This window comes from Mucilaginibacter straminoryzae, assembly GCF_022953055.1.
Lineage (GTDB): Bacteria > Bacteroidota > Bacteroidia > Sphingobacteriales > Sphingobacteriaceae > Mucilaginibacter > Mucilaginibacter straminoryzae.
Genome location: NZ_JALJEJ010000002.1, coordinates 1 through 230,686 on the forward strand (window position 1 = coordinate 1; position 230,686 = coordinate 230,686).

The window sequence follows — 230,686 nt, forward strand, 5'->3', positions numbered from 1 at the left end:
AAAAACATAAACACCTTTCGAGCCTTGCAATAGTAGTAATAAGTCGCTATAGAGAAACTATCTGCTTCATCACAAATACAGTAGTCATATGGCAATCAAAGTCCGAAAAGTTTTATATCCCCCCGCGTATTGACGTAGTTGTGCAACAGCCACTACAAGCTCGCGCAAGCACGGGGGTGCCCCATAATTACACAAGTTCTAAAACTGGCACATTCTTCCTAAGGCTTGTGCCACTACAAAGCTCGAGCCAGTACGAGGGGGCTAGTCTACTTACCACAATCAGTACACTATAGCACGAGTTACAAGCTCGCACCAGCACAGGGGCAAATTATTGGGTTGACTCTCAATTAAATAAGTGAAACGATGTCTCTAAGTCTCACAGTAAAGTAAATCGAATTAGTCCAAATTATTCCATTTTCTTTCAAATTCGTCTTTAGTAATTTCTTGTGCAATGAATTGATTATCTTCGTTTATCTCTTCAATAGTAGGTAAAGGCTCGGGTGACAAGTAAGTATCAGCACTAAAACTTGATTCGGAAGCTTTATCCCAATTTCCATCTGCGTATTCCACCACTTTTCTCCTTTCTAGTCTTTGATCATCCAACTCATGATAATATAAAACTGGTTCATTATCTAAATTGTGTATCCAAGTTACTTTAACATACTTCATAATCAGTTATTTTTGATTGGTAATGGAGAAACACTACCGCTATTAACAATTCTTCCTTTTAAAGGTAAAGGTTGAGTATTAGGTACTACGTAAACGTTATCACGTCCCATCTTAACTTCTAAGCCAGTCACATCTATCGATACATAATGCGTAAATTTTTTTCCTTGATAAGGCACATTCAAAAACGCTTTAGATAATTGAGCAGGCGTTTTACTTCCAGGTTCAATATCTGACAAATATTGACCATCTCCATACCTTGCATCTTTAGTGTTATTTGCCTTTAAAGACGGATTTAATTTCTGAGAAGATAATATTCCATTTTGGCCTTCCTCAGTTGTATAATGGTGTAATACAGTCTTGTTACCTATAGCAGATGAAGACTCTACAGCTGGACTTACAGATGTAGTTGTAGCTGATACTTCCGGAGCTTCTGGAGTTACTGTTGCCGGAATTTTAGTACTTCCAGGCAAAGAAGCACTCATGTGAATAGCACCGGCACCTAAATTATACATCAAAGCGTCTCCATTCGTTTGCGGTAAAGGCACTTGTGCTGCGCCTGTAGCACTCACTAAATTAGCTTGGGCACCAAATTGCGTACTTGAACTGGCGGGACTATTTAGCCATGACTTAACTGCAGCAACTGCATTATCTAACCAATCTGGCCACATTCCGTCTGGGTCAGTAAACCGCATTGGGTCATCAAAGGCATAATTATAAGGAGACAGACGTCTGCCTAATTCAGCTTTAGGGTCTAACGTTGTCCACCTTGCTATTACCGGGTCATAGAACCTTGTCCCATAATCATATTGATCTGCAAGGTCAGTCTGTATCTCCTTTCCGTTGTACAATTTACGGTTATTATTGCCATTATCATATAATCGGTTACGCAGGCCAAATGCGTAGTATTCGTCCTCCTGTAATACTTCCACATTACCAGTGTTTGGGTTACGGTAAAAGCTTACCCTGACGTTGCCTAAATGGTCTTTCAAGTCATACTGGTAGGTGTAACCATTGGCTGGTATCGCCCTGCCTTCTTCCGTTTGTACATACTCAATTGCATTGTTGTGATAGGTAATACCGTTCACATAATCCCAGCTCCCGTCGCTGCCCGTATTCCTAAGCTTCTGCCCGCTTGCATCGTAAGCGTACGTTGCTATCGTAGTGTTGTTTTGAGTGACCGCCTGGGGCAGGTTCAGCAGGTTATAGGTTATTCCTTTATTACCAGTGATCCCGCCATCGCTTGTTGCATTTCCGTTAGCATCGTAGTTGTAGCTGCGGTAGGCACTGCTGTTATTGCTTACCGTGCTCAACTGGTTACCGTTATACCCATAGCCAAGGTCTGCGCTTCTGGAACCACTTCTGGTCAGATGGGTAATGTTACCTATCGGGTCGTACGTGAGGGCTTCATTAAGGCTATTATCTGTAGATTGGGCATTGGTCAGCCTGTTCAGGGCGTCGTAAGTATAACTGAAAGCTTTGCTGCCGGAGTGCTGGCCCACATAAAGCAGTTGCGCTATGTTGCCGTTAAACTGCGGGGTTATTCCTGCATCCGGCGTATTGTACCTCAGATCTAAGTTAAACAGGTTACCACTTGTATTCATTGTCCTGGTCCAGCCCCTTTCGTTATAGGTATAGTTCACATCCTGCAAAAAGCTGCTGCCGCTGTTAGTGCTGTGCAGGTGTTTAGTCTTTAACTGCCCTATTTCGTTATAGTCCAGTTGGCTCAGCAATACGTTAGTTCCGTTGTTGATCTGCTCCCAGGTCTGCGTCTTACGGCCCATGTGGTCATACATGTAGGTATTAGCGATCGTTAGCTGCGGGGCCGTACCTGCATTGGTATAGTGCCGCCGGTTGGTGGCTACTACCTCGCTTGTGAAATCGTAGGTGCTGGTGATTACATCGTAATTGTTTGCGTCCACTATGCCTCCTTTATAGTGCTGCGCATAGGTGGTTACATTACGGCCCTTATCGTCATAGTAGTTTGCCGTCCACAGGTAGTCAGGGTTGGCATTGGTGATCGTATTTATTACCGCTGTTCTGGTAGCTGTTAGCAAACCGGTAACATTAGCAGGATAAGCGCTTTGCTGGTTGTATGCTGCTGGCAGGTTAGGGATGCCGTCATATCTATCGTAATAGTTGATGGCCAGTATCTTACTCACCGCAGGGTAACTACTGATGTTATACCCGGTTGTGCTATTATTTACATCCCTGCTGTCATACTGTACGCCTGCATAGATATTGCTTTGCAGGGTGGATAGCGGGATGGGGCTACCTGCGTTCCATAACCCCGTTAGGATCACCCGGCCAAGAGCATCATACTTGGTCACCGTCCATTGGTTATTAACCCCCTGGTTCGCATCCTGCGTCAGCACTACCTGGTCCAGCTTATTGTACACCATATATTCCCAGCCTTTGCCCGGCAGCTTTTTCTGTGTTAACCGGTTGCGCTCGTCATAACGGTACTGGTAGCACAGGTTATCCAACAGGGTGGCAGCGGGTATGCCGTTGTCGGGATTGGCTTTCGGTGGCAGCACATAGGCCAGGTTACCCAGGTCGTTATACACATAGTATGTCGATAGCGTTTCGTCCTGCCCGGTAGCCGGGTTATGGTTAAATGTCCTTTTCAACACCACGTGCCCTTCTTTGTCCTTATACTCGTGTACCTGTCCGTTCAGTCCGTTCGCGGATGACCAGTTCTCGTCTTTGGTAATTGTCAGGTAAAGCTCGCCCGCGTTATAATTGGCATTGTTGGGGTTGATCACATTCCCGCTTGCATCGACACTGAATAAGCGAACGGCGTAACTCCCCGATGCTGCATTCGTGCTATACTCTGTTTTGACTGTATGTTGCCCTATTACCCAATCGCTTCCCGGGGCACCCTGCTCCACCGGACGGTTTAGCGGTGAAGGTTCAAAGCCGGTCTCTGCATACGGATTAGGGATGTTCGCAACCCCATTTGTATTCTGCTGCCCGCTCGCCTGTCCATTCGGGTTATAGAACTGCTGTACCCCTGCGCCGGTATTCAGGGCATCTGCTTTATAGCTGCCATCGGCGCTCACACTCGGATAGGGCAGGTATTTCCTTGTTTCCCTGCCGAACTGGTCATACGCAAACGGTTGTACCAGGTCTTTGTCTGCCTTCGGGCTACCCTTTACTTGTACTGTTTGCAGCGGGCGACCCAGGCCATCGAAGTATTGAACCGTCTGCATCAGCTGGCAGGTGGTGTAGCCCGATGTTCCCGGGTTATAGCCGGCCGTTCTCGGGATACTGGTTACAATATAGTTCTGTGTATTGCTCAGGTTCAATGCCAGCGGCAGGCAGCTTATGTTGCTCACGTAGATCTGCACACTCTGACCTGGCCCGGGGGCAATCGTCGTATTCGGCTGGATCACGATACCCGACGTGTTGTAATATATACCATTCGTATAGGTACCCGACATCGGCCCGGTAACCAGCGTTTGTGCTTGCAGCGTTTTGGATGTAACCATTAACGCAGCTGCAATCAGCAGCCCTGTTAGCTGTTTTATCTTTTTTGTGATCGGTTTCATCAGTTGATAAGTTTAGGTTACTGGTTCTGGTAGTGATAATCGTAATGTTTAACAATATTCCCGTCCTTATCCTTCACATTTATTAATCGCTGGAAACCGTCGTATTCGTAGTATGTCGTCATCCCCTTAGCATCCGTCATACTCGTCATTCCTACTAAAGGCTTAAATGTGTACGTCGTTATGAGGAAATTCTGCATTGATGAGCTGGTAAAAAGAGGGGCAATAAACGAATCTATTTGAGCCTTAGTCGGATTGGCAAGATTTTTAAAACTATCTATGTTTGAGGTGCCTAAAACTGACTCTATGACCGCATAGTCAGAATTAACAATTTGGGCGATGGGATACTCACCATTGTAACTATAAATATAACAAACAGGAGGAGCAGAATTAGTTGCAGACGAAAGGATATGACCATAACTACTATCGTATCTATACATCTGCTGTTCACGATACTCTGCCATGCTGGTATATTTTCTCAGTGCACTTGGATAGTACTGGTTTCCATTAAAAACTCCGAAAATGGTCTTTGTACCTTCGACAAAAGCATTGGCGTTACTATGTTGCACCGTAATTTCAAGGGGAGTCAGGATGTTTTTGCTTAAAAGCTGAGTTTTCACACTGCTTTCCGCTGGAGAAAGTCCCAGTATAAAATCTGAGTCATTATTGATCGCGTACCGATAGGATGTTGTTTTATTCTTGTTATTGAGATATTGCTTTTGGGAAAGTAAAAGATGCAAATTTGTATCATTAAGATACGTATTTTCAATTCTCACCTCTGTTGCCAAATTGTTATTGTAGTTTATCTTCCGTGTATACAAATGATCTTTTCGGTAACATGTGACATAATATGTTGTAAAACGGGCATATTCAAGTTCGTAAAGTCCTCCTGGTTGATATCCCCAATAACCGTAACCCACAGAAGAAGGGATAGCTGCAGTAGGCGTAGTCTCCCAATGGTCTTCCTCCTCCATAAGAAGCTTATTGGTATTGTCGAAATACTTGGTATTCAACAAATCGCCCCTCTTATATTTATGACTATCCACGGGGGGGAGAGGAAATGCATTCAGATCGAAGTCAGGATCTGGATCAAAACTAAACTTTTGTTGTAAGTATCCATCATTATCCTGATAGGTCGTTACGTCGGTATAAACGACATAGGAATTATCCAATGTGCCTAATGGGTAAGCGCTGGTCGAAGTCAACTTCAGATTAAGATTGCCTCCGCCAGAATTATCTATTACTGCAAAAGTTGGATTTGAAGCCAGCATTCCACTTGTTAATGATGAATTTGAGAAGAGATTATACCGGTACTTTGTAGAGCTTGTAATATTAGTTGCTGGATCAAAGTCCTGGATTTCCTTGACGCGTATACCTCCTGCGTCTACGTTATAGCCATAAAAGGGATAGCCATCTCTTACAGGTGTTTTATCCAGATGAGACTCTGTCCATCTCAAATCTAAAGCGGTATTACAAACCGTGCCGGGATAATTATTTTGTACAACAAGCTGGTAATTACCGTTAGGCAAACCAGTTATGGTTTGCGATTGTGTAGTCACGCTTAATTGATAAGAAGCATTGTTATCCAAATTATATATCGTATATACGTTAGCCTGGCAATTGGAATCACCCGTTAAATCGTACTTCAAAGTTGTGCTTGCATCACCATTGTTAATGGTGAAAATTTGGGAATAAAGAGTTGTCCCATTGTTATAATTCAACTGGGAAGGAGTAATGTTAATTTCCTGGGCATTTTGAACATTATAGTTTGACAAGTTTTGAATAGTTTGCACAAAATCTGAGGGACTGTAAAGTACCGTATTTTGTTCATATAGGAATAGTCTCGTGCCACCTGTCGGATAGGTTATTCTTTTCAATGATCCCGAAACACCAAACGCATAATTGGGTAAACGATTGGTAAATTGATCAAATACAGTTTTAGGGCCAGGACCAAAGCGATATTCGATATTAGGTAAGCCGATGCCAGCACTGCCATTTGAGTACCCCCAATAATCTATTCCACCGACTAGCCTATTAGGAAGAGGTTGGTCTTCATAATAGTCAAAACTATAAGTATGACCTTGGGTCTCACTATCATTAAGGTCAGTAATGGACAACAGTTTCAATCTTCTGGAATTATGTAAAGTCGCAGGATCGTTGGGTTGATTCGGGTTCCCAGGAGCCGAGATGAAATAGCCATAATTAAAATTAAAAGATCTAACTGCGGTGTTATTATTGTCAACGATAGTGACAGAATTAAGCTTACGTCCTCCGGGATAATCTAATCGATCAGCAGAAGTATTGAAAGTAACTGTTTGATTAGCGGTAATAATTTGAGATAAATATTGCTCATTTTGGCTAGTAACTATAGCGCTAAATGGTTGAGATGGCTGAGACGGATTGCTATTTAGGTATTCAGGAGCATTATCGATATGGTATATGAATTGATATGCAGTAGTTAGCGTCTCAACGGAAGCTTGGGCGGAAGTATAATGAAAATTTACTTGATTCAGATTATTCACATCTGTAATTTGTACAAGATGCCAACTCGTTATGAAATTATCAATTAATTCTTTACCAGATTGATGCAGTGGATCATCATCTATACCCATTTGGGTTGTTTTATCTACAGCAGAATACGAACTATCCTGATTAGTTCCGAAATAATACACATTACCCATCTCGTCTTTAACTATCCATCCCATAAAATGATTATTTGAGATAATAGGCTCAATATTTAAGCCTGAGGGATTCTGTTGCATGACGTGGTGATTTCGATCAAAAAAAAACTCGCCAGATCTACCATTTAAGTTATAATAATATATGTCGGGCTCTATGTCTAATCTATTTTTCAGAATATCCCTCATCATGGATATTTGATCGGCGCCCCCTGACGTTAATGAACTTAAATTCGGATTAGTGTAGTAATAGCCGCTGGTTGGGGTATCATCTGGCAACCCTCTCATCACGCGGGTAATACTCCCTCCTACGGAAAGATTCCATCCCAAACCCACCCAACTTGCAATTTCTTGCACCTTAACTCCACCACCTGAATAGCCAAGAGTAATAGGAAGTACATTTTCACCTTGTTTAATAGAAGCTAGCGAAATGCTTATATCTGGAATCCCCGAACTTTTGCCAATTGGCCGCTGACTTAGTCTGTATAACGATGCCATGTTAGGTGTTACCGGGATTGAATTTTCAGAAGAACTTCCCTGACAAAGTCCATCGACTGAAATAAATAAAAAGATTAAAATCAAAAATCGCTTCATCGTATTTATTATATTGCTGTTAGCACGAGTAAACAAAATTTATTGAATTCTTTAGTTCAATTACTTTATCGTTTTTTATAGGTAAAATGTAAGTTTTTTTATGGCTGGTTCTGCTTAGCATTGGTTTTAGGTTGTTGAAGCAGTTTTTTATTAATCGTTTTGATTTCGAATTTTAAAATCATATTAGTTCGGTGTTCCTCAATCAAATACAACGTCAACTCTTCCACCTTTTTAAGCAGAAGCTGATTCATCTTTCCCAAGTCTACGCCCTCTTTTTCCTGCTGGCTCGCCGATGGTATTTCTGGTAAATGCTGATTCTTGTCGATGTATGCTTTCACATCTTGCAACGACTTTAACCGATAACCTGACTTAAAAACGTAATCTGGTACAGGGATGCTGGTATCTACCTTTACCTGGCTAGCGTGAATAGTGCCATTGACGGTTAGTTTCTGATCTGGAGACGTGGTACCAATGCCGACATTGCCGTTGCTTGTAATACGAAATTGTTCTATGTTATTGCGTCTTACCGAGTAGGTATCAAAATTATTATAATTGAATCGGTCAATACCGCCTAGGTCAAGTGTCCAGGCTGGTAAGTTATTCGCATTGTTAGCATTACTGGTAATCGCCAAACCATTGTAATTGGCGCTAAGACCAGAATTGTTTTGGATTTGAGATGATGACCCGTTAAAACCTCTGATATTAATATACGCGTCATTACCTCCTGTGCCCACAAGTACGTTTCCCGAAACATCAAACTTAGCACCAGGATTGGTTGTACCGATACCAACACTGCCACTTATATAGGCATTACCATTTCCAAACCCCGCCCCATTAGAGGTATAACCAACCAGTAAACTTGTATTGTTAATTTTTACAGGCTGCGTATTTGTTCCTGTTAAATTCAAACCCCAAAATTCTACAATTGAAGTTGGGGTTCCACCTGTAGTAAACCGTAGCCATGAACCAGGATTGAAGGGATTGGAGGCATCTGGAGCACTATTCACATCTAATTGAGCACGAGAAACACTACAGATAAAAGATAATAAGGTGATAAGGAAGATTTTTTTCATTAGCAATGGATTTTTAGGAACGATAATTCTTGGATTGCAAAATTTATTGATTCAGGCGCACATGATTTCAATTATCTCGATTAGAAATTCTTATACCGCTTATTGACTTTTCGCTGTAGCATTTTAATCTTCTTATCCTGTTGAATCAGGTAAATCGTTAACTCTTCCACCTTCTTCAGTAAAAGCTGATTCATTTTCCCCAAGTCTACACCCTCTTTTTCCTGCTGACTTGCCGATGGTATTTCTGGTAAATGCTGATTCTTGTCGATGTATTCTTTCACATCTTGTAACGACTTTAAGCGATAACCTGACTTAAAAACGTAATCGGGTACAGGGATGCTGGTATCTACCTTTACCTGGCTAGCGTGAATAGTGCCATTGACGGTAAGTTTCTGATCTGGAGAAGTTGTACCTATGCCGACATTGCCGTCGTTCCTAATAACCATTTTTGGCCCGGTGAGACCAGCGTTTTTATAGAAAAACAAGTTATCACCAGCCCCTCCTGCAGCTGTTTTATTAGTACCGATAGCCCAGGACGCATCTGGCGAACCACCAACTAAGTCTAGCTCTGTGTTCGTGCCATCACCACCACTGCTATGAATCATAATATTCGCCTCGACTGGATCAAACACTTCAAGTTTTGCGGCAGGATTAAAAGTCCCGATCCCAACTTTACCTAAAACATTGATGGTGACTCTGGATACTTTGTTAGTAATGATAGAGAATGGATGATTACTGTAAGTACCAGTAATTCCGCCAGCTGGCGCACCGTAAAAACCGAACTCATGGGACCATAGACCTGTATGAATAGCATTTGTCGAGGTGAGTATTTTTGCATCAGTACTACCAAAAACATCTAACACCTTCGTCCAACCTTCACTATTTTCCGGAGTAGTTGTCCCAATACCAATATTTCCTATTTGTGGCCATGGATAAGTATTTTGTGCAAAAGATCTGGTTACTGCCAACAGCAAGACAAATAATATCAGTTTTTTTTCCATTGCTATTTTTGAGATTTTATTTCCTTCTTCAGTTTGTCCAGTTGTTGTTGAAGCTTGGTGATCTGCCGCTGCTGCCCAACGTCTTTCCTATCCTTCTCTATCAAATACAGTGTCAGTTCCTCGATCTTCTTCATCTGCAATTTGACCAGTTCACCGAGGTTTACGCCTTTAGTTTCTATTTCCTGAGCAGAGGGAATTTCTGGCAAGTGATGATTTTGATCTACGTAAATTTTAAGGTCAGACAATTTGGTAAGATTATACTTGGGCTTGAACACATAATCGCCCCAATTATTCATGTCCACCTTCACTTCTTGAGCATGAACAGTACCTTTGACTGCAAGCTTTGCATCGGGAGTGCTCGTCCCGACACATAGATTACCAATTATGCTGGCACTGCCGTTAATACTAGCGCCATTTCCTCCCCAAATTAATGTTCCTCCATTATTCATATAAAGAGAAGCGCCATAGGCATTAGGAACTAAAAAACCGATACCTGGATAGGTATTCGATTGCAAAAGGACATTGGCATTGTTCCAAGCGAAATCCTGTCCATTTTTAGTGGAGTGAAAAATATTAGCTAGTACTTTACCGTTCGCGCTTATATCTCCGCCCACATCCAGTTTATATTGTGGAGACGCCGTGCCTATACCTACGTTCCCTCCATTAGGATTCAAGGAAATCCACTTATTACCGAATTCCGATTGTAAAACGGCCCAACCAGTCAAGAACTGAAGGTAACCTACCCGATTGCCATTTCCATCCGAACCTGAGAAATAGGAGTTAGCCGCCCAACCCCTGATAACTTCCGTTGCTCCGCTATAGATGGTACCCTGCATTGTACCTGTTCCGTCCAAAGGTAAATATTGACTTTTAGCCTCATAATTAAGAAAACCCATTAAAAGGCATAGGAATGCATACTTCATCTGTTTAAGTTTAATAGTTAGGGTGATTTGTAAATTAAAAACCGCTTTTCAAAAGCTTGATCTGATATTTTTGGTGGAAAAGAATTAAGCGTTGGAAGACTATAGTTGAAATAGTTCGCGGTTAATGTTTAACCTTGGCCGATAAATTTCTAAAAGCTATTGTCAGAGGTTTTGAGAATTCAAAACAGATGCGGTCATAGCGACCATTTAGATATAAGCAGGTACTCATTTTTAGCGTAAGGAAATTTTAGGTTTAAATTATCTTAAGGATTTTTCACCGGATTGTGATCCGATTTTCTGAGGAGGCAGCGGTCAGGTATTCATTGTGTATTCGAAGTTTAGATGTCCTAATTTACCTCAATCTTTTAAAGCTTCAAATTATAATTAAAAATAAACTTTGAGTTAAATCGGCTCGACTTCTGAATTTTATTCAATTGAAGGTAAATCTCAAGGAATTTATGGAGCTCTAAATTATTATCCTCTTTAAAAAAATGGATATCTCCTATTGTCTATATTTAAACATCCCTATTTTCAATTGATGCTATTTCAACCTCGTTGCGCAGTCGGCTTTTCCGCAGGGCTGGAGCATTTGAAAAACTGGGAGAAGCAAAAAAAGGTAGTTGATTCAGTCAAACTGTGTTCTAAAAAGAAATTATAAAGTGGCTTAACAGTTTCAAATTCGTTATATTTTCATAACGATAATCGTTAAATGAATCACAATGCGTGATTCGTGTAGTGTTTGATTATTACAAACGACAATAATTGATATCCACAAAGTTAACAGAAGGTTTCTTTTCCCTCCCTCACCGCCAATAACATGACAAAGCTTTGAAAAACGCCTCAGATCATATGATCTGGGGCGTTTTTGCTTCATAGCTACCTCATTTCAACGCAATTCATCTCAATACTATTCGGGCTCAGTCTGAAAATTTTTTTTTTTTGGGGGGGGGGGATTTACGCATAGATATTAGCGAGCCTGAATAAGAAGAATGTTGGGAAGCCTGTGTCTTTAACCATTACCTCAAAACCCTTGAACAGCAGGTTTATGATGAGCACAGAAAAATGATGAATCCAAATGCCAACATCTGTATGGAAGATCTCAAAAACAGATTGCTTGGTAAAGAGCAAAAGGAAAGGCAAAAGATGCTGTTCCCTTTTTTGAGGAACACAATCCGTCTGCAATTGCTCATCGGAAAGAATATTACTGCCGCTTAAATGCAGCTCCTTTTAAACGAAAATATCGAGATAGGTTACAACATCCGAAAGAGGCAGGATGCCACATCGTCTGCCACATGATGGAAGACATGTATCGTCGGTAATGAATGTCGGTGAATATTTTTAGAATTTCCTTCATGCAGTTATTTAAAAATATCAGACATTCTTGCCTGGCTTGCGAATAATGAGTATTTTCCCATTAGATATTAAATTGTCACAACCTCAATAAATAAATAAATAGATAAATATGAACCTTGCCTTTTTTGCGGAATTAGAGAAAATTCATTTAAAAGCGTGGAATGAAAAAGATCCGTTGGAGAGACATGAACTGCTAAAGACAACTTACGCAGATGATATCCGGCTATACGACGAAAACATGATCCTGGATGGTTTAGATGCGGTCTCTGATCTTATAGGGAAGTTGATAACCGAAGACCCTGCCTATAAATTTGAGGTGGTGGAATCGATAGAGCCTCTCCAAAACGGTGCAAGGCTATACGGGCACATCAACACCAGTGGCGGGTTGATGGATAGCATGGATTTTTTCATAATGTCTGATGGCAAAGTCAAACATCTTTATGCATTTATTAAACCTGCGAAGTGAATTAAGTCTGTGGATAGCTTATATTTTAAGGCTTAAAAAATTAAACAATATTCAGTATTTAAATTAGCAGCGAAGGGGCTTTGCCAAACTTCTGTTTGAACGCCCGCGAAAAATGTGCAAGGCTTTCAAAACCCAGATCAAGGTAGATGGCCGATGGCCTTCGTTGCTGTTCGATCAACCTGCGCGCTTCGGCCAGGCGATTCTCCTGCAACCAGCGCCGCGGCGGCATGCCAAATAATTTGCGGAAGTCCCTTTTAAATGCTGCCAGGCTTCGGCCGGTCATACGTGCAAATTCATCCAGCGGAATATTGAAGTGAAAATTGCTCAACATAAAGCGCTCCAGATCAATTTTGTGCGGAGTGGCGAAATTGAACAGGAATTCCCGTAACTGCGGCTGAGTATGAATGAGCAATTTAACGCCCTCTCTAACCTTCAGTATGCCCATTTCCTCTGTCAACACTCCGGGAGCGCTGCGTGTGTAAGGTATGATTGATTGAAAATAACCTTGCAGGTATTCATTGGAAGGGATTGGGATGTTCGGAGGGCCATCGTAGCGGCGGCCAATTTCCAGGTGCTCCTCCAGGGCGATCTGTCGTAACAGTGGTTCCTGTAGAGAGATCACGATACTTTCGTAAGGCACGCCATTAAGCGGTGTCTTGGTCAGTGTCCCCAACTGATTACGTCCCACCAGCATTAGTTCCCCGGCATTCACGGTCAATGTCTGCCCGGCTGTTACCAGATTTAGCTGGCCTGAAACCATCATTACCAGGGTATGATGGTTCCAGAAGCAAACTTTATCCTTCCTTTCGGCAGAAAGGTATGAATAAAAGATTATGCCTGGCAGTATTTCGTTAGGATTAATCATTATCGCTGTAAATAAGTGCCACCCAATATTGCACCCGGAGCAAAAGTAGTATTTAACCGGTTTATTTCCTCTGCCGTTAACTGGATACCCATCGCCTCCATATTCTCCGGCAAACGGATCCGCTTACTCATACTTACCAGCGGCATGATGTGTCCACCCTGCGCATTTACCCAGGCAATAGCCAATTGTGTAGGCGTAACGCCTTTAGCGGTAGCCAGCTCTTTCAACACCTCCACCTTCTCCAGGTTGTGCACCAGGTTATCGCCCTGAAAACGTGAAAAATGAGAATGATAGCTTCCCGGTGGAAGCGGCGCCTTCATGTCGCCGGTCAGCAAACCTTCAGCAGTGTTTGCAAACGCTACGACAGCGATACCCAATTCCTTAGCAGCAGGTAACAAGTCGCTTTCGATCTGGCGGTCGGCCAAAGAATAGCCTATCTCCAAAGCACTGATAGGATGCACCTCATTTGCCTGGCGCAATTGCTCGGGCGTGATCTCCGAAACGCCGATGTAACGCACCTTTCCCTCTTTAACCAGATCAGCTACGGTACCGATAATATCCTCGACAGGTACGCTGCCATCCATCCGGCAGGGCTGGTACAAATCAATATGATCGGTACCTAAGCGTACCAACGAATAGTTGATAAAGTTTTTGATCGCTATCGGACGCAGGTCGAGCCCGAGCCAGGCGCCATTGTGAAAAATAGCCCCGAATTTAACACTAATGAAGGCATCGTCGCGACGACCTTTTACGGCCTTGCCAACCAGCAGTTCGTTATGACCAGCACCATAAAAGTCGCCTGTATTTAAAAAGTTGATACCACTATCCAAAGCTTCCTGAATGGTAGCGATCGATTCCTGCTCGTCGGGTGCCTGGCTACCCCACACCGATGACATGCGCATACAACCCAAACCAAGTTTTGACACGAGCGGACCATTTTGGCCCAATTGTATTTTATCTAATGTTTTCATATTGATACAAAGATCATAGATGACCGGGCAGTTCGCTTATCTGAATGGATCATTTTTGTTGACCGTAAAGCTCAAGCCGCACGGTCAACCGGCTTTGTCACATGTAATCTTCGTAACCACCTTTTTGTGATCTTAAATGAAACGAATAATTTTAAAGGCCCTGAATTTAAACGGTTCACCTTACCATTTTACCGTTTCACCATCTCTTTCGTATATTTTACTGCTTCTTCTCTTTACATTTATGCTTGTGGATGGCACCGAAAAAAAGATTACCTGGTATGGCTCCATGCTTATTGCCTTGCTGCTAAATTCAGGCAGGTTATTAGCCTTGCGCGAAGGTGGCATTATGGCGCGTTACGTGCATTTTGAACCGCTGGAATTTTCATTCCAGTTCATGGCGCAGTTTCTGTTTTGCTACATTTTATTCCGGCTAAACCTGCGTAATAGTCCGCTTGATACGTTGCGAACTTCCAACAGACTACTCTATTTTACAGTTAACTCGTTTTTGGCATTAACCATTTTGTTTGTAGCCGGTTTTCTTCAAAGGCAGCTTTTCGATCAGACGCAGCCACGGCGCTTGTATTGGGCCACATATACCGCCCGCTTTGCCCTATCAGCCGTGCTGACGGGTATTCTGCTCAAGATTATTTACCTGCTGCGTGCATCCAGAAAGCAGGCCCGTGAAAATGAACAGCTCAAGAATGCCTACACCACGGCAGAATTAGAGTTACTGAAAGAACAGCTGAACCCGCACTTTTTGTTCAATTCGCTCAGTAGCCTTTCCGGTGTGGTAGCTGAAGATGCTGCACTGGCTCAGCAATACATCAAACATCTTTCACAGGTATTTCGCTATACGCTAGCCAAGCCTGCTGGTATGCTGGTGACATTAGAGGAAGAATTGATGATGATCCGTTCATTTTCCCGCCTGCTGGAAATGCGGCTGGAAAAAGCCTTTATATTGGATATGAATATTAACGCAGCAGCGGCAAAACTTCGATTACCTCACCTGTCTTTACAGCCCTTACTGGAAAATGCTGCCAAGCACAATGCGGCTACCGCTGCAAAGCCCCTGGTCGTAAAGGTTTATCTGGAAGGTCCGTATGTGGCCGTCAGCAATAATCTGCAACGCGTCAATGCCGAAAGCAACGGCATTGGGCTGGCTAATCTGAACGAGCGTTTCCGGATACTGCTTAAAAAAGACATCATTATCGAGCAGACTACTGATACTTTTACCGTAAAACTTCCCCTCTCCTATGAATGAATTACGTGTGGTGATCGTCGAGGACGAACCGGCAACTGCCCGTAACCTTATCCGCATGCTACAGGATATCGATAAGCGCATCCTGGTCGAAGCGAAGCTTACTTCGGTATCCGAAGCCGTGGTCTGGTTCACAGCAAATACCACGGTGTACGACCTGGTCTTTATGGACATCCGGTTAGCCGACGGTCTGTCGTTCGATATCTTCAACCAGACAATGATAGATCGGCCTGTCATCTTCGTGACCGCCTATAACGATTATGCACTCGATGCATTTAAAAACAACGGTATCGACTATATCCTTAAACCATTTGACCAGCAGGAGATCGGTAAAGCACTGGAAAAGTACAAGCGTTTGACCGGAGCAGGCGCACCCGCCCCTGACCGGTTACCGTTAAAGGAGTTGGCCGAGCAGCTTCTGCAACTGAAAAAAAACTACAGAAAATCTTTCCTGGTACATTACCGGGACAAGCTCATTCCCGTAGAGTCCGCCAAGGTCTGCTGGTTTTATACCGCCAATGAGATCGTGTACGCACATGTTGCCGATAACCGGCAATACGTGATTGACCTAACGATGGAGCAACTGGATAAAGAACTGGATCCCGAAGTATTCTTCAGGGCGAACCGGCAGTTTATCGTCAACCGGGCGGCAATCCAGGAGGTTAATTTTTATTTTAATGGCCGGCTATCCCTGAAGGTAAACCCCGAAACGCCGGAGAAAGTACTGATCAGTAAAGCCCGTGTCCCCGAATTTAAAAGCTGGATGAACAAGTGATTCATACACTTTACCGCCGATTTTGACAGGCTCACCCATTTGATAAAAATAGACAGAAGCCGGACTTCGCATCTTTGAGTTAATCAAAGTTTCGGATTATGGAACATGCATTCGTATACAAAAGGTGGGTTGGAATCTTTCTGCTCATACTCATTCTGACCGAGATTATCTGGAGTTGGAAGAAGGACAAAAAAGTGTACCAGGTAAAGGAAACCTTCAGCAACCTGGCCATACTCTTCGGTTTTCAGTTATCTAAGTTTGTATTTGCAGGTTATCAACTCGCGGTATTAAGTCTTTCAGCCATGCTGGCTTTGTTCAGTCTTCCGCGCAACCTGCTGGTCTTTCTACTGACTTTTATCGCCGTTGACTTTGTGTACTATTGGTTCCACCGGCTATCGCACCGATGGAAACCACTCTGGGCATTTCACCTGATCCATCATTCCGCCCTATCCATGAACCTGACCACGGCCTACCGGCTGAACTGGTTTAGCGCCCTGGTGAGCCCGTTGTTCTTTGTCCCGCTTGCTCTGTTGGGGCTACCAGCCGATTTTATCGTTATCGCTTATAGCCTTAACCTGCTGTACCAGTTCTTTTTGCATACGGAAGCGATTGGCAAACTCGGCCCAATCGAAGGAATCATCGATACGCCATCGGCCCATCGGGTACATCATGGGTCAAACCCCGAATATATCGATAAGAATTTTGGCGGTGTATTGCTGGTGTGGGACCGCCTGTTCGGAACCTATCAGCCGGAAACTGTTAGGGTAAACTACGGCATAACCACCGGGTTTATCAGCCATAACCCTTTCCGACTGGTCTTCCAGGGTTTCATCGACCTGTTCAAAGGTAAGCTCAACGCTAAGGGTTAACAGTTCACCCCTAGTTTTGTCAGCTTAACCGGTAACCGCAAAACGTTAATTTTTTATTTCACTCCAATTCAGGTATTACATTTAAAAACAATCGTTATGAAAAAGATCATTTTAAGTTTAGTTATCGCCCTTTTGGCCACAGCAGCTGAGGCACAGGTAAGGGTAGTTGTAAGAAGGCCAGTACGCCACGTTGTAATCGCACGCCCGGTCGTAGCTGTAAGACCGGCAGTGGTAAGATCGGCAATTGTACGACCTACCCCGGTCGCCGTTGTGCGTCCGGTAGTCCGTCGGCGCGTCGTAGTGTTGCACTGATATAGCTTTAGTTACTGTTCCGGGGTGAAACACACGTAATACTCGACATACGGTTTACCGCATTTCACCCCGCTTTTTGACAGGCTTATCCTGAAAGGACTTTAATATAAATAAATATGCAGGTAACTTGCATGAACAAAAAGCAAAGACCATTAAGATTTTAAAACAAAGGCTATAATGCTCACGATAGATTCGTTTCCACCGAAAACAACTTATAAGATGAAAAACAAGATCATATCTTTCCGGATAGCGTCAGTCACCGCTATCCTGGCATTATTTTCAGCTATTACTGGTGCCAAGGCGCAAACGCCTGATCTGAAAACTTCAACACCTGAACAAAGAGCCGAATGGCAGAATAAGCTAATGAAGGAAAAGTTGAAGCTAACAGACACCCAGTATCATCAGGTCAGCAACCTCAACCTGGAATATGCACGAAAAATGCAGCCTGTCATCACGGGCGAGGGTAGCCGGTTTTCACGCGGTAAAAAAGCGAGAGCATTGATGAAGGAAAAAGAGGATAAGCTAAAGCAATTACTAACAAAAGAACAATTCGAAGCCTACCAGCAGGACATAAAGGAAAAGATGAGTGCGGCTAAGGAAGCCTTTATGCAAAGTAAGAATCCTTAAATAACCATTATGAAAAAGCATTTTTTTTCGATGATCGTGATCGTATTCGCCTGCATTACAACAGCATCAGCACAATACGACTTCAGCAAGGTGGATAACTGGCTCGAAGAAAACACCCCCAATATGGGTGGCCGTTCGGTATTGATGATCTATAAAGACGGCAAGATCATTTATACCAAAGCGGTGAACGAACTGAGCGGCCGGCAGAAGATGGTCGGAAAGTTCATGGCCCGCAGGCTGGGCAAAACTATTAACACAGATGACTTTACATCCACTACAAAGCAGATGATTGCCAGTTGCAGCAAATGGTACAGCGCCGCCCTGGTGATGACCTTTGTGGATGAAGGAAAATTAAAGTTAACCGATACCGTGGGTAAATACCTGCCTGTTCTTACACAACATGGTAAAGGCAATATTACCATCGCTCAATGCCTGTCGCACACAACGGGTATTAAAGCTCCGGATTTGAAGGAGAGCCTGCAAGAGTGGAAGAACGTGGGTAGTATGGACGAAGCTATTGCCCAGATCGCCTCCCTGCCAATGGAAGGAAAGCCAGGAACCGTTTTCCATTACAGCAATGCCGGTTTGCAGATTGCCGGCGCGGTGATCGAAAAGATCAGCGGCAAAAGTTTCGAAACCCTGTTTGCCGAGCGTATAGCGATGCCACTGGCCATGAAGAATACCGATTTCGGTAACGGCAAGGTGGCGCTACCCGCTGGCGGCGGCCGTAGTACGGCCGAAGATTATATGAACTTCCTGGTGATGATCCTGAATAAAGGCACTTTCAACGGCAAACGTATCCTGAACGAGGGCAGCGTGGTACAGATGCAGGTTAACAGACTAACACCTGATGTAAAAATTGCTTATTCGCCCGCGGAGGCAGGCGGGATTGGCTATGGTTTCGGGGAGTGGATAGTGGAAAAATCTGCCGTAACCGGCAACACCACTACCGTCAGTAGTCCGGGCCTTTTCGGTAGTTTCCCATGGGTAGACAATGAGCGGAAGTATGCAGCCTTTTTACTCACTTTTTATATCAAAAATGACGGCAGACAAGAACGGTACAAGCAGCTGAGGACGCTGGTGAATGAAGCCATCAGGTGATAGCATCACGAGGAATGAGCTCGAGTAAAGAGTTAGTGACCGCACCTTTTATCAGGCTTGGTATAACCCGCGTACATACTCCACGTAAAATTGCGATTGGTTTTGTTTCAGGTAGGCAGAGTAAGCATTATAGATCACCGCATTACAATCTCATTTTATATAGGCCAGGGCCGGATCTTTTATAAACAGTGAGTCTACAACCTGAAACACAAAATCCTGTACTTTAGGGTTAGTAAGATCCAGCACTAACTGATTGCGGAAAAAATATTCTTCACGATGTGGCTGCTTTATCACCCAATCCGGATGTCTGTGATAGAGCTCGCTTTTCGGATTTACCATCTCCGGCTCAATCAAGATGCCGAACTTCACCCCCTCGGCTTGTGCTTCACGTGCAATGGCCACACTACCATCAGGTAGTTTCTTCCGGCTCTCCTGCCAGTCGCCCAAACCTGCATGATCGTCGTTTCAATACCCAGTTGTCCTCTGTGCAACAACATTCGTTAGATTATCGCTGGCAGGTGGGAATAAGTACTAATTCTTTGATTACAGGTCTGGTAAGGCTTTAAAGCTCAAAGACGGAGAGAAAGCCAAGATCGGGAAGCTATCCCTAAACAATCGAAAGTTTTAACAGTGGCGAATGGGTGGATGAAGATCATTAAAGCTGCGTACGTAAGTGGTTTCGGCTAAATTTATCATGATTTTGGATAAATCTTTTAAGGCGTTAACAAGGTTATTTGTATCATCAAAACAATCAATATGAAAGTATTTGTTACAGGAGCTTCTGGCTTCGTAGGTACTGCCGTTGTGCAGGAATTATTAAAGGCCGGTCACCAGGTGCTGGGGTTGGCGCGTTCGGAAGCATCGGCCGCCAAATTAAAAGCTGCCGGTGCAGAAGTTCATTATGGCGATCTGGAAAACCTGGATAGCCTTTGCAAAGGCACGGCCAAAAGCGACGGGGTGATTCATTGCGGTTTTATCCACGACTTTACCCGCTTCGCGGAAGTTTGCGCAATAGATGAGCGAGCAATAGAGGCAATGACGGCGGTTTTAGAGGGTTCGGACCGTCCGCTAATCGTCACTTCCGGTACCGCGTTGGTAAGCCCCGGCAATCTGGCTACAGAAGAGATGCCATCACCATTCAACTCCGCCTGGCCGCGAGCATCAGAACGTGCAGCAGAGACCGCGGTAGCTAAAGGTGTGCGTGCGGCCATCATGCGGCTGCCGCCTTCTGTGCATGGCGATGGGGATCAACATGGTTTTATTCCTATCCTGGTAAACCTGGCACGCGAAAAAGGTTTCTCAGCCTATATTGGAGACGGCCAGAACCGCTGGAACGCCGGTCATCGACTGGATGTCGGCTTATTGTATCGTTTGGCTTTAGAGCAGGCCACGCCGGGCGCGCGCTACCATGCCAATACAGAGGAAGGCATTACCGTCAAAAGCATTGCAGAAGCTATTGGAACGCAACTAAATCTACCGGTCAGATCCATTGGCGCTGAAGAGGCTGCCAGGCATTTTAGCTGGTTTGCCCATATGGCAGCTATCGATTGCCCGTCTTCGAGTAGATGGACACAGGAGCACTTAAACTGGCAACCAAACCATCCTTTACTTTTAAGTGATATTGAAAACGGTGTTTACACCGGCAGAAAATAAGTATCTTGTATCATGAGCAATTCACCACTCATTCGTTTCAGCACCGTCGGCGACTACCACCGGGCCGCCGGCCTGCTTAAACCCGCGCATCCGCTGATCAGCGTTATTCGCATGGAAACTGTCGGCGTACCGATCGCGAAGGCACCCTTCAGCCTGGTGAGTGATTTTTATTGGATCTCGATGAAAAAAATGCCGCCTATCAAATTCCGGTATGGCCAGCAAACCAGCGATTTTGATGATGGTGTGTTATTCTTTATGTCGCCGGGGCAATTGTTTGGAATAGAAAGTGCGGAACGTATGGCGGACTTTAAAAAACCTGAGGGGTGGATGATCCTGATCCACCCGGATTTTTTTTGGAATACCCCGCTCGCCAAAAACATCAAACATTACGAATTCTTCAGCTATTCTGTGAACGAGGCGCTACACCTTTCTGAAAAGGAAGAAGCAATACTGACCGCTATTGTAAACCAGATTGAACAGGAATATAATACTGGAATTGACCGTTTTAGTCAAAACGTGATCATTGCACAACTAGAGTTATTATTAACCTATTCGGAACGCTTCTATCAGCGGCAATTTATTACTCGTAAAAAATCCGGACATGAGTTGCTGACGCGCCTGGAAGATTACCTGGACAATTATTTTAACAGCGGCGACTTAGCAAAACGGGGCCTTCCCAGCGTGACGGAGATTGCTGAAAGATTGAACATTTCCCCTGGTTATTTAAGCAGCCTGCTCAAAACGCTGACCGGGCAAAATATGCAGCAGCACCTGCACCAAAAGCTGATAGAACTGGCCAAGGAAAAACTTTCCACCACCAATCTCAGCATCAGCGAGATCGCTTATGAACTCGGATTTGAGCATCTGCAATCGTTTAGTAAGTTATTCAAGACGAAGACGAAATTATCACCTCTGGAATTCCGGGTATCGTTCAACTGAAACAACCCGGACGTTACGCTTATCGGCAAAAAAACAATCTCACCTGACACTGTAGAGTATCAAGAAAATTATCTCTGCTCTCGTTTTATTTCAGCAGGTTCTTCAAAAAAGATCACTAAGATTTTCCTTCAGCTATTAAGCCACAGAACAGAAATCTCTATCATAGCTAATTTACGCAAAAGCTGACCATGCAATGATCAGCTTGAACCGCAATAGTGCCTGTCTTTATCAAATCCTCCCATTTTGGGGTGAGTGGGAGAATTTGATAAGGAATTATCTTTGTATAGCTAGTAAACAATCTCACTTAAAAACTTTAAGACAAATGACAACCTCTCAATTGCCTTGGTCTTTTCCGGGCAACAAGATTAACTTAATAAAGTTATTTCCGTTCAGGTATTTCATAGCTGTTTCTTTAACATCATTAGTATTGATTGAGATCAATTGCTGGGAATACTGGTTTATTTCATCCATATCCTCCTGATTCTGCAACTGCCCCAAGATGTAATTCTGCCAAAAACCGTTCGTTTTTATTGCGGTCTCTAACGTGCGTTGATCCTCGGCTTTAAACTTATCGAGATTGATCTGTGTCGGCCCGGATGATTTAATCTTGTCTGCTTCATCCAACACAGAGGATATCAATTTATCCACATTTTGGGGTGCGCAACCGAATGAAACTACCAGGTTATATCGCTGTTTCGGATATTTGACAGTGCTGATCCGAACGCTTGGCGAATAAACACCACCTTCGTCTTCGCGCAACCTTTCCAGTAAGCGAATTTCCAGCGTCTCTTTTAGTGCGTCCAGTTTTAGCTTATTCTGAAAGCTGTAGGTAAACGGCCCGGAAAACACCAGATTTACCGTAGCTTTAGGCTCTGAGCCCTTATATACCTTTCGCTCTATCCACCCGGACGGAATATCGATATTCAAATCCTTCGCCTCTTCTGCTTTACCTTTTGCGGGAAGCGAAGCAATGTATTTTTCTACGAGTGGCTTTACAGCCAATGTATCAATACTTCCGGTGAATACTATCGTAAAACCGCCGTTATTTTTGAACCGTTCCTGAAAAATAGTGTACGCTCGATCAAGATTGACCTGGTTTAATTTCTCTAACGACGGGCCCGTTCTGCGCACATTATGGTTGCCTAATACGGCACTAATGGTATCGCGAAAGACGCTAGCAGGGTCATTAGAACGATTAATAAGCGATGCCTTAGAACGTTCTAAAATTCCATGAAACTGGGCGGAATCTTTACGCGGTTCCGTAATATATGCGTACATTAATTTAAGCGCATTTTCGAGGTTAGCATTATTAGCCTGCCCATAGATATTCTGGGTACGCTCTCCTATTGAAACCTGAATTGCAAGCTGCTTTCCGGAAAGATACTTACTTAGCTGGGTTGTATTATAATTTCCTGCACCAAAAGAAGGAATCATGTTGGCTGCAGTGGCAGACTGATAGTCGGCGTATGTATATAGCGAACTTCCGCCTGGTGCAAAACCACTAAACAAGATTTCATCATTCTTAAAAACCGTTGGTTTTAGCACGACCTTTATACCGTTACTTAAGGTCCATGTGGTGATTCCCAGTTTGCTATTACTACCCCGGCTGACAATTTTACCCGCCACCGGTTCTGCTTTTAAGATATCCTGTGTATTAACCTCATCTTTGAAAGGAAAAATATTTTCTGTCGCTGCAGCTTTCATCCAGCCCACAAAAGTGGCTTCATCCGGCAGATTTGCCTTTTCTTTTTCAGGTGCCGTAATGATGATATCGCGGTTTGTTGTTATTGAAAACAACTGCCCGAGCGTGTTTATGTCATTAATAGTGATATTTGCAATATCTTTCTTTACCAACTCATATTCATAGGAGATACCCGGCGAGGCAGTACCATACAAAAAGTATTGCAAATACTCTTTTACATAACTTTCGGAATTGGTTTTATCCTTTTCTTTAAAGGCCGCTTCAAACTGGGTAAGGTACCCTTTCTTAGCTCTTTCTAATTCTGTACCGTTAAAGCCAAACCGCTTAACACGCTCAGCTTCCCTCCATGCAGCTTTTACACCCTCCTGCAAGTTACCGGGCCTGGCCGTAATAGATAAATTCAAGACATCCAGATTTGCCATAAACGGGCCGATGCCTGCACTCGCACGTAAAAATGGAGGATTGGGTTGTCTTTGCAGTTCGCTGAAACGCTCGCCCAACATCTGGTTAAACAACGCGCGAGCAACACTTTCACGATACTGCTTAATGGTATGCAACGGCAATTGCGGCTGTTTGAATAAAATCTCGGCAGATGTCGTCGGCATTTCCGTATCGGTTAGCGCGATAAACTTATTCGCCCCGGTTAACGGTATGGTGTAATCTGGCCTTGGTTTTTCCTTCACAGGGTTTTTCAGGTCAGCGAATTTCGATTTTATCGTGCGCTCCATCTGATCCACGTTCACATCACCAACTACAATTAGCGCCTGTAGATCCGGGCGGTACCAATCGTTATAAAATCGCCTGATGGTTTCCGGCTTAAAATTATTAAGTACTTCTTCGGTACCTATGGGTAAGCGGCTGGCATATCTCGAATTATTTAAGATAACAGGAAAGAACTTGCTGCGCATCCTGTCACTCGCGCCTTTACCCAGGCGCTTTTCTTCCAGTATCACTCCCCGTTCTTTGTTGATCTCGTTCTCATCAAGGGTTGCACCATGTGCCCAGTCATGCAGAATCTCTATCCCGTTTTTCAAGATTTCAGGATTATCCGAGGGTAGCGGCAACTGATAGACCGTTTCATCAAACCCTGTATAAGCATTAATATCCGCCCCAAAACGCACACCTGATTTTTGCAGATAATTCACCAGTTCGTTCTTGGGAAAATGGGTTGTACCATTGAAGTTCATATGCTCAATAAAGTGAGCTAAACCACGCTGGTCATCCGTTTCCAAAACAGAACCCAGTTTATTTGCCAGGTAAAAAACCACCCTATTTTTCGGCTCTTCATTATGACGGATATAATAGGTGAACCCGTTGGCTAACTTACCCGTGCGTACGGTAGCATCAAATGGTATGACCTGTGCCTGTGCTGAGCAGAACCCGGTTAATAAACTCAGCGCAAAGAAACGTTTAACTTTCATGTACAGACAGCCTATTATTTAAGCAGCGATGCAAGCTTTTGATTTAAAGCCTCGCCACGCAGATTTTTAGCAATAATTTTTCCGGTTGGGTCTATCAGGTAATTTTGCGGAATAGCACGGATACCGTACATCTTGGCGGCACTGTTATCCCAGAATTTAAGATCAGAAACCTGTGTCCACTCCAGGCCGTCCGCTTTGATGGCGGCTAACCAATCTTCTTTTTTTCCGGGCCTGTCTAATGACACGCCCAACACTGTGAAGTTTTTATCTTTATATTGATGATAAGCCTTCAATACGTTGGGGTTTTCCGCACGGCAGGGCCCGCACCATGATGCCCAGAAGTCTAACAATACATATTTACCTTTAAAATCTGCCAATGAAACAGGTTTATCATTTACATCATTCTGCGTAAATACAGGTGCCATAGCGCCAACAGATGTTGCACGGGATGCCTCTATCGATTTAGCAAAATTCTGCCCCGCAGAATTACCTGTAACAACGGGCGACAAGCTCTTGAAAAGCGGTTCAACTACCGGAACATCTATATCCATACCCGCCATATCTACCAAAGCCAGCAGGCTGAGGTACGAATTTGGGTTTTGCTTGATAAATTGCTGCTGAATGGCCTTGCGCTCTTCCTGCGCTTTATTATACCGGGCCTGTAAGCCGTCCATAAAACCCTGATCTTTTTTTTGTTCTTCGCTGGCGGCTTTGTAATCTTCATTAACCATGGCCATTGCATTTTCTGGCCCTGCAACCATTGCTTTGTATCGTTTCTCATCTTCGTTAAGCTTCGAACCGCTGATTTCAGCTTTTTTAACGGAATCTTTAGCAGCGAGGCTTATGGTTCCTTTTTCGAGATAAAGTAAAACCACGTCTGCGTTACGCCCAAGCTTAGACAAGCCCACACCCTGATGATCTAACACCAGTTGTGCCCTGGTTGGTTCGGCAACGGAACCCTTAAATTGAAATTCCCCGTTTTGAACACTGGAAGAATCTGTTACTACTTTACCTGCTGCACGGTAGTTTAAATAGGCTTTAGCTGGAGAAGCAACGTTCCCTATTTTAGCTTTTAAAATAAAATTACCGTCCTGGGCCCAGGCCATTGCAGGTGCAAGGCACAGGGCTAACAAAATTTTTCTTTTCATTAGTTGTTATTTTTTGAATTTTAGGATTGTTTGGTCTTGTCTGATCTGATGATATCTAGGATACCTTCATTCTCGATGATCATCATGCCGTGTTTATCCGTTGTGATACCTTCGGTTAATTTGTAGGTGTATTGCGGCACCATCCCTTTCATTACCGTTGGCAAATAGGTGAAGTGAAAGTTATTACACTCTTTGCTTAAGGTTTCCCCTACTTCCGTGATGTGCGTAGAGATTACAAAAAAGCAATTGCGGTTTTCAGAAAATGCTTTGGTGATTGATAATGTAGCATCATAAGCATCCTTAACATTAGTACCCTTGAACAACTCGTCAAAGATTACGACCAGATCTTGATCTACAGCTACCTGTTCTGCTACAGTTTTTACACGCAGCACTTCTGCGTAGAAATGGCTATAGCCCATATCAATATTATCAGAGATATTGATTGATGAAAACAGGCCGTCTTTTACTGAAAACTCCATTGCACTTGCCGCAACCGGGAAACCCATATGGGCCAGGTAAACGCAAATACCAAAGGATTTCATCAACGTCGACTTACCAGCCATGTTGGCACCGGTAAGAAATATTACGTTACGGTCTTCCTGCAAAGACAGATCATTACCTACTGCGGATTTTAGCGCCGGGTGAAAAAGATTTCCTACGGCTAACGTATTGGCACTTTTTGGAAGTGCATTGGCATAAGTAAAGTTACGCTCGCGTGAAACCCCTGCTACCGCAATCAGCACATCTAACTCATAGATTAAGCTTAATAGCTGCTTCAGTTTTACTTGCATCAGCGTTCTTAAACGATGATCATATTTCACCAGTTTAGCTACAGATAACTGCGTTATTCCCCGCTCCTGCTCCAACCAGTCTAAATCCGGCTGTTTAAAAATATCCTTGATCTGCTGCTGCTGTTCCTGCCAGGCATGACCTGTTTGCTTAATCCCGTTAGCAAAATCATTCAACCGGTTTAGCAGTTCAATGGTGGTGCATACTTCTTTATTTAGATGTTCATAATCTTCATGCTGTGCGGCAACCTGTAAAAGCTTTTTATAAACTATCTGCGCACCTGTTGCTAAAAGATTAACGCCCCCGGCAGAGCGGATATAACTTTCCATTACCTCCGACTCATCAGCCGTAAATGGAAACCTAACCGGATTATTTGAGAAGTATTTAAAAGCGCTGCTGCGTTTGTTGATAGCCTCATTATCCCTCAGCGGGTTTTGAAACATCTGATCCATCAGCTTCCGTCCACCCGTGGTGACAACCGTATCAAAGAGGCTAAGTATGGAGTTATTTTTATGACGACCCGGGATATTCAGGTCATCCAGTGTTTGTTTGTCTGCGAAACTGATCATGGGTCAGGTAGTTTTGTTTTTTCTGCTTCTGATAATCTCCAGAATCCGTTCATTATTAATAATGATCATGCCGTGCCTGTCTGCTGTAATTCCCTGCTCCAACTTGTAGGTGTATACAGGTGTGTTCTTGTTCATTCGGGTTGGCAGGTATACAAAGTTTATGTTGCTGCATTTTTCCTTTAGTATATCTCCTGCTTCAATGATGTGGGTTGAAACCAGGAACATGCAATTGGCTTTTTCTGCAAAGGCCTGTGTAATGGCTACTGTACCTTCAAAAGCATCTTTCACATTGGTCCCTCTGAAGAGCTCGTCGAATATGATGAACAGGTTTTTTCCGGTGCTTAACTCTTTGGCTACCTTTTTTACCCTGAGCACTTCAGCGTAAAAGTGACTGTTGCCAGAACCCAGGTCGTCCGGCAGGTTGATGGTTGTAAACAGACCGTCGCGCACAGAAAACTGCATTTTTGATGCCGCTACCGGGAAGCCCATATGGGCAAGATAAATAGCCACACCGAGCGATTTCATGAAGGTAGATTTACCGGCCATATTAACGCCGGTAAGGAAAATGACATTGCTTTGGGGGGTAATGTCAATACTGTTTGCTATAGCACCATTAACCAGCGGGTGGCGCACATCTGTTAGCGAAATGGTGTTTAACCCTTTAGCCAAAGCCAGGGGAAAAACGTATCCGTTTTTTTTTGCCACTTCTGCTACCGAGATAAATACATCTATCCGGTAAATAAATGCCAACAACTGCTTTATCTTATTCCTGTACTGAAACCGGAGCACTTTATCTGTATCTGCCACCTGCTCATAAGCGAGCTTTGCACCAGTCAGGCTGTTCCGTATGTTAAGTATCTCTTCATCAGCTAACAAATTGATGATATCCTGCCAGTCACTAATTGCTAACGATAGCTCTTTCGAAGACTTTATCTGTCCTATAAAAGCGCTTGCGGTGCGAATTATATCGATGATAGCTACTACACCATTGTGAATGGTTTTGTAATCACCATCGGCGGAAATCAGTTGGCTGAACTTACGGCTCAGATTATCATCCTGTTTCGACAGCATGGTTCTCTCGTCCGTCATGGCCAGGTACATTTCCGCATTATCCAGATGTTCTGTCTGAAACGGAAATATGGTACCCTTATCAGTAAAGAGCTGCATAACCAGGCTTCTGGCGTTTATTTCTTCCGCGTCATCTAACGGCTGAAGAAACATCTGCTCCAAGATATCTGCGCCGCCACGGGTACGCGTACTATTAAAAAGATTAAAAATTGAGCTGCCGCCCGGACGTCCGAATATTTTCAAATCATCCAGGGTCTGCTTATCAGTGCTAAAACTCATCCTTTTTGTGTGCTTAGTAAGGGCTTTGAGGGAGAAAGCAAGTGCGATCTCCCATCTGATGCCCACTCATTAACTAACTGATATTAATTTCTTCTTCTCTTGAATAGTATGATTGCACCGGCAATTGCAATTATAGCCGGAATGATGCCCTTGCATAACCACGACAACATATCTATCTGCCCTCTTGTAACCTTCAGATCCGTATCTCTTGCCTCTGGCCTTGTGGTATCTATCGGGAAGGCGCCATTGCTTAACCATCTGAAAATGCCGGCATTAAAATATTGGTTCTCCCCTCTCTTCGCTCGGGACAATTCGCCGTTGCTAATAAAGTCCGCATCACCACATACAACAATCCGTTGTTGCGCGCCGTTAATGTTCCTGGTTAAAGTAACGGCTAACGGGAACGTGCCTTTTTCATCGCCTGCAGCGGCGTTGAACTGCAGATCAGCTGTGGTCAGATCAACATTTTGCGATTGCGATGCCGGTTGTCGTGAAAGTTGCTTGTTCCAGCCACCTTCGGCACTTAATAGCAACGGTTCTACTTTAAAGGCTGCATTGGAAGTCATGCCAACAGCTGCGGCACCCTGAACAGCTACGGTAGCGCCGACTGTTTGCATCCGGCTGATATTAGAATCTAATTTTAAAGCTGTTGGGGAAACGCTTGCGTTAATAAAGCCTGGGGTATATTTTTTGTCTGGCTTTACCAATATTCCGGGTTGCAACTGCACCCCTAATGTTTGCAAAAATGGATTGAGTACCTGCTGCCTGCCCGGCTCACCAGAGATTAGCATATTGCCACCTTTGTTAATATGATTAGTAAGCTTTTGCTGCTCTTGGGTATCAAACACCGCGGTAGGGTCTGCCACTACCACAATGCTCGCGTCAGCCGGAATTTCCTGCTTCGCCAGGTTTACCGTATCTATATCAAATCCCTGGTTAATTAAAGCGTTCCGCCTTATTTTAAGTGTGCTCATTAACTGGTAATCGCGGTCTGCTTTACTTTCTGTAGACCTTTCGTTATTGCCTGTCAGGAAAACAACTTTAGGAACTTTTACCACCAGTCGTTTAATAGCAGCCATAACTTCTGCCTCGTCTGCATAGGGGTCGGTATCTCCCATGTAGAATCTCAGGAAAGTACTCTTCCCTTTATACTCTAATTTTCGCACCAGTAAATACCCTTCTGGTTTCAGGTCTACAAGCTTATCTATCTGTGTCGGCGACATAAAAAGGCTGCGACTGACATCCATCATCGTCCCCATCTTGTCTGCAATCTGATTCAGATCGGTAACGCCTCGCAGGTTAGGGTTATGTTCATAATCACGAAAATCGGGCTCAACAGGCTTTTGATAGTAATACTTATAATCAACCTCCATACCCGGGATAAACCTTTTATACTGCTCCAGTTTGGACAAATCTGCATTGCGTGCCGAAGGTAAAACCGGCCATAAGTTTGGCGCCAGCATGTTAGCGTAGGTAGTTACTTTTAATTCGCCATCTATTTTTTTGGCAATTTCGCGGCTGTTCTCAGTAATGGTTAATGACTGGTTACTTGTGGCATCCAGGTAACCGGTAAGTACAGGTCTTGAAGTGAGATAACCCAAAAACAAAGCCGCAAAAAGTAACAGTACATACCGGCCTGCTTTTACCGTCAAGGGCTTTAACTCGCGTTCTGATTTTAGTTTCAGGACACATAGCACCAAAAACGAGCAAATGATAATCAGGTAATAAAACACATCTTTAGTGGTAATTAAACCGGCAATCATCTTTTCTGTACGGCCAGATATAGACAGGAAATACGTGAGATCTCTCACAAAATCATATTCCTGCCATAGAATGCCTACAAACCTGAGCACGGTAAATACGGCCAGGGTACTGATAGCAGCCACCACCTGGTAGGTAGTAAGGCATGACATAAACAAACCGATGGCAGCATAGGTACAGATTAAAAGATACAAACCAAACAGACCTGAAAGGATGAGGCCGATGTCTGCATGGGTGATAAAGAGTGAGCCAATAATTCCATAGATTCCTAAAGCGGCAATAAGTGTTAACCCATATCCTATGATTGCCAGATATTTACCGAGGATAATCTGGGTGAGTTTTACCGGTGATGAAAGCAATAATTTTATTGATCCGCTGCTGGTCTCGCGGCTCATCAAACCCATTGTTAATATCGGCAGGTACAGATAAAGATAGCCCTGCATAATAGTGAACAAGCCTGAGTTACCAGCAAAAAGTGAGCGTGTTATTGCCCCTGGGTAGTAACCGAGTGAAAGACTTGTGCGTATCCCCTGCATGGAGCCTAAAAAGCCAATACTGCACTGGATTATAAAAATGGCCAATACCAACCAGGCCACCGGCGAATAAAATAGAATGCTCAGTTCTAACCTGGCTATTTTAAAAATCTTTCTCATCTGTTTTATCTTGATTTTTTATTAGATAACTGTGCGAAAACTTCATCAAGCGAGCTCTTCTCCAGCATGATCTCTTTTAGTTCCCAGCCGTTTTGCACGCTTAGTTTTATCAGTTGCTTCGACAGATCAGAAGAAGCCCTGAACCGCAGACGGTAACTTCCGGCACTGACAGGCTCGACGGCAGTAATACCGGGTATGCTGGTCAGCTCTGCTGTAGAGGGCGGGTTATCCATTGATAGCAGCATAGAATCCGGCATGATATAGTTGTTAAAGGCATCCATCGTATCTGCAAAAACCATCTTGCCGTTCTCTATCATTTTAACTTCTTTGCAAATCGCCTGTACTTCAGAAAGAATGTGGGTAGAGAATATCACTGCCCTTTCTTCTGCAATCTCCCTAATGAGTTTACGTACCTCGAGGATCTGATTTGGATCAAGGCCATTGGTGGGTTCATCCAACACCACCAGCTTCGGTTTATGGATAATGGCCTGTGCAATACCCACGCGCTGACGGTAGCCGCCGGAGAGATTACGCAATATCCGGTTAGAAAAATGGGCTACACCGCATTTTTCCATTACCTTTTGTACGGCGTTTTTAATTTCATTTTTATGAACATTGCGGATCTCGGCACAATAAGTCAGATATTCCTCCACGGTAAGTTCAAGGTGTAAGGGCGCGTGCTGCGGAAGAAAACCGATTCTTTTTTTTGCTTCTTCAGGCTCTTCCCTGATGTCGATCCCGTCGATGTAGACGCTACCCTCTGTTTGGTTGAGCACTCCGCAAAGGATATTCATGGTGGTAGATTTACCGGCACCATTAGACCCCAGCAGGCCGAGTACACCTACTTCGTCTATTTCAAAATTGATGTCGCGGATGGCCCAATCCCGGGTATATCTGTGCGACAGGTTTTCTATTCTTACAATACTTTTTTTCACTTATATGGTATTTTTGATACGTAGCTACCTGTTCGGAGTAACTTCTTCAGCTATTCGCGTTAAATTTTTTGACCATGAAATGGTTCTGTACTTTATGGGTTATTCACCATATCCGGATGTCCTTTGAGGTAAAAGTTCGGGATGCGCAACGTCAGCCGTTCCGGCTTCAATGTAAACTGTGTGCTTCCACCGCCTGTTAAGAATAGCGTATGCGTTGCAGCAGCTGTGCCGGTAAATACCGGATCAACCGAAAGCCTGCGCATATCCCACCATCGGTAACCCAACCCCGCAAATTCGCGCTGACGTTCATTGATGATAAATTTGACCAAGGCATTTTGGTTGCCGGATACAGACGAGGGCACAGTTGCATCTGCGGCAGGCATGCGGTTTTTGCGTAGCGTTTCTACATCTGTTACAGCACCGGTAAGGTCATTTGTTCTTGCCTTTGCCTCAGCACGCAACAAATACAAATCGGGCATTTCTAAACCGATACGCGCGTAAGACGAGTAAGGTACCGTATACCTGCGGACGCGGCCGCCTTCAATGGTAGTTTGGTCTTGTTGTAAATTTGTGAAAAGGTTTAGGCGAAGGTCTGACGCGCTAAAAAGTGACAAGGTTTTAGGGTCTATTGTTAGGAAGTCATTACCGAAATTATTGCCGTCGTAGTTACCAGAATAAGAGGCGACGAAAACAACAGATTCTGTGAGATCTGTAAGATTATTATAAGGCGTATTAGGGCCATAAATCGGGTCAATAGGCTGAAAGGCCCCATTGGCAGCAAATGCCTGGTTATAATCATACAACTTAGGTATGGCTCCCATTTTACCAAGGTCTGTAAATGCCGCATTTAACATACTTAGCGCATCTGTATTTTTACCCATAAACAGATAAACCTTACCCAGAAACCCTTCTGCAGCCGCCCGCGACCACCTGGTTCTGATTTTGGGTGCCGTATTCAAATCCGGCAGAGCCGCGGTTATGTCGCTGATGATAAAATCATACATCTGCTGCAGGGTACCACGTTTAAAATCAGTAGCGGTAATGTCTGCAGTGGTAATCATCGGGAAACCAGGATCGCTACCTGCAGTGGAAGCATTATAAGGCTTAGCAAAATAGTTGATTAACTGAAAATTTGTGAATGCCCTGGTAACCTTTGCTTCGGCCGCCACTTCCTTTTTTTGTTGCAAGGTTCCACCGTCAGAACCATTTACCTCGTTAATTATTTTGTTCAGCGTATAGATATTGCCGAAGATTGTTTGAAGAAACAGCGGCCTGTCAGAATTGCTGTAAGATGCGGTCGACGGCACAAAAATGTCCGGGTTCCATTGAAACAAAAGATTTGCTTCCGGCGAACTGCTTTGATTAAAGTAATTTTCTTCTGCAGATACGTCATCCCCCATCAGCATTGCAGGTTGCCATATACCGATAGTACCATACAGGTAGAAGGTAGAACTGTTCATCAGCAGATTATAATCCTCGTAGTTTTTTGCCACAAGCTGACCTTTAGGTACAACTTCTAAAAAACTTTTTTTGCAGGATACCATCGCCATCGACAGTGCGATGAATGCAACTGTTGCTTTATGAATATATTTTAGCATGATCTTGTCTGATTAATGTGATTTAAAAGTTTACGTTTGCGCCGATTGTAATGGCATGCTGGCCAAGCGGTGTTCCCCGGCCGCCCAATTGAAAGCTTTGATACTCTGGATCTATCCCATATTTATTGGCTTTCCATAACAGGATATTACTTACCTGCAGCCTAAGTACAGCGCTTTCTATTTTTAACCATTTTGTAACCGACGGATTAAGATTGTAGGCCAGCGAGGCATCTCTAAGTTTTAGGTAAGAAGCGCTAACCACATTGATATCTGCCTTTGTATAGAAATCCGTGTTTCGCTGGGAATAGTTATAGAACATATCCGGAACATAAGCAGGGATATCGGTAATTTTTTCATCACCGGGTTGTTTCCAACGGTTTACAAAGTCAGAAGAGACGTTTCCACTTAAGCCTGAATTTGCCACGGTAAGCCTGCCTCCGTAAAATTGGTTTACATCTCTGCGCATCACCGCACCTAAACTATAAACCATGTTGGCAGTAAGTTCAAATTGTTTATAGCGGAAAGTATTGCTGACGCCGCCGTTAATTTTAGGGATGATAGAACCTTTGTAAACCAGGTCTGCTACACCAGGTGCCTGAGGATCTTTGGTAACGGTACCATTTGCGAGTTTGATCTGAGGGTCGCCCACCTTATCCAGACCGGCGTACTGATAAGCATACAGCGGTGACATCGGTTTTCCGATTACATAGAGAGCGCTTAGCCTGGAGTATACATTATTCTCGTACGACTGCGGAGCTGAATAACTTGCTAACTTGTTGTTATTATAGGCGAATACTATTCCGGATGACCATGTAAAATTAGTTGTTCTAATGTTTACACTGTTCAGCCCTGTATTGATACCATTGTTGGTGAGGTTACCGATGTTAGATGTTGCAGAACTTTGCCCGGTAAAAGGGTCCAGATCTACACGTCCCAATAAATCTGTGGTATTTTTATGGTAATATTCAATAGTACCGGTAAGGCGGCTGTTAAATACACCAAAATCAACACCGATATTGGTAGTATGGGTGCTTTCCCATCCTAATTTTCTATTTGCAGTAGAAGAAATGTTGTATTCTTTCCCTGCAATTAGCGGGTATGATAAATAGTTACCTGTCGGATCTGACAGCACATCGAATGTGGTTGCAGCACCTACATATGGCGAGTTACCGGTGATACCATAAGTTGCGCGGAGCGCCAGGTTGTTCAACCATTTTACGCCTTTCAAAAATTGCTCCTGGGTAACGTTCCACTTAGCGCCAAAACTGTATACCGGTTTATTCTGGGCAGATACATCACTACCGAACAGGTTACTATGGTCAACCCGCCAGCTGGCATCTACGCTATACTTCCGGTTGAAGGTATAGCTACCCAGGGCAAAGTATGAATTAAAACGTGTCCTGGCTTCCATCGGGAAAAAAGGCTGAAAAGAATAATATCCATAGCCGGTTACTGTACCAGGCACGCCGCGGCTAAGCGTCAGATAATTAATTAATGGATAGGTTTGCAAATCCTCATCATAACCTAACAGGTTGGTAGTTATACTGCTGCTAAAGCTCTCTCTAGCCTCTTGTCCACCTTGCAGGCTGATTAGGTCATTACCCCCGCGACCAGAATAAGTATAAACCAATTGGTTTCTTACGGTCCAGTTTCGCTGATTAGATGTAATGCTACGGTAATTACCGCCCGTATTCGGCAGCAAGTAGGTTGGCGGCCCGCCATTTGTGCCAGGGATAGTTAAGCTTACCAACTGTCTTCTCAATGCATATTCCTGATGATCGTCGTAACCGGTAGCTGTACCCGGTGCTACCAGGTAGCCGTAGGTACCCAGGTAACTTAGCCCCTTCCAAAGCTTCACCGTAGCATTGGCTACCATATTCACAGAGATGGTGTTACTTCTTGAGTGGCCGTAGTTCAACTCGTCCAACGGGCTGTAGGTTTGCAAGTCGATACCGCTGGCTTGCTGATAATCTGCCCTTTGCTGTGGCGATAAACCGCCCAGGTAGGGCATATTTATATTATTGCCATTTGCATCTTTAAAAAGCTGATAAGGTATGGCATCGGCACCGATACTCATCGCGTTTTTGCTACTGGTTAAGGTATTAACCAATGAAGTGTTTAATGAGAATGCAAAGCGTTGGTTGGGGGTATAGTTTTGATTAAGGTCTACACGGTAAGTATTATTCTTATCACCCAACCTATTGGTCTGCACGTCTGTATAACCTAACGAGGTATAAAATGAATACGAATTGCTACCGCCAGATGCAGAAAGTGTATGGTTGGTGGTAAAAGCATTACGCATCCACAGATCTTTAATCTGCTGCTTGTTATTAATTCCTGACAGGCTATCTAATTTTGCATTTGCCTGTGCAGCTGTAAGCAGTCCCATATTCTGATCATACAAGATCTGTTCGTGGGGGGCTATAAATTGATTGTAATAAAGTGAACCGTAGGGGAATTTAACCGGGTTAAAAGTTTCTTTAGCCGCCTGTATATATTGACTGGAATTTAAGAAACGCTGATAGTTTAAATTCGGCTTGCCCTGGTAATAAACAAAACCCTGGTAGCTTACTTTTAACCGCTGGTTTTTAGCACCGCTTTTAGTAACAATGACAACAACCCCGTTAGCAGCCTGGGCACCCCAGATGGCCGCCGCCGCAGCGTCCTTTAAGACAGTAATATCTTCAATATCATCCACGTTAATAGAGCCAAAATCTGTTACAATCACCCCATTTACTACATAAAGCGGCTCTGTAGATAATTTAGTACTGCTTGTCCCCCTGATTAAAGCACTGCGGGTTGAAGCATGGGTAATTCTATCCACTGTAACATTCTGACTGACGGTTAACCCAGGGATTTGCCCGTCCAGGCGGCCAATCACATCCATGGTATTGCTACGGGTTGAAAACGTTTTCATATCCGGTTTAGAGAACGAGCCGGTAGCCCTTTCTTTAGAAAGGTTTTGATAACCGGTATGCACAATCACTTCTTTTAAACGGGCAGATACGGTGTGTAGAACAATGTTCTGGAACGTCATATTCCGCTTTACTTTAAAAGTGTAGGTTTGATAGCCAATGTAAGACACCCCCAATTCGTCGCCCTCTTCAGCGTCCATGTAAAACAGGCCATTCTCGTTTGTCACATAGGTAATTTCCCCGCCATTGGGCAGCGGCTTTTGTTTTTTCACAAAAAACACGGTAGCCCGGTTAAGAGGGGCACCTGTGCTATCTGTAATCCTACCCTTTACTTGCACCGGTCCTTCGAAAAAGGATTTCACCTTATCGAGGATTGAAGGGGTTGACGGCTTTAAAATAATGCTGTGACCGACAATAGAATAGGTGACAGGCATATCTTTGAAACAGGCGTCCAAAGCCTTATTAATGCTTACGTTAGAAACGTTTACACTGATTGGAGCAGTTTTAAGATTATTTTCGTCGTAAATAAAGTTAAACGGGGCCTGGCTTTCTATTTTCTGTAGCACCTTCTCTAACGCCGCCTTATTCTCGTGCAGTGTTATCTGGCTGTAGCTCTTGGCGCTTGCATTAATAAGACCGATTATAAGCAGTAATGTAGACAACTTCATAATCCTTAACAGAAGTTTTATGCGGGACGGGCATGGTTGCTTCGCCCCCGTAGAAAAAGCAGTAAAATTCATTACATTTGTGATGTTTTGGGTTAATACTTAAACGCATTTCAAATTCAGTTTATCCGCTTATAGCGGAAGGGTTAATCCAAAATTTCGCCGTGGACGTGCGCCAACACTTCCGCGGTTTTTTTTGAACTTACCTTTCGGGGGCTAATTCAATTTCGTATAGAATTCATCATAGTTTATGGGTTAGGGGTTAATCATATTATTAATTAGTTGTTCTGTATAACTATTGCATTTCCTTCCATCCGCATCTTTATCCCCAGTTTGGAAAGGATTTCCAACATCCGCGAAGCATTTTCTGCCCTTAGCACCTTACCGGTAATGGCTACATCAGGTATATTGCCTTCGTATTTCACATCGACATTGTACCATCTTGCAAACTGCTGCATTACCTCCTGAAGATTTGCGTGTTTGAAACGGAAATAGCCATTTTTCCAGGCCACGGCGGTCTCAATATCCACCTGGTTCACCTCTATTTTATGATTTGCTGCTTTAAGCACAGCTTGCTCGCCCGGTTTAATCACCGCGGATTGCCCCGCTGTCGAAACTTTTACACTCCCTTCCAGCAAGGTTGTCCGCACTGCCCGCTCATCTTTGTAGGCATTAATATTAAAATGAGTACCTAACACCTCAACTGTTTGATCACCTGCGACCACCCTAAACGGCTTCGTTTTATTGTGGGCCACTTCGAAATAAGCCTGGCCGGAAATTTCGACACGACGCTCATTACCAATAAAGGTTACCGGATAGCGGATTGATGACGAGGCATCCAGGATAACTTTGGTGCCATCTGAAAGGGTTAACTGGTAAGTACCCCCGGCAGGGGTAAGCATGGTATTGTACACTGGCGCCTTTTGCAATGTACTTGCTTGCGCCTGGTAGCTCAATTGCCCTGAAGCTGTTTTATGGACAGCAACATTACCCTGCGTTGTAATTATACCGTTACCGGCATCTGTTAATGATAACCGCTCGCCATTATTTAAAACAAGAATAGCTTTGTTTCCACCCGGGGTAGTTGTCTGGGCAATTTTCGCGATAACCTCTTGTTGGTCGCCGTTAGAATGATTCGCAAAAAAGTATATACCTACAGCAGCAAATAACAGTACCGCCGCTGCCACACTCAGTTTACGCCATAAGGTTAAAGGATTCGATTTTCTGGTTTGAGCAGACAAGCGGGCCCAGATTTCATTCAAATCGGCTTCTCTTTCGTTATCTGGGATATCTGCCAGACCCTGCTGTTCAAATTGAAGATACCAGGCTTCTATCAGCCCTTTCTCTTCTTCTGAAGCAGTACCGTTATTATATTTACTGATTAGTTCTAAAACCTTTTGTCTTTGCATAATATCAAAGCAGGATAATCATCCGCTAATTATAGTAAAGACAAGATAGTTAGAGGCAAGGGGTATATAAATTTTGAAAAAATCACACTTTATTTAAAATAACCTAAAAATTCGTTAGCAGAATAATATAAATTACTATACCAAGGCGCATTCTAAGGATTTTTAAAGCATTTTTTATCTGTTTTTTCACCGTTTCTTCTGAAATCGACAACTCTTCGGCAATTTCTTTATGAGAAAGGTGGCTCTTACGGCTCAACTCAAATACCTCGCGCATTTTTGGAGGTAATGCGGCGATTTCCTTTTCAATAATTTCCATTAATTGCCGCTCGCGTATCAAATGATCGGTCGAAGCAACATAATTATTGGCATAAACCAGCAATGAATCTACGTATCTAGACTCCACCTTTTCATGCTCAATTATATTCAATATACGGTTTCTGGTAGCTGTATATAAATAAGCAGAAAGCGTAGTGGTTAGAAATATATCTTGCCTTTTTGTCCACAAGGCAGCAAACAGCTCCTGGATCACGTCATTGGCTGCTTCCCTGTCTCCCAACTTTTTATAAGCATGCGTATGCAACAGCCATTTGTAGCGATTGTAAATTTCAGCGTACGCTTCCTCGCTTCCTTCGCGAAGTAAAGAAACCAATTCTTGGTCAGATGCTGTATTGAGGGCGGGCAACGTTAAATTAATTTACACTAAGTTAACGGAAAAAGTATTGACTTACAATAGTACTCGCTTACAAGTTAGATTTTTTAGATTTTACTATCTCCAAACGGTCAAGGGTAGCAGCAGTAGCTGCTATTCACTATAACCTTATTAACCGATAGCTTTTTTTGTCTAAAGGACAAGGGATAAATTTTTACTTTGAAGACTTATCAAATATCTCCGCGAGCTTATTTGTTAAGTCTTCACTTCTCAAATCTTTAGCTATCATTTTCCCGTTAGGATCTACTAACACGTTTGATGGTATACTGCGTATGCCGTATTCCAAGGCTGCATTATTATCCCATCCTTTAAGATCTGAAACCTGCGTCCACGGTAAATTGTCATCATGAATAGCGTTTATCCAAGCGGCTTTCTTGCCCGGAAAATCAAACGATACCCCCAGAACTGTAAATCCCTTCGCATTATATTTATTATAGGCATTCAGAACATTAGGGTTCTCAGCCTGACAAGGACCGCACCAGCTTGCCCAAAAATCAACCAATACATATTTTCCTCTAAAATCCGAAAGTTTTACCCCTTTACCATCTGGTGTGTATTGGGTAAAATCCGAGGCATCATCGCCAATTTTATTTTTAGACAATGATGCCAAAAGCATTCTTATCTGATCCCCTGTTTCGCTGTTTTTAAGTTTTGGCGAAAGTTTATTAAAAGCAGATGCCGTATTAGCATTAAGCATTGGTATGCCTGCAGTTTGTTTCAGTGCAATTAAACTTAAATATGAATTAGGGTAAATTTTAGCAAGCTCTAAACCAGTAGCAACTAAATCGGTCCGGAGCTGTTTTTCTCTCGCAATTATTTTTGATACAGTTTCTCCGTCATTTCGCTGAGTATCACTTAAGTTTTTAAATTCGTTATCTAAAGCCTTTAATTTATTTTGAATGGGTTTAAGTAGGTCATTCCATTTTGAACGGACTTTATTAATATTTGAGTTAATAATGCTGCTTTTAAGCGAATCATTACCGGTTATACTTAAAATCCCAGCCTCTAAATAAAAATCGATAACGTCAAATCGTTCTCCGCTAACACCTTTATCTCTTAACGGGTTTTTATTACGTGAAAGATAAACAAGCTGAGGATTTCTAATTGTGCCAGTGATGCTAAATATTCCGTTCTTTACATCAGAAGAATCGCAGGCGTACTGTCCGTTATCGATTTCTTTAAGCAGGTAAATTTTGTCTGAATTTTTAAGGCCCTTAACATTTCCGTTAATGGTAAATTTTTGTTGAGCCATTAAAGAGACCGGTAAAAGGCAGCAGGCTAACAGGACAGTTCTTTTTGTCATTCAGTATTTATTGTGATAAGCTAAATATAACGATGTTATTTAGTAAAAAAGCTCCCTAAATATTGGGTATGCGCCTAAGCGGCCTTTTTATTCTTACAGCCCGAAGATCAGGCTTATGTTAATGATAAGTGTAATTTTAATAGCTTATCTACTTAGCTCTGTTTCATACAAAACCGCTCCGTTATAACTAATAGCTTTTACATTGATGCGGTTATCATTCATAGAGAAATACATAAAGCCATTCTCGGATGCCTGGAATTTACTGTACGGGATCCCAGATGATACCTGAGTGAGTTCTGACCCTGCACCCGAGATAAACATGTGGGTATGGCCTTCGGGCTTTAAATGCTGAAGGGAATGATCGTGCCCGGAAAGGTAAATATCCACCTTATGCTTTTCGAATGTCTCCGTCAGTCTTTTTCTAATGGTGAGGGTATCATAATTGCTGATGCGCGGGCCAACGGTGTAAGTTGGATGATGCCCCACTACAATCTTCCACTTTATGTCCGATCCTGCATTGCTCAATGTTTCATTAATCCACGCGATCTGCTTTTCACTGTACTCGTTTTTTGCATCGAACAGCATAGGGTCTGTGTCAATCATTACAAACAGCGCTTTTCCCTGGTTCAGCTTAAATTCCTTCTTGTAGTAACGCGCGGGCATGTTCCAGCGCCTGCTCACCTTGGAATATCTGACCTGTGCGTCGGGGTCGCCGTGCCAGTCATGATTACCCAGTATCACATGCCAGTCGCAATGTAATGAGTGCGCCGTATAAATATCCTCGAACGTGGATCGAAACTGCGGGTCCTGCTCGCTGATGACTCCGTTAGGATAAAAATTATCCCCAACGGAAATTACAAAGTTGTTGGGGTGTGTTTTAGCCCATTCCCCCATTTGGCGCCCGGTTTCAATCTGCTTATACTCCCCACTTCGCCCCCAATCACCAATAGCCAAAAAATGCAGCGAAAAATCATCGGCGAGTGCAGCCCTCGGCGATACATCATCACTACTCAAATTGGTAACTTTATCTTCGGCTAGACTGGTTAACGGTGCTATTAAAGATGCGCTAAGAGCGGTAACCGCAGTGCTTTTAACAAAATCGCGACGTTTCATGAATGTTCAGGATGAAATTGAAAGCCCAAAACTAACAAAACAATATTAGCTGCGCGTTACCATTTTTATACATTTGAAAAGCAGCAAAGTGCAAATGGTCAGTCCGACTAATTTAAAAGCTTGTGGTAACCACGAGCTTTAAAGAATCATTCCGAAGCCTGGTACGTAGCCAGGTTTGCAATTTAACTTGATCCGCTTTTCTAATACGGGTCTTAAAAGAGGTAACCGCTACCGGAACCGTGTCTTTCAGAATGGAATCACCTCCGCTATATATCACTGCATGATTAATGCTAAGCGATTGAAGCGTAGGGTATAACACGCGCATCTCCTTAAACACGTTCGGGTTGGGATTGACAGCTTTGGACTTAGTTTGAATAACAGTATCTGTATGCTTCCGGCTGCTGAAAACATCTTCCAGGATGCTGGCTTTGATCTGCGACAGATCTAACTGCTGTTTTGCATCCAGCCCTTGCCGGATGTGCAACTTTACATCCGACAATTTATAGTCAGCCAGATTCTTGCGGATACTATCCTGCTTGCTTTTATCTAAATGTTCGCCTAATAAGAGTACTTCTATCGATTTCTCCTTCCGGCTGTACTTAAAAGATTTGGATACTACCTGCGTTTTCAGATGCTGAAATTGTTCTTCAATAAATTTATTGGCATTAGCTTCGAAGATACTTTTATCAACAATACGGTAAGCCATTACAATGCTGGGGATAATGGTAATAATCACAATCGCAATCATATACCGGGTTACCTTTCGCTCTATTCCGGGTTCTTCAAACTGTTTGTGGTGCAGTTTAAGGTATCGTGTCATCAGGTAAGTAGCAATGGCAATAAAAACACTATTGATAAAATAAAGATAAAGTGCACCAATGAAATAGTACCAGTGACCTGTTGCAATGCCAAAACCTGCTGTACAAAGCGGAGGCATCAAAGCGGTGGCAATAGCCACACCCGGCACTACGTTAGTTTTCTCTTTTCTCGAAGCTGCAACCATACCTGCAAGCCCGCCAAAAAAAGCAATAAATACGTCCCATATAGATGGCGATGTTCGGGCTAGTAATTCTGATTGAGCTTCGTGTAAAGGAGAGATAGAGAAATAGATGGTCGAGGTAATTACACTAATGATCGTTGCGATTAATAAGTTTCTTCCACCTTTTTTTACCAGATCCAAATCGTTAATACCGATGCCCAGACCAATACCCATCACAGGACCCATAATCGGCGAAATCAGCATCGCGCCTATGATCACGGCTGTCGAGTTAACATTCAGCCCGATAGAAGCAATGAATATCGCAAAAATAAGGGCCCATAGGTTAACGCCCTTAAAGTCTACATTTTTCCGGATTGACTCAACAATCACTGGTTCTTCAGCCCGGTCTTCGTGAAGATTAAAACGATGATCCAGAAAGCCCAGAATTCTTGTAAATGGGTTTATCATATCAGCAGTTGAATTAGTAAATGCTTTCTTAAGCAGCCTTTTTACCGGTTAAAAGCAGCACAATACCACCAATGACTAATATGCCGCCCGCATACGGTGGCCAGTTTATTGTTTTCTCCTTTTCTGCAGATACCTGTAGTGGACCTGCGTCAATCACTTTTTCCTTTTTGGTATAGGTAAATCCTGTCCAGATTAACATCGCAATACCAACGATCAGCAAAATAATTCCAAGGGTTCTGTTCATAATATGAAGGTAATAATGATGGGGTCTTTTAGGTCAGGGAGCACCTGATCGTTATTCATAGCCAACAGCTTTCCCTTTTTTTTGTTTACGTCTTGAACCGTCTATGGATAGTTTTTCAAGTACACCTAATGAGGATAAGTATGAAGAATTAGTTCGTTAAAAATACTAGAAGACCTGCCCCAAATAGACTAAAAAAGTAGAATTTATTAAACGAAACAAACAAATTGTGATGCTAAATTAAAGTTGACCATTAATCAAGGTCTTGTAGCCTCACTTCGCTGGCGCGCTTAAAGTTATTGTTGATAATAGCTTGGTTTCCGTCTAAAAGGATACTCTTAGGCAAGGAGGAGATGTTGTATTGCTTCTTCAGATACTCAGTTTGTACATCATCTGCAAACAGATTAACCATTTGTAACTGATGTTTTGCTGAAAGCTTTCTCCAAGCGTCCAATGAACTATCAATACAAACATTAATCACCAATAAATTTTTGCTGTATTTATACATCGAATAGATTTTGTTTTCAAAAGAAAACTCTTGTATACAAGGGGCGCACCAGCTAGCCCAAAAGTTAATTATGATCAGATGGTTCTTAAACTGAGACAGTTCAACTGTGTTACCCCTGCCATCCATCAGCCGGAAACCGGGAGCTTTCTTACCCATCAAAGGCAAAGAAAACCTGGCCTGACTTACCGAATCCAAAATTTTCCTATTTTGGGGATTCGCGAAAGTCACCCCTCGGAGTAAATCTTCATAATTACTTTTGGAACGCGCATAGGCATCGTATAGCAGACGCATTTTGACAACATCCCCGATCTCATTTTTCTCGAACTCGTTTTCAGCCACTGCAAGCATGGTGGCAGGAAGTAAAGAATCAGGTTTATTTTTATTAATAGCGGCGTCTCTCAGCCTGAAAACGGCATACCATAGGTATTCACTGCTTAGTTGCACCGATGGCCCTATAAGCGGTGTTTCCTTGTCGAATCGGTAATAACCGCTGTCTAATTTCATTTTTCGCCCGGATTTAAACGACAGATCAAACGGAACATGATGTTTTAAGAAGGCGTTGTTATACATCAATCTCCAAAACTCATATTCCTTAAACAATCCGGGTAAAGGGCGATCATAGTTTTTTAGAAAGTCAAGGTTAAGTTTGTTGATGGAATCAGCCAAGGCTGGAAAATCATTGAAATCCTTAATTTGGCCCCCGGCCTGATAATAGACATTGTTGCTTCGGGCCACTTTAAAATAGTCCTGATAATAGTTGTTTTCGTCCGAGAGGTCGCCTTCAAATTTTAATTTAATAGGATTTTTATTCTCTATGATACACCTTACATTTTTACCCGGCGCGGTGTAAATTGAAAAGAGCACAGACGTAAATTGAACAAAATCAGCATAGTTCATTTTGATCTTTATCGTACTTGATTTGCCGGGAGCGATTTTTTCTTCTATTAAACCTTCAGATATGGGTAGATAAAATGATATACGCCCTTTTAAGTTAATCGTGTCTTTCGTTTGATTTATTACCGTTATCGTCGCATTTTTTCCGGTGAGGCTTATTCCCTGTTCCAATCTTTGGTTTTTATCACCAATTTTATCGAGACTTTGCCCCTTTAAATGATTCAGGCATAAACAGGCAAGTAGAATAAAGAATAATAAACGCATTACCAAAACTAATTATTTAGTTTTAAAGTCCAAATAGCCTCCCTGAAAAGGTCAATGCATCATAAAGATCAAACATTAGAATTCGGCTTGGTTTGATTTGCAAAAAACGCTTTTACCCATTAATAGCATTTACCAATCCATCGCCTTACTAAGCATGTGCCTATAGTTTTCCCCAACAGGTATTTGTTCATCTTTAATGACAACCATATTACGGTCAATGCGTTCAGCATACGAACAATTGATCAGGTATGAACGGTGCACCCTTAAAAACCTATGCGACGGCAACAATTCGCTTAGGTACTTCATGGTCATATGTGTAAGGTAACGGCCTTTGATTGTATGCAACTGAATATAATCTTTGATGGATTGTGCGTACAACAACTCATTGTGCATCACCTTAACCAATTGGCCCGACACCTTAAAATAAGTATAGTCTTTTTCCGAGGGCGTTTCGGTATGATGGGTTTTAAACAGACGGTGGATACTTTTTGTAAATCGCTCATAAGTGATCGGTTTTACCAGGTAGTCCACAGCTTCCAGTTCAAACCCATCAACTGCGTACTCGCTGTAAGCGGTGGTAAAAATTACAGCGGGAGGATTTTTCAGGGAACGCCATAAATCGAGGCCGCTTAACCTGGGCATTTTAACATCTAAAAAAACCAGGTCTGGCTGTAGCCTGCTTATCATTTCGTACGCTTGCAGCGCGTTACTGCAACTGCCGACTGACATCAGTTCAGGTGTCCGGGCAATATAAGCATCCAGCACCTGCCGGGCTAATGGTTCATCATCTACAATCAGGCACCTCATCATGGTTAAGACAGCGTTAGGTGTACGCGATATTGCCGTTCATCCTCCTGAACCTCTAGCAAATACCGATCAGGATAAAGCAGCTCAAGCCTTTTACAAACGTTTTCTATTCCAATGCCCGGTTCTTGCCGGTTAACGTCTGTTGGCTTGCTGTTCACTACTTCTAATATAAGTTCTTGCTCGGTCCGGCAAATAACAATACGGACAAATCCTTCCCCGGTTTCCTCTGCTAAGCCATGTTTAAAGGCATTCTCTATAAAAGGCAAGAGCAACAGGGGCTCAATCTGATGGCTTTCATCTACTCCTTGTACGTCAAAACTAATTTCTTTTTCACCGGCATACCTCATCTTTTCTACTTCTACATAGCTGCCAAGAAACTTAATCTCCTGCTGTAGAGGCACCCTGCTTTGGTTAGCTTCATACAGGATATAGCGCATCAGCTCACCCAAACGAGCCACCATGGAAGCAGTCATAGGTGAGTTTTGTAAAGCCAGTGAGTAAATATTATTGATGGTATTAAAAAAGAAATGCGGATGAAGCTGTGCTTTCAGGTAATTCAGTTCCGAGAACAACTGCTGTTCCTTAAGCGTCTTCATCGCCTCGCTTTGTTGTAAAGTGCGGATGAGAAAGGCTAAACCTAATAGCGGAAAGAAAACAGAAATAAAAAGATAGTTCACCGCAAAATAAAGATGTGTAGTAGAAGCACGCGCACGGATATCCGCAGAAATAAAGGCTGAATGCCTAATGATCCAGTTCAGCACGTAGTGATGCGCTAACTGATTGACAAATACAAATCCAATCAGACAAAGAAGTACTGCCCAAATCTTCCCCCTCAGAACATATGGCTTAAGGAATAGCCAATAAAACAGGCCATACAAGATAAAGCTGTATACCCCACAAACCAGCCGGTAATCCAGATCCTCGGCAAAGCGAGATACATCATGCTGTTCATATGCGCTGTATTCGAGATCGCTGATGACGGAGATCAGGAACGAGATGAAAAAGAGCACAAAAAGTTCAATACGCAGGTATTTCCAATTCCACTTTGCTCGGCGCATTTGCATAGCGGTAAATTAACTATTATCGATCAGCTTTTTAAGGCGTAACGCATGTATTTCGACAAACCCCATGATCTTTTAGACGAAGCGTTAGCTGAAGCCTTCCGTCGAATTTCCAGGCGTCTTGGTCTAATTATCCAGCGCACCAGGATAAACCATAGCTACATTTGGTTAAAACACCCTCACATCATGAAATACTTATACAGCGTTATCCTACTTATAAGCTTTGCTTTCACTCTTAACAAAAAAGCTGCTCCCAGCTATACCATCACCGGGACGGTAAATGGTTTGGAAGACGGCACGTGGCTTTACTTACGATTGGCTAAACCAGATAGGGATATTGACTCATGCCAGGTCCGTGCTGGTCATTTTCAAATGAAGGGTCTAATCCATGATAAAGCTATCCTGGTTTACCTTCATACGGCCCGCTACACCAACTATGTAGCGTTCTGGCTGGAAAATACCCCTATTACGATTCAGGTCAAAGCCGGAGAATTCAAGAAAGGAACAATTACTGGTTCGGCAACTGAGGAAGAACGTAAACGGTTTGATCTGCTCAAAAAGCCTTTAGCTATCCAGATGGATAGCCTGGAAAAAGTGCGAGAGGCAACACAGGATCGGGAAACGCGTAAAAGGCTATCCGTACAATTATCCGGTCTAAAGAAATTAGATGCCCAAACGGACAGGGACTATGTACGTAGCCACCCGAACTCGCTGATTGCCGCTAATTTGCTCAGTATTTATGCGTCAAGCTGGGGAAAAGACACCGCTTCTGTTTTGTATAACAATATGAGCGCTAACATTAAAGCATCCGGTTATGGTAAAGATATTAGTGAGTTTATATCATTAAACCGTGACATTAAAGTAGGCGGCCAATATGTGGATTTCCAGCAAAACAACATAGGGGGCAAAGCAATAAGACTGTCGGATATTAAAGCCCGATATATTCTGGTCGACTTCTGGGCATCCTGGTGCGGCCCCTGCCGCGAGGAAAACCCAAACCTGGTTAAGACGTACGGCCGCTATAAAGATAAAGGCTTTGCCGTGCTGGGCGTGTCCCTTGATGATAATAAACAACGGTGGCTAAAAGCAGTAGCAGATGACCATCTAACCTGGGAAAACGTTAGCGATCTGCGCGGCGATCAGAATAAGGCCGCCCTTATTTATGGCATCACCGGCATACCGGATAACTTTCTGATCGACGATAAAGGTACCATCATTGCCCGCAACCTACGCGGCCAGGCACTTGATGACAAACTGAAGGAGCTGCTGCGATAAACACCGTCACCGTATAAACGCTTATGGCAGTTAGATACCCGTGATCCATGCAGACATTTTACAACGCGGGACAAAATGACAATTGCTTACACCACCATGAATAACACTTGCCTTGGTTTCACTCCAGGTATCGCTATCCTATTCAGGCTTTGAAGCTAACAAACCCACAACTTAAAAGAATAAAAAACTCCCTGAAGGTTGCTTTTTCCGAAAACACCCCTATCCTCCGTTAAATTCGGCGCTAATTATCTACAAAAGTTTATTTTCCTAAGGTTTTCTTTATTAACCATCGTAAATTGCGTTATATAATTATTGATTAATTATTTTTAGCTGATACCCAATTGCTGTGAAAAGTTCTTTTGCCGTAAGCGCCTTAGTTTACGCGTTTTTGCTTTTTTTTGTGGCTTGCTCCCCAAAAAAAACTGATCGTAACCGAACTGTTTATATCCGATCAGAAAACGGCCGGTATACGCTGATAAAAAACGGCCGCCCCTTTTTTGTGCGCGGCGCTGCAGGTTATACCAATCTGGCTACATTAAGGCAGGCAGGCGGAAATACCATCCGTACCTGGGATACCCTACGCCTGGGAACCATCCTGAAAGATGCTGAACAAAACGGTCTGTCGGTAATTGTAGGGCTTGATATGCCCGACAATCAAAACATGGATTGGTTTTACAACAACCGGGCTACAGTTTCTGCTTTGTTGAAATCGTACCAAAAAATTGTAGACCGGTATAAAAACAGCCCCGCGTTGCTTTGCTGGTGCCTCGGTAACGAGCTCCCTTTTCCGCTTAAACCTTCTTTTTATAAGTTCTACCAAACTTTTAATGACATGGTGGGCATGATTCATTCAATTGACCCGAACCACCCGGTTACCACTACTGTAATTAACTTTCAGCCCCAAAACATCCTCAACATTAAGTACCGCACAGATATTGATTTTATCTCTATCAATATTTTCGGTGAATTGCGAAATCTGAACCAACAGCTTGACAAATACAAGCGGCTATGGGACGGGCCGTTCATGATCACAGAATGGGGAATTGACGGGCCATGGTTAGCCCATGACCAAACCACCTGGAATGCCTATATTGAAGAAAACAGCACAAAAAAAGCAGAGCAATACATTTCAGTATATCAGAAATACATGCCTGTCCGCAATCCGCGGTACTTGGGTTCGCTGGTATTCTATTGGGGCCAGAAACAGGAAACCACCCCTACCTGGTTTAGTTTGTTTGACCGCGAGGGCAATCGTTCTGAAGCGGTAAACGCAATGCAGTATCTCTGGACCTCTAAAAAGAGCGACATAAAAGTTCCGCAGATCAGGTACATGTTATTGAATGAAAAAGGCTCGCGCGATAACATCTTCCTGAAGCCAGACAGCATGGCGAATGCCCATGTCATGCTTAATGATCAAGACTATGCTAAGTATAGCTACGAATGGCAGCTGATGGCAGAGGACTGGTACCAACCAGACAACCACAACAGCACTAAAGCCTTAAAGCCGATAGGTGCTATACAAACCGGTATAGGAAAAACCGCTTTCCCCTTCCGCGTTCCTCATAAAGAGGGCGCATACCGGGTTTACGTCTACATCCGTGCCAAAAACCACACTTTTGCTACCTGTAATACGCCATTTTATGTTCTGCCCGCACCATGAGAGTACCACATAAAATAAAACAACCCACCCGCGGGCAGTATGTTGTACTCAGGCTGATGATCGTAATCGGGCTTTGCTCGGTGTTCTTTCTTTTGCGGTCGCTTTTTGCGAGAGAAGCAATGGGCGAACGACACCTTTACATCCTGTTAATGGCAGCCTTTACTTTTACCAGTTTTAAGGTTTTGTATGAATGGTATCATTACTGGTCTATCACTGTTCCCGAAGCACCAACTAAGCAACGCGAATGGACAGTAGACATTCTTACTACATTTTGCGAGGGCGAACCCTATGAAATGATTGTGGAGACTCTGAGTGCCATACAGCAGATCACCCACCCGCATGAGACCTACCTTTGCGATGAAGCGGACGACCCTTATCTGCGCGAAGTGTGCAGGCAGTTAGGTGTGCATCACATTACCCGCGAGATAAAAATTGATGCCAAGGCAGGTAACATCAACAATGCGTTAAGATTTTGCAAAGGTGAGTTGTGCGTAGTACTGGACCCCGACCACGTGCCCAACCCTGACTTTTTAGACCATGTGGTAGATCATTTTAATGATGAAAACGTTGGATATGTGCAGGTAGTACAGGCCTACAAAAACCACGATATAAGCTGGGTGGCAAAAGGCGCGGCACAACAAACCTACCAGTTCTACGGCCCCATGATGATGACCATGCACGCTTACGGAACCGCGCAGGCGATTGGGGCAAACTGTACCTTTCGCCGCAGTGCTTTAGATTCAATCGGCGGGCACGCTGCAGGCCTTGCAGAAGACATGCACACCTCTATGCAGTTGCACGCTAAGGGCTGGAAATCTGTTTATGTACCAGTAGTGGTAACCGAAGGCCTCGTCCCGGCGACACTCTCCGCCTATTATAAACAGCAGTTGAAATGGTCGCGCGGGGTGTTCGAGCTATTGGTTACATCATATATCAAACTGTTCACCAAATTTAATTGGAGGCAAAAATTGCATTACGGCCTGCTGCCGCTTTTTTACCTTTCCGGCTTCGTATTTCTCATTAACTTTATAGTTCCCATTATTTCTTTAACTATAGGTGCCTATCCCCTTAAGGTAGATTTCTCTGCATTTGCACTGGTGAGCCTTCCGTTCGTCACCTCTGTCATTGCCATCAGGCACTACGTACAGCGCTGGGTAATGGAAGAGAATGAACAGGGTTTTCATATTATTGGTGGCTTTTTACTTATCGTCACCTGGTGGGTGTTTATCGTAGGGTTCATTTATACTATTATCAGGAAAAAAGTCCCTTATATACCAACGCCTAAAGATATTGCTGACGAAAAAAACTTGCTCATCAACATCCCGAACATTAGCATTTTCATCCTATCAGCTGCGGCCATTGCATTCAGCCTGTATACAGATTTGAACCCTTATAACCTGATTATGGCGGGTATGGCGGCAATTAACTGCTGCTTTATGGTATTTAGTGTAATGATCAGCCAGCAGTTTGCATTCAGAACTTATAAGCAAACCAAGCCCATTATTACGGCTATAGCTAAACGGGTAAAAGCGTTGAAAGTAAGTTTCTGGTTTTTCAGGCGGCGGCTTTATTCCGGTGCGCGCAGTGTAGCGTTTATGTTTGTGATCCTGGCCGTATGTGCAAGCCTGTTCGAGTTTAAATACAAATCGCGCGATAGTAACAAAGAGCGACCTATAAAACGGGAACGCGTTTTCCTGTCCGGTATTTTTTACCCTGCTGCCCAGGGGGGTATCACTTCTATAAACAATGTACAAACACTGCAAACTGCACAGCATGTACATTTTGGTTTAATCTCTGCCTATATACCCTGGGGTGATAGCAGTAGCTGCTTCCCTTCCAAAACGATGCTTGATTCGATCTACGCCAACCATTCTGTCCCGATGATCACCTGGGAGCCCTGGCAGAAGTTATTTAAACATGGTGGTATTGCTGTGAAAGACACGCTTGTTTTTTCGCATATTCTTAAAGGGCAATTCGATAAATACATTGACCGGTTTGCTTTGCACTTAAAGGCCACTCGCCAGCCTGTTTTCCTGCGCTTCGCGCACGAGGCGGATAACCCGTTCTACCCCTGGTCTCAACGGGGTGGTAATACACCCGCACAGTTTAAGGCGGCCTGGAAATACGTTCACCAGCGTTTCGACAAGCTTGGCGTTTACAACGTGGCTTGGGTTTGGAACCCATGGAAACCGCAGAACGTGGAAAAATATTTCCCGGGGGATGATTATGTAGATTGGATCGGTGTAACCGGCCTTAACTTTGGCAGCCATAATCCAGGCGGTAAGTCTTACGGCTTCGCCCAGCTTTATACCCCGTACCACCGCCTGGCGCTAACGCGCCGAAATATCCCGGTGATGATCGCAGAGTTTGGCGCTTTAAACCAGGACAGCTTGCAGCGGCAATGGTTACAACAAGCCCGAAAAGATATTGCTACACAATTTGGTGAAGTGCAGGGACTAGTGCTGTTCAACACCGCTTTTGACCATAACATACCAGACGGCTCGACAGGTGTATTGAATTGGACAGTAGCTGATGCCGGTGTTTTAAAAAGTGTTTTTAAAAACAGCACTAAAATTGATGGAGAACGGGCTTTAACTAACGCATCTCCGGCAGCAAACAGCAATGCTTATTTTTCAAAAACACTGGATAGTATCCGGGGTGTTATTTATGCCAAACAACGATATTGGTACAAAAACCCTGCTCCGCTGACGAAGAAAGTGATCAGAACGGATTTTACAATGATTAAAAATGTTGGCGCAAATACCATCAAGATCTTCGGACCTAACCATTATTATGATCGCTCAACCACCGAAGTGGCAAAGAATACCCATTTAAACATTCTCTACTGTTTCTGGCTTCCCGATGCGGCCAATTTTACACGGGACAGCACCATCTTAAATGCCTTCGCTAAGGTGGTCATCTCTAACATCCGTTCTAAACGTACCGATCCGGCCATAAAATCATGGAACCTGGGAAACACTCCACTGCAACAACTTAAAGCCCTTTACTTACAACCACAGCTTTTTGCAGCACAGGAAAAGTATATCCGCTGGCTGGCCGGGCTGGTTGCAGCAATAAAAAAAGAAGACCCTTCACGGCCGCTAACGATGGATCTTATCGCCGATCCTTCACTCCTGCCCTTGAGCGCACGTTTGCACGAAAGTATTCCCCAGATTGATGGGTTTGGTTTAAGGGTAAACAATCTGATCGATACAACGATGATACACGATATATGCGTTCCCTACTTTTTTAGCTATATCCGCCCGAAGCAATACAAAAAAGTTACCGGTTTAAAAAAAGGAGCTGTTGTAGAAGAATGGCAAGACCAGCAGACCGATAATAATATTGACTTTGATGGCTTGAACGACATGTGGGGAAGGCAAAAACCCGAACTTGCGCTGCTTAGTAAACTTTGGAACGGTCACGAATTGCCGAATAATTTACCGCAGGTGAAGATCCTTCGCCCGGCAGCTACCACACTTCCGGGCGCTTTGCTCACCTACCATGCACTGGTTTATCAAAATAACGAATGGCAACTGGCTAACCCGCGAACTTCGGCTCTAACATTTGAATGGCGTTTGCTGGAACTTGATCAGTATGGCCATGTCACCAGCATGACCAGTGTCGGCAACGGTGCCAGTATCAAATTAAGCATCCCCGAAAATGCCGGGCAATACCGCCTGCTGCTTACAGGTGTAAAAGGCGCGCAGGCGACACTCGCTATTTCCACACTTAACCTTCCGCTATGAATTCATCAAAACGCAGCGCATTTATAATTATCGTATCAGTTATTGTACTGTTATCAGTAGCGGCTTTCTATTTCAAGCAGCCCCTTAAAAAGCGTTGGGCTAACGAAGCTGTGGAACGTTTTGATGATATATCTGTTGGGGTATTTAACCGTAGAGATGCCAGGCCTTTTGTGTTACCTGAAAAGTTAGCCCACCTTACCCTCATCTGGCGTAACACTGCTCTTTGGAACGATGATGCACGGTTGAAAGAAGCTATTGCCCGTGGCAATGTTTTAGTTACAATTGAAACCTGGTCTAACGAGACATGGGGCAGTGCCGGCGCAGACAATAACGTACTTGCCGAAACGCTGAAAGGCAACTTTGATGCGCAGATAAACCGTCTTGCCGCTATCGCTAAATCTTCCGGTCACATGCTTTTGGTACGCTGGAACCCGGACATGGAAGTACCCGTACAAAGATACCCCTGGCAATTGCAATCACCTAAACAATATATCGAAGCCTTCAATTATTTCAGTGCTCAATTAAAACGCAAGGCGCCAAATGTAAAACTGATCTGGGCGCCATCCGGCTATCCTGGCGATAGCGAGTATTGGCCCGACGCAAAAAACGTTGACCTCATCAGTATTACTCTGAAAGGAACTTCGGAACAGATGCTCGCAGAGAATCCTTATACTTTGCTATCTGCACCCAAATTATTGGCGGCTAAACTGCACCATATGCGATTTATGGCTAAACCGGTAATTATTCTTGGCAGTCAACAACTCAACCCGTCCAATTTCAGACAACGCTGGGTTGAAGATTTTGCGGATACTGTTCAGAAGTACCGTAACACCATCTATTCGCCTGGATATTTTATAGAAAGCATCCCTTCGAAACCTACTCGGATCCAACTTAAAGTGGGCGTGTTCGACGAAAAAAAACGAATTAACCAACTGCCCGGCATCAGCGTAGAACACATTTTTACTGATTGGGGCGAGATACAAAGAGGAGATTTTAAACTTAAATTCGACAGTACTATCTCCCGCAAGCATGATGCTATCGTAACGGTAGAACCCTGGAAAGATACAACCCATCGCTCCGACCCGAACGTGCTTGAGCATGTGGTAAAAGGGAATTACGACAAAACAATTAAAAAGCTTTTTGCTGTCATCTCTAATAGTGGGCAAACAGTTTATCTTCGATGGGCACATGAAATGGAAATCCCTATTCACCGGTATGCCTGGCAAAGTTCAGACCCGATTACCTACATAAACGCATTTCGCCATTTTATGGCTTTTGCCAAAGCATCTAATATCCGCAAAGTATGGGGCCCGGCGGGCGATCGCGGCTCTGCAGATTGGTTTCCGGGAACTGATGCTGTAGACTTCATTAGTATAGCTATTTATGGCTTGCCGGACAAAAACATTACGGATTACAATAGGCAGGAATCTTTTGCGACGATTTTCGACCGGAAAAATTACCGTATGCGTTTTCTTGAAAAGCCGTTTTTCATTACAGAGTTTGGGATTAAAGGTCCGGAGCGTTACCAGCGTAAGTGGTTGCACGATGCCGCATCCGTTATCAAACAGAATAAACAGGTTTTTGGAGTTTGCTACTTCAATTTGTATGATAACCCGAAAGCATGGGGAAATATAGAAGCGCCAGACTGGAGTATTTCAACCGCAAGCATGACCGCCTTTTTGAAAGATTTAAACTTGCAGTAGTTCACTTAGCTGCAATGGATTGAGAATTTATATCCAAAAAGCCATTCCGCCTTATTAATTCAACAACAATATTATATTATCAGTATATTATATTTATCTTAGGTGGACGTAATAGTTTCTTTGTGAACGGTTGGGCAGATAAAATTTCAAGAGGATCCGATTTAACGTCTGACTGGCATGCCTTTATTTATCAATCAAGTGAGCCAGCTTTTAAACGTATTTATACCCATTACTTTCATTACTTTTCTTTTATTGGTAATAAGAAAGGGTTTGATGCCGCATTAACACAGGACACTATTAACGAACTGTTTCTTTATGTATGGGAAAATCAGGAACGGTTGCCGCATGTTAAAAACCACCATAACTACCTGGTAACTTCGTTTCTACGCAGGCTCTATAAAGACGACAGCATTGAAACAGAAGATGTAGCCGGTTTAACAGACCTGCCGGATTCGCTGGTGGTTCCATCAGCAGAAACCATACACATCTATAATAACATTAATAGCAGGCATAGTGAAGCGCTGCTGAAAGTGGTAAATAATTTACCAGAACGGCAGCGATTGATGATCTACCAGAAGTTTTATCTGGGTTTATCTTATAACGAGATTGCAGAAAGCAACAATGTTTCAATAAATACTGTATACAATACCATCTACAAGGCTATTTCGAACCTCAGAAACGCCATTAATGATGAAGACATACTAATCTTCAGCCTTGCTTCGGCTTTTGTTTTATTTTTTTTATTTTTTTTCAGATAAGAGTAGTGAAAACGGGAGATTAATTACTCTATTGTTTGAAAAGCAATAGAAATGGATCAAATTCAATCCGAAAACTTACTCAAAGAAGAATCTTTTATAAATTTTTGCCTTGAAAAGAACGACAACGACGTCCTTTACTGGCAGGAATGGATTAAAGAACATCCTGAGAGTGAGCCGGAGATAAAAAAACTCCGAAACCTTATCACCTCTTTAAGTATTTCATCAGCGCAACAACAGGCACAATCGCAATATGTAATTTTGCAGCAAAGTATAAAGCGCCCGGCCAACATTATTTACAAGCTAAAAATCCGACGGCTATCTTATTATGCGGCGGCCTCCTTTTTAATTTTCGCTTTAATTGGTTCGTATTTCCTGTTTACCCACAAAGGCACGCAGAACAACTACAGCGCAAATAAGAAACACGACATTTCGCCTGGCGGTAACAAAGCCTTGCTGATTTTAGCAAATGGAAAGAAGATTGATCTTTCTGACGCAAAAAGTGGCCTGATAGCGAGCGAAAAAGGCGTTAGCATTTCGAAAAGCGCTGATGGCCAGATTGTTTACAAGGTTAATGAAACATCTGCTACCCGCAATGAGGTAACAGCCGTGATGAATACTATCCAGACACCAGCCAAGGGCCAGTTTATGGTGGTTTTACCGGACGGTACTAAAGTTTGGCTGAATGCTAAAACCACTTTTAAATACCCTTCCGTGTTTAATCAGGACGTAAGGCAGGTTGAGCTAAATGGCGAAGCCTACTTCGAGGTGGCGCACCAAAATATCCCCGGAACCAAAAAACGTGTACGTTTTATAGTTAAAACGATAGTTGCCGGCCAGGCAGATAAAGACCAGTATATTGAAGTATTAGGTACCCATTTTAATGTGAATTGCTATGAGGACGAACCTTCGGCTATTACTACTCTTCTTGAGGGTAGCGTTAAGGTAAGTCAGCCTGCTCGAAATCGTGAGGCCATGCTGCTTCCCGGCCAGCAATTGATCAATGGCGAAGGCAAATTCAACGTGGCTGAAGCCAATACTGATGCTGCGATTGCCTGGAAGAACGGTGATTTTGTATTCCACGAAGATATCCGCAGCGCTTTAAGAAAAGTAGCGCGTTGGTATGATGTGGAAATTAGTTATCAGCCCGGTGCCCCTGAACACCTGATGTTAGGCGGATGGATATCCCGGCAAAACAAACTGTCAGAAGTGCTAAACCTGATGGAAGCCACTGGCAAAGTACATCTTAAACTTGAAGGAAGGAGGGTTTTGGTCACAGAATAGCTACTAATAAACGATCCAATCCCTGGTAAATAAAAAAGCCAAAAGTGCTGCGAACACTCCTGGCCCTTATTTGCCTGGTTTTACCTGAATTAAACTAACAGTTAAACCCGCAAAAACGCTGGTGCTTCCAACAATAGCGTTTTGCAACAACAAACTAACAAATGTATAAAATTTATACTATTGATTTTGTCGTGCCCAAACGACAGCTCCAAAAAACCCTGCGTATTATGCGATGGACCACCCTGTTTCTATTGGTTGGCCTTCTTCAGGTAAGTGCGGCAAGCCTTGGCCAGCGCGTTACACTGAAGAAGCAAAATGCTTCTGTTGAAAGTGTATTACAGGAAATACACCGTCAGAGCGGTTTCGACATTGTTTACGACCTGAATGTCCTGTCAAAATCAAAACCAGTTACCATTGATCTGAAAGACGCTACCGTTCAGGAAGCATTGTCTTTAACGTTATCTGGCCTGCCGCTAAATTTCGAGGTGGAAAACAAGAAGATCGTGATCAGGCAGAAAACCTTTCTGGAGAAAATTAAAGACGTTATCCCCACAAAAGTTGATTTCCGCTGTGTAGTTACTGATAGCCTTGGCAATACCTTGCCAGGGGCTACTGCTTATGTTAAATTTTCTAAAACAGGCTACGTAGCCGATTCAAAAGGTGAGTTTGTAGTACCTAACGTTGCTGAAGCAGGCGTAGTGCTTGTAGTATCCTATTTAGGCTACCAGACGCAAGAAGTTTATTTTAACGTGCGTGATAAAAGCCCCTTCAAAATCACCATGAAGCCAGCCATGAACCGCTTAAACGAGGTTTCGGTTATTTATGATGGTTTTACCAAAATATCAAAAGAGCGTGCAGCCGGTGCTTACTCTACTGTAGACCGCGATCAGATTCTATCTACGCCAAGCCCCAATTTATTAGAAAGGCTTGTAGGTAAAATGCCAGGCGTAAACTTCGATATCAGGAGTAATACCATCCAAGTCAGAGGAGTGAATGATTATACGACCGTTGGCCAACCGCTGATTGTGGTTGACGGTTTCCCGCTGATCAGCCCTAATGATCAACCTCGTATTAACACGGCACTTGGTTCGGTCTCTGGCAATGCGATTATCAACCGTTTTAACCCGGATGACATCGAGCAGATCACTGTACTGAAAGATGCTTCTGCAACTTCTATCTGGGGTTCGCGCGGTGCAAACGGTGTGATTGTTATTGAAACGCGTAAAGGCAAAAAAGGCATGCCTGTTTTGAATGTAAATTACACATTAGGGGTTTCACAACGTCCGAACCTTAAGCAACTGGCCTGGATGAACAGCAGCCAGTATATCGATTTTGAGCAAGATCTGGTTAACCGCGGCATCCTTACAGACCCTGCTTTAGCCCCAAGTTACAATGCCCTTTATACCGCAAATAACAGCGACGCCACCGAGTGGATGTTCCGCGTAAAAAGAGGTACGGCAACAGCTGCCCAGCGCGATGCCGCGCTTGCAGAATTGAGCACACATAATTCGCGCGACCAGATCAACAAATACCTGCTGCAAAACAGCATCACCCACCAGGCAAACATCTCTGTATCAGGCGGAGCTGAAAACACAACCTATAGTGTGTCAGGAAACTACACCAGGAACACCCCTTTTTATAAGAATAACTATGGGGAAACTTTCTATCTAAATTCTAATCTTTCTTCCGGCTTATTCAACAGACACGTCATTTTTCATACCGGTTTAAATTACCAGTATGATAATTCTAAATACAACGGCGCTGCAGTTGACGCCTTGTCAAATTCAACAACCTCATTAAGGCCCTATGATAACCTGGTAGATGCAAACGGCAACACAATCCAACGTACCTTCATCTTCAGGCAATCAATTGCCGATGGCTTAGTAAGTAAAGGTTATCTGCCATTTAGCTACAATGCGCTTGATGAATCCAATTATTCAAACACCTTCTCTAAAACTAACAGCTTCAGGGTAAATGCAGGCTTAACAGGTAAGTTTACTAATTGGTTAAATGCAGATGTGTCTGTAATGACGCAAAGGCAGGTACTGGGTGTTAATACCATAAATGAACTAAACAGCTATAGTAACCGCATCCAATTAAACACCGCAACATCTGTTGGCAACAACGGACAATTGGTTTACGGTATCCCTTACGGCGGCAATTATTACGAAGACAATAACAGCGCTTACGATACCGGTATCAGGGGTCAGCTGAATTTTGATCATACCTTCAAACAAGATCACCAGGTAACGGCTTTATTGGGTACAGAAATACGCGAAACTGGCAGTAAAGAATCCAGCTCTACAAGATATGGCTATAACCAGGATGCAAATACGATAGGGGTATTTAATCCAGGAGTGTCTTACATGACCATGTATGGTTATTCTCAAACACTGTCCAACAACCTTTCGGGTATAAGTGAAACCAGAAGAAGGTACTTATCTTATTATGGTAATGCCGGGTACAGTTTTAAAGATAAATATTTTGCAACCGGAAGTTTCCGTTTTGATGACGCTACGCTTGTGGGCGTATCACGCAGCGTAAGGGCAAGGCCTTTCTGGTCAACAGGTTTGCGATGGAATGCAACCAGAGAGAATTTCCTAAGCAATATCAGCTGGCTATCTAATTTAGCACTGCGTGCTTCATACGGTATTTCTGGTACTATACCAACAACCGGCTCTAATGTTACATTATTTAGCGTAAGCAGCAATTCTGATAGCCGTACCGGTTTAACAACGGCCGCTATCAACACGCCCGCTAATAGTTCCCTCAGATGGTCAACTACCAAACAATTGAACTTTGGTACAGACTTCAGCCTGTTCAGGGGCAGGTTTATCGGAAGCTTCGATATCTACAACAAACGTACAGATGGCATTGTAAGGGCACTTCCGTTTAACCCAACTTACGGATGGTCAAGCTTGTCTTACAATACAGCAAAAATGACTGGCCATGGTATCGATCTGGGCCTGACCGGTGAAATCATCAAGTTAAAAGACTTTCATTGGAGCTCTACTTTTAATTTCACTTACACTACTAATAAAATCACAGACGAGCGGTTTACCAATCTATCATCCAACCTGATAGCCGGTGCATCAAGTGTAAATGGTCTTCCTGTAGGATCTTTGTTTGTTTATCGCTGGGCAGGGTTGGATAACCAGGGACAATCCCAGATTTATGACAGAAATGGCAAGGTGATCTCTGCGAGTACATCTATAACTAATTTTACGCGTGATGATCTGAGATATGCCGGTGTTACCTATCCCCCGTACACAGGTGGTTTCTTTAATACGTTTACCGCAGGGCCTTTAACTGCTACCGTACAAATGGCCTACTATTTCGGTAACGTGTTTATGCGCCAGTCTGTAAATACCAACAATTATCCAACCAGCGGCAATTCACAGTTTTACGGAACAATTGGTAAAGTTCAAGACATGGCTTATCGCTGGCGCCAGCCGGGCGATGAGGCAAAGACCAATATTCCCGGTATACAATACGCAAGCTACAACAGTATCTATCGTTACCAATACTCAGACGCATTGTTAGAAAAAGGCGACCATATCCGCTTACAGCAAGTAAGTCTTTCATACACTGTACCGGCCAGGTTGTTACCTAAAAATTCAATAAAGGCTTTATCAATAGGTGCAAACGTGCAAAACCTGGGTATCATCTGGCGGGCAAATAAAGATCATTTAGATCCCCTGTTCACCAATACCAACAACTATGCAAACCTGCCTCCGGCAAGAAATTATTTACTGCGTTTAAATGCTTCATTCTAAAAAACATGAAAAAATATATATATGCCATGTTAATGCTGGTTGCCACAGCAACCAGCTGCCGTAAATATGTTGAAATTACTCAACCTGGTATCCGTACGCCGAAATATACAAGCGACTATCGTTACCTACTTGACAATGCTTCTACTTTTGAAGGCAGCTACAGCCTTCCCATACTATCCGGCGACGATACAGAATACACCGATGCCAATCAACAGAACGTTATAAGTAACACTTGGGCAAATGCATATACCTGGGCAGATTATTATGTTCCGGAATCTGCGGGTGATGTTGATTGGGAAAAAATGTACAAAATCATTTACAATTGTAATTCAGTAATAGATGGCGTATTAAAATCACAGGGTGGTTCTGATGCTCAAAAGCAACAGCTTTATGCCGAAGCACTGGTTCACCGCGCCAATTGCTACCTGACACTGGTAAACCTTTACGCTAAACAATACACTGCATCAACTGCCGGAACCGACCTTGGCGTACCCCTTTTGTTAACGCCTGATCTTTTTGCCAGTTTGCAAAGGGCTACAGTAAGTACAGTTTACAGCCAGATTGTGAACGACCTGAAACGTTCTGTAGCTGCACTGCCCGGGACACCAGCCTATAACATCCGCCCTTCAAAAGCGGCCAGCTATGCGTTGTTGGCAAAAGCCTACTTAAATCTTCGCGATTTTAACCAGGCAGGATTATATGCAGATAGCACACTTCAGTTACAAAGCACCTTACTGGATCTGAAAAACTATAGCGCTGCACCAGGCACCATACCTAAAAGGCTGGTAGACCCGGAGATTATTTTATCTAAGATCGTAAACGGAAGCTTTACAGGTATCCCAATCAGTGCTTATGCACTAAACCTGTTAGGCACCAGTGACCTGCGTTATACTTTATTCACCCGTGACGGATCCGCATTTTACCCTTCATTTAAGGGGCGGGCCAACTGGAGGTATTCATTGAACGGCGAGTTCGTGATCCAGACCGGCCCTTCTGTACCGGAAGTGATGCTGATAAAAGCAGAATGTCTTGCACGCCAAGGTAACCCATCAGCTTCGGTTGCGGTTGTTAACTCACTAAGAAAAAAACGTTTCCTGGATGCCAATTATACTGATCTGACTGCTGCCGATGCAGATGCCGCGCTGAAGATTGTTGTAGACGAACGCGAACGGGAATTCACCGGTCGTGGATTCCGTTGGTTTGACCAAAAGCGTTTAAACTTAGATGCCAATTTTGCAACAACCAAAACAAGGGTATTTAACGGCGTCACCTATACGTTGACACCTACCAGCAACAGGTACCTGTATCCTATCGGGCAGAAATATGTTTTGATGAACCCCGAACTACAGCAAAATCCAAGATAAAACAAATCATATCTATGTTTAAATATTCATTAGCATTATTGATGCTATCATTTACCTGCGCTTCGGCGCAGGTAAATTCAAACCGGTTATCTGTTACGCCTAAAAAGCCTGTACCGGGTAAGCCTGTCGAGTTGGTATACGATGTAAAGCTGGGTAAGCTCGATCAAAGCAAGCCCATTAAAGCTGCATTTTATCAATTCAGCAATTATGAATGGCACACAGACACCGCTTTGATGCAAAAGCAAGGCGAAAACGCCAAAGCCAGCTTTAATTTGTTACCTGCGGCATCTTTTGCGGCAGTCAAATTTTACCAGGGAAGTTTCCATTCGCAAGAGGCTGCCGATAATAACAATAAAAAAGGCTTCCCTATTCTGATTACAGACTCAAAAGGCAAAACACTTCCCGGTGGAGCATTGGCACAGGCTCTTTTTAAACTCCCCGGCTACAACGGTGGCGTGCCGGATTACTTTGCCAGTAAGTCGCCTATGCTTTCTGCCGATTCCCTTTCACTATTGCTGAATGAAGAATTAAAGCAAAAAGGAAGTACGCCCACTAAATTTTTAAACAAATACCTGGCTTTGCAAAGAGCAATCAAGGGAGATAAGTTTAAGGCAGACGCGCCGGCTATGATCGATAAGCTTCTCGAAGACAAAAACCTGGACGAAGACAATCTGATGGAGCTTCAGCGCGTGGCCCAATTCGAATTAAAGGATGCAACCCGTGGTGCCGCCATCCAAAACCTGATACTAACCAAATATCCTAAAGGAAGCTTTGCCCGCTTTCAGGCCTATCGTGACGCCACTCAAAATGTCAAAAGCAACGAAAAGGTAATTGCTAACAGCGAGCTCTTCTTAAAGAAATTTCCGATAAGCGAATGGCGTCAACATCCTACCAATCAGGATTTTATTTATTACAGCCTTTATCGCAACCTGGCGACTGCGTATTTCGATAGCGGTGATTTTGAAGCCCTTCAACGATTAAGACCGGATTGGGATTTTAAAACCGAAAACGAAGTATACCGCTGGAATATAGAACGTGCTTATATGCTTAAATCTGTCCCGGTAGCCAAATTGCAGTCCCTTGCGGATAGCCTTTACAAAGATCTACTGGTAAAAGTAAATGACAAATCCTACTTAACTGATTTTGATTCTTATGCTGCGGCAAAAGAGAATGCTTTTGCTCAATTGAAAAACCGGACGGAAAACGAGATCAACATTCACTACCAGAACGGAGATTACAAGGGGGCGTTAACCTATTATGAGCTACTTCGCCCGCAGGAAAGATTTGCCAATGCAGATATTAATGCCCTCCATCTGGACTTGCTGGACAAGACCGGACAAAAGCAAATGATTCAACCCCTATTAGAAAATAGTCTAAGGAATAATGCCGTTACACCGGAGATGTTTGACAGGTTAAAACAGTTATATACAGCACAACATGGTAATGCCGAGGGGTACGATAACTACCTGGCTTCGCTGAAATCTGCAGATAAATTATCTGAATTGCAGGCCAGCGTTAGGGCACACATGACCAAAGTAAATGTCGACTCTTTTGATATGGAAGACATGAATGGCAATATGGTGCATTCATCAAACTGGGGCGATAAAATCGTGGTGATTGATTTCTGGGCTACCTGGTGCCGCCCATGTATTGCGGCTTTCCCGGGGATGCAGATGCTGGTTGATAAATACGCCAAAGACCCTACCGTAGACTTCTATTTTGTAGGCACTATGCAATTTGGTGATTACAAGCAAAAGGTAAAAGACTTTATGAAACGCGAAGGATGGCGTTTTAAAGTACTGCATGATAATGTGAACCCCAAAACGGGCGAACAGAACCAGGTATTTTCTGGTTATGCGAAACTGTTCAGTTCGTCAGGCATACCGCGTAAAATAATTATCAAAAACGGGGTAATGCGTTATACAACAGAAGGCTACTCTGGTAGCCCAAGCGAACTGGTGGATGAAATATCATACGCTATTGAACTATTAAAAGCAGAAAAATAAAATGTATAAGAAAATAATCATAGCACTTAGCTTGTCCGTTCCAGTATTGGCTCATGCACAATCGCTTCAACCGCAGGACAAACTAAAAGCAGCCATGAACGCCATAAAAAAATACTATGTCGATTCATTAAGCGACAAAACACTGGTAGAGGCCGCTATTAAAGGCATGTTTACCGAACTTGACCCGCATTCGAAATATTTCAGCAAGAACGAAGCAAAAGCCATGACCTCCGCCATGCGCGGCAATTTTGTCGGCGTTGGGATTGAGTACATGATGCAGAACGACACAGTTTATGTAACCCAGATTTTACCTGATGGCCCTGCGGAAAAAGCAGGTCTATTACCTGGCGACCGTATCCTGAAGATCAATAAAGAGAATGCTGCAGGCGTAAAAAAATCCTACATGGATATCCTGAACGCGATCAGGGGCGAGAACAAGACGGTTGTTAATTTAGAGATCTATCGCCCGGCGGCAAAGGAAACCATGGACTTTGCTATTACCCGTGGTCCGGTGATTGATCGTTCGGTAACGGCTGCGTACATGCTCGATGATAAAAAAACAGGCTATATCGCTATCCGCATCTTCAGTCAGAGCACAGTCAACGAAATTGAAAATGCCTTGAAAAAACTGAAGCAGGAAGGCATGCAGCAACTGATCCTTGATCTGCAAGGCAACGGCGGTGGTTACGTGCAGGCTGCCTTGGGAGTTGCAGACGAGTTCTTAAAACGCAACCAACTGGTGTATTACGTCATGACCCAGGATAAAGGTAAGGACTACTATTATGCTTCTCAATCGGGCACTTCATGGGGCGGTAAATTAGCAGTACTGGTAGATCAGAACACGGCTTCTGCCAGCGAAATTCTTTCCGGTGCATTGCAAGATTGGGACCGTGCGGTAATTGTCGGCCGTCGTACATTCGGTAAAGGCCTTACCCAACAGCCGATTGCCCTACCAGACAGTTCTGTACTGGAATTAACCGGCGGTCGTCTATACACCCCGGCAGGCAGATCGGTTCAAAAACCATATAAAGGGGTAGACTATCAGGCGGATATTAGAAACAGGTATACAACCGGCGAGTTATTTAAAGAATCTACAAGGCAAAAAGCAGACTCTCTTAAATTCAAAACCTTAGTAAATAAGCGTATTGTTTATGCAGGCGGTGGTATTACACCGGACAAATTTGTGCCGTTAGATAGCTTGCAGGATGCTTCATGGCTGCGATCTGTAGCATCTGCGGGTTATGTCAACAATGCCTCCTGGAAAATTGCCGACACGCAGCGTCAGGAGATCAAAAAGCAATATCCGGATATCACCACTTACATTGCCAATTATAAAGTTCCTAAAAGCACCATCAATGACATTGTAAAGTCAGCCGAGAAACAAGGTTTTAAACTTGGCAAAGAAAACAAGAAAAGAATCCTCGATTTACTGGCATTAGAAATTAAAGGCCAGGTTGCTAATCAGGTTTATGTTGGTCGCGAGAATTACTTGCGTGTGATTAATACCGAGAATGACAGCATCAATGAAGCGTTAAAAATACTGGATAGCACACCTGAATACAATGCTTACCTGGAAGGAAAGACCATTGCCAGCACGAATAAATAAGTAACTATTAACTATTACAATCAATAAAATGAGAAAGATTACAGCAATTATATGCGCAGGCTTATTTGCGCCATTATTGTCTGCCGCGCAGCAAGGATATATTATTCATGGTAAAATCGGCAGCCTGAACAAGCCTGCAAAGGCTTACCTGTCTTATAAAAATGGGGAAACACGTATAATAGATTCTACGGATATCGTCAACGGAAATTTCGAGTTCAGGGGAAAAGTAAATTCTGTTAAAGAAGCCGGAATAAGGGTAAAGCATGATGATGCCCCTGAAAACCCGACTATCCACCAGGTGTGGGACTTGTATCCCTTCTTTATTGAAAACAAAGAAGTACGTATAGAGGCTGCAGACTCTATCAAAAATGCGAAGATCACCGGCTCGGTTTTAAATGACGATAATGCAAAACTTACCGCCTTATTAAAACCGATTTATGACAAACTTACCGCCCTTAACGATGAGTATAAAAGCAAGAGCCCAACAGAGCAGTCGGACCGTGCCTACATTCAGTCGTTAGAAAAAAGAGCGCAGGAAGTGGAAGACGAAATCTTAAAAGCGAAGCAAAATTACGCACTTACGCACCCGAACTCGTATCTGGCAGTACTGGCCCTTAACTCAACATTAAAAGATGGCTTTGACGCGGTTGCTTCAGAAAAAATCTACAATAAACTAAGCCCGGAAGTAAAAAACACTGAGCTTGGCCAGTCTACACTGAAAAGAATCCTGGAGTTTAAGAAAACACAAGAAGGAGAGCCTGCACCGCAGTTCACCCAAAACGACGTGAACGGCAAGCCAATTAAACTATCTGATTTCAAGGGTCACTATGTACTGGTTGATTTCTGGGCTTCATGGTGTGCACCTTGTCGCCGCGAAAACCCTAACCTGGTTAAATCTTATGCCATGTATAAGGATAAAGGTTTCCGGGTGTTAGGTGTATCCCTTGATAAAGCTGCAGATAAAGAAAAATGGCTGAAAGCAATTAAAGACGACGGCCTCACCTGGACCCAGGTATCAGACCTGAAAGGCTGGGCAAATGAAGCTGCCGAATTGTATGGTGTAAAAGCGATACCGATGAACTTTTTGGTAGACCCGCAAGGACGCATCGTTGCCAAATATCTGCGCGGAGAAGATCTTAACAATAAACTAAAAGAGATCTATAAAAATTAAGTTTACCATACCCCTATTAAGACCTAAGCCTGCAGCCAAATCTGCAGGCTTTTCTGTTTACAGCCATTACTTCTGCCATCAAATAGGCAACAGTATTCCATCGCATATAGTACCTGCGGTTAGCATCATAATTAGTTACTGCAAAATATTCATCAATCGGGTTTAAAGCCGTTAACTAACATCTTTCACCATCCTATTCTAAAATAATTATGTCAATTACGGACTGATCCGAACTGAATAATCCAACAATCGAAACTCAAAATAATTCAACCGACAACAATTTAGAAAAGTGCCCTAACAGCACTATTTAAGCACAATTTCCCTGTTTGTCCCCTGTTTTTTGCAGGATAGCCCCTTTTGAATTTTCCCTTTTTCAGAGACTTTGCCTTCGCCAATTGACAAGCCGTAAAGGCGATCTTTTTTAATCAATAAATCTATTAATTAAACCACCATGAGAGAATTTATGAAAGGTGTATGCCCGCCTGTAACAGAGACCTGTTCCACACCCTGACGAAGAACCACTTCCGCGAATTGTAACGACAAACCGGCTGCACATCCTATCCATGTGTACATTTTATTAACCATAGCATTTGATGCAAATGGGTATTGCATGCCTTTACCCTACGGCAGGATCACAGCCCTTTGGCGTTACAGACCCAACCAATTTGATTTTATTATTAATGACCGATTATGAAACGAAAATTACTTTTTTCAAATTATTTGCCTTCCCGGAGTTTACGCCCCTTATTGAAAGCACTGGCAATAGTTGTACTGCCATTAGGCGCAGGCGCGTCAACTACAAACCTGCATAGCGCCTACCATAAACTCGCAGCACGCACGCTTACTACTTCAAACCAGGCTAACATTACCGTAAAAGGTACTGTTACAGATCAATCTAACGGCCAGCCGCTGATTGGCGTTTCGGTTGGTATTAAAGGAACCGGCAGAGGTGTGCAGACGGATGTAAAAGGTAATTTCCAGCTAAGTAATGTCCCTGAAAACGCTACCCTGGTGATCAGCTATATCTCTTATGAAAAAGTGGAAATAGCCGTTAACGGACAAACAGATTTCCAGGTAAAGCTGAAACCATCCATGAAAACCCTTAGCGATGTCATTGTGGTAGGCTATGGCACCCAGAAAAAGGAGAACCTGACCGGCGCTGTAGGTGTGGTAAATACACAAGACCTGGAAAGCCGCCCGTTAACCAATACCAGCCAAGCGCTGCAAGGTACTGTTTCCGGTGTGTTCGCCTTACAAAGCTCAGGCAAACCGGGTGATGACAATACGGTAATAGACATCCGTGGCGTGGGCACATTCGGAGATAATACGCCATTAGTATTAGTTGATGGCTTCCCCGGCGCAATCGGTGATGTGAATCCTAATGATGTTCAATCTATCTCCGTATTGAAAGATGCTGCTTCATCTGCTATCTACGGTAGCCGGGCCGCAAACGGCGTGATCCTGATTACCACCAAGCGCGGGTCTGCTGGTAAAGTTCGTGTAAACTACAGCGGATATACAGGCATCCAAAGCCCTACCCGCCTACCTAAAGTACTGAACTCTGTTCAATACACCACACTTTATAATGAAGCCGCAACAAACACAGGCCAGGCACCGGGATACTCTGACGCAACCATACAGAAATATGCCGCGCATAACGATCCGATGTATCCGGATATCAACTACTTCAAGGTATATTATGATAATGCCTACATGCAAAACCACCGCATCAGTGCAACCGGTGGCAGCGACAATGTGAACTACTCGTTCATGATGGGGTATTTAAACCAGAATGGGGTTTTAGTTGCAACCAATTACAAGAAAACAGACTTCCGCCTGAACCTGGATTCATACCACCTGAAAGACAAAAGGCTGCGTGTATCAGGAAACATCTCCGGCAACTTAGGTATTAAAAACGAACCGACCGACCTTTGGAATGCAGAATGGTATGCCACGCTTGCGCCTATCCACCCACTTCAGGACGCGTCTGGCAACTGGGTTTCTGTTAACGGAGAGCGAAACTATTACGGCGAAATTAAAGAAGGCAGCACTAATCTGACCAAGCGCTACAATTTCAGCGGGCAGGCCGAAGCTGAATACAAAATCCTGCCTGGCTTAAGCGCACAACTCACCTATGGTTATAACGTAATTGCCACCAATGGCAATGCTTTTCACGCCAATGTAAGCCTGCAAAACCAAAACGGTACGGTTACTCAATTACCGTCGGATCTGAATGTGACCAGCGAAATTGACGGGCATTCATTGCTAACCGGATTATTAAAGTACAATAAAACCATCAATAAGCATTCATTCAACCTGTTAGGCGGTTACAGTGAAGAAGAGTTCACCTACGACTGGCAAAGTGGTTACCGCAAGAATTTTGTGAATAACACCCAACGCGTTTTAAACCTGGGCGATGCAGCTACCCAAACCAATAATGCGGGCAGTTACGATCTCGGCCTTCGCTCATTATTTGGTCGTTTCAACTATGCCTATGACGAGAAATACCTGTTTGAAGCTAATTTAAGAAGAGATGGTTCCTCCAGATTTGCGCAGGGCAAGCAATGGGGTACGTTTCCTTCCTTCTCAGCAGCCTGGGTTTTATCTAAAGAAAACTTCATGAAAAACATCAGCTGGCTGGATTTTGCAAAGGTGCGGGCTTCATGGGGCCGCTTAGGTAACCAGAATATCAATAATTACTACAACGGAAGCGACATCCTTAGCTCTGGCCAGAATTACTCTTTCGGCGGAACGCTTTACTCGGGCGTTGCCATTACCCAAATGACCAACAAGGACCTGACCTGGGAAACCGCCCAGCAGCTCGATCTGGGTGTAGATATCTCTTTCCACAATAATATTGAGATTACTGCAGATTACTTTGACAAAAGAACCAAAAACCTGTTGTTAACCCAACCTATTCCATTAACCATTGCGCAATCCGCCCCTCTGGCAAACGCAGGTGAAGTTCAAAACAGAGGTATCGAGCTGGGCATCATTTACAAAAAAGCTTTTGACAATGGCATCAAGTTAAGAACCTCGTTAAATGTTTCACACATTGTAAACAAGATCCTGGCCATGAACGTGCCGCAACAGTTTACATCGCCAAAAGCGATTGTGGTTGGCTCGGCCATCAATTCATTCTATGGATACCAGATGACCGGTATTTACCAGATATCTGATTTTACCTGGCAAAACAACAGCGATCCGTCTATCCCGTATGCGAGCCGCAACTACACACTTAAACCTGGTGTTGTAAAAGTAAGCGACTACAATGCCCAGCCAGGCGATATTAAATATGCCGACCTGAACGGAGACGGTATCGTTGATCAGAACCACGACCGGAAAGTGATCGGAAAACAATTCCCCGACCTGACTTACGCTTTCAATTTCAACGTGGCCTGGAAGAATTTCGATCTTGGTGCATTTTTACAAGGCGTACAGGGTATGCAGGGCTACACCTATTATGAAATTGCATCACCTTTCAGTGGCTTCGCAAATCTTGGTACCTGGTGGTTAAATCGCTGGACACCGCAAAACCCTTCTAACACCTACCCTAGGCTAACCTTAGATGGTGTAAGGAACAATATCCATTCATCCTTTTATGTAGAAAACGCATCGTATCTGCGTGTAAAAAACATAGAATTGGGATACACGCTGAGCACCAAGGCCATCAAGAAAATTGGTTTGTCTTCGTTGAGAATCTATGCAAACGTGCAGAACGCCTTCACCTTTACCAAGTTTAAAGGTTTCGATCCGGAACAAACGACCGATCAGACCAGGGCCGAAGCCTTTCCACAAGTACGTATCATGACCGCAGGTGTAAATGTTAATTTCTAAAAGGTAAAATCATGAAAACTATATATAAAGTATTAATAGCATTTTTAGTTATTGGTCTTGCAAGCTGCAAGAAAGATCTTTTGGATAAAACGCCTAAAGATCGTTTGTCACCTTCTACATTCTTCCAGAACGAAACGCAGGTAAAAATGGCATTGGTTGGTATTTACAATGCCTTACAGCCAAATGCAACGCCGGCCCATTTCTTCCAGTTTGATTTTGAGTCTGACAACGCTTACTGCCAGGACGCATGGCAGGGTTCTAAAGAAGTGGGCGAATGGCAAACTACCAGCAACAGCTGGGCGCCCTATGCAAAATGGACACAAGATTACACGATCATTTCACGGGCTAACGAATTCCTGAAAGATGTTGCAGCATCAAGCGTAAGCGCCACCACTAAAACACAAATGTCTGCAGAGGCTAAGTTCCTACGCGGTTATGCCTATGCCGACCTGATCTCTTATTTCGGCGATGTACCGCTGATCACCGAGGTGCAATCCCTGTCAGAAGCATATGTCGCCAGAACGCCAAAGGCTACTGTACTAACCCAGGTGGTTAATGACCTTACCGATGCCGCTAACGCACTACCTACCTCCTACTCAGGTTCAGATGTTGGCCGCGCCACTAAAGGAGCAGCATTAGCTTACAAAGCAAAGGTGCTGTTATATAACCAGAAGTGGGCAGATGCGGCACAAGCTGCGCTGGATGTCATTAACCTGAAGGCTTATACCTTATACCCAGATTACGGCTCCATGTTTGATGAAGCACATGAGAACAATAGTGAAGTGATCTTCGACATTCAGTACATCCCGACTACACAGCCGCAACCATGGCCATCATCTGCCTTATCTTTAAGCGTTTGGCCTACACCAAATGTTACCGCAGACCTGATCGACTCTTATTACATGACCAACGGTTTGCCGATCACTAATCCGGCTTCGGGTTATAACTCGCAAAACCCTTATGTAAACCGCGATCCAAGGCTGGCAGCTTCGGTAGTTTTACCAGGCTCGCAATGGGGCACTATTACTTATATACCTGCAAATGACGTGGTTCCATCAGGCGCGCGTCCGCGTAAATACGCAGCCATTGGCATTGCAGACCCTAACAACTGTTCGCTCAATACCATCCTGATGCGTTATGCAGACGTATTGTTAATGCGTGCCGAAGCATTGATCGAAGGCGGCAATATCACTCCTGAAGTTTATACGCTGATAGATCAGGTACGGGCGCGGGCAAAAATGCCTTCAGTAGAAAGCGTGGAAGGTGCAGCTTTAGGGCAAACCCAATTACGAGCAGTGTTAAGGCACGAACGCCGGGTTGAATTCTTTATGGAAGGCACCCGCTACGCAGATATGTTGCGCTGGAAAGACCAGTCGCTGGTGCATGACGTATACGGTTACGACAAATCATTGCTATCTAACCCTGCAAGCCCTTCTACCTGGCAATTTAAACAAGTTAAGTTAGAGACCCGGACATTCGACCCTAATAAAGGATGGCTATGGCCGGTACCGCAGGCAGATATTGATATCAATAAGAAATTGCTACCTAACAATCCCGGCTATTAATTACTACTTAATAATTGGTTAAAACTACCTAAACCTATCCAATCCCTCCCCCGGAAACTACGGCGATCGTAGCTTTCCGGGGGTTTTTCTTTAGGATCAATTTTCTGGCATTAACCTGTAAATCAACATTCAAAAAAACCGGAATTCCCTCACATCCATAATTGACGAAAGTTTAACCGACTATCACCATAAGGGCTCGCTAAACTCTCACTCGTAGCTTCATTTCACAGTTCCCCTGGGATAATTCAGACGGACTGTGCCTTATATAAATAAGAAAACACGCCTTGTGAGCGTGTTTTCTATAGCTTACCAATAATGATAAAAGCGCAAATATTACAGTTTAGTAAGCTGCCATTGCTGGTTATAGCTGCTGGCAAGTGGCCATTGCTGTATGGCAGAACCATTGGTAGTATTACCACCGGTATCCAGGTATTTACCGGTTGCAAGATTGAGTATTCTGTAATAGCCATCACCTGTTGAAACAATCGTCCAACGCTGCGAATTATTGGTATTGATACCGTAATGCAAAACGCTTGAACCGTTAGCAGTGTTAGAGCCCACATCCAAACAACCGTTACCGGTTTGGCAGCTAAGGGTGTAATAACCTGCGGTGTAGCTAATGTTCCATTTCTGGTTATTGCTGGTAGAGCTTGCATATTGCCCCACGGTTGAACCGTCTGCCGTATTTCCAAGGTTATCCAACATCAGGCCAGATGCGCGGTTTTTAAGCGTGTAACGGCCATCGGCTACCGGGCCTTGCCAAACCGGCGCAGCAGATAATTTCCATGACCAGCGGAACATATTTGCCGCGCCCGGGCTTACTTCTGTCAGGTTGGTGTTGGATACATACCAGCGATAAGTATCTATATCGTTCACGCCAGACCAGGCAATGGTGCCCATCGAGTTATCTCTGGCATAGGCCAGGTTGCCTGTTAAGAAAGCCTGATCTTCTTCTACCCCGGTATCCCACTGCCAGTAAAAACCGATGTTTCTGTAGCTCTCTACCCCTATCTCTGTCACAATGGTACGTGAAGCATAAGAGCCTACTTTCCCGGATGTGGTATTGTAGTATGTGCTCCATACGTTGTAAGAGCCCCAGAACCACCAGTAAGTGTGAAAACCGAGATACTGGTTGGCTAGACGCGAGTCGGCGCCAATGGCGGTAACATCCGTAGCATAACCGGTACCGTCTAACACACATTTGCCATCTGCAGGGCTAAAGGTGGTCAGGAAGTTGGCGTATAAATTAGCCAGATCCGTACTGGAATAATCTACAGGCTCGTTGATCGGTTCGTATAACACCGAACTGTTGTTTTTATAAACGTTATCAACGGCCGTCCACATGGTGTTCCACTGGGTAAGGTCGGGCACGTGGTGCACACCAACCGGCCAGTAGCAGAGAATCACCTTACAGCCATTAGCCACAATAGCATTAATAGCTGCCTGGTAAGATGCCCAGTAACTAGAGTTTTGCGGTGTCCATGGGTTTATAGGCATACGTATGGTGGTACCGCCGCTGGCCTTTAGTGCATTAGAAATATTAGTGGCTACGGCGGCGGCGGCGGTAGTGGTGATGGAGCTGGTCATGCCGCTTGGCAGCACTACGCGCCCGTCACCCTCATTACCGTTGGGGTCTGCCCAGTTAATTCCCCTGAAGCCATTGGTATTGGTTGTTGTTAAAGACATGGATTTTGCAGATGTCTTTTTTGCGACATCTGTCTGGGCGGATGTCGTCAGGGCATCTTTTTTGGTACAGGCGGCAAGGGTTAAAACACTCGCGATAAGTAGTAAAGGTTTTATAAATTTTCTCATAATCTCATAAAAGTTAAATACTCATTGTTTAATCATCGGCGTTTATAATCGATAGTTTACCATCGGCAGAAAAAGGGCGGTGGCCTCGCCTGCGTCAACAGGTAACGTTGGGTTGTGCCTGCTGACTGGAAGATCATTAAAGGCTCTTTCAAGATAAATTGGTTAGAATGTGAAAAATTTTCAGATTTCCGGGCCATGCTCAATCAACCCAAAAACATGGTGTGATGCTGGTTAAGGAAAATCTGCGTTTATACTGGCTTGTATAAATCTCTCTTAATTAGCGTAGTTAGAAAAGGGGCAAAACCTCAATAATGAAGGGATAAAGTGTCATTTATCTTCGCTTTCCGCGATCTACAAAGCCTAAAGCCGAGGGTTTGATCCAGAGAAGTGATAAAGTTAAAATTATAGCGATGCGGAATTAATGTTCTAAATACAGTTATTATTTTATAATATATTTGACAGATTATAAACCTCACCTTTCCGGCTTTTTAACCATGTGTAGCTGTAACCATCTGCCCCTATGGCCGTGGTATACGCCAACGGTTGGTTAAACGGAATTTTATTTTGATAACTTCTATGAGAAAAACGCTGTTCTTATTATTAATCAGCCTGTTGTGTTTCGTTGGATCAAAGGGACAAAACCTTTCGGCCTTTCAAACCGGCGAGATAAAGAACTATGCGCTAAAATCATACACCATACATGATGGATTGCCTTCGGGCAACGTCACTACCGCGCTTAAAGACAAACGGGGCTACATGTGGATAGGCACTGATAACGGGCTTTGCAAATTCGATGGCTATACATTTAAAAACCTGGTAAATATTCCCGGCAATGCCAACAGCATCAGTTCAAATTTTATAAATGCCCTTGCAGAAGATAAAGACGGAAGAATTTGGGTGGGCACTATGGACGGGCTGAATGTGCTGGACCCCAATACCGAAAAATTTGAAAGGTTCTACCATCGTGATAAAGCCAGGCAATCCATCAGTAACAATAAGATCTTTTCGATACTGGCAGACAGTTACGGGATCATTTGGGTGGGCACCGACGATGGCTTTAATCAATATGTTCCTGCTACGCGGTCTTTTATCGTCTATAAACCGAACCCCTCCAACCCATTTTCGATAAAAGGAAAATCGGTGAATGCCATTGTTGAAGATGATCATAAGAATCTCTGGCTGGGCAACTGGAGCGGTGGTTTAAATAAGTTTGATAAAGTAAGTAAACGCTTTACCAGCTTTCCGCAGGCAGAAGTGCCTGATAAAAAAAATCCGAATGATATCTGGAGCCTGCACTATGATCAGAAAAATAGTTGTATTTGGGTAGGGACTTACTGGAGCGGTCTTTTCCGTTTTGATCCCGCCTCCCGGCGCTACACCGCTTTCCCGGGCCATGATAAAGTGAACGTCGGTGCTTACAGCATAGACAACGTGAATGATTCTACCATCGCAGTAGGCAGCAATGGCGGGTTCTACCTGGTTAATAAAAAGAACAATCGCTGGATAAAGATCGGTAATGTGAATAGCTCGGCCGACGGGTATGTCTATAATGACCGTTCGGGCATTATTTGGCTATGTGGCAGCGAAACACTTACCAAAGTTGACTTCACCCAGTATAAATTTCACTTTATTCCCTTGTCTTTCAAGCCTAATGTTGTGAAGGGCATGTTGCTTCAGGGTAGCCTGATGTGGATCGCAACCAATAACGGGCTTTACCGTTTCGACCTGGCAAACAAAACAACAAAACTGTTCCAGCATAGCAGCGATCCTTTTGCTATCAGCAGCAACCAGGTGGGTAAAATTTATTTAGACCATGAGGGTACACTTTGGGCTGCAACGGAAAACGGCTTCGATAAATTTGATAGCCGCAGCAGTCGCTTTATACATCATTCCCACCACTCTGCATTGGGTGCTTTTTTTAATGAAGACGTTTTTAGAGACATCATTGAGGTGAAACCCCATGAATACTGGCTGGCAACAGATGCGGGCCTGAAAATATTCGATGAAGAAAAGAACCAATTCAGGCATTATTACAACGAAGAGAATAATAAGAAATCATTAGCCAGCAATCACCTCTACAGTCTTCTAAAAGATAAAAAAGACCGGGTTTGGATCGGAACAAGTGGCAACGGCGTTGACCGCTTCGACCCTAAAACAGGCGTATTTCATCATTATACCTACAACGATAAAATTGCCGGTAGCCTTAGCAATAACATTATCCATTGTATAATTGAAGACAGTAAAAATAATATCTGGATTGGTACTGCCGATGGGCTGAATAAGTACGTCCCCAACAGCGATTCGTTTATCACCTATTCGCGCAGGAACGGCTTCGCGAGTAATGTTTTCAATAGTATTGTTGAAGACAATAGCGGTAATTTCTGGATCAATTCGGCAACCGGCGTATCAAAGTTTACACCTCAAAATGGTACGGTAACCAACTTTGATGAGGGCGACGGCATATTTGCACACTCCATTATCTTCAAGTCTAAAGACGGGAAGATCTATTTAGGTGGCGACGAAGGCCTGGTAATCTTTGATCCGGCAAAGATTGAGTTGAATAAGAATATCCCTAAAATTTATTTTACAGACTTTCTTGTTTTTAACAAGTCTGTAAAACCGGGGCCAGATTCCCCCCTAAGAAAACCGGTTAGCGTAGCTGATACCGCGTTTCTTACCCATGACCAGAATGTATTTTCGATCGAGTTTGTCTCATTAAACTACACCCACTCAGAGAAAAATGCTTACCGTTACAAGCTGGAAGGCTTTGATAAAAAGTGGAATGCTAACAACAATCAACGCCGGGTTACCTATACCAACCTTAACCCCGGCACTTATGTATTTAAGGTTATCGCCAGTAATAATGACGGTATTTGGAACATGACGCCGCGAAGCCTTACAATTATAATCTCCCCGCCCTGGTACCGTACTTGGTGGGCCTATACTATTTATGCGTTGATGGTTGGTAGTTTAATTTATGTTTTCCTGTTGTACAGAGACCGGCAGACCAAATTAAAGTACGAGATACAGATGGCGCATTACGAAAGCGAAAAGGAGAAAGAGCTGAGTGAAAAAAAACTGGCGTTCTTTACCAACATCTCGCACGAGTTCCGGACACCGCTGACGCTGATTATCAACCCGGTAAAAGAACTGCTTCGTAATGATAAAAAGCAGATAGATTCTTCTGACCTGACCATTGTATACAGAAACGCACGGCGTTTATTGGGTTTGGTTGATCAGTTGCTGCTTTTCAAAAAGGCGGAGTCGGAGTCGGACCAATTAAGGATCAGCCAGGTAAACCTGACCGAACTTTGCAATGATGTTTATTTATGTTTTGTCCAAGAGGCCAAACGCAAACATATCGAACTACAGTTTAACTCATCCGCAGAGTGCCTGAATATTTATGCGGATCGCGAAAAAACGGAAATAGTGCTGTTTAATCTATTGTCAAACGCGATCAAGTTTACGCCAGAAAATGGAAAAATCAGCATCCGTGCAGAAGAATCGGAACAGACGGTAGCCGTGACTGTAGAAGATACAGGCCCGGGGATTCCTACTGAAGTGGGCGACAAGCTTTTTAACCGGTTTTACCAGGTTGCAGAACCCACGGGTATTTCCGCCGGTGGCTTTGGCCTGGGGCTATACCTGGTTAAAAACTTCGTAGAAAGACAGTCGGGAACGGTTACCTACAGTAGCCAGCCTGGAAAAGGCACTGTATTTACCGTTACTCTAAAAAAGGGCGATTCGCATATCCAGGGCCAGTTGATGCTCGAACAGCATGCCCCTGCAGCCGGTTTTTTAAAAGAACTGATCGACAGTGAAAATACCATAAATACTGCGGTAGCAGCAAACCGGGCAGAGGAGCCACCGCTCATCGAACTAAAAACCCTGCTAATTATTGATGACAACCAGGACATGAGAGACTACCTGCGGCAGATCTTCAAAGCAGAATATCATGTTCTTGACACCTCTAACGGCGAAGACGGCATCAAAAAAGTGAATGAACATTGGCCAGATATAGTGATTTGCGATGTAATGATGGATGGAATGACCGGCATAGAAGTATGCGCGGCGCTTAAAGCGAACATGGCTACGGCACACGTTCCAATCATTTTGTTAACGGCCAGCGCCTCTAACGAAATAAAATTAAAAGGCATTGAAGGCGGCGCGGACGATTACATTGCCAAACCGTTTGACAAGGATATCCTGAAAGCAAGGGTAAACGGGCTTTTGAAAAGCAGGAATACCTTGCAGCAGTATTTCTATAACGAAATTACACTGAACAATAACCCGCATAGCATTTCCATTGAGTACAAACGCTTTTTGGAATCTTGCATCCGCATTGTAGAAGCGCACATCACCGACCCTGATTTCAACCTGCAATCATTAGCCTCAGAATTAAACATGTCCTATTCGGGGATTTATAAGAAAATCAAGATGATCTCAGGGCAACCCGCAAACAGCTTCATCCGGTCAATCCGGTTACGTAAAGCAGCTCAACTGTTTGTCCATAGCGATCTGAACATATTGGAAACTGCTTATGCTGTAGGCATTAAAGACATCAAATATTTCAGGGAGCAGTTCAAGAAGGTTTTTGATCTAAAGCCTTCTGAATACATTAAAAAATATCGTAAGAATTTTAAAAACGGAATGGTTAACCATTTATCAGAAAAAAACCGCAGCCATAATTAACTTAATATGAAAAAAAAATTAAAACGCAAATTGGCGACTGTCTTAATTTCAATCGCCTAACGCACATTTAAAAGAAATTTAAAGTGGTTTGGACAGTTTTACCCCTTTATTTTGCGAATTCGTCCCCTACTTTGAACCTAATTTTACACCATTTTAGCAGCTTGCATAATCGATGCAATCCGTTGCGATTTAAATTGCACCAATTATTTAACTAAACAGCGTCTAAACATTTTTAATGAAATCATTTATTCTTGCTCTACTTACGGTGATCTTATTTGCAGGTGGCCGTGCCCAAGCTCAACCCAAACATCAGTTCACGCTCGGAAATACCGATTTCTTGCTGGATGGCAAGCCTTTTCAGATGATCTCCGGCGAACTTCATTATCCACGTATCCCCCGGGAAGCATGGCGCGACAGAATGAAAATGGCGAAAGCCATGGGTTTAAATACCATAGGTACCTACGTTTTCTGGAACCTGCACGAACCACAAAAAGGAGTATTTGATTTTTCAGGCAATAATGATATTGTTGAATTCATCAAGATAGCACAACAAGAAGGCCTATGGGTAATTCTACGTCCCAGTCCATACGTTTGTGCCGAGTGGGAGTTTGGCGGCTACCCTTACTGGCTGGAAAACGAAAAAGGACTGGTGGTAAGAAGTAAGAACCCGCAATATTTAAAGGAATACGAAAGCTACATTAAAGAATTAGGAAAAAAACTGGCGCCATACCAAATAAACCATGGCGGCAACATCCTGATGATACAGATCGAGAATGAGTATGGCTCATACGGCTCAGATAAAGAATACCTGGCCATCAATCAAAAAATGTTTAAAGAGGCCGGCTTTGATGGGCTACTGTATACCTGCGACCCTGCTGCCGATCTGGTAAAAGGACATTTACCGGGATTACTGCCCGCAGTGAACGGTTTGGATAATCCTGCTAAAGTAAAAGAACTGATCAACGACAATCATGGCGGTAAAGGCCCTTATTATATTGCAGAATGGTATCCTGCCTGGTTCGACTGGTGGGGAACTAAACACCATACCGTTCCGGCAGAGCAATATACCGGCAAATTAGACTCTGTACTGGCGGCAGGCATCTCCATCAACATGTACATGTTTCATGGCGGTACCACCCGTGGGTTTATGAACGGCGCCAATTATAGCGACGGCAAAGCTTACGAGCCGCAGATCAGCAGCTATGACTACGACGCGCCGCTGGACGAAGCCGGAAACGCTACACCGAAATTCTGGGCTTTCAGAAATGTGATTCAAAAACACCTTGCTGCAGGCGTTAAACTGCCCGAAGTGCCAAAGGCTAAGCCAACCATCGCTATCCCCGCCATTACGCTCAAAAACGTAGCAGACCTTAACAGCTTAAAGCTGAAAGGCGCTAACAGCGTAAGCCCGTTAACTTTCGAAGACCTAAAGCTAGACTATGGCTATATGCTTTACCATACGACCATTAAAGGTGGAAAAAGCGGCACTTTAAAAATAAAAGAGCTGAGAGATTACGCCGTTGTAATGATCAACGGAAAAACTGTTGGAACCCTTGATCGCCGCACTGGTCTGGACAGTATGGCTATCAGTTTACCGGCCGGTAATGTTGCTTTAGACATTCTGGTAGAGAACCTTGGCCGTATCAACTTCGGGAAATACTTATTGCAAAACAAAAAAGGGATTGTTGGTAAAGTAATCTTCGACGGCAAAGAAGTAAAGAACTGGCAGAACAACCCTATACCGGTTAAAAAGGTTGACGGTTATGCAGCTAAAGCCACCCAATCGAAAGCAGTTGCACCGGTAATGAAGAGCGGTACTTTCAACTTGTCATCATTAGGTGATACCTATCTGGACATGAGCAACTGGGGTAAAGGTGTGGTTTGGATCAATGGACACAACCTGGGCAGGTATTGGAAAGTAGGTCCGCAGCAAACCTTATATGTTCCGCGTGAGTGGCTGCACCACGGCAAGAACCAGATTTTAGTTTTTGAAATGCTGAAACCGCAAAACAACCGTATTTCAGCAATTGATAAACCTATTTTAGATCAGTTGCAATAGAAAAAGGTATCATTTAGGCGCATAAACTCCCGCTATTTAAGCATGAACAATACAAGAATGACGGCAAAAGCTGTCGGGATGATCTTTTTCTTGATCGGCTGGCTATTCACTGCCTCGGCACAAATAAAAGCGCCTGCATATAAAGGTTATTTATTTGTGTACTTCACAGGAAATCAAAAAAGTGAAGAAGCAATCAGGTTTGCCATCAGTATGGATGGATACCATTATTATGCCTTAAACAGAAACGAACCTATTGTCAGCAGTGCGCAAATCAGCGAAACAAGCGGTGTAAGAGACCCGCATATCCTGCGCAGCGCAGATGGTAAAACCTTCTATATGGTGGCTACCGATATGGTTTCAGCTAACGGATGGAATTCTAACCGGGGGCTGGTCCTGATGAAATCAAAAGACCTGATCCATTGGTCGTCGGCTGCAATTAATTTTCAAAAACGATTCCCTGGTCAGGATAGCCTGTTACGTGTTTGGGCGCCGCAAACTATTTATGACGAGGCTGCTAAAAAGTACATGGTTTACTTTTCGTTAAAACATGGCCACGATCCAGATAAGATCTATTATTGCTATGCCAACAAAGACTTTACCAACCTGGAGGGCGAACCTAAACAGTTATTTTACAGCCCCGACGGCGCCGCTTGCATAGATGGTGATATTGAAGAAAAAGATGGTGAATATTACCTGTTCTTCAAAACAGAAGACCGTAAGCCGGGAATTAAAATTGCGGTTTCAAAAACATTAACAAGCGGATATCAGCTTCAGAGCGACGAATACGTTCAGCAGACAGACCGCCCGGTTGAAGGCGCAGGTACCTTTAAATTAAATGATGGCAGCGGCTTTATCCTGATGTACGATATGTATACCAGCGGCCGTTACCAGTTCACAAAGTCTGCCGACTTAAAGAACTTCAAGGTAATAGACCAGGAAGTATCCATGAACTTTAAACCAAGACATGGCACCGTTATGCCGATAACCCTACCCGAACTAAAAAGGTTAATCGCGCGGTTTATGCCTGCCGATGCGGTACTACAAACTGTTAAAGGAAAAGGATTGGTTGAAGAAAAGGTTGAAGTTGACACCCTTGGGAAAAGGCTTTACCTGCCATTATCCGAAGGGACAGACCCTAAACTGTTTCAGCCAAAATTTGCAGAACTACCCGGCGTGTCGGTTAAACCGCTTAAAAAAGTAGACTTTTCTGCAGGTGATGTGCCCTACCAGGTAACTATTTGGGGCCGGAAGCCTGTTGTTTACATTCTATATGTAAAGAAATAAAACTATAAAAACCTATTTTAAGGCGATAGCTATTGATGTCATTAATCCGTTAGCTATCGCCTTTTCTCCTTTTCAGAGCTTTCTTCTCTTTAAATCCTACTGTTTTCCTTAAAAATATAGTTACAAGAGCTAATAAGCCCGCCAAATACCCCCATTATTGGCGTACAGGGTGTATAATTGAATTCTTCACTCTTAATTTAAAGCGGAAACCGCGCTGTATACGCAATCAAAAGCCCACCAGCTTTAAAAAATGTTTTTTGATAACGAAAATTTGATTGAAATTTAATAGATTGCGTTATAAAAGATGGATTTTAAAAATTTCAGCGACGAAGATCTGGTGTCATTGCTCAGAAGCAGCAATGAAGCAGCCATGGCTGAAATATATAATCGTTACTGGCGAAAACTACTCGCTTTAGCGTATAACCATACCAAAGACAAATCTTCCGCGCAGGAAATTGTTCAGGAAATCATGATCAAATTATGGGATCGCCGCGAGCAATACCATATCGAATCTCTGGAACGCTATTTGGCTATCGCCGTCCGTTATTCTGTTTATAATTTTGTTTGCCGCGAAAAACGAAGAGCACAAATAGCTTTAGAAAACGTTCCAACGATAGAAATCCATCACGATGATGAAGTTATCTACGCGCAGTTCTTGCAGCAGCATATCAACGGTATTGTAGAAGGCCTACCCGAAAAATGCCAGTTGGTGTTTAAATACAGCCGTGTGGAAGGTAAAAGCATCCGGCAAATTTCCACAGAACTGGAAATCTCCGAAAAAACAGTTGAAGCGCACCTCACCAAAGCGCTTAAATCTCTTCGCTTTTATCTAAGGCATGCCGGTTGGCTTACTATTTTCATCTATTCTTTCATGATCCGGTAAGGCTGATCAGCTTACAGCCGCCACTATTCTACCAATTTCAAAAAAAATTAAAATTTCTTTAAAAAGACTAAGGGTAACGCCTGGGCTTATGTGACTTATGGTTATAAGCAATAGTTAACCATGGGCGAAAAGCATATACATATCCTCATCAATAAAGTCCTTTCGGGTACTGCCACCGATGCGGAGAAAAACATGGTTGAACAGTGGTACCTGGATGAAAGCAATAAGGAAGCTATCTGGGAAACCACTTCGCCCAATGAAGAAGCTGCACTGGAAAGCCAGATGCTTCATCATCTTCAAAAACATATCCGTTCCAAACGTAACAAGGTGCTTTCAATGCCCGCAAGATTAGGGATCGCTGCTTCGATAGCATTTTTAGTATGCCTTGGTGTTGCATTGTTATATCTTAAAAAACCATCGGGAAGCGGTGCAGCGGAAACTGTTGCCGGCGTAACCCAAAACCGTTATATCCTGCTGCCGGATAGCAGCGTTGTATTGTTGCACCCTGGAAGCAAAATAGAATACACCTTCACGGCTAAAATCCGTTCGCTTAACCTGGTAGGCGAAGCCTTTTTTGATATTAAACATCACCAGCATCAGCCCTTTGTAATCCATACCGGCACAGTTACTACCACGGTGTTGGGTACAGCCTTCAATATTAAGGCGTACAAGGGGCAGAAGGTGGTAGTTACAGTCACCCGTGGCAAGGTTAGCGTTTCTGATGCTGCCAAACAAGTTCGGGCCGTACTAACCCGTTACCAGGTAGCCGAGGTTAACGAACAAACCAAAGCAGTGGCACAAAGGCAGGTATCGGATCAAACTTCTATCGATTGGATAAAAGCCGATATGCAGTTTGATGAGCTACCTTTCGGGGAGCTGGCAGACAGGCTAAGTAAAAGGTACGGCGTAAACTTTGCATTTAAGAATCCGAAGGTAGAAAAGTGCCCGGTGACGGGTCGTTTTACAGGTACGGAATCATTGCAGGACGCCTTAAACATCATCTCACCAATAACTTCAACTAACTATAAGGTAGAGGGCAGTACAGTTATAATAGACGGTACCGGCTGCTCACAATGATTAACTAATGTTTCACTCCTAATTAACTGCACCATGAAAATTTTTACCATCAGTTGAGCCCCTTTCCCAGTTGCGTTGTACCGGAAGTATAGCGCATAAAAAAACTCCCCGGCCTTGGACAGCAATGAGGAGTTTCAGGATTAAAAAACTATTGAATTCATTTTTTAACTCATACAAATAATGCAAAAAATTTCTGCTTTTGCAAAGGGGCCTTTTTATGCCCTATTCAAGAGAATATCACTAATTAATTGGCTGTACATCATGAAAATAAGTGTTTGTGTGGTGGCGATGTTAACCTTTAGTATCAGCTTGTTCGCTTTTACTAAAACCTCTGGGCAAACCATTACCAGCACTACTGTTAATCTGAAAATTCAGAATGAAACGCTCAAAGAGGCCCTGCGTAAAATTCAGGACCAGTCTGGATTTAACATCTTTTATTCCTCTGCCACTGTTGACGTAAAAAAACGGGTAAGCGTTAATAACCAGGGCGCCTCTGTGGCTAATACGCTCGACCAGGTTTTGAAGAACACCGGTTTAAGCTATCGTCAGGAAGGAAAATCCATCATTATTTACCCAACCGGAAACCCTACTGATAAGGATATCCAGATACGCCGTGTTTCAGGGATGGTAGTTGATGAAGAGGGTCAGCCGCTGCCAGGTGTGACTATTCTATTAAAAAGCTCAAGAATGGCCAGTACTGCTACGGACGTTAACGGGCATTTTGGCATTGATATTAGCAATGATAATGAAATACTGGTATTTAGCCTTATTGGCCATAAAACCCAAGAAGTAACCGCAAAATCTATCATTGCCGGAATAAAAATAGTGATGCACCCTATTTCGGCAAGCCTTAACGAAGTACAGGTGATCGGCTATGGCACTACTACCCGTGCCTTAAATACCGGCTCTGTAAGTTCTATCACTGCCAAAGATATTGCTAATCAGCCGGTATCCAACCCGCTGTCTGCCATGCAGGGTAAATTGCCGGGCGTGCAAATTACCCAGAATAATGGTTTACCGGGGGCTGGCTTCCGTGTACAGATCAGGGGTGTAGGTTCTATCAACAGCGGTACACTGCCGTTGTACGTGATCGATGGCGTACCTTTTACGCTTTTCAATGCCTCAGTTCCCCCAACGGACGGTTTGAATGCCTTCGGTATTAGTGCGGCCAATGGCGGCGAAACAAGCCCATTAGGCATGATCAATCCGGACGACATAGAGCGTATAGACGTGCTTAAAGATGCCGACGCTACCGCCATCTATGGTTCAAAAGGTGCGAACGGCGTGGTTTTGATCACTACTAAAAAAGGAACCGGCGGGCAAACCAGGTACAACCTTAATTTTTATCAGGGTACCAGCAAAGTCGCCCACTTTATAGACGAACTGAACACCGCAGATTACCTGGCCATGCGGAGAGCCGCATTTGCCGCCGCTGGTGTAACGCCGACTACCACCAATGCCCCCGATTTACTGGTGTGGGACCAAAACGCTTATACCAACTGGCAGAAAAAATTTATCGGTGGAACTGCTAATACCACCAACGCCGATTTTTCTATCAATGGCGGCAATACACAAAACACGTTCTTATTCAGTACCAACTACCGCCATGAGGGAACAGTGTTCCCCGGTAGCCTCGGCGCTAATACTTTTTCTAACCGTTTGAATGCGGGCCATAAAAGTCAGGACAACCGCTTTGGTATTAATTTAAATGTTAATTATGCCTATCAGCAAAACAACCTGATCGGTACAGACCTTTCTACCCTTTACAACCTGCCCCCTAACATGCCGCTTAATAATGCGGATGGCAGCCTGTACTGGAACAATTCAATCACCAATCCATTAGCGTACCTGCTCAGACCAAGTAAGAATACAACTACCAACTTATTGAGCAATATGGACGTACATTATGATTTGCTGCCCGGGTTGACTTTAAAAGCTAATATGGGTTATTCGTTGACGGGCCTGAAACAAACACTGGAAACGCCATTAACCTCATTGAATCCATCTACAATAAACCCGTCATCGCCCTCAAACAATACCCGGTATGCCGATAACACTACTTCTAACTACATTATAGAGCCGCAGATCCGTTACCAGCACAAAATAGCCAAAGGCGACCTGACTGCCCTGGTTGGTAGTACTTTCCAACGGACACTTACCGATGGCATTTCTCTCCGTGGTACAGGCTTTAGCACAGACGCGTTACTAGGTTCTTTTTATAATGCGGCAAGTGTGATCAACTACGGCAGTAGCAATTCTGATTATAAATACACTGCATTATTTGGGCGTTTAAACTATACCTGGGAAAACAAGTACCTGATTGATGGAACCTTTCGCCGCGATGGATCTTCGAGGTTTGGCGCGAATAACCGTTTCGGAAATTTCTGGGCTGTTGGTGCCGGCTGGGTGTTTACAGAAGAGTCTTTTATGAAAGATATCCCTGCACTTAGCTTTGGTAAAATCCGCGGCAGCTACGGTTTAACCGGTAACGACCAGATCAGCAATTATCAGTACGATGCTTATTACAGCACTTCGGGCACTGCTAACAGCTATCAGGGACAAGCGATACTTTACCCAAGTAACGTACCTAACCCTAACCTGCATTGGGAAACCAATAAAAAGCTTGACATAGCCATAGAGTTGGGTTTCCTGAAAGACCGGATCTATGTAAAGGCAGATTACTTCCGCAACCGATCTTCAGACCAGTTATTACCGGTATCTCTACCTACCCAGGCCGGTATGAGCAGTTATACAGACAACTTCCCTGCGGTGGTTCAGAATTATGGCTATGAATTTGAACTGAATACCACTAATGTTAAACTGAAAGACTTTAGATGGTCTACCGCATTTAACCTTACTATTCAGCGCAACGCCATCATCAGCATTCAAAACCCTTCTAAATTATTCTATACTTACATCATCGGCCAGCCGGTTAACGGAATCATGCTTTACCACTTCACTGGTATAGACCCTGCAACAGGTATACCTACGTATCAGGACATGAACGGTGATGGCTCAATCAGCTATGCGAACGATAGGGCCCCTGCTCCGCTTGGCCACCCTTACTATGGCGGTATCACCAACAGCTTTACTTATAAAACGCTAACGCTGGACGTTTCCTTCCTGTTCAACCACCGGATGGGGTACATCAACAATACTTCTTCTTACCCTTTCGGTTCAACCATGAGCAACCAGAACATCTCTGCTTTGCAGCGTTGGAAAGCCCCTGGCGATATCTCGATGTACCCTGGTGCTACTACGATCGGGTCGAACCCATACTATCTGTATAACTCTTCTGATGCAAACTGGGGCGATGCTTCATTTATTAAGTTGAAAACTGTTAGCCTTAACTATGCCCTTCCACAACCATTGGTTCGTAAAATAGGCTTCCGCAACGCATCTGTTTTCGCACGCGGAGAGAACCTGTATACCTGGGCGAAACAGAAATACACCTATGATCCGGAAACTACTGTATCCGGCGCAGCACCAGGTGTAGGAACAGGCCAGTTTATTGCAATGCCGCAATTGCGCACCATCGTTTTAGGTCTTAATTGTACATTTTAATAACATACAGCAACATCATGAAATTAAAACAAAATCTATATAAAATATTGACCTTCGCAGCCATCCCTGCGTTGCTCACAGCATCTTCCTGTAATAAATATGTGGAGCTCGATGCACCCTTGAATCAAATAAACGCTTCTTCTGCCTACGTCACCGATGCTTCTGCAACTTCATCCGTAGTGGCTTTATACAACTATGGCATTTTTGGTTCTCTTGGTGGTATGCTGCAGGGCATGACGTTTTACGGAGGTTTAAGCTCGGACGAGTTACACTATACGCTAACTACGTCGACAGATCTGCCAGAAATGGAGAATGATAATATCTCAAAAAATAACGCGACCGTTTCCACCTTTTGGTCGTACTGCTTTGCAGAATTATTAGAGGCAAATGCCGCTATTACCGGGCTAACCAATTCGACTACGCTAACCCCGTCTGTAAAATCACAATTATTGGGCGAAGCCAAATTCTTCCGCGCTTTCACCAATTTTTACCTGGTGAATTATTTCGGTGGTGTGCCTTTAACCGGCAGTGACCCGCTTACCAGCGCCTTCCTTCCCCGCTCTACGCCAGCGCAAGTATATAGCCAGATCATCAGCGACCTGAAAGATGCGCAAGCTTTATTGCCTACCAGTTATGTTGGTACTTTGCGTTCGCGTGTTAACCAGTATGCTGCTACCGCACTTTTAGCGCGTGTATATCTCTACCAGAAAGATTACGCAAATGCAGAAGCAATGGCTACCGCCGTGATTAACTCGGGTACCTACACGCTTGGCGCGCCAAACTCAGTTTTCATTAATACCAGCAATGAAACCATCCTGCAATTTGCCACCTATTATGGGGTATCATCATTTGCATCTACATACCGAACGTCTACTTCTGCAAGTAATATTGCACCGCCTACGATTACGCTAACTAATACCATAGCTAACAGCTTTGAAGCAGGCGACAGCCGTAAAACCAACTGGGTAGATTCTACCACCAGCGGTTCAAAGTTTTACCGGATCAACAAGTATAAAATATTTACCTCTTCTACCCCAGGTGGTGGTAACGAATTTAACGTAGTACTGCGTTTGGCAGAACAATACCTGATCCGCGCTGAAGCAAGAGCCCAGCAAAACAACCCTTCCGGTGCTGCAGCAGATATTAACACCATACGTACACGTGCGGGTTTAGGCGCTACGACCGCCACTACCCAAACAGCGTTGCTTGCAGCAGTTGCCCAGGAAAGAAAGGTAGAACTATTCGGCGAATTTAGTCACCGCTGGTTCGATCTGCTTCGTACCGGACAGGCAAATACGGTGATGAGTGCTTTAAAACCCAACACCTGGAATGCTACCCGGTCTGTACTGTTCCCGATTCCGGATGCGCAGATAAGACAGAACCCTTCACTTACACAAAACCCAGGCTATAACTAGAATTAAAAGGATAAGGATATGAAAAACTTAAAATGGTACTTAGGAATTACACTGCTACCAGCCTTTATGGCGGGCCATGCAGTTGCGCAGGGAAAAGCGAATGCGGACAGTACCCGTATGCAGCTAAACAAGCTGATGGCCTCTAAAGAGCCTGCAGACAGAAAGGCCCTGGACGAACGCCTGAAAGCGTTAGCAGCAAGCGACAAGGAAGAAGAGATGAGCATAGCTGCTAACTATTATTACCAGCTAAAAAACGGCAAAGCAACAGACTCTATCATGAACGCGGAACTGATTAAGTTTCCCCGAGGAATGCAGGCGCGCAATAAAGAAGAGTCTGTTATTTTTAATACAAAAGACATGAACCAGGCGGTTATAGCTTACGAAGCCTGGATTAAAAAATTCCCGCCAGAAAGCTATCCTTCGCTGCCGCTGCATGAAGACCGCGTATCGTATGATTACGCACGCAGCTATTTAGCAAATGGCTACGCAAAACAAAAGAATGTAGCAAAAGCTAATTATTATATTGGCTTGCTGGAGGCAGATTTCTGGAAAGGCAATGGTTATGCAGGCCTGGCAGAAATCTTTTATAACAACGGTGATCTGAACAACGCAGGCATTTACTTTAAGAAAGCAATGGAAGTTGCAGGATCTTTCACTGATGGAAAACAGGGCAACAGCGGGGCAGCGAGATTTGCTGCATCGGGTTACCTGGGCTTGTGTGCCAGTTATGCAAAGGTATTAACTGAGCAGAAGCGCTACAATGAAGCGCTAAAGTATATGGAAATTGCCATTAAAGGCACGCCAACACACCGTGCAGATTTCGATTATCGTTATGCGCAGATCCTGTCGGCGCTTGGCCGCAACCAGGAAGCTTTTGAAAGAATGGACGAAGCTGTTAAGTCTGGCAGGGCAACAGAGGAAATGTCTGATCTTTTTAAAACCTTATATGTGAAGGTTAAGGGTAGCGCAGCTGGCCTGGAAGCCTACCAGGCAGATATCCGCAAAGGCTATATTGCCAGTGTAGAGAAGCGCCTGGCAAAAGAGCTGGTTAAAGAACCGGCTGCCAACTTTACTCTTACAGATTTGCAAGGAAACAAAGTTACCCTGAGCGATCTGCGTGGTAAAGTAGTTGTGCTTGATTTTTGGGCAACATGGTGCGGGCCATGTAAAGCCTCATTCCCGGCAATGCAGATGGCTGTAGATAAATACAAGAACGACCCGAATGTGAAGTTCCTGTTCATCCACACCTGGGAAAAGGTAGATAACCCTACAGAAGATGCCAGGGCTTACATCAACAGCATGAAATACAACTTCCAGGTGCTGATGGATACCAAAGATCCAAAAACCAGGGTAAACAATGTGGTAAGCAGTTATAAAGTATTCGGCATCCCGGCAAAATTCATCATTGATAAAAACGGAGACATCCGCTTTAAGCTTACCGGTTTCGACGGCAGTAAAGAAGCTGCTGTTGATGAACTGTCGCTGATGATTGAGGCAGCTAAAAGAGCAAGCTGATCATACAATTAATTTAATACCCCCAACGATCCGGAATGATATTTATCATCCGGATTTTTTTTGTTAGCGCCCCTGGGTACGTTAATACATTATCTAAACGTTATTAGTACAGGCTTTACCGAAAGTTTTACCACATCATTTTGTTATCCATCAAAATAAAATTCTGAATTGTGGAATAAATCTTATTTTCGAAAAATTTTTTATCAGACATTTTATGAGCGCAGAACCAGCAATTGTATCCGTTGAAACCGATCTGTCAAAAGTAGAGAAGGGCCACCCGAAAGGCTTGTTTGTACTTTTTTCTACCGAGATGTGGGAGCGTTTCAACTTCTACGGCATGCGCGCGCTGCTTACCCTGTTTTTGGTTAACGCGCTGGCTTTTTCAGATAAGGATGCCGCAATTATTTACGGCGGATTTTTAGGCTTATGTTACCTTACCCCAATGCTGGGCGGTTACATCTCAGACCAGTTCCTGGGCAACAGAAATTGTATCATACTCGGCGGTACCGTGATGGGTTTTGGCCAGTTGATGTTGTTCCTGAGCGGTTATACTTACACTTCGAACCTCGATCTGGCAAAGATGATCATGTGGGGTGCTTTAGGTGTCATCATCATTGGTAATGGTTTCTTTAAACCTAATATCTCATCAATGGTGGGGCAATTGTACAAAAAAGGCGATGCCCGCTTAGATTCGGCCTTTACCATCTTCTACATGGGCATTAACGTAGGCGCGCTTTTAGGTATGTCTATCTGCCCACTGCTGGGCGACGTTAAACACGGCGAGATCCGCGTAGTAGAAGCCTTTAAATGGGGCTTCCTGGCGGCAGCAGTTGCCATGTTCCTGGGTACCATTATGTTTATCTTCCTGAAAAACAAATATGTGGTAGACCCTGCGGGTAATGCCGTTGGCGACAAACCACGTCACGATGGGTCGGCATTAAGCCCTACCGGCGAAGCGGAAAAAGCAAACTTCTCTAATGCGTCTATCATTTCTGTAGTGGTGCTGATGGTTGCTTTGTTCTTTGGTATTCATTGGGTTTCTATCGATCCTAACCCGATCAAAAGCTGGGTATATCCGTTCATTTACGCTTCAGGTATCAGCCTCGCAGTTTTGATCCTGACAGATAAATCCATCACCAAAATTGAGCGCGACCGTATCCTGGTATTATATGTTGTGGCTTTCTTCGTGATCTTCTTCTGGTCGGCATTTGAGCAAGCTGGTTCTTCACTAACCTTCGTGGCAGATAAGCAAACAGATACCCACATCTTTGGCTGGCAGATGCCGCCAAGTGCTGTACAAAACGCTAACTCATTCTTCATTATCGTATTCGCGCTGCCCTTCAGCTTATTATGGCTGGCTTTGCAGAAAAGAAAGTTAGAACCTATCTCTCCGGTTAAGCAAGCTATCGGGTTACTGTTGCTTGCTATCGGCTATTACATTATCGCAGTGCAGGTAAAAGCCATCGGTAATACCGGTAAATTGGCTGTAATGTGGTTATTTATCATGTACCTGTTCCACACGCTGGGCGAATTGTGTTTGTCGCCAATCGGATTATCACTGGTATCAAAACTTGCCCCGAAACGTTTTTCATCTCTACTAATGGGCGTTTGGTTCTTAGGAAATGCGGCAGGTTACGCCCTTGCCGGAACCCTGGGTGCTATCATTCCGCCTACAGGTGATAAATATGATCTGGCAGCCAAAAGCGGTATCGACCTGAAAGCGGTATTAGATGGCAAGGTCATTCCAACAGCGCAACAGATTGCCACTTTGGCAAAAGATAAGATAGACATCCACTACCCTACCTTTGCAGGCTTCACCATTCATAACCTGTACGAATTCTTTATGGTATTCGTTACTTTATCTGGCGTGGCATCTATCCTGTTGTTCCTGATTTCAGGTATTTTAAAGAAAATGATGCATGGTGTAAGGTAATTGTTACACCTCACAAATAATTTTTGGATATTTGAGCCGTATGTTGATTACATACGGCTTTTTAGTTCAACCTAATTTAAAATTTAAGTGCCCGACAGCTTAGTCATTATCCCTACTTACAACGAAAAAGAGAACATCGAGCGGATGATCAGAAAGGTATTTTCATTACCGCATGATTTTCACGTGCTGATCATTGATGATGGTTCTCCGGATGGCACTGCCGATATTGTTAAAAATCTGCAATACGAATTTCCGCACCGCCTGTTTATCGAGGAACGGAAAGGAAAGCAAGGCCTGGGCACTGCTTATATCCATGGTTTTAAGTGGGCTATTGCACGCGAGTACGAGTATATTTTTGAAATGGATGCAGATTTCTCGCATAACCCGGACGATCTGATCCGTCTGCGCGAGGCCTGCGTTGCCGGTGCTGATGTTGCCGTTGGCTCGCGCTATATCAAAGGTGTTAACGTGGTGAACTGGCCCATGAGCCGTGTGCTGATGAGCTATTTTGCGTCTGTTTATGTGCGCTTTATCACCGGTATAGACGTGCAGGATTCTACCGCAGGGTTCGTTTGTTATAAAAGCCGCGTATTTAAAGTGCTAAAGCTGGACAAGATCAAATTCGTAGGCTACGCTTTCCAGATAGAAATGAAATATACGGCTATAAAGCACGGCTTTAAGTTGATAGAAATTCCCATCATCTTTACAGACCGTACAGAGGGCACTTCTAAAATGTCTACCGGTATTTTCCGCGAAGCCTTCTTCGGGGTGATCCAGATGAAGATCAACAGCATTTTCAGGAAGTATCCGGAAGGATAATTCGATGTGCAAATGAGATGATGTGCTGATGTGCAAATAATCTCATTTAGCATTCATCCATAATTCTCATATCTCAACATTAGCACATTTACATATCTGCACATCTCAAAAATTTTGCTAATTTCGTTGGTAAATGAACGAGAATCTTAACCCTGAACGCGAACGCCTGTCGGCTACGGAACGTGACATTGAGAAAGTGCTTCGCCCACAGGCTTTTGAAGATTTTACCGGCCAGGATAAGATATTAGCCAATCTGAGAATATTTGTGCAGGCGGCCCGTCTTCGTGGCGAGGCGCTTGACCATGTACTGCTGCACGGCCCTCCGGGTTTAGGTAAAACCACCCTTTCGCATATCATCGCTAATGAAATGGGCGTGGGTATCAAGATCACATCAGGCCCTGTTCTGGATAAACCGGGAGATCTAGCCGGCTTGTTAACCAACCTGGAAGCCGGGGATATTTTGTTCATTGATGAGATCCACCGATTAAGCCCGCTGGTAGAAGAATATCTGTACTCCGCCATGGAGGATTTCAAGATCGATATTATGCTGGAGTCCGGCCCGAATGCACGTTCCGTACAGATTTCGCTCAATCCGTTCACCCTTGTGGGAGCTACTACCCGTTCGGGTTTGCTTACGGCTCCGCTACGTGCCCGGTTCGGGATCAACTCGCGGCTGGAGTATTACGATGCGAAACTACTCACCACGATCGTTCTTCGCTCGGCAGATATTCTTAAAACGCCCATTACTGATGAAGGTGCTTTTGAGATTGCGCGCCGCAGCCGTGGTACACCGCGTATTGCCAATGCCCTGCTTCGCCGTACGCGCGATTTCGCCCAGATCAAAGGCAATGGCAGTATCGACACACCTATCGCTCAATACGCGTTAAATGCGTTGAATGTAGACGAACACGGGCTCGACGAGATGGACAACAAAATACTGCTGACCATTATCGAGAAGTTTAAGGGCGGCCCTGTTGGTTTAAAAACCATTGCTACTGCAGTTGGTGAAGACGAGGGTACTATCGAGGAAGTTTACGAACCATTCCTGATCCAGGAGGGCTACCTGATGCGCACCTCGCGCGGCCGTGAAGTCACCGAGTTTGCTTACAAGCATTTAGGCGTGATAAAACCAGGCGGTAACGCCACGTTATTCTAAATCTGAAAACAGATTGTACTTTCCGGCTGTCTATCCTTACAACCAATAATTGTAAACCATGCCAGCGAATGTAGTGATCGAATGCAGCCATACCCTAAAAAACCACAATCTTAAAATAGCTTTTGCCGAAAGCGTAACCGCTGGCAAAGTAATTTCTGAATTTGCGCTGATTCCAAATTGCGGAAGCGCCCTCGCCGGAAGTATCGTAAGCTACGATGCTGAGGTGAAGAAAACATTGCTGAAAGTGCCTGCGGAATTGATCGAACAATTCTCGGCCGAGTCTGAACAGGTTACTGAACAAATGGCTATCGGCCTAAAACAACTGATACCGGCAGATATTGTAGTTGCTGTAACCGGACTGGCCGCGCCGGGCGGAAGCGAGACGGAAGAAAAGCCTGTAGGCACCATGTTTATCCACGGCTTTTACCACTCCTATGCGTTCAGTAAGCGGGTATTCTTTCAGGGCGATCCCGAGCAGGTGATCATGGATACCGTTTCTGCCATTGCCGAACTGGTTATAACCCAGCTGAAAAAACATGGTAAAGAACCCTCTTTTGAAGAAAGCAATTGTTAATAGCAAGGAAAATACTACCGCTAAAACATCGGCTATTCTGTTAAAAATATTTCCTTTTGCTAAAATTAATCTGCTAATTTCGCTCCCTGCTAAACTGTTTAAAAATGCCGAAATTATTTAATACCCTGTTGCCTTTTTGCGCTATGGCAGTAATGGCTTGCCAGTCTAAAAACACTGACAAAACCGTTACCACTACCACCACAGAAAAAACCACTGCAAAGACCGAAGCAGCCGTTACAGAAACGAAACGCCAGACCGGAAAACCAGCACCAAATGCCGAGATTATGAGCCGTAAGCAGGTGCCTGTCATATGCTATCACCAGATACGCGACTGGCGCCCTACCGACTCTAAAGTGGCCAAAGATTACATTGTGCCGATAGCCTCTTTTAAAGAGCATATTAAAATGCTGGCTGATAGCGGTTACCATACCATTCTTCCAGACCAGCTTTATAATTACCTGGCTTTTGGCAAACCGCTGCCATCAAAGCCGATTATGCTGACTTTTGATGATACCGACCTTGATCAGTTTACCGTTGCGCGCCCGGAAATGAAGAAGTACGGTTTTAAAGGCGTTTTCTTTATCATGACGGTATCTATCGGCCGGCCACATTACATGAGCAAGGAGCAGATCAAACAACTATCAGACGAGGGGAACGTAATTGCCAGCCATACCTGGGATCACCATAACTTTAAAAAGTTCCAGGGGAAAGACTGGGAAATCCAGATTGATAAGCCTACAAAAAAATTGCAAGAGATCACCGGTAAGGAGATTAAATACTTTGCCTATCCGTTTGGTTTATGGAACGAGCAGGGCCTGCCGGAACTGCACAAACGCCGTTTCCTGATGGCGTTCCAGTTAGCCGAAAAACGCGACGCGAACGATCCTTTGATGACTGTACGCCGTATCCTCGACAGCGGTTACTGGAGCACCAAAACGCTAAGCAATAGTATCAAAAACAGCTTTTAACAAAAAGCTGAAGATAACCTACTAATGAACCTGTTATTCCCTTTCACTTGAATAGGATTAACAGGTTTTATTATTTATAGCTATTAAATATTTAGCTATTTTAACAGATCTTCTACTAAAACCCCATTTATCTTCAAACCTTTAATATTACAGTTGGAAATTTCTACATTACTTAGGTCGCAGTTAGTAATGGTACTTCCATTCAAGTTGCAGTCTTCAAACCGGAGAGGGCGCTGTCTGGCACCTTCTATGTAAGCAGGATGACCTTTGGGCGGTAAGTCGATCCCGTGTATGTAGGCACCTCCTAACTGTGCTTCCTTAATTTCAATATCACTGAGGTTTGCGTCTACAATCTTTACATTCTTCATAGCCACATCACGGAAAGTAGTGTTGTTAAGCATTGCCATGTGAATTTCAGAACCGGAAATATTGGCTTTATGAACTTCCAATCGTTTGTCTGTTTCGATGATTTTAATAGTTTCCATATCATCAAAAGTAGCTTAGAGACATGTAAGTCAAAGAGCAATCCACGACAAATTTAAGGCATAACGCGACTTTTTTAGCCTGGGGAAGTTGCTATTATTTCAACAAATCTTCTAACTGCGTGATCAATGCCACCTGCGCAACATTTGCTTTTTGTTTAGCAGTTTCGATATCAAACCAAGCAGCTCTATCTACCTCCGGGAAACTGATCATCTTGCCTGATCCTTTTGGCAACTCGATCTGGAACACATTACTTACGATCGTATCGGCATCTATATCCCCTTCTACCGCCCAGCAATAGATCTGTTTTCCGCTTTTTAAACGTACGGACTGTAGTTCTACAAACTTACCATCAATAGCATGGCCTGTCTCTTCCTGAAACTCACGCTTTGCGGCTGTTAACGGGTCTTCATCGTTTTCAAATTCGCCCTTGGGGACAGACCACGCGCCTAAATCCTTTCTCATAAAAAAAGGGCCTCCCGGATGCACCAGGAAGACCTCTAAATTTTCATCCCGATGCCTGTACAGTAATATTCCTGCGCTTTGCTTCGGCATGGTGTTATTCTTTTATTTACTGGCCCTGAGCGAGCGAGTAACCTAATTTATCATTGAATTTCATCAGCATTTCTACCGAGCAAACTTTAAATACATCTGCCAGTTGGGAGGCCAGGGTAAAAACGTCTTTTTGTGTAATTTCTGTTCCTTCAGGCTTTTCAAAACGAATACGTGATTGATCTACCAATTCGGTATAGATAGAGCCGGTAGGCCAAACCTGCGTACCACGGTTAGATACCATCACCAATTCAAATTTATCCGTTAACTGGCTTTTTGCTTTTTCAGCAATCTCAGCGGGTTGCAGACTTGTTTCCACAAAAATATCAGCACCCATAATTTCTTCCTTCACATTCGGATCTGTAACCGTGATCTTGTTCCTGTCCGGATGGAAGTCTGCATTTGGCGTACAAATGAAGTTCGGTTGCGAAAACGCACCACCTGTTGATGGATGCTTGCCTAAATTAGCGATAATACAATCTGCAAATTCTGTTGTATTATAAGCCTTGGTGGTTTTATCGCCAAAATCGCCGGTATGGATCCCTTTTTCTAAGGTATATAACAATGCATTTTCGATGGTTGCGGCGTTAGCAGTCAAGCCCAAATAACGCAGCATAGAAATACCAGAAAGCAACAGGGCAGTCGGGTTAGCAATGTTACGACCGGCAATATCTGGTGCGGTACCGTGTACAGCCTCGAAAATAGAAATGTTATCGCCTATGTTGGCTGAAGGTGCAAAACCTAAGCCGCCCACTAAACCGGCACAAAGGTCTGATACGATATCACCTTGCAGGTTGGTTAGCACAATAGCCTGGAACCACTCCGGGTGTGATACCAGCTTCATACAAAGGTCGTCTACAATGATATCAGTCGCTTGCAGATCCGGGTATTCTTTGGCAATCTCATAAAAAGTTTCCAGGAATAAACCGTCGGTCAGCTTCATGATGTTCGCTTTGTGGCCGCAGGCAATCTTTTTATAGCCTTTTCTACGGGCCATTTCAAACGCATAACGGATCACCTGCGCAGAGCCGGGGCGGGTAATGATACGGCGCGCAACGGCAACGTCATTAGTCAGCATGTGTTCGATACCACCGTAAGTATCCTCGATGTTCTCGCGAACGATAGTAAGGTTAATCTGGATACCTGCATTAGAGAAAACAGTATTTACACCGTTGAGGCTGCGGAAATCACGCTGGTTGGCGTAAGTATTCCAGACCTTACGTGCTGTAACGTTAATACTTTTTACACCTTTACCTTTTGGTGTTTCCATCGGGCCTTTGAATAAAACGCCTAATGATTCAATGGTTTCCTTTGCTTTAGCGGTCATGCCCGTAGAATGGCCGGCATCGAAATAAGATTTTCCCATTTCCACCACTTCGTAGTCGAGCTGTACTTCTGCCGCTTCAAAAATTCGAAGAACGGCATCCATAATTTCCGGACCGATACCATCTCCTTTGGCTACTGCTATTTTAGTTTTCATTGAATATAAGTTAAGATGTAAAAAACGCTGCAAATATACGCTTTTGCGCCCGTACTTCAGGGGTCGCCGTTAGATATACCATCGGTTTTATGACTTTGTTCTTGATTTTTACTTTCTGTTAATCATTAACTTGCACCCCGTTATGACAACGCGCATTTTACTCCTCAACCTGCTTAAAACACTCGCCTATTCGCTGGTGCTTACCTTTATATTCGGAATGGCCTTTTTCCTAATCCGCACGCACGGGCAGGATACCGGCCATGCGGTGCCTGTGATCCTGGTGGGCGACCTTAGCCTTAACCTCATCCTGTTCATCATGGCTATCCCATCATTATTCCTTACCTCGCCAGACCTTTACCGGCAGACTACGCGTCGGTTGCTGCTTTATTTTGGTGGTACAGCTGTTTTCATTGTAGCAGCCCTAACCCGTAGCAACCAACTATCAAGCACTATTTTCTATGAATTGGCAGCCGTTTCTTTTCTGCTTGTCCAGTTGTTCCATTACCGGGCGCTGATCAAACGATACCCGGTTAAGTAGCCCCGCAGCTACTACTTTAAGATATTTCCTAAGCTTTCGGTAGATTTGCCGTAAACTTGCAAAAGTTATGAAGGCATTTTACGGAGATCTCCGGTTAGGTATTCTGGGTGGTGGCCAGTTGGGCCGCATGCTGATACAACAGGCTATAAACTACAATGTTACGGTTAAGGTGCTTGATCCCGACCGGGATGCGCCATGCAAAAAATTGTGCGACGAATTTGTGGTTGGCTCTCTGAGCGACTATGAAACCGTTTACAATTTTGGCAAAAAGGTAGACCTGCTGACCATAGAGATTGAAAAAGTTAACGTAGATGCACTGGAGCAACTGGAACGCGAAGGCGTTGCCGTTTATCCGCAGCCAAGAGTGATCCGTCTGATACAGGATAAAGGTCTGCAGAAACAATTTTTCAAAGAAAACGAAATCCCGACAGCCGAATTCCAGATCATCTCTTCCCTGGCCGATCTTCAAAACAGCCACATCCCGTTCCCTTACATCCAGAAGCTGCGTAAAGACGGCTACGATGGCAAGGGTGTTTATAAGGTAGTTGATGAATCTTACCTTGATAGAGCTTTTACTGACCCAAGCTTGATAGAACGTTGGGTTGATTTTGAAAAAGAGATTGCTGTGATTGTGGCAAGAAATGAAAATGGCGAGTGTAAAACCTTCCCGATGGTGGAAATGGAGTTTAACCCGGAAGCTAACCTGGTAGAATTCCTGATTTCGCCCTCTACACTGCCGTTCGAGATCCAGCAGGAAGCTGAAGAAATTGCAAAAGATATTGCTTCCAAACTAAAGATAGTAGGTCTGCTGGCAGTGGAGATGTTCCTGGACAAACATGGGCGGATATTGGTTAACGAACTGGCTCCGCGGCCGCATAACAGTGGGCACCACACTATAGAAGGTAACGTAGTATCGCAGTTCGAGCAGCATCTACGCGCCATCTTTAATCAACCTTTGGGTGATACCAATGCCATTAGTAATGGCATCATGATCAATCTATTAGGCGAAGCCGGTTACGAAGGCCCGGCTGTTTATCAGGGGATAGAAAAGGCTTTGAAATTACCCGGCGTTTATATCCACCTTTACGGTAAAGCGCTTACCAAACCCTTCCGTAAAATGGGGCACGTGACCATTGTAGATACCGACCGAGAAAAAGCGATTGAACGTGCGCGCCATGTGCAGAACATTCTAAAAGTGGTAAGCTGATATTCTTTATGGAGGCCGCATATACCCTTCCTGAAATTAAGATCTACAGATCGCCCTGGAAAGGTTTTAAGCTGATGCTTCTGTGTGCGCCGTTTGTTGCCTTTAGCTTGTACGATATTATCGGGCAAAAACACATCGAACAAACGTTGTTGAGTTGGTCTTCACTATTGTTCTTCGGCTTAGGTATTCCGTTCGGACTATTTCTGATTTTTGACAGAAGGCCGCAGATTATTATTAACGAAACCGGTATTTATGACCGGACGGCATACCACGATTTTATTAATTGGAATACCATTGAGCACGCCTACTGGAATACCATTTATAAGCAGCCTTTTGTGTGCCTGATCATAAAAGATGAATTCCGGCATTTGATTAAAAGTAAAAAGAGACTACAGGCGTTGAACCCTTTTTTGGGCCTTTCAGAAGTAAACATTCACCTGGGTAATATTTCGGGTCTTCAGCAGGAGCAGCTAACGGCCTTTATTGTAGCCATGAAAGATGCACCCGTGGTAGACCGTAGCAGATTATTAAAAAGACATTTCGAAAAAATAGCATGAGCGTAAAAGTAGCCATTATCATGGGCAGCAAATCAGACCTGAATGTAATGCAGGATGCTGCCGACGTATTGAAAGAACTGGGTGTCGACTATGAAATTACCGTGGTATCGGCCCACCGCACCCCTGAAAGAATGTTCAGCTACGCGAAATCTGCGGCAGACCGCGGTTTGAAAGTAATTATTGCCGGTGCTGGCGGCGCTGCCCATTTACCGGGCATGGTTGCCTCGTTAACGCATCTACCGGTGATCGGTGTTCCGGTGAAGTCGAGTAATTCTATCGACGGCTGGGATTCTCTGCTATCTATCTTGCAAATGCCAAATGGTATCCCGGTTGCTACGGTAGCCCTTAACGCAGCAAAAAATGCCGGCCTGTTAGCCGCGCAGATCCTGGCCACGGCTGATGAATACCTGGCCCAAAACCTGATCAATTACAAAGAAGATCTAAAAAACAAGGTAGAAGAGTCGGCTAAGCAGATGAAGAATGAAGGTTATCCTTCGGATTTTGAATAAGCGTACAGTTACTGGTTTCGGGGTGCGAGAACTTTGATTTTTAAAAATCTATACAAAAACAGTACTCGCTCCTCGTAACTCCTTACTCGCAACTAAAAACTAATTCAACGTCGGGTTCTCCGGAAAATTAGCGATGTGCGAATAGCGCGGACCAAGTCCGATTACTACCTCGCGCCAAAGATTCTGCTCGTCATGGGCAAAAATGATCTCCTGGCTGAATTTGTTCGCTACAATCCAGGTATCTTCCAGCAGCTCTGCATCCAACTGCCCGGCGGTCCAGCCGGAATATCCTGCAAAGAACTTTATTTCGCCGTCTTCTAACTGATAAGTGTTTACCAATTCCTTCACTGCTTCAAAATCGCCTCCCCAATAAATACCATCCCAAATCTCTATCCCGTCAGGAATTTTCTCCGGACAGCGGTGGATAAAGTGTAAGGTATTGTTGGCCACAGGGCCGCCAAAGTAAACAGGCAATTCAGAATAGGCGATATCCGGAAGCAAGTCGCCCAGCATATATTCACTCGGATGGTTCAGTACAAACCCCATGGCACCCATATCAGAATATTCGGTCAGCAGGATTACCGACCGCTTGAAATTAGGGTCCATCATAAAGGGCTCAGATATCAAAAGCCTGCCCGCGGCAGCTGAAATGGTACTTAGCATAGCTTATGGGTTGTATAAATTTATAACACAAGTGTTAAATTAATGTTCTTTTATTAATACGTAGCATTACAACGGTCGGATTTATATCATATTACCCGGGTGGATTTGTAGATTTGCCACATCATGAATCAGCAAGATATTCAAAACCTAAGACAGGAGTACCAGGCTTCTACTCTGTCTGAAAAAGAAGTAGACGCAAACCCCATCGCACAATTCGAAAAATGGTTCAATGAGGCTTTAAAAGCCGAAGTTCAGGAACCAAACGCCATGACATTAGCTACAGCCACTTCAGACGGCCGACCGTCGGCGCGGATTGTGTTACTTAAAGGTTTCGACGAAAACGGTTTTGTTTTTTATACCAACTACCTTAGTCGCAAGGGAAAAGAAATGGCTAAAAACCCATTGGGTGCCATTACCTTTTTCTGGGGAGCGTTAGAAAGACAGATCAGGATAGAAGGCACTATCGAAAAAGTGAGCCGTGAAGAATCTGAAGAATACTTTCATTCGCGCCCAAAATTAAGCCAGATCGGCGCACTCGCCTCACCGCAAAGCCAGGAAGTAGCAGGCCGCGAAGTATTGGAGCATAAAATGCAGGAACTACAGGAGCGTTATGCCGATGAAGAAGTAATCCCGAAACCATCGCACTGGGGTGGTTATATTTTAAAACCTACCTGGTTCGAGTTCTGGCAGGGCCGCCAAAGCCGTCTGCATGACCGGGTTGTTTACAAAAAAGCGGATAAAAAATCGTGGAAAATAGCTCGCCTGGCACCATGACATTTGAAGAGATCAAGCAGATCCTGATAGCTAAGTTTGGTGCCGAACTGATTCTGGGTGAAGAAACAACCGGGCTTCAGCCGGCATTGTTGATTCAGCCGGAAAAAATCGTTGAGGTTTGTCGCGAACTCAGAGATAATCCGGCGACGCACTTCGACTTTCTGAACCTGATTTCGGCAGTAGATTATGGCGAGAACAAGTTTGGTGTGGTGTACCACCTTACGTCTATGCCGTACCGCCTGCAATTGACCTTGAAGATAGTTAAAGAGCATACCCGTGATTTGGAAGATTTGCCTTCTTTCCCAAGTTTAACTTCAGTATATAAAACTGCGGATTGGCATGAACGGGAAGCTTATGACCTGGTTGGGGTATTTTTTGAAGGTCACCCCGATCTGCGCCGCATCCTGCTACCCGATGACTGGGAAGGCTATCCGCTACGAAAAGATTACAAAGCTGCAGAGTATTATAAGGGGATTAAGATTGATTGATTTACATTTTGAATTTCGAATGTTCAAATTCGAATTTAGCCAGCAATGCAGGTAGATAATTTAAAAAGTATAAAAAGGGTCATTTCGAATACTTAAGTATGAGAAATCTTCTTGAACGTGCTGCTTTTAGAAGATTTCTCACTACGTTCGAAATGACAGAGTAGAAATCCGAAATATGAATGCAGCTCTCGAACGATATTATCAGAAAATAGCTGATGCCGCCACACAGGACATGATCCTGAATATGGGGCCGCAGCACCCGTCTACGCATGGTGTTTTACGTTTAGAACTGATTACAGACGGCGAGATTGTGAAAGAGGTCATCCCCCACATGGGTTACCTGCATCGCTGTTTTGAGAAACATGCAGAATCACTTACCTACCAGCAAACCATTCCGTTTACAGACCGGATGGACTATTTAGCTTCCATGCTGAATAGCCACGCCTGGGTAATGGGAGTAGAACGGATGATGGGAATAGATAAAGAAATCCCCAAGCGGATTGAATACATCAGGGTGTTGGTTTGCGAATTGAATCGCATTGGCTCGCACCTGATCGCCCTGGGTACTTATGGAATTGATATCGGCGCCTTTACCCCTTTCTTGTGGTGTTTCCGCGATCGTGAGCACATTATGGGCTTACTGGAGTGGGCGTCTGGGTCGAGGCTGCTGTATAACTATATTTGGATAGGCGGTCTGTTCTACGACCTTCCTGTTGGCTTTGAAGAGCGTTGCCGCGAATTTGTGACCTATTTTAAACCCAAACTGGCGGAACTTAATCAGCTGCTTACGGATAACGAGATCTTTATTAAACGGACAGCAGGCGTTGGTGTTCTACCATTAGATGTTGCCATTAACTATGGTTGTTCGGGGCCGGTTCTGCGTGCTTCGGGCGTTAAGTGGGATCTTCGCAGGATAGATAACTACTCGGCCTACCCTGAGCTGGATTTTGATATCCCGATTGGCAAAGGCGAAATGGGGGCAGTAGGCGATTGCTGGGACCGCTACAAGGTACGTGTAGATGAAGTAGCTGAATCACTAAAGATTATTGAACAATGCCTGGATCGCCTGCAGAAAGAGCTGAAGCGCACCTCTGACTTCGATCCAAGGGCTAAAATGCCACGCAAGATCACACCGAAAGCGCAAGACTACTATATGCGTGCAGAAGATGCACGCGGCGAAGTGGGCTTTTATTACATCGCTGACGGCAAGACCGAAATCCCTTACCGGGTTAAAGCCCGTGGACCAAGTTTCAATAATCTTTCCGTAATGGCAGAGATCAGCAAGGGCGTAATGATAGCCGACCTGATTGCCATTCTGGGTTCTATCGATATCGTTTTGGGAGAACTGGACAGGTAGAGCATATGTAACACTTCTTTTATTATCTATCATTTCAATCTAAATCTATTCACAAATCATATGAAGCGCATCGTCTATATAAGCCTGTTGCTGGCCGCGACATTAGTAACAGCTTGTAAAAAAGAAAAGAATAATCCGGAACCCGCATCAATTTTGGGTAAGTGGGTAATGAAGAGTTATAGGGTAAGAGTTTTTGACGCTAACAATATATTAACAGTAGATTCTACACATAACGTCAGAAATTGGGAACCCGTGCACTACTATAAATTTGAAAGTGATGGCACAGGTACAGAGCCTTTTTACGGATATCCATACGTTGTAATAGATCATTTTAATTACTCTTATAATAACAATATCATTCAATATTATTACCCGCCAGCGAATGATTTAGTTTACAGTATCAAGGTAACCAGTTTGACATCGAATACGCTGGACGCCACATCCATCAACAATACGCAAATTGGGAAATACGTATTCGACCGCCATTTCGAGAAAGAATTATGATAACAAACAGCAAAGCCCCTTACGGAGCTTTTGCATTGAGGTAAAAATTTATAATAGAGGGTTGATTGCTTTCTAAGAATTAATAAACCTTAACCTGGTAAACATAATTCTTTATTCTCTTGATCTGTTGAGTCCGGTTTAAACTTGCCAGCGTATTCTTGTTGGTCAGGTTGATTTTCTTACTGATAGAATCCGGAGGCATATTCTTGATCGCTTTTAACAAATACTGAGATTTGATGGCGAAAGCAGCACCTTCCATCAGGCTTTGCTTGCCGCTAATGATACCAATTACGTTACCACGGGCATCTAACAACGGTCCGCCGCTGTTACCAGGGTTAACCGGGATAGAAACCTGGTAAGCCGTAGTATCATCATGGAAACCGGTGGAAGAAGACAGGTAACCTTTACCGTAAACGGCATCGTTACGAGGATAACCAATGGTAAATACATCTTCACCCAAATCGCTTTCCGCTTTCTTAATACTATATGGTAAAGCTGTAAAGTTGCGGAAGGTGGTATCATCTATCTTCAACAAAGCCACATCATACTGGGGCTCTGTATAAACAACTTTGGCATGGTAGGCTTCGCCCGCAGCATTCTGTACATAAACAGAATCGGCACCGTTAATCACATGGTAATTAGTAACCAAATAACCGTTCGGCGAAATAATAAAACCTGTACCGCCAAATTTTGCCGGTTCCATTACTTTCTTACCTTTCTTAATGTCGTTGATCAGGGCATTGGTCTTATGATCCAGTTGAGCAGTTCTTTGCTCCTGCTGTTTAATCTGCATCCTTAACTGGGTGAGGTTAGAGCTATGATCATTAAAATAACCAGTGAAGAACAGCGTAGTCAACATCGCGAAAATGGCAATAGATGCCGCTACAGATATTTTGGAGTGGTGATTTCTCCACAATTGTACCACCCATGAAGGACGCTCTGTCAGTTCCTCTTTCAAGGCGTGCACATCAATATCCGCATGGATCGCGTTCAGGCGTTGTTCCAGATCGCGGCGTTCGCTAAACTGCTTTAACAACCCGATAAACTGCCGGTGCTCGTTCACCTTACGGTCCAGCTCGCTATCCTGGTTTCTCAATATATCAAAGGCTGCACGCTCCTGCGCCGACATTTCGCCGTTCAGGTAACGTTCAATCTCGTCTTGTAAATCCCTATCGTTCATTTTTCCCTATTCCTATTTATGCTGAAAAAATAACTTCTTCAGCCGTTGTAAACATTTATACTTCTGCGTCTTGGCGTTATCCGCATTGGTGTAACCAAAACGCGCGCAGATCTCCTGCATGGAGCGATCATGCATGTAGAAGTCCTCAATAATGGTCCGGCATGGCTCGCCAAGCTGTTTCAGGGCACTCTCCATCTGGTTCAGCTGCAAATCCCGGTCGTGGTGCTTTTCTACTTCATCTTCCACGGGTAAGTGATCCTGAAAATCATGTATATCCCCTCCGTAGCGGCTCATCTGGTTCAGGCGTTTCAGCCATAACCGCCGGCATACAGAGTAAATAAACGTTTTCAGTTTACTGCTCAATTCAAAATCGCCGCTTTTAACCTTATTATAAAGAACTATAATCGCCTCCTGATAGATGTCTTTGGCATCGTCTTCAGAGCCGCTATTATTGATAATCAACTGTAGCACCATCGGAAAATACGCCACATACAAGCGTTCCAATACAGTTTCCGAATTATTCAGTATGCCAAGTATAACCTCGCTATCTGTTGGTGCTGAACCTTTTAACACATTACTCACTATTAATACTTTATACATGTAAATGGTAACCCATGATCGTCAAAAATAATTATTTAAAAAAATTTAAAAGCAGTGGGTTACCTTTTGCTGGTATGGGTATTAAGGAATGGTAACTTAAAATAAACTTTTAATTAAAAGACAATGAAAAATTTTGCAAAATTAGCTATCGTAGCTTTAGTAACTGTATCTTTCGCTGCTTGTTCTGGTAACAAAAGCGCTGAATCAACTGATTCAACCAAAGTTGATTCTACTGCTACTACTACTGTAGATTCTACTGCTAAAGTTGACTCAACTGTTAAAGTTGACACTGCTAAAGCTGACACTACTAAAAAAATGTAATCTAAACAGATCATAAGATCTTTAAAAAGGTAACCTCTAAAGGGTTACCTTTTTTTATTTAACGTATTAATACAAAAAACAACAACTGATACACTATGAAAAACTTCATGAAATCTGCGCTGATCCTGGCTATTACTTCTTCATTCGCAGCTTGCAACGGAAATTCAAACAAAGGTAATGTTGACAGCACAAAGGTTGACTCTTCTGTTAAAGCTGACACCGTAACTAAAGTGGATACCGCAAAAGGAGATAGCGTTGCTATTAATGACTCTGTTTCTGTTAAAGCGCCGGATACTCTGAAAAAAACCACCACTGCCAGCAAGACAGTTGTTAAAAAAGAAAGCAAAAAACAGTAATTGTTTTAATGTTTTTAACCCTCAGCAATTTTTTTTGAAAAAACTGGGTCACCTTTTTGTATTATTGGTATTAAACATAAATTATTAATCACTTTTAAGGAAAAATCACAATGAAAAATGCATTCAAAATTGCTGTAGTAGCTTTAATTTCAGTTTCAATGGTAGCTTGCAAAGGCAACAGCTCTACTACTACTACTGATTCTACTAAAACTGACAGCACTGTTAAAGTTGACTCAACTGTTAAAACTGATTCAGTTAAAACTGACAGCACTGCTAAAGCTGACACTACTAAAAAAGACACTACTAAAAAAATGTAATTACATTTTTCAGCAACAAAAAACCCCGCTGGTTATACCGGCGGGGTTTTTTGTTTTATTTGCAATCAGCTTACGGTTTCTTTGTTCCAGCTTTTGCGTCTTTTGAAGTATCTGCAGGCGCAGCAGTAGCAGGTGCCGGTGCAGCCGCAGCTACAGGAACGCTACGAACTTTCATGTGAGTGGTATCTTTCGCGATTTGCGAACCACCATTACCTGCATTCTCTACATTACCAGATTGGCCCATGTAATGCGTAACTGCAGAAGTATCTTTATTTGATGGCGCGCCATATGTATTTCTAGCAGAATCCGGAATATCCTTTGGTGTCTGCTGCCCGCTTTGACAAGCGCTGAAGCAACAAGCGGCAAACGCTCCAAGCGCCAATAATTTGTAAGTTTTCATGAATGTGTTTTTCGTGTTTTACCTTGCAATATTACTCACTTTAAACAATAAAAGCACACCGTAAATACAGTGTGCTTCAAATTGTTCGCATTAACGGCTTATTCTGTCTGGTCGCGCAGCTGTTTAATGGTATCGTGCGCAATGTTTAACTTCTGCTGTTGTTGCAACAGTATCTCTTTTATGTAAGCCGGCACCTCTTCTTCTTCCAGGGCATCTTTATAAGCTTTCTTAATAGCATCTTCCCCAAATTCGCACTCTTCGAGTACATTATGGGTATCATGGCCGGTAAACGCAGCTTTTACCTGTAGCCAGGTACGGTGCAAAGAACCGCTTGCACTGGTGGTATTATCGATGTCCTTGCCAAGGGCCTGAATTTCTGTACCCAACTCCAGCTTGTTCTGGTGGCTCTCGCCAATAAAACGGGTAAAAATTTGTTTCAAATCTTCGCGGCCCTCACCGATGTTTTTGGTAGCACGCTCAAAGCCTTCTATACGATCATTATTGATCTTTACTAAATCGTTCAGTATTTCTAACGTCGTTTCTTGTTTGGTTTCCATAGGTCGGATATTTTTTAAAGAAAACGCACTACCAATTAAAAAGTTTGCCCTACCGCGGCATTGCTCACAACCATTGAGTTTCAGGCTATAGCAATTGCTTATTAGTTTGTTGCTTAAAACTTAACCGCTGATTGTTTTGTATTAATACACGATGAACAGTTTTTCTGCTACCCTCATTAACATTTTTATAGGTATAGTTATCCTTTGGTTAATTGTATTGGTTATCTCGCTTATCTCGCTGAGCCGACGCAAAGATATGCTGAAACCGATAAAGGTGATATGGGCAGCGGCTATCTTTTTTGCCCCGGTGGTCGGGTTAATTTTCTACCTGATTTACGGAACACGAAACAACCGCAGGGGGATTAAACGCTACTAACTTCCTTGACTTTTTCGGCTTTCAATAATTTAATTACACCAGCCGCCACCAAACCGCCTACCAGGTAATATACTACAGATAAAACTTTCGTCTGTTCCGTCCGGTTGCTATGATCAGGATTAAGTCCCATAGGTTTTGGAAGGTACACCGCACCTACACCCGCACCTAAGCCCAGCAACGCCCCTTTTAACCAGGTTTGTTTAGGCCCTATAGCGGCAGTGCTATAATAAACGGTGTTACTCAACAGGTCTCCGGCCAGTGTAATTTGGTAAAGGGTGTCCTCATCCGGCAGGTTGATTTTTGCCTTGCGGCCCAGCTTTATTAGTGTTTCCATTCCTAATAAATCCATCCTTGGCGCTATATGTCCTCTCTTCTTCTTTACTACCTGGTGAATGCCGGTTAACACAACCGCACCGGCAAGCCCTCCCGCTAAGGCTGCTAATACTTTCATAATGCTGTTTTCTTTTAAACACCCTTAAAGTGCTTTTGTTGAAACACGTTTTTGTATTTTCGCCGCAATGGATATCCTTGTCGACCTACAGAACATCAGTGCTGCTGTACAAAACCAAACAGCCCTACAAAATGTAAGCCTGCAAATTTCTAAAGGTAAGCACCTGGCTATTATCGGGCCAAGTGGGTCGGGCAAAACAAGCCTTTTGCGGATAGTAGCCCATGCGCTTGCCATTACAAAAGGAGATGTAGTTTATCATCGCTCTTTAGGAACTGAGCGGAACCCTGCTGCCCACGTTGCACTGATCGAATCGAGGCACCATTTCAAAAACGCTTCTAACACCACTGATTTCTACTATCAGCAGCGCTACAATTCATCAGATTCTGAAGACGCACAAACGGTAACTACTTATTTGCAGCAAGTAGCTTGGGCTCATCCCGATGCTTCCTACTGGACGTTCGATAAAGTAGTTGAAAAACTGAATCTGACCTACCTGCTGGATAAACAACTGATCAAGCTGTCTAACGGCGAAACCAAACGCCTGCGTATTGCTTCTGCCTTGCTTAAACACCCCGTAATTTTGTTGTTAGATCAGCCATTGACTGGCTTAGATGTCACTTCGCGCGAATACTTTAATAATCTGCTTCAGGAAATTTCCGCGTCCGGGATCACTATTGTTTTAACCACCTCCCCTGCCGAAATACCCGCTGTTACCGAAACTGTTCTGGTGATGGAAAACGGATCGATCACCCAAGTGTTAGAGCGCGAGGCCATAAAAACAGAACGGTTTCAATGGGCTAACAGCAGCCACAGTTTTGATGCGCAAGAGGTAAATGACCTGATGAATCAACATGCCTTTGAAACCTTCGAGGATATCATCCGGATGCAAAACGTTAACATTCGGTATGGCGAAGTACAGGTATTAAAAAACATCAACTGGACAGTAAAACAAGGCGAACGATGGGCCCTATTGGGACACAACGGCGCAGGTAAATCTACGCTGCTGAGTTTAGTTTATGGTGATAACCCGCAGGCTTATGCGAACGATATTGTACTGTTCGACCGTAAGCGCGGCAGTGGCGAAAGCATTTGGGATATCAAAAAGCGCAGCGGCTTTATGTCGCCCGAATTGTTCCAGTACTTTCCGCTTGATCAAAATTGCCTGCAGGTGATCGAGTCGGGTTACTATCATACCCTTGGCTTATTCCGCAGGAGCGACCCCAAAAAAGCCGAACTGGCAGAACGTTGGATGAAACTATTTAACATCTGGCAGCATCGTTTGCATTTGCTTAAAAACATCCCAGCCAGTGCCCAACGGCTTTGTCTGCTTATTCGCGCCATTATCAAAAATCCGGCCCTGCTAATTCTTGATGAGCCCTGCCAGGGCATGGATAACCTGCAGCAGCAATTTTTCAAACAGGTAATCGACACCATTTGCCGGAATAGCAATATCACTCTGATTTACGTCACGCACTACATGGAAGAGCTACCAGAGGCCGTGACCAAACAACTGAAGCTGGTTAAGGGCGAGGTGGTGGAATAGTTGATTTTAAGTTTACGAGTTTGTTTTTTACAACCAGTAACATATAAGGAGTTGTGTCCTTTCGAGTTTTGTACAAAAGAAAATGAGTGCTATTCTTAGTACCATTAATAGCTGAGTCAGGATCTAAGATCCCATAAATAAAATACATACCACGATTGCCGGGCCATTTAAACATAACAGTGTCGCCCTTTACAGCATAATTTCCTGCCGCTTTCTCCACACCAAAACAAATACTTTTAAAATAGAAGCACCCATCTTTCTTTAATTTTAATGTGGAAAAGCAATTTGCAACACCCTCTCTGGATGCGACTAATACATCCTCACCTTCCATACTTTCGAAATTTATTATCCCGGCAGGTTTTACAACACAAATCGTTAATAATAAAATTGAAACTATTAAATGCGTCATCTCTTGACTTCTTGAGAGCCCTCCTTTTAACACGGAAAAAAGACGAAAAACAACTTTTACGACAAGAACAAGAAAAACGATGATTAAAATTAAAGTTAATGGAATAAGAAAAATCCCACACCAACTTTCCCAGTAATAAGACGTATTGGTAATTAAAAATAAAATTATCGCAGTGATAAGAAGGTTCTTTGTTTTCACATTTAAATATAGCAGATAGTATTCATCGCAATGTCATTCTTGGTTGCTTTATGTGAATTGTTCGCCAACTGCGTATCTTTGTGATATGAATACTGCCGATCTGTTAGCGCGCGCTTTAAAGTTTGAGTTCCTGAGTATGGAAGAAGGGGTTTATTTGTATCACCATGCAACCACGCCCGACCTGATGTACACGGCAAACGAATTGCGCAAAATACAGGTACCTCATGGAAAGGTTACCTGGCAGATAGACCGTAATGTAAATACTACTAATGTTTGTATTGCCAACTGTAAGTTCTGCAATTTCTTTCGCAGGCCGGGGCACGAGGATAGCTATATCACCGATATAGAAACCTATAAACGCAAGATCGAAGAAACCTTTAAATACGGCGGCGATCAGTTACTGCTTCAGGGAGGCCATCACCCCGATCTGGGCCTTACCTTCTACGTCGACCTGTTTAAACAGCTAAAAGAACTATACCCGGCGCTTAAACTGCACTCGCTCGGTCCGCCGGAGATTGCGCACGTAAGTAAACTGGAAGGAATGAGCCATATCGATGTATTGCGCGAAATGCAGGCCGCCGGTTTAGATTCATTACCGGGTGCAGGAGCAGAAATTCTGAACGACCGTGTGCGCCGGTTGATCTCTAAAGGGAAATGCGGCGGCAAAGAATGGCTGGATGTAATGCGTGCGGCACATAAACTAAATTTACCAACCTCGGCTACCATGATGTTCGGCCATGTAGAAACGATTGAAGAACGTTTTGAACATTTGGTTTGGATCCGCCAGGTGCAGTCAGAAAAACCAGAAGGCCATTATGGCTTTACCGCGTTTATCCCATGGCCATTTCAGGATGATGGCACCCTGCTGCGTAAAGTGCGCGGCATTACCAATAATGTTACGGGTGATGAATATATCCGCATGATCGCACTTAGCCGTATTATGCTGCCAAATATCAAAAACATCCAGGCCTCGTGGCTTACGGTTGGGAAACAGGTAGCGCAGATCTGTCTTCATGCCGGAGCAAATGATTTTGGTTCGATCATGATTGAGGAGAACGTAGTATCGGCTGCAGGCGCGCCGCACCGTTTCACTGCCAAAGGTATACAGACCGCAATTGCAGAGGCGGGCTTTGAACCTCAGCTACGTAACCAGAAATACGAATGGCGCGAAATACCTGCTGCCATAGAAGAACAGGTGATCAATTATTAATCTGTTAATACGATCTAAAATAAAGAAGCCGGCATGAAAACCGGCTTCTCGCGTTATATATGAACTTAATTAGGGGATTGGCATTTAGCTTTTTAAAAAAGTCGGATAAACTCCCGCAGTCGCTCCGACTATACCTTTGTCTATGAAAACACCCTTGGATGGGTATTGATATATAGGCAATTGAAATACCAATCCTTAAAAACCGCTCTATCGCTTGTAAGAAGCAGTTTATCGCAACTACTAAAGATTTAACTGTAGAAATTGATTCTCTTTTAAGGAAATTATTACCCATTAATAAATTTCAAGACAGCGAATAACAGTAAGTTTAAATTTGCCGAAATTTTTCGGGCATAAAAAAAGGCCGGAAAAACTCTCGCAGTTTGTTCCGACCCTACATCTACCTATGAAAAACAATCCCTTTGGGAAGGGTAATAAGCTATAGACAAAGCCTGTACCAATACGCCCAATATTGCCCTATAAGCAACAAACAGCATTAGTAATAGTTAAAGCCCTAAGGTATTGTGGATTTCATTTCTCTTATCAGGAAAATTATGCCCCTTTCCGCATTGATAATTTTGCGTTCTTCAAAATCCTTGATCTTAGTAGTGAAGGCACTGCCTCCGAATCCCGACTTGTTTTTAAATTCCCATGCCAGGAAGCCTTGAAATTTTAACAATCCAGAAAATCACGAAACATCTATAGCTAATAGCTATAATTTATTCTACAATTAGTTAAATATTTACTCAACCGAAATTAATTAAATCTAAAACGATTAATATTTTCAATTTTTTGTAAATTTGTAACAATTAGTCACATAGTAGGCAACGTTTTTTTGATAGCTGCTGGTAGCTGTATAACCCAGTTTAACTTCTGCTGTTCATAAACAGTTATAAGAAAAAATAAACAGCTATAAGAAAAAGATTATCCCGCGACAAATGCGATTAAACAGTGGCAAAAAATAGGGTTTTTAATGTGGATAAGTGTTGTGGAATAAAACCTGATAACTTAACGTGTAAGTTATTGCAAATCACCTAATATTATTTTATTTTTATTTAAAAATATTTGTTGTAACTTTATTAACTATTGAGAAACCTTTATCCTAATTAAAAATCAAGAATGAAAACACTGGGAAAAAAAATCAGATTATTACGTCATCAAAAAGGTTGGAGCCAGGAAGATGTCGCCAAGAGATTAGATATCTCTATACCTGCTTTCTCTAAAATAGAGACGGGTATTACAGACATTAACCTGTCACGCCTTGAACAAATAGCTGATTTATTTGAAATGTCAGTGGTTCAGCTACTCACTTTTAATGATGCCGAGGGCGACTTAAAATATGCCAATGAATTGGAAACCATCAACAAAAAACTGATGGATCGTGAGACAGAGGTGATTGACTTGCAGAAAAAAGTAATTGAATTATTTGAAGAGCTTCGTCAAAGTAAAGCAACAGCCTAACCAGACAATTTTGCATTGCATTGAATAAGACATTGCCCGGAATACTCCGGGCATTTTTTTTGCAATTATTTTTATCGAGCGTGCTCTGGATACTAAAAAATATACCTCATGGTGGCATGCTTCTTACTGAAGGTAGCCCCCATAGCGTAATGCAGTGCCAGCATTTTATCATTAAAATCCCCTACCCAGCTCAGCTCCATTTCATTATAACGGTTCAGCGGCAGTACATACTCTTTTAGTTTGATGAATAAAGCAGATTCCAGCCCGTGGTTCTGATATTTTTGCTTGGTGCCCATTACCACGGCCCTCATTCGTGATACACCTTTCCACCGGTAATAGGCAAACTTAAGCTTACCCAGTAAATTCAATTTGCCGTTGATGTTCTTCAACATCTGGTTAGCATCAGGTAATACCACCACTGCCGATGCCGGCTCGCCATTTACATAAGCAAACCAGATAAGGTTCTCGTCCATAATGGGTTTCATCTGCCAGAAGCTGTCCATAATAGTTTCGGTAGCTATCGGTACAAAATTCTCGAAATTTTCCCAGGCATCGTTGTATATCTCGCGGAAGTCAGCCGCAAAGCGATCAATATCTTTTGCTACCAGGTGTTTAAATTCATACCCAGGTTTTTGTGCTACCCAGTTTGCGATTTTTGTAAAACGCTCAGGGAAGGGCTTATGGGCATCTATGGTATTGGTAATTTGCTCATAAAGGGTAGTAAAACCGTAGTTGTCAAAAAGCTTTTTGTAATAAGGACGATGGTAGTTCATACCGTACGAAGGCGGGATAAAGCCTTCTACCAACAAGCCCCAGTGGGTATCGTTTTCACCAAAGTTTATCGGCCCGTCCATGGCTTTCATCCCTCTTTCGCTCAGCCAGTTCTTTGCAGTATCAAAAAGCAGATCGGCAACCTGCTGGTTATCCACGCTTTCGAAAAAGCCCATTCCGCCAGTCGGCCGGTCATACTTATAGGCCTTTTGCTCATTAATGAAAGCCGCAACACGCCCCAGTAATTCACCCTTATCGCCTTTTAACACCCAACGCGTACATTGCCCGTGCTGAAAAAAACTATTTTTTTTGGGATCGAAAACCGACTCGATATCGTTATCAAGCGGGCAAACCCAGTTAGGGTCGTCTTTATAAATCAGCCTTGGTATATCCAGAAACTCTTTTATGGTTTGTTTATCCTTAACTTCTTTTATCGTCATAAGTAGCTGTTACCGCCCTAAATTATACAAAAAAAGCATCCAGCTTAGCAGACTGAATGCTTAAGTTCTTAAATATGATGGAATACTTAATTAATAATCCTCGTCTTCGTCGAAACTTCCGAGATTACCATAGTCCAGATCATCATAAGATCCTTCAAAATCGTCATCATCATCGTCATCATCAATGAATCTCTTTTTCGCTTTTGGGTCAGCAGACTTAGGGGATTTGCCAACTCCTGCGGTCTTCGACACAGTTTTCTTTTTTTCGGGTTTCTTGGGCGTTGCCATTGCACTTAAAACTTAATGGTAAATCTATAGCAAGATAACTTTTACTTTTGTTGTGCTCATCAGGTTGTGAGCGTTAATGTTCTATCAAAAATAACGAAAATCAATAATCAAAGAAATACTAAAAATCAATCTTTTTGCTCGCCAATACTATCATTCTCATTTACAAGGTCTTTTAATTGCGGTAGTTCGCTGATATTATTTATACCGAAATAATCCATAAATAAGGGGCTGGTACTATATAGCAAAGGTTTACCCACAGAATCCGCCTTACCCGATATCACAATCAGTTCTTTTTCCAGCAATTTCTGAATGGTATAATCGCAATTTACACCACGGATCTGTTCAACCTCGAGTTTCGTAATCGGCTGACGGTAAGCAACTATCGCAAGCGTTTCTATGGCCGCCTGGCTAAGTTTCTTTTTAGAGCGCTGCAACTGCAACTGGTTAATGGCCTCGTGATATTTTTTCTTGGTGAGAAACTGATAGCCGTTCCCCGTCCTGACTAATTCTATCGCAAATTGTTCATCTGCATATTTGCTTTTAATATCATCCAGGTATTTTATAACCTGTTCCGCACTAATGTCTTCATGAAAAATACTTTGAAGGCAGTATTGCAACTCTTCCAGCCGGATGCTCTGTTCCGAAGCAAAGATCAACGCCTCCAGGTTTTGGACTATATTTTCCATACCGCAAATATAATCAAGTAAAACTTTTAGAAGTTGGAATCCAGCAAACACCAATACTCGTAGATTGTAGTAGATGTAACAATTATTAACCGTTTATTAAAAACTATCAACTTTTATGAAAACATCAACACAAGAGGTTCCGCAGCAAGGTGGAATGGCTCGCAGGCAATTTCTACGCTATGCCGGAGCAGGTGCTGCTTTAGCTGCAGGGGCAATCACCATGTCTTCGTGCAGTAAAGACCGTAAAGGCATTGAGAATGATCACGTAGATCTGGGCTCTGGCGATATTGCTATTCTAAACTATGCTTATGCTTTAGAACAACTGGAAGCCGCTTTCTACACACAAGTTGTTCAAACGCCATATTCTGGTATCAGCTCGGCAGAGCTTTCACTCCTGACTGATATTCGCGATCATGAGATTGCACACCGCGAGTTCTTTAAAGCGGCATTAGCCGGTAACGCGATTGAAGGTTTGACACCAAATTTCTCAAGCATCAATTTCGCTGACCGTACCAGCGTTCTGGCAGCTTCTAAAGCATTTGAAGACTTAGGCGTATCCGCTTATAACGGTGCAGGTGCCATGATCCAAAAGGCAGATTATCTTGTTTTAGCAGGAAAGATTGTTTCTGTTGAAGCGCGCCATGCTGCACTGATCCGCGATCTGATCTCTTATAATTCTTTTATTGATTCATCTGTAGTTGACATTGCCAACACCAGCCTTGAAATTTCACGTACACCTGCACAGGTAGTACCAATTGCTAATCAGTACCTCACCGGCAAAAAATTGGCTATCCCAAGTTTAGGCATCTATTAATCTACCTTTAAAAACTACAAATCATGAACTTATTTGACATTATCGAAAATATAAGCAACGCAGACCCGGAGTTTCAGGACAGAATCAGCCCACGTCGTGCAGCCATCAAAAACATTACAAGTTTCGGCTCTAAAGTAGCTGTAGCAGCGCTACCGTTTGCATTTTCAACTTTATTTAAAAAAGCTTACGGCCAAACTGCAACTACCAACGTAAATGATGTACTCAATTTTGCGCTGACTGCAGAATACCTGGAGTCGAGCTTCTATAACAAATACGTCCCTAAATCATACGTTCCGGCGGCGGATAAACCAGGTCTACAGTTGATCCAGATGGATGAAAACAACCATGTGAAGTTTTTAAAATCTGTATTAGGTTCTGCGGCTATCGCTTCGCCGACATTCGACTTTTCCGGTGGTAGCGGTTCTGGTAATGGTCCGTTTGCTGCGGTAGAAACCGACTATGACACCTTCCTGGCGTTAGCGCAAGCCTTTGAAGATACCGGTGAGCGTGCATACAAAGGGCAGGCAACCAACCTAATGGGAAATGCAACCGTGTTAACAGCAGCATTAAACATCCATTCGGTAGAAGCACGCCACGCTTCGCACTTACGCCGTATGCGCCAGTTACGTGGTGTAGCTATAAAACCTTGGAAAACAGGTACACAAAGTGGTATCACGGTACCGGCTGCTGCAGCAGTTTATGTGGGCGAAGATAACACCACACAGGCAGGCGTTAATATAGCAGGTATTGTAAACACGAATGCGGCAACAGAAGCGTTTGACGAACCGTTAGATAAAACATCTGTTGTTAATATCCTGACGCTATTTATTAAAGCTTAAACAACATTAATCATTAGTTATTTAAACGCCCCAAATGGGGCGTTTTTTGTACTGATAATTCCCGATTTGGGCAATTAGTTACCAAGTAAATTATATAATTACCTATAAATAGGCTATTTATTTCCTTTAGAGCAACAATTGGCAATTTGGTATATCCTTTGTCTATATATTATTGCCCTACTCAAAAGGGCTTGTTTTTCATAGGTAGATGTAGGGTCGGAACAAACTGCGAGAGTTTGCCCGACCTTTTTTATTTACCGCTATTACTGCGGGGCTCGTATCCTTTATATCCTTTTAAAACGCGCGGCCACCCATTCATTCATTTTTAAATGGGTTTCGTATTCAAGATGATACTTAGCCGCTTCTTCTTTGATTATATCCAGATCTGGCGATTCATAAAATCCACTAAAATAGATATCGCCACCATGTTTAAGTACTTCGGCATAACGCTGCATCTGATCGAGCAGGATGTTTCGGTTGATATTGGCCAGGATAATATCAAACTGGGTATCTGGTATCGCTTCCTTAGATCCGCAGGCGGCCTCAATATTATGTGCGCCATTTAGTTTCGAATTTTCTATCGTGCTGTCGTAGCAAACCGGGTCATAGTCTATCGCTACAATTTCAGCAGCACCAAGTTTTGAAGCCAGAATGGCCAATATACCTGTACCACAACCCATATCCAATACCTTTTTACCCTTGAAACCTGCGCCAAGCATCAGCTCCATCATCTTTGACGTGGTTTGGTGGTGCCCTGTACCGAACGCCATTTTAGGATCGATGATGATCTCGTATGGAAAACCTGCGGAAGGTTCGTGGAAGGTTGCCCTTACATATACCTGGTCTTTGATTTGGATGGGCTGAAAGTTGCTCTCCCACTCCTGGTTCCAGTTTTTCTGCGCGATGGTGTTTACCTGGTAACCGAACCCGAACATACTTTTATAAACTTCCAACGCGGCATCTACATCAGGCTGATTAAAAGTATTTTCTGGCATATAGGCTTTAAAACCGTTCTCAGTTTCTTCAAAAGTATCAAAACCGCAATCGCCTAACGCGGCAATCAGTAAATCTTTCTGATAATCCTCTGCTGCTGCCAGCGTGAAAACCAGTTCTACATAATTCATAAAAATAAAATTAAAAGTGGTATAAGTTATTGCGCAGGATAACCGCATGAAGCTTATACCCGGTAAATAACATTGCCGCGGTAAGCAGCCAGTAAATAGCTTGAATTGTTACGCAGGTTGATACAGAGCGCAGTAAAGTTGTTAACCCGGCCTCGGGGCTCCAGATCAGTATGCTTAAAATTACGGAGAATATGATAATCACTATCGCTACTGTGAGCAATTGTTTTTTTCTTTCACCCTGTGCTGATGAAAAGAATCGCTTAACAAGCTTTTCTACGTACAGCCCATTTAATAAAAGAGCAGCTACATATAAAAGCGGCATCACATGCGAAAAATATACTCGAAGATCTGTAAAGGTAAATTCGTTCGGATAAGCCTGCGGATGAAGCTGATATGGAAACAATTGTTTCAGCAACCAGGCTAATATAACAAACGGAACGAAAGTAACAAGCGCCGAATAAGCTAATTTCCGCAGGTAAAGCATTGTTTAGAGAATTAGGTATTGAGATGTGAGATTTGAGACACCTTCTTATTCATCAAACATCTCAATACTCACATCTCATGACTATTTAATTAAACACTTTAACAATATCGGTAAAGTCGCGCGACTTTAAAGAAGCACCGCCGATCAGGCCGCCGTCTATATCCGGCTGCGAGAATAGCTCCGGCGCATTTTTAGGGTTCGCACTGCCACCATAAAGGATGGTAGTGTTATCAGCTACCTCCTGGGTATAATTACTTGCAATTTCGTTACGGATAAATGCGTGAATTTCCTGCGCCTGTTCTGCTGTTGCTGTTTTACCAGTACCGATAGCCCAAACGGGCTCGTAAGCAATTACAACCTGCTCAAAATGTTCGGTAGACAGGTGGAATAACCCTTCTTTCAGCTGCGTTTTGATCACCTCAAAATGTTGCTCAGATTCACGCTCATCCAGCGTCTCGCCGATACAAAAAATTGGTTTCAGGCCATTCTTTAAAGCTACGTCTGTTTTCACGGCAAGCACATCGTTCTGCTCGCCGAAATACTGACGACGCTCTGAGTGCCCCAGGATCACATACTCCGCACCTGTAGAACGTACTTGTTTAGCAGATACTTCGCCGGTGTAAGCACCAGCTTCTTTATCACTTGCATTTTGTGCGCCAACAGCTACTTTATCATAGCCCTTAGCTAATTGTGCCAGGCTATGTAAATGAATGAACGGACTGCAAACTACTACGGTCTGCTGGCCGGTCACCTCGTCTTTCACCATGTTAATTACTTCAGAAAATAACGCTAAACCTTCATTATAGTCCAGGTTCATTTTCCAGTTACCGGCGACGATTTTTTTTCTCATGTCTCCTTAAGATTAATTTATGTAGAGTAAATACTTATTTCTTAATTCCAATTTTCGCGATAGGTTTTCGTATGATCGAACAAGTACGAAAGGATGTCTTTTTCTACCTGGTTAAAGCTACGGTGTTCGCGGCGTTCGTAAACCTTCGCAGCAGTTTCAAAAACCTTATTTAAAGCGTAGGTTTCCATTCCCTCTGCCCCTCCCCAGCTAAAATCCGGGATGAAATTATTAGGATAGCCTGCGCCAAAAACGTTCGCACTTACGCCCACTACCGTTCCGGTATTAAACATAGTGTTGATGCCGCATTTAGAATGATCTGCCATAATCAACCCACAGAACTGAAGCCCCGTTTTACGGAAACGATTTGTTGCATAATCCCACAGCTTCACTTCGGCGTAATTATTCTTCAGGTTAGAATTGTTGCTATCCGCACCGATATTACACCATTCACCCATAACGGAATTACCGAGGTAACCCTCGTGCCCTTTTGATGAATAGCCCCAGATCACGGCGTTGTTGATCTCGCCACCCACCCTCGAATAGGGGCCAACCGTAGTAGCGCCATAAATCTTGGTGCCCATTTTTACCTGCGAGTTGTTGCACAAGGCAAATCCGCCGCGGATGTGGGCGCCTTCCCAAACTTCGGTAGTATTGGCCAGATAAATGGGCCCGTTCTTCGTGTTGAAAGTCGAGCATTCGGCTACTGCGCCTTCTTCTGCAAAAAAGTTATCGCCAATGATGGTGTTGGTACTGCTGATGTTTGCACTGGTGCGTCCTTTGGTAAGCAGCGCGAAATCTTTACGCTGCTCTATATCGTTCTTCCTGAAAATATCTTCGGGATAGGTTAATACAACAGGTGTCCCCTGGTAGGTAACCTCGCAGTCGTAAATTTTTTCCGCGCTGAAATCCTTTGCATCTGCTGAATTCAATTTAACTGCGACCAACGAATTCTCATACTTCAGCATCTCCCCTTCCTGTAGTTGATTAATCGCATCCAATAACTGCTCATCCGGGCAAAAAGCACCGTTGATGAACAGGTTATCTTCGCTGATCTGTAGTTGAAACTTTGGCTGCAAATAAGCGCGTGTATGGAAGGAGTAGCTTTTCTTGAGGTTTACTGCCCATTTTTGAGCGATGGTAAGTATACCAATGCGCAGGTCGGCAACGGGGCGGGTAAAGGTTAAAGGTAACAGGGTTTGATACCTTTGATCGTCAAATAAAATGATTGCCATTGCACAAAAATAAAAAAGTCCCCCGATTGTGCCGGGAGACTTTCAAATATTTTAAAGGCGATACCTTATTTCTTAGCGTAACGGCTACGGAATTTATCGATACGGCCGGCAGTATCTACCAGTTTCATCTTACCTGTATAGAACGGGTGAGACATATGAGAAATTTCTAATTTAACCAATGGATACTCATTACCATCTTCCCATTTAACGGTCTCTTTGGTATCAATGCATGATTTGGTGATGAAAGAATAGTCGTTAGACATGTCTTTAAAAACCACTAATCTATAATTTTTTGGATGCAGGTCCTGTTTCATATCAATTACGTTCCTTATAAAAGAGGTGCAAATATACAAGTTTTAGTTTAAAGTAAAAACAGCAGCGCAAAAAGTTTTCAACACAGAGTAGAAAAAGGACGAAAAGACAAAAGACAAGGTGGTATCCAGCCTTTTAGATAAATAATAGGAAATTATGGTATAGTACTCTCAATGTATACGCTCAGTTGGCCTGGTTCTGAATTTTCCTGAGAAGGTAGTCGAGTGATAACGGCCCTGAACCCAGCATCAAAAAGATGCACACAAGTGACATCACCTATTATCAACCGGATACTTTGCGGAAAAAGCGATAACCGTGCTTACCGCTCAAGTATCCAGCTTAAATAGGCCTGGTGATTTAAAAAAGCAACACCGTTCAACAAAAAGGCCAAGCAATACCCGCAGGGCATCAAGAATGGCCTGATGATGCAGGCACCCCACTGCGGTATCAATGAATGCCTTTTGATAACTACTATCGGTTGACTACTCTGCCTTATGGCTATACATATTCTTGTTCCCGTGAGAAGCGATATTGAAAACTACACCAATCATAAAAATCACAAAACCGGCGAAGGTTAACCATGGGAATGACCGGATTCCGTTAATATTTATTGTCCATGTGTGTGAGTCAACGGCATTCTGATGTTTCAAATGACTAAATAATAACACACCCAAGATCATGAGTACTATGCCCCCTGCGATCATTCCAAATTCTGACTTTTTCATAATTTATTGTTTTAATAGCATTTATAGATAAATTTCAACTGAACAGCTCCTTAGAAAATATATTTGGCAATTAATTTTATTCCTAATGAGTATACATTGGGAGTACAACGTACTCAATACAGCAAAAAGGGTTCCCATTTCACCGATACCGAGACAGTCTAAAGTAATAAAACGAAAAGCAAGAGAAGTTAGTACAAAAACGATAATTCTGTGCAGAAAGTTCGGGATGACGTGGGAACTAAAACGTTTGAAGCCTACACCTGATCAAGACGAAAAGATAAAAAGACAAAGGACGAAAGATTAATAAGAAAGAACATTTCCTGATTCCTGACTCTTGATTCTGGTTTTCATTTTACTTCCTGGCATAATTCTATCAGTACGCCGTTCGCACTTTTAGGATGCACAAAGCAGACCAGCTTGTTATCTGCACCGCGTTTAGGGGTTTCGTTCAGTAGGACAAACCCCTCGTTTTTTAACCGCTGCATCTCTGCTTCAATATCTTCCACATCAAAAGCAATGTGATGGATACCCTCCCCTTTTTTTGCGATAAAACCGGCAATAGCACTATTTTCTGCCGTTGCCTCCAGCAGTTCAATCTTATTTGGGCCGGTTTGCAAAAAGGCAGTGCGCACAAATTCGCTCGCTACTTCTTCTGTCTTGTAAACGTTTGTATTCAGCAGTTTTTCGTACAATTTGCCAGCTGCAGCAAGGTCTTTTACCGCTATCCCGATATGTTCTATCTTTGTCATAGACTTCACTAAAATTACGTATCCAAATATTGCAAATTAATGACTGCAAACGTACATTTAGTAAAGCCTGCAAGGGTGAATCCGGCAAAAGTTTATTTATCTTTGCATTGTTAATACGAAGATTATGAACATTCCTGTATATTTAGATAACAACGCTACCACTCCGATGGATCCAAGGGTGCTGGAAGCAATGATACCTTACTTTACCCAGAAGTTTGGTAACGCTGCAAGCCGTAACCACCATTTTGGATGGGTTGCAGAAGAAGCCGTTGATTATGCCCGCGAACAAGTAGCCAAACTGATTGGTGCGAACGAAAAAGAGATCATCTTTACTTCAGGCGCAACAGAATCAGACAACCTTGCCATCAAAGGTATTTTTGAAATGTATAAGGAAAAAGGCAACCACATTATCACCGCGGTTACCGAGCACAAAGCAGTATTAGATACCTGCAAACACCTGGAGAAATTGGGCGCTAAGGTTACTTACCTTCCTGTAAAAGAGGATGGCCTTGTTGATCTGGAACAACTGGAAGCAGCGATGACTCCTGAAACCATCCTGGTTTCGATCATGTATGGTAATAACGAGATCGGCGTTATCCAGCCTGTTAAAGAGATTGCCGCTATCGCACACAAACATGGCGCATTGTTCATGACAGACGCTACACAAGCGGTTGGTAAGATCCCGGTAGATGTAAATGCTGATGGCATTGACTTGCTGGCGCTTTCTGCACATAAAATGTATGGCCCAAAAGGCGTAGGTGCTCTTTACGTTCGCCGTAAAGGACCACGTGTTAAGGTTACTGCCCAGATGGACGGTGGCGGCCACGAGCGCGGCATGCGTTCTGGCACTTTAAACGTACCTGGCATTGTTGGTTTAGGTAAAGCATGCGAGCTTGCCCGTTTAGAAATGGACAGTGAAGCAGCACGTTTATCTCAGCTGCGCGATAAATTACAGGCTTCATTAACAGAGCTTGAAGAAAGCTATGTTAACGGTAATGTAGAACATCGCTTACCACACGTTGCCAACATTTCATTCAAATATGTTGAAGGTGAAGGCCTGATGATGGCGATGAAAGACCTGGCAGTATCTTCTGGTTCTGCGTGTACTTCGGCTTCTCTGGAGCCTTCGTACGTGTTGAAATCATTAGGTTTATCTGATGACCTGGCACACTCTTCTATCCGTTTCGGTTTAGGCCGTTTCACTACTGAAGAGGAAGTTGACTATGCTATTGAAGTAACAAAAAAAGCTGTTAACCACCTTCGCGAACTTTCTCCTCTGTGGGAAATGTTCAAAGAGGGCATCGACCTTAACTCTATTGAGTGGGCAGAACACTAAATTGATTTGTAGATGTGCTGATTTACAGATGTGCGAATTGGCAGATTTTTTAGAAATAATATACGAGGAGCAGGAAACTGACAACTCGCAACTGATAACTTAAAATTTTAAAAGCTATGGCTTATTCAGATAAAGTAATTGACCACTACACCAACCCACGTAACGTTGGCACCCTTGATAAAGCAAGTAACCAGGTTGGTACCGGTTTAGTTGGTGCGCCAGAGTGTGGCGACGTAATGCGCCTGCAAATCCAAGTTGACGATAACAATGTAATCACCGACGCGAAGTTTAAAACTTTCGGTTGCGGTTCTGCAATTGCATCATCATCATTAGCTACAGAGTGGTTAAAAGGTAAATCAATAGACGAAGCAATGACTATTGATAACATGGATATTGTGGAAGAATTGGCTTTACCGCCGGTAAAAATCCACTGTTCTGTTTTGGCAGAAGATGCAATTAAAGCTGCTATTAACGATTATCGCGTTAAGAATGGCTTAGCACCTATCGAAACTGAAAAGTCTCACCATTAATTTTAGAAACAGGAATCAAGAGCCAAGAAACAAGACAAAAAATTATTTCTTGCCCTTATTTCCTGTTCTGATATTGATTGTTTATTAGTCGAGAGATGATGATCTTGACTCTTGATTCTACTAAAAATGGTAACAGTAACTGATAAAGCGAAAGATAAGATTGAACATTTAATGCAGGACGCGGGTTTAGACCCTTCATATTTCCTGCGTGTATCTGTTCAAGGTGGCGGTTGCTCCGGTTTATCATATAAGCTTGATTTTGATAACGAAGAAAAAAAGGGCGACCAGTTTTTTGAAGATAAAGGCGTACGCATGGCCCTAGACATGAAATCGTTCCTTTACCTGGCCGGTACAGAACTTGATTTTTCGGATGGCTTAAATGGCAAAGGCTTCAATTTCCACAACCCGAATGCTTCACGCACCTGTGGTTGCGGCGAGAGCTTCTCGGTGTAAAAGGAATTAACACAAATTATTCAAAGGCGCTTTTAAAGCGCCTTTGCTGTTTTAGACGAGATTTGCCTATCTTTCATAATGAAACCTTTTACAACCTTACTCATATCTATTTCCATCCTATTAATCTTTAGCTGTGGTAAATCCAATGAAATTAATTACAGCCGCAGTTTAAAGGCTATAGCAATTGATACAAGCAAGTATTCATATTTAAAAAAAGAGTTCAAGCTATTGTCAGTTGATAAAGCAGATTACCTTGGAGGATTAATACCACATTACGAGATAGCTTCCGGGTTTAAACGAATTAACAACAGGGATTCTATATCACAATACGATTGGTTGAATGAAGGGATGTACTTCGGTAGCCGCGTGTTAATTATCAAAAAAGATAACAATTATCTGCTGATAAAAAACCGGCGACAGTTGCAGAAACTATTTGCTCCGATAACTTCCGATACCGAGGCGATAAGTTATGCGATTGCAGCATACCGCTTGTTCCCTATACTTAACAAGAGCTTTTATAAACGTTCTTTTGTTTATGAAGTAGATAATCCCGGCTTAACTTACGTTGAGAAGGAAAAAGATTCCTACATCGTGCATCTATTTGATTACGATGTGTTCGGTTGCAGTCATCCGTATTATAAAGTTACTGTAAGAGTGGATAAAAATGGTGATATGGGGCTATTAGATAAACAAAATGCTTTTAGAGATACAACCGAAGATAGTCTGTGTGTCGATTAAATCTAATAAAGAAGCCGTCCCTAACTCATTCAGGAACGGCTTCTTTTACGATACTTTTATCGCTTTTTTAACTTAGACGAGTTATTCAAACCAAGCCATCACCACTTCTTTAGCTGGCATAGTTAAGTCGAGTTTTAGCTTCTTGCGCATACCGCCCAGGTCATTAAATACTTTATTAGGGTTAGCAGCTTTAAGTTCTTCAGGCGTATTGAAACCCATTTTATTTAATACAGGTACCCATTCTGCAGGGATGCCTAGTGCCACAAAATCATCAATGGTAACCAGTTTTGCTTTCTTCTCAGGGCGCATCTGCGGGAAGAACAAAACTTCCTGAATGGTGCTTTGATTGGTCATCAACATTACCAAACGGTCAATACCGATCCCTAATCCTGATGTAGGCGGCATGCCATATTCCAGGGAACGAAGGAAATCTTCGTCCATCGCCATGGCTTCTTCGTCACCGCGGCCTGCTAATAAAAGCTGCTCTTCCAGGCGTTCACGCTGGTCTATCGGATCGTTCAGTTCAGAGTAAGCGTTGGCAATCTCTTTTCCGTTTACAAACAATTCAAAGCGCTCTACCAGCCCGTCCTTGGTACGGTGTTTCTTGGCAAGCGGCGTCATTTCCACGGGATAATCGGTGATGTAGGTCGGCTGGATCAGGTTTGCTTCAACCTTCGCACCGAAGATCTCGTCTATCAATTTACCTTTACCCATGGTATGGTCAACCTCGATAGCCAGGTCGCGGCAGGTTTGGCGTAAGGCTGATTCATCCATCTGCGACACATCGATGCCGGTATATTTCAAAATGGAATCATACATGCTTAAGCGCTCGTATGGGCCAGCAAAGTTAATCTGCTTATCACCTACCTGCACCAGTGCCGAACCGTTCACTTCAGTTGCCACGCGTTCCAGGCATTGTTCTACCATCTCCATCATCCAGATGTAGTCTTTATAGGCAACATAAATCTCCATGGAGGTAAATTCCGGGTTATGGGTACGATCCATCCCTTCGTTACGGAACATTTTCCCAAACTCATAAACACCATCAAAACCGGCAACGATCAGCCTTTTCAGGTAAAGTTCGTTAGCGATACGCAGGTAAAGCGGCATATCCAACGTATTGTGGTGCGTTGCAAACGGCCGGGCCGCCGCGCCACCATGCACAGGTTGCAGGATTGGGGTTTCCACCTCAAACCACCCCTGCTCGTTAAAGTAGTTCCGCATGGTGCTGATCACCTTGGTACGTTTGATAAAGATCTGTTTGAACTCAGGGTTTACCGTAAGATCCACGTAGCGCTGACGATAGCGCATTTCAGGGTCAGTAAATCCGTCGTACACATTGCCGCTTTCGTCGCGCTTCACCACCGGTAGCGGTTTTAAAGATTTAGCCAGGATAGTTAATTCCTGCACGTGTACAGAAATTTCGCCGGTTTGGGTAAGAAATACAAAGCCTTTAACGCCGATGTAGTCACCAATGTCTAACAGCTTTTTAAATACGGTATTGTAAAGCGTTTTATCTTCACCAGGGCAGATGTCGTCGCGCTTCAGGTAAACCTGAACACGACCGGTTGAATCCTGGATTTCGGCAAATGAAGCATTCCCCATAATTCGGCGCGTCATGATACGGCCTGCAATCTGTACCTGCTGGTAAGCTTCAGGGTTGCTGTTGAAGTTTTCTTTAATATCATTTGCCCAGGCATTCACCGCATAAGCTTCGGCAGGGTAAGGCTCGATACCTAATGCCCGCAGTTGCTGTAAAGATTCGCGACGAAGAATTTCCTGTTCTGATAAAGCTGCAATAATCATTATTGTGTACTCAAATTAAGGCTGCAAAAATACGCATTTCCTTTGTTAGTTCATTACGGATTAGTCATTGGGGCATTTCATCATTTGACATTAGTAATTGGTCATTAGTCATTGTATCAATGGTCATACGCGATGCCAACGGCCCGACCGGACAATTTTACAGCGATGATAATAACCCAGAGACAGGAATAAGTCCCTGGTAAGCTTAAAGCCTTCTTTTTAAGGGAGGCTTTTTCACTTTAATTTTCTGATCACCTTGGCCGGGTTGCCCACCGCTAAGGAATCATCCGGAATGTCTTTGGTAACTACAGAACCCGCGCCGATTACACAGCGGTTACCAATAGTGACGCCGGGGCAAATAATTGATCCTCCGCCGATCCAGCAATCGTCGCCGATGGTAACCGGTTTCGCAAATTCTGTACTACGTCGTTCAATAGCATCAAGCGGGTGAGTGGCGGTATAGATCTGTACGGCTGGTGCACAGAAAACATTATTGCCTATGCTTACCTTCATTACATCCAGTACCACACAGTTTACATTGAAGTATACATTTTCACCAGCATAGATATTATAACCGTAATCGCAATGGAAAGGTGGTTCGATATACAAATTGTCGCCGGCGTTTGGGATCAGCTGTTTCAATATCCCGCGCGAGTTATCGTTCATCAGGTATTCCTGGTTCAATTCTCGCAACAGCCTTTTTGCATTGTTGCGTTCGGTAAGCAATTGCTCGTCCATCGCCAGGTAAGGCTCGCCAGCCAGCATTTTTTCTTTTTCGGTTTTCATTGGGTAGCAGTTTCGAGGAAAGTAAAGTTATAAAAAAAGCGTTCCGGTTAGGGGAACGCTCTTTTTGATAACAACGCTCACTCAAGCTATTTTTAGGTGCTTGGCTTTTATCCATTTAAACCCTTCTCCCTTTGTAATAACTGCAATATCAACTGGCCCTCCAACACTTTGTATATTGCTGGAAGTTTTTCGTTTAAGGGAGGTTATACTTATTAAAGATTCGGCTATTTCAATCAAATCCTCTTTACGAAAGGTATCAATAGTGTCTATTATAGGAGTTATATATTCATCTTGCGAAATCTTCGTGATTTTTTTATGTATTCTGTTTATAGATTCATTTAGAAAATTTTCAAGGTGTTCTTTCTTTTTCTCATCTAATCGAAAATTCTTATTAATGTAGTCATCAATTTCACTATATTCATCCTCGAGTGTTTCAATTATTTTTGAATATAACTCGGTATCCACCCCCCTAAAAAACACATCAGACATATCACGCTGAGCGAAAGGTCTAACTATAGCTGTAATTTCATTATTAACAGAAGTGCTTTTTATCTTTCTCCATCGCAGCGTGTCATTAATAACTCCGTTTATATGCAATTCTATGTAGCCTGGATAAATTTCATCTTCTCCAAAACCAGCTATAATGATACCTGTAAAATCATCATCGCTATTAATTTCTCGGACACTATCATAATAAATAATTTCAGTTATTAAGTCGGTAAATTCAGCATTGAAAGATAGTTGATGGTGGGTATTATGCAAATCAATTATGCTAGAAATTAACTCTTGATAATCTTGTTTAAAACTATCGTAATCGTACTTCTTCAAATCCTCCTGTATTTGTGTTTTTTTCAGATCTTCAAGGATATATTTGGCAACTTCAAGATGTAATTCTATCTTTTTTTTTGCCAAATCTTTCTTACTATTTGATTTTATATTTTCACTAATACTATCCGACACTGATTCAGTAATTGAATCTAATGTTAAATAGGTGTTTATCTCAACGCCATTTTTTACCTGTTCTTTTGTGACATGTTTTTTTAAAAAAGTTGATAAAAAATTCAAAAAACTGTCACTATAGTCTACAAGATTTCGACAAGTTGCTGTTTGTTCGATTGAATAAAGTCGAATAATAGTTTCAACTGGTATCTCCATAATATTTGCGTTATTGTAGATCATGATACCAATATGATTACAATGTTTTAAGGAATAAATCTTATTTGCATTGTTATAAACTTTATTTCCTTGACCGATAGTCACTGCACTATCTGCAGCGATGACCACAGCACTTTTATTAAGTAATCCAATTTCAGCAGTCATTTTGTGTAAGGTTTATTGTTAATAGGATATTGTTTACAAAAGACAATTCATTAAAATTCTTCGCTTGGCGCCATATACATTTCGTTAATAGCATCAGCATATTTATTCTCGATCACTTTACGTTTGGCTTTCAGGGTTACGGTAAGCTCCCCTTCTTCCATGCTGAACGGATTACGTTTCAGTTTGAAATTCTTGATACGTTCGAATTTAGCCAGTTCGTTCGAAAGCTTCTTTACATCCTGGTTCACCCAATCAATAATGTGTTGATCTTCGATAAACAAATCCGGCAGTTCAAAATATTGATCAGCAAGTCCGAAGGTTTCCTGTAGCAGTTCGCGCGAAGGGACGATGATCGCCGTGATGTGCTCGCGCTTGTCGCCTACTAAAAATATCTGTTCTATTTTAGGGCTTTTCAGATAAGTATTCTCCACCGGGGTAGGGTAAATATTTTTACCATAAGCATTTACCAGCATGTTCTTCAGCCGGTCGGTAATTTGCAGGTAGCCCTTATAAAAACGGCCGATATCCCCGGTATGCAGCCAGCCATCCGCATCTATGGCGGCCTTGGTTTCTTCTGGCTTGTTCCAGTAACCCTTCATTACGGCTACGCCACGGATGATGATTTCCCCTTCGGGGCATTCGAAGTTAGAGTCGAAGCTGTCATGTGTCTGAACGGTGTAAATTTGGCCGGTTTCTACATTCTGTATACCTGTTTCGGTACCCTTTAAAATTCGACCCACGGTGCCATAAACCTGACGCTCGAATTCCGTCACCACCATTGGCCCGGTTGTTTCAGTCAGACCATAGCCCTCCAGAATCGGAACGCCGAGGTTGCCAAAGAATTCACCCACGTTTTTAGGCAGCGCACCACCGCCAGAAATGAGGAACTTTAACCTTCCACCGGTTTTCTCAATGATCTTGCTAAATACCAGCTTGTGTGCTATTTTATATTGGCGGGTTAAGATCAGTCCGGGCTTTTTACCTCCTTCTTTTGCCTGGCGGTATTTCTGACCGATACCCATTGCCCAAACAAATATTTTAGTTTTGATGCCACCTGCACTCATGCCATTCTTGTTGGCCTTATCATGGATACGCTCCAACAAACGCGGCACGCAGTTCATGATAGTCGGGCGAACTTCCGTCATATTTCGGGCTAACAGCTCCAGGCTTTGCGCGAAAGCAATGGTAGCGCCCGTTCCGCAGCAGATATAATAGGTTGCACAACGTTCGAACACGTGCGACAATGGCAGGAACGAAAGAAAGGTATCGTCAGCGTTCACAATCGAAATCTGATCAAGACCGTAGCGCACGGTTTCTACAAAGTTGCTATGCGTAAGCATTACGCCTTTAGGCGTACCTGTTGTACCTGATGTATAAATTAAACAGGAAAGATCTGAAGGCAGGATCGCTTCGCGTGCAATGTTGATAGTTGTACGGTACTGGTCAACCAATGTCCGGCCTTCGGCGATTACCTCATCGAAACTGATTACACCGGCAGCAAGGCTTACCTTATCTGTAAACTTTTCAAAGTCGTCAAACGCGGGGATGATCCGGATGAGGTGCGGGCAGTTATTCGCAACTTTCAGCACCTTCCGCAGTAAGAAGGGATTGCCTATGAGCAAGGTTTTCGTACACGAATCATTTAAGATATACTCGATCTCCGCCTCTGTAAGCGTCGGGTAGATAGAGGTATTCACCGCGCCGATCTGCTGTATCGCCTGGTCGTAATAAATATATTCTGGGCCATTCTCGATGATCAGCCCCAGCATGTCACCTTTTTTTACACCAATGTTCAGGAACCATGCAGAAATAGCATCCGCTTTCTCCAGCACCTCGCGAAACGAAATTTCATTCCAGGTGTCTTTAACCTTGTGTTTTAAAAAAGTGTGTGTTTCAGGATGAATATTTTTAACCACATTCCTGAGCATATCAGGAACAGTTTTTACTTCTGCACTAAGATTCATTCAGTTATTAATCCGGGGTTTATAATTAAGCTAAATTAATTATTAAAAAGATAAAGGCAAGGATATAAATTTAACAGTAACAGTTGTTTGACAGACGTTAGAAAAAACGCTTATGCTAATCGCTCCGTTCTCCCAATTACAATTTAACTAAAATTTAAAGCAGGGCTAACTTTCTGTTTATTCCGATATGATAGATTTACTTTCGACCAACAATATTTTTATGGCAATGACATTGGAAATCACGGATCAGGAATACCTGATCAAATTAGATAGGAAAAAATTCGGCTTAGCGTTTATCCGCAGCCTGTTAAAACAAGTGGAAGTTGAAAACTTAACAGAGGACGATCTGTACCTGTCAGAAACCCGCCCTTCTATAAAAGATAAAGACACCAACGCCAGCGAACCTGATTATTTTGGTTCTATCGACGAGAAATAACTATTGTTAATAGTTACGGAAACCACGCTGCACTTGTTTATCAAATTGCGCCAGCTGTGATTTCATCATCTTGATCTGATCGGCCAGTAACTTGTTTTTATCGTCTTTGGCAGCTTCCTGGATATATTGCTGCGCTTCGCGTTTGTTTCTTTTTGCCAACGAAATGCCTGCCAGGCTAAGTTTAGCCAGTGCATTATTGTGCGACATGCGCATACCTAACGAAAGCGATTTCTTGAAATATTTTTCAGCCTTCATTGGCGCCTTGCGCGATTCAATCATACCCAGCAACAGGTTATAATAACCCCACTGCTTTTTATTCAGCTCTTTTTCGTAATCCTTAATTTTCAGCAACCACTTTTCAGCCTCATCCTGGTTTTCTTTACGCAGGTAAAACTGCGCAACAATCATCTTCTCGTTGAAAAAATAAGTAAGCAGTACCAAACCGCCAATTAATAATACTAATATCCCCCATCCCCAAAATCCAAACGCCGAGAGGGCAACAGCAGCTCCAAGTATCACGCAGGCTATTACCAGCCTAACAATATTCGACATAACAGTGTTAATCTATTTTTGAAGCGCAAATATCCGTTTATTTGTACGTTTAAACAAAAATACCATAACATTTATGGCAATAAACCTTGAACCGGGATGGCTGCAGATTTTGGAGCCCGAATTTGATAAGGAATACATGAAGCAACTGCGCGCTTTTCTGCAGCAGGAGAAAGAACAAGGGCAAGTGGTATACCCTAAAAACGTTGATATATTTAATGCATTTAACACCACGCCATGGGACAAGGTAGAGGTGGTGATCCTGGGGCAGGACCCCTACCATGGCCCTAACCAGGCGCATGGTTTATCGTTTTCGGTACAGAAAGGCATTGCCCTTCCGCCATCACTCCGCAACATCTATAAAGAACTACTCACCGATATTCCCGGTTTTAAAATGCCCCCGCATGGCAATTTAGAATACTGGGCAAAGCAAGGTGTGTTATTGCTAAACGCGACACTGACCGTTAGAGCAGGACAGCCGGGATCGCACCAGAAAAAAGGATGGGAGATTTTTACCGATACGGTGATCCAAAAACTATCTGAACAGAAAACCGGGTTGGTGTTTATTTTATGGGGAGCTTACGCGCAATCAAAGATCCCGTTGATAGACCAAACCAAGCATCATATCATCAAATCTGTTCACCCTTCGCCCATGTCTGTAGAACGTGGGTTCTGGGGATCTAAGCCCTTTTCAAAGACCAACGAATACCTGGTTAAAGAAGGTAAAAAGCCGATTGATTGGCAAATAGTTTAATTAGAGGCAAGAGACAAGAGTTCAGACATTTTAAACTTTGATCAAGACGTTTAGAATAACAAGATGGAAAACTTTCATCTGAAAGAAATTGTCTTGGTTCTTGAATCTTGACTCTTGTTTCTAAACCTAGTATTCCAGCGGCACGATGGGTTCCTTTTTACTGGTAGACATGATCATCATCGTCTGGAAGGTTTTCACCACGGGTATGCGGCTGATCTTTTCCATAATCAGTTGCTCATACGATTTAATATCGCGCACATAAACCTTTAATAAGAAATCGCACTGCCCGGTTACGTGATGGCATTCGGTCACCTCTTTTATTTTCTGGATCTCGTCCAGAAAAACCTGGATGGTATTGCTTTTATGAAAATCCAGCGAAACCTGGATAAAGGTCTTAATTCCCAAGCCTAGCTTCTCTTCATCAACCAGCGCATGGTAGCTTTTAATGTATTCGGCATTTTCCAGCTTACGCACCCGCTCCAATGTCGGTGCCGGCGATAAACCTATTTCGTTAGAGAGCTGCAAATTGGTGATGCGGCCGTTCTCCTGTAATATCTTTAGTATCTGAAGGTCTATTTTATCTAATTCTGATCCCATGGGCTACAAATATAAAAATGCCTTTCAAACAAAATATAATTTTTTAATAAAGCAGTAAAACAAATAATAATTTCAGCCGTAGTAAAATTTAGATTAGTCTAAATTATTTATTAGATTTGTTTAAATGCAGACTTTTACCGAGGAAAACTATCTGAAAACCATCTATCATCTGTCTGTGGATGACCAAACCGTAAGCACCACGCAGTTGGCTTCGCTACTGAAAACCAAGGCGGCTTCGGTAACGGATATGCTGAAGAAGCTATCGGAAAAGAAGCTTATTGATTATACCCGTTATTACGGCGTTAACCTAACGGCAGCCGGGAAAAAGGTAGCGGTAGATGTTGTTAGAAAGCACCGCCTTTGGGAATATTTCCTGGTAGAAAAGTTAAAATTTAAATGGGACGAGGTACATGCGATGGCCGAGGAACTGGAGCATATCTCTTCCGCAGAATTAATTAACCGGCTCGACGAATTCATGGGTTTCCCGGCTTATGACCCGCACGGCGATCCGATACCCGACAGGGACGGAACCTTTCAACAACAAACTTTTCAACCGGTAAGCATACTGCAGGTAAACGAAGGCGGAAAAATCTGCGGCGTTAAAGAGCACTCGGCTGCTTTTTTACAGTACCTGGAAAGACTGAACCTGCTGATCGGAAACAAAATTAAAGTATTGGAGATTCTGGAGTACGATCAGTCGGTCGTGTTAACCATTAATCAATCAGCAAACAGGGTGATCATCAGCCGCGATGCGGCACAAAATATTTTGATAAGCATATGAGCGAATCTTTAGGAAATGTACATGGTTCTGTTTCTACCGATAAAAGTACCGGCTGGCGAAGGTTTTTAGCCTTTATTGGTCCGGCTTACCTGATAAGTGTAGGCTACATGGACCCAGGTAACTGGGCGACAGACCTTGCCGCGGGCAGTCAGTTTGGTTACAAGTTGATCTGGGTTTTGCTATTATCCAACCTTATTGCATTGCTACTGCAATCGTTAAGCGCAAGATTGGGTATCGTGCGGGGGTTAGATCTGGCCCAGGCCTCAAAACATGCGTATAACCGTTTTGTAAATTTCTGCCTGTTCATCCTGGCGCAAATTGCGATTGTAGCCTGCGACCTGGCCGAGATCATCGGGATGGCTATTGGCTTAAACCTGCTTTTCGGACTGCCGCTGATCTGGGGTGTATCTATTACCATGCTTGACACCTTGCTGATCCTGTTCCTGATGAACAAGGGGGTCCGTAAGCTCGAAGGGTTTATCGTGTCGTTGGTTTTCATTGTCGGTGTATCTTTCCTTACAGAAATGTTTATTGCCAAGCCAGATGTGGTTGAGATTGCTCAAGGCTTTGTGCCTTACAATATCTCCGGTAGTGCGCTTTACATTGCCATCGGTATCTTAGGTGCAACGGTAATGCCACATAACCTTTACCTGCACTCGTCGCTGGTACAAACCCGTAAGATCAGCCGAACGTCAGAAGGGATCAGAAGCGCCATCAAGTTCAACCTGTTTGATACCACCATCGCCCTCAACCTCGCCTTTTTCGTGAACGCCGCAATACTAATACTGGCTGCAAGCGCCTTCTTTAGGAATGGCTACCACCAAGTAGCAGAAATACAGGACGCCCATAAACTGCTGAACAAAATCTTTGGTTCGATGGCCCCTACCCTTTTTGCCATCGCTTTGATCGCTTCAGGGCAAAGCTCTACAATTACCGGTACGCTTGCCGGGCAGATTGTAATGGAGGGGCACATTAATCTGCGTATTGCACCGTGGTTACGCCGCCTAATTACCCGTTTATTAGCTATCATTCCTGCTTACTTAACATTGATCTATGCGGGTGGCGATGCCCTTGGCCATCTGCTGGTACTTAGCCAGGTAGTGCTCAGCCTGCAATTAGGGTTTGCTGTTATCCCGCTGATCCATTTTACGTCTGATAAAGCCAGGATGGGCGAATTTGTGATCAGGAACTGGGTGAAAGTGCTATCGTGGATATGTGCGGTTATCATTGTGGCCTTAAACGTCAGGCTGGTCATCCAAGAGATTGACAGTTGGGGGCAAAGCGGTGCGGTGACACCTTTTGTACTACAATGGATAATTATCCCTATTGCCATTGTCATCGGTATACTTTTACTTTATATCACCGTTAAACCAATGCTGGTTGTTGCTCCCGACAAGCCAAATAACGTTCCGCATGGTATCGCCAAGGCTGTACATAACATAGACCAGATTAATTACAATCATATCGGCATCGCGATTGATTTTTCTAAAAACGATTGGGAATCTATCCGACATGGGATTATGCAAGGTGGACCGGAAGCCAAATATACCTTGATTCATGTGGTGGAAACCGCTGGCGCACGATACTATGGCGAACAGGTAATGGATATGGAAACCCAAAGCGATGCAGATAACCTGGAACAATATGCGAAAGAACTTGTTGGTTTAGGCTACGACGCTGTTGCAGAAATTGGTTATGGAGCTACTGCTACAGCGATAGCGCAGATTGTAAACAGGGAAAACATAGATTTTGTGGTAATGGGTTCGCACGGGCACCGGTTTTTGAAAGACCTGATATTTGGCACCACCGTCAATTCGGTGCGGCATATGGTAAATGTTCCGGTGTTGATTGTTAAACCCCAAGGTAAATAATTTGCATATTTGCAGCTACGATGAGTCAGGATCTGTATATCAAGAATAAGAAAGCGTATTTTGAATACCACATATTGGACAAATATGTGGCAGGCATTAAACTTTTAGGGACAGAAATTAAATCGATACGCGAAGGGAAGGCAAACCTGAATGATGCGTTCTGTACCTTCATCAGCAACGAACTGTATGTGCGCAACCTGCATATATCTGAATATTCGCACGGCTCTTTCTATAACCATGAAGCCAAGCGCGACAGGGTGTTGCTTCTCCACAAAAAAGAACTGAAGAAGCTACAGACCCGTACGGAAGAAAAAGGGTTCACCATTGTACCCTTGGCCTTATTTGTGAACGAACGCGGTTTCGCCAAACTAGAGATCGGACTGGCACAAGGTAAAAAAGCTTTTGACAAGCGCGAAACAATTAAAGAACGCGAAAGCAAGATAGAGCTGAACCGGATTATGAAACGGTAATAAATAGACGCAAGAATCAAGAGCCAAGAATCAAGATAGCTGCATCATTCCTGTAGTTATTCTGAACGAAGTGACCTGTCCCGAACTTATTTCGGGAAGAATCTGAGCACTTAACGACCTTAAAAGAATTATAATTTCTTTCTCTTGATTCTTGTCTCTTGGTTCTTGATTCTCCTAACATCACCATGCTTTATCGCCTACCAACGGCACGAACCTGAAGGTGTCCAGTACAATTTTCTCGTAGTCAGTCTCGCTAACTTTAAGTACGGTCACCATTTTCTGGGTTTCTTCATCGCCGACCGGGATCACCAACAAACCACCCACGTTCAACTGCTTCAATAAAATATCCGGCACCGTGGGCGCACCCGCGGTTACAATGATCTTGTCATACGGTGCATGTTCCGCAATTCCCCTTGAACCATCTCCTAAAAAGAATTGCGGCTTATAGCCCATATAAGGCAACACCTGGATGGTACGCTCGTACAATTTTTCTTGCCGCTCTATGGTGTAAACATTGGCCCCCAACTCTAACAGCACACAGGTTTGATAGCCGGATCCGGTGCCAATTTCCAGCACCTTATCCCCCTTTTTAATATGTAGCAACTGGCTTTGGTAAGCAACGGTGTAGGGTTGCGATATGGTTTGACCTTCGCCTATCGGGAATGCGATATCTTTATAAGCCTGGTTCCAAAAGGTTTCGTCGAAAAAGTAATGGCGGGGAACTTTGCCAATGGCCTCAAGGACGCTCTTATCTTCAATACCCTTTTTCTCTAAAATTTCTACCAACCTTTTCCGGGCACCCTTTTCACGATAATTGTCAATAAACTTGTAGGCCATAGCTATGCAAATTTAACTAAAAAGCCCGCGGTTAACTTATCGCACTTTCCCTAAAACTACTGACGGCTGGAAGTCAGTAAATTATTTTGTCAACACTGTAGCAATTGAGTTCGGCGCACCGTAACAACAGAAAGCTTTACCAGATGAGAAAATCTCTACTATCTATCGCAATTATTTTATTCGTTTTTATTCTCGCAGGATGTAAAAAAGACAGCAATTACCTGGTAGCCGATGCCATTATTAAGGATGCAGGATTACCCGCTGCTGATGGTTGCGGATGGCTAATTCAGACTGTTGCCGACGACTGGTTTCAGGCTGAAAACCTGCCTGAGAAGTTTAAGGTAAACAATCTGCAAATCCATATGACCTATACGCTCACCGGGAAAAGATACACTTGCGGATGGGTTGCCCCAACACCACAGAATCCCGGCAGCCCGGTGATCAATATCCATAGCATCGAAAAGCAATAACTAATAAGGATCAACATCCGGCTGTACTATGCTACCCTTGCTTAGCTTCGTGGTTTCATATTGCAGCACAACCGCGCGGATGGCCTCTTTTACCTTATTGAGGGAGATAGAATCGCGCTCAAACTTTAAGTTAATGGTGCGGATATAGTAATTGCGGATGCGACTAATGAGCGGCTGTTCCGGCCCGATCACTCGTTCTCCAAAGTGCTTTCGTAACTCGCCCGCTAAGTACTCTGCCTGCTGATACAGCAGATCCGGATCTTTATGCTTCACATCCAGCTGGATCATGCGGTAATAAGGCGGGTATTTAAAGGTCTTACGTTCGCTGATCTCGTTACGGTACAAGTCGGCATAATCATTTTCAATCACCTGGCGGATCACCCGGTGCTCAGGGTCGTAAGTCTGAATCACTACCTTACCCTGCTTACCCCTTCTACCCGCGCGACCGCTAACTTGTGCCAGCATCTGAAAGCTCCGTTCGTTGGCACGGAAGTCCGGGTACTTTAAAAGGCTGTCTGCGTTGATGATCCCTATGACGGTCACATCCGCAAAGTCGAGCCCTTTAGCCACCATTTGCGTGCCTACCAATATATCGATCCGCTTTTCTTCCAGGTCATTCAAAATATTTTGGAAAGCATTTTTCGACCGTGTGGTATCCATATCCATCCGCATGATGCGCGCATCGGGTAGCAGTATACTTAGCTCATCTTCTACCTTTTCGGTACCAAAGCCTTTGTATTCCAGGTGGGCGGAGCCGCATGCCGGGCAAACCGTGGGCGAATCTTCCTTATAGCCACAATAATGGCAATGTAGCTTACCACTGCTTTTATGAAACGTAAGGCTCACGTCGCAGTTGATGCATTTCGGCGTATAAGCGCAGGTACGGCAAAGCATCACAGGTGCATAACCGCGGCGGTTCTGGAATAAAATCACCTGCTCTTTCTTATCCAGCGCTTCCTGCATATCAGTCATCAATACACTGGTAAAATGCGATTGCATCGTTTTTCGCTTCGACTCCTCGGCAATGTTCACCACCTCTATCTGCGGCAGCTCCACCCCTCCGTAACGATTCTTCAATTCTGCAAAACCATATTTACCTGTTTGGGCGTTAAAATACGACTCGATTGATGGTGTAGCCGAACCCAATAATACTTTAGCCTGGTGCATCGCACCCAGGTAAATAGCCGCATCACGCGCATTGTATCGCGGAGCAGGATCAAATTGTTTGTAGGAAGTTTCGTGTTCCTCATCCACTACAATCAACCCCAGATCTGCAAAAGGCAGAAAAACAGACGAACGCGCACCCAACACGACTTTGTAGCTGCCGTTCAACACCTTCTGCCACACTTCTACCCGTTCGTTATCGTTAAATTTAGAATGGTAAACACCAATATCTTCGCCGAAATATTTGCGTAAGCGCTCTATGGCATGTGTGGTTAAAGCAATCTCGGGCAACAGGTATAATACCTGTTTGCCCCGGGCCATCACATCTTCTATCAGTTTGATATAAAGTTGTGTTTTCCCGGACGAGGTAATCCCGTGCAGCAACACCACATCCTTTTCTTCGAACTGCCGGCGCATGCTATCTAATGCCTCCTGCTGTTCTTCGCTTAAAACTACGCCGGTATCTATATCAATCTCACTATCATCATATAGGCGACTTACATTAACTTCCTCGGCAATAAGGATCTCTTTTTCGACCAGCGATTTAATGATGGCGGTACTTGCGCCGGATGCTTCAACCAATTCATTCCGGGATACCTGCTGCCCGTTGCGCGAAAGGTTGATGTAAGCCAATAGCACATCAGCCTGCTTAGGGGCACGGCGTTCCAGTATTTCAAAAAGTTCTTTTAGCTGATCTTGCTGATAATAAATGGGGTTCAGCTTAATAAATGTCCGTTTACGCGGCTTGTAGCGATCATTGACAGTCTCGGAAATACTGATCAGGTTCTTCTCGAACATCAGCTTCAAAATCGGCATTACGGTTTTCTGCCCCAGCAGTTTGGCGATATCGCTTACCGTTAGCTCGGGTTGAATTTCCAGCGCATCCACGATCAGGTATTCTTTATCGTGCAGGGCAGCCCTGTCTATTTCGTAATCCTTATTCAGAACGATCTTGGTTTCGCTCGCCAGTTTTAACGCTGAGGGCAAAGCAGCATTCATCACCTCGCCGGTGTGGCAGAGGTAATAAGCCGCCATCCACTCCCAGAATTTCAGTTGCAGCTCGTTCACCACCGGCTGATCGTCCAGTACATCTACCAGGTATTTTGCTTCGTATTTCTCCGGCGCCTGCTCTCCTATTGCGGCAATAATGGCCGTATAAAGTTTACTTTTACCAAATTGCACTACTAACCTTTTGCCTACTGCTACCTGCGCGTTCATTTCATAAGGCACACGATAGGTGTAGTTTTTGGCAATGGCCAGCGGCAGAATTACCTCAACAAAGAGGGTTTTCCGCCCGGTGTAATCAGTATTGGTAAACTCTAACATTCACTTATTTATTTCTGATCGCGGCAAATACCAGGGTGATCCATCCGGCAATGAACAATAAGCCGCCTACGGGTGTCACCGGCCCTAACCAGTTTAACCAGCTCCAACCCAGTATCGTACGGCACGAAAGCAGGTATAACGAACCCGAAAAAAGCACGATACCCAAAGTAAACAGCCAGTAAGCCGTAAAGATGACATTGTTTTTAAACCTGCCAAAAGTAGATAGAAACAGTAGTGCGAAAACGTGGTAGAACTGGTACTCAACCGCGGTATGCCATGTTTGCAATGCAGCGGGCGGAACCAGGCTTTTTAACCCATGCGCGCCGAAAGCCCCCGTAATAACGGCCAGCATGCCGAGCAAAGCCCCGGTGATAACAATTTGTTTATTCATGATGTGATGGGCTAAATTAACCAATTGTAAGTATTACTTCGTGGGTGTGAGGTAAAAATCTAACTTTGTAGTATTACCTACCCCCGATTATGAAACAGATTATTGCCACTATTTTTTTGCTGGCTGCGGCAGCAGCGGTAACAGTGGTATATTTCAAAAGCATTCATAATCCGGCTACGCCAACAGAACTGATGCGGTATATCCCTGCCGATGCTGCTTTGGTTGCCGAATTTAATAACGACGATATTTTTTACGAAGCCTACAGCGGCAACCCGATATTAGCCAATGTCGCCGGCGCTTCAAAAACCGAAGAGTTAAAGGCGCTCTACACCCAGGTTTTACAAAACGCCGCCTATAAAGACGCTTTTGAAAACGAACGCATCTACCTTTCGCTGCACCCATCAGATGCCGAACAAACAGACCTGTTAGTCACTACAGCTTTTAAAGAAACTTTTAAGGAGCAGGACCTGGTTAATGCGAAAGCATTTTCGGGCAAACAATTAAAGATAGAGGGGAAACCTGTTTATCAACTGCATATCAACGGCATTCAACGCCCATTTTACCTGTTCAGCCCGCAAAAACAGGTCTTAAGCGGTAGTTTTTCTGAAGAAGTATTGAAAGATGCCATTCACCACGACCCTAAAAACGCCGATAAAAATTTTGCAACAGTTTCTGAACAGCAGCATAATAATGCCCTTTCTATACTCTATGTAAACTTCGCGCAGCTTCAGCCTTTATTTAAACAGTGGTACAAAGCAGCTAACCCTGAATTGTTCAGACCACTAAGGTTATTAAGCGCTAAAGCAGCACTTAGCTTAAATTATAAGACTGATGCCTTTATGTTTAACGGCACCACATCAATAGATGAAGGAAAGCCGCTGAGTTACCTTAACCTGTTTACCCGCCAGAAACCTATTGTTAACCACCTTAAAGATATTTTCCCGGCGGCTACCGCATATAGTATGTCCTTCGCCGTATCTGACAGCAAAAGATTTACCGCTGATTTAGCAGACTGGCTAAGCAAGAGCAAAGCAGACGGCAATAAACAGCGACTGTTTCAGCAAATAAAACAAGAGACAGGAATAGATATCCAGCGCGAGTTTAACACCTACCTTTCTAAAGAATTTGCGGCAGTCACCACTCGATTTGATGAAAAGCTCGCAATCATTGAAGTAACTAACGGGCAATTGCTGTTCCCCGCGCTGATGAATATCAGCAATATGGCAGACGGGCAGATCGGCCAGTTTAAGTATGCCAAGCTTCCGTTTTATCTGCTCGGAGACGCCTTCAGCATTTTCAACCGCCCTTATTTCACCATCATTAACAACTACCTTATACTCGCCAACAGCGCTTCAGAACTGCGCACGTATACAGACATCTATAACAACCAGCGTTTCTTAAGCCGTACAGAATCTTACAACGATTTTAACAACCTGCTTTCCGAACAAAGCAACGCCGCGTTTTACATCAATTTTAAAAACAGCAGGTTCCTTTTCAGGCGCGATTTAAAGAAGCCGTTCTATGAGTCTTTCAACGATGACCATAGCGGATTGAAAAATTTTTATGCCGCTTCTTTTCAATTAATTGCGGCAGATAGAGATTTTTATACTAACTTTTCCATGCAATTGGCCGCAAAAGACACAGTCAATACGCACAAATAAACTATTTAATTTTCGCGACAAAGCATCGGTTACAGAAGTTAATATCATTTACTGTTAATTGATGTGTTAATTTTTACCCTAAAGTGTTTAAACGACTAACCCTTATTCTCGTATTTACCGTTTCCGTATTGCCTTCTATCGCACAACGGTATTCCCACTACTTTACTAACACCGTATTCGAATCTTTTGAGAACCCGGCCCAGCCTGTTTTTTTGATGGATACCACACGCAGCATGGCTTTCAACCTGCTGATACCAAATTTTACGGTCAATGCTGCGTTACGGGGTAATTCACAATTAACCTTAAAACAGCAAGCATTCCTGGGTGCTACCACGTATAACAATCTCACCATAGGCGAAGGCAGGGGAAACAGAGTATTTTTAAATGCGAATGTGTACTGGGCAATGGCGAAATTCTACCTGGGCGGAAAAGGCAAACAAGAGATAGGCTTTTCTGCACAAATTAAAAGCGAGGGTACTGCTTTTTATACAGACGAAACAGCAGCCTTACCCAATGGAAGCGGCTCTTTTAATAAACAGCAGTATATCAACCTGTTCAATGATAACTTTAAATCTCAAAGCTACCATCAGCTTAGCCTCACTTATCGCAGTACCATAGACTCTTACTGGTCATGGGGAGTTAAGGCAAGCGCACTGTCTGGTGTACTCTACGCCCGTGGCAGGGTAGATCAGTCTTCTGTTACGTTCAGTAACCCCGATAACGCTTCCATTTATATACTTGGGGAGTATCGTACCAATACAGATCCCGGCTCTGTACAAAACGACCAGCTTTACAAGATTTTTAAAAATCCCGGTGCATCATTTGGGTTAAACGCAGCCTATCACAGCGAAACCGGCTATAAGTTTCAATTTAACTTAAAAGATGTAGGCTTCATCCGCTGGAATAATCAATCCAATATATACACCCTTAACGGTACAGCATTCGTTAGAAATATATCCGGGCCAAATGGCGGAAACCGCGCCTATGACGCTATTGATTCACTGGCGCAACGCAACGGCGTAAAAAAGGGCTTTACAACCACTACAGATGGACGCTTTGAAGTGAGTGTTACCCATTCCTATTGGTTAGACTGGGAAAAAGAATACCAGTATAAGCCTGTGGCGATTGTATCTACACCTTTATTTTACAAAGGCATTTCGGCAGCAGTGGTCAATAATTTCCAGTATCATAATCATACCGTCGGCGTTATCACGTCATACGATAATATCGGCCACCTGAACCTGGGCGGACAGTATATGTACAAAGCGCCTAACCTGGAGTTCTTTATCGGTTGCGAACAGCTATACCCGGGTTACAGTATTGCGCTTGCGGCTTTAGGAAGCAATAGTGCGCGAAATAAAACAACGCCTACAGCAGCAGCCGGATTCTTTTTGGGGATGGCATTCAAATTCGGCAAAAACCTGGAGAGCATGCACAATAGTAGCGATATTCCGATGGGGAATTAACAGCGATCAGGAATTTGCCTTCTTACCTGCGATAAACTCTTTAAGGTAATAAGGCTCAAAGTAGGCCACATCCTCAAACAACCCAGCAGCAAACCTATCTGCTGCCAGGTGGGTCATTTGCGCAGCCGAGTTGCTAAATTCGGGTAGCAGCAGCACTTTATTTCTGATGCTTAAAATGTCGGCACATTTTTCGGCGCCATCACCAAAGAGTACCAATTGACGGCCATTAATTTCGTTTTCAAAACTAGCCTCCTCGATAATTTCGGCGGCAACAGGCTTTAGCATTTTCCCGGAAGTATCGAATAGCGCAGTATAAACCTCCATCCTCCGTGCATCTATCATTGGGCATAGCAAAGCATCACTTTTAAACCGGGTTTGAAATTCAGAAATCGCACCACCGGCCATAGCCGCAAGGGTATCTACCGCTATCAGCGGCTTATCCAGCGCAAAACAGATACCTTTAGCTGTTGAAACCCCGATACGCAGCCCGGTATAAGACCCCGGGCCCTTGCTAATGGCAACTGCATCCAGATCATGCAAATCTATGCCTGCGCTTTTACATGCTTCTTCGATAAAAACAGTAATCTTTTCGGCATGTATATTACGCTCGTTCACTTCTGTAAGCGCAATTACCTCGCGGTTATTTGCAATGGCTACAGAACAAACGGTGGTAGCAGTCTCTATTTGGAGTATTAAGCTCATGATTGAATTCAGGGTACAGGATCATGACCGTGCCCTCCCCAAGGGTGGCAGCGGCCAATTCGTTTCAAAGTTAACCATCCGCCTTTAAAAGGACCATATTTTTTTATAGCCTCTGCCCCATATTGCGAGCACGTGGGCGTATAGCGACAAGAAGCACCTAGTATCGGTGAGATTGCCAGCTGATAAATTTTTATCAGCAGCAGAAAGAAACTACCTATTATAGTTTTAATTATTTGCAGCACCTTGCCCATGGCTGATCATGTCTGTAAGCTGCAAAAATACCTTTAACAGTTTTTTTTCTATCGTCTGGTAAGGAAGAATTTCTTTGCCAACGTAACTAAGAGAAAGCACCAAAGTTACTTCAGACTGCCCGAGCGATTGATACAAATACTGCTGCTTGTTGAGGCGATAGGCCTCCTTTATTCGCCTGCGGATCTGGTTACGCTGAACGGCACGCTTAAAACGCTTACGTGCTACAGGGAAAACCACCTGTACCGGATAATCCCCCGGAGGGAGTGCCGTAACCAGGTAGGATACGCGGAAGGGATAACATAAAAAAGAAGAACCCTTGTGAAAAAGCTCATCAAGGAGCTTCTTATTACGCAAACGTTCTTCTTTTTTAAAAGTATACATAGTTGCCCGGTCTACTGAACCTAATTAACTAAATAACCGGTTCAAATCCAGTTACGCAAGCAACCAGAAAATTTATGCTTTATGACGACGCTCGTCAGAAACAGATAATTTCTTTCTGCCTTTTGCTCTTCTTGCTGCTAAAATCCTTCTACCGTTAGCGGTCGCCATACGTTCGCGAAAACCGTGCTTGTTTCTTCTTTTACGCTGAGAAGGCTGAAACGTTCTTTTCATAACTCTATTATTGTATTCGTTGCTTTAAAAAATAAGAGCGCAAATTTATCATTATTTTAATATAATTCAAACACTCTTTAGGATAATATTTTTAGCGAGAAGATTTTGACAGGATATCGCGTATCTCGGTAAGCAAAATCTCCTCTTTAGTAGGTACAGGAGGGGCCGCAGGTGCAGCTTCTTCTTTCTTTTTAAAATGGTTCATTCCCTTAATAATCAGGAATAAAGCAAATGCGACAATGATAAAAGAAATTACCTGCGCTATAAAATTACCATATTTAATGGCCGTACCCGGAATTACCAGCTGGCTTAAATTATTCAGATGCGCGGCTTTTAAAGCCGGGGTAAGAATAGCCGGGGTAATTACATCTTCTACCAGCGAGGTAACAATTTTACCAAACGCACCACCAATAACTACTGCAACGGCCAGGTCAACCACGTTGCCACGCATTGCAAACTCTTTAAACTCTTTAAAAAAGGCCATAGCAATTATAATTTATGCTAATATAAAAGTATCTTGGTTAGATCGCTATTTTTTTAATCCAAGTAAAACATTTATGTAATCTGCTGTTTAAATCCATATACACGCCCAAATTACTATCCGCTTTTATTTTATAGTTAATTGATGTAATTTTGGCCCTTGTCTAATTATGCTGAAACAAAATCTTCAACAGAAACTTTTACAAAAACTTTCTCCGCAACAGATACAATTTATCAAACTGTTACAGGTACCTACTGTATCGCTTGATACCCGTATTAAAGAAGAGCTGGAAGAAAACCCTGCGCTTGAAGATCTCAGCCTGACCAACTTAAATGAACCAGAAGAACAATATCCGGACCGCGACCCTGATGAAGACACCTATAACAGTGACGAGGAAAGCGGCGAGTATGACGAGTTTAACATAGACGAATACTTACAGGAAGATAACGTTAACGACTATGGTTCCAGATATGACCAGAACGGCGACGATGAGGAAGACCGTAAAGAAATTCCGATAGCGATACAAAATTCTTTTTTTGAAAACCTACAGGCCCAGCTTGATCTGCTCCCACTTTCTGACCATGATTTCAGGATCGGACAGCAAATTATCGGCAGCCTGGATGACGATGGTTATTTACGCCGCCCGATTACTTCCCTTACCGACGACCTTGCTTTCTCGCAGAATGTAATGGCCGAAGATGAGGAGGTGGAGGAAATGCTGAAAGTGATCCAGACGTTTGACCCTCCCGGTGTTGGCGCCCGTACCCTGCAGGAATGCTTATTACTACAGCTGCGCAGGAAAGACCAAAGCGACCCGATTATCAAAAAAGCGACGCTGGTAGTTGAAAACTATCTTGAAGAGTTTACCCGTAAACATTACGATAAACTGGAGCGCTCTTTAAATATGAATTCGGAAGAGTTGCGCGCAGTTATTGGTGAGATATTAAAGCTTAACCCCAAGCCGGGCGATGCCAGCAGCGTTACAACCAAACAGCTACAGGTAATTCCAGACTTCCACATTACTAATAATGACGGCAGGCTGATACTTACACTTAATGCTAAAAACGCCCCGGAACTACGCGTAAGCCGCTCATACCAGGAAATGTTTGAGCATTACGATAAGGCTTCACAAAAGGATAAGAAGATGAAAGAGGCCGTGCAGTTTGTAAAGCAAAAGCTGGACTCTGCAAAATGGTTTATCGATGCGATTAAGCAACGCCAGCAAACGCTGCTTAAAACCATGAATGCCATTATGCAGTATCAATACGACTTCTTCCTGACCGGCGATGAGCGTAATCTAAGGCCGATGATCCTGAAAGATATTGCAGACCGTATCGGGATGGATATTTCTACCGTATCACGCGTGGCCAACTCAAAATACGTACAAACCGAACATGGCACCTTCCTGCTAAAATCTTTCTTCTCTGAAGCCATACAAACTGAAAGCGGCGAAGAAGTTTCTAATAAAGAGGTGAAAAAAATCCTGGAAGAATGTATTGGTGGGGAAGACAAACGCCACCCGCTTGCCGATGAGAAGCTAACCGAGATTCTGAAAGAGCGAGGCTATAACATTGCCCGCCGTACGGTAGCCAAATACCGCGAACAAATGAACATCCCGGTAGCCAGGTTAAGAAGAGAAGTCTGATTGGTCATTTTTCACTACTTCATTTAGTCATTAATTTTTTCATTAGTCATTAGCGACATTATCTAATAACTGCTACAAGCAAAGCATGCTGTGTAGTTGCTTAAATGATTGGTTACTACCAATGTTAGTCGATATTCAACAAGAATACTGACTAATGACCAATAAATAGTGACTGACTAAAACGTCCTCATTGGGCAGGTTACTTTATACCTATTGTTGAGCAACAAGCCGATCACTATTTCGTGCGTGCCGTTACTTACTGTACGTAAGGCCGATGTGGTAAAATCGTAGGAGTAACCAACATTAATCAGCGAACTGATATTGATACCGGCAATAGCCGCTACCGCATCATTTCTACGATATGCTGCACCTATCCAAAAACGATCCCGAAAGGCCAGCTTTCCGTTGATATCAAACGTGGTAGGTACCGGGTTAATCACCTTTACCAAAACAGACGGCATAAAGGTGATATCATCTGTCACATACAGCTTTACACCTGCGGTAAAAAAGAAATGGGGCACTGTCTGGCTTTGGTTATAAGCGCCATTGGTGCTGAAATACAGATTTTGCTTAAGCAATTGCTGAGCAGATGCACCTACATAATAATCAGCAGAATACAGCCATACGCCCATGCCCAAGTCGGGTTTTATCTGGCTCACGTTACTGTTTGCAATAGCAGGATCATCTGCAAAATCGCCCAGCTGAATTTTAGACCGATCAAGGCCGATATTATTAATACCTGCTGATACACCTACCGCCAGGTTTAACTTTGGCGCCAGGCCAAGGTGGTACGCATAGGTGGCGTTGATGGTAGTTTGGGTAATTGGCCCTGTCCTATCCCCTACCACCATTAAACCTACGCCATGGTGTGGTTCTGCGGCCATATACTCTTGCGTATAAGAGCGGCTTAGCGGATTGGTGCCGCCTGCTGCTGGCATCGCGGTAGCATCACCATCTATAAACTTAGCACCGATAGGCATATTCGCGGTAAGGTAAGTGGTAACGGGTGCACCATCCAGGCCCGTCCACTGCCTGCGATAGCCTGCTTTCACGTCCAGATAGTTTTCTATACCGCTCACCGCCGGGTTCAACAGGTAGTTATTAAAAACGTATTGGGTGTACTGGGGTTTCTGTTGCGAATACACACTTACCGTTAACAAACATAGCGCAACAAAAATGTAAATTTTTCTCATCTGATAATTGTGATAGTTCCGGCAACTGTTTTACGGCGGTTACCCGGGGTTATGATGTAATAATAAACACCAGCAGGTAAGTTAGCATTTTTATACGTTCCATCCCAGGGAACACTATATCCTGATGAAAAATAAATTTTCTGCCCGTTCCTGTCAAAAACCTCTACAGTAGCTCCGGGGTAGTTATTTAGATACTTAATATCCCAGAAATCATTTACCCCGTCATTATTAGGTGTAAACGTATTAGGAATTTCAGGTGCTTTTAAAACATAAACATTTACCGAAGACATGGCCGTACAACCGTCTGCGGATGTTACCGTAAGCGTGTATTGGGTATCCTCTGTCGGCGTGGCAATAGGCTGTAATACGTCATCCCGGTTTAAACCTACAGATGGTGTCCATTTATATTTCAGATTGTTGCCGCTTGCCGTAGCGTCAAGGGTCGCCGTTTCTAAACCTTCAAGATAATGCTTGTCCGGGCCAGCATTAACCGTTGGCGTAGGATATACTACAATATTCATAGAGCTACTGTAAGTACAACCGGTATTATCTGCCGTAAACAAATAGTTGATATTAGCAGTACCCGCACCTGCATCCGCAGGACTAAACAACCCGGACGCGCTTACCCCCTTGCCAGTAAAGACAGCCGTACCTGAAAACCCGTGGGTATCCGGCGTGATCTGGAACGGCGCGGTCTCGGCACAAACCGGCGCAATAGCAGGCAGATCTGCGTAAGGATTTGCATTAACGACAATATTGGTAACTGGCGTTATACTGAAACAGCTTTGCCCGGAATATACCGCCATTTGTACTGCAAAGGTCTTGGTAAGCGGCGAGTTAAAATAGCCGTAGTTATGGGTATATTTTCCGTCTGCAGGTATCTGCCCTTTGCTGCGGTAAAAAACAGTGGTATCGTTAGGGTGATTGTTATAATCAAACCACCATACCACCTTGGTGATATTACCAAAATCAACCGTAGACTGATCATCAAATATCACATCATTCGCACTACATAAGGTATTCGCATTCTCCACTGCAAACTGTGCCTTCGGAATTGCACCGTTAACGGTAAGCGCCTGCGTTTTTACAGCCTTACAACCGTATTTAGAAGTGACTGTCAGCGTTACGTTATAAACCCCGGCGGCACTATATTTATGTGATGGAGATTGTGTTGTCGACGTATTGTTGGCAGGAGCAGCATTTTGATCGCCGAAATCCCACAAATAGGTAAACGCGCTCTCGGTATGATCCGCAATGGTACTTGTTCCCGTAAATTTGGCAGATGCATCGGCAAGGCAGACGTCGGGTAGAACAAAATCAGGTACCGGAACGGGGTAAACATTAATATTTGTGGAAGTTGTGCTTATACAGCCCGTTTGCGAAGTAACCGTTAATTTAACCGTATAAGGCTGAGCGTTTTGATACGTATGTTTCGGGTTCTGTTCTATAGATGTTTGCCCATCTCCAAAATCCCAGTTCCATCCTGTCAAATTACCATCTCCCGGCGTCGATTTATCTGTAAAGGCAATTTCCTGTCCGGCACAATCTATCGGTGACAGGGTAAACGAAGCTACGGGTAGTTTATTGATATGTACTTTAACAATTGATGATACGCCTGCACAATTGTTCTCATTGATGGTGGTTAACACTACATTATAGTCACCTGGTGCGGCATAAACATGTTTAGGGTTCTGCAAATCAGAACTTGTTCCGTCGCCAAAATCCCAGTGCCAGCTTTTTATCGGCAGTAATGTGGCTACGCTGGTATCCCTAAAAGCGGTGCTATCACCAAAACAAGTAGCGCTGTAAGTAAAACCGGCCTTCGGCGGATCGGCTATATTAAAATCGAATTCTACCTCTTCAGTAGCGCCGCAGTCTGATGCGGTTGGATTAAAAACACTGGCAATAACCGTATAATTACCCTTGGTAAAGGTTTTTGAATTGGTATAAGTATAGGTATACAAGGTTTGGCCGTTCTTTTGGCTCACCTGCGGTGTCAGGTTGGTCTGTACAACCGGGGCCGAGCCATCTTTAAAATCCCAGGAAATATTTGTCGTCTGGTACGGCAACGTTATTTTAAGCAGATAAGTAACAGCCGAACAACCTGCGGTAAGCTGGCTGGTGCCCGAAGGCTCCTGCAGCGAAATGTATTCGTTTAGATTTTTTAGGTCTGTACCTGCCGCGTAGCCATAAGATTCTACATTTCCGAAACCGTAGGCAATGGCGTTAAAACTTTCTGACGAACTGATATTATGCGTACCCGCCGCCACGCTGATCTGCGCATAAGCATAAGCGCTATTGGCAGGCACCGGGGTAAAGGTATTATAAGCAGCGCCATCAAGTTTAAAAGAAGAAACACCCGTAGTTGGTATTACTACGTTGATAAATTGCTTAGTAATGGCATAGTGCGGTGTGGAATAAAGCGTAACGTGATCCAGGCTTTGTTCCAGCGGGTTCAGATAGATCATCTCCGGGTCGCCGGTAGTTTCAGTTATTCTTGTACAATTTGGCCCGTTACCTTGTGATGGTGTGTACTGCACCACCTGCACCGGTTTATCGGCAGATATAGTTTTTGCGGTTGTACCGTCAAACTCATAATATAAGCCGCTGTATTGCGATTTCGGAACAGCCTGTCCGTCTACGGTAATGTTAGTAGTTGAATCTGTCATTACTACCCGGTAAACGTCAAACGCCCTGCTGGCCAGCGGCACAGTGATATAGTTTTTACCCCATGACGAGGTTGGATATACCTGCTGGAAAAGATTATCGGCAGTAATAGCCGTAGTACATGAAATAGAGATTTTACTGCTGCCCGAAAAAACGGCTATCCTCTTACAACCGCTATTGTTAACATTTACGGTTTTAATGTGGGTAGAAGTAAGGTCGTTTGCGGATAAACCCTGGTAAACCTCACCTTTTTGTAACGTAACGGTAAATGTCGTTCCCTTCAAATGCCCTGAAAGCAAATCAGCAGAGGGGGTAATTTCTACCGTAGTATTATCTTCTACCGCAATAATATTAAATACAGAATATGTAGGGCGAGAAGCTGGTTCATTAGAACGCTGCGTATAATTGATAGACTGGTAGTCTTTACCCAGGGTACTCACCGGCAGTAATAACGTAGCCCCTGATACTGCTTGCGCATAAATATGCGCATAAACGGCAATGGCTTTATCCGAGGTAATGTGGATACCTTTTAAGAATTGCCCTTCGGTTCCGCCGAGATAAGCCGTTGACGGAATCGCTACCTCTGTAACGCTATTCGCTTGTACCGTAAATGTTTGCGAATAATTGATTCCCGGAATTTCAACCACCCCGGATGTGTTCACATCAGAAGTAATATATAACGCCATCTGGCTGGGTTGGTTGCCGGTAACACCGGCGACATGGATCATGTAAGCCGTCCAAAACTCTGTACCCTTATTGGTAGTACTTTGTGCTGACGCTTTATTGAGGTTGAATAAACAAACTAAAAAAATAGCAAAACCGGCACAAAGCTTCACTGTGAGTTGTCTTAATTAGGGGTGAATAATAATAACAATAGCTTGTGCCAATATAGCTATATTATTACTATAAAAGAAAATATCACTGCGGTTTTGCCAGCCCTTGCAGGGCTGCGTTGGCTTGCTTCAGCTTTTGCATCAAATCGCGGTTTTCTTTGCGAAGGTGGTAGATTTCCATCGCATTCTGGATATACATTTTCAGCTCTTCATTCTGCCAGGGCTTTACCAGGTATTTATAAACCTGGCCGCGATTAATAGCATCCATTACGGCATTGATATCTGCAAATCCGGTAAGTAATATTCTGATGGTATCTGGGTAAACGGGTAAAATACTCTCTAAAAATTCGATACCTGTTACGGTAGGCATACGCTGGTCTGTAATAATTACGCCGATCTCGTTGTTATCGAGTATTTTACGGCCTTCGCGCGCAGATTGCGCGGTAAAAATTGTGAAATCGCGCCTGAAAGCAGCCTTAAAGCTGTTTAAATTGTTAATTTCGTCGTCAACGTACAGTACGCCGTATTGCATAAGTTCATCTTAATTAAGCACTTAACCCAACTACGATTTTTACGCAACAGGGTTAATTAGGTTCTTTAAATTTACGTTTTTAACTGCGATTAATTGTCTTCGGGATGAAAAAACTGTTTTTAGTGTTAATGCTGCTATCTTTTGCGGTGCAACTGCGGGCGGCAGACACGCTAACGGTACGCGAAAATGATGCAATCCTGATCAGCAAGAAGTTTTACGAAGAACTGGAAGACCCCAAGGCGTTATTGCAGGCCAGGGAAATTATCAATAACCCACGTTTTCATCAACCGGATGACGAACTGCCAGAGATAAAATACGACGAGGCCGCCATTTGGCTGAAGGTTAAGATACGAAATAAGACGGCGCAACCTTTTATTCCTATTACCATCAGCGGCAGTGTTATTGATGAATTTGACCTCTATTTCGTCGGGACCAGTAAGCGTTTGCTCCATCTAAAATCGTCTAACCCAAAATTCAATTCCAACCAGCTTCAATCTAACCTTACCAATATCAATTTTGCACTACTACCAGATTCTACCCGCACCATCTACCTGCGTATCAAGAGTAGTGCAAACACGGTCATTCCCGTTCAGGTGCATAGCGCTACTTACTTCCTTCAATCTATCAGCACTCAAAACTTAATTCTCGGCGCTTTTATCGGTATGGTGCTCGTGATGGCGGCTTATCACCTGCTGCTTTTCTTCACGGTGAAAGATATCAGCTACTTCTATTACACCTTATATATTATTTCGCTTGCGTTAACGCAAATTCTTTTAAGGGGGGTCGGCACCAATTTATTTCAAAATAATCAGCAGCTTTTGAATGATATTGTCCAGCCCATCACACGGATGATGCTTGGCATCACCATCATTCTTTTTGTATATGAATTTCTACAGATCAAGAATCGTGGAAAAACCCTTCAGGTATATTTCAAGGGTATGTTCATTTTCTATTGCCTGCCTTTGTTATTTGTAATCACCGGCTTGCCGCATATTGCCTATAACATCATTTCAGTAAGCGCACTGATGGTCTCCGTTTCACTACTGGTTATCGGTGGCTCGCTTTACTTTAAGGGTTATACCCCTGCGAAATATTTTATGCTTGCGTGGACACTGTTCTTTGTTTCCATTATTGTTACTGTGCTGCGCAACCAGGGCCTGGTTCCTTACAACAACTTTACCCTTAATATTGTGCTCTATAGTTCAGCCATTGAATTTGTGCTGTTCTCTGTCGCCCTGGCAGACCGCATCAATTTCTACAGACAACAACATAACCAGGCACAATCGGCGGCGCTGGCTATTGCACTTGAAAACGAACGGCTGATCACCGAACAAAACCTGATACTCGAAAGAAAAGTAAACGAACGCACCGTAGAGCTAATAGAAAGTAACAAAACCCTGCAGGTGAGCCTGGAAAACCTTCAGGCCACCCAGTCACAACTGATCGCGACGGAAAAGATGGCATCCCTGGGGCAACTTACAGCCGGGATAGCCCATGAAATTAACAACCCCATTAATTTTGTAAGCGCCAACGTACAGCCGCTGCGACTTGATTTCCTGGAAGTGTTTGACCTGATAGAAAAATACATTGCATTTGAGCACGAACCTGATAATGGCGCACTGAAAGATGAGGTAAACCGTTATCGCCAGCAGATCGATGTTGATTATATCAAACAAGAGATCCTCACGCTTTTAGAAGGCATTGAAGAAGGCGCTTTGCGTACCAAAGAAATTGTGGACAGCCTGCGGACGTTCAGCCGCACAGACGAGCAATCTTTAAAAGCAGCAGATATTAATAAGGCTATTTTAAGCACATTAGTTATCCTGCGCAGTGCTATCCCCGCCTATATATCCATACAGCCGGTACTGGATAAACTGCCATTGATCAATTGCTACCCCGGTAAGATTAGCCAGGTATTCATTAACCTTATCTCAAATAGCATTGATGCCATCAAGGCAAAAGATACGCATGAGAACGAGTTTATCCTGATCACGACATCGGATTATGAAAAAGAAATAGAGATCCGAATAAAAGATACCGGAACCGGCATATCCCCCGAGGCTAAGCACCGCATTTTTGACCCCTTTTACACCACTAAAGAAGTTGGTGAAGGAACAGGCCTTGGCCTTTCCATTGTATTTGGTATCATAGAAAAGCACCAGGGACATATAGAAGTGGAATCGGAGCCCGGCGTAGGAACTACAATAACGGTCAGGCTACCCAAAAACCTTAATTAATTTAGGGTGCCCGCCCTTTTCTCAAATGGAGACTTTGCGGGTTAGCAACCGCCAGACACGATCAGAAAAGCCGCTTAAGCTTTATCCTTAATTATCTGACAGCAATTTATCCGGGTTGGGCACAAAATTCAGGAACGATTCGAAATTCTCGAGATATTCCTCTTTGTTTAACCGGTAATAAAACGCGCCTTTTTTTGAGGTTTGCTTATCCTTTTCGGGTAGCTTAATCAGCAACCCGGTAGAAAGCACCTTGCGGCTGAAGTTGCGGTCGTCAAACTCGGTCTGATAGATTCCCTCATATAATGCCTGCAGTTGGGGAATAGTAAATCGGTCTGGCAGCAGGTTGAACAGTATGGGATGAAGGGCTGCCTTGTAGCGCAATTGCTTTTTGGCCAGGCGTACCATTTCATTATGGTCAAAGATCAGCGAAGGCGCTTCATTCAGCAGGAACCACTCGGCATGAGCATCATCATTCAACTGGTTTTCATACCGGTGAATATCTATCAAAGCAAAATAAGCGATAGAGATGGTACGCTCTACCGGGTCGCGGTTTGGGTCACCGAAAACCTGCAACTGCTCCAGGTAAACATCTTTCAACCCGGTACGAAGCTCGAGCACCCTATTGGCGGCATCATTTGGGGTTTCATCGGCTTCAATGAAACCTCCCATTAAACTCCATTTTCCTTTATTGGGCTCAAAAGAGCGCTTTACTAATAACAGCTTAATATGCTGCCCGTCGAAACCGAATACGATACAATCGACAGCAATTAAAACTCTTTTCTGGCCGGTATACTTTTGCATAGCTTATTGTGCTATGCAATTATATAATAAATTGTCATTAAAACAATAAATCCTTAACACACAACGTCAGCTCTTGATGATATAAGTCTTCATAACCGGTTTAATCAATAGTGTGTTTGCGCATTTGATCTGCCAGGTATTCTTATCCTGCACATATAATATAATCCGGAGATTACTTCCGCGCATATCATCTGGTATGGTTAACTGCACGGAACCACTTCGCTCCCCTTTTACGGTTTTAAACACCCTTACCACATTAACATGGCTGATGGTTGTTCCTTTATTTTCGCCGGCGGCTACCCTGCTGACCGCACGTTCCTGAACAAGGGCAACGTTTATCAACTCTTTATCACTGAAGTTTTCTAACTGGTAATTAACGTTCAACTCGCGGTTTTTGAATGATGCCGAGCAAGCGATGGAATTATCCGGCACCCTGCGGATGTTCGCATTGATCAAGTTATGCAGCGTGCCAGACTGCGAACCAATCAGTTCTTTCTGCCCGTTAACAATAGCCTGGGGAGTGTAAATACTGGCCCCAAATAACTGCCCATAGCGCTGCTGCCGCTGGGTAAAGGCCGAATTACTGAACGGGTCTTTCCAGCCCAGGTTATCCCAATAGTCCACATGAAAGCTAAGCAGGTATAACGTTTTGCCGGCGTATTCAAGATTAAGCTTCACCAGAACGTCATCCGCAGGTGGACAGCTTGAGCAACCTTCAGAAGTAAAAAGCTCTACCACTGCAAAGCCGGTCATCGGGACTTGGCCTACAGACCTTACAGGCAGCAATGCCATTAATAGCATCAATGGAATACATAGAACAAGGCAGCTGTTTTTCATAACTTAAATATAAATCCCGCTTGAATGACTTTATTGAATTATCATCCAAGCAGACCGTTTCGTTCAAAATATTTCTGCAGCGTATCTGGTGCCGTCATTAAAAAGGTTTGGATACCCAATTGCTGTGCCGAGGCAATATGTTGCGGACTATCGTCAATAAATAATGTTTCCGATGCCTCAAGGCCATTCTCTTCCAACACACGTTTAAATAAAGCATGCTCTGGTTTACGCAGGCCGGTAAAATGAGAATAGTAAACCTTCTCGAAAAGGTGATCGTTACCCTCAAAATCAAACTCGCGCTTCAGGTAATCCATAATGTAGTTGTAATGGATCTCGTTAATGTTACTCAACAGGAAGGTACGGTAATGCTCCTTTACGCGCAGCAAAAGATCATGGTTACCTTCGGCAATACCTATTAGAATGCTGTTCCAGGCTTTATCAATCTGCTCATCCGTCAAGTCGGGGTTGCCTGCCCTTTCCCGGATACGTGCCCTGAACTCAGCTGCGGTGATCTGCCCTCTTTCCAGCAGATCAAAAATTGGGTCTTGCTGCAGATGACCGTAGAAAGCATCGACATCGTTGATGCCGATATCTTTCAGTGCCTGCTGAACGCGTTTAAAATCTATGGCGAAGATTACATTGCCATAATCGAAAATGATATTCTTAATAGCGGTTGACATAATACGAAGATGCCTTTCCTTCAGCGGTAGTGCAAACGAAATATTTTTTAATTCCTACAAAAAATATTTACCGCAAAACAGCGCTCAAACATTGCATTAGCCGCTTATTCTGAAAAGTTGTTTGATTATGTATGGTATGGGCACTTCGCAGGGCAACATGTAGCATAAAATGTCCGTTATATAGTTATTTGTCCCCATTTAGATACATCCCCTTTGGCAACTGTATCTATTTCTATCCATTTCTTCACACAAGCTAATATTCTGCCAAAAGTTAATTTTTTTAAAATAATTTCTTGATTATTAAAATAATTAATCTACCTTTAAGTATTATTTAGAAAAACGGAGCACCTGAGCTCAACCCCGATCAGGTTTAAGTGCCCCGATTACACTATATAATACCCCCTGTTAAGAATTAAGTAAACTATTGGTTAAACCCAACTCTAAAGGACAACTATGTTAAAACGACTGAGACAGCGTGTTAGAAATGTTATCGTACTAACCGCCCTTACAGCCACTATCCCCTTTATCAGTTCTTGTAAAAAAGACGAGCTTACGCCCACTACAGACAGCACCCTTAGTGCAAACACATTAAGTGATGCCACTACCACCAGCTTGTCTTTAACATCTGCCAACGTTACCTGCGAAGAGTGGAGCAACGTTAGCGGTAATGATGTTGCACAGATCCCGGTGAGTACTACGCCAACCTCTACTAAAAGCATTTCTGCTTTCGAGGTAACCTCAAGCTCAACTGCTAATTTTGGCCGCCGCTTAAAAGGCTACGTAACTGCACCTACTACAGGTAGTTACACCTTTTGGATTGCTGCTGACGACGCTGCCGAGCTTTGGGTTTCAACCACTTCTGATGCGTCTAAAAAAGTAAAAGTAGCTTATACGCTGAGCTACACTAATTTCCGCGAGTTCACCAAATACTCGACACAAAAATCGGCGGCGATTACGTTACAGGCCGGCCAGAAATATTATGTGGAAGTTTTACAGAAACAAGGCGGCGGCGATAGCCACGTATCCGTACAATGGACATTGCCTTCAGGCGCTGTAGAGTGCCCGGTTGCCGGCTCAAGCCTTACAACTGCTTCAGCAACAGCCACTACTACAGGCAAGATCACCTCAGAAACGTGGACCAATATTAGCGGAAACGATGTTAGCCAGGTTCCGGTTAGCACCACGGCAAACAGCAGCACAACTATAACAAGTTTAGAATTAACAAATAATACAACTGCAAACCAGGCACACCGGATCCGCGGTTATGTTACTGCACCTACAACGGGCAGCTATACCTTCGCTATCTCTGGCGATGATGCGGCCGAACTTTGGCTGTCAACCAGTACAGACCCTGCTAAGAAAGTAAAAATTGCCAGCTTCCTTAGCTGGACCAACTTCCGCGAATTCACCAAGTTTGCCACACAAAAATCTGCCGCAATTACGTTGCAGGCTGGTCAGCAATATTATATCGAGGTATTGCACAAACAAGGCGGCGGCGACGGGCATGTATCTGTTCAATGGACGGTACCTGGCGGCGCTACCGAAAGCCCTATCCCGGGTAACAGGTTATCGCCATATACCGGCAGCACCAATTTAGCTGCTTCGGCAAGTTCAACATCATCTGCTTATACCGCAGCGGGTGTAATCTCTTATGAGAATGTGCATGATATTACCATCAGCGGCAAAGCTATCGCGGGCGGCAACGTGCCTTGTATCAGCCTTAAAAACTGTTACAATGTTCATATTACCAATTGTAAGTTATACAACTCAAGCGAAGTGGGTATCTATTTGCTGAACTGTAAAAACATCACGGTAGATTACAGCTACTTTACCAATGTATCAACCGGTGTGTATGTAGATCATTCTACTGAAGGCGGCATTGTGGTGAACAACAACCAATTCCTGAACATGAAAGGCCCATTCCCACGCGGACAGTTTGTACAGTTTAACAACGTAAACGGACCGAACAGCTCTGTAAGCTATAATAAAGGCGAAAACGTTTTAGGCCAAAGCTATCCTGAAGATGCCATCAGCATTTACCAAAGCAACGGTACTACCAGCAGCCCCATCAAAGTAGCAGGCAACTGGATCCGTGGTGGCGGCCCAAGCCAAAGCGGCGGCGGTATTATGCTGGGCGATATGGGCGGTTCTAACGCTATCGCTTCTGATAACATCCTGGTAAATCCCGGTCAGTATGGTATGGCTATCGCGGGTGGTAACAACAACCAGATCCTGAATAACAAGATTTACGGTAAGCAGCAATCATTTACTAACGTAGGTATCTACGTAAATAGCATCAGCGGCTACAATGCAACCAACAGTACGGTAAAAGGTAATAAAGTACGTTTCTATAACGCCACCAATTACCAGAACAACGTTTGGTTATCGTCCAATGCGCAAAAACCTGCAGGTTGGGATACCGACAACGTTTGGGGATCATCTGATATGTCAGAATCTATGTTGCCAAGCACTTTCCTTACTTACAAATAAAAAATCATATCAATTATAAAAGCAAAGAAGCCCTTACAGCGAGTTAAACTGTAAGGGCTTTTTAATTTTCGCCAGGGTTCGATTAATAATCCTCTTTGCCGATGAAACTCATACCCGGTTGTATAGGTGCGCCGGGCGGCATATCCAAAGCAGGATGCGGTTGAAATTTATCTGGGTTGCTTTTGAAATCACCGATTTGCGACAAAGCATAATAAATGTTTGCTTTTTGCTCCGGGCTCGCTGTTTTCAATTTAACAGTCATCCAGTCTTTCAACTCGTTTATCTTCAACATAGCCTGGCCTTTTACCACTGCAGAAGCCTTTTTATCACCAGCCAGTTCCAGCAGATATTCCAGCACCAGGTTATTTACCATAGTTTGCAATTCGCCATGATAACCTGCCGGTAATGGTGCTTTCCAGGTTCTGTCGATCAATTTATCGGCAACGGCTAAAAATCCGGGTTGGGCGGCATCCCGTCCGTGGAATTCTATCAACCGTGCTGCACGTTCAGGGTCTAATAGCGATGATATGGTTTCGCCCGCGGCGGTTTCAGCAGCAGCAACGGGATCAAAAGTTGGCCCGGTGTAACCACTAAAGGTTTCCATGGTAGAAGGGTAACCGCTTGGTCGCGGCGGTATTTTGCCGATCAGCCTCTCGGGCAATGCAAGCGCATCCGGTGTAATAGTAGCCATCAGCGCATCAAAAGCACGCCATTGTTCGGCAGGTGCCACCATCCGCGTAGGTATCTGCCCGTCGTTCTTTACTGCATGGGTAAAATAAAGTCCGCCCACTGATTTCGCCACGGCCTCTATCTGGTATCTGTGCAACAAGTACATCGGCACCAATACCTCTTCTATCGTCGCCATAGGCGCACCATCGGGAATGGCATTTTCAGAAAAATTATCCAGCACATGCCGCCTGATCTTCATCAGTTTATTCAGTTGATCAATTGGGTTTACGCCATCGTCCCACTGGTGTGAAGCCGGGTGTGTATACCCGCCAATATCCGGTATGTAAGCGAAGCCCTGTTTAAGGGTTTCCTGCATAATTTTATCCAGCTCTGCATCTTCATTTGCTCCTTGCGGAAATTCTGAATATCCCCACATTACAGCACGTTTATCCCAGCTGCCAATACCTGTAGCATAAGCGTCGGAAAGGTCTATGGTGCCATCCGCTTTCAAATTAATACGCGGGAAAGGATAGTCCATTACAGAAGCACGGTCTTTAGGGCTGGCCGCGAAGTTATGGGTAAAACCCAGCGTATGGCCAATTTCGTGCGCAGAAAGCTGCCGGATACGGGCCAGCGCCATTTCTTCCATTTGCTTGCTTACCGCTTTGCCTTTATAGGGCTGTAATAATCCTTCAGCGATGAGGTAATCCTGGCGGTGACGGTCTGCACCTAAAGTTACCACGCCTTTGATAATTTCGCCGGTACGCGGATCAGCGTAAGACGAACCATAAGAAAACGCCCGCGGATTTCCCGCGCGGTTCACCCAGTTCACTACGTTGTAACGGATATCCATTGGGTCTGCCCCTTCCGGAAGTTCTTTCACCTGGAAAGCGTTTTTATACCCGGCAGCTTCAAAAGCCTGGTTCCACCAGGAACCACCTTCGATCAGCGCCTTTTTAATATTCTCCGGTGCCCCGCGATCGATATAGTAAACAATTGGCTCAACGGCTTCACTAACGGCCGCATTCGGATCCTTTTTCTCTAACCGGTGCCGCTGGATGAACCGTTTCGTGAGCGACTGGTCCATCGGTGCGGCAAAATCCATGTAGGTGAATTGAAAGAAGCCCGACCGCGGATCGAACTTACGTGGTTTGTATTTATTGTCCGGCAGTTCTACGAACGACTGGTGCATGCGTATAGTGACCGCTGATGGATCGGGTGCTATGCTGTTACCACCATACCCCCTATCGCCCGCACCCGGGTTTGTGAAGGTGATCATCGCTTCAAACTCAGAATTCTTCGGGAAGTTTTTGGTATTAGGCAGAAACACGGCAGAGCGGGTTTCGTCTACCCGGTAACCGCCGCCCCCGGAAGAGCTTCCGGCTATGCCGCCCCTGCCGGCGGTGCCCGCAAAGCGATTTCCGCCGCCGATACGGCTGCCAATGTTCTGGCTGTCGCGCACGATAAACGGTGTCAGATCGATCAATACTTTATCCCCCTCAACAGCCACGGGCATAAATCCCCAGATCACAGATTTTGCAAACGCACTTTCTACAGACTTTACCTGGTCCTGGTTATCCGTAACGGCACGATACCTTAAATTGGGTTCTATCAGTAATACTTTAGGGCCAACCTTAATAAACTTGGTTACTTCTGCCGAAGCCGTGCCACGCTCTGCACTTGCGCCTACACCATCCGTTAAGGAAGAGAAATACAGAAATTCCTTGTCGAACTTATCTACCTCGAGCAATACCTTGCCGGATTTTTCATCGTAATAAAAGTTAAAATAACCTTCAAATTTCTTCATGCCCTGGGTGGCTGCTGCGATACTTGAAGCCGGGAGAGCCGCCGTCCGGTTTGCAGAACCGGCAGCGCGGGGGTTATCCTGCGCAAACACGGCATTGCCAGAAGCCAGCGCGGTAATTAAAATTGCAATGGGTAAGCTTTTATTCATACTGGGTTAGGGTTAAAAAACAGCTAAATTTTCACTCCCCAATATACCGAAACACCGTTTTAAATTCCCCTATCTACTAATTTTGTTACGAAACCGCTAACATTCATTGCGTTAAAGTACCGTATCGATATTATTACTAATTAAATTGTACATTCTACAGTTATTATTGCAAATTAGCTGATACCAATTAGTATTGCATTTAATACGCAGCAATGCGCCTGAGCTGTTATGAAGTACCATTTACTATTGTTTTTATTCATTTTACCAGTTGCTGTAAACTTTGCAAAGGCGCAGGATATTTCGCAGTACAACGTTGCCTGGACTACCCAAAGTAAAAACTCGTCCGAATCTATGCCCCTCGGTGGTGGGGATATTGGCTGCAATGTTTGGGTAGAGAACAATGATATTATTTTCTACATTGGCCGCAGCGGCACGTTTGATGAAAACAGTTCGATGCTAAAACTGGGTAGAGTGAGGCTTAACCTATCCCCCAACCCTTTTAAAAGCAGTTTCCGGCAGGAACTGAAGCTGAAAGAAGGGTATATCGAGATCACCGGCGATCATCAGACAAAAGTGAAATTATGGGTAGAAGTTTTTCAGCCTGTCATCCATGTAAGTATTAACTCAGCGGATCAGCTTACCGCTAAAGTTACCTATGAGAACTGGCGTACAGAAGACCATTCCCTTTCTACCGAAGAGCGCCACCAGGCCTACGGCTACAGCAATACCACACCAGATAAGCTGACGGTGATCACCAGAAAAGACACCATTCGCCCTCAATCCTCAAGCCTGGTATGGTATCACCAAAACCGCAACAGCGAGATGATCATCGACCGCGAAGCCATTCAGCAGCATTTAGGCGACGCAAAAGCCCAGCTTTGGAACCCGATGAAAGACCTCATCTTTGGTGGCGAATTACTTGCTCCCGGGATGAAATTTACAGGCAACCTGGATAGCATCTATGTGGCTAACAAGTACCGGGGCTGGGTTTATCAAAGTGTAAAACCTGCCAATAAACTGCAATTTTCTGTCGTGCTGCATACTGCCCATGCATCGCCCACAGGCTGGATGCAAGGTTTGCAAAAAGCGGTGAACAGTTCTGCCGCGACAGACGCAAAATGGCAAAAGAACCTGCAATGGTGGCAGCAGTATTGGAACCGCGGGTATATCTACATCAATACCGATAAAAAAGACCAGAGCGATAAAGGCTGGGAAGTTGGGCGGAACTATAATGTATTCCGTTATCAGTTAGCCTGCAATGCCTACGGCGAATGGCCTACCAAATTCAATGGCGGCTTGTTTGTATTTGACGCCGACTTTGTGAAGGGCGAATATAAAAACAAAGTTACGCCCGACTTCCGGCGCTGGGGTGGCGGCAACTTTACTGCCCAGAACCAGCGATTGGTTTATTGGCCCATGCTGAAATCCGGCGATTTTGATATGATGAAACCGCAGTTCGAGTTCTATAACCGGGCTTTGGATAATGCTACTCTTCGCACTAAAAAATACTGGGGACATAGCGGCGCATCACTCACGGAACAGGTAGAAAATTTTGGCTTACCTGCCGGGCATACTTACGAACGTTTATGGGGAAAAGACCCGCATAGCCCGCGCTCAGACTCTTCGAGCACCCGCACGCTGGTCAATCAGAAAGGCGAGACGATGAAATTTATCGATTATGGTTTTCTGACGAACCAATGGGTGGTAGACCATTACGACGGTCAGCTGGAATTTTCTAAAATGATCCTCGACTATCAGCAGTATACCGGCGCAGACATTTCTAAATACCTTCCTTTCATAGATGCCAGTGTCCGTTTTTTTGATGAACATTACCAGTACTGGTCGAAAAAGCTGAATGGTTACCCGCTGGATGCTAATGGAAAACTGATATTATACCCCGGTGCTGCTTTAGAAACTTACAAAGGGGCTACAAACGCTGTAAGTACGGTAGCCGGTTTAAAGACCGTATTAAACGAACTGCTGGAACTCCCTTCGAAACAAGCCACAATTCAACAACGAACCTATTGGAAAGCGCTGCTCAACCGGATACCAACTATCACAACCCGCGAGCTGAATGGACACACAGTGATTGCCCCCGCGGAAAAATGGGATGGGAAAGTCATCAACTCCGAATTGCCGCAGCTCTATCCTGTATTTCCATATCATATCTATGGTGTGGGCAAACCCGATCTTCAGCTGGCTATAGATACCTGGCATTTTGGCGCGGATAAGAAGAATCAGTACAGCATTATCAGCTGGCACCCCGACCCGATCTATGCCGCCGACCTGGGCCTTACCGAAGAAGCCAAAGACCTGACCACCCAAAAGCTTTCTAACGCCACATACCGCTTCCCTACTTTCTGGGGGCCGGGTTTAGATTGGGCTCCTGACCATAACTGGGGCGGAAGCGGTATGATTGCCCTGCAGGAAATGATGCTGCAAACCGATGGCAAAAAAACATACCTGATGCCCGCCTGGCCGAAAGACTGGAATGCCATTGTTAAACTCCATGCACCTTATAATACCACAGTGGAAGCAACCATTAAAAATGGCAAAGTAGAAAAGCTGAAAGTAACGCCGCAGACGCGCACTAAAGACGTGATGGTGATGCAACAGTAAATAGACGGTTATTAAGCCTTTTTGACATGTACTGTCGATACTGAACTGTTGTTTTTAGCGATCGCTAACGGTATATTTAGATCATTGGCGATCATAACCAACAATTTATCACAATGAATAATTTCCTCTCAAGATTTAGTCCGGTAATATTCGTTTGCCTTTTACTCACAATTTTAATCTTCAGCAGTTGCCATGCTTGGTTTGCCAAAGATGAAACCAAAAAGGATTTGGCACCACCTCAACAGCGAGAATGGCTTAAACAAATAGCCTTGTGCGATTGCCTGAAACATGCTTTTCCAAAAGAAGATTGTATCAAAAACGACGTCAGCTTTTCAATTTTAGCCGAGTTTACGGATTTCCGTCAGCATAACACCTATCAGCTAATAGATAGTTTGGCAAAATTAGCAGTTAAAAACATTGAACCGGCCCAACCGGCAGACTATGAAGGAAAGAAGCCTTACATGCTTGGTTGCATAGACTTTTATCACAGCAAAAGCCTCGATTCTTTAATTAAAGTAATTGAAAAAAGAAACCGTGGATCTAAAAAATAGTGCATAAAGAAAGCCGTTGTCGCAAGAGGCAACGGCTTTCTTAAATTTATTTTCATTCAAATTACCACACAAAAGTACCAACCGCTCCGGCATTTAGTTCTGCCTTTACCGATTTGCCTTTTGCAATGATATTGAATGCCCCCCTGTCGTTTCCGGTATTAATTACAATCAATACGGTTTTACCTTCGGGTGTTTTAAATGCCACGTTAGGGAAGCTTTCCAAGAGGTTGGACGCGATACGTACCGAACCCGGCCTTACAAACTTAGACGCATGCGCAATGATGTAGTAAGCCACATTACGTTTGATATCCTGCTCAACAGTTACCGCGCCTAAACATTCTGTACAGCCCCCCGGAGTATGGGGTTCGTATTTAGAATCAGCAGCCAGGTTCCACTCCAGCACGTTGCGTGCCCAGTTACGCGTAGCGCCAACGATTAGCTGAGACACATGCCATTTTAAATTGCCCGGAAACTCGCCGGGGGCACCCACCCATTGCTCGGTAAAATAAACGTGTTTATTCGGATACGCATCATGAACGGTGCTTAACGCATCTATTTTACCGCCATAAAGGTGAAAGGCAGAGCCATCAACATACTTTGCTGCTTCAGGATCTTTTAAAATATCCATCGGGTAATCCGGCCTATCGCAATTATGATCATAAGTAATGATCTTGGTTTTGATGCCTGCTGCCTTAAAGGCGGGGCCCAATGCCGTTTTAATGAAAGCCGCTTCTTCCCCTGCTTCCATCACCATGCTTGGATTATTCTTAGGGTTCAAAGGTTCATTCTGCGGGGTGATGGCATCAATCGCAATACCTTCTGCCTGCATCGCTTTTATATACTTCACAAAATAGCGCGCGTAAACATCATAATACTTTGGTAGAAGGTTACCACCCTTAGAACTATTGTTGCTTTTCATCCATGAGGGTGCCGACCATGGCGTCCCTAATATTTTAATTTTAGGGTTCAGCTTCAGAATATCTTTCAGGATCACCACCATATCGCGGTCTTTAGCCAGGCTGAATTGTTTCAGTTGCTCATCAGTCTGGCCCTCGGGCAGATCATCATAAGTAAAAACTTCAGCATTAAGATCCGAAGCGCCAATGCTGATACGCAGGTAGCTCACACCAATGCCATTACCTTTGGTCAGGAATAGTTCGTCCAGTAAGGCTTTTCGCTTATCTGCGGGTAATTTATTAATCAGCACTGCACTGCCGCCCGTTAGTGTGTATCCGAAGCCGTCTATCTGTTGGTATTTCTGCTGATCGTTAACAGTTATAGCAGGCAGGTTATTGGCAGCTTTACCAAACTGCAGATTCTTTTGCTGTTGAAATAAAGCAGACTGATCTGGATTCGTCAGCCAGAAGCCTACCTGCGCTTTGGCCGGAACAATTGCCGCAACAGCAATTACTGCCGCCGCCTTAAAAAATTTGAACATAGGGTAGTAAAGGTTTATCCGTTAAAAGTTAACCATTTTCATTTATAAAAATAAAAAGCGGGGGAAGTCCCCCCCGCTTTTTATCAATAGCCCGGATTTTGCTTCAGGGCCGGATTTCTGTTCAATTCAGTTTGCGGAATCGGCAGTAATTCTTTTTCCTTCGTCATGTTATAATTTACGCGCTGCCCGGTAACCAGGTTGGTTTCAACCAGATTGTTCATCACCGTTTCTGCACGTCCGTAACGTACCAGGTCATACCAGCGTTGCGCTTCCTGGGTAAGCTCCAGGCGGCGTTCGTTCTCAACAGCCAGGGCCATATCTGCCTGTGTTGTTGCAGTGGTATTTTGCAAGCCAGCACGTTTACGAACAATGTTCAAGGTGGTTGCCGCTTCTGCCGGGCGACCAAGTGCGTTCTGCGCCTCTGCTTTTAACAGGATAATATCTGCCAAACGCAACAGGTACTGACGGCTGATACTGTTACCATTAACAAAGTTGCGCCACTTGTAAGAGAACGGCACACTTCCGCCTACTTTGGTCGACCAGTATTCATCCGCCCACGGTGCATTTTCAAACAGTATGCTTTGATTTTTACGAACTACATCGCCTTGTGCATCAAACGCCTTTGCCAGATCACGTGAAGGGGTAATAAACTTCCTCCAGGTAGTATTAGTGATAGATGGCGGCAGTAACAATCCCGGCGACCAGTTGCTGATGGTAGTGCCGTTAAACTGAACTTCTAAAATAGATTCAGAACTATTGTAATGCGCAGCATCCCAAAGGTCGCTGTAATTGGTAACCAAAGCATAACCTGCGGGGCTATTTATTACGGCATCACAATAGGTTAAAACCTTGTTGTAATCGCGGTCTGGGCGTTGTGCCCAAACTTTAGCTAACAAAGCATTAGCGGCGCCCTTGGTAGCGCGTGCCTTATTTACCGAAGCATCGCTTCCGTAGGTATCCGGCAGGTTATTTACCGCAGTTTGCAGGTCTGATACAATCTGGTCATACACCTGCGTAACCGATGCACGCGCGGTATTGGTTTCTGAAGGATCAGTCGTGCTGATCGGCGTTAGCACCAAAGGCACACCGCCCCAGTTGATCACCAACTGGTAGTAGTTAAAGGCACGCAAAAACGCAGCTTCGCCGATGATCTGGTTTTTCCTGGTAGCGGTTAATTTGGCATCAGTAATAGCAGGCACCTTTTGCAGCACCAGGTTCGCTTTCAAAATCGCATTGTACAAAGCCGCCCAGTCGCCGTAAACCTTACTGTTTGTTGGCGAAATATTCAGCAGGTCTAACTGGTTAAACTCCTGGTTGTCACCGCCAGAATAATGGTTATCAGAGCGTACATCGCCGTAATAAACGTTATCCCAGATGTAATAGTCCTGCGAACTGAAAGTATTGTAAACGCCGGTAATGGCAGCCTCAGCATCATCAGCCGTGTTAAAAGAGTTGGTAGTGGTAGCCTGCGAGATCGGGTTAAGATCCAGGCCTTTTTTACAAGCTGATGCACCAATAGCAATAGATGCAGCCAGCATGTAGTTCAGTATATTTTTGTTTTTCATTGTTAGTCAATTAGAATGATACGTTCAGACCAAAAATCAGGTTCCGGGTTTGCGGATAAGTACCATAATCGATACCGATAGCGCCATTGTTAGACAGGTTGTTGTTGGTTACAAAGGCATTCACTTCCGGGTCGAAGCCAGAATACTTGGTAAAGGTCAACAGGTTCTCGCCGGTCACATACAACCTTACGTTTGAAACGTGCAGTTTGGTAAGCAACGTTTTTGGCAGGGTATAACCCAAAGTAGCGGTACGCAATCTCAGGTATGAGCCATTTTCTACAAACCGGGTAGAGATCAAAGAGTTGTTGATGTTATCGCGTGATGCTCTCGGAACGTCTGTTACCTGGCCAGGCGCTGTCCATCTTCTCAGTACCGCGGTCGATTGGTTTTGCGGACCTGTCATACCTTCGGTCTCGATACGTGTTGCATTGAAGATATCGTTACCCTGAGAACCCTGGAAGAAGATATTCAGGCTGAAGTTTTTATACGTCAGCGTGTTGGTTAAACCGTAAATAAAATCGGGATTAGGGTTGCCGATGATGGTACGGTCCGCCGCGCTTGGGGTAGCCGTAGTGCCGCCGCTTGCGGTTCGATAAAGCTCGTTACCTGTAGCCGGATCTACACCTGCAGCCACATAACCGTAGAACATGCCTAATGGCTGACCTTCCTGCACGATGCTTACGTTATCGCGACCGGAAATACCACCTGCATAAATTTGCTGACCAACAATGCTCATTACCTTATTTCGGTTGAATGAAATGTTGAAGTCGGTGTTCCAGGTAAAGTCTGTTTTCTTAACGTTTACAGAGCTTACCATAAACTCTATACCGCGGTTACGCAGTTTACCGGCGTTAACGGTGGCGATATCAAACCCGGTTGAACGTGGCAAAGGCAGGTTCAACAGCAAGTCGCTGGTATTTTTTTCGTATACGTCGGCAGTGAAATTCAAACGTGAATTCAATAAGCTCAGGTCGATACCGATGTTGGTTTGTTTGGTCTGCTCCCATTTCAGGTTGCGGTTCTCTACAGATGACGGATAGTTACCCGGCTGTACGCTGCCGCCGATCACATAGTTTGAACCGCTGCTGATTCGTCCAAGGTAGGAATACGGGTCGATCTGGTCGTTACCAACAATACCCCAACCTGCTCTCAGTTTCAGGTCATTGATGGCCTCTACATCTTTCAGGAAGCTTTCTTCAGAAAGTCTCCAACCGGCAGAGAATGATGGGAAGTAACCCCAACGCTTACCCGGACCAAATACTGATGAACCATCCGCACGAAAATTAGCCGTTAACAAATATTTGCCGGCATAATCATAGTTGATACGGCCCAGCGCAGACATATTTGCTCTTTCTGCAATAGTATTGTTTGCTGTAATGGTAGACCCGGCGTTGGTTGTAGGGATATTGTTACTTGAAAAACCGGTGGCCTGGATATAGCCGTTTTCGTAACGGAATTTCTGATAAACATAACCAGCCAAAACGTTGAAGGAATGCTTATCAATCTTCTTATCGTAAGTCAGGGTGTTATCGCTGATCCAGTAGTTTGTCAGGTAAGTTTGGTTACGCGAGATACCTTTGTTCTGACGGCCGTAGCTGGTCAGGTATGGATCAAGGAAGTAATTGCTTACCGCATTGCTGTAATCTGTACCGATGCTGCTTCTGAACTTCAGGTCTTTGGTGAATTTAATTTCGCCATAGGCATTACCCAGCAAACGCTGGTTTTTGTACGGACGGGTAGAACCGTATAAACTAGCCAGCGGGTTTTCCCACTCCTGGAAAGGGTTAGCAGTGTAAGTACTATTGGCATTGAAAACACCGATGTTTGGCGGCGTAGTTAACGCACCTAACAGCACACCACCCGAATTTACGTTGGCATTATCGGTAATGCTTACATCATTATAGTTGGTATAAGTAAGGTTGGTACCTACGGTGAACCAGTTATTTACTTTTTGTTCAAGGTTCACCTTAAAGTTATAGCGCTGCATTTGTGAACTGCGAATAACCCCTTTTTGTTGTGTCCAGCCGCCGGAAATGTAATAAGTGGTTCCGTCAGATTTTCCTGAAACGGCTAACTGGTAATTCTGCGAGATACCGTTACGGAAGATTTCGTCCTGCCAGTTGGTGTTATTGGTGTATTGGCTCCAGTCTGTAGTGTAACCCATGCTGGTTACCAGGTCGCGGTACTGGTCTGCGTTTAAAACATCCAGTCTTTTACGTACAGACGAAAAACCGGTATAGCCGCTAAAATCAACACGTGGTTTGCCGGTACCCCTTTTGGTAGTGATCAGCACCACGCCATTGGCACCCTGCGCACCGTAGATAGCAGCAGAAGAAGCATCCTTCAGGATCGAAATATTCTCGATATCTGCAGGATTCAGCGAACGGGTATCGGTCGTCGGCACACCGTCCACTACATAAAGCGGGCTGCTGCCTGCCGTGATGGAGTTAGCGCCACGTATCTTGATATTCAGGGTAGATGTAGGGCTTCCGGATGGCGACACCACTTGCACGCCGGCTGTTTTACCTTCAATCAGGTTACCGAATTGCGTGTTTGGCCGGGCATCCAGGTCTTTCTTACCTACTACGGCAATCGCACCGGTAATGTCGCCTTTACGCTGCGTACCGTAACCTACTACTACCACTTCGTTCAGGGCAGTATTGGCGTTAGCCAATGTAACGTTGATGGTCGTTCGTCCGGCAATGGGCTGTTCCTGGGTAGCCATACCGATAAAACTAAATACCAATGTGTTTTGCGGGCCGGTAGTAATGCTGTAGTTACCGTTAACATCGGTAGCAATACCTGTTGTTGCCCCTTTAACCCTTACTGATACGCCAGGAAGGGTTTGCCCTGTTGGATCCTTCACCACTCCTTTTACCGTAATGTCCTGCGCGAAGGCCCAGGCAGCGGATAATAGGAATGCGAAGAATAAAGTAATTTTCTTTTGCATAGATTTTTGTATGTGGTTTATAATATTTAAAGGATTGCCAGCTTTAGCAGAAATAAAAATGGCGGGTCAAATTTATGGATGAAAACGGCAAATAAACAAGCTTGTTTTTGATTAAATTATTGATAATTAGATATTTATAAAAATTTTAATACGGTTCAAAACCGTATCATCCCGCTATGTTTACCTGTTGATTTTCAGCATAAAAGGTGGGGGTACGGCAAGCGTTAGCGTGAATAATTGATACGGCTTAACACCTTGAAAAAATTTAACCGGCTATAAAAACAGATGAGTATGTGATGACAATTAAGCTTCCAGAACCAGCTTGCTCCAGCCCTCTTTCGGTGCAGTGCGTAATTCTTTCTTCTTCTCCTCCATCAACTTTTTGATCTTCGCGGTATAGGTCCAGCAAGTTCCCTGCCGGATCTGCAGGATCTCTGATAATTTATGTGATGATATTTTTCCCTTGGTAGAATACATCAGGAAAAGCAGATAGAAAGCTTTGTTGAGCGGAATACGGCCATTCTGAAAAATGGTGTAAGCGGTGGCTGATTCGTCATAGTCACATTTGGCACATCTCCTGCTATGCGGCGTATGCCCGGAAAAGTAGTGCGTATTGTTGCATTTACGACACTGGTAACCGTCTTTCCACTTCAAATCCGCAAGAAATAAATAGCAGCTTTCTGCGTCCGGATATACCCTGCTGAATTCGTCAAAATCAACCTCTTCAGACATTACGCGCTGGCGTGTTACCTTTTCTACATTGATATGCAGCACCTCGTTGTCTTTCTCGAGCAACACGTTCATGCGCGATATTTCTTCGGCCTGTTTTACCAGTAAATCGTTCTTTTCTTTTAGCTCGAGGTTTTGCGATTCAATAATGGCTGTTTTTTCTACTAATGACTGCGTACGCTGTGCTACCAGGGCCTCCAGTTCTTTGTTTAGTTTATCCTTCAGCCTGTCGTTTTCACGCATTTGCTTAATCATCAGCTTTTGCGCTTTATCTTTCTTACGCTTCAGCATACGCACGCTATCGCCTACCGCAAGGGAAAGGAAGATCATTTCTGCAAGGAAACTGATGGTGAGGCTATAATACGTAAAAGCATCAATGTTCAGCCAGTTATAGCCCAGCATGATCAGTATCTTCAAACTAAAGCCCAGGCACAGGCAGCCATAACCGATCACAAAGAATCTGGCAGGCCTGTAACCCTTGTTATTGATATAAATACCGGTACCCAACGCAAGTACCAAAGGCAAAAACTCAATGAACTTATAGGTTAACAAAGACTTATCAAACAGGAAGCAATAGCACAGAAACGCCAGTCTTAAGCCGATCACTGCCACCAGTACCTTATCTAATACAGGTGCTTGTTCTTTAGTGCGCAACAATGCCCGTGTAAACATCAGGCAGAAGCAACTGATGGCACATAACGCAATAGCGAAGGCATACTGGTTCCATTGCGGCGAAGAAGGCCAGAGGTATTGGTAAGCAAGCCCATCTGAACAGAGTTCATACATGGCGATGCTTAACAGATACAACACATAATACAGGTACTGTTTCTGGCGAACAGCAATGAACATCAGCAGGTTATAGAAACCAAAAACGAGGATCATGCCGTAAAACAGCCCAAAACTGAAGTACTCGTTATTCGTGTACCGCACAAACCAATTGACCGAGCGCAGCACCACGATGATATCCGCCCGCTCGTGCGATTGCACCTTGAAATAATAGATGCCATCTGCGGCCGTGTTCTTTAGCGGCAGCTCAAAATTTTTATGCTGAAATATCCGGTCAGCAAACGGGCGGGTATCGCCCAGGTTGGTCACGGAATAGCTATCGTTTGCTTGGGGAATATATGCCGTCAGGTGGTCTATCGTCTGGTCGAAGAATTCCAGTATCCAGTTTTTGCCGGTCTGGCCGGAAGCATCTATCCGGATGCGGTACCAATAAACAGAACTCGGCTTTCGCGTCTGCGGGGTGCTGGTCTTACTTGATTTGAAACAACTGGCAAAAGCCGGGCTGCTAACCTGCTGAAAAGTTAACTTTCCGCCAGCATCTTCATAAGCCTCAATTTCTTTAAAGGTAAAAATGTGCTGGTCCTGCTGATCATTGATCCTGACCGGTTGCTGGGCAAAAACCCAGGCAGGAAACCATAGGGTAAAAAATAGAATTAGAATAAAAATCCTTCTCACGTACTCGATACTTATAGGTGCGATGTATACGCTCCTTTTGCTGTTAAAACCTTTACAACTAAAAGAGTTACCGCAAACTTATCATTATTTAACGTAACAGCAGGGCATTATTAACTGTTATGACAAAGCAGTGAGCAGAAAATAAAAAGACCGCCAGTAGGCTGGCAGTCCTTTTCTAACGATACGATTAACCGCCGTCTACTTTAAAATCAGTTCAATGACCGGGATAACTGTATTGGGTTTGGTAACAGGCAGATCAAGGATCACATCATTTGCACCGGAATTTTCTGTGGTATGGCTGCCCGGCGTAGTGTTGGTAGTGAACCGCACTTCAGAAGCATCATTTAACAATTGGGCATAACGTATCTTGCCTGCATACCCTTTCAGGTGTAAAGATTTAAAAGGCCACTGTAAAACATGGATATACAAGCGATTAGTTTTTGGGTTGTAAGTTAACAGGCAGTTATCTGGCTTCGCGAAACTATCAGGCGCCTGGGTGCAGCCATAAATAGAACGTTCGTTAAACTTCATCCAATCGCCCAAGCCTTTCAGGCGTTCATCTGCACGTTCATCAAATACACCGCGTGCAGTAGGCCCCACGTTTAGCAGTAAGTTCCCCCCTTTGCTGGTGGTTTCTATCAGCATTTCTACCAGTTGGTTAATGCTTTTCCATGAATATTCGTCGCGGTAATACCCCCATGAGCCGGAGAAGGTCTGGCAGGTTTCCCAGGGAACTTTCACGCCATTAACTGTAGGCCATTCCTGCGGCATAAATTGTTCTGGTGTTTGATAATCCCAGCCGCCGGGTACATTGCTAAGGTCGAGCCGGTCATTCACGATGATCTGTGGCTGTAGTTTGCGGATCAGTTTCAGCAGGTTCTCCGAATCCCAATCTTCATGCCCTTTACCATCGTTCCCGGGGTACGAGAAATCCAGAAAAAGTTCATCTATCTTGCCATAGTTCGTCAGCAACTCGGTGAGCTGGTTTTTGATATACTGGCGATACTTGTTCATATCGCGGGTAGCATTTGTTTTTCTTGCAGCTGCATTATCGCGCATCGGGTGAACGCGGTCTATCGTAAAATCGGGGTGATGCCAGTCAATCAACGAATAATAAAACCCAACCCTTATCCCCTGTCTCCTGAACGCTTCGACGAAAGGCTTAAGCAGATCTTTACCATAGGGTGTGTTGGTTACTTTATAGTCGGTATATTTCGAATCCCAAAGGCAAAAACCCTCGTGGTGTTTCGTGGTCAAAACCACATACTTCATCCCGGCTTGCTTCGCTTTCAGCGCCCATTCCTCGGGGTTATACAGATCGGGGTTATAATTATCGAAATACTTTTGGTAGGTACTATCATTGATGCGTTCGTAATTCTTCACCCATTCGTGCCGGGCCGCCAAAGAATAAAGGCCCCAATGGATGAACATCCCGAAACGGGCGTCCGTCCACCATTGCAAACGCGCTTTTTTCTGGGCAGGCGTTTCAACGGGCAATTGTGCCGAAAGCTTAAATGAATGTACCATCAGCAGTAAAAGCGCAATTACCATGTAAGGCTTTTTGTAAAAAGTATTTCTCATTAGGTTTAAATATGGTGTCTGCTAAAATTAGGAACTATTTCCTAAAGCCAATACCATCAATACTGATTAAAGAAAAAAGGCCTGTAAATTTCTTTACAAGCCTTTGAACAACAATACAACCTCTCTTAATTACCCTTTGCGGGATAAAATTTTTATTTAGAACGGGCAACCTTATTTTCATTTGCCATTGTCTGAACGTTACCGGTTTTTAGCGCATCTTCAATGCTTTTGAAGATACCGTTCACCTGGCTATTCAACTGGCTGAAAGCTAAGTCGGCACGTTTATTATAGTTTTCGCGGCTTCTGAAAGAACCTTTTTTGTTTGCACCGCTCAAATAGCTATTGTATTCATCCTCTACCGGGATCTGAACCTCGCCAAAAGCATTGAAAACAGATTTTAAACTGCTAACTTTTACAATCGCTTTGCCATCAGCAACGGTAACGTCAAGCTGGTATTTCATCAGCGGGCTTACCGGGAAATTATAAAAGGTAACATCCGGTAAGATCAAACAATTGGTAGCTGCAAAAACACCGTTGGTTTTATCGGCGGTTAAAACGCCTGCTTTTTTAGAAACCATGTGGTTTTTAAACCATTCTTGTGTAAGCTCAACAGTTTTTTCAGCAGTAGCGCCCATGTTTAATTGAATAGTATCTGTAAACATGATCTGCTCCTTTACGGCAGGTAAAGCAACCTTTTTAGCGGTGGTAGGTTTGTCTTCTGCAAATAGGATTGAAGGGATAGCAAATAAAGCGATAGAGAACAATAGTTTAGTAATAGGAGCAGTTTTCATAATCTTAATTTTTTAATTTGTTTTAGTTGTAATTACTAATACAAATAATAAACCAAGTGGCAATAAAGCCATAAAACAGCCTTTTTATATGATTTACAACAAATTCTTTAATAAATGCGGGAAACAAATTCCACACACTTCAACTTTTTGAGGGGAAAATCTTACAATTCCCCAATGTGGGTAATATAAAAATAGTAGCCGTAGCTATATCTTAAGTCTTAAATGCCTTTTCTCCATCCATCCTGCTATCTGTATCAGGATAAAAGACGTAAGAATTGAACGTAATAACCCCGGCAGGCCTGAATTAATCACCGGGGGATACTTGATATTAAACAGCATCAATAGAAACACCTGGAAATAAGGCAGCAAATAGCAGGTAAGCGTACTGGTACCAGCTGGACTAATCCATTTGAGCAGATTTCTGTACCCCTTAACATCCATCAGGTAGATCATGAGTTCAAATACCAGGATGGTGATACCACCACAGATAAAAACCCAGGCCGGTGTAGAGCGTATCTTTGAGATTCCTTCGGCATAAGGCCTGATCAAAAGCCCGGCAACAATGAACAACACGCCGGTAACGGCTAACACCGCCCATAGACGGGTTGTTTTCCCCGCATCATTCAGATAAGTGAACACACGCGAGATGATCACACCGCCCATTACCAGCGCTACAGATGATCCATCGCCAATGATCCAAAGCTTGCCTTTAGGCACTATCGTGTGGCAGATGATATTCAGCGCTACAAACAGCGCGTAAAATACGGTTAACCATTTCATGTTCCCGCGCGATAAAACATATATCAACGCGCAGGTTAAATAAGACCATCCGATAATCCCCAGGATCCCCCACCAGGAAGGCCTCATCCAATGTACATCAGTGCCCTCGCCACCTTTATAAATAATGGCCATTAAAACCAGCAATAGCACACCGGCTGCAACTAAAGCATAGCGAACAATTTTTTTCATCTTCTCCGGGTAATCCAACCAGATCAGGAAAAAAGCTACCGTAATGATCAGGGCCCAGGCGGCTTTGGGTATCAGGGACACGCTGCGGTTATATGATTCGAGATTTACATGGTAGAAGCCCATTACCAGCAGCGCAAAGCCGCGGGTGATCACATACAATAGCAGTTGCTTTGTACTATCGCCCTTTTTTATGCGGCTTTTAATAGCAAACTGAAGCGATAGCCCCACAATAAATAAAAAGGCGGGGAATATGGTATCTGCAAAACCCATTGCATCGGCGTCTGCCTTCGCATGGTCAATCCATTCCGGAATGTGCTTTACGCCGCTGGCATCATTTACAAAAATCATCAGAAACATGGTTAGTGACCTTAATGCATCAATGGACAGTAGACGTTTGGGTATTTGCATGGAAGGAGTTAATAACTGGTTAGCAGCGGGGTTTCTAATATAGCTTTTTGTTTAGTTAATATTTAAAATGATCTGACCTGGGGAAAGATTTTTCATCGATTTATCGGCCGGGAATCCACTTTGGCATCCAGGAGCATTAATTTAAAGTTAACCAAAAATGCCCGTCATCATTTTTTTTTCTGACAGTACTCATTTCAATCTGCGGCATTCATTTATCATATTTGTGATAAAAATCATATTTAATGGAGAGTGGTGCGCTTTTAAAAGCCATAATAGAAAATGCTATCGACGGCATTATTACCATTGGTGAAAGAGGAATAATCGAAAGCATTAATCCTTCGGCCTGTAAACTATTTGGTTATCAGCCAGAAGAAGTAGTAGGCCGCAACATCTCCATGCTGATGCCACCACCTGACAGTGTTCAGCACGACGAATATATTAACCGGTACCAACAGACTGGCAAAGCGCATATTATCGGCATCGGCCGCGAGGTTAAGGGCCTGCGCAAAGACGGCTCTATCTTTCCGTTCCGCCTGGGTGTGAGTGAAGTCCAATTCTCGGGACGAAAGATTTATACCGGTTTCATCCATGACCTTAGCCGCGAAAAGGACGCCGAAGAAAAACTGCGGGTATACGCCGCACACCTGGAAGAACTGGTAGAAGAACGTACGCAATCGCTGCAAAAATCACTGAAAGCGCTGGAGGTGGCTAAAGAGGAAGTGATCCAGACGCTTGAAAAAGAAAAGGAGCTGGGCCAGTTGAAAAGCCGCTTTGTCTCCATGGCTTCGCACGAGTTCCGCACACCGCTAAGTTCTATTCAGCTATCTGCTGTTCTGATAGAAAAATACGCGCAGGAGTTCAACAGCCCTAACATTGCCAAACATATTGCAAAAATTAAGAACTCTGTTGCCAACCTCACCAGTATCCTGAATGATTTCCTATCGCTCGAAAAACTAGAGGCCGGCAAAGTAGCGCCTGTTTATACCACGTTTGATATTGTGAATTTCTCTGAAGAAATTACGGAAGAGATGCAGCTGATCGCCAAGCAAAACCAACACATCGTGTATCAGCACACAGGTACCAGCGGTATGGTAAGCCTTGACCAGGCACTGCTGAAAAACTGTATCATCAACCTCATCAGCAACGCCATCAAATATTCGGGCGAGAATACATTTATCGAGTTCAATACAGAAATTACGCCCCATGCCCTTACCGTTGTGGTAAAAGATAACGGTATAGGCATACCCGAAGCTGATCAGAAACACTTGTTCGAAGCCTTCTTCAGGGCGCACAACACCGGCAACATACCGGGTACAGGCCTTGGCCTTAATATCGTGACACGTTATGCCGGACTGATGAACGGCCAAATTAAATTCGAAAGTAAAGTAAACAACGGTACATCCTTCACCTTAACATTCCCTTTCAGCCATGAGTAAATGCATCTTGATTATTGAGGATAACAATGACATTCGCGAAAGCACAGCAGAAATACTTGAACTAAGCGGTTACCAGGTATTGCAAGCCGCTAATGGTAAACTTGGTGTTGACCTTGCCGGCCAGCATAAACCAGACTTGATCCTTTGCGACATTATGATGCCCGAACTGGATGGCTATGGTGTGCTTTACCTGTTGAATAAAAACCCCGACACAGCCTCTACCCCATTTATTTTCCTGACCGCCAAGGCAGAACGCGTGGATTTCAGAAAAGGCATGGAAATGGGTGCCGATGATTACCTCACCAAGCCCTTTGATGATATTGAATTGCTGAACGCCATTGAAAGCCGCCTGGCAAAAAAGGAAAAGCAGCAGGCCTATTACAGCCGCTCTTTACAGAATATAGAAGGGTTGGCCAATAGCTCGAAAAACGGCACTGCAGAACTGCAGAATGTAATTGCCAGCAGAAAAATAAGACAGATAAAAAAGAAACAGGTGCTGTATTACGAGGGTGATACGCCGCAGGGTATTTACCTGGTCCTCGAGGGCAGCATTAAAACCTTGAAATTGGCCGAAGATGGCCGCGAGTTAATGACTGGGCTGTACAAGCCGGACGATTACCTGGGCGTGAATGCACTACTGCTTGACGAGACCTTTACCGATACGGCTGAAGCCATGGAAGATGCGGCAGTTTGTCTGTTGCCTAAAGATACCGTGCTCACGCTGCTTGACCGTTACCCCGACATCGGCCGACAGTTTTTAAAAATACTTTCTAACGATATCCGCGAAAAAGAAGACCAGCTGATCGAATTGGCGTATAATTCAGTACGTAAACGCCTGGCTCAGGTACTGGTAAGGCTAAGCAAGCAGTCTGCAGATCCCGCACATTTCAAAATTTCGCGCGAAGAGCTGGCTTCTATGGCCGGTATGGCTACCGAGACTGTAAGCCGTACACTTACCGATTTTAAAGACGAAGGTTTGATTGAAAAGAAAGGCGCAAACGTGCAGGTGCTGGACTTAAACCGCTTGATGAAAATGAAAAACTGACGAAGGTCACTTTTTTGGCTGACCGGCCTCACGCTCATTCTCTCAAAGTCAGGGTACTTTTGTATTAAGAAATAAAATGTCCTGAAAAAGATGAAAGTGGTAGCATACAGTATCAAACCTTTTGAAAAAGAATTTCTGGCGAAAGCGAATCAAAAAAAACACGATATCACCTTAATATCCAATCCGCTGGGACCCGATACTGCAATTTTTGCACAGGGAAAAGATGCCGTAGTTGTTTTCACCAATGATGATGTATCCGCCCCGGTAGTAGAAAAATTAGCAGATCTGGGGATAAAATACATCGCTACCCGCTCTGCCGGTACAGACCATATTGATAAAGATGCAGCAGGCAAACGGGGGATAAAACTGGCTAACGTTCCGGCTTATTCACCGCAGGCTATTGCCGAGCATACCGCTGCGCTTGCCCTTTCTTTAAGCCGGCACATTGTAAAAGCAGATCAGCACAGCCACCATTTTGATTTTAAATTGGATGAACTGATCGGTTTTAACTTCTTCGGAAAAACGGTTGGCCTTATCGGCTTAGGCCATATCGGCCATGCCACTGCAGCTATATTCAAAGGCCTTGGCTGTAAAGTGATTGCCTATGACGTGGTAACGCCAGCAGATACACAAGGCATTGAAATGGTATCGCTGGAAGAGCTCTTAAAAACGGCAGACGTTATTTCGCTGCATGCCCCACTTACGCCTCAAACCCGCCACCTGATCAACAAGGATACCATTGCACTGATGAAACCCGGTGTCATGTTACTGAACACCTCACGCGGTGCGCTGGTTGATACCGCCGCCGCAGTTGATGCCTTAGAACAGGGCCGCATTGGCTACCTTGGTTTAGACGTATATGAGAACGAAAAGGGCCTGTTTTTTGAAGACCACGAAAGGGATACCAACCACGATCCGCTATTGGCCCGTTTAATGGCGCACCCCAATGTAATTGTTACACCACACCAGGCTTTCTTAACCAACGAAGCCTTACAGCAAATAGCAGATCAGACGATTAAAAACCTTGATCAGTGGCAGAACAACAAATGCGTAGGCAACGCCTGCGTTTGTGCCAAAAACTGCAGGGTTGTACCTGTCAACATCGAAACTACTGTAAACTGAAAAGGTAATGATCGCCCCGCATAATTTAATTGATAAATACAACGTGGCCGCGCCGCGTTATACCAGCTACCCCACTGTACCCTACTGGGATAAGGGCGACTTTAACAAAGACGAATGGCGCAAATCGGTAAAGTTTTCTTTCGACGAAACGAACGAAGCCGACGGAATCAGCATCTACATACACCTGCCTTTCTGCGAAAGCTTGTGTACCTATTGCGGCTGTAATACCCGCATTACCAAAAACCACCAGGTAGAAGAACCTTACATTAAAGCGGTACTGCTCGAATGGGCCATGTATTGCAACGTTTTCGGCAAAAAACCGGTGATCCGCGAAATTCACCTCGGCGGTGGTACGCCTACTTTCTTCAGCCCGGAGCATCTGCAGATATTGATAGACGGCATATTAGCTAATTCGATTGTACACCCTAAAGCCGAGTTTAGTTTTGAAGCACACCCCGGAAATACCACGCAGGAACATTTGCAGGTATTGTACAACCTGGGGTTCCGGCGTTTAAGCCTGGGGATACAAGATTTTGACCCGGTTGTTCAGTTTATTATCAACCGCATCCAAAGTTTCGAACAGGTAAAAACCGTAACGGAACAGGCACGCCAGATTGGTTATACGTCAATCAATTACGACCTGATCTACGGGCTGCCGAAACAAACCTTAAACGGCTTGCGCTGCACCATTAACCTGGTGAAAGAGCTGCAGCCAGACCGCATTGCCTTTTACAGCTATGCGCACGTGCCGTGGATTAAGCCCGGCCAGCGCCGCTACAGCGATGCAGACCTGCCCGATGCCCTTGAAAAACGGATATTGTACGAAGGCGGCCGCGAAATGCTGACGGCGAAAGGTTACCGTGAAATTGGTATGGACCATTTTTCGCTGCAGACCGACAGCTTATACCTGGCAGAGCAAAACGGCACGCTGCACCGCAACTTTATGGGCTATACGCACCAGTATACGCAGTTGATGGTGGGCCTGGGCGTATCGTCTATCAGTGATACGTGGTACGCATTTTCACAAAATGTAAAAACGGTGGAAGAATACGTGGCGTTGATTAACAATAATGAATTACCGGTATTTAAAGGCCATTTCCTGACACCCGAAGACCTGGTGATACGCCGCCACATCCTTAACCTGATGTGCAAAGGCCAAACCACCTGGCCTATAGACAAAGATTTTGAACCCGCATTATATGATGGCATAGATAGAATGCATGCCCTTGCCGACGACGGACTGATCGACCTGACCTCGACAGGCGCTACGGTCACGCCACTGGGCAAACGCTTTCTTCGGAACATCTGTATGGCCCTGGATGCAAGGCTCTGGGCTGATAAACCTACTTCTCAATTGTTTAGTATGGCAGGATAAAAGGGAGTATCCTGGCACAAAAAGAGCGGCACAAGCCGCTTTTTTTGTGTGGGCCGTTACCTTTAATGACCAATCACTGAATGAATAAAAAAAGTGGTGGCTGGCAAAAGCCAGTTAGCCACGTCTGCCAAAGTTACCACGCTGCCGCATTTACCGCATTCGCCACAGTTACCGGGCCGGCCACAGGTTTACTAACTTTTAAGGCCGGATTACCGCCATTATTTTGTCAGTAATCCGGCCTTCGGGCAATAAAAATAAGCTTAACTGATCACCTGTCCCACCGCAGCGACATGCAATTCTGCCAGGAGTAATTGCTTTTGCATCTCCTCTCCTGCCGTCTTTACCGAATCTTTCAACGCCGGCAGCAGGTTTTTATAATAATTAATACCCTTCAGTAACTCTTCTTTAAACTTGGCCAGTTGCTTCCCTTTTTTATTGCTCATCTCCTGTAGATACCCGGTCACCTCTTTCCTGAAGTAGTCGATATAGATATTCAGCTCATTCACAAACAAGTTGGGCCGGTTCACTTCAGCCAGCAAATTGCATGCACCATAAATATGCTTTACCATTTCGTCCAGCTTGTATATCCGGTTAAAATAAGCCAGGTTTGGTCCGGGGCAAATGGCAACAGCTTTGCTTTCTTTTCGCTTAAGCATATCGTTTTTGATGTAAGTAGAAGCACATAAACCTTCGCACAGACAGATCTTTTCGGTAATTGCCTTGTACTGCTCGCGATATTCAGCTTCCGGCAGGCATTTATCTTTCAGCTCCGTAATCTTCAGGTTCTGGTATTGCCTGGAAGCGGTGCAGATCGGCTGTTCGGTAAATTCGGTATTATTACATAACAGTTTCTTGGTACAGGGGCTTCCGGGCCTCCCTTCAATTACACGCTTTACCCGCTGCTCTTCTATGGTGCTATGCCTGAAGTTATTGAAGAGCACTCCCAGTGGCGACGCTGCACTCACATAAAAATCATCTTTCTCTGCTTCACTTAGCTTGTGCAGGGTATCTTCGTCTACGTTGGTCGCTTCCGGCACCAGCAGGAAGGGGCTGCCCCAACCGGTGGCATCCAGGCAGTAATATTTCAGCAGGAAATCATTCTCGCTCGAAGTACCGATACCGCCCTGGGCGCTCAGCTTCTGTTGCGGGATGTGTTTGGCATCGATACCCTTTGTGGTTAACGCCGCGCTGTACATCTCCCATAGTTCCGTGCGCATATCGCCGCGGTTCTGCTTAAACTCTTCCAATATAGGGCCAAGCAATAACCCATCTGTTGCAAAGGCATGGCCGCCACAGTTCAAACCGGATTCTACCCTGAATTCGGAAACCCATAAACCCTTTTTCGCTAAAAATTTCGCCTGGATGAAAGCCGAACGGAAGTCGCTCACTTTAAGGATGATTTTCTTTTTCAGCTTACCGTCAGCATCAGGGAAGAAATCCGGGAAGTTTTCGAGGTAGCTGTAAAGTTTCGGGTTCATCCCTGCAGACAGCACCACAGATGATTCCAGCGTACTTTCGGCAAAGCCCCTCAATGCGGCAAGCGCGTCGGTATTGGTATCGCCGGTATATTCTCCGGTTGCGGTGTAATTCATCTTATCTACCTTAGACATGATGTTGCCGTCGATATCGCCTTTCTGCATTTTACTGCGCAGGATATCCTGAAAGATCTTTTTACTACCGGCATCTTCAAACTCCTGCATCAGCTCGTAGCCGTGGCGCAGCTGTGAATCGGGAGGCAGCAACTGAAAGTAGCGATCCAAATCGCTTTCGCCTGTAAATTCTTCTTTTTTTAACTGTTCGAACTGCTCGTCAACCAGTTGATGAAGCAAATCCAAATAAGCCGTAATGCGGCGCGCCCGCCGGTCTGGTGCAGACTTGGAGATCGCTTTAAAAGTTAATCCGTTTTGAATCGAGTGGTACTCGCGCATCCGCTCGCAAAGCTCGTCATCAACAATAGAAACCACGGACGAGATGCCGTAGCGGGCTACTTTTAAAGGGGTGTCGATTGAATAACCAAGCCCCAAAACGGGGATATGAAATTTGTGAATCATGATTAAAATAGATTGCAGAAATAAATCAAGAAAAAAGCGGCACTGCGGCCGCTTTTCGCTTTAGATCAATTAGGAAATTATAGTTAAAGCACAAAAATGAGTGTCATTACCAGGTGGATAAGTACGCTTGCGGCAAAGAAAGATAACGTTGCACGAATACCCGCACCGCCCATATTAGCGATCAGGTTTGCAAAGAAACAAACAAGGGTAATGCCTACCACATACTCTGGTGCATTGAAATAATATACCAGGGTAGCAGGTAAAGCCAGCAGGAATACGCCATGCACCATCAGCGTGATAAAGAACCACAGCGTGCGGTTAGGGGCCTGGCTATCGGCAAAGGCCAAAAATCTTTCACGAAGGCTGGTTCTTGCTTCAGCGGCATGTCCGTCTACTGTCCAGGTTGCAGGTGCTATAGTTTTTAAAGTTGCCATGATTTTAAATATTAGTTGTTATTCTTTGATACAAAGATGCCGCTTAGGCGAATGCCACCGCGTGACGGTAGTCAGCTCAGAAAGTGATCTTTAGCACTTTAAAAGTAATACGGCAAATGACGCGATAAACAAAAGCCGCCAACGGCAGTTTAGTTAGAAAAGTAAATGGTTATGAAAGCAAAATCAGCCTTGGGTACACTTACCGCGTACCTGGTGGTTTATACCGCCCTTTTCCAGTATCAGGGGCCGGCGCTTTTATTGGGCATCATGTTCTTGTTATCGCCGGTGTTACTGGTGTTAACCATATACCTGGTGCTGAAAGATGACAGCAGCGCCTATCCGGAACTAAACAGCGGCGAAGAATGGGGATATGCGGATAAGCCTAAAAAAGACCTCGGGATTTTTTAGAAAGATCAGTGGCTGACGCAAATAACGCCGCCTGTTTGATCTTTCGCCGGGCTAAGGTAAGGGATATCTAACGCGAGGCCGCGTAGCACAAACCAAACACCCAAGCATAGCATAAAATAAGGTACAACACGGTTCATCCGGCGCCGTACGGTAGCATTTAAAAACCCGCTTGCGATGGCTGCGGCCAGCATCAGCGGCACCGTGCCGAGCCCAAAAAAGGCCATATATTTTGCAGAAGCCAATACCGCACCGGTATTCACTGCACCAATCAGGGCCAGGTAAACAAAACCGCAGGGCAACAAGCCGTTAAGCATACCGATAACCAGGTGTCCAGCCCGGTTTTTCAGCGCAAATACCAACAGCTTATTAAACGGTTCGAGCAGTAACAGCCCAAGTTTACCTTTAGCTACCTTTAATTTAAAGAACCGGGAACCCGCTGCGAGTATGATCAGCACGCCGCTGATGATACTGATACTTTGCTGCAGGCCTGCCAGCCATAATTGCTTACCTACCAGGCCGACAAGCGTACCCAGAGCGGTATAGCTGATAATCCGCCCGAAGTTATATAGCAGTTTATCCCACACCAGCAACCATTTCCCCCCTTGCCCTATCGGGATAGCAAAAGCCAGCGGCCCGCACATGCCTATACAATGGATGCTGCCGAACAACCCGATAAAAAAGGCAATTTCATTAGGGCTCATGGTATAAATACCTCTTGCTTGTACAGGTATTGTTTGCCCCCGCTGGTCCACTCAAAAACCAGTTGCCATTGCCCTGTGGTAAATTTGGCAACCGGGAAAGTGACTACGTCATTCGCGTCGGTTTTCAGACTGAAAGACTGATCCAAACGCCTGTCGGATGGTCGCAGAAACTTCACCGTACCGGAAGCTGCTTTAACAAACGTCGCTTCCAGTTGATTCCCTGCAATACGAACTACCGGCTTAGCTTTATCCGTATTCACCTGTTTTTCCTTCGCATAATCTTTATCAAAGGCTAAACCCTTCTCGTAATACTGCTTATCGTAATCGTCCGGTTGGGTTAACATATAACCGGCAAGACTGGCAATGAACAGGATAAACGCGCTCATGCCTAAAACAATTCCTTTTCCCCAGTTCATTTTCATTACTCTCCGCTAATTGGTCCAACAAATGATGTGCTGATGGTTGCCAGCACTTTATGCTGCTGTACTACTTTTAATTTAATATCTGTTTTTGCAGAATGGATGTCCTTACCTGGTACCATCACAAAAAACACCGCTTTTGTGCTACTTTCTTTCGCTATGGCTCCCGGCGCCTGGATGTATTTGATTTTCACCTTCGGATCTTCTGGCACCAGGGCAACCTCCTGCTTCTTATCTGTTTTATTGATCAGGTCTGCATTGTATAAGTTGCTGATGTAGCCCCCTGGCTGTTCCTGGTAAAGGATCCCGGCAGACCGCAATACGGTAACGTCTACATCATTGCGTGTTACCACGAAATAGGTAAGCAGCCCTAACAAGGCACAGATCACGCCGCTATAGGCTTTCATCCGGCCGGTAAAAGTGGGCTTGATATCCTCTTTGATCATTTCTTCAGAGTAGAAGCCAATCAGGTTCAGGTCTTTATGAATCTTCTCCATCACCTGGTTACAGGCATCTATGCAAGCCGTACAATTGATACATTCCAATTGCGAACCATTTCGGATATCAATACCCGTAGGGCAAACATCCACACATAAACCGCAATCCACACAATCGCCTTTCACAGTATTGTCTTTTTTTGAAAGCTTGCCGCGCGGCTCGCCGCGTTTATAGTTATAGGCAATATTAAGCGTGTGCTTATCGGTTAGTACCCCCTGTAAACGACCATAAGGGCAGATCACGGTACAAACAATCTCCCTGATCTGGCTGTAAACCAGGTAAAACGCACCGGTAAATATCCAAATACTGATAAAGCCCGAAACATGCTGGCTCACCGGTTCGGTAATGATCCTGATCAGGTTTTCGCTACCGATAATATAGGCTAAAAAAGTATTGGCGATCAGGAACGACACCATCACGAATATGGCGTGCTTGGCAGTTTTCTTCACCATCTTTTCCGTTGTCCAGCCGCCTTCGTCCAGTTTGCGGCGCTTTTTGGCATCGCCTTCTATCCAGATCTCTATCTTCCTGAAAACCATCTCCATGAAGATGGTCTGCGGGCAGATCCACCCGCAAAAGATGCGGCCGAAGGCAATGGTGAACAATACGATGCAAACGACGCCCGCCAGCATGGCCAGCACGAAAATGAAGAAGTCCTGGGGCCAGAATACCTGGCCCAGCAGAACAAATCTTCGCTCCATGATATTCAGGAGCAGCACCGGTTGACCTTTAATCCTCAAAAAAGGGCCGGCAAAGAACAATATCAGGTAAACATAGCTCAGCCAGCTGCGGTACTGGTAAAACTTCCCCTTCCTGATCACCGGGTACATCCACCGGCGACCGCCTTCTTTTGTTGTATTTGGCTGAATTGCCGTTTCTGATAATGACATTTTTGATATTATTTAGAACCTACGATCATGGCTGCCTTGGTTTTAGCCTCTGGCTTTGCAGCAGCTTCCTCTGTTTCTTTCTCTCCTTGTGGTTCTTTCGGGTTAGCCGGATGTGATCCGCGCAGCGATTCTACATAGTTGGCTACATCAGCAATCTGTTTTGGTGATAGCTGTTTCTCCCAGGTAGGCATACCTTTGGCAGTTACGCCGTATTTGATAGTTTTAAACACATCTTTGATGCTACCGCCATGCAGCCAGTATTCATCCGTCAGGTTCGGGCCAACCACACCCTGGGCATGATCGCCGTGGCAGGGCACGCAGCTTTGTTTGAAGATAGACTGACCGGCGGCAATGGTTGCAGCGTCGGCTTCCAGCTTCACCGTGTTTTCATCTACCTTGTTGGCAGATTTTGCCAGGAAGGCTTCTTTCTCTTTAGCGGCAACAGCCATTTCGGTTTTATACTCGGCATATTGCAACTGCCCGATGCCGAATACGTGGTAGATAAAAATGTAGCACACCGCAAATACGATAGTTACATAGAATAATCCCATGAACCAGGCCGGTGTAGGGTTATTCAGCTCCTGGATACCATCATACTCGTGCTCCATGATCAGCGACTGTTCCTCTTCAAGCGGTTTCAGTGATAACAGCTTTTCTACCGTGCTTACCTTAGGTTTAGCTTTACCGGCCTTTTGCGCAGCTTCCTCTGCCTGTAATTCGGCATAGGCTGCAGGGCCCAGCAGCACCTTGGTAAGTACCTTAAAAGCACGCAGTAAAACCAGCATGGCTACCAGTACCACCAACAGCATGAAGACAATTACGCCATAGCCAATGTAGTTTTTTACTTCACCAGAGATCAGGTCATCTGCCAGTAAGGGCTGGCCTGTTAAAACCAGCGCTGACAAGAGTATAGGCTTAATTATTTTCATGACTGTAAACTTTTAAGAGTATCGTTTAATGAATCGTGCAGGGGCATGTCGCTCATGCTGTCTACATGATCCTTTTTCATTTTAAAGAGCAATATGGTAACCACTATAAAGAATACCAGGAAGAGGCTCAGCGAGAAAAGCAGGTAAAACTGGTTTCCCGAAATATTTTCTGTGAACTGCTTAAACATTGTTGTAGATTAATTACTTGCGGTTTTATTTGCCTTAATATCAGTTCCGAGGCGTTGCAGATAAGCAATAATGGCAATGATCTCTTTATTGCTGTTCACCTTGATGTGGTCTTTCGCCAGGTTGTCGGCAATATCCTGCGCCTGCTTGTTCAGATCGCGGTTGGCCACCTTTTCATAACCCGGCGCATAAGGAACGCCCAGCTTGCGCATCGCGTTGATCTTGTCTGCTGTGTTAGAGGTATCCAGTTTCTGGGTGATCAGCCAGTCGTAGTTCGGCATGATACTTCCCGGAGACATCAGTCGCGGATCCATCAGGTGGTTATAATGCCATGCATTACCGTATTTACCACCTTCGCGTTGCAGATCCGGCCCGGTACGTTTTGAACCCCACAAGAACGGGTGATCGTACACAAACTCGCCCGCTTTACTGTACTCGCCGTAACGTTCTGTTTCTGAACGGAACGGACGCACGGTTTGGGAGTGGCAGCCCACACAACCTTCGCGGATGTAGATATCGCGTCCCTGCAGCTCAAGCGGTGTGTAAGGCTTAACGCTTGCAATCGTCGGGATGTTAGATGATATGGTAAGTGTCGGCATCAGCTCAACAAAAGTTCCGATCAGGATAACCACCAGTGATAATACCAGCATCTGGATAGGGCGGCGTTCCAGCGTGCGGTGCCAGAAACCATCCTGCGCTTTGGTATAATTTGGCGCTAAAGGCATGGCTTCGGCAGCTTCGTTAGCAACCAAGCTACCTTTCAACATGGTTTTAGCCAGGTTATATGCCATCATAATCACGCCACCCAGGTATAAGGTACCGCCGATTGAACGCATCACGTGCATCGGGATGATACGCATGGTGGTTTCCAGGAAGTTCGGATACTTCAGCATACCTTCCTGGGTAAACTCTTTCAGCATCAGCCCTTGGGTAAAGCCAGACCAATACATCGGGATCGCATAGAATAAGATACCCAGCGTACCGATCCAGAAATGCCATGAAGCCAATTTTTTAGAGTAAAGCTCTGTTCTGTAAATTCTTGGGATGAGCCAGTACAGGATAGCAAAGGTTAAGAAACCATTCCAGCCCAGGGCGCCAACGTGTACGTGAGCAATGATCCAGTCTGTAAAGTGGCCGATAGCGTTAACCTGTTTCAGTGAAAGCATAGGGCCTTCAAAAGTGGCCATACCGTAGGCGGTTAAACCAACTACCATGAATTTCAGGATCACATCGTCGCGCACCTTATCCCATGCACCGCGCAGGGTAAGCAAACCGTTGATCATACCGCCCCAGCTTGGTGCGATCAGCATGATGGAAAACACCACACCTAATGACTGCGCCCAGCCCGGAAGCGTGGTATACAACAAGTGGTGGGGGCCTGCCCAGATGTAAATAAATATCAGCGCCCAGAAGTGCAGGATACTTAATTTATAAGAGTAGATAGGACGGTTAGCCATTTTAGGCAGGAAGTAATACATCATGCCCAGGTAAGGCGTAGTAAGGAAAAATGCAACCGCGTTGTGCCCGTACCACCATTGTACCAGTGCATCCTGCACACCTGCAAACAGGTAATAACTTTTTAAGAATGAGATTGGTAACTCGAAAGAGTTAACAATGTGCAATACCGCTACGGTAACAAACGTGGCAATGTAAAACCATATTGCTACGTAAAGGTGCCTTTCGCGGCGTTTAAATATGGTTCCGAACATATTGATACCGAACACCACCCAGATAAGGGTAATGGCAATATCAATCGGCCACTCCAGCTCTGCATACTCGTGCGAGGTGGTGATGCCTAAAGGTAAGGTGATCACCGCCGAGATGATGATCAGTTGCCATCCCCAGAAGTGGATCTTGCTGAGTACATCGCTAAACATACGCGCTTTCAGCAAGCGCTGTAACGAGTAATAAACGCCCATAAAAATGGCGTTACCAACAAAGGCGAAGATGACGGCGTTGGTATGCAGCGGCCGTATCCGCCCGAAAGTAGTGTACTGGTTGCCCATGTTCATAGCGGGCTTGTACAATTGGATGGCAACAAGAAGCCCCACCAGCATTCCGATTATACCCCACACGATGGTGGCGATACCGAAATTCCGGACGATCTTGTTATCGTAGTAAAATTTTTCGGGTTGCATAAATAATTAGAGTTAGTTCTTTTATTATGGGTGTAAAATTAGATCAGCTATCCGGGTGACAGAATGATGACAGTTGGCCAAAATCCTGATATGAATCACTTTTTCTCCTCTTCCGGGCTGTCTTCATCCAGCAGGATGCGCACAGAGGGGGTATACAGATCATCATGCTGGCCGTGCCGCTGTGCCCAGAAAAAGGCTAACAGAAATACCAGGGCAAGCACTATGCTGCACCCGATAAGGAAATAAATGATACTCATAGTAACTTTCTTTTTTTAGCTGCCACGTGGGTAGCAATGCTGGTGAATGAAATAATGGTGGCGGTGCTTAACGGCATCAGGATGGCGGCCGTCAGTGCGGACAATTTGCCGGTAACGGCAAAGCTTAAACCAACCAGGTTATAACTTAATGAGATAAGGAACGAGCAGTGAATAATCGTAACCGTATTTTTGGCAAACTTTAAAAAGCGGGGTAGTTTGCTAAGGGAATGCCCATCGAGGATGGCATCGCTACCCGGCGAAAAATTGTTCACATTATCTGTAATGGCTACGCCCAGGTCGCTTTGTTTCAATGCGCCTGAATCATTCAAACCATCGCCCATCATCATTACCTGTCGGCCTGTTTGTTGCAGGGACTGTATAAAATCCAGCTTTTCCTGCGGCGATTTATTAAAGTGCATCGCGCCTTTATCTTCAAAATAAGGCGCCAGTTCTGTACGCTCGTGGTCGTTATCGCCGGATAATAATAAGATCTGGTACTGGTCTTTCAAACCGGTTACCTCCTCCAGCCCTTCGCGGTAAAGGTGCTTAAAGCTGAAATATCCTTTGTAGACCTCATCAATCATCAGGTGTACTTCTGTAGAAAGATTGAAAGGATTTTTCTCTCCCAGTACAAATCCGCAGCTGCCCATCAGTACATGGTGTTCTCCGGCTTGGGCAGTTATCCCCTTTCCCGCAATTTCCTGGTACGCTGCCACTGGCAGCTTTTGCTGTTTACCCAGGTAATCGCCGATCTGCCGGCTTAACGGGTGGCCCGAATTGCTGCACACGCTATAAACGAGCTGCCTTTCGGCATCATCCAGCTTGGTATAGTCGGTCAGGTTGCTGTTCCCGCCAACTGTTATTGTCCCGGTTTTATCCAGCACGATGGTGTCTATCGCGGCCAGCTGTTCTACAACGGCGGTATTTTTAAGATAGAACAGGTTTTTATCGAATATGCTGAGCGCGGCAGACATGGTAAACGGCGTACTTAACGCCAGCGCACAGGGGCAAGCCACAATCAGCACGGCTGTAAAGGCAGAAAGCCCGCGCTGAAAATCTGTAAAAGACCAGAACAGCAAAGAGCCAAACGCGATGGTGAGCAATACAATGGTGAAGTACTTGCTTACCTTTTCGCTAAAGGTTTGCATGCGGTTATCCTGTTTGCGGGTAAAGGCTTCATTGTTCCACAACTGGGTAAGGTAACTTTGCGAAACCGGTTTTACCACCTCCAGTTCCAGCGCTTCGCCCATTTGCCGCCCGCCGGCATAAACTACTTCGCCCAAAGTTTTACTCACCGGAAGCGATTCGCCGGTTACAAAGCTGAAATCAATCTGCGCATCGCCTTTTAACAAGATGGCATCAGCAGGGATAATTTCGTTATGGCGGATCAGGATGCGGTTACCCACTTTAAGATCTGCAAGCGGGACAGGCTTTTCGCTATTCTCTTCAATTACCTGTACAGAAACCGGGAAGAACGAACGGTAATCACGTTCGAAAGAGATGTGGTAATAGGTTTTCTGCTGTACGAATTTACCCACCAGCAAAAAGAAAACCAGGCCGCAAAGCGTATCGGCAAAACCCGGACCGGTATGCGTTAAAATTTCTGCTACCGTACGGATAAACATCACGGCTATACCCAGCGCCAGCGGAAAATCTATATTCAAAACCTTGTTCTTCAGGTTGTGATAAGCCGATGTGAAGTATCCCCAGCCGCAGTAGAATGCTGCGGGTAGAGAAAACAGGATATTTAGCCAGCCAAAGAAATGCTTAAAGGTTTGCTCATATTCTGACAGGCCCAGGTATTCGGGAAAGCTCAGCAACATTACGTTTCCGAAACAGAAACCTGCAACCGCGATCTTTTTCACCAGGTTATCTTTCTTCCCGAGCGTTTGTTTCTTTACCACATCCTGTAAACTGATCAGCGGTTCATAACCGATATCATACATCAGTTCTACCAGCTGCCGCAGGCTGATCTCGCGGTTTTTAAAGCGCACGTTCACCTGTTTTTTCAGGAAATCTACGCGGCTGTAGAAAATAGCCGGTTCGATACGGTTCAGTTGCTCCAGCAACCAGATACAGGAACTGCAGTGGATGTAGGGAATGTACAGGGTAACGGTGGTAACATTCTCGTCGGTGTAATCAACCAGGTCTGCAATAATAGAAGGTTCGTCCAGGTACTCGAAGCGCTTATCCAGCCGGGCACGATTAGCGCCCGGATGATCATTGTAATTATAATAATTGCATAAACCGCTTTGCGATAGCACCTGGTACACGCCCCGGCAGCCAACGCAACAGAAATTTTTATCCTCGAGCACGTAGTGCTCTTCTACACAATCGTTCCCACAATGATAGCAAACAGCCGGGGTGAGTATTTTAGTAGCCATTAACAGGTTTTTAACTGTTTCAAAAGTGCGGTTTGGCTACCTGCTATAAAATGATTTGAATTTTAGGAAAATGTGACAAGAATCACATTCGGCGAAACAAAAAAAGCCCGGAGCGAATCGCGGACTTTCTGACAACTATATTACAACTAAAACTAAAATATGGGCAATGCTGAATGCTTTTCCGCGCCGGGAAAAACCATAAGCGGCAGGCTGATGTGCCGCGCCATACGCTGCGTATGGCTGCCTTCGAAGATGTCTTTTAAGATACCCGCCTTCCGGTGAACCATCGCAAGCATGTCCACACGGCCATTTTCTGTTAGCCAGTCGAGCCCGGCATTCACATCCGGTCCTTTAATGTGGCGGTAATAGATTTTCGGATAATTGATCTTGCAGGTAATTTCGTTCAGGAACCCGTCGATTTTCTTTTGATTGTTGCCGTTATCCGCCTGTTCTTCGGTAACATGCACTAATAATATCTCGGCGTTTAAAGGCGTCGCAAATAAGCAAAGCTGATGCACAACGTCAACATCGTCCTGACTCAACGCAGTAGCAAAAGCGATTTTTTCGATGCGTTTGTAGCCGCAATGCGGCGGGATCAGTAATACCGGGAACCCGGCTTTATCAATCATCTCCCTGGAATTGCTGCCGATAAAGAAACGGCTGAGGCTGCCCGCCCCGGACATGCCCATCACTACCATTTGCGCGGTATGGGCAGAAACCATATTGCGCACTACATCGCTAACGTTACCCACCTCTGACGACTCTTTTATCACCGGGCGATAAGCCGCAGGGTGGTTCAGTGTAAGGTCTATCTCGTCTGCTTTCAGTTTCGCGGCAAGGGCTTTCAATTCAAAGTATACCTGGTTGCGTACATCGTTATAATCCTCCAGTGGCCAGGCTACTTGTGCGGCCATAGGTGTCTCGGCGGGCACTTTCATGGCATTTACCAGTTCGATATCGGCTTTTAAGCTGATCGCCAGGTTCAATGCGTAGCGGGCAGCATTTTCTGCAGCTTCCGAAAAATCGGTGGGTACTAAAATTCTTTTCATAACGTCTGTTGCTAAATATGAGTTGAATTAATGTTCTGCCAGCGGCTGGTTACGGGTTTTATCTTTCATGAACAAAGCCAGCGCTAATGCTTTATCGCGATTGTAAACGTCGGGTAAGTTTTGTACCTGCCCCTCTTTGATGGTACAGGTGACGTAAGTGATCTTTATCGGAAGAGCGGTTTTCAGCCTAAAATCTTTGGTATCATAAGTATCCAGCGCAGTTTCCATAGCGGCAACTTTTGCCGCCGCTTTATCATTCACCAATAAAAGCGTTGCCAGTTTACGGGCATTCTTTACCCGGATGCAGCCATGGCTGAAAGCCCTTTCGTCTTTTGCAAACAGTGCCTGTTGCGGGGTATCGTGCAGGTAAATATCATAAGGGTTATTAAACCTGAACACGATGAGGCCTAGTGAATTATCGCACCCGGCAGATTGCCTTGCGTAATACCCGGCAGGATTTGCAGTGATTGTGGCCAGATTTTCTTTAGAAGGTTCTATGAAGTTCCCTTTACGGTTATAGATAGCATAGTGGTTGTTCTCCAGGTAATCGGCATCTTTTAATGCCTTGGGAAGCAACTCGCGGGCAAATATTTTAGCAGGCACTTTCCACTCTGGTGCAGTGGTAAAATAGGTTATACTGCTGTTAAGCGTCGGGGTGGGTGTTGAAGGCTTCCCCACAATTACCCTAAACTGCTCGACTGCATTGCCGTTGCGGTAGAATAGCGTAAATGAGGGGATATTTACCCACAGATAGCTTTCACTATTAAACAACGCCCAACGCAGGCGTTCCATGTTTAAGGCTACCTTTTCAACATCGCCGGTAGGTTCTTCATAACAATCGCCGGTAAACTGCCCCTTCCACAAGCGCATATAGGCTTGCATGTCTGCATAAGCTTGTACTTTCGGCTGCACGTTTAAAATATCATCCAAACGGCCATTTTTCAAAGCCTTTTGCAGAACAGTTGCCGCGTCTATATCGCCAGCACCCTGGTCTACCTTCGCGCCGTCATAATAAGGGTTCAGTTTTCCGTAGTGCAGGTAATTGATCATGGTGATCATCGCATCGGTCAGGAGCACGTCAAAGCGGGCTTTGGTTTTTACATCAACCGTTTGCGGCTGCTCTACGATTGCTTTCAATTGATCATAAGTAAGCTCCTGCGGATGGAAATCGGCATGGGAAAGGCCGTATTGCAAAACACAATCCAGCAGCAGCATGGCATCAGTCGTCAGCTTTTGATTCGCCGTGTTTATCCAGGCAGGCTGAAGAAGACCGCGTTCGTAGAAACGTTTTACAGAAGCCGGGAAATTAGCGCCGTTATCCGCAGCACTGTTCACACTTTGTTTAATGGCTGAAACTACAGCGGTATCTGCCGTTACTGCGCCTGCCCTACAGGTTAATGAAGATAATAATATGAACAGCAAGAACAGTGGTTTTATGAATGGGTTCAATGTTGCTGATATCTTCTTCATGGCGCTTTGTTTTACAACATAAAGGTCTAACTATCAAGCGGCATAGTTAGTGACGCCCGTCACTTTTATAACTGATCGTATACCTATCAAAAAATTACCCTTATCGTCCATTCATTTTTTTAAACAATTGCGCTTTTTAGTGGTATAATGAATAACGCAAACCAAACGGGGCATTTTTCAGATCGTTTTCCAACTTGTTTTTTCCGCTCCGAACGAGATCAATTGAACCTGTCCGACCCGGTTTTCCAAGAAGTTGAATTCCACCCCGAATTGCGTAAACCATTAAAACTATAGCTATGGAAAGAGAACCGTATGAAGTATTACACGATGATTATAACACTTCTGTAGATGTTATTTTATCAACCGTAACCGGAATCAGGATAAAAGTATGCCCTTTAGAGAAAGTGTCGTTCAAACCCGATCCTAAAGAATTGCAGCTTTACGTGAAGAACAACGGCCAGACAATTGCCTTTGAAACAATAGATTTCTCTGTCAGAAAAGGGTTTGATGTTTACACGGCAGTAAAATGGTATACCCGCCAGAAACTGAATAACCACCAGACACAAATCATGGTCTGAACGGTTTTTAACGAAGATATATCCGAATCACAAAACACGCTTATAAAGCAAAAGGCAGCCTTTTCCGGGGCTGCCTTTTGCTTAAAGAAATATCCGGTTTACCAAAGGCTGGCATAAAGCGCAACCAGGATGCCGCAAATGATCAACGCACCGATAGCGAATGAGCGCGAGGTTTTAAACATGCTGCGATCCACTTCAAAGCCCTCTGGTGTGATACCGCGTGCATTATCAATCATGCTGATGATCCACATACCGATCACACAGATGATGAACACAAAGCCCATACGGTCAAGGAAGGGTATCTCGTACAGTTTAGTGACACCATCTTCCTGAACAACTTGTTTTGCAAAGCCGAATGGATATAAAAACGCCAGGTTAACAAATTTTGGTAAAAATTTAAAGAACACCGAGAACGCAAAGCCACCGATCGTAGCGAATAAAGCTGCATTTGAGGTGGTTTTCTTCCAGAAAAAACCAAGGATGAACATGGCGAAGATACCCGGCGAGAAGAAACCGGTATACTCCTGGATGAAGGTGAAACCACCTTTTTTATCGATACCAAGGAATGGCGAGATCACCACACCAATGATCATTGCTGCTACCACGGTAATTTTACCAACGGTTACCAGTTTGTAATCTGGTGTCTCTGGCTTCAGTTTCTTGAAGATATCCAAGGTAAAAATGGTCGCAATACTGTTAGCTTTACCTGCAAGGGAAGCCACTACCGCAGCAGTCAGCGCCGCAAAGGATAAACCTTTGAACCCGGCAGGTAATAGGTTCAACAATACCGGGTATGATTTGTCCGCATTCTCGTGCAGGCTGTTCATGGCCTGGTTATCAAAAACATGGTCCTTGTAAAGCACATAGGCAGCAATACCCGGCAACACTACAATCAAAGGCATCATCAGCTTTAAAAATGCTGCGAACAGGATTCCCCCACGGGCAGTTTTTAGGTTAGCTCCCAAAGCACGCTGGGTAATGTACTGGTTACAGCCCCAATAGTTCAGGTTCACGATCCACATACCGCCTAATAGTACTGATAGCCCCGGCAAATCAATAAAGCTCGGGTTTTCTTTCTTCAGGATCATGTGGAAGTGGTCGTTCGCTTTCGAAGCCATTAACTTAATCCCATCAAATACGCCTTTTCCGCCATTATGGTCAGCAACCAGGCTCACGGCGATATAGGTAGTTACCAAACCACCCAGGATCAGGAAGAATACCTGGATCACATCCGTGAACCCGATTACCTTCATACCACCTAGGGTAATAATAACCGCGAAAAACGCCAATGCTACTAAACACACCGTGAAGTTGATCCCCGAAATACCGTTAACCGCTATTGCACCCAGGTACAAAATAGAGGTTAAGTTTACCACAATGTATAACAGCAGCCAGAAAACGGCCATCACCATCGCCACGGTACTATTGTAGCGCTGGTGCAGGAACTGCGGCATGGTGAATATCTTATTCTTCAGGTATACCGGGATAAAAAACACCGCCACAATTACCAGGGTAAGGGCAGCCATCCACTCGTAAGCAGATACGGCAAGGCCCATGGTAAAACCGTTACCTGCCATCGCAACGAACTGTTCTGCTGAAATGTTAGATGCGATGAGCGAGGCACCGATGGCCCACCAGGTAAGCGAACCTTCTGCTAAAAAGTAATCTTTTGAGGTTGCATCTGCATGTCTTTTACGACGGTACACCCATATACCATAGGTAGCAACGATGATAAAATAGATGAAAAATACAACGTAATCACTTGTGGACAGACTTTTCATTTTTTATTTGGCAGGCTTAAAAACTATGATAAGGATTAGATTAGATATAACGATTGATCAGATTTTCAAGGTATTCTTGTTTACCGCTGATGGTTGCAGGCTCGCCGTTTTCAATCGCGTAAGCGCGCAGGTCTTCCAGCGTAAGTTTACCCTCTTCAAACTCTTTACCTTTACCGCTATCAAAAGATGCGTATCTATCTGCACGGATCTTTTTATAATCAGATTTTTGCAGGATGTTATCAGCAATAAGCAGTGCGCGGGCAAACATATCCACACCACCAATGTGTGCGTAGAACAAATCTGCCGGGTCGGTTGAGTTTCTGCGGATCTTTGCATCGAAGTTGATACCACCGCCCTGGAAACCACCGGCTTCAAGAATGATCAGCATGTATTCTGCCACTTCTTCCAGGTTGTTCGGGAACTGGTCTGTATCCCAGCCGTTTTGCGCATCACCACGGTTCGCATCAATCGATCCTAATAAACCGGCGTCTGCTGCAACCTGAAGTTCGTGTTGGAAAGTATGGCCTGCCAAAGTAGCGTGGTTCACCTCCAGGTTCAGTTTAAAATCATTCAGCAGATCGTATTTCTGCAGGAAGCCTAATACGGTTGCCGCATCATAATCATACTGGTGTTTGGTAGGCTCGCATGGTTTTGGTTCGATGAAGAACGTTCCTTTGAAACCTTGTTTGCGTGCATAATCTTTAGCAGTATGTAAAAACTTAGCCAGATGTTCCTGCTCGCGTTTCATGTTGGTGTTCAGCAATGACATGTAACCTTCACGACCACCCCAGAACACATAGTTCTCGCCATTCAGTGCAATAGTTGCATCAAGCGCCGCTTTAACCTGCGCAGCGCCATGTGCAAGCACATGAAAATCAGGATTGGTAGAAGCACCGTTCATGTAACGGCGGTGAGAGAAAAGATTAGCTGTTCCCCAAAGCAGTTTTACGCCGCTTGCCGCTTGTTTTTGCTTCGCATAGTCTACCAGGGCCTGCAGGCGTCTGTCGTTTTCATTCACGTCGTCAGAATAGTCAACCACGTCTACGTCGTGGAAGCAATAATAAGGCAGGCCAAGTTTAGTGAAAAACTCAAAAGCGGCGTCCATTTTATCTTTAGCGCGCTCTACTGCATCAGCTTTAGCATCCCATGGGAAAAGGTGGGTTGGGCCGCCAAACGGATCAGCGCCATTACCGCAGAATGAGTGCCAGTAAGAAACCGCGAAACGCAGGTGTTCTTTCATGGTTTTGCCGGCAACTACCTTTTCGGCATCATACCAGCGGTAGGCAAGCGGGTTATCGCTTTGCGGGCCTTCGTAAGCGATGGCACCTATCCCTTTAAAAAATTCTTTTTCTCCTGTAATGATATTTGACATGACAATAATTATTTTCTGATGATTAATGATGTTATGAAAGTTGTATTATTCTATTTCGAGCTGTCTTTGCAGCAGGTATTTCCATTCCTGGTAAATATCTTCCATATCGCCCTGCGGTTCTATCAACTGCACGGGTTTGGCATGGCGGAATGCTTCTGAAGGGGTTTTGAACACAGCGGCACCTATGCCCGCGCCTAAAGCTGCGCCCACACTGCCGTCGTTATTATAAAGTTCTACCGGGACACCGGTTACATCTACAAAACTTTGTGCGAATACATCACTGAGGAACAGGTTAGCCTTCCCGGCCCTGATGATGGATGGCGACATGCCATTTTCGCGCATAATGTCTAATCCGTAACGGAATGCACAGGCAATCCCCTCTTGCACAGCACGGAAAATATGCGCATGTGTATGCAGGTTCAGGTCGATATGCTGAAAATGCACGCCAACCAGCTTGTTGTTCAGCATGCGTTCGGCGCCGTTTCCAAAAGGAAGTACCCTTAAACCATCCGCACCCGGCTTCACGCTTTTGGCCATATCGTTCATCTCTACATAGCTATGCGAAGCGCCGAATAGGTTTTTAGCCCAACGGTTCAGGCTGCCGGTGCCATTGATACATAGCAACACACCGATTCTTTTCTGTTCTTCGGTGTAGTTTACATGGGCAAAAGAATTCACGCGTGATTGCGGGTCATAAGTCAGTTCATCGCTTACGCCATAGATCACACCCGAGGTGCCTGCCGTAGCAGCTACTTCTCCCGGCTGCAACACATTCAGCGAAAGTGCATTATTGGGTTGGTCGCCTGCCTTGAATGTGACAGGGATGCCCGGTTTTAACTGCAGTTTTTCTGCAACAACGGCTGAAACTTTTCCATGTTCGGCAAATACCGGCTTTATTTCGGGGAATAAATCCTTGCTGAAACCGAAATAATCCAGCACATCTTTAGAAAGGGTATTGTTTACAAAATCATAAAACACCCCTTCTGACAACGCAGAAACAGATGTAGTGATCTCGCCGGTTAATTTCATAGCGATAAAATCGCCCGGCAGCATGATCTTGTCTATTTTTTCATATACCGCAGGCTCATTGGCTTTTACCCAGGCCAGCTTAGATGCGGTAAAGTTTCCCGGTGAATTAAGCAGATGAGACAATGATTTTTCGTGACCGATAGCGTCAAAAGCTTTGTTACCGATCTCTACAGCGCGGCTATCGCACCAGATGATGCTATCGCGTAATACCTGCTGATCTTTATCGACCAGCACCAGGCCGTGCATCTGGTAGCCTATACCTATCGCGGCGATATCTGCCGGATGGTAATTACCTTTCTGATGACACAGCGCAATGGCTTTCTGCGCCTGCTCCCACCACATCTCGGGCGGCTGCTCTGCCCAACCCGGATGCAGGGATTTGATAGGCGACTCCACATCGGGGTATTGTGCAGCCGAAATCGATTTCTGAGTTTCGGCATCAACCACAGAAACTTTGACTGAAGAAGTGCCGATATCTATTCCCAATAATAACATAAAATGCTTTAAAGCTTTATATTTGGTTTAACAGCAACGAATTTAGATTAATTTTTGAATATGCAATCGATTGTTGAAATTTATTTTTATCACATTTGCTGTTATCAATTATGAAAGCCAAGAAAAGAGTCACCATTTACGACATCGCCAAAAAGCTAAACGTTACCCCATCATCTGTTTCAAGAGCGTTAAATAACAGCAGTTATGTGAACGAAACCACCAAGAAACTGATCCTGAAAACGGCAGAGGAAATGAATTACAAGCGAAATACGCTTGCTTCTAACCTGCGCCGCGGGCAAAGCAAAACTATTGGCGTGGTGGTACCGCGTATTAACCAAAATTTCTTTGCTAACGTAATTGCCGGAATTGAAGAGATCACCTACAAAAAAGGCTATAACATTATCATCTGCCAATCTGGCGAATCTTACGAAAAGGAAGTACAAAGTGTAAACACGCTGATTAATCAGCACGTTGATTGCATTGTGATCTCTATTTCTGTAGATACCGAAGATTACAAGCACCTGCAAAATGTGATAGACCACCAGATACAGCTGATCCAGTTTGACCGTGTGGCCGAAGAACTGGAAACGCTGAAGGTGATTAACGATAATGAGCAAGCTTCATTCGAAGCCGTAAGCCATATGATTTCGCAAGGCTACCGCCGCATCGCCCTGCTGGAAGGGCCGCAAACCCTCAACATTTTCCGTCAGCGTAAAAACGGGTATCTGCAAGCACTTGCAAAACACCAGATGCCGGTAATTGATGAACTGATTGCACAGAACGCCTGGACAAAAGAATTAGGCGCTACAGCCACAAGGCAACTGTTAAGCCTCTCTAACCCGCCGGATGCCATCTTCGCTTCCACTTCAGACTTTTCTGCCTTGGGTGTACTTGAAGTTGCCAATTCCATGAATTTTAAAGTTCCGCAGGAGCTGGGCATTTGTGGCTACTCTAACGAAAACTTCAGCGAAATTACCAGCCCCTCTATCACCACCATAGACCAGTTCAGCGTTTACATGGGAAAAACCATTGCCAATCTTTTCTTCCAGGAAAGTGAAAACCTGCAGGTGGAAACTATCCCGAAAGTAATCAGCATCAAACCAAAGCTTATTGCCCGTTCTTCAACAGAAAAGAACCAACAATAAACCTATCAGTTCTGCGGCGGGCCTAAGTAGCTTGGTTTCAATCCACCCAGGTTAACCACCAATCGTTGTAGTACCACGGCCGGGTCTACCATCCAGTATTTAATGGTGTGTGTACCTGCTGCTTTGATATGGTGTTTCGTTGTTAACTTTCTGATGCTCTCACTTACCGCCATCGACCAATCCCTGCCATCAACCTTAGTGGCAATGTTCATTTGCTGCGGTTCTTCGCCATCTACAGAAATGGCATAGAACAGGCCATCTTTATTCCGAAAATCGAGCGTTGGCGATACATAGGCTGCAATGTCTACCATACCGGTATCTTTCACGGCAATAGTATACTCCAGGTAAGGTGTCCCCGCCCCTGGCTTCACCCGTGCTGCGGTTACCGGCCATGGGGTAACGCCCGATAACGTTCGCCCATATTGCGGAATTACCTGCCAGCTGATCCCTTTTCCTGAAACTGCTTTGCTAAAGAACTCGGCTTCCATGGCAATAGCGCCATCCTTTTCTGCAAACACGCTACCAGCAGGCCGTACCAGGGCTTCGCTTTCGGCAAGTTCAAATTTAGGTGCTGGTGTGGCAGGCTGATTTTTAGCTTTGGCGCTGTCTGGTATTTCAGTAAGCGCAGGTATTTTATCCGCCCGAGGCTCTTGCCAGTAGGTATAGCCAATGTGGGTTTGGTCCATCATATGGTGCCATTTTCCACCTGCCAGCTCGTTGTTGTAATAGGCAGATATCTTCTTATCCTGATCGAACAGTTCTTTAACCTTTGCGGCAGCAGCATTTGCCTCATCAGCATAACCTTTATCTGCATAGAACTTATTCTTTGCTGCTTCAAAATACAACTCGTTCAGATTGGCACACGCCTGCACCGGGTGCAACACCAACTCGTAATAAGCATCCTTATACTGTGGAGGTAGCAAACTGCTCAGTCGTTCTGCTTTTTTCAGCAACGCTTTATAATCCCCTACCACGGTTGCAAATTCGTTATAGTTGGTGAGGCTGTAGGTATTCTGATTAAGCAGCTCTGGCTTTCTGCGACCGTTATACTTGGTATACAACGTCAATATATCTGCAATTTCAGCGGCATACTGAGCACCGAATTGTTCTACAGCCCATTCCCTGCCATAGCCCTTCATTTGCTCGGCAGACCACTTATCTGGATTCCAGGCATAATCCATAAAAAAGCTGATGGGATATTCCATTGGCTTCAAATCGCCCACATTCACAATCCAGATCTGCCGGGCATTGTACTCGTAAGCCAGGTGCATCTGCTCCCAAACCTTGGCGATAGGGTTGGTATTTAGCCATTTATAGTTTCTTGGGCCGCCTACGTAATCAAAATGATAATAAATGCCATAACCACCGCTTCTTTTCTTCTCCGTCAGCGAAGGCAGCTTGCGGATATTGCCCCAGTTATCATCGCAAAGTAACAGCGTTACATCATCCGGCACGCGCATGCCTTTGTCGTAATATTCCTGCACTTCTTTGTAGAGCGCCCACATCTGCGGTGTTGCAGAAGGATCTTTGTGCGTTACCTCGCTGATGATCTGCCGCTGGTCTTTAACAATATTCTCTAACAAAGAAATATTGCTGCCCTCGGTCATCGGCATATCGCCATCGCCGCGCATTCCCATGGTGACGATAGTTTCCTTACTGCCCATATTCTCGATCCCTTTTCGCCAGAAGTCCTGAAGCACCTGTTTATTTGCTTCGTAATTCCATTGTCCCGATCCGTAGCGCTTCCACTCCTGCTGCGAACGGTCCATCGGTTCATGGTGCGATGTGCCCATCACTACGCCATATTCATCTGCAAGTACGGGGTTTTGTTTATCGTCATCATTAAAAGCATTGCCCCACATGGCAGGCCATAAGTAGTTGCCCTTCAGGCGAAGGATCAGTTCGAAAACCTTTTCATAAACCAGGTGATTAACACCGCCGAATTTCTCCTTAGCCCAACCCGAAAAAGCCGGCGCTTCGTCGTTAATAAAAATTCCGCGGTACTTAACAGCAGGTTCACCGTCGGTATAGCGGCCGGGCATTACATAGACTGCCTTTTTATGCTTTGCAGGAACATCTGCCCACCAATACCATGGCGATACCCCTATCTGTGCAGATAAATCATAAACACCGAAAATCGTCCCGCGCTTATCGCTACCTGCGATTACCAACGCGTTGTTCACGCCCGGGAACGGGTTCTTCACCACCTGGATCAGGTAAGTCTCCCACTTGCCCTTTATGTCGGCCACGTTGATCTTCTTCCGGCTGATCAGCTCATCTATTTTGCTGTTCTTCCCAATTGTGCCCACCAGCACGATATTACCCGACTGCGAAAGGTTATTTTTCACAACGGGTGCAGTACCTGTTACCTGTTTAACATCGTTCACCAGGCTTTGCACGGCGTATTTTACGCCTTTAAAGTCGGCATCTTCCAGGTAAATGGGTGCTGAAAAACCCTTCGCGCTTAAAGGAAAATATCCGGCTCCGGCTTGTTCCGAGATATAACTTTTATGGCCGGGTACCTGCGCGGAAAGCTTCAGGCATAGTAATGATCCTAACAGGACAGCAGCTATTTTCTTCATCACAAACAGGTTTAGAAATTCACAACACGCCAGAACGCTTCTTTGGGCTTCAGGTTTTTATCGAACAATAAAGGGTAATTTTTACGCCCCGGTACCGGGTAGCCATCCAGCCAGGTATAACGGTCAGAAATATTCCAGAAGGTAACGCCCGTAACGTTCTTTTTATATTTCCTGAACACCTCAAACACCATCTGGTACTGGTCGCCCTGTTTTTGCTTACGCTCATCCGAGTACGACATATCTTCGCCCGGACGTAGTTCACGTTTATTTTTCTCCCAGGGGTATACCGAAATATCCAGTTCGGTGAACTGCACCTTCAACCCCAAAGAGGCAAATTTCTTTATCGCGGTTTCCAGCTCCTGCCGGGTTGGCTCATAGATCGACCAATGCGCCTGTAAACCTACCGCATTAATGGGAACATGCGCGTCTACCAGCTTTTTCAGCAGGCGATAAACCCGTTCGCGTTTTTCGGGGCGCTCGGTATTATAATCGTTGTAAAACAGTACGGCGTTAGGGTCTGCTTCATGGGCGTATTCGAAAGCCTTTGCAATGAAATCTTCGCCGCAGATCTTATACCACATAGAATTGCGCAGAAATTGAGTACTATCATCGTCAATAGCTTCGTTAACCACGTCCCACGCATAAATCTTCCCTTTATAACGGTTAACAACCGTAGTGATATGGTCTTTTAAACGCTGTAACAGCACTTCTTTGGTTACTTGCTTACCAGCTTTATCATAGAACATCCATTCGGGCGTTTGCTCGTGCCAGCAAAGGTTATGACCGCGCACCCGGATACCATGAGCCGTTGCAAAATCTACAATCGCATCGGCATCGCGCCAGTTATAACGGTTTTCTTCCGGGTGAATGGGACCCATTTTCATGGCATTCTCGGGCGTTACGCTATTGAAATTTTTGACGATAAAAGCGGCCGTTGCCGAATCGCGCAAGACATACGGCGAGACCGCTACGCCTATCGGGAAGAAGCTTTTATAATAATCCTTTAACCCCTTAGCGGTTTCTGCCTGCTGCGCGACTGAAGCCAGGTTGAGCAACATCAACAACGCGAATAAGGCAGCTTTTAATTGCCTGGTAAAAAAAACCATAACGATGCTTTTTATTTAAGTACTATATAATTGGACAGCCAATATAGAATTTAAAAAAGCTTTATGCAATCGATTGTTGGATTTGTAATTTCTATTTTACAATTTTATCGTACCAAATAATTGAACGGTTGTGGCCGCTTCTAATTGATAAGGGCTAATTCGATAGAGATAGGCAATACTTTAGCACAGTTGTTACAGTATAAATAAATGCAATCGATTGTGAAATTACCTACCTTTAATTACTTTGCACCTGTATAACCAACAAAAACCACTTAGAAATTATATAATGAAGAAGAGTGTTCAACGCATTTTAACGCTGGCCTTGCTTGGGCTGGCCGTAAATGCCTCGGAAGCCTCAGTGCGTCTGCCTAAATTGATCAGTAACGGCATGGTGCTTCAGCGCAATACCAAAGTTAAAGTATGGGGATGGGCGAACCCGTCTGAAAAAGTTACCGTTACCATCAACAAAAAGACTTTTAGAACAGTAACAGGAAAAGACAGCACCTGGTCAATCGTGCTGCCGGCAACAAAAGCGGGCGGCCCTTACACCATGAATATCGACGGCGATAACCATATCGTACTAAGCGATATTCTTTTCGGCGATGTTTGGCTTTGCTCGGGCCAATCTAACATGGTGCACCAAATGGACTTGCACAGCGTGCGCTACGCCAAAGAGATTGCCAAGGCCAACAATACTTTTATCAGGCATTTTTGGGTGAGTAACGTAGCGGATATGCAATCGCCGCGAAAAGATGTACCCGGCGGCACCTGGAAAAAAGCAGTAAAAGGCGACATCGGCGAGTTTTCTGCCGTCGCTTACTTTTTTGCAGATGCCATCTATCAGAAATACCACGTACCTATCGGGCTGATCAATTCCAGTTGGGGTGGTACGCCTATCGAAGCATGGATGAGCGAGGAAAGCTTAAAGCAATTTCCGGCGATAGCAGACGTTGCCAAGCGAAACCAGGATACGGCCTATATCAACCGGATGTCCAGACCAATGAGGAATACCACAACCCCGGTTTCCCGTCCACAAGACCGTGGAATGACCGAAAAATGGTTCGACCCGGCTTATCAGCCAAAAGCATGGCGCAGAATTGCTATACCCGGTTATTGGGAAGACCAGGGCGTACGCAACCTGGATGGCGTGGTTTGGTACCGTCGGGAGATCAACATTCCCCAATCAATGCTCTCGAAACCGGCGAAAGTTTTCATGGGCCGCATTGTAGATGCCGATGTGATGTACATCAACGGAAAACAAGTGGGCAATACCACCTATATGTATCCGCAACGTCGCTACAATATCCCGGATGGTGTACTTAAACCAGGCAAAAACCTTTTCGTGATCCGGGTAACCAACAATTTCGGCAAAGGCGGCTTCGTGCCAGATAAGCCTTACCAGCTGATCGCCGGGAATGACACGCTCGACCTTACCGGCTACTGGCAGTATAAAGTAGGACTGGTGAACAATCCGAAAGGCGGTTTCTTTGCAGGGGGCATAGCGGCGCAAAACCAACCGACCGCGCTTTATAATTCAATGATTGCACCTGTACTTAATTACGCAGTTAAAGGATTCTTATGGTACCAGGGCGAATCTAACACAGGTAAACCCGCTGAATACGCACAACTGCAACCTGCAATGATTAAAGACTGGCGGCAGAAATGGCAAGAGCCCGATGCGCCATTCATTTTTGTGCAGCTGCCGGGCTTTATGGATATGAATTACCTGCCGTCAGAAAGCGGCTGGGCAGCATTTCGCGAGGCGCAAGCAGCTTCGTTAAGTGTACCTAACACTGCGATGGCTGTTGCGATAGATTTGGGCGAATGGAATGATATACACCCCGACGCTAAGAAGGACGTTGGCCAGCGCGTGGCCCTGGCTGCCGAAAAATTGGCTTACCACGAAAAGGGCTTGGTAGCTTCGGGGCCAATGTTTAAATCTGCAGAAGTGGAAGGTGATAAGATCATCGTGGCATTTGATGCCGTTGGCAGCGGACTAACCACCAAAGATGGCGAAGAACCGCAGGAATTTGCCATAGCCGGTGCGGATAAAGTATTTGTATGGGCCAAAGCGAAAATTGAAGGTGATAAGGTGGTTTTAAGAAGCGATGAAGTGCAGAAACCGCTATACGTTCGTTATGCCTGGGCCGACAACCCGGTTAACCCTAACCTGGTTAATAAAGAAGGATTGCCTGCAGCTCCATTCCGTACAGATAAACCGTAAGCGCACACTGCTTTAACTCTTCAGGACGATCATACAAAAAGAGAGACAACCTTACAGCTGTCTCTCTTTTTGTATACGAATATGTTGATACAGGCGAATCGTTGCTCTTAATTCATCATTACCGTCTTGGTGATGGTTTTGCCGCTGGCCATGGTATGCTGGTCTGGCTGGCTGCCGCCTACAGTAAATTCAAGTTTCCCTGCTGCCTGTTTCAAACTACCATCCAAACCGGTTATGGCGAGATCCTGCGCTGAAACCGTGAAGGCGATAGCCTTAGTTTCGCCTGCTTTAATAAAGGTCCGCTCGAAACCCTTTAACGCCCTGATAGCAACAGGTTGATTGAGCCCTGTATGACTGATATAAAGCTGAGACACTTCCTCCCCGTCTCTTTTACCGGTATTAGTCACCTTCACATGCACCACTACAGGCTTACCTTTAGCAATACGGGCTGGTAGCGTCAATTGGCTATAACGGAAGGTAGAATAGCTTAAGCCATAACCAAAAGCATAAAGCGGTTTACCTTTAAAGTAGCGGTAAGTGCGGTTATTCATCGAATAATCGGTAAATGAAGGCAGATCTTTATCGCTGGCATAGAAGGTAACCGGCAAACGCCCGGCCGGGTTATAGTCGCCAAAAAGCACATCAGCTACCGCAGAGCCTGCTGCCTGGCCACCATACCACGCATTAACAATAGCGGGGATATTTTGCGCTTCCCAAGGGGTGGCAATGGCAGAACCGGTCATCATTACAAATACTACCGGTTTCCCTGTAGCTTTCAGCGTTTTCAGTAATTGCGTTTGCACTTCAGGTAATAAAATAGAGGTACGGTCGCCGCCATGGAACCCGGCTTTGTTCACCTTCATTTCTTCACCCTCCAAACGTGGAGAGATTCCTCCGGCAAATACGATCACGTCTGCATCCTTAACTTTATCTGCAATAGCTTTATAATCATAAACCTGGGTGGAATCTCCTACGTAATCAACGCCTTTATCATAAATTACTTCAGCCTGCGGCGACAGCTTGGCTTTAATGCCTTCCAATACCGTTACCACGTGGCTTGGCTTACCATTGTAGTTTCCAAGCACGCTTTCGGCGTTGTCGGCATTCGGGCCTACAACCGCTATCTTTTTAATGGATTTGCTCAACGGCAGCAGTTGGTTTTCATTCCTCAGCAACACCATTGATTGCCTGGCCATCTTTAATGCCTGCGCGGTGTGCGCTGGTGCTTCAAGCACCTCCTTACCAATTTTATTATAAGGAACGGCATCAGCTGCGTCGAACATCCCTAACCGGAAACGGATAGTAAATAAGCGCTTTAAAGACTGATCCAGTTGTTTTTCTGCCAGTCTGCCGTCTTTCACGGCCTGGATCAGCGATTTGTATGTTACGTTACCGCATTCCACGTCTGTACCGTGTAGTACAGCGTCGGCAGCAGCACTCTCGGCATCAGGGTGTGTTTTATGGTGTTCGTAAAAATCATCGATGGCGCCGCAATCAGAAGTAACGTAACCGGTAAATTTCCATTTATCACGAAGGATACTGTTCATCAGCAGATCATTCCCGCAGCAGGGCTGCCCTTTAAAGCGGTTGTAGGCACACATTACACCGGCAACCTTAGCATCCACAACCAGCTTACGGAATGCAGGCAGGTAAGTATCCCAAAGGTCATAATCGCTAATATCGGTATCGAACTTGTGGCGAACATCTTCCGGGCCGCTATGCACCGCGTAATGCTTTGCGCATCCTGCCGCTTTTAAGTACTTCGGGTTGTTGCCCTGAAGCCCGGTCACGAACGCACGGCCCATTTCCCCTGTCAGGAATGGGTCCTCACCATACGTCTCCTGGCCGCGGCCCCAGCGCGGGTCGCGGAAGATATTAATGTTGGGTGTCCAGTAAGTAAGTCCGAGATAAATATTATGATTACCTGCCTTTACGCTTTCGTTATAAACTGCCCGCCCTTCTTCGGCGGTATAATCGCCCATGGTGTGGATCGAGCTTTTGTCCCATGTAGCGGCCATCGCGATAGCCTGCGGATACACGGTTACCTTGAACGGCGTACGCGCAACACCGTGCAGACATTCGTTCCACCAATTGTAAGCCGGGATGCCTAAACGTTCTATCGCGGGAGCTGAGTTGAGCATCTGCCCTACTTTTTCCTCGAGCGTCATCTGGCTGATCAGGTCGTTCACCCTGGCCTCTATACTGAGGGATGGATTCTGAAAGGCATACTGGTATTTTTTGTCGGTCGGTTTAAACGCGACGCAAAAAACAACAAGAACCGCCAGCAGCAGTAAACTTAAAGCAACAGGTTTTTTCATCATTAGAGTTTTTAATTGGTAATTGATTATGCCGCGCATAATCATAAGGTTCTGATTTGATAAAAATAGTAAAGGTTTATATATTTACAATCGATTGCATAAATTAAATTCTTTTAATTCGGCAATTACCCGTTAGCAGCATATCGGGGACGTAACCAAACGATAAACTAATTATAAACCATAAAATGTTAAACAGCATTACTACAAAAGGCCTGACTATCGCCGCATTTGCCGCTTTGATGTTACCAGCCACCCGGTCGGCGGCGCAGGGTAAGAAAAAGTTCCTGAATGAACCGTTGATCAAAAGCATTTATACCGCTGATCCTTCTGCGCACGTATTCAACGGTAAGATCTATATCTACCCTTCTCATGACATCGATGCCGGGATACCTGAAAACGATAACGGCGACCATTTTGCCATGCGCGATTACCACATTCTTTCGATGGACCGCATCGGTGGGCCGGTAACAGACCATGGTGTTGCACTGGATATCAAAAATATACCTTGGGCCGGAAGGCAACTTTGGGCGCCCGATGCCGCCTACAAAAACGGCACTTATTACCTATACTTCCCGGTAAAAGACAAGCAGGATGTTTTTCACATCGGTGTGGCCACTTCTAAAAACCCGGCTGGCCCGTTCAAGGCAGAACCCAAACCCATTGCCGGAAGCTTCAGTATAGATCCTGCCGTATTTACCGATACTAATGGCCAGAGCTACATGTATTTTGGCGGTATATGGGGCGGGCAACTGCAACGCTGGGCCAAAGGCAAGTATGAGGCAAATGGCTCGAAAACGGATTTGCAGCAGGATAACTCCCCTGCCTTGAGCTGTAAAGTAGTGAAGCTGAAAGCGAACATGAAAGAGTTTGACGGCAAAGTGCGCGATGTGATCATCCTGGATGAACATGGAAAACCATTGCTCGGAAAAGACCATAACCGCAGGTTTTTTGAAGGATCATGGATGCATAAATATAACGGCAAATATTACTTTACCTATTCAACAGGCGATACGCACTTCTTAGCCTATGCCATAGGCGATAACCCGATGGGGCCATTTAAATACAAAGGGATATTTATGAAGCCCGTACAAGGTTGGACCACCCACCACTCTATTGTGGAGTTTAAAGGCAAGTGGTATATCTTTTACCACGATACCGAACTATCCGGCAAAACACACCTGCGCAATGTAAAGGTGACAGAACTGCATCATAACGCCGACGGCAGTATCCAAATGATAGAAACCGTTAAAGAGTAATAAACCTGCCGCACACGAGCGGAAAGCTGTTTGCTTTAAAGAGACAGATCGCTTTGCAATCGATTGTGTATTGACATAAAATATTCATGATACCCGATTTACAACAGACATTCCGCTGGTTTGGCCCTTCAGACCCGGTTACTTTACAAGCCATTACGCAAACAGGCGCTAAGGGCGTAGTAACGGCTTTACACCATATCCCTTGCGGGGAAGTTTGGCCGGTGGAAGAGATAGCCAAACGGAAAACCGAAATTGAAAAGGCGGGCCTTTACTGGGCGGTAGTGGAAAGCGTAAACATCCACGAAAGCATCAAAATGGGCACTCCCGAGCGCAACGGGTACATCGAGCGTTATATCGAAACGTTAAAGAACCTCAGCCAAGCAGGTATAAGCATTGTTTGCTATAACTTTATGCCCGTGCTGGACTGGACGCGTACCCACCTCGACTTCCGGTTGCCTAACAATGCGTCAGCGTTACGTTTCCATGCCCCTGCGCTGGCCGCGTTCGACTTGTATATGCTGCAACGCGAAGATGCTTTTAATGAGTTTACCACTGAACAGCAAGCAGCAGCTAAAGCCTATTTCGACGGATTAACAGCGGATGAAAAGGAACTGCTGAAGAATACTATTTTAGCAGGTTTGCCCGGTACAGACGAAGTATTCACCATTCCTGAATTTAAAGAGTTCCTTAAAAAATATGCGCAGGTAGACCGGAAAGCATTGAAAGCAAACCTGGCCTATTTTTTAAAAGCCATTATCCCCGAAGCTGAAAAACTGGGGATTAAGATGTGTATCCACCCGGATGATCCGCCGTTTGCTGTCTTAGGTTTGCCGCGTGTGGTTTGCACGGAAGAAGATCTGACGGATATTGTTAACGCATGCCCCTCTCCTTCCAACGGACTTACATTGTGCACCGGTTCGCTTGGTGCTAATCCGGCAAACAATATACCAGGCATCATTAGCCGTTTAGGCAGCCATATCCATTTCCTGCATTTGCGCAATGTTCGGCGCGAAGCTGATGGAAGCTTTTATGAGGATGACCATTTGCTGGGTACTACCGACATGTTTGCAGTAATGAAAAGCATTGTGAATGAGCAACAGAAACGCGCAGAGGCTGGTCGCACAGATATAGCCATCCCTATGCGGCCCGATCACGGACATAAGATACTGGACGATTATAATTATAACACGTACCCCGGTTACTCCGTAATCGGCAGGTTAAAAGGCCTTGCCGAATTAAGAGGTTTGGAAATGGGGATTAAAAAAATGCTGTTTGAATAAAACTCCAGACAGACGCAAAACTAAAAGCACATTCCCTAAACGGTTTGTGCTTTTGCATTTAACGGGATTTCGAACCAAAAGGTAGAACCTACATTTACCTCGCTGTATAAACCGATAGTACCGCCGTGTATCCGCACAATTTCAGAAGAAATATATAATCCCAGACCAATGCCCGAGTAATTCTGCGAGGTTTCTTCCACCCTGAAAAAACGATCGAAAACAAGCGGGGCCTTATCTTCGGGGATACCAATACCATGGTCAGTCACGGAAATCTTCACCCGGTCCTGACCAATCATTCGGAATGTAATATCTACCGGCTCAGAAGCGGCTGAATATTTGAAAGCATTGGTTAACAGGTTACACAACACCTGCTCCAAACGGTGATAATCTGCAAAAACAACAATCGTATTGTCACCCGTGATATTTACGGTACGCCCATCATTAGCAAAACGGCAGGTCTCGGCGCATTCCTCTACCAGTTCCAATAAATTAAATTCGCTGAAACGCAATTTGAGTCTGTTCTCTTGTATTGCAGCAACGTCAATCAACTCACTGATGATAGAGGTTAACTTTCCAACCTGCTTTGAAGCACGGCTTACATAAGGCGCCAGTTCTTTTAATTCGTCGCTTTTGCCAACTACCTTTTCCAGCATTTGCAGCGTGGCCTTCACACTGGTGACCGGGGTTTTCAATTCATGGCTGGCAATGCTCATAAACTCGTCCTTCTTCGCCATCAGCTCCATAGCTGCCTCGTGTTTCAGTTGATGTTTATGCGCCTCTGCTTCTGCTTTTTTCCGTTCCTCGATCTCTACCTCTAATTCGGCAAGGGTTCTTAAACTATAGATGAAAGGTAGAATCTTATAAAGCGCACCGACCGTTATGATGGAAACTACTGCGGTGAAAAATCGCGTTAAGGCACTTACCCTGTAAACCGGCCACCAGAAAATGATCGCGTCCAGCAGGTGCGTGATTCCGCAAAACAGGATAAAAAGAATAAACAGCCACAACACACGCGGGAAAGGAATATCCTTGCGTTTTTTAACAATGCGGAAAAGTAAAAACGGAATGGCAAAATAAGCTGCCCAGATGGCTACGTCAGAAATGATATAAAGCCAGCCATGAAAATCGCTCCAGGTACCGCAGTGCCAGCGCGGCGGCCAATCATTGGTATTAAAAAGATGACTGAAAAAATACTTGACCTGATCTAAAAACCCCGCCTGCGCAATGTCTTTCCGGGGCATAGCTTTAAAGCATGCAGAGTCGCACTTAGCACCAGAATAAAGCCCTTTTTCTACCGCAAGATCAATTTTTGCCATTGCAAGATATAACGCCTATAGGAAATTAAATGGGAGTTTAAATATTTTCCAAATAACTGATTTGCTAAGTTAACAAAACTGACAATCTTTAAAACAAAACTGACATTTATGCTATCTTTACTGCAATAGCTAAAAATCACTATAGCTTCTGAATGAAAGCCTACGGTCCGTTCCATTTTGATCTCGAACATTTCTTTGAGCTTACGCCAGATTTAATGTGCGTAGCCGGGTTCGATGGCTTCTTTAAAAAAATAAATCCGGCCGTATCTAAAACCCTGGGGTACACCGATGCCGAACTTTACAGCAGACCGATCAATTCATTTGTACATCCCGAAGACCAGCCAGTTACAGCAGAAAAACGTAAGCTCATAGCAGAAGGCATTCCGTTACTGAATTTTGAAAACAGGTACATCACCAAACAAGGGGAGATTGTCTGGCTTACATGGACGTCGGTTTCCGTAAAAAAAGACCAGGTTGTTTTCGCTATTGCTAAAGATATCACCGCGAAGAAAAAGCTGGAAGAATACCGTCGCCTGATGCACATACTGGGCTATCTGCCCGAGCCTAAAGCTTACCGGACCATACTGAAAGAAAATATACCTACCGACCAGGAACTTGCCTCTATCCTGGAAGACGAAGCAGCGGGCCATATCTATCTTTCGCAGGAAAGCGAACGATGGTTAGGCCAGTTTGAAAGCCTGGTAAGAAAACACATCAGCGATGGCGAAGCCATGATCAGCAGGCTGGCGTTGGAACTGGGCATGAGCGAGCGACAGCTGCACCGCCGGGTAAAATCAATTTTGAATGTTACGCCCAACAAATTTATCCGGGTAATCCGCTTGCAGGTGGCAAGGGAAGCCATCGCTTCCGGCAAAATGCGGAGCATTACAGAAATAGCGCGACGGGCCGGTTTCAGCACGCCATCCTATTTTAGAAAACTGTTTAAAGAAGGGTTTTCCGGCCGGGCAGAGCAATGGTTGGGAGACAATTGGTAGAAGAGCGATCAAAAATCGCGCTTCAGCCCATTTCTTAATGCCTCGAAATATTTCTGTTTGTTGAACGAATAAAGATAAGGCGCTTTGTGCGCACCGCCTGTAAAGTGCTTCTCTTTCTTATCCAGTACATCGTAGCCTAGCATCTTGCGGTTAAAATTCCCACGGTCTAATTTTCTGCCTAAAATAGTTTCATAGAGCGATTGCAGGCTCTTCAGCGTAAACTCGCGGGGTAATAAATTATAACCGATGGGCTGGTTGTTCAACTGTAGCCGCATGGTCAGCAAGGCTTTTTCGATAATCTCCCGGTGATCAAAAATTAGTTGCGGTAAGTTATTCAGGTCGTGCCAGCTACATTCGCTCGAAAAATCGTCTGGCAAGGGTTTTACCTTTTCGTATTCTACCAGGGCGTAATAACCTACAGAAATAAACCGTTGCATTAGCCATTTAGATTTCATCAGTTCAGCCTCAATGTTCTGAAAAGCTTCCTGCGAAAGTTCTAACCGGGTACGTTTAGCACTGCCAAATACATAAAACTGCTGTAAAAACAGGTTGGCTAATTGGGTTCGATCTTTCAGCACACGCGCTGCGGCAGCATCAACTTCCTCATCTTTAAAAACATAACCGCCCGGCAAGGCCCACATGTTGCCATGTTTAGCTTTTAACAACAGCACCTTTAATTCGTCCTGATGAAAACCAAAGATCACATTGTCGACAGATACAGCAGGCAAAAAATATTCGTCCCCTTTGGCCAGCATCTCCAGTATCGGTAGTTCGCGTTGCATGGCGTAAAAGAAATTTATTTTGTCTTCAATCCAAAATTTATTTATTATTGAGTCACATTAACTCAATATAAACCAAAACAGATCATCATGGCATCAATCCGTTTACGTGTAACCATTTTGGGTACCGCCTTGCTATGCTACGGCCTGCAGGGAATAGGCCAGTCTAAGCCGCCGCAATTAGGCAAAAGCCCTGTTGCTGATGTCATCAAGGCGATGACGTTGGAAGAAAAAGTACAGCTTTTAGTTGGCGCAGGCTTCAACCTTTCCGGCGCTACCGGCACAGGAACCGGTGTTGGGCAAACACAAGACCGGGTACCCGGTGCAGCAGGCACCACACATGCGATTCCCCGCCTGGGCATACCTTCGCTTGTTACTTCTGACGGGCCTGCCGGTGTACGCATCGATTCTGTAAGAAAGAATAGCCCCGGAAAAACTTACTATGCTACGGCATGGCCGGTAGCGACGCTGCTGGCTTCCACCTGGGATACTGCTTTGGTAAAAAAGGTCGGCGCAGCTTTTGGCCACGAAGCAAAAGAATACGGCATTGATATTATCCTGGCCCCGGCATTGAACATCCACCGTAACCCATTGGGCGGACGAAATTTTGAATACTATTCTGAAGATCCGCTGGTAGCGGGCAGAATTACCGCAGCCATGGTGAACGGTATAGAGGCTAACGGCGTTGGTACCTCTATAAAGCACTTTGCAGCCAATAACCAAGAGACCAACCGGAATACAGTAAATACCATTGTGAGCGAACGTGCTCTGAGAGAGATCTACCTGAAAGGGTTTGAGATTGCGGTGAAGCAATCGCAGCCCTGGACCGTCATGAGTTCTTATAATCTCATCAACGGAACTTATACTTCTGAAAGCAAAGATCTACTGACCACCATCTTAAGGAACGAATGGGGCTTCAAAGGTTTTGTGATGACAGACTGGTTTGGCGGAAAGGATGCCGTTGCCCAGATGCAAGCCGGCAATAACCTGCTGATGCCAGGCGTTCCGGCGCAAAGCACCCAGATCATAGAAGCGGTTAAGAGCGGCAAGCTTTCAGAGAAAGTGCTTGATGCCAACGTAGCGGGTATCCTTAACATCATTCTACGCTCGTCTTCTTTTAAAGGGTATAAATATTCGGACAAACCCGATCTGAAAAAAGACGCACAAATAGCCCGCACCGCCGCTACCGAAGGTATGGTGCTATTAAAGAACGAAAACAGCAGCTTGCCGGTTAGCAAAAATCTACACAACATCGCCCTTTTTGGAATTAACGGTTACGAACTCATCGCCGGTGGAACCGGTAGTGGCGACGTGAATAAGGCGTATAAAGTATCCTTAGCGCAAGGCCTGGCTAATGCAGGTTATGCAATTGATGGCGAATTACAGCAAAAGTTTACGGCCCACCTTGCTGATTATGCCAGTAAACATCCAAAGAAAAACTTTTTCCAGGAGTTTATGAACCCTACCCCACCTGCGCCCGAATATGCGCTGGCTAAAGAAACAATTTTACAGAAAGCATCGGCTACAGATCTGGCTGTGGTTGCCATCGGGCGAAACGCCGGAGAAGGTCGTGACCGTAAGATTGAAGACGATTATGAGTTAAGCAATACTGAAAAGGAATTGCTAAGGAACGTATGCGATGCCTACCACGCACAACATAAAAAGGTAATTGTGGTATTAAATATTGGCGGTGTGATCAGCGTACTACCATGGCGCGATCAGCCTGATGCTATCCTGTTAGCATGGCAACCGGGCCTTGAAGGTGGCAATGCCATTACCGATATTTTAACCGGCAAGGTTAATCCGTCCGGCAAACTGGCTACTACCTTCCCTGCTGCTTACAGCGATGTACCTTCTGCGAAGAGCTTCCCTGGTAAAGAGTTTCCCGAAAAAGCCACCAATGGTATGCTCGGTATGAAATCTACCCCGGCTGAAGTAACCTATGAAGAAGGCATTTACGTTGGCTACCGCTATTACAATACGTTCCATGTAAAACCGGCTTATGAATTTGGCTATGGGTTATCTTATACCAGCTTTAAATACCACGATTTAAAGCTCAGCTCTACTACTTTCAACGGAAAGATCACCGCAACTGTCAGCATTACCAATACCGGGAAGGTCGCCGGGAAAGAAGCTGCACAATTATACCTAAGCGCACCTGCTAAAAAACTGGATAAACCCGCCGAAGAGTTAAAAGGATTTGCCAAAACCCGGTTGTTAAAACCCGGCGAATCGCAAACACTAACGTTTACACTTACACCTTCAGAACTGGCTTCGTTTAATACCCAGGCATCTGCATGGGTTGCGGATGCTGGCAAGTACACGGTAAAAGTAGGCGCTTCATCTGCAGATATTAAACAAACCGCCACATTTACCCTGGCGAAGGATTTAACGGTTGAAAAAGATCACCGGGTAATGGTGCCGCAAGTACAAATCAACGAACTAAAGAAATAGCTTCATATAATAGATGGGGTTTGATACAGAAACAGGCGGCAGTAAAAGGCCGCCTGTTTTTATTTTCCACTGGTTGATCAATTAAAAATAACCGTAGTTACCGACCGCGGCAATAAGCTAATGGCCCCTTTAAACTGTTGCACGGCCGATGGTTTAAGGTTCTCCTTTTCACCCGCTGCTGTTGTATAAGTACGGTAGCTTTTAATACTATTAAAACTTTTTAGTTGCGGGCGGATGCTCCTCGCCTCGTCTGTATAGTTAACTACAACCATCACCAATTTATCCTTGCCGCCGGTAAAGGCAGCAACCATCACGTCCTGCGCTGCTTTAACCTCATCGAGCTGGTCATTACGGCTAGTTAATACCCGTTTCATGCCGGGCCGTATAAATAAACTGTAATTGCCCAGTGCCCAAAGGTTTTTGGTTACGGTAAAGTCGCCATCGGTAAATTGATCATTGGCAGGCTTAAGCGCCAGCAGGTAATACCTTGTGTCCCATTCCGGGCTGCCGGGTTCCCAACTGTTCCAGAACTGCCACGCTGCGGCATTGCCTATGGTCAGGTCCTGGTTAATGATCTTCGCCAGAAACAAGGCACAATCCATCTGGCTGCGTTTTCCCTTCGCGCCTTCGCGGAAACCATCGCCCAGCATTGAATACTCCGACTGCCAGTATTCGATCCCGTATTTTTTTGCGGTATCTGCCAGGTGCCTGCGAACAGCTACCATATTACTATCATTGGTATCGGTAAAATAACTGTGCCCGGCTATAAAACCCGGTACATGCTTTAAGCCGCAAATATTCTGCGGACTTTTATGATCAAAGAACGTCTGGATTTGCCTGGAAGATGCAGATTTACCGCTGTACAGGTAAGTAAGCATACCCGCCTCGGTAACCATAATTTGCGAGGTTAATTTTTTCTTCCCCAGCGAAGCATCTAACGCGGTCGTAACTTTATAGATGTCTGCATTACTCCAGGGGCTTCCTTCCTGGCTGGCCTCTCCGGGTTTGTTCGACCAATCCCATTGCGGTTCATTTACCGGGCTGATGTAGTTAAAATGCAGCCCTTCCGCATCAAAGTGCTTAATCACTTCGCTTAAGAAATCTGCATAAGCCTGGTATTTATCAGGTTGCAGGTTAGCCTGGTAATCCTTTGCGGTTTTAAAACCGCGCCCGTTCAGGTTAAATTGTACCGGCGGCGTATTTGAAAAAGCGATCAGGTTTTCCACCCCATATGCTTTTGCTTTACGTAAAAACCATTGATAACCCGCTTGCTTGTTCCAGTCATACGTACCGTCGGGGTTTAAAAAACATTCCACCCGTTTGCGAAAATCTTTAATGCCGCTGCTATCCCCTTGTTCGGTTGTTCCCCCACCAATATTGAATCGCCAGGCAGAAAGCCCTATTCCTTTCGGGCTGCCATCTGCCGATCTTTCCTTGCTAAAAAGCAGCTCAGCCATTCGTTCCCTTTTTTCCAGTGGCCAGTATTTTCCAATGCCTTCAGAAAACCAACAACCGGAAGCCCCGATATTATGAATAGTCTGCGCTGTCTTTTTTGCATCTACGGTTATCACCAATGGCTGGTCGGCTGTAGTTTGTGCGACGGTGCCGGAACCGAAAAGTAAGGATGCAGGAAGTAAAAGGCTGGAAAACTTGAATTTCATGGAACGGTTGTAGCTTGCTTTTGTCATGTTTCGACGGGTAAAGTGCCCGCAAAATAAGCTTAATTTTCAAAACCCCTAACTGGGCCGGTAATGCATCGATCGAGGCGGAACTTAAATTGTGTAACATTTTAAGTGCAGCGCTTTCACTCTGTTGCTTTCCGGTTTCAGGAATAGGCGTAAAATATATAATTTAGCTGATTAGCTGTTCAACAACGCTTTTAGTACAGATTCCCCGGCGATTGGAAAATTCCGAATTAAATATAACACTCCTCAAACAGGGCGATAAAACCGCTTTCGCCCATGTGTATGACCTCTACAGCGCAATGATCTTTTCGAAATTAATGCGCATGGTGAAGGACAGGATGGTTGCTGAGGAAATATTGCAGGAAGTATTTTTAAAGGTTTGGGAACGAAGGGAAAAGATAGATCCGTCGCAGTCGCTGAAATCATGGATCTATGCCATAGCCATCAACCTGGTTTATGATTATTACCGCAAGTTATCCCGCGACCATAAAATGCAGCAGGTTTTGCTGGACCAGTTTGCCGATCTTTATTATGCCAATAATGACGACGGCATTTTCGAAGAAAGAAAAAAATTATTAGACGAAGCCCTTGCACAATTGCCCCCGCAAAGGTTTGCCGTATTTAAACTTTGCCGCCTGGAAGGAAAAAGCTACCAACAAGCTGCCGAAGAACTGGGAATTAGTCCATCCACTGTCAGCAACCAGTTGGTACAAGCAACAAAAACACTAAAAGAGTATATCTTCAACTCCAAAACGTTGCTTATTTTAATTATTTCGTGGTTTTTTCAAACTAAATAAGTCCAATTTATACCCAATATTAATTTTTTGTGATTTTTCTCACTTTTTGAATAGTGTATTTTAATCTTCCGAGCGTATTAGTGTTATATTATGAATAAAAACAACCAGATAAACAATTACTACCAAAGGTTTCTGTCAAATACAGCAACCCGCGAAGAAGTAAATGCATTGTTTATCTTTTTTAAAGAGGCGGAAGACAGCGAACTGAAGGAACTGCTTAGAACTACCGAAGTTAACGAAACTGCCAATGACGACTATCGTGAACTGTTGCAGGATCTGAAAGAGCGCGTTTTAGAAAGAGCTTTCGGCCAGGAGCAGAAGGTTGTTACGTTAACGTCACGCCACAACAAGACACGGTATTATGTTGCTGCGGCTTCTGCCACGGCTATTTTATCTGTTGCCACTATTTTCTACGCTAGGTTATCCAAACAAGCTAATGTAGCTTCGGATCTTAAACCGGGCACTGACCGCGCCATGCTGGTTTTCGACAAGCATGATACCCTTCGGCTGGAAGGTAACAAATCATCCGTGTTGCTTAACAAAGGCAGTTTTACCATCAGCAGAACTAAAACCGGCACCATTGTTTACCGGGTTAACGGCCGGGATACCGCAGAACTGAACCGTCAGCACACGCTCACAACACCGCGCGGCGGCGAATACCACGTACGCTTGTCTGACGGCACCGAGGTACAACTGAACTCAGAATCTGAACTGGCCTTTACCGTCGGCTTCACCGGGCATCAACGTAAGGTAAAATTAACCGGCGAAGCCTATTTCGAGGTGGCCCATGATAAAGAAAAACCATTTATTGTAAGCACCCCGGGAGAAGAGGTACAGGTATTAGGCACAAAATTCAATATCAGCAACTACCCTGAAGATGAAGGCCCCGTTACCACCCTGATGCAGGGCAGCGTTAAGGTAACAGCAAATAAGGCAACCGCTATGCTGAAACCCGGCCAGCAAAGCCGTATCAATAATTCGGCAATAGCCGTTACCGATGTGGACGGAGAATTGTTCGATGCCTGGAAAAACGGAGAATTTGTATTTGAAAACACACCGCTAAGCCAGATTATGCACCGGCTGGCCAGGTGGTACGATTTTGATATTGACTATAGTAAACTCCCCAATAAAAACTATTACATCCGGATCAGCAAGCAGGTTAACCTCTCCGAAGTGCTTCGCATGATCACCGTCACCAGTGGCGTGAAGTTTAAAATTGAAGAAAGGAGGGTGATGGTGATGTAAACAGACACCTGCAAACTTCAATTTCACTTCCTTTCACATTATCCCTTTTTACTTTAAAATATGACGATTTTTACCCGAAATAAATGCGGGAAGCCCTTTTATTGCTTTCCCCGAACTAAAACTTTTATACTCACGCTATGCTTCAGCGCCTTTTTCGCGTGCAGCGTATGGGCTCAAACCGTAACTATTAATTTAAAAAACGTTCCTTTCGAAAAGGCTATCGCTGATATTTCAAAGAAAACCGGCTACCAGTTTTTATTTGATGCCGCTTACCTTAAAAATGCCGTTCCGGTTACGCTAAACGTAAGCAATGCCGAGTTTAGCGAATTGATGCGCCAGCTTTTCAACGGGCAGCCTTTTACTTATGAGATCAACAAAAAGGTGATCATCATCAAGTCTAAAACCCTTCAGGTAAATCCTATACAGATCAGGGGAAGGGTGATCGATACTACAGGGGTTCCGCTACCTGGCGTTGAAGTGCGTATCAAAGGCGAATCTGCGGCAGCTAAAACGGCTATGGATGGCTCTTTTACCATCACTACCCTAAACAGTTCGCCTACCGTTGTTACCCGCAGCATTGGTTTCACCACCAAAGAAACGCAGCTTTTCAATGTACAGCCTGCATCCTACTTTACCGTTGTGATGAACGTAGGTAATTCAAACCTAAAGGAAGTTGTGGTAACGGGTTACCAGATATTATCTAAAGAACGCAGTACAGCAAGTATCGTTAAGGTGGATTCAGCTACGCTGAACCAGCAACTGAACGTAAGTTTGGTAACAGCGCTGGAGGGCCGCGTGGCTGGTTTAAGGCTCACCAACGGCACCAATGACATTGTGATGCGTGGCCCTGCTACCTTCCTGACATCCAGCATTACCACTTACCCGCTCATTGTGGTTGATGGCCTTCCGACTAATTACAGGCTTGAAGAAATCAATCCATACGACGTCGCTTCTATTTACGTATTGAAAGATGCAGCAGCGGCCTCTATCTACGGTTCGCAATCGGCAAACGGGGTAATTGTAATTACCACCAAATCTGGCACAAAGAATACGGTATCTATCAACGCAAACGCCGATTTCTTTGTCAACCAGAAGCCGGATATCAACAAGATGCACTATGCCTCTACGGGCCAGATCATCGATTACGAAACCGCTAAGTATAAATCTGAAGTACAAAATTATGCCAATGCCGGCGCGATGTTTAACTACTATGGCGATATCGGCAACGGCACCATCCGCTATTACTCGCCGCTCTACCAGCTTTTCCGCGACCAGTATGAAGGCAGGATCACCACTGACCAGCTAAACAGCACGCTGAACAACTGGAGAGGGAATGATTACATCCGTGATTACGTAAACAATGTTTGGCAAAACGAAACCCGCAACCGTTATAATCTTTCGCTAAGTTCCGGTTCAGCTAAAAGCAATACCTATGTTTCTTTGAACTATGACGAAAACGCTTTCAGGATAAAATACAACCAGAGCAAAGCGTTAAACATGTATTTCAAATCAGCTTTCAATGTAAACAAATGGCTTACCGCCACCATGGGTTTGAATGGCCAGTACACCATGTCTGATGCTACTGATAATTCTTACAGCGACTACGGCTTGCAGGAACGTTACCAGCGCATTGTAGATGGCAACGGTAACCACGTGCTTTCTGATTATGTAAACCTTTCTGACGGTTTTGGCAACAGCGGTAACATGAACGGCGTTGTCGCTTCGAAGATCAAAGGCCTGGCTGATTTTAAACCGGTAAGCTTTAACATTCTTGATGAACTGCAAAACGGCATTACACAGCGCCGCGCTTTAAACCTGCGCGCATTTACTAACCTGGGTGTTAAGTTCTATAAAGATTTAAGGTACGATATCTCTTTCCAGTACGAGATCAAGAACTCGAATACCGAGCAGTTCTACAGCGCAGATTCATACAAAATGCGTTACCTGTACGATGCCTTTACCACGTTTAATACCGCAACCGGCAAGTACGAACACAACGTAATTAACACTGGCGGCCGCTTTGCCCAGTCTAATGCGCGCAGCTATGACTACACCTTCAGGCAACAGCTGAATTATGACCACACCTTTAAACAAGGTAGTAACGAGCATAACATCACCGCTATTGGTGGTTTTGAAATGCGCGAAACACAAACACCAAGATTCCTGAGCGATACCCGTTACAGCTATAATCCGCAGTTATTAACTGCGCAGCCGGTAGACTGGTACACCCTTAGCAACACCGGTGTAACAGGTTATTTATTTGGAAGAACTACTTTGGGTTCTAACGCCACCAAGCAAAGCATCGGCCTGATCCGCAGCATTTCCTATTACGGCAATGCCAGCTATATGCTTAACAGCAAATACAACCTTACCGGAAGCGTCCGCGTAGACCAGGCAAGCTTCTTCGGGCTGGATCCCAAATACAAATGGCGCCCTATATGGTCGGCAGGTGCGGGTTGGAATGTCAGCAACGAAGATTTCATGAAAGAGGTAAGCTGGCTTAACTATCTTAAAGCAAGGGTGACCTATGGCATCAACGGTAACTCCGACGTATCGTCGTTTGCCTATGCGGTAGCATCGTTAAAATCAGATGTATTGTTCCCTTCGGTAAGCTACCCTACCATTACCACCTTCCCCAACCCTAAATTGCGCTGGGAAACCACGCAAACAACCAACCTGGGCTTCGACTTTGCCGTGTTGAAGAACCGTATTAAAGGAAGCATAGATCTTTATAACCGCTACAGCAAAGACCTGCTGAGCACTAACGAACTTGACCCTACCGTAGGTACATTGTCCCGCGTGATCAATAACGGCAGCATGCGTAACCGTGGTATCGAACTTAGCTTGAGTTCTGATTGGTTCAGAACCAACGACTGGACATTGGGCTCTACCATCGTCTACGCCTATAATAAAAACAAGGTGATAGATGTGTACTTCACCAATGCAAGCGCAACGTCTTACGTATCGGCCCCCGGCAACTATTATTTTGCCAATGCGCCGTACCAAAGCATCTATGCTTACCGCTACGCCGGCATGACCAATGGCTACCCTTATTACTACGACCAGAACGGCAAACCGAACGTCACTTTCGACTCCAACGGTACGCCGACAAGTGTGGTGTCTATCAATACACCGGCAGCGCTGGTAAACATGGGCAGTGTGTTACCGATATGGAACGGTTCATTCTCGCAACGTATTGGCTACAAGAACCTGCAGTTAAACGTGTTATTCATTTATTCTGGCGGAAATAAATTACGTAAAGAAGTGGTGCCGCTTTCTGCCATTACCAGCAATGTCATGAACGAAGGTATCGGCACCTTGTATACCAACGGTAATACCGACGTTCCGCGCTTATATTTTGAATACCCTAACAGTATCAAAAGTTATGCATCAACCCTTTCAAGTATGTGGGTTAATGGCGATAACCAGATCCTGAGCGCTGATTATATCAAACTGCGTAACGTATCACTTTCTTACGCATTACAGAGCAGCCTGATCAAAAAGCTCCACGTCAATACGGTAAAGCTTACAGCCCAGGTGAACAACCTTTGGTATTGGAGCGCGGCCGGTAAAGATATCGACCCGGAGGCTTACAGCCTTAACGGTGGTAGCCGCAGCTTGCCCATCCCACGCTCATTCTTAGTTGGTTTAAACGTAGGCTTTTAAGAAAAAAATCTCATGAAACTTTTCAAGCAGTTAACTTTATTCGTCACTTTCCTTTCATGCATGGGCATTATGTCCTCATGCAATAAATACCTCGACGTGGTGCCCAAAGGGCAGCAGGTGATCGAAAGCACCAATGATTATTACAACATGGTAGCGCTGCCCAACCGCGGCTACCCCATCAATAATTTCCAGTACCTGGTAGACGACATGTGGATCAAGGAGTCCTATGTGATCGGTCAGCCTAAGAGTATCGATATTGTCAATTTTACTTTTGACGAGCAGTTTAACCGTCCAGACCTGCTTACCGCAAGTTCATTCTACAACCAGTGCTACAGCTACATTAACCGCTGGAACATGATTATTACCCTGGTGGATGGCAGTAACGGCGACGACCCGGCGAAAAAGGTACTGGCAAAATCTGAAGCGCGTATGCTGCGCGCCTTTGATTATTTCCTGCTCATCAACGTTTATGCTAAATCTTACGACCCGTCTACAGCAGGTACAGATGGTGGTGTTTGCATCATGGACAAATACGACCTGGAGGCAACACCTAAAAAATCTACGGTTGCAGAAGTGTATGATTTCATTCAGAAAGACATTGATGAATCGATCCCAAACCTACAGGAAAAACCGGTAGACCCCTACCACCCTTCCCTGGCTTTTGCTTATGCGTTGAAAGCAAAAGTGCATCTGTTTAGAAAGCAGTATGCCGAAGCTAAAGCTGCAGCTCTAAAATCATTAAGCTACAACAACCAGATCTTCGACCTGGTGAAGTATACCTCGCAGGGCGGCCCGACAGCACTGCCAACTACCGCAGCCAATAACCCCGAAGTTTTAAGCTTTATGTACATGACGGGCTACAACGAGATGAACTTCGCCTATACCTATATTATCAGCCCTGAGTTAAAGCAGTTGTTTGGCAGTAACGACGCCCGTTTCAACCTTTTCTTTACTACCGGCCCAAGTTCATTCCTGGATGCGGGTTCTGGTACTGCCTTCTGGAACGTCCCTTACACCAAATTCTTCTACCCTACAGTAGGTTTGAAAACTACCGAAGTTTACCTGATGCTGGCCGAGTGTTACGCTCGTGAAGGGAACCTGACAGAGGCCATGAACATCGTGAACAACCTTCGCAGCAAACGGATCACCCAGGCCAGCCAGGCACAATTAGCCGTTCCTGCTACCACGAAGGCTACGATGGATATCATCATCCAGGAGCGCCGCAAGGAATTGCTGTTTGGCTTTAACCGCTTCTTTGACCTGAAGCGCTTTAACCTGGAACCCGATTACGCTAAAACCATCGTACGCAAGTTCCCGATCGTGAACACTACCGTACCGCAGCAAACCTATACCCTGCAGCCTAATTCGCGGATGTACATTATTCCTTTCGGGCAGGATGTGCTGCGGAAGAACCCTTCACTGACACTTAACACCAACGAAACTATACCGTTTAGGTAAGCTAATTTTATGAAATACATCTTATCACTGGCGCTGATGCTGAGCTTCATGCTCAGCTTCGCCCAGCATCCGGTTAGCCCCGCAGCAAAACCAGATTCTGTAAAAAAACCGGCAACGTTAATGCCGTATAGCAAAGTTATACCTGCTACTGCCATTCAAAAGCATGGCATGTTTACGGTAGACTATGTGGACAATAAGTACTACTTTGAAATACCCGATTCACTGATTGGCCGCTACTTTCTGGCAGTGACACGATATGTGGGCACGCCGCAGGGCGCACGGATCTATGGTGGCGAAGAAGCCAACGAGCAGTCGGTTTATTTTGAACGGATGGAAGGCAATAAACTGTTGCTGAGGGCAGTGGTTTACCGCCAGGACAGCGAAGATAGCACGCAGGCCATTTACAAAGCCGTACAGAACTCTAATGTAAACCCGGTTGTAGCCGCGTTTGATATTAAAGCGATTAACCAGGCAGAACACCGTTCGGTAATTGATGTAACAGACCTGCTGAAAAAAGACAACGCTGTTTTCTCTATCTCGGCTGATAGCAAATCAGAAGCAAAACTGGGTGGATTACTTGACGACCGCTCGTTCATCACCCGCGTAAATGCCTACCCTATCAATATCGAGGTGAAGACCATGAAAACCTATTCTTCATCCGGCGTAGGGATACAGGCCGGCAGAGCAGCGGGGGCCGTCACTTTTAACATGAACCTTTCGATGGTACTGTTGCCGAAGGTTCCGA

General features: G+C 44.3%; 181 protein-coding genes and 1 pseudogene (1 of these 182 cut by a window edge). 86 read left to right on the plus strand and 96 right to left on the minus strand.

Annotated features, from left to right (window positions below):
* Positions 1-396: 396 nt before the first annotated feature.
* The 6 genes from MUY27_RS03765 to MUY27_RS03790 all read right to left on the minus strand — a co-directional run bounded on the left by MUY27_RS03765 (position 397) and on the right by MUY27_RS03790 (position 10,483).
* The gene (locus MUY27_RS03765; RefSeq protein WP_245128646.1) at positions 397-669 is read right to left on the minus strand and encodes a DUF6881 domain-containing protein; all 273 of its coding nucleotides are present in this window, start codon (positions 667-669) and stop codon (positions 397-399) included.
* Positions 670-671: 2 nt separating this feature from the next.
* Complete coding sequence (locus MUY27_RS03770; protein ID WP_245128647.1) at positions 672-4,217, minus strand: DUF6443 domain-containing protein; 3,546 nt, start codon at positions 4,215-4,217, stop codon at positions 672-674.
* 17 nt (positions 4,218-4,234) lie between these two features.
* A complete protein-coding gene (locus MUY27_RS03775) occupies positions 4,235-7,486 on the minus strand; it encodes an RHS repeat domain-containing protein (RefSeq protein ID WP_245128648.1) in 3,252 nt (1,083 codons plus the stop codon).
* A gap of 98 nt (positions 7,487-7,584) precedes the next feature.
* The gene (locus MUY27_RS03780; protein WP_245128649.1) at positions 7,585-8,559 is read right to left on the minus strand and encodes a hypothetical protein; all 975 of its coding nucleotides are present in this window, start codon (positions 8,557-8,559) and stop codon (positions 7,585-7,587) included.
* 80 nt (positions 8,560-8,639) lie between these two features.
* Entirely contained in the window at positions 8,640-9,560 is a 921-nt protein-coding gene (locus MUY27_RS03785; protein WP_245128650.1) for a hypothetical protein, read from the minus strand.
* Positions 9,561-9,562: 2 nt separating this feature from the next.
* A complete protein-coding gene (locus MUY27_RS03790; protein ID WP_245128651.1) occupies positions 9,563-10,483 on the minus strand; it encodes a hypothetical protein in 921 nt (306 codons plus the stop codon).
* A gap of 1,462 nt (positions 10,484-11,945) precedes the next feature.
* Here MUY27_RS03790 and MUY27_RS03795 point away from each other — a divergent pair.
* A complete protein-coding gene (locus MUY27_RS03795; protein ID WP_245128652.1) occupies positions 11,946-12,302 on the plus strand; it encodes a nuclear transport factor 2 family protein in 357 nt (118 codons plus the stop codon).
* 58 nt (positions 12,303-12,360) lie between these two features.
* Here the strand turns inward: MUY27_RS03795 and MUY27_RS03800 are convergent, their stop codons facing one another.
* Positions 12,361-13,167: a helix-turn-helix domain-containing protein gene (locus MUY27_RS03800; RefSeq protein ID WP_245128653.1), complete on the minus strand. Its 807-nt coding sequence runs from the start codon at positions 13,165-13,167 to the stop codon at positions 12,361-12,363.
* Positions 13,167-14,138 carry an aldo/keto reductase gene (locus MUY27_RS03805; protein WP_245128654.1) on the minus strand — a complete coding sequence of 324 codons (972 nt, stop codon included), beginning with the start codon at positions 14,136-14,138 and terminating at the stop codon, positions 13,167-13,169. The genes MUY27_RS03800 and MUY27_RS03805 overlap by 1 nt, the downstream gene beginning before the upstream one ends.
* A 136-nt stretch (positions 14,139-14,274) precedes the next feature.
* Here MUY27_RS03805 and MUY27_RS03810 point away from each other — a divergent pair, with 136 nt between their 5' ends.
* The 6 genes from MUY27_RS03810 to MUY27_RS03835 all read left to right on the plus strand — a co-directional run bounded on the left by MUY27_RS03810 (position 14,275) and on the right by MUY27_RS03835 (position 19,080).
* The gene (locus MUY27_RS03810; protein WP_245128655.1) at positions 14,275-15,399 is read left to right on the plus strand and encodes a sensor histidine kinase; all 1,125 of its coding nucleotides are present in this window, start codon (positions 14,275-14,277) and stop codon (positions 15,397-15,399) included.
* Positions 15,392-16,171 carry a LytR/AlgR family response regulator transcription factor gene (locus tag MUY27_RS03815; RefSeq protein ID WP_245128656.1) on the plus strand — a complete coding sequence of 260 codons (780 nt, stop codon included), beginning with the start codon at positions 15,392-15,394 and terminating at the stop codon, positions 16,169-16,171. The genes MUY27_RS03810 and MUY27_RS03815 overlap by 8 nt, the downstream gene beginning before the upstream one ends.
* A gap of 98 nt (positions 16,172-16,269) precedes the next feature.
* Positions 16,270-17,040, plus strand: coding sequence for a sterol desaturase family protein (locus tag MUY27_RS03820; RefSeq protein WP_245128657.1), 771 nt, complete (start codon positions 16,270-16,272; stop codon positions 17,038-17,040).
* Positions 17,041-17,136: 96 nt separating this feature from the next.
* A complete protein-coding gene (locus MUY27_RS03825) occupies positions 17,137-17,352 on the plus strand; it encodes a hypothetical protein (RefSeq protein WP_245128658.1) in 216 nt (71 codons plus the stop codon).
* A 219-nt stretch (positions 17,353-17,571) separates the two neighbouring features.
* On the plus strand, positions 17,572-17,979 hold the full coding sequence (locus tag MUY27_RS03830) for a hypothetical protein (RefSeq protein ID WP_245128659.1): 408 nt from the start codon (positions 17,572-17,574) through the stop codon (positions 17,977-17,979).
* 9 nt (positions 17,980-17,988) lie between these two features.
* Complete coding sequence (locus MUY27_RS03835; protein WP_245128660.1) at positions 17,989-19,080, plus strand: serine hydrolase domain-containing protein; 1,092 nt, start codon at positions 17,989-17,991, stop codon at positions 19,078-19,080.
* A gap of 150 nt (positions 19,081-19,230) precedes the next feature.
* Here the strand turns inward: MUY27_RS03835 and MUY27_RS03840 are convergent.
* Positions 19,231-19,533, minus strand: a pseudogene (locus MUY27_RS03840) (alpha-galactosidase); the annotation flags it as partial.
* Between the two features lie 303 nt (positions 19,534-19,836).
* Between MUY27_RS03840 and MUY27_RS03845 the strand changes: the two are divergent.
* The gene (locus MUY27_RS03845; protein ID WP_245128662.1) at positions 19,837-20,733 is read left to right on the plus strand and encodes an SDR family oxidoreductase; all 897 of its coding nucleotides are present in this window, start codon (positions 19,837-19,839) and stop codon (positions 20,731-20,733) included.
* Positions 20,734-20,745: 12 nt separating this feature from the next.
* Complete coding sequence (locus tag MUY27_RS03850; RefSeq protein ID WP_245128663.1) at positions 20,746-21,672, plus strand: helix-turn-helix domain-containing protein; 927 nt, start codon at positions 20,746-20,748, stop codon at positions 21,670-21,672.
* A gap of 333 nt (positions 21,673-22,005) precedes the next feature.
* Here MUY27_RS03850 and MUY27_RS03855 read toward each other — a convergent pair whose 3' ends face one another.
* From MUY27_RS03855 to MUY27_RS03935, 17 genes are all read right to left on the minus strand, one after another.
* Positions 22,006-24,795: a M16 family metallopeptidase gene (locus MUY27_RS03855; protein ID WP_245128664.1), complete on the minus strand. Its 2,790-nt coding sequence runs from the start codon at positions 24,793-24,795 to the stop codon at positions 22,006-22,008.
* Positions 24,796-24,809: 14 nt separating this feature from the next.
* Positions 24,810-25,943 (minus strand): TlpA disulfide reductase family protein, encoded by a 1,134-nt coding sequence (locus tag MUY27_RS03860; RefSeq protein ID WP_245128665.1) that lies wholly within the window; start codon positions 25,941-25,943, stop codon positions 24,810-24,812.
* A gap of 20 nt (positions 25,944-25,963) precedes the next feature.
* Positions 25,964-27,301, minus strand: coding sequence for a MutS-related protein (locus MUY27_RS03865; protein WP_245128666.1), 1,338 nt, complete (start codon positions 27,299-27,301; stop codon positions 25,964-25,966).
* A gap of 3 nt (positions 27,302-27,304) precedes the next feature.
* Positions 27,305-28,648: a MutS-related protein gene (locus MUY27_RS03870; protein ID WP_245128667.1), complete on the minus strand. Its 1,344-nt coding sequence runs from the start codon at positions 28,646-28,648 to the stop codon at positions 27,305-27,307.
* An 83-nt stretch (positions 28,649-28,731) separates the two neighbouring features.
* A complete protein-coding gene (locus MUY27_RS03875; protein ID WP_245128668.1) occupies positions 28,732-31,062 on the minus strand; it encodes a Gldg family protein in 2,331 nt (776 codons plus the stop codon).
* 5 nt (positions 31,063-31,067) lie between these two features.
* Positions 31,068-31,997, minus strand: coding sequence for an ABC transporter ATP-binding protein (locus MUY27_RS03880; protein WP_245128669.1), 930 nt, complete (start codon positions 31,995-31,997; stop codon positions 31,068-31,070).
* 92 nt (positions 31,998-32,089) lie between these two features.
* Positions 32,090-33,595 carry a RagB/SusD family nutrient uptake outer membrane protein gene (locus MUY27_RS03885; RefSeq protein WP_245128670.1) on the minus strand — a complete coding sequence of 502 codons (1,506 nt, stop codon included), beginning with the start codon at positions 33,593-33,595 and terminating at the stop codon, positions 32,090-32,092.
* A 22-nt stretch (positions 33,596-33,617) separates the two neighbouring features.
* Positions 33,618-37,178 carry a SusC/RagA family TonB-linked outer membrane protein gene (locus tag MUY27_RS03890; protein WP_245128671.1) on the minus strand — a complete coding sequence of 1,187 codons (3,561 nt, stop codon included), beginning with the start codon at positions 37,176-37,178 and terminating at the stop codon, positions 33,618-33,620.
* 275 nt (positions 37,179-37,453) lie between these two features.
* A complete protein-coding gene (locus MUY27_RS03895) occupies positions 37,454-38,584 on the minus strand; it encodes a FecR family protein (RefSeq protein WP_245128672.1) in 1,131 nt (376 codons plus the stop codon).
* 103 nt (positions 38,585-38,687) lie between these two features.
* Positions 38,688-39,266, minus strand: coding sequence for an RNA polymerase sigma factor (locus tag MUY27_RS03900; RefSeq protein WP_245128673.1), 579 nt, complete (start codon positions 39,264-39,266; stop codon positions 38,688-38,690).
* A 181-nt stretch (positions 39,267-39,447) separates the two neighbouring features.
* Positions 39,448-40,596 carry a TlpA disulfide reductase family protein gene (locus MUY27_RS03905; protein WP_245128674.1) on the minus strand — a complete coding sequence of 383 codons (1,149 nt, stop codon included), beginning with the start codon at positions 40,594-40,596 and terminating at the stop codon, positions 39,448-39,450.
* 144 nt (positions 40,597-40,740) lie between these two features.
* Positions 40,741-41,709, minus strand: a complete 969-nt coding sequence (locus tag MUY27_RS03910) for a purple acid phosphatase family protein (protein ID WP_245128675.1) — start codon at positions 41,707-41,709, stop codon at positions 40,741-40,743.
* A 112-nt stretch (positions 41,710-41,821) separates the two neighbouring features.
* Positions 41,822-43,156: a TIGR00341 family protein gene (locus MUY27_RS03915; RefSeq protein ID WP_245128676.1), complete on the minus strand. Its 1,335-nt coding sequence runs from the start codon at positions 43,154-43,156 to the stop codon at positions 41,822-41,824.
* A 28-nt stretch (positions 43,157-43,184) separates the two neighbouring features.
* Positions 43,185-43,400, minus strand: coding sequence for a hypothetical protein (locus MUY27_RS03920; protein WP_245128677.1), 216 nt, complete (start codon positions 43,398-43,400; stop codon positions 43,185-43,187).
* A 250-nt stretch (positions 43,401-43,650) separates the two neighbouring features.
* Positions 43,651-45,063 (minus strand): TlpA family protein disulfide reductase, encoded by a 1,413-nt coding sequence (locus MUY27_RS03925; RefSeq protein ID WP_245128678.1) that lies wholly within the window; start codon positions 45,061-45,063, stop codon positions 43,651-43,653.
* A gap of 129 nt (positions 45,064-45,192) precedes the next feature.
* Positions 45,193-45,873: a LytR/AlgR family response regulator transcription factor gene (locus MUY27_RS03930; protein WP_245128679.1), complete on the minus strand. Its 681-nt coding sequence runs from the start codon at positions 45,871-45,873 to the stop codon at positions 45,193-45,195.
* Positions 45,874-45,875: 2 nt separating this feature from the next.
* Positions 45,876-46,934, minus strand: a complete 1,059-nt coding sequence (locus MUY27_RS03935) for a sensor histidine kinase (protein WP_245128680.1) — start codon at positions 46,932-46,934, stop codon at positions 45,876-45,878.
* Positions 46,935-47,117: 183 nt separating this feature from the next.
* Here MUY27_RS03935 and MUY27_RS03940 point away from each other — a divergent pair, with 183 nt between their 5' ends.
* From MUY27_RS03940 to MUY27_RS04000, 13 genes are all read left to right on the plus strand, one after another.
* A complete protein-coding gene (locus MUY27_RS03940) occupies positions 47,118-48,206 on the plus strand; it encodes an AhpC/TSA family protein (protein ID WP_245128681.1) in 1,089 nt (362 codons plus the stop codon).
* Between the two features lie 346 nt (positions 48,207-48,552).
* On the plus strand, positions 48,553-49,866 hold the full coding sequence (locus MUY27_RS03945; RefSeq protein WP_245128682.1) for a glycoside hydrolase family 2 TIM barrel-domain containing protein: 1,314 nt from the start codon (positions 48,553-48,555) through the stop codon (positions 49,864-49,866).
* A complete protein-coding gene (locus tag MUY27_RS03950; RefSeq protein WP_245128683.1) occupies positions 49,863-53,615 on the plus strand; it encodes a glycosyltransferase in 3,753 nt (1,250 codons plus the stop codon). Before MUY27_RS03945 ends, MUY27_RS03950 begins: the two co-directional genes overlap by 4 nt.
* The gene (locus tag MUY27_RS03955; RefSeq protein ID WP_245128684.1) at positions 53,612-55,318 is read left to right on the plus strand and encodes a glycoside hydrolase family 26 protein; all 1,707 of its coding nucleotides are present in this window, start codon (positions 53,612-53,614) and stop codon (positions 55,316-55,318) included. The genes MUY27_RS03950 and MUY27_RS03955 overlap by 4 nt, the downstream gene beginning before the upstream one ends.
* A gap of 122 nt (positions 55,319-55,440) precedes the next feature.
* Positions 55,441-56,076 carry an RNA polymerase sigma factor gene (locus MUY27_RS03960; RefSeq protein WP_245128685.1) on the plus strand — a complete coding sequence of 212 codons (636 nt, stop codon included), beginning with the start codon at positions 55,441-55,443 and terminating at the stop codon, positions 56,074-56,076.
* 51 nt (positions 56,077-56,127) lie between these two features.
* The gene (locus tag MUY27_RS03965) at positions 56,128-57,357 is read left to right on the plus strand and encodes a FecR family protein (protein WP_245128686.1); all 1,230 of its coding nucleotides are present in this window, start codon (positions 56,128-56,130) and stop codon (positions 57,355-57,357) included.
* 161 nt (positions 57,358-57,518) lie between these two features.
* Positions 57,519-61,133 (plus strand): SusC/RagA family TonB-linked outer membrane protein, encoded by a 3,615-nt coding sequence (locus tag MUY27_RS03970; RefSeq protein ID WP_245128687.1) that lies wholly within the window; start codon positions 57,519-57,521, stop codon positions 61,131-61,133.
* A gap of 5 nt (positions 61,134-61,138) precedes the next feature.
* Complete coding sequence (locus tag MUY27_RS03975; protein WP_245128688.1) at positions 61,139-62,497, plus strand: RagB/SusD family nutrient uptake outer membrane protein; 1,359 nt, start codon at positions 61,139-61,141, stop codon at positions 62,495-62,497.
* Between the two features lie 41 nt (positions 62,498-62,538).
* The gene (locus MUY27_RS03980) at positions 62,539-64,503 is read left to right on the plus strand and encodes a TlpA family protein disulfide reductase (protein ID WP_245128689.1); all 1,965 of its coding nucleotides are present in this window, start codon (positions 62,539-62,541) and stop codon (positions 64,501-64,503) included.
* Between the two features lies 1 nt (position 64,504).
* Entirely contained in the window at positions 64,505-66,109 is a 1,605-nt protein-coding gene (locus MUY27_RS03985) for a S41 family peptidase (RefSeq protein WP_245128690.1), read from the plus strand.
* Positions 66,110-66,137: 28 nt separating this feature from the next.
* The gene (locus MUY27_RS03990; protein ID WP_245128691.1) at positions 66,138-67,280 is read left to right on the plus strand and encodes a TlpA disulfide reductase family protein; all 1,143 of its coding nucleotides are present in this window, start codon (positions 66,138-66,140) and stop codon (positions 67,278-67,280) included.
* A 690-nt stretch (positions 67,281-67,970) separates the two neighbouring features.
* Positions 67,971-71,117 (plus strand): SusC/RagA family TonB-linked outer membrane protein, encoded by a 3,147-nt coding sequence (locus tag MUY27_RS03995; RefSeq protein WP_245128692.1) that lies wholly within the window; start codon positions 67,971-67,973, stop codon positions 71,115-71,117.
* Positions 71,118-71,128: 11 nt separating this feature from the next.
* A complete protein-coding gene (locus MUY27_RS04000; RefSeq protein WP_245128693.1) occupies positions 71,129-72,682 on the plus strand; it encodes a RagB/SusD family nutrient uptake outer membrane protein in 1,554 nt (517 codons plus the stop codon).
* Between the two features lie 333 nt (positions 72,683-73,015).
* Here the strand turns inward: MUY27_RS04000 and MUY27_RS04005 are convergent, their stop codons facing one another.
* A complete protein-coding gene (locus MUY27_RS04005) occupies positions 73,016-74,494 on the minus strand; it encodes an RICIN domain-containing protein (protein WP_245128694.1) in 1,479 nt (492 codons plus the stop codon).
* Between the two features lie 576 nt (positions 74,495-75,070).
* Between MUY27_RS04005 and MUY27_RS04010 the strand changes: the two genes are divergently transcribed.
* From MUY27_RS04010 to MUY27_RS04070, 13 genes are all read left to right on the plus strand, one after another.
* Positions 75,071-79,186, plus strand: a complete 4,116-nt coding sequence (locus MUY27_RS04010) for a hybrid sensor histidine kinase/response regulator transcription factor (protein ID WP_245128695.1) — start codon at positions 75,071-75,073, stop codon at positions 79,184-79,186.
* A gap of 235 nt (positions 79,187-79,421) precedes the next feature.
* The gene (locus MUY27_RS04015) at positions 79,422-81,245 is read left to right on the plus strand and encodes a glycoside hydrolase family 35 protein (protein WP_245128696.1); all 1,824 of its coding nucleotides are present in this window, start codon (positions 79,422-79,424) and stop codon (positions 81,243-81,245) included.
* A gap of 42 nt (positions 81,246-81,287) precedes the next feature.
* Complete coding sequence (locus MUY27_RS04020; protein WP_245128697.1) at positions 81,288-82,529, plus strand: glycoside hydrolase family 43 protein; 1,242 nt, start codon at positions 81,288-81,290, stop codon at positions 82,527-82,529.
* A 304-nt stretch (positions 82,530-82,833) separates the two neighbouring features.
* A complete protein-coding gene (locus MUY27_RS04025; RefSeq protein ID WP_245128698.1) occupies positions 82,834-83,412 on the plus strand; it encodes a sigma-70 family RNA polymerase sigma factor in 579 nt (192 codons plus the stop codon).
* A 120-nt stretch (positions 83,413-83,532) separates the two neighbouring features.
* Positions 83,533-84,489 carry a FecR family protein gene (locus MUY27_RS04030; protein WP_245128699.1) on the plus strand — a complete coding sequence of 319 codons (957 nt, stop codon included), beginning with the start codon at positions 83,533-83,535 and terminating at the stop codon, positions 84,487-84,489.
* Between the two features lie 261 nt (positions 84,490-84,750).
* Positions 84,751-88,053: a SusC/RagA family TonB-linked outer membrane protein gene (locus tag MUY27_RS04035; RefSeq protein ID WP_245128700.1), complete on the plus strand. Its 3,303-nt coding sequence runs from the start codon at positions 84,751-84,753 to the stop codon at positions 88,051-88,053.
* Between the two features lie 17 nt (positions 88,054-88,070).
* Entirely contained in the window at positions 88,071-89,468 is a 1,398-nt protein-coding gene (locus MUY27_RS04040) for a RagB/SusD family nutrient uptake outer membrane protein (protein ID WP_245128701.1), read from the plus strand.
* 18 nt (positions 89,469-89,486) lie between these two features.
* Positions 89,487-90,983 (plus strand): redoxin domain-containing protein, encoded by a 1,497-nt coding sequence (locus MUY27_RS04045; protein ID WP_245128702.1) that lies wholly within the window; start codon positions 89,487-89,489, stop codon positions 90,981-90,983.
* 214 nt (positions 90,984-91,197) lie between these two features.
* A complete protein-coding gene (locus tag MUY27_RS04050) occupies positions 91,198-92,916 on the plus strand; it encodes a peptide MFS transporter (RefSeq protein WP_245128703.1) in 1,719 nt (572 codons plus the stop codon).
* An 87-nt stretch (positions 92,917-93,003) separates the two neighbouring features.
* Entirely contained in the window at positions 93,004-93,735 is a 732-nt protein-coding gene (locus MUY27_RS04055) for a polyprenol monophosphomannose synthase (RefSeq protein WP_245128704.1), read from the plus strand.
* Positions 93,736-93,868: 133 nt separating this feature from the next.
* The gene (gene ruvB, locus MUY27_RS04060; RefSeq protein ID WP_245128705.1) at positions 93,869-94,891 is read left to right on the plus strand and encodes a Holliday junction branch migration DNA helicase RuvB; all 1,023 of its coding nucleotides are present in this window, start codon (positions 93,869-93,871) and stop codon (positions 94,889-94,891) included.
* A gap of 58 nt (positions 94,892-94,949) precedes the next feature.
* Positions 94,950-95,465: a CinA family protein gene (locus MUY27_RS04065; RefSeq protein ID WP_245128706.1), complete on the plus strand. Its 516-nt coding sequence runs from the start codon at positions 94,950-94,952 to the stop codon at positions 95,463-95,465.
* A gap of 104 nt (positions 95,466-95,569) precedes the next feature.
* Positions 95,570-96,433 (plus strand): polysaccharide deacetylase family protein, encoded by an 864-nt coding sequence (locus MUY27_RS04070; RefSeq protein WP_245128707.1) that lies wholly within the window; start codon positions 95,570-95,572, stop codon positions 96,431-96,433.
* Positions 96,434-96,528: 95 nt separating this feature from the next.
* Here the strand turns inward: MUY27_RS04070 and MUY27_RS04075 are convergent, their stop codons facing one another.
* From MUY27_RS04075 to MUY27_RS04085, 3 genes are all read right to left on the minus strand, one after another.
* A complete protein-coding gene (locus tag MUY27_RS04075) occupies positions 96,529-96,918 on the minus strand; it encodes a pentapeptide repeat-containing protein (protein ID WP_245128708.1) in 390 nt (129 codons plus the stop codon).
* A gap of 94 nt (positions 96,919-97,012) precedes the next feature.
* Complete coding sequence (locus MUY27_RS04080; RefSeq protein ID WP_245128709.1) at positions 97,013-97,471, minus strand: NUDIX hydrolase; 459 nt, start codon at positions 97,469-97,471, stop codon at positions 97,013-97,015.
* 16 nt (positions 97,472-97,487) lie between these two features.
* On the minus strand, positions 97,488-98,948 hold the full coding sequence (locus MUY27_RS04085) for an NADP-dependent isocitrate dehydrogenase (protein WP_245128710.1): 1,461 nt from the start codon (positions 98,946-98,948) through the stop codon (positions 97,488-97,490).
* Positions 98,949-99,090: 142 nt separating this feature from the next.
* Between MUY27_RS04085 and MUY27_RS04090 the strand changes: the two genes are divergently transcribed.
* From MUY27_RS04090 to purE, 4 genes are all read left to right on the plus strand, one after another.
* Positions 99,091-99,486: a hypothetical protein gene (locus tag MUY27_RS04090; RefSeq protein WP_245128711.1), complete on the plus strand. Its 396-nt coding sequence runs from the start codon at positions 99,091-99,093 to the stop codon at positions 99,484-99,486.
* 67 nt (positions 99,487-99,553) lie between these two features.
* Positions 99,554-100,693, plus strand: coding sequence for a 5-(carboxyamino)imidazole ribonucleotide synthase (locus MUY27_RS04095; protein WP_245128712.1), 1,140 nt, complete (start codon positions 99,554-99,556; stop codon positions 100,691-100,693).
* A gap of 8 nt (positions 100,694-100,701) precedes the next feature.
* Entirely contained in the window at positions 100,702-101,250 is a 549-nt protein-coding gene (locus MUY27_RS04100) for an STM3941 family protein (protein ID WP_245128713.1), read from the plus strand.
* A complete protein-coding gene (purE, locus tag MUY27_RS04105) occupies positions 101,247-101,759 on the plus strand; it encodes a 5-(carboxyamino)imidazole ribonucleotide mutase (RefSeq protein ID WP_245128714.1) in 513 nt (170 codons plus the stop codon). Before MUY27_RS04100 ends, purE begins: the two co-directional genes overlap by 4 nt.
* A 99-nt stretch (positions 101,760-101,858) precedes the next feature.
* On the opposite strand, the gene MUY27_RS04110 is transcribed toward purE, so the two are convergent.
* Entirely contained in the window at positions 101,859-102,422 is a 564-nt protein-coding gene (locus MUY27_RS04110; protein WP_245128715.1) for a YqgE/AlgH family protein, read from the minus strand.
* Positions 102,423-102,545: 123 nt separating this feature from the next.
* Between MUY27_RS04110 and pdxH the strand changes: the two genes are divergently transcribed.
* The 4 genes from pdxH to MUY27_RS04130 all read left to right on the plus strand — a co-directional run bounded on the left by pdxH (position 102,546) and on the right by MUY27_RS04130 (position 105,545).
* Positions 102,546-103,196, plus strand: a complete 651-nt coding sequence (gene pdxH, locus MUY27_RS04115; RefSeq protein WP_245128716.1) for a pyridoxamine 5'-phosphate oxidase — start codon at positions 102,546-102,548, stop codon at positions 103,194-103,196.
* Entirely contained in the window at positions 103,169-103,684 is a 516-nt protein-coding gene (locus tag MUY27_RS04120; RefSeq protein WP_338042646.1) for an NADH-quinone oxidoreductase subunit C, read from the plus strand. The genes pdxH and MUY27_RS04120 overlap by 28 nt, the downstream gene beginning before the upstream one ends.
* Positions 103,685-103,859: 175 nt before the next feature.
* Positions 103,860-105,041, plus strand: a complete 1,182-nt coding sequence (locus MUY27_RS04125) for an NADH-quinone oxidoreductase subunit D (RefSeq protein ID WP_245128717.1) — start codon at positions 103,860-103,862, stop codon at positions 105,039-105,041.
* A gap of 60 nt (positions 105,042-105,101) precedes the next feature.
* The gene (locus MUY27_RS04130; protein ID WP_245128718.1) at positions 105,102-105,545 is read left to right on the plus strand and encodes a lipocalin family protein; all 444 of its coding nucleotides are present in this window, start codon (positions 105,102-105,104) and stop codon (positions 105,543-105,545) included.
* Positions 105,546-105,624: 79 nt separating this feature from the next.
* On the opposite strand, the gene MUY27_RS04135 is transcribed toward MUY27_RS04130, so the two are convergent.
* Both MUY27_RS04135 and MUY27_RS04140 read right to left on the minus strand, forming a co-directional pair.
* Positions 105,625-106,725 carry a S1 family peptidase gene (locus tag MUY27_RS04135; protein ID WP_245128719.1) on the minus strand — a complete coding sequence of 367 codons (1,101 nt, stop codon included), beginning with the start codon at positions 106,723-106,725 and terminating at the stop codon, positions 105,625-105,627.
* A gap of 12 nt (positions 106,726-106,737) precedes the next feature.
* A complete protein-coding gene (locus MUY27_RS04140) occupies positions 106,738-107,325 on the minus strand; it encodes an RNA polymerase sigma factor (RefSeq protein ID WP_245128720.1) in 588 nt (195 codons plus the stop codon).
* Positions 107,326-107,448: 123 nt separating this feature from the next.
* On the opposite strand from MUY27_RS04140, the gene MUY27_RS04145 reads away from it, so the two are divergent.
* The 3 genes from MUY27_RS04145 (at position 107,449) to MUY27_RS04155 (ending at position 108,319) form a co-directional block, all read left to right on the plus strand.
* The gene (locus tag MUY27_RS04145) at positions 107,449-107,646 is read left to right on the plus strand and encodes a hypothetical protein (RefSeq protein WP_245128721.1); all 198 of its coding nucleotides are present in this window, start codon (positions 107,449-107,451) and stop codon (positions 107,644-107,646) included.
* A 95-nt stretch (positions 107,647-107,741) separates the two neighbouring features.
* Entirely contained in the window at positions 107,742-108,002 is a 261-nt protein-coding gene (locus MUY27_RS04150; RefSeq protein ID WP_245128722.1) for a hypothetical protein, read from the plus strand.
* Between the two features lie 110 nt (positions 108,003-108,112).
* Entirely contained in the window at positions 108,113-108,319 is a 207-nt protein-coding gene (locus tag MUY27_RS04155) for a hypothetical protein (protein ID WP_245128723.1), read from the plus strand.
* A 70-nt stretch (positions 108,320-108,389) separates the two neighbouring features.
* Here the strand turns inward: MUY27_RS04155 and MUY27_RS04160 are convergent, their stop codons facing one another.
* Entirely contained in the window at positions 108,390-108,719 is a 330-nt protein-coding gene (locus MUY27_RS04160) for a hypothetical protein (protein ID WP_245128724.1), read from the minus strand.
* A gap of 98 nt (positions 108,720-108,817) precedes the next feature.
* Positions 108,818-109,276, minus strand: coding sequence for a PA2169 family four-helix-bundle protein (locus MUY27_RS04165; protein ID WP_245128725.1), 459 nt, complete (start codon positions 109,274-109,276; stop codon positions 108,818-108,820).
* A gap of 151 nt (positions 109,277-109,427) precedes the next feature.
* Here MUY27_RS04165 and MUY27_RS04170 point away from each other — a divergent pair, with 151 nt between their 5' ends.
* Positions 109,428-109,652 (plus strand): PLDc N-terminal domain-containing protein, encoded by a 225-nt coding sequence (locus MUY27_RS04170; RefSeq protein ID WP_245128726.1) that lies wholly within the window; start codon positions 109,428-109,430, stop codon positions 109,650-109,652.
* Here MUY27_RS04170 and MUY27_RS04175 read toward each other — a convergent pair.
* Entirely contained in the window at positions 109,639-110,103 is a 465-nt protein-coding gene (locus MUY27_RS04175) for a hypothetical protein (protein ID WP_245128727.1), read from the minus strand. The two genes, MUY27_RS04170 and MUY27_RS04175, sit on opposite strands and share 14 nt — an antisense overlap.
* A 67-nt stretch (positions 110,104-110,170) precedes the next feature.
* Between MUY27_RS04175 and MUY27_RS04180 the strand changes: the two genes are divergently transcribed.
* Positions 110,171-111,646: an ATP-binding cassette domain-containing protein gene (locus MUY27_RS04180; RefSeq protein ID WP_245128728.1), complete on the plus strand. Its 1,476-nt coding sequence runs from the start codon at positions 110,171-110,173 to the stop codon at positions 111,644-111,646.
* Here MUY27_RS04180 and MUY27_RS04185 read toward each other — a convergent pair.
* A complete protein-coding gene (locus MUY27_RS04185; protein ID WP_245128729.1) occupies positions 111,624-112,253 on the minus strand; it encodes a hypothetical protein in 630 nt (209 codons plus the stop codon). The two genes, MUY27_RS04180 and MUY27_RS04185, sit on opposite strands and share 23 nt — an antisense overlap.
* An 85-nt stretch (positions 112,254-112,338) precedes the next feature.
* On the opposite strand from MUY27_RS04185, the gene MUY27_RS04190 reads away from it, so the two are divergent.
* Both MUY27_RS04190 and MUY27_RS04195 read left to right on the plus strand, forming a co-directional pair.
* The gene (locus MUY27_RS04190) at positions 112,339-113,463 is read left to right on the plus strand and encodes a CofH family radical SAM protein (RefSeq protein WP_245128730.1); all 1,125 of its coding nucleotides are present in this window, start codon (positions 112,339-112,341) and stop codon (positions 113,461-113,463) included.
* Between the two features lie 1,116 nt (positions 113,464-114,579).
* The gene (locus MUY27_RS04195; RefSeq protein ID WP_245128731.1) at positions 114,580-114,921 is read left to right on the plus strand and encodes a helix-turn-helix domain-containing protein; all 342 of its coding nucleotides are present in this window, start codon (positions 114,580-114,582) and stop codon (positions 114,919-114,921) included.
* 92 nt (positions 114,922-115,013) lie between these two features.
* On the opposite strand, the gene MUY27_RS04200 is transcribed toward MUY27_RS04195, so the two are convergent.
* The 3 genes from MUY27_RS04200 to scpB all read right to left on the minus strand — a co-directional run bounded on the left by MUY27_RS04200 (position 115,014) and on the right by scpB (position 117,106).
* Positions 115,014-116,132, minus strand: coding sequence for a GNAT family N-acetyltransferase (locus MUY27_RS04200; protein WP_245128732.1), 1,119 nt, complete (start codon positions 116,130-116,132; stop codon positions 115,014-115,016).
* Between the two features lie 90 nt (positions 116,133-116,222).
* Positions 116,223-116,384, minus strand: a complete 162-nt coding sequence (locus MUY27_RS04205) for a hypothetical protein (RefSeq protein WP_245128733.1) — start codon at positions 116,382-116,384, stop codon at positions 116,223-116,225.
* Positions 116,385-116,545: 161 nt separating this feature from the next.
* Positions 116,546-117,106 (minus strand): SMC-Scp complex subunit ScpB, encoded by a 561-nt coding sequence (gene scpB / locus MUY27_RS04210; RefSeq protein WP_245128734.1) that lies wholly within the window; start codon positions 117,104-117,106, stop codon positions 116,546-116,548.
* Between the two features lie 115 nt (positions 117,107-117,221).
* On the opposite strand from scpB, the gene MUY27_RS04215 reads away from it, so the two are divergent.
* Both MUY27_RS04215 and MUY27_RS04220 read left to right on the plus strand, forming a co-directional pair.
* The gene (locus tag MUY27_RS04215) at positions 117,222-117,920 is read left to right on the plus strand and encodes a ferritin-like domain-containing protein (RefSeq protein WP_245128735.1); all 699 of its coding nucleotides are present in this window, start codon (positions 117,222-117,224) and stop codon (positions 117,918-117,920) included.
* Positions 117,921-117,943: 23 nt separating this feature from the next.
* On the plus strand, positions 117,944-118,759 hold the full coding sequence (locus tag MUY27_RS04220) for a ferritin-like domain-containing protein (protein ID WP_245128736.1): 816 nt from the start codon (positions 117,944-117,946) through the stop codon (positions 118,757-118,759).
* A gap of 284 nt (positions 118,760-119,043) precedes the next feature.
* Here the strand turns inward: MUY27_RS04220 and prmA are convergent, their stop codons facing one another.
* The 7 genes from prmA to mce form a co-directional block, all read right to left on the minus strand.
* Positions 119,044-119,883, minus strand: coding sequence for a 50S ribosomal protein L11 methyltransferase (prmA, locus tag MUY27_RS04225; protein ID WP_245128737.1), 840 nt, complete (start codon positions 119,881-119,883; stop codon positions 119,044-119,046).
* A gap of 10 nt (positions 119,884-119,893) precedes the next feature.
* Entirely contained in the window at positions 119,894-120,367 is a 474-nt protein-coding gene (locus tag MUY27_RS04230) for a hypothetical protein (protein ID WP_245128738.1), read from the minus strand.
* 85 nt (positions 120,368-120,452) lie between these two features.
* Positions 120,453-121,217, minus strand: coding sequence for a triose-phosphate isomerase (gene tpiA / locus MUY27_RS04235; RefSeq protein ID WP_245128739.1), 765 nt, complete (start codon positions 121,215-121,217; stop codon positions 120,453-120,455).
* A 41-nt stretch (positions 121,218-121,258) separates the two neighbouring features.
* Complete coding sequence (locus MUY27_RS04240; RefSeq protein WP_245128740.1) at positions 121,259-122,449, minus strand: putative sugar nucleotidyl transferase; 1,191 nt, start codon at positions 122,447-122,449, stop codon at positions 121,259-121,261.
* Positions 122,450-122,514: 65 nt separating this feature from the next.
* Positions 122,515-122,763: a type B 50S ribosomal protein L31 gene (locus MUY27_RS04245; RefSeq protein ID WP_245128741.1), complete on the minus strand. Its 249-nt coding sequence runs from the start codon at positions 122,761-122,763 to the stop codon at positions 122,515-122,517.
* 480 nt (positions 122,764-123,243) lie between these two features.
* Positions 123,244-123,486, minus strand: a complete 243-nt coding sequence (locus MUY27_RS04250) for a hypothetical protein (protein ID WP_245128742.1) — start codon at positions 123,484-123,486, stop codon at positions 123,244-123,246.
* 347 nt (positions 123,487-123,833) lie between these two features.
* Positions 123,834-124,235, minus strand: a complete 402-nt coding sequence (gene mce, locus MUY27_RS04255; RefSeq protein ID WP_245128743.1) for a methylmalonyl-CoA epimerase — start codon at positions 124,233-124,235, stop codon at positions 123,834-123,836.
* Positions 124,236-124,359: 124 nt separating this feature from the next.
* On the opposite strand from mce, the gene MUY27_RS04260 reads away from it, so the two are divergent.
* From MUY27_RS04260 to MUY27_RS04275, 4 genes are all read left to right on the plus strand, one after another.
* Positions 124,360-125,571, plus strand: coding sequence for an IscS subfamily cysteine desulfurase (locus MUY27_RS04260; RefSeq protein WP_245128744.1), 1,212 nt, complete (start codon positions 124,360-124,362; stop codon positions 125,569-125,571).
* Positions 125,572-125,687: 116 nt separating this feature from the next.
* Positions 125,688-126,101 (plus strand): Fe-S cluster assembly scaffold IscU, encoded by a 414-nt coding sequence (gene iscU / locus MUY27_RS04265; RefSeq protein WP_245128745.1) that lies wholly within the window; start codon positions 125,688-125,690, stop codon positions 126,099-126,101.
* Between the two features lie 126 nt (positions 126,102-126,227).
* The gene (locus MUY27_RS04270) at positions 126,228-126,554 is read left to right on the plus strand and encodes a HesB/IscA family protein (RefSeq protein ID WP_245128746.1); all 327 of its coding nucleotides are present in this window, start codon (positions 126,228-126,230) and stop codon (positions 126,552-126,554) included.
* 78 nt (positions 126,555-126,632) lie between these two features.
* On the plus strand, positions 126,633-127,292 hold the full coding sequence (locus tag MUY27_RS04275; RefSeq protein WP_245128747.1) for a hypothetical protein: 660 nt from the start codon (positions 126,633-126,635) through the stop codon (positions 127,290-127,292).
* 81 nt (positions 127,293-127,373) lie between these two features.
* Here the strand turns inward: MUY27_RS04275 and lysS are convergent, their stop codons facing one another.
* From lysS to MUY27_RS04295, 4 genes are all read right to left on the minus strand, one after another.
* The gene (gene lysS / locus MUY27_RS04280; RefSeq protein WP_245128748.1) at positions 127,374-129,098 is read right to left on the minus strand and encodes a lysine--tRNA ligase; all 1,725 of its coding nucleotides are present in this window, start codon (positions 129,096-129,098) and stop codon (positions 127,374-127,376) included.
* Positions 129,099-129,332: 234 nt separating this feature from the next.
* Positions 129,333-129,884: a sugar O-acetyltransferase gene (locus MUY27_RS04285; protein WP_245128749.1), complete on the minus strand. Its 552-nt coding sequence runs from the start codon at positions 129,882-129,884 to the stop codon at positions 129,333-129,335.
* A gap of 81 nt (positions 129,885-129,965) precedes the next feature.
* Entirely contained in the window at positions 129,966-131,204 is a 1,239-nt protein-coding gene (locus MUY27_RS04290; protein WP_245128750.1) for a hypothetical protein, read from the minus strand.
* 50 nt (positions 131,205-131,254) lie between these two features.
* Positions 131,255-133,168 (minus strand): AMP-dependent synthetase/ligase, encoded by a 1,914-nt coding sequence (locus MUY27_RS04295; protein ID WP_245128751.1) that lies wholly within the window; start codon positions 133,166-133,168, stop codon positions 131,255-131,257.
* Between the two features lie 187 nt (positions 133,169-133,355).
* Here MUY27_RS04295 and MUY27_RS04300 point away from each other — a divergent pair, with 187 nt between their 5' ends.
* Complete coding sequence (locus MUY27_RS04300) at positions 133,356-133,604, plus strand: hypothetical protein (protein ID WP_245128752.1); 249 nt, start codon at positions 133,356-133,358, stop codon at positions 133,602-133,604.
* 6 nt (positions 133,605-133,610) lie between these two features.
* Here MUY27_RS04300 and MUY27_RS04305 read toward each other — a convergent pair whose 3' ends face one another.
* Complete coding sequence (locus MUY27_RS04305; protein ID WP_245128753.1) at positions 133,611-134,156, minus strand: DUF2892 domain-containing protein; 546 nt, start codon at positions 134,154-134,156, stop codon at positions 133,611-133,613.
* 73 nt (positions 134,157-134,229) lie between these two features.
* Here MUY27_RS04305 and ung point away from each other — a divergent pair, with 73 nt between their 5' ends.
* A complete protein-coding gene (gene ung, locus MUY27_RS04310) occupies positions 134,230-134,907 on the plus strand; it encodes a uracil-DNA glycosylase (protein WP_245128754.1) in 678 nt (225 codons plus the stop codon).
* 126 nt (positions 134,908-135,033) lie between these two features.
* On the opposite strand, the gene MUY27_RS04315 is transcribed toward ung, so the two are convergent.
* Positions 135,034-135,504 (minus strand): Lrp/AsnC family transcriptional regulator, encoded by a 471-nt coding sequence (locus tag MUY27_RS04315; protein ID WP_245128755.1) that lies wholly within the window; start codon positions 135,502-135,504, stop codon positions 135,034-135,036.
* Positions 135,505-135,628: 124 nt separating this feature from the next.
* Here MUY27_RS04315 and MUY27_RS04320 point away from each other — a divergent pair, with 124 nt between their 5' ends.
* The 3 genes from MUY27_RS04320 to smpB are packed head-to-tail and all read left to right on the plus strand — an operon-like array spanning position 135,629 to position 138,626.
* Positions 135,629-136,285, plus strand: coding sequence for a metal-dependent transcriptional regulator (locus MUY27_RS04320; RefSeq protein WP_245128756.1), 657 nt, complete (start codon positions 135,629-135,631; stop codon positions 136,283-136,285).
* Complete coding sequence (locus tag MUY27_RS04325) at positions 136,282-138,156, plus strand: Nramp family divalent metal transporter (RefSeq protein ID WP_245128757.1); 1,875 nt, start codon at positions 136,282-136,284, stop codon at positions 138,154-138,156. Before MUY27_RS04320 ends, MUY27_RS04325 begins: the two co-directional genes overlap by 4 nt.
* A gap of 20 nt (positions 138,157-138,176) precedes the next feature.
* Positions 138,177-138,626, plus strand: coding sequence for an SsrA-binding protein SmpB (gene smpB / locus MUY27_RS04330; RefSeq protein WP_245128758.1), 450 nt, complete (start codon positions 138,177-138,179; stop codon positions 138,624-138,626).
* Between the two features lie 180 nt (positions 138,627-138,806).
* On the opposite strand, the gene MUY27_RS04335 is transcribed toward smpB, so the two are convergent.
* Entirely contained in the window at positions 138,807-139,463 is a 657-nt protein-coding gene (locus tag MUY27_RS04335) for a protein-L-isoaspartate(D-aspartate) O-methyltransferase (protein ID WP_245128759.1), read from the minus strand.
* 143 nt (positions 139,464-139,606) lie between these two features.
* Between MUY27_RS04335 and MUY27_RS04340 the strand changes: the two genes are divergently transcribed.
* Complete coding sequence (locus tag MUY27_RS04340; RefSeq protein ID WP_245128760.1) at positions 139,607-139,933, plus strand: hypothetical protein; 327 nt, start codon at positions 139,607-139,609, stop codon at positions 139,931-139,933.
* On the opposite strand, the gene priA is transcribed toward MUY27_RS04340, so the two are convergent.
* Together priA and MUY27_RS04350 are read right to left on the minus strand one after the other, a co-directional pair.
* Positions 139,934-142,423 carry a replication restart helicase PriA gene (gene priA, locus MUY27_RS04345; RefSeq protein ID WP_245128761.1) on the minus strand — a complete coding sequence of 830 codons (2,490 nt, stop codon included), beginning with the start codon at positions 142,421-142,423 and terminating at the stop codon, positions 139,934-139,936.
* A 4-nt stretch (positions 142,424-142,427) separates the two neighbouring features.
* A complete protein-coding gene (locus MUY27_RS04350) occupies positions 142,428-142,814 on the minus strand; it encodes a DUF423 domain-containing protein (RefSeq protein ID WP_245128762.1) in 387 nt (128 codons plus the stop codon).
* An 89-nt stretch (positions 142,815-142,903) separates the two neighbouring features.
* Between MUY27_RS04350 and MUY27_RS04355 the strand changes: the two genes are divergently transcribed.
* Both MUY27_RS04355 and MUY27_RS04360 read left to right on the plus strand, forming a co-directional pair.
* Positions 142,904-144,475 carry a hypothetical protein gene (locus tag MUY27_RS04355; protein WP_245128763.1) on the plus strand — a complete coding sequence of 524 codons (1,572 nt, stop codon included), beginning with the start codon at positions 142,904-142,906 and terminating at the stop codon, positions 144,473-144,475.
* An 83-nt stretch (positions 144,476-144,558) separates the two neighbouring features.
* A complete protein-coding gene (locus MUY27_RS04360) occupies positions 144,559-145,941 on the plus strand; it encodes a DUF5723 family protein (RefSeq protein WP_245128764.1) in 1,383 nt (460 codons plus the stop codon).
* A gap of 6 nt (positions 145,942-145,947) precedes the next feature.
* On the opposite strand, the gene tsaB is transcribed toward MUY27_RS04360, so the two are convergent.
* From tsaB to mscL, 5 genes are all read right to left on the minus strand, one after another.
* A complete protein-coding gene (gene tsaB, locus MUY27_RS04365; protein WP_245128765.1) occupies positions 145,948-146,643 on the minus strand; it encodes a tRNA (adenosine(37)-N6)-threonylcarbamoyltransferase complex dimerization subunit type 1 TsaB in 696 nt (231 codons plus the stop codon).
* A gap of 8 nt (positions 146,644-146,651) precedes the next feature.
* Positions 146,652-146,894: a membrane protein insertion efficiency factor YidD gene (yidD, locus tag MUY27_RS04370; RefSeq protein ID WP_245128766.1), complete on the minus strand. Its 243-nt coding sequence runs from the start codon at positions 146,892-146,894 to the stop codon at positions 146,652-146,654.
* Positions 146,869-147,276 (minus strand): ribonuclease P protein component, encoded by a 408-nt coding sequence (locus MUY27_RS04375; protein WP_245128767.1) that lies wholly within the window; start codon positions 147,274-147,276, stop codon positions 146,869-146,871. Before MUY27_RS04375 ends, yidD begins: the two co-directional genes overlap by 26 nt.
* Before the next feature lie 72 nt (positions 147,277-147,348).
* A complete protein-coding gene (gene rpmH / locus MUY27_RS04380) occupies positions 147,349-147,507 on the minus strand; it encodes a 50S ribosomal protein L34 (RefSeq protein WP_245128768.1) in 159 nt (52 codons plus the stop codon).
* Between the two features lie 91 nt (positions 147,508-147,598).
* On the minus strand, positions 147,599-147,991 hold the full coding sequence (gene mscL / locus MUY27_RS04385) for a large-conductance mechanosensitive channel protein MscL (RefSeq protein WP_245128769.1): 393 nt from the start codon (positions 147,989-147,991) through the stop codon (positions 147,599-147,601).
* 166 nt (positions 147,992-148,157) lie between these two features.
* On the opposite strand from mscL, the gene rpoN reads away from it, so the two are divergent.
* Positions 148,158-149,633 carry an RNA polymerase factor sigma-54 gene (gene rpoN, locus MUY27_RS04390; RefSeq protein ID WP_245128770.1) on the plus strand — a complete coding sequence of 492 codons (1,476 nt, stop codon included), beginning with the start codon at positions 148,158-148,160 and terminating at the stop codon, positions 149,631-149,633.
* 176 nt (positions 149,634-149,809) lie between these two features.
* On the opposite strand, the gene MUY27_RS04395 is transcribed toward rpoN, so the two are convergent.
* The 3 genes from MUY27_RS04395 to MUY27_RS04405 form a co-directional block, all read right to left on the minus strand.
* Complete coding sequence (locus MUY27_RS04395) at positions 149,810-150,826, minus strand: PorP/SprF family type IX secretion system membrane protein (protein ID WP_245128771.1); 1,017 nt, start codon at positions 150,824-150,826, stop codon at positions 149,810-149,812.
* Positions 150,823-154,329: a PKD domain-containing protein gene (locus tag MUY27_RS04400; protein ID WP_245128772.1), complete on the minus strand. Its 3,507-nt coding sequence runs from the start codon at positions 154,327-154,329 to the stop codon at positions 150,823-150,825. Before MUY27_RS04400 ends, MUY27_RS04395 begins: the two co-directional genes overlap by 4 nt.
* A gap of 82 nt (positions 154,330-154,411) precedes the next feature.
* A complete protein-coding gene (locus MUY27_RS04405) occupies positions 154,412-154,858 on the minus strand; it encodes a response regulator (protein WP_245128773.1) in 447 nt (148 codons plus the stop codon).
* 104 nt (positions 154,859-154,962) lie between these two features.
* On the opposite strand from MUY27_RS04405, the gene MUY27_RS04410 reads away from it, so the two are divergent.
* Positions 154,963-157,095 (plus strand): sensor histidine kinase, encoded by a 2,133-nt coding sequence (locus MUY27_RS04410; RefSeq protein ID WP_245128774.1) that lies wholly within the window; start codon positions 154,963-154,965, stop codon positions 157,093-157,095.
* Between the two features lie 87 nt (positions 157,096-157,182).
* Here MUY27_RS04410 and MUY27_RS04415 read toward each other — a convergent pair whose 3' ends face one another.
* The 3 genes from MUY27_RS04415 to MUY27_RS04425 form a co-directional block, all read right to left on the minus strand.
* Positions 157,183-157,896, minus strand: coding sequence for an NUDIX hydrolase (locus MUY27_RS04415; RefSeq protein WP_245128775.1), 714 nt, complete (start codon positions 157,894-157,896; stop codon positions 157,183-157,185).
* Between the two features lie 66 nt (positions 157,897-157,962).
* Positions 157,963-158,733: a DUF1223 domain-containing protein gene (locus MUY27_RS04420; protein ID WP_245128776.1), complete on the minus strand. Its 771-nt coding sequence runs from the start codon at positions 158,731-158,733 to the stop codon at positions 157,963-157,965.
* A 41-nt stretch (positions 158,734-158,774) separates the two neighbouring features.
* A complete protein-coding gene (locus tag MUY27_RS04425) occupies positions 158,775-159,413 on the minus strand; it encodes an HAD family hydrolase (RefSeq protein WP_245128777.1) in 639 nt (212 codons plus the stop codon).
* A 453-nt stretch (positions 159,414-159,866) separates the two neighbouring features.
* Here MUY27_RS04425 and MUY27_RS04430 point away from each other — a divergent pair, with 453 nt between their 5' ends.
* Positions 159,867-161,903, plus strand: a complete 2,037-nt coding sequence (locus MUY27_RS04430; RefSeq protein ID WP_245128778.1) for a PA14 domain-containing protein — start codon at positions 159,867-159,869, stop codon at positions 161,901-161,903.
* Between the two features lie 82 nt (positions 161,904-161,985).
* Here the strand turns inward: MUY27_RS04430 and MUY27_RS04435 are convergent, their stop codons facing one another.
* Positions 161,986-164,526, minus strand: coding sequence for a zinc-dependent metalloprotease (locus MUY27_RS04435; RefSeq protein ID WP_245128779.1), 2,541 nt, complete (start codon positions 164,524-164,526; stop codon positions 161,986-161,988).
* Positions 164,527-164,754: 228 nt separating this feature from the next.
* Between MUY27_RS04435 and MUY27_RS04440 the strand changes: the two genes are divergently transcribed.
* Together MUY27_RS04440 and MUY27_RS04445 are read left to right on the plus strand one after the other, a co-directional pair.
* A complete protein-coding gene (locus MUY27_RS04440; protein WP_245128780.1) occupies positions 164,755-167,145 on the plus strand; it encodes a DUF5703 domain-containing protein in 2,391 nt (796 codons plus the stop codon).
* Between the two features lie 113 nt (positions 167,146-167,258).
* Positions 167,259-167,696: a T6SS amidase immunity protein Tai4 family protein gene (locus tag MUY27_RS04445; protein ID WP_245128781.1), complete on the plus strand. Its 438-nt coding sequence runs from the start codon at positions 167,259-167,261 to the stop codon at positions 167,694-167,696.
* A 61-nt stretch (positions 167,697-167,757) separates the two neighbouring features.
* Here MUY27_RS04445 and MUY27_RS04450 read toward each other — a convergent pair whose 3' ends face one another.
* The 7 genes from MUY27_RS04450 to MUY27_RS04480 all read right to left on the minus strand — a co-directional run bounded on the left by MUY27_RS04450 (position 167,758) and on the right by MUY27_RS04480 (position 179,588).
* A complete protein-coding gene (locus tag MUY27_RS04450; protein ID WP_245128782.1) occupies positions 167,758-169,134 on the minus strand; it encodes a glycoside hydrolase family 30 protein in 1,377 nt (458 codons plus the stop codon).
* A gap of 83 nt (positions 169,135-169,217) precedes the next feature.
* A complete protein-coding gene (locus MUY27_RS04455) occupies positions 169,218-170,699 on the minus strand; it encodes a RagB/SusD family nutrient uptake outer membrane protein (protein ID WP_245128783.1) in 1,482 nt (493 codons plus the stop codon).
* Positions 170,700-170,709: 10 nt separating this feature from the next.
* Positions 170,710-173,649, minus strand: a complete 2,940-nt coding sequence (locus MUY27_RS04460; RefSeq protein WP_245128784.1) for a SusC/RagA family TonB-linked outer membrane protein — start codon at positions 173,647-173,649, stop codon at positions 170,710-170,712.
* Between the two features lie 303 nt (positions 173,650-173,952).
* Entirely contained in the window at positions 173,953-175,839 is a 1,887-nt protein-coding gene (locus MUY27_RS20665; RefSeq protein WP_245128785.1) for a 7TM diverse intracellular signaling domain-containing protein, read from the minus strand.
* A gap of 198 nt (positions 175,840-176,037) precedes the next feature.
* Positions 176,038-177,420 (minus strand): alpha-L-fucosidase, encoded by a 1,383-nt coding sequence (locus MUY27_RS04470; protein WP_245128786.1) that lies wholly within the window; start codon positions 177,418-177,420, stop codon positions 176,038-176,040.
* A gap of 152 nt (positions 177,421-177,572) precedes the next feature.
* Positions 177,573-178,211: a DUF4468 domain-containing protein gene (locus MUY27_RS04475; protein ID WP_245128787.1), complete on the minus strand. Its 639-nt coding sequence runs from the start codon at positions 178,209-178,211 to the stop codon at positions 177,573-177,575.
* 204 nt (positions 178,212-178,415) lie between these two features.
* On the minus strand, positions 178,416-179,588 hold the full coding sequence (locus MUY27_RS04480) for a DUF5009 domain-containing protein (RefSeq protein ID WP_262918277.1): 1,173 nt from the start codon (positions 179,586-179,588) through the stop codon (positions 178,416-178,418).
* 242 nt (positions 179,589-179,830) lie between these two features.
* Between MUY27_RS04480 and MUY27_RS04485 the strand changes: the two genes are divergently transcribed.
* The 4 genes from MUY27_RS04485 to hemN all read left to right on the plus strand — a co-directional run bounded on the left by MUY27_RS04485 (position 179,831) and on the right by hemN (position 184,566).
* Positions 179,831-181,024 (plus strand): PAS domain-containing sensor histidine kinase, encoded by a 1,194-nt coding sequence (locus MUY27_RS04485; RefSeq protein WP_245128789.1) that lies wholly within the window; start codon positions 179,831-179,833, stop codon positions 181,022-181,024.
* On the plus strand, positions 181,017-182,069 hold the full coding sequence (locus tag MUY27_RS04490) for a response regulator (RefSeq protein WP_245128790.1): 1,053 nt from the start codon (positions 181,017-181,019) through the stop codon (positions 182,067-182,069). Before MUY27_RS04485 ends, MUY27_RS04490 begins: the two co-directional genes overlap by 8 nt.
* Before the next feature lie 90 nt (positions 182,070-182,159).
* Positions 182,160-183,191 carry a 2-hydroxyacid dehydrogenase gene (locus MUY27_RS04495; protein WP_245128791.1) on the plus strand — a complete coding sequence of 344 codons (1,032 nt, stop codon included), beginning with the start codon at positions 182,160-182,162 and terminating at the stop codon, positions 183,189-183,191.
* Positions 183,192-183,198: 7 nt separating this feature from the next.
* Complete coding sequence (hemN, locus tag MUY27_RS04500) at positions 183,199-184,566, plus strand: oxygen-independent coproporphyrinogen III oxidase (protein WP_245128792.1); 1,368 nt, start codon at positions 183,199-183,201, stop codon at positions 184,564-184,566.
* A 260-nt stretch (positions 184,567-184,826) separates the two neighbouring features.
* Here the strand turns inward: hemN and MUY27_RS04505 are convergent, their stop codons facing one another.
* The gene (locus MUY27_RS04505) at positions 184,827-186,617 is read right to left on the minus strand and encodes a hypothetical protein (protein ID WP_245128793.1); all 1,791 of its coding nucleotides are present in this window, start codon (positions 186,615-186,617) and stop codon (positions 184,827-184,829) included.
* Positions 186,618-186,700: 83 nt separating this feature from the next.
* Positions 186,701-187,051 carry a hypothetical protein gene (locus MUY27_RS04510; RefSeq protein ID WP_245128794.1) on the minus strand — a complete coding sequence of 117 codons (351 nt, stop codon included), beginning with the start codon at positions 187,049-187,051 and terminating at the stop codon, positions 186,701-186,703.
* Positions 187,052-187,222: 171 nt separating this feature from the next.
* Between MUY27_RS04510 and MUY27_RS04515 the strand changes: the two genes are divergently transcribed.
* Positions 187,223-187,459, plus strand: a complete 237-nt coding sequence (locus MUY27_RS04515) for a hypothetical protein (RefSeq protein WP_245128795.1) — start codon at positions 187,223-187,225, stop codon at positions 187,457-187,459.
* Positions 187,460-187,464: 5 nt separating this feature from the next.
* Here MUY27_RS04515 and MUY27_RS04520 read toward each other — a convergent pair whose 3' ends face one another.
* The 10 genes from MUY27_RS04520 to MUY27_RS04565 form a co-directional block, all read right to left on the minus strand.
* Entirely contained in the window at positions 187,465-188,160 is a 696-nt protein-coding gene (locus MUY27_RS04520) for a sulfite exporter TauE/SafE family protein (RefSeq protein ID WP_245128796.1), read from the minus strand.
* Positions 188,157-188,582 (minus strand): FixH family protein, encoded by a 426-nt coding sequence (locus tag MUY27_RS04525; protein ID WP_245128797.1) that lies wholly within the window; start codon positions 188,580-188,582, stop codon positions 188,157-188,159. The genes MUY27_RS04520 and MUY27_RS04525 overlap by 4 nt, the downstream gene beginning before the upstream one ends.
* On the minus strand, positions 188,582-189,967 hold the full coding sequence (ccoG, locus tag MUY27_RS04530; protein WP_245128798.1) for a cytochrome c oxidase accessory protein CcoG: 1,386 nt from the start codon (positions 189,965-189,967) through the stop codon (positions 188,582-188,584). Before ccoG ends, MUY27_RS04525 begins: the two co-directional genes overlap by 1 nt.
* An 8-nt stretch (positions 189,968-189,975) precedes the next feature.
* Entirely contained in the window at positions 189,976-190,896 is a 921-nt protein-coding gene (locus MUY27_RS04535; protein ID WP_245128799.1) for a cbb3-type cytochrome c oxidase N-terminal domain-containing protein, read from the minus strand.
* The gene (locus MUY27_RS04540; protein WP_245128800.1) at positions 190,893-191,084 is read right to left on the minus strand and encodes a hypothetical protein; all 192 of its coding nucleotides are present in this window, start codon (positions 191,082-191,084) and stop codon (positions 190,893-190,895) included. The genes MUY27_RS04535 and MUY27_RS04540 overlap by 4 nt, the downstream gene beginning before the upstream one ends.
* 9 nt (positions 191,085-191,093) lie before the next feature.
* Entirely contained in the window at positions 191,094-193,220 is a 2,127-nt protein-coding gene (gene ccoN, locus MUY27_RS04545; protein ID WP_245128801.1) for a cytochrome-c oxidase, cbb3-type subunit I, read from the minus strand.
* Positions 193,221-193,315: 95 nt separating this feature from the next.
* A complete protein-coding gene (gene ccoS, locus MUY27_RS04550) occupies positions 193,316-193,477 on the minus strand; it encodes a cbb3-type cytochrome oxidase assembly protein CcoS (RefSeq protein WP_245128802.1) in 162 nt (53 codons plus the stop codon).
* A complete protein-coding gene (locus tag MUY27_RS04555) occupies positions 193,474-195,861 on the minus strand; it encodes a heavy metal translocating P-type ATPase (RefSeq protein ID WP_245128803.1) in 2,388 nt (795 codons plus the stop codon). The genes ccoS and MUY27_RS04555 overlap by 4 nt, the downstream gene beginning before the upstream one ends.
* 152 nt (positions 195,862-196,013) lie before the next feature.
* Positions 196,014-196,910 carry a universal stress protein gene (locus tag MUY27_RS04560; RefSeq protein ID WP_245128804.1) on the minus strand — a complete coding sequence of 299 codons (897 nt, stop codon included), beginning with the start codon at positions 196,908-196,910 and terminating at the stop codon, positions 196,014-196,016.
* A 27-nt stretch (positions 196,911-196,937) separates the two neighbouring features.
* Positions 196,938-198,380, minus strand: a complete 1,443-nt coding sequence (locus MUY27_RS04565; RefSeq protein ID WP_245128805.1) for a L,D-transpeptidase family protein — start codon at positions 198,378-198,380, stop codon at positions 196,938-196,940.
* A gap of 296 nt (positions 198,381-198,676) precedes the next feature.
* On the opposite strand from MUY27_RS04565, the gene MUY27_RS04570 reads away from it, so the two are divergent.
* A complete protein-coding gene (locus tag MUY27_RS04570; RefSeq protein WP_245128806.1) occupies positions 198,677-198,958 on the plus strand; it encodes a hypothetical protein in 282 nt (93 codons plus the stop codon).
* 98 nt (positions 198,959-199,056) lie between these two features.
* Here the strand turns inward: MUY27_RS04570 and MUY27_RS04575 are convergent, their stop codons facing one another.
* Genes MUY27_RS04575 through MUY27_RS04585 form a run of 3 tightly spaced genes read right to left on the minus strand, consistent with a single transcriptional unit; the run spans position 199,057 to position 203,635 of the window.
* The gene (locus MUY27_RS04575; RefSeq protein ID WP_245128807.1) at positions 199,057-200,739 is read right to left on the minus strand and encodes a sodium/sugar symporter; all 1,683 of its coding nucleotides are present in this window, start codon (positions 200,737-200,739) and stop codon (positions 199,057-199,059) included.
* Between the two features lie 40 nt (positions 200,740-200,779).
* The gene (xylA, locus tag MUY27_RS04580; RefSeq protein ID WP_245128808.1) at positions 200,780-202,111 is read right to left on the minus strand and encodes a xylose isomerase; all 1,332 of its coding nucleotides are present in this window, start codon (positions 202,109-202,111) and stop codon (positions 200,780-200,782) included.
* Between the two features lie 45 nt (positions 202,112-202,156).
* On the minus strand, positions 202,157-203,635 hold the full coding sequence (locus tag MUY27_RS04585) for a xylulokinase (protein WP_245128809.1): 1,479 nt from the start codon (positions 203,633-203,635) through the stop codon (positions 202,157-202,159).
* 110 nt (positions 203,636-203,745) lie between these two features.
* On the opposite strand from MUY27_RS04585, the gene MUY27_RS04590 reads away from it, so the two are divergent.
* Positions 203,746-204,780, plus strand: a complete 1,035-nt coding sequence (locus tag MUY27_RS04590; protein ID WP_245128810.1) for a LacI family DNA-binding transcriptional regulator — start codon at positions 203,746-203,748, stop codon at positions 204,778-204,780.
* Positions 204,781-204,785: 5 nt separating this feature from the next.
* Here the strand turns inward: MUY27_RS04590 and MUY27_RS04595 are convergent, their stop codons facing one another.
* Together MUY27_RS04595 and MUY27_RS04600 are read right to left on the minus strand one after the other, a co-directional pair.
* On the minus strand, positions 204,786-207,362 hold the full coding sequence (locus tag MUY27_RS04595; protein WP_245128811.1) for a glycosyl hydrolase 115 family protein: 2,577 nt from the start codon (positions 207,360-207,362) through the stop codon (positions 204,786-204,788).
* Between the two features lie 11 nt (positions 207,363-207,373).
* Positions 207,374-208,468, minus strand: coding sequence for an endo-1,4-beta-xylanase (locus MUY27_RS04600; protein ID WP_245128812.1), 1,095 nt, complete (start codon positions 208,466-208,468; stop codon positions 207,374-207,376).
* A 286-nt stretch (positions 208,469-208,754) separates the two neighbouring features.
* Here MUY27_RS04600 and MUY27_RS04605 point away from each other — a divergent pair, with 286 nt between their 5' ends.
* Positions 208,755-210,692, plus strand: a complete 1,938-nt coding sequence (locus tag MUY27_RS04605; protein ID WP_245128813.1) for a sialate O-acetylesterase — start codon at positions 208,755-208,757, stop codon at positions 210,690-210,692.
* A 107-nt stretch (positions 210,693-210,799) separates the two neighbouring features.
* Here MUY27_RS04605 and MUY27_RS04610 read toward each other — a convergent pair whose 3' ends face one another.
* Complete coding sequence (locus tag MUY27_RS04610) at positions 210,800-213,013, minus strand: glycoside hydrolase family 3 C-terminal domain-containing protein (protein WP_245128814.1); 2,214 nt, start codon at positions 213,011-213,013, stop codon at positions 210,800-210,802.
* Between the two features lie 182 nt (positions 213,014-213,195).
* Between MUY27_RS04610 and MUY27_RS04615 the strand changes: the two genes are divergently transcribed.
* Positions 213,196-214,266, plus strand: a complete 1,071-nt coding sequence (locus MUY27_RS04615) for a glycoside hydrolase family 43 protein (RefSeq protein ID WP_420846897.1) — start codon at positions 213,196-213,198, stop codon at positions 214,264-214,266.
* Positions 214,267-214,352: 86 nt separating this feature from the next.
* Positions 214,353-215,546: a mannonate dehydratase gene (gene uxuA, locus MUY27_RS04620; protein WP_245128815.1), complete on the plus strand. Its 1,194-nt coding sequence runs from the start codon at positions 214,353-214,355 to the stop codon at positions 215,544-215,546.
* 35 nt (positions 215,547-215,581) lie between these two features.
* Here uxuA and MUY27_RS04625 read toward each other — a convergent pair whose 3' ends face one another.
* Complete coding sequence (locus tag MUY27_RS04625; RefSeq protein WP_245128816.1) at positions 215,582-216,862, minus strand: sensor histidine kinase; 1,281 nt, start codon at positions 216,860-216,862, stop codon at positions 215,582-215,584.
* Positions 216,863-217,014: 152 nt separating this feature from the next.
* Here MUY27_RS04625 and MUY27_RS04630 point away from each other — a divergent pair, with 152 nt between their 5' ends.
* Positions 217,015-217,857, plus strand: a complete 843-nt coding sequence (locus MUY27_RS04630) for a PAS domain S-box protein (protein ID WP_245128817.1) — start codon at positions 217,015-217,017, stop codon at positions 217,855-217,857.
* An 8-nt stretch (positions 217,858-217,865) separates the two neighbouring features.
* On the opposite strand, the gene MUY27_RS04635 is transcribed toward MUY27_RS04630, so the two are convergent.
* Entirely contained in the window at positions 217,866-218,639 is a 774-nt protein-coding gene (locus MUY27_RS04635; protein ID WP_245128818.1) for an NUDIX hydrolase, read from the minus strand.
* An 87-nt stretch (positions 218,640-218,726) separates the two neighbouring features.
* Here MUY27_RS04635 and MUY27_RS04640 point away from each other — a divergent pair, with 87 nt between their 5' ends.
* On the plus strand, positions 218,727-221,090 hold the full coding sequence (locus tag MUY27_RS04640) for a glycoside hydrolase family 3 C-terminal domain-containing protein (RefSeq protein ID WP_245128819.1): 2,364 nt from the start codon (positions 218,727-218,729) through the stop codon (positions 221,088-221,090).
* 77 nt (positions 221,091-221,167) lie between these two features.
* Here MUY27_RS04640 and MUY27_RS04645 read toward each other — a convergent pair whose 3' ends face one another.
* Positions 221,168-222,778 carry a glycoside hydrolase gene (locus tag MUY27_RS04645; protein ID WP_245128820.1) on the minus strand — a complete coding sequence of 537 codons (1,611 nt, stop codon included), beginning with the start codon at positions 222,776-222,778 and terminating at the stop codon, positions 221,168-221,170.
* 212 nt (positions 222,779-222,990) lie between these two features.
* Between MUY27_RS04645 and MUY27_RS04650 the strand changes: the two genes are divergently transcribed.
* From MUY27_RS04650 to MUY27_RS04670, 5 genes are all read left to right on the plus strand, one after another.
* Positions 222,991-223,572 carry an RNA polymerase sigma factor gene (locus MUY27_RS04650; protein WP_245128821.1) on the plus strand — a complete coding sequence of 194 codons (582 nt, stop codon included), beginning with the start codon at positions 222,991-222,993 and terminating at the stop codon, positions 223,570-223,572.
* A 90-nt stretch (positions 223,573-223,662) separates the two neighbouring features.
* Positions 223,663-224,817, plus strand: a complete 1,155-nt coding sequence (locus MUY27_RS04655) for a FecR family protein (RefSeq protein WP_245128822.1) — start codon at positions 223,663-223,665, stop codon at positions 224,815-224,817.
* 60 nt (positions 224,818-224,877) lie between these two features.
* Entirely contained in the window at positions 224,878-228,483 is a 3,606-nt protein-coding gene (locus MUY27_RS04660; RefSeq protein WP_245128823.1) for a SusC/RagA family TonB-linked outer membrane protein, read from the plus strand.
* A gap of 12 nt (positions 228,484-228,495) precedes the next feature.
* Complete coding sequence (locus tag MUY27_RS04665) at positions 228,496-229,941, plus strand: RagB/SusD family nutrient uptake outer membrane protein (protein ID WP_245128824.1); 1,446 nt, start codon at positions 228,496-228,498, stop codon at positions 229,939-229,941.
* 9 nt (positions 229,942-229,950) lie between these two features.
* Positions 229,951-230,686: the start of a zinc-dependent metalloprotease gene (locus tag MUY27_RS04670; protein WP_245128825.1), read on the plus strand. Its footprint extends 1,712 nt past the window's final position; only the first 736 of its 2,448 coding nucleotides appear in the window; the start codon lies at positions 229,951-229,953; the stop codon falls past the right edge of the window.

Coding starts and splice junctions, on each gene's coding strand:
- MUY27_RS03765 (WP_245128646.1), bottom strand. CDS start 669: ATGAAGTATGTTAAAGTAACTTGGATACACAATTTAGATAATGAACCA.
- MUY27_RS03770 (WP_245128647.1), bottom strand. CDS start 4,217: ATGAAACCGATCACAAAAAAGATAAAACAGCTAACAGGGCTGCTGATT.
- MUY27_RS03775 (WP_245128648.1), bottom strand. CDS start 7,486: ATGAAGCGATTTTTGATTTTAATCTTTTTATTTATTTCAGTCGATGGA.
- MUY27_RS03780 (WP_245128649.1), bottom strand. CDS start 8,559: ATGAAAAAAATCTTCCTTATCACCTTATTATCTTTTATCTGTAGTGTT.
- MUY27_RS03785 (WP_245128650.1), bottom strand. CDS start 9,560: ATGGAAAAAAAACTGATATTATTTGTCTTGCTGTTGGCAGTAACCAGA.
- MUY27_RS03790 (WP_245128651.1), bottom strand. CDS start 10,483: ATGAAGTATGCATTCCTATGCCTTTTAATGGGTTTTCTTAATTATGAG.
- MUY27_RS03795 (WP_245128652.1), top strand. CDS start 11,946: ATGAACCTTGCCTTTTTTGCGGAATTAGAGAAAATTCATTTAAAAGCG.
- MUY27_RS03800 (WP_245128653.1), bottom strand. CDS start 13,167: ATGATTAATCCTAACGAAATACTGCCAGGCATAATCTTTTATTCATAC.
- MUY27_RS03805 (WP_245128654.1), bottom strand. CDS start 14,138: ATGAAAACATTAGATAAAATACAATTGGGCCAAAATGGTCCGCTCGTG.
- MUY27_RS03810 (WP_245128655.1), top strand. CDS start 14,275: ATGAAACGAATAATTTTAAAGGCCCTGAATTTAAACGGTTCACCTTAC.
- MUY27_RS03815 (WP_245128656.1), top strand. CDS start 15,392: ATGAATGAATTACGTGTGGTGATCGTCGAGGACGAACCGGCAACTGCC.
- MUY27_RS03820 (WP_245128657.1), top strand. CDS start 16,270: ATGGAACATGCATTCGTATACAAAAGGTGGGTTGGAATCTTTCTGCTC.
- MUY27_RS03825 (WP_245128658.1), top strand. CDS start 17,137: ATGAAAAAGATCATTTTAAGTTTAGTTATCGCCCTTTTGGCCACAGCA.
- MUY27_RS03830 (WP_245128659.1), top strand. CDS start 17,572: ATGAAAAACAAGATCATATCTTTCCGGATAGCGTCAGTCACCGCTATC.
- MUY27_RS03835 (WP_245128660.1), top strand. CDS start 17,989: ATGAAAAAGCATTTTTTTTCGATGATCGTGATCGTATTCGCCTGCATT.
- MUY27_RS03845 (WP_245128662.1), top strand. CDS start 19,837: ATGAAAGTATTTGTTACAGGAGCTTCTGGCTTCGTAGGTACTGCCGTT.
- MUY27_RS03850 (WP_245128663.1), top strand. CDS start 20,746: ATGAGCAATTCACCACTCATTCGTTTCAGCACCGTCGGCGACTACCAC.
- MUY27_RS03855 (WP_245128664.1), bottom strand. CDS start 24,795: ATGAAAGTTAAACGTTTCTTTGCGCTGAGTTTATTAACCGGGTTCTGC.
- MUY27_RS03860 (WP_245128665.1), bottom strand. CDS start 25,943: ATGAAAAGAAAAATTTTGTTAGCCCTGTGCCTTGCACCTGCAATGGCC.
- MUY27_RS03865 (WP_245128666.1), bottom strand. CDS start 27,301: ATGATCAGTTTCGCAGACAAACAAACACTGGATGACCTGAATATCCCG.
- MUY27_RS03870 (WP_245128667.1), bottom strand. CDS start 28,648: ATGAGTTTTAGCACTGATAAGCAGACCCTGGATGATTTGAAAATATTC.
- MUY27_RS03875 (WP_245128668.1), bottom strand. CDS start 31,062: ATGAGAAAGATTTTTAAAATAGCCAGGTTAGAACTGAGCATTCTATTT.
- MUY27_RS03885 (WP_245128670.1), bottom strand. CDS start 33,595: ATGCTAAAATATATTCATAAAGCAACAGTTGCATTCATCGCACTGTCG.
- MUY27_RS03890 (WP_245128671.1), bottom strand. CDS start 37,178: ATGAAGTTGTCTACATTACTGCTTATAATCGGTCTTATTAATGCAAGC.
- MUY27_RS03895 (WP_245128672.1), bottom strand. CDS start 38,584: ATGCAAAGACAAAAGGTTTTAGAACTAATCAGTAAATATAATAACGGT.
- MUY27_RS03905 (WP_245128674.1), bottom strand. CDS start 40,596: ATGACAAAAAGAACTGTCCTGTTAGCCTGCTGCCTTTTACCGGTCTCT.
- MUY27_RS03910 (WP_245128675.1), bottom strand. CDS start 41,709: ATGAAACGTCGCGATTTTGTTAAAAGCACTGCGGTTACCGCTCTTAGC.
- MUY27_RS03915 (WP_245128676.1), bottom strand. CDS start 43,156: ATGATAAACCCATTTACAAGAATTCTGGGCTTTCTGGATCATCGTTTT.
- MUY27_RS03920 (WP_245128677.1), bottom strand. CDS start 43,400: ATGAACAGAACCCTTGGAATTATTTTGCTGATCGTTGGTATTGCGATG.
- MUY27_RS03925 (WP_245128678.1), bottom strand. CDS start 45,063: ATGCGTTTATTATTCTTTATTCTACTTGCCTGTTTATGCCTGAATCAT.
- MUY27_RS03930 (WP_245128679.1), bottom strand. CDS start 45,873: ATGATGAGGTGCCTGATTGTAGATGATGAACCATTAGCCCGGCAGGTG.
- MUY27_RS03935 (WP_245128680.1), bottom strand. CDS start 46,934: ATGCAAATGCGCCGAGCAAAGTGGAATTGGAAATACCTGCGTATTGAA.
- MUY27_RS03940 (WP_245128681.1), top strand. CDS start 47,118: ATGAAATACTTATACAGCGTTATCCTACTTATAAGCTTTGCTTTCACT.
- MUY27_RS03950 (WP_245128683.1), top strand. CDS start 49,863: ATGAGAGTACCACATAAAATAAAACAACCCACCCGCGGGCAGTATGTT.
- MUY27_RS03955 (WP_245128684.1), top strand. CDS start 53,612: ATGAATTCATCAAAACGCAGCGCATTTATAATTATCGTATCAGTTATT.
- MUY27_RS03965 (WP_245128686.1), top strand. CDS start 56,128: ATGGATCAAATTCAATCCGAAAACTTACTCAAAGAAGAATCTTTTATA.
- MUY27_RS03970 (WP_245128687.1), top strand. CDS start 57,519: ATGTATAAAATTTATACTATTGATTTTGTCGTGCCCAAACGACAGCTC.
- MUY27_RS03975 (WP_245128688.1), top strand. CDS start 61,139: ATGAAAAAATATATATATGCCATGTTAATGCTGGTTGCCACAGCAACC.
- MUY27_RS03980 (WP_245128689.1), top strand. CDS start 62,539: ATGCTATCATTTACCTGCGCTTCGGCGCAGGTAAATTCAAACCGGTTA.
- MUY27_RS03985 (WP_245128690.1), top strand. CDS start 64,505: ATGTATAAGAAAATAATCATAGCACTTAGCTTGTCCGTTCCAGTATTG.
- MUY27_RS03990 (WP_245128691.1), top strand. CDS start 66,138: ATGAGAAAGATTACAGCAATTATATGCGCAGGCTTATTTGCGCCATTA.
- MUY27_RS03995 (WP_245128692.1), top strand. CDS start 67,971: ATGAAACGAAAATTACTTTTTTCAAATTATTTGCCTTCCCGGAGTTTA.
- MUY27_RS04000 (WP_245128693.1), top strand. CDS start 71,129: ATGAAAACTATATATAAAGTATTAATAGCATTTTTAGTTATTGGTCTT.
- MUY27_RS04005 (WP_245128694.1), bottom strand. CDS start 74,494: ATGAGAAAATTTATAAAACCTTTACTACTTATCGCGAGTGTTTTAACC.
- MUY27_RS04010 (WP_245128695.1), top strand. CDS start 75,071: ATGAGAAAAACGCTGTTCTTATTATTAATCAGCCTGTTGTGTTTCGTT.
- MUY27_RS04015 (WP_245128696.1), top strand. CDS start 79,422: ATGAAATCATTTATTCTTGCTCTACTTACGGTGATCTTATTTGCAGGT.
- MUY27_RS04020 (WP_245128697.1), top strand. CDS start 81,288: ATGAACAATACAAGAATGACGGCAAAAGCTGTCGGGATGATCTTTTTC.
- MUY27_RS04025 (WP_245128698.1), top strand. CDS start 82,834: ATGGATTTTAAAAATTTCAGCGACGAAGATCTGGTGTCATTGCTCAGA.
- MUY27_RS04030 (WP_245128699.1), top strand. CDS start 83,533: ATGGGCGAAAAGCATATACATATCCTCATCAATAAAGTCCTTTCGGGT.
- MUY27_RS04035 (WP_245128700.1), top strand. CDS start 84,751: ATGAAAATAAGTGTTTGTGTGGTGGCGATGTTAACCTTTAGTATCAGC.
- MUY27_RS04040 (WP_245128701.1), top strand. CDS start 88,071: ATGAAATTAAAACAAAATCTATATAAAATATTGACCTTCGCAGCCATC.
- MUY27_RS04045 (WP_245128702.1), top strand. CDS start 89,487: ATGAAAAACTTAAAATGGTACTTAGGAATTACACTGCTACCAGCCTTT.
- MUY27_RS04050 (WP_245128703.1), top strand. CDS start 91,198: ATGAGCGCAGAACCAGCAATTGTATCCGTTGAAACCGATCTGTCAAAA.
- ruvB (WP_245128705.1), top strand. CDS start 93,869: ATGAACGAGAATCTTAACCCTGAACGCGAACGCCTGTCGGCTACGGAA.
- MUY27_RS04065 (WP_245128706.1), top strand. CDS start 94,950: ATGCCAGCGAATGTAGTGATCGAATGCAGCCATACCCTAAAAAACCAC.
- MUY27_RS04070 (WP_245128707.1), top strand. CDS start 95,570: ATGCCGAAATTATTTAATACCCTGTTGCCTTTTTGCGCTATGGCAGTA.
- MUY27_RS04075 (WP_245128708.1), bottom strand. CDS start 96,918: ATGGAAACTATTAAAATCATCGAAACAGACAAACGATTGGAAGTTCAT.
- MUY27_RS04080 (WP_245128709.1), bottom strand. CDS start 97,471: ATGCCGAAGCAAAGCGCAGGAATATTACTGTACAGGCATCGGGATGAA.
- MUY27_RS04085 (WP_245128710.1), bottom strand. CDS start 98,948: ATGAAAACTAAAATAGCAGTAGCCAAAGGAGATGGTATCGGTCCGGAA.
- MUY27_RS04090 (WP_245128711.1), top strand. CDS start 99,091: ATGACAACGCGCATTTTACTCCTCAACCTGCTTAAAACACTCGCCTAT.
- MUY27_RS04095 (WP_245128712.1), top strand. CDS start 99,554: ATGAAGGCATTTTACGGAGATCTCCGGTTAGGTATTCTGGGTGGTGGC.
- MUY27_RS04100 (WP_245128713.1), top strand. CDS start 100,702: ATGGAGGCCGCATATACCCTTCCTGAAATTAAGATCTACAGATCGCCC.
- purE (WP_245128714.1), top strand. CDS start 101,247: ATGAGCGTAAAAGTAGCCATTATCATGGGCAGCAAATCAGACCTGAAT.
- MUY27_RS04110 (WP_245128715.1), bottom strand. CDS start 102,422: ATGCTAAGTACCATTTCAGCTGCCGCGGGCAGGCTTTTGATATCTGAG.
- pdxH (WP_245128716.1), top strand. CDS start 102,546: ATGAATCAGCAAGATATTCAAAACCTAAGACAGGAGTACCAGGCTTCT.
- MUY27_RS04125 (WP_245128717.1), top strand. CDS start 103,860: ATGAATGCAGCTCTCGAACGATATTATCAGAAAATAGCTGATGCCGCC.
- MUY27_RS04130 (WP_245128718.1), top strand. CDS start 105,102: ATGAAGCGCATCGTCTATATAAGCCTGTTGCTGGCCGCGACATTAGTA.
- MUY27_RS04135 (WP_245128719.1), bottom strand. CDS start 106,725: ATGAACGATAGGGATTTACAAGACGAGATTGAACGTTACCTGAACGGC.
- MUY27_RS04140 (WP_245128720.1), bottom strand. CDS start 107,325: ATGTATAAAGTATTAATAGTGAGTAATGTGTTAAAAGGTTCAGCACCA.
- MUY27_RS04145 (WP_245128721.1), top strand. CDS start 107,449: ATGAAAAATTTTGCAAAATTAGCTATCGTAGCTTTAGTAACTGTATCT.
- MUY27_RS04150 (WP_245128722.1), top strand. CDS start 107,742: ATGAAAAACTTCATGAAATCTGCGCTGATCCTGGCTATTACTTCTTCA.
- MUY27_RS04155 (WP_245128723.1), top strand. CDS start 108,113: ATGAAAAATGCATTCAAAATTGCTGTAGTAGCTTTAATTTCAGTTTCA.
- MUY27_RS04160 (WP_245128724.1), bottom strand. CDS start 108,719: ATGAAAACTTACAAATTATTGGCGCTTGGAGCGTTTGCCGCTTGTTGC.
- MUY27_RS04165 (WP_245128725.1), bottom strand. CDS start 109,276: ATGGAAACCAAACAAGAAACGACGTTAGAAATACTGAACGATTTAGTA.
- MUY27_RS04170 (WP_245128726.1), top strand. CDS start 109,428: ATGAACAGTTTTTCTGCTACCCTCATTAACATTTTTATAGGTATAGTT.
- MUY27_RS04175 (WP_245128727.1), bottom strand. CDS start 110,103: ATGAAAGTATTAGCAGCCTTAGCGGGAGGGCTTGCCGGTGCGGTTGTG.
- MUY27_RS04180 (WP_245128728.1), top strand. CDS start 110,171: ATGGATATCCTTGTCGACCTACAGAACATCAGTGCTGCTGTACAAAAC.
- MUY27_RS04190 (WP_245128730.1), top strand. CDS start 112,339: ATGAATACTGCCGATCTGTTAGCGCGCGCTTTAAAGTTTGAGTTCCTG.
- MUY27_RS04195 (WP_245128731.1), top strand. CDS start 114,580: ATGAAAACACTGGGAAAAAAAATCAGATTATTACGTCATCAAAAAGGT.
- MUY27_RS04200 (WP_245128732.1), bottom strand. CDS start 116,132: ATGACGATAAAAGAAGTTAAGGATAAACAAACCATAAAAGAGTTTCTG.
- scpB (WP_245128734.1), bottom strand. CDS start 117,106: ATGGAAAATATAGTCCAAAACCTGGAGGCGTTGATCTTTGCTTCGGAA.
- MUY27_RS04215 (WP_245128735.1), top strand. CDS start 117,222: ATGAAAACATCAACACAAGAGGTTCCGCAGCAAGGTGGAATGGCTCGC.
- MUY27_RS04220 (WP_245128736.1), top strand. CDS start 117,944: ATGAACTTATTTGACATTATCGAAAATATAAGCAACGCAGACCCGGAG.
- prmA (WP_245128737.1), bottom strand. CDS start 119,883: ATGAATTATGTAGAACTGGTTTTCACGCTGGCAGCAGCAGAGGATTAT.
- MUY27_RS04230 (WP_245128738.1), bottom strand. CDS start 120,367: ATGCTTTACCTGCGGAAATTAGCTTATTCGGCGCTTGTTACTTTCGTT.
- tpiA (WP_245128739.1), bottom strand. CDS start 121,217: ATGAGAAAAAAAATCGTCGCCGGTAACTGGAAAATGAACCTGGACTAT.
- MUY27_RS04240 (WP_245128740.1), bottom strand. CDS start 122,449: ATGGCAATCATTTTATTTGACGATCAAAGGTATCAAACCCTGTTACCT.
- MUY27_RS04245 (WP_245128741.1), bottom strand. CDS start 122,763: ATGAAACAGGACCTGCATCCAAAAAATTATAGATTAGTGGTTTTTAAA.
- MUY27_RS04250 (WP_245128742.1), bottom strand. CDS start 123,486: ATGAAAAAGTCAGAATTTGGAATGATCGCAGGGGGCATAGTACTCATG.
- mce (WP_245128743.1), bottom strand. CDS start 124,235: ATGACAAAGATAGAACATATCGGGATAGCGGTAAAAGACCTTGCTGCA.
- MUY27_RS04260 (WP_245128744.1), top strand. CDS start 124,360: ATGAACATTCCTGTATATTTAGATAACAACGCTACCACTCCGATGGAT.
- iscU (WP_245128745.1), top strand. CDS start 125,688: ATGGCTTATTCAGATAAAGTAATTGACCACTACACCAACCCACGTAAC.
- MUY27_RS04270 (WP_245128746.1), top strand. CDS start 126,228: ATGGTAACAGTAACTGATAAAGCGAAAGATAAGATTGAACATTTAATG.
- MUY27_RS04275 (WP_245128747.1), top strand. CDS start 126,633: ATGAAACCTTTTACAACCTTACTCATATCTATTTCCATCCTATTAATC.
- lysS (WP_245128748.1), bottom strand. CDS start 129,098: ATGATTATTGCAGCTTTATCAGAACAGGAAATTCTTCGTCGCGAATCT.
- MUY27_RS04285 (WP_245128749.1), bottom strand. CDS start 129,884: ATGAAAACCGAAAAAGAAAAAATGCTGGCTGGCGAGCCTTACCTGGCG.
- MUY27_RS04290 (WP_245128750.1), bottom strand. CDS start 131,204: ATGACTGCTGAAATTGGATTACTTAATAAAAGTGCTGTGGTCATCGCT.
- MUY27_RS04295 (WP_245128751.1), bottom strand. CDS start 133,168: ATGAATCTTAGTGCAGAAGTAAAAACTGTTCCTGATATGCTCAGGAAT.
- MUY27_RS04300 (WP_245128752.1), top strand. CDS start 133,356: ATGATAGATTTACTTTCGACCAACAATATTTTTATGGCAATGACATTG.
- MUY27_RS04305 (WP_245128753.1), bottom strand. CDS start 134,156: ATGTCGAATATTGTTAGGCTGGTAATAGCCTGCGTGATACTTGGAGCT.
- ung (WP_245128754.1), top strand. CDS start 134,230: ATGGCAATAAACCTTGAACCGGGATGGCTGCAGATTTTGGAGCCCGAA.
- MUY27_RS04315 (WP_245128755.1), bottom strand. CDS start 135,504: ATGGGATCAGAATTAGATAAAATAGACCTTCAGATACTAAAGATATTA.
- MUY27_RS04320 (WP_245128756.1), top strand. CDS start 135,629: ATGCAGACTTTTACCGAGGAAAACTATCTGAAAACCATCTATCATCTG.
- MUY27_RS04325 (WP_245128757.1), top strand. CDS start 136,282: ATGAGCGAATCTTTAGGAAATGTACATGGTTCTGTTTCTACCGATAAA.
- smpB (WP_245128758.1), top strand. CDS start 138,177: ATGAGTCAGGATCTGTATATCAAGAATAAGAAAGCGTATTTTGAATAC.
- MUY27_RS04335 (WP_245128759.1), bottom strand. CDS start 139,463: ATGGCCTACAAGTTTATTGACAATTATCGTGAAAAGGGTGCCCGGAAA.
- MUY27_RS04340 (WP_245128760.1), top strand. CDS start 139,607: ATGAGAAAATCTCTACTATCTATCGCAATTATTTTATTCGTTTTTATT.
- priA (WP_245128761.1), bottom strand. CDS start 142,423: ATGTTAGAGTTTACCAATACTGATTACACCGGGCGGAAAACCCTCTTT.
- MUY27_RS04350 (WP_245128762.1), bottom strand. CDS start 142,814: ATGAATAAACAAATTGTTATCACCGGGGCTTTGCTCGGCATGCTGGCC.
- MUY27_RS04355 (WP_245128763.1), top strand. CDS start 142,904: ATGAAACAGATTATTGCCACTATTTTTTTGCTGGCTGCGGCAGCAGCG.
- tsaB (WP_245128765.1), bottom strand. CDS start 146,643: ATGAGCTTAATACTCCAAATAGAGACTGCTACCACCGTTTGTTCTGTA.
- yidD (WP_245128766.1), bottom strand. CDS start 146,894: ATGGGCAAGGTGCTGCAAATAATTAAAACTATAATAGGTAGTTTCTTT.
- MUY27_RS04375 (WP_245128767.1), bottom strand. CDS start 147,276: ATGTATACTTTTAAAAAAGAAGAACGTTTGCGTAATAAGAAGCTCCTT.
- rpmH (WP_245128768.1), bottom strand. CDS start 147,507: ATGAAAAGAACGTTTCAGCCTTCTCAGCGTAAAAGAAGAAACAAGCAC.
- mscL (WP_245128769.1), bottom strand. CDS start 147,991: ATGGCCTTTTTTAAAGAGTTTAAAGAGTTTGCAATGCGTGGCAACGTG.
- rpoN (WP_245128770.1), top strand. CDS start 148,158: ATGCTGAAACAAAATCTTCAACAGAAACTTTTACAAAAACTTTCTCCG.
- MUY27_RS04395 (WP_245128771.1), bottom strand. CDS start 150,826: ATGAGAAAAATTTACATTTTTGTTGCGCTATGTTTGTTAACGGTAAGT.
- MUY27_RS04405 (WP_245128773.1), bottom strand. CDS start 154,858: ATGCAATACGGCGTACTGTACGTTGACGACGAAATTAACAATTTAAAC.
- MUY27_RS04410 (WP_245128774.1), top strand. CDS start 154,963: ATGAAAAAACTGTTTTTAGTGTTAATGCTGCTATCTTTTGCGGTGCAA.
- MUY27_RS04415 (WP_245128775.1), bottom strand. CDS start 157,896: ATGCAAAAGTATACCGGCCAGAAAAGAGTTTTAATTGCTGTCGATTGT.
- MUY27_RS04420 (WP_245128776.1), bottom strand. CDS start 158,733: ATGAAAAACAGCTGCCTTGTTCTATGTATTCCATTGATGCTATTAATG.
- MUY27_RS04425 (WP_245128777.1), bottom strand. CDS start 159,413: ATGTCAACCGCTATTAAGAATATCATTTTCGATTATGGCAATGTAATC.
- MUY27_RS04430 (WP_245128778.1), top strand. CDS start 159,867: ATGTTAAAACGACTGAGACAGCGTGTTAGAAATGTTATCGTACTAACC.
- MUY27_RS04435 (WP_245128779.1), bottom strand. CDS start 164,526: ATGAATAAAAGCTTACCCATTGCAATTTTAATTACCGCGCTGGCTTCT.
- MUY27_RS04440 (WP_245128780.1), top strand. CDS start 164,755: ATGAAGTACCATTTACTATTGTTTTTATTCATTTTACCAGTTGCTGTA.
- MUY27_RS04445 (WP_245128781.1), top strand. CDS start 167,259: ATGAATAATTTCCTCTCAAGATTTAGTCCGGTAATATTCGTTTGCCTT.
- MUY27_RS04450 (WP_245128782.1), bottom strand. CDS start 169,134: ATGTTCAAATTTTTTAAGGCGGCGGCAGTAATTGCTGTTGCGGCAATT.
- MUY27_RS04455 (WP_245128783.1), bottom strand. CDS start 170,699: ATGAAAAACAAAAATATACTGAACTACATGCTGGCTGCATCTATTGCT.
- MUY27_RS04460 (WP_245128784.1), bottom strand. CDS start 173,649: ATGCAAAAGAAAATTACTTTATTCTTCGCATTCCTATTATCCGCTGCC.
- MUY27_RS04470 (WP_245128786.1), bottom strand. CDS start 177,420: ATGAGAAATACTTTTTACAAAAAGCCTTACATGGTAATTGCGCTTTTA.
- MUY27_RS04475 (WP_245128787.1), bottom strand. CDS start 178,211: ATGAAAACTGCTCCTATTACTAAACTATTGTTCTCTATCGCTTTATTT.
- MUY27_RS04480 (WP_262918277.1), bottom strand. CDS start 179,588: ATGCAAATACCCAAACGTCTACTGTCCATTGATGCATTAAGGTCACTA.
- MUY27_RS04485 (WP_245128789.1), top strand. CDS start 179,831: ATGGAGAGTGGTGCGCTTTTAAAAGCCATAATAGAAAATGCTATCGAC.
- MUY27_RS04490 (WP_245128790.1), top strand. CDS start 181,017: ATGAGTAAATGCATCTTGATTATTGAGGATAACAATGACATTCGCGAA.
- MUY27_RS04495 (WP_245128791.1), top strand. CDS start 182,160: ATGAAAGTGGTAGCATACAGTATCAAACCTTTTGAAAAAGAATTTCTG.
- hemN (WP_245128792.1), top strand. CDS start 183,199: ATGATCGCCCCGCATAATTTAATTGATAAATACAACGTGGCCGCGCCG.
- MUY27_RS04505 (WP_245128793.1), bottom strand. CDS start 186,617: ATGATTCACAAATTTCATATCCCCGTTTTGGGGCTTGGTTATTCAATC.
- MUY27_RS04510 (WP_245128794.1), bottom strand. CDS start 187,051: ATGGCAACTTTAAAAACTATAGCACCTGCAACCTGGACAGTAGACGGA.
- MUY27_RS04515 (WP_245128795.1), top strand. CDS start 187,223: ATGAAAGCAAAATCAGCCTTGGGTACACTTACCGCGTACCTGGTGGTT.
- MUY27_RS04520 (WP_245128796.1), bottom strand. CDS start 188,160: ATGAGCCCTAATGAAATTGCCTTTTTTATCGGGTTGTTCGGCAGCATC.
- MUY27_RS04525 (WP_245128797.1), bottom strand. CDS start 188,582: ATGAAAATGAACTGGGGAAAAGGAATTGTTTTAGGCATGAGCGCGTTT.
- ccoG (WP_245128798.1), bottom strand. CDS start 189,967: ATGTCATTATCAGAAACGGCAATTCAGCCAAATACAACAAAAGAAGGC.
- MUY27_RS04535 (WP_245128799.1), bottom strand. CDS start 190,896: ATGAAAATAATTAAGCCTATACTCTTGTCAGCGCTGGTTTTAACAGGC.
- MUY27_RS04540 (WP_245128800.1), bottom strand. CDS start 191,084: ATGTTTAAGCAGTTCACAGAAAATATTTCGGGAAACCAGTTTTACCTG.
- ccoN (WP_245128801.1), bottom strand. CDS start 193,220: ATGCAACCCGAAAAATTTTACTACGATAACAAGATCGTCCGGAATTTC.
- ccoS (WP_245128802.1), bottom strand. CDS start 193,477: ATGAGTATCATTTATTTCCTTATCGGGTGCAGCATAGTGCTTGCCCTG.
- MUY27_RS04555 (WP_245128803.1), bottom strand. CDS start 195,861: ATGGCTACTAAAATACTCACCCCGGCTGTTTGCTATCATTGTGGGAAC.
- MUY27_RS04560 (WP_245128804.1), bottom strand. CDS start 196,910: ATGAAAAGAATTTTAGTACCCACCGATTTTTCGGAAGCTGCAGAAAAT.
- MUY27_RS04565 (WP_245128805.1), bottom strand. CDS start 198,380: ATGAAGAAGATATCAGCAACATTGAACCCATTCATAAAACCACTGTTC.
- MUY27_RS04570 (WP_245128806.1), top strand. CDS start 198,677: ATGGAAAGAGAACCGTATGAAGTATTACACGATGATTATAACACTTCT.
- MUY27_RS04575 (WP_245128807.1), bottom strand. CDS start 200,739: ATGAAAAGTCTGTCCACAAGTGATTACGTTGTATTTTTCATCTATTTT.
- xylA (WP_245128808.1), bottom strand. CDS start 202,111: ATGTCAAATATCATTACAGGAGAAAAAGAATTTTTTAAAGGGATAGGT.
- MUY27_RS04585 (WP_245128809.1), bottom strand. CDS start 203,635: ATGTTATTATTGGGAATAGATATCGGCACTTCTTCAGTCAAAGTTTCT.
- MUY27_RS04590 (WP_245128810.1), top strand. CDS start 203,746: ATGAAAGCCAAGAAAAGAGTCACCATTTACGACATCGCCAAAAAGCTA.
- MUY27_RS04595 (WP_245128811.1), bottom strand. CDS start 207,362: ATGAAGAAAATAGCTGCTGTCCTGTTAGGATCATTACTATGCCTGAAG.
- MUY27_RS04600 (WP_245128812.1), bottom strand. CDS start 208,468: ATGGTTTTTTTTACCAGGCAATTAAAAGCTGCCTTATTCGCGTTGTTG.
- MUY27_RS04605 (WP_245128813.1), top strand. CDS start 208,755: ATGAAGAAGAGTGTTCAACGCATTTTAACGCTGGCCTTGCTTGGGCTG.
- MUY27_RS04610 (WP_245128814.1), bottom strand. CDS start 213,013: ATGATGAAAAAACCTGTTGCTTTAAGTTTACTGCTGCTGGCGGTTCTT.
- MUY27_RS04615 (WP_420846897.1), top strand. CDS start 213,196: ATGTTAAACAGCATTACTACAAAAGGCCTGACTATCGCCGCATTTGCC.
- uxuA (WP_245128815.1), top strand. CDS start 214,353: ATGATACCCGATTTACAACAGACATTCCGCTGGTTTGGCCCTTCAGAC.
- MUY27_RS04625 (WP_245128816.1), bottom strand. CDS start 216,862: ATGGCAAAAATTGATCTTGCGGTAGAAAAAGGGCTTTATTCTGGTGCT.
- MUY27_RS04630 (WP_245128817.1), top strand. CDS start 217,015: ATGAAAGCCTACGGTCCGTTCCATTTTGATCTCGAACATTTCTTTGAG.
- MUY27_RS04635 (WP_245128818.1), bottom strand. CDS start 218,639: ATGCAACGCGAACTACCGATACTGGAGATGCTGGCCAAAGGGGACGAA.
- MUY27_RS04640 (WP_245128819.1), top strand. CDS start 218,727: ATGGCATCAATCCGTTTACGTGTAACCATTTTGGGTACCGCCTTGCTA.
- MUY27_RS04645 (WP_245128820.1), bottom strand. CDS start 222,778: ATGACAAAAGCAAGCTACAACCGTTCCATGAAATTCAAGTTTTCCAGC.
- MUY27_RS04655 (WP_245128822.1), top strand. CDS start 223,663: ATGAATAAAAACAACCAGATAAACAATTACTACCAAAGGTTTCTGTCA.
- MUY27_RS04660 (WP_245128823.1), top strand. CDS start 224,878: ATGACGATTTTTACCCGAAATAAATGCGGGAAGCCCTTTTATTGCTTT.
- MUY27_RS04665 (WP_245128824.1), top strand. CDS start 228,496: ATGAAACTTTTCAAGCAGTTAACTTTATTCGTCACTTTCCTTTCATGC.